This is a genomic window from Humibacter sp. (assembly GCF_035547335.1).
Lineage (GTDB): Bacteria > Actinomycetota > Actinomycetes > Actinomycetales > Microbacteriaceae > Humibacter.
The window spans coordinates 56,349-272,654 of the sequence record NZ_DASZVF010000009.1; the positions used below are offsets into that span (position 1 = coordinate 56,349).

General features: G+C 68.5%; 188 protein-coding genes, 3 tRNA genes and 3 pseudogenes. 107 read left to right on the forward strand and 87 right to left on the reverse strand.

The features are described 5' to 3' along the window. Positions 1-72 precede the first annotated feature (72 nt). The 5 genes from dnaB to rpsF all read right to left on the reverse strand — a co-directional run bounded on the left by dnaB (position 73) and on the right by rpsF (position 3,806). Positions 73-1,446 carry a replicative DNA helicase gene (gene dnaB, locus VHB92_RS02250; RefSeq protein ID WP_325450944.1) on the reverse strand — a complete coding sequence of 458 codons (1,374 nt, stop codon included), beginning with the start codon at positions 1,444-1,446 and terminating at the stop codon, positions 73-75. 704 nt (positions 1,447-2,150) lie between these two features. Further along, positions 2,151-2,603: a 50S ribosomal protein L9 gene (rplI, locus tag VHB92_RS02255; RefSeq protein ID WP_325450946.1), complete on the reverse strand. Its 453-nt coding sequence runs from the start codon at positions 2,601-2,603 to the stop codon at positions 2,151-2,153. Between the two features lie 9 nt (positions 2,604-2,612). After that, the gene (rpsR, locus tag VHB92_RS02260) at positions 2,613-2,876 is read right to left on the reverse strand and encodes a 30S ribosomal protein S18 (RefSeq protein ID WP_325450948.1); all 264 of its coding nucleotides are present in this window, start codon (positions 2,874-2,876) and stop codon (positions 2,613-2,615) included. Positions 2,877-2,947: 71 nt separating this feature from the next. Further along, positions 2,948-3,439 carry a single-stranded DNA-binding protein gene (locus tag VHB92_RS02265; RefSeq protein WP_325450950.1) on the reverse strand — a complete coding sequence of 164 codons (492 nt, stop codon included), beginning with the start codon at positions 3,437-3,439 and terminating at the stop codon, positions 2,948-2,950. A 4-nt stretch (positions 3,440-3,443) separates the two neighbouring features. Next, the gene (gene rpsF, locus VHB92_RS02270; protein WP_325450952.1) at positions 3,444-3,806 is read right to left on the reverse strand and encodes a 30S ribosomal protein S6; all 363 of its coding nucleotides are present in this window, start codon (positions 3,804-3,806) and stop codon (positions 3,444-3,446) included. Between the two features lie 249 nt (positions 3,807-4,055). Here rpsF and VHB92_RS02275 point away from each other — a divergent pair, with 249 nt between their 5' ends. Together VHB92_RS02275 and VHB92_RS02280 are read left to right on the forward strand one after the other, a co-directional pair. After that, positions 4,056-5,270, forward strand: a complete 1,215-nt coding sequence (locus VHB92_RS02275; protein ID WP_325450954.1) for a glycosyltransferase — start codon at positions 4,056-4,058, stop codon at positions 5,268-5,270. After that, on the forward strand, positions 5,267-6,004 hold the full coding sequence (locus VHB92_RS02280) for a PIG-L family deacetylase (RefSeq protein WP_325450956.1): 738 nt from the start codon (positions 5,267-5,269) through the stop codon (positions 6,002-6,004). The genes VHB92_RS02275 and VHB92_RS02280 overlap by 4 nt, the downstream gene beginning before the upstream one ends. A gap of 151 nt (positions 6,005-6,155) precedes the next feature. On the opposite strand, the gene VHB92_RS02285 is transcribed toward VHB92_RS02280, so the two are convergent. Continuing rightward, complete coding sequence (locus tag VHB92_RS02285; protein ID WP_325450958.1) at positions 6,156-7,580, reverse strand: CCA tRNA nucleotidyltransferase; 1,425 nt, start codon at positions 7,578-7,580, stop codon at positions 6,156-6,158. Between the two features lie 230 nt (positions 7,581-7,810). Between VHB92_RS02285 and VHB92_RS02290 the strand changes: the two genes are divergently transcribed. From VHB92_RS02290 to VHB92_RS02315, 6 genes are all read left to right on the forward strand, one after another. Then, positions 7,811-10,213: a DUF6049 family protein gene (locus VHB92_RS02290; protein ID WP_325450960.1), complete on the forward strand. Its 2,403-nt coding sequence runs from the start codon at positions 7,811-7,813 to the stop codon at positions 10,211-10,213. After that, on the forward strand, positions 10,206-11,816 hold the full coding sequence (gene murJ, locus VHB92_RS02295) for a murein biosynthesis integral membrane protein MurJ (protein WP_325450962.1): 1,611 nt from the start codon (positions 10,206-10,208) through the stop codon (positions 11,814-11,816). Before VHB92_RS02290 ends, murJ begins: the two co-directional genes overlap by 8 nt. 252 nt (positions 11,817-12,068) lie before the next feature. Further along, complete coding sequence (trxB, locus tag VHB92_RS02300; RefSeq protein ID WP_325450964.1) at positions 12,069-13,025, forward strand: thioredoxin-disulfide reductase; 957 nt, start codon at positions 12,069-12,071, stop codon at positions 13,023-13,025. 105 nt (positions 13,026-13,130) lie between these two features. Then, positions 13,131-13,457: a thioredoxin gene (trxA, locus tag VHB92_RS02305; protein ID WP_325450966.1), complete on the forward strand. Its 327-nt coding sequence runs from the start codon at positions 13,131-13,133 to the stop codon at positions 13,455-13,457. A 329-nt stretch (positions 13,458-13,786) separates the two neighbouring features. Then, positions 13,787-15,106: a PLP-dependent aminotransferase family protein gene (locus VHB92_RS02310; RefSeq protein ID WP_325450968.1), complete on the forward strand. Its 1,320-nt coding sequence runs from the start codon at positions 13,787-13,789 to the stop codon at positions 15,104-15,106. A 22-nt stretch (positions 15,107-15,128) separates the two neighbouring features. Continuing rightward, positions 15,129-16,100: a D-alanine--D-alanine ligase gene (locus VHB92_RS02315; protein ID WP_325450970.1), complete on the forward strand. Its 972-nt coding sequence runs from the start codon at positions 15,129-15,131 to the stop codon at positions 16,098-16,100. Positions 16,101-17,224: 1,124 nt separating this feature from the next. On the opposite strand, the gene VHB92_RS02320 is transcribed toward VHB92_RS02315, so the two are convergent. From VHB92_RS02320 to rpmH, 9 genes are all read right to left on the reverse strand, one after another. Continuing rightward, complete coding sequence (locus tag VHB92_RS02320) at positions 17,225-17,842, reverse strand: pyridoxal 5'-phosphate synthase (RefSeq protein WP_325450972.1); 618 nt, start codon at positions 17,840-17,842, stop codon at positions 17,225-17,227. Between the two features lie 147 nt (positions 17,843-17,989). Further along, entirely contained in the window at positions 17,990-18,943 is a 954-nt protein-coding gene (locus VHB92_RS02325) for a ParB/RepB/Spo0J family partition protein (RefSeq protein WP_325450974.1), read from the reverse strand. Between the two features lie 82 nt (positions 18,944-19,025). Continuing rightward, the gene (locus VHB92_RS02330) at positions 19,026-19,895 is read right to left on the reverse strand and encodes a ParA family protein (protein ID WP_325450976.1); all 870 of its coding nucleotides are present in this window, start codon (positions 19,893-19,895) and stop codon (positions 19,026-19,028) included. A gap of 139 nt (positions 19,896-20,034) precedes the next feature. Next, positions 20,035-20,667 (reverse strand): 16S rRNA (guanine(527)-N(7))-methyltransferase RsmG, encoded by a 633-nt coding sequence (gene rsmG, locus VHB92_RS02335; protein ID WP_325450979.1) that lies wholly within the window; start codon positions 20,665-20,667, stop codon positions 20,035-20,037. A 13-nt stretch (positions 20,668-20,680) separates the two neighbouring features. Further along, the gene (locus VHB92_RS02340) at positions 20,681-21,250 is read right to left on the reverse strand and encodes a protein jag (RefSeq protein ID WP_325450981.1); all 570 of its coding nucleotides are present in this window, start codon (positions 21,248-21,250) and stop codon (positions 20,681-20,683) included. 5 nt (positions 21,251-21,255) lie between these two features. After that, positions 21,256-22,239 (reverse strand): membrane protein insertase YidC, encoded by a 984-nt coding sequence (gene yidC / locus VHB92_RS02345; protein ID WP_325450984.1) that lies wholly within the window; start codon positions 22,237-22,239, stop codon positions 21,256-21,258. 11 nt (positions 22,240-22,250) lie between these two features. Beyond that, positions 22,251-22,550: a membrane protein insertion efficiency factor YidD gene (yidD, locus tag VHB92_RS02350; RefSeq protein WP_325450986.1), complete on the reverse strand. Its 300-nt coding sequence runs from the start codon at positions 22,548-22,550 to the stop codon at positions 22,251-22,253. After that, positions 22,550-22,897: a ribonuclease P protein component gene (gene rnpA / locus VHB92_RS02355; protein ID WP_325450988.1), complete on the reverse strand. Its 348-nt coding sequence runs from the start codon at positions 22,895-22,897 to the stop codon at positions 22,550-22,552. The genes yidD and rnpA overlap by 1 nt, the downstream gene beginning before the upstream one ends. Positions 22,898-22,912: 15 nt before the next feature. After that, on the reverse strand, positions 22,913-23,050 hold the full coding sequence (rpmH, locus tag VHB92_RS02360; protein WP_026940492.1) for a 50S ribosomal protein L34: 138 nt from the start codon (positions 23,048-23,050) through the stop codon (positions 22,913-22,915). 469 nt (positions 23,051-23,519) lie between these two features. Here rpmH and dnaA point away from each other — a divergent pair, with 469 nt between their 5' ends. From dnaA to VHB92_RS02410, 10 genes are all read left to right on the forward strand, one after another. Next, on the forward strand, positions 23,520-24,944 hold the full coding sequence (gene dnaA, locus VHB92_RS02365) for a chromosomal replication initiator protein DnaA (RefSeq protein ID WP_325450995.1): 1,425 nt from the start codon (positions 23,520-23,522) through the stop codon (positions 24,942-24,944). A gap of 407 nt (positions 24,945-25,351) precedes the next feature. Next, positions 25,352-26,497, forward strand: a complete 1,146-nt coding sequence (dnaN, locus tag VHB92_RS02370) for a DNA polymerase III subunit beta (protein ID WP_325450997.1) — start codon at positions 25,352-25,354, stop codon at positions 26,495-26,497. Between the two features lie 48 nt (positions 26,498-26,545). Next, a complete protein-coding gene (gene gnd, locus VHB92_RS02375) occupies positions 26,546-27,433 on the forward strand; it encodes a phosphogluconate dehydrogenase (NAD(+)-dependent, decarboxylating) (protein ID WP_325450999.1) in 888 nt (295 codons plus the stop codon). A 28-nt stretch (positions 27,434-27,461) separates the two neighbouring features. Continuing rightward, positions 27,462-28,796 (forward strand): DNA replication/repair protein RecF, encoded by a 1,335-nt coding sequence (gene recF / locus VHB92_RS02380; RefSeq protein WP_325451001.1) that lies wholly within the window; start codon positions 27,462-27,464, stop codon positions 28,794-28,796. Further along, the gene (locus tag VHB92_RS02385) at positions 28,793-29,278 is read left to right on the forward strand and encodes a DUF721 domain-containing protein (RefSeq protein WP_325451002.1); all 486 of its coding nucleotides are present in this window, start codon (positions 28,793-28,795) and stop codon (positions 29,276-29,278) included. The genes recF and VHB92_RS02385 overlap by 4 nt, the downstream gene beginning before the upstream one ends. Positions 29,279-29,403: 125 nt before the next feature. Beyond that, on the forward strand, positions 29,404-31,395 hold the full coding sequence (gene gyrB / locus VHB92_RS02390; RefSeq protein WP_325451003.1) for a DNA topoisomerase (ATP-hydrolyzing) subunit B: 1,992 nt from the start codon (positions 29,404-29,406) through the stop codon (positions 31,393-31,395). A 205-nt stretch (positions 31,396-31,600) separates the two neighbouring features. Continuing rightward, a complete protein-coding gene (gene gyrA / locus VHB92_RS02395) occupies positions 31,601-34,162 on the forward strand; it encodes a DNA gyrase subunit A (protein WP_325451295.1) in 2,562 nt (853 codons plus the stop codon). Then, positions 34,155-34,568: a DUF3566 domain-containing protein gene (locus tag VHB92_RS02400; RefSeq protein ID WP_325451005.1), complete on the forward strand. Its 414-nt coding sequence runs from the start codon at positions 34,155-34,157 to the stop codon at positions 34,566-34,568. Before gyrA ends, VHB92_RS02400 begins: the two co-directional genes overlap by 8 nt. Before the next feature lie 149 nt (positions 34,569-34,717). Continuing rightward, positions 34,718-34,791: transfer RNA gene (locus tag VHB92_RS02405), tRNA-Ile, on the forward strand. Positions 34,792-34,933: 142 nt separating this feature from the next. After that, positions 34,934-35,006, forward strand: a tRNA-Ala gene (locus VHB92_RS02410). 131 nt (positions 35,007-35,137) lie between these two features. On the opposite strand, the gene VHB92_RS02415 is transcribed toward VHB92_RS02410, so the two are convergent. After that, positions 35,138-35,386: a hypothetical protein gene (locus tag VHB92_RS02415; protein WP_325451007.1), complete on the reverse strand. Its 249-nt coding sequence runs from the start codon at positions 35,384-35,386 to the stop codon at positions 35,138-35,140. Between the two features lie 55 nt (positions 35,387-35,441). On the opposite strand from VHB92_RS02415, the gene VHB92_RS02420 reads away from it, so the two are divergent. Next, on the forward strand, positions 35,442-35,861 hold the full coding sequence (locus tag VHB92_RS02420; RefSeq protein ID WP_325451009.1) for an NUDIX hydrolase: 420 nt from the start codon (positions 35,442-35,444) through the stop codon (positions 35,859-35,861). 122 nt (positions 35,862-35,983) lie between these two features. Here VHB92_RS02420 and VHB92_RS02425 read toward each other — a convergent pair whose 3' ends face one another. Further along, positions 35,984-36,502, reverse strand: coding sequence for a hypothetical protein (locus tag VHB92_RS02425; protein WP_325451011.1), 519 nt, complete (start codon positions 36,500-36,502; stop codon positions 35,984-35,986). A gap of 98 nt (positions 36,503-36,600) precedes the next feature. Between VHB92_RS02425 and VHB92_RS02430 the strand changes: the two genes are divergently transcribed. Both VHB92_RS02430 and VHB92_RS02435 read left to right on the forward strand, forming a co-directional pair. Then, the gene (locus tag VHB92_RS02430; protein ID WP_325451013.1) at positions 36,601-37,140 is read left to right on the forward strand and encodes a peptidylprolyl isomerase; all 540 of its coding nucleotides are present in this window, start codon (positions 36,601-36,603) and stop codon (positions 37,138-37,140) included. 207 nt (positions 37,141-37,347) lie between these two features. Next, positions 37,348-38,049 (forward strand): rhomboid family intramembrane serine protease, encoded by a 702-nt coding sequence (locus VHB92_RS02435; RefSeq protein ID WP_325451015.1) that lies wholly within the window; start codon positions 37,348-37,350, stop codon positions 38,047-38,049. 376 nt (positions 38,050-38,425) lie between these two features. Here VHB92_RS02435 and VHB92_RS02440 read toward each other — a convergent pair whose 3' ends face one another. Continuing rightward, a complete protein-coding gene (locus VHB92_RS02440; protein WP_325451017.1) occupies positions 38,426-38,674 on the reverse strand; it encodes a cell division protein CrgA in 249 nt (82 codons plus the stop codon). A 162-nt stretch (positions 38,675-38,836) separates the two neighbouring features. On the opposite strand from VHB92_RS02440, the gene VHB92_RS02445 reads away from it, so the two are divergent. Genes VHB92_RS02445 through VHB92_RS02455 form a run of 3 tightly spaced genes read left to right on the forward strand, consistent with a single transcriptional unit; the run spans position 38,837 to position 40,535 of the window. Beyond that, positions 38,837-39,739: a class E sortase gene (locus VHB92_RS02445; RefSeq protein WP_325451018.1), complete on the forward strand. Its 903-nt coding sequence runs from the start codon at positions 38,837-38,839 to the stop codon at positions 39,737-39,739. Next, the gene (locus VHB92_RS02450) at positions 39,739-39,900 is read left to right on the forward strand and encodes a hypothetical protein (protein ID WP_325451020.1); all 162 of its coding nucleotides are present in this window, start codon (positions 39,739-39,741) and stop codon (positions 39,898-39,900) included. Before VHB92_RS02445 ends, VHB92_RS02450 begins: the two co-directional genes overlap by 1 nt. After that, on the forward strand, positions 39,897-40,535 hold the full coding sequence (locus VHB92_RS02455; RefSeq protein ID WP_325451022.1) for an anthranilate synthase component II: 639 nt from the start codon (positions 39,897-39,899) through the stop codon (positions 40,533-40,535). The genes VHB92_RS02450 and VHB92_RS02455 overlap by 4 nt, the downstream gene beginning before the upstream one ends. Positions 40,536-40,806: 271 nt before the next feature. On the opposite strand, the gene pknB is transcribed toward VHB92_RS02455, so the two are convergent. The 7 genes from pknB to VHB92_RS02490 form a co-directional block, all read right to left on the reverse strand. Next, on the reverse strand, positions 40,807-42,534 hold the full coding sequence (pknB, locus tag VHB92_RS02460; protein ID WP_325451024.1) for a Stk1 family PASTA domain-containing Ser/Thr kinase: 1,728 nt from the start codon (positions 42,532-42,534) through the stop codon (positions 40,807-40,809). A gap of 71 nt (positions 42,535-42,605) precedes the next feature. Beyond that, the gene (locus tag VHB92_RS02465; protein WP_325451027.1) at positions 42,606-44,315 is read right to left on the reverse strand and encodes a serine/threonine protein kinase; all 1,710 of its coding nucleotides are present in this window, start codon (positions 44,313-44,315) and stop codon (positions 42,606-42,608) included. Beyond that, positions 44,312-45,763, reverse strand: coding sequence for a penicillin-binding protein 2 (locus VHB92_RS02470; RefSeq protein WP_325451029.1), 1,452 nt, complete (start codon positions 45,761-45,763; stop codon positions 44,312-44,314). Before VHB92_RS02470 ends, VHB92_RS02465 begins: the two co-directional genes overlap by 4 nt. Before the next feature lie 3 nt (positions 45,764-45,766). Continuing rightward, positions 45,767-47,164, reverse strand: a complete 1,398-nt coding sequence (locus tag VHB92_RS02475; RefSeq protein WP_325451031.1) for an FtsW/RodA/SpoVE family cell cycle protein — start codon at positions 47,162-47,164, stop codon at positions 45,767-45,769. Continuing rightward, complete coding sequence (locus tag VHB92_RS02480) at positions 47,148-48,392, reverse strand: PP2C family serine/threonine-protein phosphatase (protein WP_325451033.1); 1,245 nt, start codon at positions 48,390-48,392, stop codon at positions 47,148-47,150. Before VHB92_RS02480 ends, VHB92_RS02475 begins: the two co-directional genes overlap by 17 nt. Before the next feature lie 3 nt (positions 48,393-48,395). Continuing rightward, complete coding sequence (locus VHB92_RS02485; protein WP_325451035.1) at positions 48,396-49,088, reverse strand: FHA domain-containing protein FhaB/FipA; 693 nt, start codon at positions 49,086-49,088, stop codon at positions 48,396-48,398. Then, positions 49,085-49,825: a DUF3662 and FHA domain-containing protein gene (locus VHB92_RS02490; RefSeq protein ID WP_325451037.1), complete on the reverse strand. Its 741-nt coding sequence runs from the start codon at positions 49,823-49,825 to the stop codon at positions 49,085-49,087. The genes VHB92_RS02485 and VHB92_RS02490 overlap by 4 nt, the downstream gene beginning before the upstream one ends. A 190-nt stretch (positions 49,826-50,015) precedes the next feature. Here VHB92_RS02490 and VHB92_RS02495 point away from each other — a divergent pair. After that, positions 50,016-50,102 (forward strand) — tRNA-Leu (locus tag VHB92_RS02495). 317 nt (positions 50,103-50,419) lie between these two features. Here the strand turns inward: VHB92_RS02495 and VHB92_RS02500 are convergent. Beyond that, positions 50,420-50,743, reverse strand: coding sequence for a DUF898 family protein (locus VHB92_RS02500; RefSeq protein WP_325451297.1), 324 nt, complete (start codon positions 50,741-50,743; stop codon positions 50,420-50,422). Between VHB92_RS02500 and VHB92_RS02505 the strand changes: the two genes are divergently transcribed. Continuing rightward, positions 50,712-50,855 (forward strand): hypothetical protein, encoded by a 144-nt coding sequence (locus VHB92_RS02505; protein ID WP_325451039.1) that lies wholly within the window; start codon positions 50,712-50,714, stop codon positions 50,853-50,855. The two genes, VHB92_RS02500 and VHB92_RS02505, sit on opposite strands and share 32 nt — an antisense overlap. Positions 50,856-50,988: 133 nt before the next feature. Here VHB92_RS02505 and VHB92_RS02510 read toward each other — a convergent pair whose 3' ends face one another. Beyond that, positions 50,989-52,029, reverse strand: a complete 1,041-nt coding sequence (locus VHB92_RS02510; protein WP_325451299.1) for an alcohol dehydrogenase catalytic domain-containing protein — start codon at positions 52,027-52,029, stop codon at positions 50,989-50,991. Between the two features lie 72 nt (positions 52,030-52,101). On the opposite strand from VHB92_RS02510, the gene VHB92_RS02515 reads away from it, so the two are divergent. Next, positions 52,102-52,581 carry a DUF1772 domain-containing protein gene (locus tag VHB92_RS02515; protein ID WP_325451041.1) on the forward strand — a complete coding sequence of 160 codons (480 nt, stop codon included), beginning with the start codon at positions 52,102-52,104 and terminating at the stop codon, positions 52,579-52,581. A gap of 58 nt (positions 52,582-52,639) precedes the next feature. Beyond that, positions 52,640-53,665 carry a zinc-dependent alcohol dehydrogenase gene (locus VHB92_RS02520; protein WP_325451043.1) on the forward strand — a complete coding sequence of 342 codons (1,026 nt, stop codon included), beginning with the start codon at positions 52,640-52,642 and terminating at the stop codon, positions 53,663-53,665. Positions 53,666-53,920: 255 nt separating this feature from the next. Here the strand turns inward: VHB92_RS02520 and VHB92_RS02525 are convergent, their stop codons facing one another. Then, a complete protein-coding gene (locus VHB92_RS02525; protein WP_325451045.1) occupies positions 53,921-55,306 on the reverse strand; it encodes a glycine--tRNA ligase in 1,386 nt (461 codons plus the stop codon). Between the two features lie 187 nt (positions 55,307-55,493). Between VHB92_RS02525 and VHB92_RS02530 the strand changes: the two genes are divergently transcribed. Continuing rightward, entirely contained in the window at positions 55,494-56,462 is a 969-nt protein-coding gene (locus tag VHB92_RS02530; protein ID WP_325451047.1) for a TIGR01777 family oxidoreductase, read from the forward strand. Then, positions 56,459-57,025, forward strand: coding sequence for a YdeI/OmpD-associated family protein (locus VHB92_RS02535; RefSeq protein WP_325451049.1), 567 nt, complete (start codon positions 56,459-56,461; stop codon positions 57,023-57,025). The genes VHB92_RS02530 and VHB92_RS02535 overlap by 4 nt, the downstream gene beginning before the upstream one ends. A gap of 44 nt (positions 57,026-57,069) precedes the next feature. On the opposite strand, the gene VHB92_RS02540 is transcribed toward VHB92_RS02535, so the two are convergent. Next, positions 57,070-57,897, reverse strand: a complete 828-nt coding sequence (locus VHB92_RS02540) for an HNH endonuclease family protein (RefSeq protein WP_325451051.1) — start codon at positions 57,895-57,897, stop codon at positions 57,070-57,072. 330 nt (positions 57,898-58,227) lie between these two features. Here VHB92_RS02540 and glpK point away from each other — a divergent pair, with 330 nt between their 5' ends. From glpK to VHB92_RS02555, 3 genes are all read left to right on the forward strand, one after another. Then, complete coding sequence (glpK, locus tag VHB92_RS02545; protein WP_325451053.1) at positions 58,228-59,736, forward strand: glycerol kinase GlpK; 1,509 nt, start codon at positions 58,228-58,230, stop codon at positions 59,734-59,736. 163 nt (positions 59,737-59,899) lie between these two features. Then, positions 59,900-60,580 carry an endonuclease/exonuclease/phosphatase family protein gene (locus VHB92_RS02550; protein ID WP_325451301.1) on the forward strand — a complete coding sequence of 227 codons (681 nt, stop codon included), beginning with the start codon at positions 59,900-59,902 and terminating at the stop codon, positions 60,578-60,580. A 128-nt stretch (positions 60,581-60,708) separates the two neighbouring features. Beyond that, positions 60,709-61,968, forward strand: a complete 1,260-nt coding sequence (locus VHB92_RS02555; RefSeq protein WP_325451303.1) for an aminotransferase class I/II-fold pyridoxal phosphate-dependent enzyme — start codon at positions 60,709-60,711, stop codon at positions 61,966-61,968. A 53-nt stretch (positions 61,969-62,021) separates the two neighbouring features. Here VHB92_RS02555 and VHB92_RS02560 read toward each other — a convergent pair whose 3' ends face one another. After that, on the reverse strand, positions 62,022-63,512 hold the full coding sequence (locus VHB92_RS02560; protein ID WP_325451055.1) for an MDR family MFS transporter: 1,491 nt from the start codon (positions 63,510-63,512) through the stop codon (positions 62,022-62,024). Positions 63,513-63,582: 70 nt separating this feature from the next. Here VHB92_RS02560 and VHB92_RS02565 point away from each other — a divergent pair, with 70 nt between their 5' ends. The 3 genes from VHB92_RS02565 to VHB92_RS02575 all read left to right on the forward strand — a co-directional run bounded on the left by VHB92_RS02565 (position 63,583) and on the right by VHB92_RS02575 (position 66,680). After that, positions 63,583-64,197, forward strand: coding sequence for a TetR/AcrR family transcriptional regulator (locus tag VHB92_RS02565; RefSeq protein ID WP_325451057.1), 615 nt, complete (start codon positions 63,583-63,585; stop codon positions 64,195-64,197). A 75-nt stretch (positions 64,198-64,272) separates the two neighbouring features. Further along, complete coding sequence (locus VHB92_RS02570) at positions 64,273-65,670, forward strand: MFS transporter (protein WP_325451059.1); 1,398 nt, start codon at positions 64,273-64,275, stop codon at positions 65,668-65,670. 221 nt (positions 65,671-65,891) lie between these two features. Beyond that, positions 65,892-66,680, forward strand: a complete 789-nt coding sequence (locus VHB92_RS02575) for an ABC transporter ATP-binding protein (protein WP_325451061.1) — start codon at positions 65,892-65,894, stop codon at positions 66,678-66,680. A gap of 28 nt (positions 66,681-66,708) precedes the next feature. Here the strand turns inward: VHB92_RS02575 and crcB are convergent, their stop codons facing one another. From crcB to VHB92_RS02595, 4 genes are read right to left on the reverse strand one after another with little or no spacing between them, the layout of a single operon-like run. Beyond that, complete coding sequence (crcB, locus tag VHB92_RS02580) at positions 66,709-67,086, reverse strand: fluoride efflux transporter CrcB (RefSeq protein ID WP_325451063.1); 378 nt, start codon at positions 67,084-67,086, stop codon at positions 66,709-66,711. Beyond that, positions 67,083-67,595: a CrcB family protein gene (locus tag VHB92_RS02585; protein WP_325451064.1), complete on the reverse strand. Its 513-nt coding sequence runs from the start codon at positions 67,593-67,595 to the stop codon at positions 67,083-67,085. Before VHB92_RS02585 ends, crcB begins: the two co-directional genes overlap by 4 nt. 10 nt (positions 67,596-67,605) lie before the next feature. After that, positions 67,606-68,151 carry a universal stress protein gene (locus VHB92_RS02590; protein WP_325451065.1) on the reverse strand — a complete coding sequence of 182 codons (546 nt, stop codon included), beginning with the start codon at positions 68,149-68,151 and terminating at the stop codon, positions 67,606-67,608. A 7-nt stretch (positions 68,152-68,158) separates the two neighbouring features. After that, positions 68,159-69,136 carry a YafY family protein gene (locus VHB92_RS02595; protein WP_325451067.1) on the reverse strand — a complete coding sequence of 326 codons (978 nt, stop codon included), beginning with the start codon at positions 69,134-69,136 and terminating at the stop codon, positions 68,159-68,161. Between the two features lie 103 nt (positions 69,137-69,239). Between VHB92_RS02595 and VHB92_RS02600 the strand changes: the two genes are divergently transcribed. Continuing rightward, positions 69,240-69,623: a VOC family protein gene (locus VHB92_RS02600; RefSeq protein WP_325451070.1), complete on the forward strand. Its 384-nt coding sequence runs from the start codon at positions 69,240-69,242 to the stop codon at positions 69,621-69,623. Between the two features lie 120 nt (positions 69,624-69,743). Here VHB92_RS02600 and VHB92_RS02605 read toward each other — a convergent pair whose 3' ends face one another. Next, positions 69,744-70,241 carry a hypothetical protein gene (locus VHB92_RS02605; protein ID WP_325451073.1) on the reverse strand — a complete coding sequence of 166 codons (498 nt, stop codon included), beginning with the start codon at positions 70,239-70,241 and terminating at the stop codon, positions 69,744-69,746. A 181-nt stretch (positions 70,242-70,422) separates the two neighbouring features. On the opposite strand from VHB92_RS02605, the gene VHB92_RS02610 reads away from it, so the two are divergent. The 3 genes from VHB92_RS02610 to VHB92_RS02620 are packed head-to-tail and all read left to right on the forward strand — an operon-like array spanning position 70,423 to position 73,172. Beyond that, positions 70,423-71,529: a type III polyketide synthase gene (locus tag VHB92_RS02610; protein ID WP_325451074.1), complete on the forward strand. Its 1,107-nt coding sequence runs from the start codon at positions 70,423-70,425 to the stop codon at positions 71,527-71,529. Beyond that, on the forward strand, positions 71,526-72,107 hold the full coding sequence (locus VHB92_RS02615; RefSeq protein WP_325451075.1) for an isoprenylcysteine carboxyl methyltransferase family protein: 582 nt from the start codon (positions 71,526-71,528) through the stop codon (positions 72,105-72,107). The genes VHB92_RS02610 and VHB92_RS02615 overlap by 4 nt, the downstream gene beginning before the upstream one ends. Next, positions 72,108-73,172, forward strand: coding sequence for an NAD(P)/FAD-dependent oxidoreductase (locus VHB92_RS02620; RefSeq protein ID WP_325451077.1), 1,065 nt, complete (start codon positions 72,108-72,110; stop codon positions 73,170-73,172). It abuts the gene before it with no gap. 96 nt (positions 73,173-73,268) lie between these two features. Here VHB92_RS02620 and VHB92_RS02625 read toward each other — a convergent pair whose 3' ends face one another. After that, the gene (locus VHB92_RS02625; protein ID WP_325451079.1) at positions 73,269-73,964 is read right to left on the reverse strand and encodes an HAD hydrolase-like protein; all 696 of its coding nucleotides are present in this window, start codon (positions 73,962-73,964) and stop codon (positions 73,269-73,271) included. 361 nt (positions 73,965-74,325) lie between these two features. On the opposite strand from VHB92_RS02625, the gene VHB92_RS02630 reads away from it, so the two are divergent. Continuing rightward, positions 74,326-74,676, forward strand: a complete 351-nt coding sequence (locus VHB92_RS02630) for an Lsr2 family protein (RefSeq protein WP_325451081.1) — start codon at positions 74,326-74,328, stop codon at positions 74,674-74,676. A gap of 117 nt (positions 74,677-74,793) precedes the next feature. Here VHB92_RS02630 and nucS read toward each other — a convergent pair whose 3' ends face one another. Both nucS and VHB92_RS02640 read right to left on the reverse strand, forming a co-directional pair. Next, positions 74,794-75,489, reverse strand: coding sequence for an endonuclease NucS (gene nucS, locus VHB92_RS02635; RefSeq protein ID WP_325451083.1), 696 nt, complete (start codon positions 75,487-75,489; stop codon positions 74,794-74,796). A 120-nt stretch (positions 75,490-75,609) separates the two neighbouring features. Beyond that, complete coding sequence (locus tag VHB92_RS02640) at positions 75,610-76,917, reverse strand: MFS transporter (RefSeq protein WP_325451085.1); 1,308 nt, start codon at positions 76,915-76,917, stop codon at positions 75,610-75,612. A gap of 476 nt (positions 76,918-77,393) precedes the next feature. On the opposite strand from VHB92_RS02640, the gene VHB92_RS02645 reads away from it, so the two are divergent. From VHB92_RS02645 to VHB92_RS02660, 4 genes are all read left to right on the forward strand, one after another. Continuing rightward, positions 77,394-78,506 carry a LacI family DNA-binding transcriptional regulator gene (locus VHB92_RS02645; RefSeq protein WP_325451087.1) on the forward strand — a complete coding sequence of 371 codons (1,113 nt, stop codon included), beginning with the start codon at positions 77,394-77,396 and terminating at the stop codon, positions 78,504-78,506. A gap of 186 nt (positions 78,507-78,692) precedes the next feature. After that, a complete protein-coding gene (locus tag VHB92_RS02650; protein WP_325451089.1) occupies positions 78,693-79,634 on the forward strand; it encodes an ABC transporter ATP-binding protein in 942 nt (313 codons plus the stop codon). Next, the gene (locus VHB92_RS02655) at positions 79,631-81,247 is read left to right on the forward strand and encodes a hypothetical protein (protein ID WP_325451091.1); all 1,617 of its coding nucleotides are present in this window, start codon (positions 79,631-79,633) and stop codon (positions 81,245-81,247) included. The genes VHB92_RS02650 and VHB92_RS02655 overlap by 4 nt, the downstream gene beginning before the upstream one ends. Before the next feature lie 181 nt (positions 81,248-81,428). Beyond that, positions 81,429-81,890, forward strand: coding sequence for a GbsR/MarR family transcriptional regulator (locus tag VHB92_RS02660; RefSeq protein ID WP_325451093.1), 462 nt, complete (start codon positions 81,429-81,431; stop codon positions 81,888-81,890). A gap of 19 nt (positions 81,891-81,909) precedes the next feature. Here the strand turns inward: VHB92_RS02660 and VHB92_RS02665 are convergent, their stop codons facing one another. From VHB92_RS02665 to VHB92_RS02680, 4 genes are all read right to left on the reverse strand, one after another. Further along, entirely contained in the window at positions 81,910-82,908 is a 999-nt protein-coding gene (locus VHB92_RS02665; protein ID WP_325451095.1) for an ABC transporter permease, read from the reverse strand. Then, complete coding sequence (locus VHB92_RS02670) at positions 82,905-83,840, reverse strand: ABC transporter permease (RefSeq protein ID WP_325451097.1); 936 nt, start codon at positions 83,838-83,840, stop codon at positions 82,905-82,907. Before VHB92_RS02670 ends, VHB92_RS02665 begins: the two co-directional genes overlap by 4 nt. Then, entirely contained in the window at positions 83,837-85,609 is a 1,773-nt protein-coding gene (locus VHB92_RS02675) for an ABC transporter ATP-binding protein (RefSeq protein ID WP_325451099.1), read from the reverse strand. The genes VHB92_RS02670 and VHB92_RS02675 overlap by 4 nt, the downstream gene beginning before the upstream one ends. Positions 85,610-85,799: 190 nt before the next feature. After that, positions 85,800-87,455, reverse strand: coding sequence for an ABC transporter substrate-binding protein (locus VHB92_RS02680; RefSeq protein WP_325451101.1), 1,656 nt, complete (start codon positions 87,453-87,455; stop codon positions 85,800-85,802). A gap of 342 nt (positions 87,456-87,797) precedes the next feature. On the opposite strand from VHB92_RS02680, the gene VHB92_RS02685 reads away from it, so the two are divergent. The 7 genes from VHB92_RS02685 (at position 87,798) to VHB92_RS02715 (ending at position 96,413) form a co-directional block, all read left to right on the forward strand. Beyond that, positions 87,798-89,804, forward strand: coding sequence for a M13 family metallopeptidase (locus VHB92_RS02685; protein ID WP_325451103.1), 2,007 nt, complete (start codon positions 87,798-87,800; stop codon positions 89,802-89,804). 108 nt (positions 89,805-89,912) lie between these two features. Continuing rightward, a complete protein-coding gene (locus tag VHB92_RS02690) occupies positions 89,913-90,821 on the forward strand; it encodes a serine hydrolase (RefSeq protein ID WP_325451105.1) in 909 nt (302 codons plus the stop codon). 221 nt (positions 90,822-91,042) lie between these two features. Then, the gene (locus tag VHB92_RS02695; RefSeq protein ID WP_325451107.1) at positions 91,043-92,263 is read left to right on the forward strand and encodes a branched-chain amino acid ABC transporter substrate-binding protein; all 1,221 of its coding nucleotides are present in this window, start codon (positions 91,043-91,045) and stop codon (positions 92,261-92,263) included. Between the two features lie 128 nt (positions 92,264-92,391). Then, complete coding sequence (locus VHB92_RS02700) at positions 92,392-93,420, forward strand: branched-chain amino acid ABC transporter permease (RefSeq protein WP_325451109.1); 1,029 nt, start codon at positions 92,392-92,394, stop codon at positions 93,418-93,420. Beyond that, positions 93,417-94,673: a branched-chain amino acid ABC transporter permease gene (locus tag VHB92_RS02705; RefSeq protein ID WP_325451111.1), complete on the forward strand. Its 1,257-nt coding sequence runs from the start codon at positions 93,417-93,419 to the stop codon at positions 94,671-94,673. Before VHB92_RS02700 ends, VHB92_RS02705 begins: the two co-directional genes overlap by 4 nt. 5 nt (positions 94,674-94,678) lie before the next feature. Beyond that, the gene (locus VHB92_RS02710) at positions 94,679-95,713 is read left to right on the forward strand and encodes an ABC transporter ATP-binding protein (protein ID WP_325451113.1); all 1,035 of its coding nucleotides are present in this window, start codon (positions 94,679-94,681) and stop codon (positions 95,711-95,713) included. Next, complete coding sequence (locus VHB92_RS02715) at positions 95,706-96,413, forward strand: ABC transporter ATP-binding protein (RefSeq protein ID WP_414653055.1); 708 nt, start codon at positions 95,706-95,708, stop codon at positions 96,411-96,413. The genes VHB92_RS02710 and VHB92_RS02715 overlap by 8 nt, the downstream gene beginning before the upstream one ends. Positions 96,414-96,532: 119 nt before the next feature. Here the strand turns inward: VHB92_RS02715 and VHB92_RS02720 are convergent, their stop codons facing one another. From VHB92_RS02720 to VHB92_RS02735, 4 genes are all read right to left on the reverse strand, one after another. Continuing rightward, entirely contained in the window at positions 96,533-97,603 is a 1,071-nt protein-coding gene (locus tag VHB92_RS02720; RefSeq protein ID WP_325451117.1) for an NAD-dependent epimerase/dehydratase family protein, read from the reverse strand. A 200-nt stretch (positions 97,604-97,803) separates the two neighbouring features. Then, complete coding sequence (locus tag VHB92_RS02725; RefSeq protein WP_325451119.1) at positions 97,804-98,511, reverse strand: DUF4232 domain-containing protein; 708 nt, start codon at positions 98,509-98,511, stop codon at positions 97,804-97,806. A gap of 112 nt (positions 98,512-98,623) precedes the next feature. Beyond that, positions 98,624-99,253 (reverse strand): GNAT family protein, encoded by a 630-nt coding sequence (locus VHB92_RS02730; RefSeq protein ID WP_325451121.1) that lies wholly within the window; start codon positions 99,251-99,253, stop codon positions 98,624-98,626. Between the two features lie 90 nt (positions 99,254-99,343). Then, on the reverse strand, positions 99,344-100,630 hold the full coding sequence (locus VHB92_RS02735; protein WP_325451123.1) for a glutamyl-tRNA reductase: 1,287 nt from the start codon (positions 100,628-100,630) through the stop codon (positions 99,344-99,346). A 99-nt stretch (positions 100,631-100,729) separates the two neighbouring features. On the opposite strand from VHB92_RS02735, the gene hemE reads away from it, so the two are divergent. The 5 genes from hemE to VHB92_RS02760 are packed head-to-tail and all read left to right on the forward strand — an operon-like array spanning position 100,730 to position 104,725. Next, a complete protein-coding gene (gene hemE, locus VHB92_RS02740; RefSeq protein WP_414653050.1) occupies positions 100,730-101,914 on the forward strand; it encodes a uroporphyrinogen decarboxylase in 1,185 nt (394 codons plus the stop codon). Continuing rightward, on the forward strand, positions 101,911-103,575 hold the full coding sequence (locus VHB92_RS02745) for a protoporphyrinogen/coproporphyrinogen oxidase (RefSeq protein ID WP_325451125.1): 1,665 nt from the start codon (positions 101,911-101,913) through the stop codon (positions 103,573-103,575). The genes hemE and VHB92_RS02745 overlap by 4 nt, the downstream gene beginning before the upstream one ends. 34 nt (positions 103,576-103,609) lie before the next feature. Continuing rightward, the gene (locus VHB92_RS02750) at positions 103,610-104,002 is read left to right on the forward strand and encodes a YtxH domain-containing protein (protein WP_325451127.1); all 393 of its coding nucleotides are present in this window, start codon (positions 103,610-103,612) and stop codon (positions 104,000-104,002) included. Further along, a complete protein-coding gene (locus VHB92_RS02755; RefSeq protein WP_325451130.1) occupies positions 104,002-104,463 on the forward strand; it encodes a phage holin family protein in 462 nt (153 codons plus the stop codon). Before VHB92_RS02750 ends, VHB92_RS02755 begins: the two co-directional genes overlap by 1 nt. Further along, positions 104,453-104,725 carry a DUF3618 domain-containing protein gene (locus VHB92_RS02760; RefSeq protein WP_325451132.1) on the forward strand — a complete coding sequence of 91 codons (273 nt, stop codon included), beginning with the start codon at positions 104,453-104,455 and terminating at the stop codon, positions 104,723-104,725. The genes VHB92_RS02755 and VHB92_RS02760 overlap by 11 nt, the downstream gene beginning before the upstream one ends. A gap of 88 nt (positions 104,726-104,813) precedes the next feature. Here the strand turns inward: VHB92_RS02760 and hpaD are convergent, their stop codons facing one another. From hpaD to VHB92_RS02780, 4 genes and pseudogenes are all read right to left on the reverse strand, one after another. Further along, entirely contained in the window at positions 104,814-105,980 is a 1,167-nt protein-coding gene (gene hpaD / locus VHB92_RS02765) for a 3,4-dihydroxyphenylacetate 2,3-dioxygenase (protein WP_325451134.1), read from the reverse strand. A gap of 48 nt (positions 105,981-106,028) precedes the next feature. Continuing rightward, the gene (gene hpaE / locus VHB92_RS02770; RefSeq protein ID WP_325451136.1) at positions 106,029-107,588 is read right to left on the reverse strand and encodes a 5-carboxymethyl-2-hydroxymuconate semialdehyde dehydrogenase; all 1,560 of its coding nucleotides are present in this window, start codon (positions 107,586-107,588) and stop codon (positions 106,029-106,031) included. After that, on the reverse strand, positions 107,585-108,283 hold the full coding sequence (locus VHB92_RS02775; RefSeq protein ID WP_325451138.1) for a GntR family transcriptional regulator: 699 nt from the start codon (positions 108,281-108,283) through the stop codon (positions 107,585-107,587). Before VHB92_RS02775 ends, hpaE begins: the two co-directional genes overlap by 4 nt. Positions 108,284-108,396: 113 nt before the next feature. Continuing rightward, positions 108,397-109,110 (reverse strand): annotated as a pseudogene (locus VHB92_RS02780) (fumarylacetoacetate hydrolase family protein); the annotation flags it as partial. 286 nt (positions 109,111-109,396) lie between these two features. On the opposite strand from VHB92_RS02780, the gene VHB92_RS02785 reads away from it, so the two are divergent. Beyond that, the gene (locus VHB92_RS02785) at positions 109,397-110,797 is read left to right on the forward strand and encodes an MFS transporter (protein ID WP_325451140.1); all 1,401 of its coding nucleotides are present in this window, start codon (positions 109,397-109,399) and stop codon (positions 110,795-110,797) included. 74 nt (positions 110,798-110,871) lie between these two features. Then, on the forward strand, positions 110,872-112,803 hold the full coding sequence (locus VHB92_RS02790) for an FAD-dependent monooxygenase (RefSeq protein ID WP_325451142.1): 1,932 nt from the start codon (positions 110,872-110,874) through the stop codon (positions 112,801-112,803). 42 nt (positions 112,804-112,845) lie between these two features. On the opposite strand, the gene VHB92_RS02795 is transcribed toward VHB92_RS02790, so the two are convergent. After that, complete coding sequence (locus VHB92_RS02795) at positions 112,846-113,118, reverse strand: hypothetical protein (protein ID WP_325451144.1); 273 nt, start codon at positions 113,116-113,118, stop codon at positions 112,846-112,848. Positions 113,119-113,321: 203 nt separating this feature from the next. Here VHB92_RS02795 and hemQ point away from each other — a divergent pair, with 203 nt between their 5' ends. Genes hemQ through idi form a run of 5 tightly spaced genes read left to right on the forward strand, consistent with a single transcriptional unit; the run spans position 113,322 to position 117,502 of the window. Next, positions 113,322-114,068, forward strand: coding sequence for a hydrogen peroxide-dependent heme synthase (hemQ, locus tag VHB92_RS02800; RefSeq protein ID WP_325451147.1), 747 nt, complete (start codon positions 113,322-113,324; stop codon positions 114,066-114,068). After that, entirely contained in the window at positions 114,065-115,144 is a 1,080-nt protein-coding gene (locus VHB92_RS02805; protein WP_325451149.1) for a ferrochelatase, read from the forward strand. Before hemQ ends, VHB92_RS02805 begins: the two co-directional genes overlap by 4 nt. Continuing rightward, the gene (gene hemC / locus VHB92_RS02810) at positions 115,141-116,118 is read left to right on the forward strand and encodes a hydroxymethylbilane synthase (protein WP_325451152.1); all 978 of its coding nucleotides are present in this window, start codon (positions 115,141-115,143) and stop codon (positions 116,116-116,118) included. The genes VHB92_RS02805 and hemC overlap by 4 nt, the downstream gene beginning before the upstream one ends. Further along, a complete protein-coding gene (locus VHB92_RS02815; protein ID WP_325451154.1) occupies positions 116,118-116,915 on the forward strand; it encodes a uroporphyrinogen-III synthase in 798 nt (265 codons plus the stop codon). The genes hemC and VHB92_RS02815 overlap by 1 nt, the downstream gene beginning before the upstream one ends. A 59-nt stretch (positions 116,916-116,974) precedes the next feature. Further along, positions 116,975-117,502: an isopentenyl-diphosphate Delta-isomerase gene (idi, locus tag VHB92_RS02820; protein WP_325451156.1), complete on the forward strand. Its 528-nt coding sequence runs from the start codon at positions 116,975-116,977 to the stop codon at positions 117,500-117,502. A 260-nt stretch (positions 117,503-117,762) separates the two neighbouring features. Here the strand turns inward: idi and VHB92_RS02825 are convergent, their stop codons facing one another. After that, positions 117,763-118,950, reverse strand: a complete 1,188-nt coding sequence (locus VHB92_RS02825; protein ID WP_325451158.1) for a RimK family alpha-L-glutamate ligase — start codon at positions 118,948-118,950, stop codon at positions 117,763-117,765. Positions 118,951-118,976: 26 nt separating this feature from the next. Between VHB92_RS02825 and VHB92_RS02830 the strand changes: the two genes are divergently transcribed. Beyond that, complete coding sequence (locus VHB92_RS02830; RefSeq protein WP_325451160.1) at positions 118,977-119,453, forward strand: ATP-dependent zinc protease; 477 nt, start codon at positions 118,977-118,979, stop codon at positions 119,451-119,453. A 93-nt stretch (positions 119,454-119,546) separates the two neighbouring features. Here the strand turns inward: VHB92_RS02830 and VHB92_RS02835 are convergent, their stop codons facing one another. Continuing rightward, positions 119,547-120,962, reverse strand: a complete 1,416-nt coding sequence (locus VHB92_RS02835) for an MFS transporter (protein WP_325451162.1) — start codon at positions 120,960-120,962, stop codon at positions 119,547-119,549. Positions 120,963-121,364: 402 nt separating this feature from the next. On the opposite strand from VHB92_RS02835, the gene hemB reads away from it, so the two are divergent. Together hemB and hemL are read left to right on the forward strand one after the other, a co-directional pair. Then, the gene (hemB, locus tag VHB92_RS02840) at positions 121,365-122,291 is read left to right on the forward strand and encodes a porphobilinogen synthase (protein ID WP_325451164.1); all 927 of its coding nucleotides are present in this window, start codon (positions 121,365-121,367) and stop codon (positions 122,289-122,291) included. Continuing rightward, on the forward strand, positions 122,288-123,712 hold the full coding sequence (gene hemL, locus VHB92_RS02845) for a glutamate-1-semialdehyde 2,1-aminomutase (protein ID WP_325451307.1): 1,425 nt from the start codon (positions 122,288-122,290) through the stop codon (positions 123,710-123,712). The genes hemB and hemL overlap by 4 nt, the downstream gene beginning before the upstream one ends. Positions 123,713-123,985: 273 nt before the next feature. Here the strand turns inward: hemL and VHB92_RS02850 are convergent, their stop codons facing one another. The 7 genes from VHB92_RS02850 to VHB92_RS02880 all read right to left on the reverse strand — a co-directional run bounded on the left by VHB92_RS02850 (position 123,986) and on the right by VHB92_RS02880 (position 132,723). Next, on the reverse strand, positions 123,986-125,086 hold the full coding sequence (locus tag VHB92_RS02850) for a sugar-binding protein (RefSeq protein WP_325451166.1): 1,101 nt from the start codon (positions 125,084-125,086) through the stop codon (positions 123,986-123,988). Between the two features lie 158 nt (positions 125,087-125,244). Next, the gene (gene mmsB, locus VHB92_RS02855) at positions 125,245-126,570 is read right to left on the reverse strand and encodes a multiple monosaccharide ABC transporter permease (RefSeq protein ID WP_325451168.1); all 1,326 of its coding nucleotides are present in this window, start codon (positions 126,568-126,570) and stop codon (positions 125,245-125,247) included. After that, positions 126,567-128,090 (reverse strand): multiple monosaccharide ABC transporter ATP-binding protein, encoded by a 1,524-nt coding sequence (mmsA, locus tag VHB92_RS02860; protein ID WP_325451309.1) that lies wholly within the window; start codon positions 128,088-128,090, stop codon positions 126,567-126,569. Before mmsA ends, mmsB begins: the two co-directional genes overlap by 4 nt. A 295-nt stretch (positions 128,091-128,385) precedes the next feature. Then, positions 128,386-129,633, reverse strand: a complete 1,248-nt coding sequence (locus tag VHB92_RS02865; protein WP_325451170.1) for a sugar ABC transporter permease — start codon at positions 129,631-129,633, stop codon at positions 128,386-128,388. Continuing rightward, a complete protein-coding gene (locus tag VHB92_RS02870) occupies positions 129,630-130,397 on the reverse strand; it encodes an ATP-binding cassette domain-containing protein (RefSeq protein WP_325451311.1) in 768 nt (255 codons plus the stop codon). The genes VHB92_RS02865 and VHB92_RS02870 overlap by 4 nt, the downstream gene beginning before the upstream one ends. A gap of 68 nt (positions 130,398-130,465) precedes the next feature. Continuing rightward, positions 130,466-131,563: a substrate-binding domain-containing protein gene (locus VHB92_RS02875; RefSeq protein ID WP_325451172.1), complete on the reverse strand. Its 1,098-nt coding sequence runs from the start codon at positions 131,561-131,563 to the stop codon at positions 130,466-130,468. Then, positions 131,560-132,723 (reverse strand): ROK family transcriptional regulator, encoded by a 1,164-nt coding sequence (locus tag VHB92_RS02880; protein WP_325451174.1) that lies wholly within the window; start codon positions 132,721-132,723, stop codon positions 131,560-131,562. The genes VHB92_RS02875 and VHB92_RS02880 overlap by 4 nt, the downstream gene beginning before the upstream one ends. A gap of 259 nt (positions 132,724-132,982) precedes the next feature. Between VHB92_RS02880 and VHB92_RS02885 the strand changes: the two genes are divergently transcribed. Continuing rightward, positions 132,983-133,546 (forward strand): hypothetical protein, encoded by a 564-nt coding sequence (locus VHB92_RS02885; RefSeq protein ID WP_325451176.1) that lies wholly within the window; start codon positions 132,983-132,985, stop codon positions 133,544-133,546. A gap of 2 nt (positions 133,547-133,548) precedes the next feature. Further along, complete coding sequence (locus tag VHB92_RS02890; protein ID WP_325451178.1) at positions 133,549-134,946, forward strand: FAD-dependent oxidoreductase; 1,398 nt, start codon at positions 133,549-133,551, stop codon at positions 134,944-134,946. 22 nt (positions 134,947-134,968) lie between these two features. Here VHB92_RS02890 and VHB92_RS02895 read toward each other — a convergent pair whose 3' ends face one another. From VHB92_RS02895 to VHB92_RS02925, 7 genes are all read right to left on the reverse strand, one after another. Further along, positions 134,969-136,678: a CocE/NonD family hydrolase gene (locus tag VHB92_RS02895; protein WP_325451180.1), complete on the reverse strand. Its 1,710-nt coding sequence runs from the start codon at positions 136,676-136,678 to the stop codon at positions 134,969-134,971. 15 nt (positions 136,679-136,693) lie between these two features. Beyond that, the gene (locus tag VHB92_RS02900; RefSeq protein ID WP_325451182.1) at positions 136,694-137,089 is read right to left on the reverse strand and encodes a DUF1304 domain-containing protein; all 396 of its coding nucleotides are present in this window, start codon (positions 137,087-137,089) and stop codon (positions 136,694-136,696) included. Positions 137,090-137,403: 314 nt separating this feature from the next. Further along, positions 137,404-138,408 (reverse strand): MDR family oxidoreductase, encoded by a 1,005-nt coding sequence (locus VHB92_RS02905; RefSeq protein WP_325451184.1) that lies wholly within the window; start codon positions 138,406-138,408, stop codon positions 137,404-137,406. Between the two features lie 143 nt (positions 138,409-138,551). After that, positions 138,552-139,145, reverse strand: a complete 594-nt coding sequence (locus VHB92_RS02910; RefSeq protein WP_325451186.1) for a hypothetical protein — start codon at positions 139,143-139,145, stop codon at positions 138,552-138,554. Positions 139,146-139,440: 295 nt separating this feature from the next. Further along, complete coding sequence (locus VHB92_RS02915) at positions 139,441-140,727, reverse strand: sugar ABC transporter permease (RefSeq protein ID WP_325451188.1); 1,287 nt, start codon at positions 140,725-140,727, stop codon at positions 139,441-139,443. After that, a complete protein-coding gene (locus tag VHB92_RS02920) occupies positions 140,724-141,476 on the reverse strand; it encodes an ATP-binding cassette domain-containing protein (protein ID WP_325451190.1) in 753 nt (250 codons plus the stop codon). Before VHB92_RS02920 ends, VHB92_RS02915 begins: the two co-directional genes overlap by 4 nt. A gap of 171 nt (positions 141,477-141,647) precedes the next feature. Further along, positions 141,648-142,709 carry a sugar ABC transporter substrate-binding protein gene (locus tag VHB92_RS02925; RefSeq protein ID WP_325451192.1) on the reverse strand — a complete coding sequence of 354 codons (1,062 nt, stop codon included), beginning with the start codon at positions 142,707-142,709 and terminating at the stop codon, positions 141,648-141,650. Between the two features lie 235 nt (positions 142,710-142,944). On the opposite strand from VHB92_RS02925, the gene VHB92_RS02930 reads away from it, so the two are divergent. Next, complete coding sequence (locus VHB92_RS02930; protein WP_325451194.1) at positions 142,945-144,606, forward strand: LssY C-terminal domain-containing protein; 1,662 nt, start codon at positions 142,945-142,947, stop codon at positions 144,604-144,606. On the opposite strand, the gene VHB92_RS02935 is transcribed toward VHB92_RS02930, so the two are convergent. Continuing rightward, the gene (locus VHB92_RS02935) at positions 144,593-145,516 is read right to left on the reverse strand and encodes an aldose 1-epimerase family protein (RefSeq protein WP_325451196.1); all 924 of its coding nucleotides are present in this window, start codon (positions 145,514-145,516) and stop codon (positions 144,593-144,595) included. The two genes, VHB92_RS02930 and VHB92_RS02935, sit on opposite strands and share 14 nt — an antisense overlap. A gap of 543 nt (positions 145,517-146,059) precedes the next feature. Here VHB92_RS02935 and VHB92_RS02940 point away from each other — a divergent pair. From VHB92_RS02940 to VHB92_RS02955, 4 genes are all read left to right on the forward strand, one after another. Continuing rightward, the gene (locus tag VHB92_RS02940; protein ID WP_325451198.1) at positions 146,060-146,761 is read left to right on the forward strand and encodes a YoaK family protein; all 702 of its coding nucleotides are present in this window, start codon (positions 146,060-146,062) and stop codon (positions 146,759-146,761) included. Positions 146,762-147,294: 533 nt separating this feature from the next. Next, positions 147,295-149,049 carry a glycosyltransferase family 39 protein gene (locus VHB92_RS02945; RefSeq protein ID WP_325451200.1) on the forward strand — a complete coding sequence of 585 codons (1,755 nt, stop codon included), beginning with the start codon at positions 147,295-147,297 and terminating at the stop codon, positions 149,047-149,049. Next, a complete protein-coding gene (locus VHB92_RS02950) occupies positions 149,046-149,804 on the forward strand; it encodes a polyprenol monophosphomannose synthase (RefSeq protein ID WP_325451202.1) in 759 nt (252 codons plus the stop codon). Before VHB92_RS02945 ends, VHB92_RS02950 begins: the two co-directional genes overlap by 4 nt. A gap of 127 nt (positions 149,805-149,931) precedes the next feature. After that, complete coding sequence (locus tag VHB92_RS02955; RefSeq protein WP_325451204.1) at positions 149,932-150,453, forward strand: YbhB/YbcL family Raf kinase inhibitor-like protein; 522 nt, start codon at positions 149,932-149,934, stop codon at positions 150,451-150,453. Between the two features lie 161 nt (positions 150,454-150,614). On the opposite strand, the gene VHB92_RS02960 is transcribed toward VHB92_RS02955, so the two are convergent. Beyond that, positions 150,615-151,250 (reverse strand): LysE family translocator, encoded by a 636-nt coding sequence (locus VHB92_RS02960; protein ID WP_325451206.1) that lies wholly within the window; start codon positions 151,248-151,250, stop codon positions 150,615-150,617. Between the two features lie 134 nt (positions 151,251-151,384). On the opposite strand from VHB92_RS02960, the gene VHB92_RS02965 reads away from it, so the two are divergent. After that, positions 151,385-152,923, forward strand: coding sequence for an MmgE/PrpD family protein (locus VHB92_RS02965; RefSeq protein WP_325451208.1), 1,539 nt, complete (start codon positions 151,385-151,387; stop codon positions 152,921-152,923). Positions 152,924-153,007: 84 nt separating this feature from the next. After that, entirely contained in the window at positions 153,008-154,135 is a 1,128-nt protein-coding gene (locus VHB92_RS02970; protein WP_325451210.1) for a bifunctional 2-methylcitrate synthase/citrate synthase, read from the forward strand. 142 nt (positions 154,136-154,277) lie between these two features. Here the strand turns inward: VHB92_RS02970 and map are convergent, their stop codons facing one another. Further along, positions 154,278-155,054, reverse strand: coding sequence for a type I methionyl aminopeptidase (gene map / locus VHB92_RS02975; protein WP_325451212.1), 777 nt, complete (start codon positions 155,052-155,054; stop codon positions 154,278-154,280). A gap of 57 nt (positions 155,055-155,111) precedes the next feature. Between map and VHB92_RS02980 the strand changes: the two are divergent. Together VHB92_RS02980 and VHB92_RS02985 are read left to right on the forward strand one after the other, a co-directional pair. Then, positions 155,112-155,348 (forward strand): annotated as a pseudogene (locus tag VHB92_RS02980) (helix-turn-helix domain-containing protein); the annotation flags it as partial. Positions 155,349-155,486: 138 nt separating this feature from the next. Then, positions 155,487-156,035, forward strand: coding sequence for an acyl-CoA thioesterase (locus VHB92_RS02985; RefSeq protein ID WP_325451214.1), 549 nt, complete (start codon positions 155,487-155,489; stop codon positions 156,033-156,035). Between the two features lie 23 nt (positions 156,036-156,058). Here the strand turns inward: VHB92_RS02985 and VHB92_RS02990 are convergent, their stop codons facing one another. Beyond that, positions 156,059-156,916, reverse strand: coding sequence for a helix-turn-helix transcriptional regulator (locus VHB92_RS02990; RefSeq protein ID WP_325451216.1), 858 nt, complete (start codon positions 156,914-156,916; stop codon positions 156,059-156,061). Between the two features lie 101 nt (positions 156,917-157,017). Here VHB92_RS02990 and VHB92_RS02995 point away from each other — a divergent pair, with 101 nt between their 5' ends. The 3 genes from VHB92_RS02995 to VHB92_RS03005 all read left to right on the forward strand — a co-directional run bounded on the left by VHB92_RS02995 (position 157,018) and on the right by VHB92_RS03005 (position 159,434). Further along, the gene (locus tag VHB92_RS02995) at positions 157,018-157,713 is read left to right on the forward strand and encodes an SDR family NAD(P)-dependent oxidoreductase (protein ID WP_325451218.1); all 696 of its coding nucleotides are present in this window, start codon (positions 157,018-157,020) and stop codon (positions 157,711-157,713) included. 189 nt (positions 157,714-157,902) lie between these two features. Next, positions 157,903-158,994 (forward strand): DNA-3-methyladenine glycosylase 2 family protein, encoded by a 1,092-nt coding sequence (locus VHB92_RS03000; RefSeq protein ID WP_325451220.1) that lies wholly within the window; start codon positions 157,903-157,905, stop codon positions 158,992-158,994. Positions 158,995-159,074: 80 nt separating this feature from the next. Further along, on the forward strand, positions 159,075-159,434 hold the full coding sequence (locus VHB92_RS03005; RefSeq protein WP_325451222.1) for a hypothetical protein: 360 nt from the start codon (positions 159,075-159,077) through the stop codon (positions 159,432-159,434). An 87-nt stretch (positions 159,435-159,521) separates the two neighbouring features. Here the strand turns inward: VHB92_RS03005 and VHB92_RS03010 are convergent, their stop codons facing one another. Next, complete coding sequence (locus VHB92_RS03010) at positions 159,522-160,379, reverse strand: siderophore-interacting protein (protein WP_325451224.1); 858 nt, start codon at positions 160,377-160,379, stop codon at positions 159,522-159,524. Positions 160,380-160,608: 229 nt separating this feature from the next. On the opposite strand from VHB92_RS03010, the gene VHB92_RS03015 reads away from it, so the two are divergent. The 4 genes from VHB92_RS03015 (at position 160,609) to VHB92_RS03030 (ending at position 168,117) form a co-directional block, all read left to right on the forward strand. Next, positions 160,609-163,590 carry a hypothetical protein gene (locus tag VHB92_RS03015; RefSeq protein WP_325451226.1) on the forward strand — a complete coding sequence of 994 codons (2,982 nt, stop codon included), beginning with the start codon at positions 160,609-160,611 and terminating at the stop codon, positions 163,588-163,590. Positions 163,591-163,697: 107 nt separating this feature from the next. Further along, complete coding sequence (locus VHB92_RS03020) at positions 163,698-166,466, forward strand: ABC transporter permease (protein ID WP_325451228.1); 2,769 nt, start codon at positions 163,698-163,700, stop codon at positions 166,464-166,466. Between the two features lie 5 nt (positions 166,467-166,471). After that, positions 166,472-167,395, forward strand: coding sequence for an ABC transporter ATP-binding protein (locus VHB92_RS03025; protein ID WP_325451313.1), 924 nt, complete (start codon positions 166,472-166,474; stop codon positions 167,393-167,395). Next, entirely contained in the window at positions 167,392-168,117 is a 726-nt protein-coding gene (locus tag VHB92_RS03030) for an ABC transporter ATP-binding protein (protein WP_325451230.1), read from the forward strand. Before VHB92_RS03025 ends, VHB92_RS03030 begins: the two co-directional genes overlap by 4 nt. A 16-nt stretch (positions 168,118-168,133) precedes the next feature. On the opposite strand, the gene VHB92_RS03035 is transcribed toward VHB92_RS03030, so the two are convergent. Then, entirely contained in the window at positions 168,134-169,048 is a 915-nt protein-coding gene (locus tag VHB92_RS03035; RefSeq protein WP_325451232.1) for an SDR family oxidoreductase, read from the reverse strand. Between the two features lie 178 nt (positions 169,049-169,226). Between VHB92_RS03035 and VHB92_RS03040 the strand changes: the two genes are divergently transcribed. From VHB92_RS03040 to VHB92_RS03055, 4 genes are all read left to right on the forward strand, one after another. Then, positions 169,227-169,808 carry a TetR family transcriptional regulator gene (locus VHB92_RS03040; RefSeq protein ID WP_325451234.1) on the forward strand — a complete coding sequence of 194 codons (582 nt, stop codon included), beginning with the start codon at positions 169,227-169,229 and terminating at the stop codon, positions 169,806-169,808. 234 nt (positions 169,809-170,042) lie between these two features. Next, on the forward strand, positions 170,043-173,963 hold the full coding sequence (locus tag VHB92_RS03045; RefSeq protein ID WP_325451236.1) for a bifunctional proline dehydrogenase/L-glutamate gamma-semialdehyde dehydrogenase: 3,921 nt from the start codon (positions 170,043-170,045) through the stop codon (positions 173,961-173,963). Between the two features lie 493 nt (positions 173,964-174,456). Next, positions 174,457-175,227: a C40 family peptidase gene (locus tag VHB92_RS03050; protein WP_325451238.1), complete on the forward strand. Its 771-nt coding sequence runs from the start codon at positions 174,457-174,459 to the stop codon at positions 175,225-175,227. 702 nt (positions 175,228-175,929) lie between these two features. Then, positions 175,930-176,784 (forward strand): C40 family peptidase, encoded by an 855-nt coding sequence (locus tag VHB92_RS03055; RefSeq protein WP_325451239.1) that lies wholly within the window; start codon positions 175,930-175,932, stop codon positions 176,782-176,784. 75 nt (positions 176,785-176,859) lie between these two features. Here VHB92_RS03055 and VHB92_RS03060 read toward each other — a convergent pair whose 3' ends face one another. From VHB92_RS03060 to VHB92_RS03070, 3 genes are all read right to left on the reverse strand, one after another. After that, entirely contained in the window at positions 176,860-178,320 is a 1,461-nt protein-coding gene (locus VHB92_RS03060) for a HAMP domain-containing sensor histidine kinase (protein ID WP_325451240.1), read from the reverse strand. After that, positions 178,317-179,099 carry a response regulator transcription factor gene (locus tag VHB92_RS03065; RefSeq protein ID WP_325451242.1) on the reverse strand — a complete coding sequence of 261 codons (783 nt, stop codon included), beginning with the start codon at positions 179,097-179,099 and terminating at the stop codon, positions 178,317-178,319. The genes VHB92_RS03060 and VHB92_RS03065 overlap by 4 nt, the downstream gene beginning before the upstream one ends. Before the next feature lie 203 nt (positions 179,100-179,302). Beyond that, positions 179,303-179,740 carry an Lrp/AsnC family transcriptional regulator gene (locus VHB92_RS03070; protein ID WP_325451244.1) on the reverse strand — a complete coding sequence of 146 codons (438 nt, stop codon included), beginning with the start codon at positions 179,738-179,740 and terminating at the stop codon, positions 179,303-179,305. Between the two features lie 103 nt (positions 179,741-179,843). On the opposite strand from VHB92_RS03070, the gene ddaH reads away from it, so the two are divergent. Together ddaH and rocD are read left to right on the forward strand one after the other, a co-directional pair. Next, positions 179,844-180,755 carry a dimethylargininase gene (gene ddaH, locus VHB92_RS03075; RefSeq protein WP_333783391.1) on the forward strand — a complete coding sequence of 304 codons (912 nt, stop codon included), beginning with the start codon at positions 179,844-179,846 and terminating at the stop codon, positions 180,753-180,755. Between the two features lie 89 nt (positions 180,756-180,844). Further along, positions 180,845-182,026: an ornithine--oxo-acid transaminase gene (gene rocD, locus VHB92_RS03080; protein WP_325451317.1), complete on the forward strand. Its 1,182-nt coding sequence runs from the start codon at positions 180,845-180,847 to the stop codon at positions 182,024-182,026. 77 nt (positions 182,027-182,103) lie between these two features. On the opposite strand, the gene VHB92_RS03085 is transcribed toward rocD, so the two are convergent. Beyond that, positions 182,104-183,183: a DNA glycosylase AlkZ-like family protein gene (locus tag VHB92_RS03085; RefSeq protein ID WP_325451246.1), complete on the reverse strand. Its 1,080-nt coding sequence runs from the start codon at positions 183,181-183,183 to the stop codon at positions 182,104-182,106. Positions 183,184-183,457: 274 nt separating this feature from the next. On the opposite strand from VHB92_RS03085, the gene VHB92_RS03090 reads away from it, so the two are divergent. Next, positions 183,458-185,734, forward strand: a complete 2,277-nt coding sequence (locus VHB92_RS03090) for a glycoside hydrolase family 3 C-terminal domain-containing protein (RefSeq protein ID WP_325451248.1) — start codon at positions 183,458-183,460, stop codon at positions 185,732-185,734. 423 nt (positions 185,735-186,157) lie between these two features. On the opposite strand, the gene VHB92_RS03095 is transcribed toward VHB92_RS03090, so the two are convergent. Next, a complete protein-coding gene (locus VHB92_RS03095) occupies positions 186,158-187,165 on the reverse strand; it encodes a hypothetical protein (protein WP_325451250.1) in 1,008 nt (335 codons plus the stop codon). Positions 187,166-187,594: 429 nt separating this feature from the next. Here VHB92_RS03095 and VHB92_RS03100 point away from each other — a divergent pair, with 429 nt between their 5' ends. Then, positions 187,595-189,070, forward strand: coding sequence for a peptide MFS transporter (locus VHB92_RS03100; protein WP_325451252.1), 1,476 nt, complete (start codon positions 187,595-187,597; stop codon positions 189,068-189,070). 6 nt (positions 189,071-189,076) lie between these two features. On the opposite strand, the gene VHB92_RS03105 is transcribed toward VHB92_RS03100, so the two are convergent. Continuing rightward, positions 189,077-190,213, reverse strand: coding sequence for a hypothetical protein (locus VHB92_RS03105; RefSeq protein WP_325451254.1), 1,137 nt, complete (start codon positions 190,211-190,213; stop codon positions 189,077-189,079). Between the two features lie 242 nt (positions 190,214-190,455). Here VHB92_RS03105 and VHB92_RS03110 point away from each other — a divergent pair, with 242 nt between their 5' ends. Further along, positions 190,456-191,757, forward strand: a complete 1,302-nt coding sequence (locus tag VHB92_RS03110; RefSeq protein ID WP_325451255.1) for a UDP-glucose/GDP-mannose dehydrogenase family protein — start codon at positions 190,456-190,458, stop codon at positions 191,755-191,757. A gap of 107 nt (positions 191,758-191,864) precedes the next feature. Beyond that, positions 191,865-192,827, forward strand: a complete 963-nt coding sequence (locus VHB92_RS03115; protein WP_325451256.1) for an acetylxylan esterase — start codon at positions 191,865-191,867, stop codon at positions 192,825-192,827. Positions 192,828-192,845: 18 nt separating this feature from the next. On the opposite strand, the gene VHB92_RS03120 is transcribed toward VHB92_RS03115, so the two are convergent. The 4 genes and pseudogenes from VHB92_RS03120 to VHB92_RS03135 all read right to left on the reverse strand — a co-directional run bounded on the left by VHB92_RS03120 (position 192,846) and on the right by VHB92_RS03135 (position 197,113). Next, positions 192,846-193,610, reverse strand: coding sequence for a zf-HC2 domain-containing protein (locus VHB92_RS03120; protein WP_325451258.1), 765 nt, complete (start codon positions 193,608-193,610; stop codon positions 192,846-192,848). Continuing rightward, positions 193,607-194,113 (reverse strand): sigma-70 family RNA polymerase sigma factor, encoded by a 507-nt coding sequence (locus VHB92_RS03125; protein WP_325451260.1) that lies wholly within the window; start codon positions 194,111-194,113, stop codon positions 193,607-193,609. The genes VHB92_RS03120 and VHB92_RS03125 overlap by 4 nt, the downstream gene beginning before the upstream one ends. Positions 194,114-194,924: 811 nt before the next feature. Further along, positions 194,925-196,160: pseudogene (locus VHB92_RS03130) on the reverse strand (alpha-hydroxy acid oxidase); the annotation flags it as partial. A 101-nt stretch (positions 196,161-196,261) separates the two neighbouring features. Further along, positions 196,262-197,113 (reverse strand): FadR/GntR family transcriptional regulator, encoded by an 852-nt coding sequence (locus VHB92_RS03135; RefSeq protein ID WP_325451262.1) that lies wholly within the window; start codon positions 197,111-197,113, stop codon positions 196,262-196,264. Positions 197,114-197,355: 242 nt separating this feature from the next. On the opposite strand from VHB92_RS03135, the gene VHB92_RS03140 reads away from it, so the two are divergent. Then, positions 197,356-198,318, forward strand: coding sequence for an aldo/keto reductase (locus VHB92_RS03140; protein ID WP_325451264.1), 963 nt, complete (start codon positions 197,356-197,358; stop codon positions 198,316-198,318). Between the two features lie 59 nt (positions 198,319-198,377). Here the strand turns inward: VHB92_RS03140 and VHB92_RS03145 are convergent, their stop codons facing one another. Both VHB92_RS03145 and VHB92_RS03150 read right to left on the reverse strand, forming a co-directional pair. Then, a complete protein-coding gene (locus tag VHB92_RS03145) occupies positions 198,378-198,812 on the reverse strand; it encodes a DUF1622 domain-containing protein (RefSeq protein WP_325451266.1) in 435 nt (144 codons plus the stop codon). A 331-nt stretch (positions 198,813-199,143) separates the two neighbouring features. Then, complete coding sequence (locus tag VHB92_RS03150) at positions 199,144-200,073, reverse strand: 2-hydroxyacid dehydrogenase (protein WP_414653052.1); 930 nt, start codon at positions 200,071-200,073, stop codon at positions 199,144-199,146. A gap of 320 nt (positions 200,074-200,393) precedes the next feature. On the opposite strand from VHB92_RS03150, the gene VHB92_RS03155 reads away from it, so the two are divergent. The 7 genes from VHB92_RS03155 (at position 200,394) to VHB92_RS03185 (ending at position 208,956) form a co-directional block, all read left to right on the forward strand. After that, complete coding sequence (locus VHB92_RS03155) at positions 200,394-201,311, forward strand: hypothetical protein (RefSeq protein WP_325451268.1); 918 nt, start codon at positions 200,394-200,396, stop codon at positions 201,309-201,311. Between the two features lie 63 nt (positions 201,312-201,374). Next, the gene (locus tag VHB92_RS03160; RefSeq protein WP_325451270.1) at positions 201,375-202,370 is read left to right on the forward strand and encodes an ABC transporter permease; all 996 of its coding nucleotides are present in this window, start codon (positions 201,375-201,377) and stop codon (positions 202,368-202,370) included. Next, positions 202,370-203,305: a carbohydrate ABC transporter permease gene (locus VHB92_RS03165; protein WP_325451271.1), complete on the forward strand. Its 936-nt coding sequence runs from the start codon at positions 202,370-202,372 to the stop codon at positions 203,303-203,305. The genes VHB92_RS03160 and VHB92_RS03165 overlap by 1 nt, the downstream gene beginning before the upstream one ends. Next, positions 203,302-203,979 carry a rhamnogalacturonan acetylesterase gene (locus VHB92_RS03170; RefSeq protein WP_325451273.1) on the forward strand — a complete coding sequence of 226 codons (678 nt, stop codon included), beginning with the start codon at positions 203,302-203,304 and terminating at the stop codon, positions 203,977-203,979. Before VHB92_RS03165 ends, VHB92_RS03170 begins: the two co-directional genes overlap by 4 nt. A 64-nt stretch (positions 203,980-204,043) precedes the next feature. Continuing rightward, complete coding sequence (locus VHB92_RS03175) at positions 204,044-204,628, forward strand: DUF1961 family protein (RefSeq protein WP_325451275.1); 585 nt, start codon at positions 204,044-204,046, stop codon at positions 204,626-204,628. Beyond that, complete coding sequence (locus VHB92_RS03180) at positions 204,621-207,332, forward strand: Tat pathway signal sequence domain protein (protein WP_325451277.1); 2,712 nt, start codon at positions 204,621-204,623, stop codon at positions 207,330-207,332. Before VHB92_RS03175 ends, VHB92_RS03180 begins: the two co-directional genes overlap by 8 nt. A 46-nt stretch (positions 207,333-207,378) precedes the next feature. After that, complete coding sequence (locus VHB92_RS03185; RefSeq protein WP_325451279.1) at positions 207,379-208,956, forward strand: right-handed parallel beta-helix repeat-containing protein; 1,578 nt, start codon at positions 207,379-207,381, stop codon at positions 208,954-208,956. Positions 208,957-209,550: 594 nt separating this feature from the next. Here VHB92_RS03185 and VHB92_RS03190 read toward each other — a convergent pair. After that, positions 209,551-210,558 (reverse strand): LacI family DNA-binding transcriptional regulator, encoded by a 1,008-nt coding sequence (locus VHB92_RS03190; protein WP_325451281.1) that lies wholly within the window; start codon positions 210,556-210,558, stop codon positions 209,551-209,553. A 223-nt stretch (positions 210,559-210,781) separates the two neighbouring features. On the opposite strand from VHB92_RS03190, the gene VHB92_RS03195 reads away from it, so the two are divergent. The 4 genes from VHB92_RS03195 to VHB92_RS03210 all read left to right on the forward strand — a co-directional run bounded on the left by VHB92_RS03195 (position 210,782) and on the right by VHB92_RS03210 (position 216,019). Next, positions 210,782-211,723, forward strand: a complete 942-nt coding sequence (locus VHB92_RS03195; protein ID WP_325451283.1) for a sugar ABC transporter permease — start codon at positions 210,782-210,784, stop codon at positions 211,721-211,723. Next, positions 211,716-212,642 carry a carbohydrate ABC transporter permease gene (locus tag VHB92_RS03200; RefSeq protein WP_414653054.1) on the forward strand — a complete coding sequence of 309 codons (927 nt, stop codon included), beginning with the start codon at positions 211,716-211,718 and terminating at the stop codon, positions 212,640-212,642. The genes VHB92_RS03195 and VHB92_RS03200 overlap by 8 nt, the downstream gene beginning before the upstream one ends. Before the next feature lie 94 nt (positions 212,643-212,736). Next, entirely contained in the window at positions 212,737-214,080 is a 1,344-nt protein-coding gene (locus VHB92_RS03205) for a sugar ABC transporter substrate-binding protein (RefSeq protein ID WP_325451285.1), read from the forward strand. An 85-nt stretch (positions 214,081-214,165) separates the two neighbouring features. Then, a complete protein-coding gene (locus tag VHB92_RS03210; protein ID WP_325451287.1) occupies positions 214,166-216,019 on the forward strand; it encodes a glycoside hydrolase family 2 protein in 1,854 nt (617 codons plus the stop codon). Between the two features lie 58 nt (positions 216,020-216,077). On the opposite strand, the gene VHB92_RS03215 is transcribed toward VHB92_RS03210, so the two are convergent. Next, positions 216,078-216,306 (reverse strand): FGGY-family carbohydrate kinase (locus VHB92_RS03215; protein WP_325451289.1); only part of this gene is annotated, 229 nt, incomplete at its 5' end.

Genomic DNA, 216,306 nt, shown 5'->3' on the forward strand with positions numbered 1-216,306 from the left:
CCGACATTTCACCGACACTTGTCGTGGAATCCGACATTTCAACTTGGAACCATGCGCCGCCACATCACCGACCTACATCGCCGCCATGTCGGCGAACCGCGAGAAGTGCCCCTGGAACGCCACGGTCACGGTGCGGGTCGGTCCGTTGCGGTGCTTCGCCACGATGAGGTCCGCCTCACCGGCCCGCGGGTTGTCCTTCTCGTACGCGCTCTCGCGGTGCAGCAGGATCACGACGTCGGCGTCCTGCTCGATCGAGCCGGACTCACGGAGGTCGGCGAGGGCCGGCAGCTTGTCGGCTCGCTGCTCGGGACCACGGTTCAGCTGGGAGAGCGCAACAACCGGAACCTGCAGCTCCTTGGCGAGAAGCTTGAGAGCCCGCGAGAACTCGCTCACCTCCTGCTGGCGGCTCTCGACGCGCTTGCCGCTCGTCATCAGCTGCAGGTAGTCGATGACGACCATCTTCAGACCCACTCGCTGCTTCAGCCGCCTGCACTTCGCGCGGATCTCCACGAGCGTCATGTTGGGGCTGTCGTCGATGTACAGCGGGGCGTCGTTGATGCGGCCGCGGGTGGCGGCGATGGTCGTCCAGTCCCGCTGGTCGACCGTACCCTTGCGCATGTTCTGCAGCGGAACCGACGCCTCTGCCGACAGCAGACGCATGGCGATCTCGCTGCGGCCCATCTCCAGGGAGAAGAAGATGGTGGGCAGGTCGTGCTTGATGGCTGCCGCTCGCGCGAAGTCCAGAGCGAGCGTGGACTTTCCGAGCGCCGGGCGCGCCGCAACGATGACCATCTGACCGGGATGCAGGCCGTTGGTGAGATCGTCGAGGTCGGCGAAACCCGTGGGCACGCCGGTCATGGTGCCGTCTTTGTGCTTGGCGGCCTCGATCTCGTCGATGGCGGCGGTGACGGCATCCGTCAGCGGGATGTAGTCCTCGCTGTCGGTGGAACCGGTCACCGAGTAGATCTCGGCCTGCGCCTCGTTGACGAGGTCGAGCACCTCGCCCTCGCCGGAGTATCCCATCTGGGTGATGCGGGTTCCGGCCTCCACCAGACGCCGCAGGAGCGCCCGCTCGGCGACGATCTCGCCGTAGTACCCGGCGTTCGCGGCCGTCGGCACGAGGCTGGTGAGCGTGTGCAGGTATTCGGGTCCACCCGCGCGGCTGAGATCGCCGGTCTTGCTGAGCTCGTCGGTGACCGCGATCACGTCGGTCGGCTCACCTCGCGAGTAGAGCGAGAGGATGGCCTCGAAGATGACCTCGTGCTTGGGAATATAGAAGTCGCCGCCGCGCACGGTCTCGACGACATCGGCGACGGCATCCTTGCTGAGAAGCATGCCTCCCAGCGCGCTCTGCTCGGCGAGCAGATCGTGAGGAGGAACCCGCTCCGCCGATCGACCTTCGGGTGCGGTGCGGCTGTCCGCCAGACCCAAGTGTGCGATCGACACGCAGACCTCCTCTTCCCCTCGGGTCGGACCCACCGACCGCATGTGCTCTTTTTCACGCCGTCGCGCGGACCCCGTGGCGCGCGGCAGTTGTCGTCGTCCACGACGAGCGTGAGCCGTCGTGCGGATGCGCTTACACGGTCTCAGGAACCCCCGACAGAGACCGCGATTCGGGTGATCTTCCGGCTTCGCGGTGCGACGCTCACCAACCCTAGGGAGCCCTCATGCCGGTCACAACTTGCCCTGTGGATAACTGTGTGGAGAGTCTGGGCGAAACGCCGCGAGCCGTGTGCAGAAGGTGTGGGAAGATCTGGGGATAACCCACGAAGTTTTGGAGCGAAACTGCCACTGATCAGGGAAGAAGTTATCCCGGGCCTGGGTGTGAAAAGTAGTTGGATGCCTGTGACTTGCGTCCTCGACGACACTCCCGGCATGTGGACAAACGTTGCGGAAAACTCCGCTGAGCGCTAGCGCAGAACGGGTCCGGCGGGCGAGTCCCGCAAGCGGGGGCCACCCGGGGTGAGGCGTCGAAGCTGTATGTGCACGTGGGCATGCGCCGCAGTGCTTCATACGTCGAGTGGCACCTCTCCTGTCGCCCGCAAGAGAGCCGCACGAGCGTGCCCAGAGTGGACGCGGACGTTACAGCGCGCACGAAAAGAGCGGGTCGCACCAAGATGGTGCGACCCGCTCTTCGCGTTCGGACGACGTTACTTCGCCGCGACCACCTGCAGGGTGATCGTGGCGTTGATGTCGTCGCGCAGCTTCACAGTGGCCTCGTGCTCGCCGACCGACTTGATCGGGGCAGAGAGCTCGATCTTGCGCTTGTCGACGGAGCCGATGCCCGCGGCCTCCACAGCCGCCGCGATGTCGGCCGGCTTCACCGAACCGAACAGCCGACCCTCGGCGCCGGCCTTGACGGTCAGCCTGACCTTCGTGGCCTGCAGCTTCGCGCGCAGGTCCTGCGCCTCTTCGATGGTCGCGTGCTCGCGGGCGGCACGTGCCGACCGGATCTGCTCGACCTGCTTCTCGCCGCCACGGCTCCACGCGATGGCGAAGCCCTGAGGAATGAGGTAGTTGCGGGCGTATCCGCCCTTGACCTCGACGATGTCACCGGCCGAACCGAGGCCGGAGACCTCGTGCGTCAGAATCAGTTTCGACATGGGTGACTCCTAACGGCCAGAGCCTGCGTAGGGCAGGAGTGCCATCTCGCGGGCGTTCTTCACGGCCTTCGCGATGAGGCGCTGCTCCTGCACGGAGACACCGGTGATACGGCGGGCGCGGATCTTGCCGCGCTCCGAGATGAACTTGCGCAAGGTGGCGACATCCTTGTAGTCGATGACGCCAACGTGGACGGTCTTCGCCGGGGCGGCGTTCTTTCCGTCCTTGCCCTTGCGGATCGGCTTGCGGCGGTCGCCGCTCGACTTTCCAGCCATGGTCTTTCCTTCGGATGATGCGGATGCCTGCCTTCAGGCATCCGCGACGGTGTTGGTGAGAGCGCGGACGCCTAGAAGGGCGTCTCGTCGCTGTAGCTGCCCGGCGCGTTCCACACGTCGGCGCTCGAGTCGGATGCCGGCGTCGACGGCGCCCACTGGTCGTCGCTCGGTGCGCCGCCGATGCGGCCTCCCGACGACGACTGCGCACGCGTGACGGAGGCGGTGGCGTAGCGCAGCGACGGCCCGATCTCATCGATCTCGAGCTCGATCGAAGTGCGGCGTTCGCCTTCCTTCGTCTCGTACGAGCGCTGCTTGAGCCGACCGGTTGCGATGACCCGCGAGCCCTTGGTCAGTGATCCCGCCACGTGCTCGGCGAAATCACGCCACACGCTCGCGCGCAGGAACAGAGCCTCGCCATCCTTCCACTCGTTGGCCGCGCGATCGAACGTGCGGGGAGTGGATGCGATGGTGAAGTTGGCAACGGCCAACCCGTTCTGCGTGTAGCGCAGCTCCGGGTCGGCGGTGAGGTTGCCCACCACGGTGATGATGGTCTCGCCTGCCATCGGACTAAGCGCTCGCCTTGTCGGCCTTGCGGGCCGCCTTCTCGTCGGCGCGCTTGGCAGCGGCGGCGACCTGAGCGATGGCTTCCTCGGCACGCAGCACCTTGGTGCGCATGACGGCCTCGGAGAGGTTCAGCTGGCGGTCGAGCTCCTGAGTGGACTCCGAGTTCGCGGTGAAGTCGACGACGGCGTAGATGCCCTCGGCCTTCTTGTTGATCTCGTACGCCAGGCGGCGCTTGCCCCAGATGTCGACCTTGTCGATCGTTCCACCATCCGTGCGGATGACGTTGAGGAATTTGTCAAGGCTGGGAGCAACGGTGCGCTCATCGATCTCCGGATCGAGGATGACCATCAACTCGTACTGATGCATGACTAACCCACCTCCTCTGGACTAAAACGGCTGCAGTATCTCTGCAGCAGGAGGGTATGTGCATCGCGGTCTGCTCGCGCGTGCGGGTGCCCGGCGGGCAGACAACTGCTCAAGGATACCGGATGCCGCGGTGGGCCGCGAATCGCGGCGTCGAGCGACCCTCGCCTGGTCCGACCGCTGGCAGGGCGAGAGGTGCGCGCCAGAGGTCAACCCGCCGATTCGCCAGGTCGCGAAACCTAGGCTGGTCGCATGTCCTGTCGACCTTTGAGCATCGCGGTGGTGGCGCTGCACACCTCACCGTTCTCCGCACCCGGTTCGGGCGACGTGGGCGGCATGAACGTGCTGGTGCGCGCCACGGCCGAGCGCATGGCATCCGAAGGACACCACGTCGAGGTGATCACCAGGCGGTTCACGCCCGACCTGCCCGCCGTCAGCACGCGCCCCTCGGGTGTGGTGCTGCGTCTCGTCGACGCCGGGCCTGCGACGCTGCGTCCCAAGGCCGAGCAGGAGGCGTTCGTCGCTGCGTTCCGCGCTGGACTGGATGCCGTCTGCGACGTCGACATCGTGCACTCGCACCACTGGCTGGCAGGGATGGCCGGCCTTCCGTTCGCGCGGGCGCGTCGCGTTCCGCACGTGCAGAGCTTCCACAGCATCGCGGCGCATCCCTCGACAGCGCTGAGCGAGGGGGAGCGGCCGGAGTCCGCCGGCCGGCTCGCGGGCGAGGAGTACCTCGCCCGCTGCTCGGACGCCATCGTCGCCGTGAGCCACGCCGAGGAACGCACCATCCTCGACCGCCTGGGTGCCGAGCAGAGCCGGGTGCGCGTCGTGCTCCCCGGCGTCGACTGCGGCCTGTTCCGCCCGGCATCCCGCTGCACGGATCCGCGTCCCTACGTGGTGACCGCCGCCAGACTGGAGCCGCTGAAGGGCATCGACCTCGCCATCCGCACGGTCGCGGCAGTGCCGGCCGATGTGCGGCCGTACCTCGTCATCGCCGGCGGCCCCACCGACGGATACGCGTGGCACGTCGCCGAGTTGCACGCTCTTGCCGAGCAGCTGGACATCGCCGATCGGGTGCACTTCACCGGGCCGCTCTCGCGCGAACGTCTGGCCGACGTGTTCGCGCACGCCTCTGCGGTGCTCGTGCCGTCGCACTCGGAGACGTACGGACTCGTCGCGCTGGAGGCGGAGGCGAGCGGCGTGCCCGTGCTCGCGTCCGCGTCTGGAGGGCTGGTGGAAGCCGTGAGCGGGCGGGCGGCGATGCTCCTTCCCTCGCGGGATCCGGCTGCGTGGGCCGCTCGCCTCACCACGCTGCTCTGCGACGACGACCTGTGGGGCTCGCTGTCGGCCGCGGGCCGACGCTTCGCGCGGCAGCGTTCCTGGGACCGCACCGCCCAGGAGACGGTGCAGGTGTACCGCGACGTGATCGACCAGGCGGCGTCCGAATCCTGGCGGCCCTGCGCGTGAACCCCTTCGACGGTGCGCGCTCCGTGCTCTTCGTGCACGCGCATCCCGACGACGAGACGCTCTCCTCAGGAGGGCTGATCCTCTGGCTCGCCGATCGTGGCGTCCGCGTCGAGCTGCTGACCGCGACACGGGGCGAGCGCGGGGAGGTCGTCCCTGCGCTGCGGGCGGACGTGGGCGACGACGCCGCGGCGCTCACGCGCATCCGTGAGGGGGAGTGGCGTCGTGCGGTGGGCTCGCTCGGCATCCCGGATGCCTTCTTCCTCGGCGAGCCGCCCGCCAGGCATGCGGGTGCGGCGTCGCGCCGGTACAGCGACTCCGGGATGCGCTGGGTCACCCCGACCCTCGCGGGTGCGGTCGACGACGCGCCCGCCGAGGCACTCACGCGAGCGCCGGAATCCGAGGTCAAGGCCGACGTGCTCGCGCTCGTCGAACACCTTCGGCCCGACCTGGTGGTGAGCTACGACGATCTGGGCGGGTACGGGCATCCGGATCACCGGAGCATCCGCAGCGCTGCCCTGAGCGCGAGCCGCTCGGCCGGAGTCCCGTTCGCCGAGCTCGTGCCGGCGGATGCCGATCGAGCCTTCGTCGTCGACGCGTCCGACCGGCTGCCCGCGATCACGGATGCGCTCCGCGCGCATGCCACGCAGCTCACCGTCGACGGCTCGCACGTCGTGCACTCCGGCGGCCAGCGCGAGCCGATCCGCACCGTCTTCGGCGTGCGCCTCGTGGACTGAGTGCCGATCCTCAAACCTGCGTGCCGGAAATCGGAGATCCGCTCACCCCACCGGCGTGTCGGCCGCAACGGACAGCGTGTCGTCCGCCAGCTCCGATTTTCGCGCAGGCACCGGCCGGACGCACCGCCGCCTTCTCCCACTTCGCGGCCCGCTACTGCTCCGTCCACCACTGCCGAAGGCGCCGCTCGGCCTCTTCCGCGCCGAGCGGGCCCTCGTCGAGACGCAGCTCCAGCAGGAACTTCATCGCCCGGCCGACGTCGGGGCCGGGCTTCAGGTCGAGGATGCGCATGACATCCTTCCCGTCCAGATCGGGGCGAACGGCCTCGAGCTCCTCCTGCTCCTTGAGCTCCTTGATGCGCTGCTCGAGATCGTCGTACGCGAAGCCCAGCAGGTCGGCCTTGCGGCGGTTGCGAGTGGTGACATCCGCACGCGTGAGCTCGTGCAGTCGCTCGAGCTGGTCGCCGGCATCCCGCACGTAGCGACGCACTGCCGAGTCGGTCCACGCGCCGTCGGCGTATCCGAAGAAGCGCAGGTGCAGCTCGATCAGGCGACCGACGGCATCCACCGTCTCGTTGTCGAAGCGCAGTGCGCGCAGCCGCTTGCGGGCGAGTTTGGCGCCGACGACATCGTGGTGGTGGAAGCTCACCGCGCCGGCGGGCTCGAGCCGTCGGGTCGCCGGCTTGCCGATGTCGTGCAACAGGGCCGCCAGGCGCAGCACGAGGTCGGGTGCGTCGCCCGGATGCCGCTCCTTCTCGTATCCGATCGCCTGGTCGACCACCGTCAGCGTGTGGCGGTAGACGTCCTTGTGGTGATGATGCTCGTCGATCTCCAGACGGAGCGCCGGGAGCTCGGGCAGGATGCGTTCGGCCAGCCCCGTCTCCACCAGAAGCTCCAGGCCCGGCCGAGGATCGTCGCTCGTGAGGAGCTTCACCAGCTCGTCGCGCACGCGTTCGGCGCTGACGATCTCGATGCGATCCGCCATCTCGCGCATCGCCGCCACGGTGTCGTCACTGACCGTGAAACCGAGCTGCGATGCGAACCGCGCCGCTCGCAGCATGCGCAGCGGGTCATCCCCGAATGAGACCTCCGGCGTGATCGGGGTACGCAGAACCTTCGCGAGAAGGTCCTCGACGCCGTTCGACGGATCCACGAGCACGATCTCCGGGAGGCGAAGCGCCAACGCATTGACGGTGAAGTCGCGTCGCACGAGGTCGCCCTCGAGCGCGTCGCCGAACACCACATCGGGCTTGCGGCTGGCCCCGTCGTAGCTGTCGGTGCGATACGTCGTGATCTCCACCGTCTCGTCACCGAACCGGGCGCCGACGGTGCCGAACTGGCGGCCGATGTCCCACCACGCATCCGCCAGAGGCTTCACGATCTCGATGGTGCGTTCCGGTCGCGCGTCCGTCGTGAGATCCAGGTCGTGCACGTCCCGGCCGAGCAGGGCGTCGCGCACCGGTCCTCCGACGAGCGCCAGCTCGTGCCCGGCATCGGCGAAGGCCCGAGCGAGGCGCGAAACGACGGGCGACTCGGCGGTTTCGCGCAGGCGCGCGAGGGACTCGGCGACGCTCTGCATAGTGCTCGACAGTCTACCGGTGGCCATCGCGGCCGCTCAGCGGGCCGGCCAGGGCGCGCAGCACGATCGCCGGGGCGTCGCGAGATCGCAGCTCCGCCGCCGCGACCACATAACGGATGCTTGTGAGCCTGCGCCGAGGCCGCTCCGAACCTGCCGCACCGCCCCCGGGATCGCGCCCTGGTGCCCCGTACAATTGCCGACATGCTCCCCGTCGACCCCTGCGCCGCCGCATGCAGTTGAGACGCAGGCTACGGGGACTCGGTCGTGGCGCGCTTCTCGCGGCGGCTGCTGCTGTCGTCGCCACGAGCGGCCTCGCCGCCTCCCCGCTGCCGGCCCGGGCGCAGACCGCCGCGAGCGGCGATACCCCGACCGTGTCGTTGTACGCCGGGAACGCCGGAACCGAATCCGCCGGGGAGTCGGTGACGGTCACGATCAGCATCGGCAACGCGTCGTCGAAGTTCATCTCACCCGGCACGGCGACCATCGCGATCACCCAGAAGCCGCTGGACAGCCGGCAGTCCCTGGATGCCTGGCTCAAGCCGGGCGGAGACGACCCGGCGACGCGCGTCATCGCGACCGTGCCGACACAGGGGGTCACAGCAGGCACGAACGAGCGGGTCGCCACCGTCACCATCCCGGAGCAGACCGTCGCCATCACGGGCGACACCGCCGTCTACGGACTCACGGCGACCGTGACGGATGCGAGCGGCACGGTCGGCAAGGGCTACTCCAGCCTCACGTACGAGGGAACAGGCGATCAGCACCAGGTGGGGCTGGCCGTCGCCATGCCGATCACGGTGCCGCCGACATCCAACGGCCTCATCGCCGCCGACGACCTCGCAACGTACACCGCACCCGACGGCCTCCTCACGAGACAGCTGGACCTCGCCAGGGACCACCCGTCGATCGCGATCGCCATCGATCCGATGATCATCGCGTCGATCCGCGTGCTGGGCACCTCTGCACCGCAGAGCGCGCAGAACTGGCTCACCGAGCTCGACCTGCTCAGCAACGACTCGTTCCCCCTGCAGTACGGCGACGCGGATGTCGCCACCCAGCTCCAGTCCGGGCTGACGTCGCTCCTGACCCCGACGTCGTTCGGCTACGCCGTCAACCCGAGGAACTTCCCGGCCCAGCTCGCGGTGGGCGAGACGCCGGAGCCGACTCCGACGGCCACCACCAACCCCTTCGTCACGCCGACGCCCACGCCGACACCCCAGCCCAACGTGCCCACCACGGCGCAGCTGCTCTCCTGGCCGTATACGTTCAGCGGCATCGCGTGGCCTGCGGATGACAGCCTGCGCTCGAGCGACCTCGAGTCGCTGGTGAGCAACGGCTATCCCTCGACGATCGTGTCCGGATCGAACACCAATCAGTCCTCGCTCGCGGTCACCCCGAACGCGCCGCTGCCGGTCAAGGGCGGCACGGCCCTGGTCACCGACACGGGAGTCAGCGACGCAATGCGAGCTGTCATCTCGGCGACCGGAACGGATGAGGAGAACGCGGCACTGGCATCCGTCTCCGCCCAGCTTGCGGAGATCAGCACGCAGGGGCCGGCGGGCACGATCATCCTGGCAGGGCTCGACCGCGACTGGCCGGCCAATGCGAACGAGGCGAGCAAGGCCCTCAACTCGGTGTTCGCATTGCCATGGGTCACCGCGTCGTCCATCCGGGACGCGCTTACGGCGCCCATCTCCGACGGTCTCAAGGTCGACGACGCGACGCAGGATGCCGCGCGAACGAACGCCGTGCACGAGCTCACCAACGACGCAGGCCGCATGGATGCCTTCGCCACGGTGCTCGCCGACCCCACGGTGCTGACCGGCCGCACCCGCAATCAGCTGCTCTCCCTGCTCGCCGTCGCGTGGCGCCAGTCGGACAACAACTGGCCGGCCGCCGTCGCCGGGTTCCACAATCAGGCGACCAGCACCGTGAATTCGGTGCAGATCGACCCGACGGGCAAGATCACGGTAGCAAGCGCCCAGAGCCTGATCCCCGTGACCGTCACCAACGGATTCGACCTGCCCGTCAACATCGTGCTCCGCGCAACCCCGTCCAACGGGCGGCTCGAGGTCGACTCCGACACCGCCAAGACCATTCCCGCCAAGGCGAGCGCCAAGGTGCTGGTTCCCGTCAAGGCCAAGCTCGGCAACGGCAGCGTGCGGCTCGGGCTCCAGCTCTACTCTCCGACCGGGCTGGGCATCGGCGCGCCGCAGACCGCGTCCATCGAGGTCCATGCCGACTGGGAGGGCCTGGGGGCGCTGATCCTCGGCATCGCGGTCGTGCTCTTCTTCGGATTCGGGCTGACGCGCAGCATCCTGCGCCGCATCCGCGCCCGCCGCGACGGCACGGACCCAGCAGCGGGCGAGGCAGGTGCACCGGGCGACGACGATGAGTCGCCGGATGACCAGTCCGCTCCAAGTCCATCTGGCGCGCGCGCCGAAGAAGCCGAACCGGCTGGACAAACCCAGCAGGCCGAGCAAACCGAGCAGTCCGGACAAACCGAGGAGCCCGAGCAAACGGAGCAGCCGGATCCGCCGGAGCAAACGGAGCCTGCGGAGAAGACGGAAGGCGCCGACAAGGCGGAGAGGACCGCGGATGCCGGCGGCCCGGAGGGGAGCACGCATGGCTAGCGTCGGCCGTGCGAGCGCCATGCTCGCTTCTGGCACCATGGTCTCCCGCGTGCTCGGGTTCGTGCGCTCGTGGGTGCTGATCCAGGCGATCGGCGTCATCGCGATCGGCGCGAACGCGTACAGCACCGCCACGCAGGTGCCGAATAGCATCTACGCGATCATCGCGCAGGGCATCCTCAGCGCCGTGCTCGTTCCGCAGATCGTTCGGGCATCCGTGCACGCCGACGGTGGCAAGGCCTATATCAACAAGCTCGTCACGCTGGGGATCCTGATCTTCGCCGCGGTCGCGCTCCTGGCGACGCTTCTCGCACCGTTCCTCGCGCAGCTCTTCGGTGCGCACGGCGCCTACGCCGGACTCGTCACCGCATTCGCCTACTGGTCGCTGCCGCAGATCTTCTTCCTCGGCCTCTACACGCTGCTCGGCGAGGTGTTGAACGCGCGCAAGTCGTTCGGCCCCTTCACGTGGGCGCCCGTGTTCAACAACGTGGTCAGCATCGCGACGCTGATCGTCTTCATCCTGATGTTCGGCGCCGAGGCGCACCATCCGCGAGCTCACGTCTCCAGCTGGACGCCGGGCATGATCGCGGTGCTCGGCGGCGGAGCGACGCTCGGGATCGCTGTGCAGGCTCTCGTGCTGTTCTTCTTCTGGCGTCGCGTGGGACTGAAGTTCCGCTTCGACTTCCAGTGGCGCGGTGTGGATCTCGGTTCAGCAGGCAAGGCGGCCGGCTGGACGTTCGCCATGCTGCTGCTCACCCAGCTCGCCGCGGTCATCGAGACGAACGTGGCCAACACCGTCGGCGACACGAGCCACTTCGCGTCGGTGGCCGCGATGACCCAGTCGTGGCTCATTTTCATGCTTCCGCACTCGATCATCGCGGTGTCGATCGTGACGGCGTTCTATACCCGGATGGCCGAGCACGCCCGGGAGGGCGACGCCGCGTCGTTCCGCACCGACTTCTCCACCGCAACTCGCTCGATTGCAGCCCTGATCAGCTTCTTTTCCATCGCACTCATCGTCGCGGCCTACCCGATCGCCCGCGTCTTCACCCAGGACTACACGCAGATGGGGAACGTGCTCATCGGGTACGCGGCCGGACTCGTGCCGTTCTGCATCCTGTTCGTCATCCAGCGAGCGTTCTATTCCCTCGGTGACACGCGCACCCCGTTCCTGTTCACGCTCGCCCAGGTCGTCGTCGTGATCGCCGGCGTGCTGCTCTGCCTGCTCGTCGCACCGGAGTTCCGCGCGATGTCCATCGCGTTCGCGGTCTCGTCCGCCGGTACCGTGCAGGCCGTGATCGCCGCGGTGCTCCTGCGCAGACGGATGCGCGGGGTCGACGGGCGACGCATCGTGCGCGGCCTCTGGCGATTCCTGGCATCCGCCCTCGTGGCGGGCGTAGCGGGTCTCATCGTGCTCGCGCTGCTCGGCGCGTACACCCGCGGATTCGCCGTCGCCGGCATCCTTCCTGCTGTGGTCGCGATCGCAGCGGTCGGCGTGGTCATGCTCGCGGTGTACGCAGGGGTGCTGCGGATGCTGCGCACCGAGGAGTTCGCGACGGCGTGGGCTCTGGTGCGCGACCGCCTTCCCCGCCGGTCGTTGCGCTGACCCGCCGCTCGGACCCGGCGCGCCTTCGCGCTGACCTGTCCTTCGACTCGGTGACAGCGCACAGCCGACCCACGCCGTCGCCACACAGCGGGATCTCAGGGGAAGCCGCCGTGGCCCAGCGTCGCGGAATAGCATCCGCCTACACTGTGTTGCACAGCACAGCGGGTGAGTGGTACGCGAGAGCGTCTACCCGCCAGACGCCCAGGCACCGTCGCACGACGACCAGAGGGCGTTCGTGAAACGAGGAGTAACGTGCGGCAGATCATCATCATCGGTTCCGGCCCTGCCGGTTACACGGCGGCCATCTACGCGGCGCGCGCCAACCTGGAGCCCCTCGTGATTGCCAGTTCCGTCGAGGCCGGCGGCGAACTGATGAACACGACCGAGGTGGAGAACTTCCCGGGCTTCCCCGACGGCATCCTGGGCCCCGACCTGATGGCCAAGTTGCAGGTGCAAGCCGAACGCTTCGGAGCCGAGGTGCTGTATGACGATGTCGTCTCGCTCGAGCTCGACGGCGAGGTCAAAAAGGTCCGCGTCGGCAGTGGCGAGACGTTCGAGACGAAGTCCGTCATCTTCGCCACGGGTTCCGCGTACCGCAAGCTGGGCCTGCCGGAGGAGGAGCACCTCTCCGGACACGGACTCTCCTGGTGCGCCACGTGCGACGGCTTCTTCTTCAGGGAGAAGACGATCGCCGTCGTCGGAGGCGGCGACTCGGCGGTGGAGGAGGCGACCTTCCTCACCCGGTTCGCGTCGAAGGTGTACCTGATCCACCGTCGCGACCAGCTGCGGGCATCCAAGATCATGCAGAACCGCGCGTTCGAGAACGACAAGATCGAGTTCGTCTGGAACAGCGAGGTCGTCTCGATCAACGGTGAAGGCGCCGTCAACGGCGTCACTCTTCGCGACACCGTCACGGGCGAGCAGCGCGACCTCGCGCTGGATGGGCTGTTCGTGGCGATCGGCAACGACCCGCGCACGCATCTCGTGCACGGGCAGCTCGACCTCACCGCCGCCGGAACCATCGCGGTGGAGGGGCGCAGCTCGAAGACCAACCTGCCGGGCGTGTTCGCCGCGGGTGACGTCGTCGACCCGACCTACCGCCAGGCCGTGACCGCTGCGGCCAGCGGAACCGTCGCCGCCCTGGATGCCGAGCACTACCTCGCGGCACTCGAGCAGACCGAACGTGAGGCGCTCACACTGGCCAACTGATCTTCGGCCGCGGGCCAGGCGATGGATGCGCCGCCGGCGCGCGAGCCGAACCGAAGGATCCCGGTCGCGACCGGCGACCGAAACCGACCTGAAAGAAGGAGAACAATGTCCACCGCAAAGTCCGTCACCGACGCCACGTTCCAGCAGGATGTGCTCGACTCCGAGAAGACGATCCTCGTCGACTTCTGGGCCGAGTGGTGCGGTCCGTGTCGCGCGGTCGCCCCGATCCTCGACCAGATCGCCGCTGAGCACGGCGACAAGATCGAGATCGTCAAGCTGAACGTGGACGAGAACCCGCAGACCGCCTTCAAGTACCAGATCACCTCGATCCCGGCGCTGAAGGTCTACAAGGGCGGCGAGGTCGTGAAGACCGTCATCGGCGCGAAGCCGAAGCCTGCCCTCGAAGCCGACCTGGCCGCCTTCATCTCGTAGAGGGTCGGCAGCTCGTATCAGCGCCCGCCCGGTATGCACCGGGCGGGCGCTTTTTCGTTCCCGCACCGCACCGATCCACCACGCGGCACGGTGACTCACCGGGCAACCTGCCTCACCCCGCGACCTGCTTAGCCAAACGACCCCTCCCGCGCGACCCAACCACTCCACCGGGCGATCCGCCGAGGTACCGCTCTCACGGACACCGCCCGCGGTTCGGGATTGGCCCAGGTGCCTCAGCCGAAGCATCCGCCGCTCGGACGCAGGGCGGCTCGCAAGCCCATAGCAACGCATCCCCTAGCATGGAATCCACGCTCAGAACGGAATGACACGTGATCGACAACGGCAGCCTGCGCAGCGCGGGCAACAATCTCGACCCTTGGTTCTCGCTGTATGCGCAGCGCACGGCCGGCCTGGCCGCGAGCGAGGTTCGAGCTTTGTTCGCCGTCGCATCGCGGCCCGAGGTGGTCTCGCTCGCCGGCGGCATGCCATACGTCTCCGCACTTCCTGAGGATCTGGTCGTCGGCGCCATGGACAGGGTCATGCGCGAGCAGGGCCCCGTTGCGCTGCAGTACGGTTCCGGGCAGGGCGTCCCCTTGCTGCGGGAGCAGATCACCGACGTGATGGCGCTCGAGGGCATCAGTGCCAGCGCCGACGATGTGATTGTCACGACGGGTTCGCAGCACGCGCTCGAGCTGTTCGCCAAGCTCTTCCTCGACCCCGGCGACCTCGTGCTTGCCGAGGGCCCCAGTTACGTGACCGCCCTCGTGATCTTCAAGTCGTATCAGGCTGACGTCGATCACGTTCCGATGGACGAATACGGCCTGATCCCGGATGCCCTGCGCGAGCACATCGCGAACGCTCGCGCTGTCGGGCGCCGCATCAAGTTCCTGTACACGATCCCGAGCTTCCACAACCCCGCGGGCGTCACCCTCACGTGGGAGCGCCGGCTGGAGATCCTGGAGATCTGCCGGGAGAACGGCATCCTCGTGCTCGAGGACAACCCGTACGGGCTGCTCTATTTCGGACAGAAGCCGCCGGCGGCGATGCGCTCGGTGGACGAAGAGGGCGTGGTCTACCTCGGCACGTTCTCGAAGACGCTGGCCCCGGGTCTCCGGGTCGGCTGGGCACTGGCTCCGCACGCGATCCGCGAGAAGCTGATCCTGGCCAACGAGGCGGCCGTGCTCAGCCCGAGCTCGTTCACCCAGCTCGTCGTCTCGCAGTACCTGGGCGAGGCGGACTGGCGTGGGCAGATCGACACCTTCCGCGGCGTCTACCGCGAACGCAAGGAGACGATGATCTCCGCGCTCGAGGAGCATCTGCCCGAGTTGAGCTGGACGAATCCGAACGGCGGGTTCTATGTCTGGCTCACCCTGCCTGAGTCCTTGGACTCCAAGGCCATGCTGCCGCGCGCCGTCACCGAGCTGGTGGCGTACACACCGGGCACCGCGTTCTATGCGAATGGGGACGGCGCCCAGAACATCCGCCTGTCGTTCTGCTATCCGACGCCGGAGTCGATCCGCGTCGGAGTGCGCAGACTGGCCAATGTGATCAACGGCGAACTCGACCTGCTCAACACGTTCGCCGGAACAGGCAGACTGCGAGCTCAGCGCGTGAGCGCAGAGACGTTCCCGCCCTCCGACCTCCGCTAGCTCCCACCGGGGAAGGGTCGCCATGACCGACTTCGAACGATTGAACGTGCTCGTCCTCGCCGGGGGACTGTCCCACGAGCGCGACGTGTCGCTGCGCTCCGGGCGGCGAGTCGCAGATGGCCTCTCCGCGCACGGTCACCGGGTGACCATGCACGAGCCCGACGCGATGCTGCTCGCGGCCATCCGAGAACTGGAACCGGATGTCGTGTGGCCTGCCTTGCATGGCGCCAGCGGCGAGAACGGCGCGCTCCGTGCGCTTCTGACGACGGCCGGAGTACCGTTCGTCGGCGCGGATGCTGAAGCGGCGCGGCTCGCGTGGCTGAAGCCCGTCGCCAAGACCGTGGTCTCGAGGGCAGGGGTGCAGACGCCATCGTCCGTGACCCTGCCCACCGAAACCTTCCGCGAGCTCGGCGCCGTCAGCGTTCTCGAAGCACTCGGGGACGTGCTGGCCGCACCGCTCGTGGTGAAGCCGGCGGAAGGCGGATCGGCGCAAGGCGTGACGTTCGTCGACGACATCGCCGATCTGCCGCGCGCGCTCGTGAACGCCTACACCTACAATGACGTCGCCCTGATCGAACGACGTGTGACGGGCATCGAGGTCGCGGTGACCGTTCTCGATACCGGAGCCGGACCGGTGGCTCTGCCCGCAGTGGAAATCGTGCCGCGCAACGGCGTGTACAGCTTCGAGGCCAGATACAACGCGGGGGAGACCAGCTTCTACACTCCCGCCCGACTGACGGATGCGGCGACAGAGAAGGTAGCGGCGGCCGCCATCACCGCGCACGAGGCACTGGGTCTGCGTCACCTCTCTCGCGTCGACCTGATCGTCGATCCCGACGGCGTGCCGTGGTTCCTCGAGGCGAACGTTCTGCCCGGCCTGACCGAGACGTCCCTGGTTCCGCTGGCCATCGAAGCCGCCGGTTTCGATCTCGGAGCCGTGTATGCCGGGCTTGCGGAACGTGCCATCCGCGACGCCGCAACGTTCGTGGAGTAACAGGTTTCTCCTTTCGAGCGCTCGTTCATCGGAGCGGGGACTCGTTCGTCCCTGCGGTGGGCTCGTTCATCCCTCACGAGGGCTGATGGAACCCCGAGGGGCTGGTTCAACCGCGAGGGGGCTCGTTCATCCCTGGGGTCTGCTTCATCGCTTATGGGGCTGGCTCAGCCCTGACTTGGGCTCGTCGTGCGTGACGTTGACCGGTTCATCCCTTTCCAGCGACTGATTCATCCCCTCGCGGACTGTGTCTATCTCCACTCCGCGGCCGAGGTTTCCCACCGGACGCGAGCGAAGCCGGAATTGGTCACCGACCGCTTAGGGCATGTTTCACGTGAAACCACGCGGGGCCAGGCATTCCGTGCGGGCGCATGCGCGAGCCAACTTTTCATACGCCAACTCGGCCGCAAGCGTCACGGGCGGTCTGACCCAGAACCGTGCCGAACCCGCGCCCGCCGGCCTGGCGCGTCGGCCTAGACGGTTGAGGCGGACTCGCGGCGCAGACCCTCAGGGCAATCCCGCCTCGACCACCTTCGTCAATGTTTCACGTGAAACACTGGCATCGGTCGAACCGCCCAGGTGTACGCGACAAGGACGCGCTTGGTGAGAACTCCATCCAATCGGACGCACTGATGTTTCACGTGAAACATCTGGTGAGACGCGGGCCTTCACCGTCAACTTCGACGTCGATCGGGGGACGCTCGATCGAACGACGTCGTGTCGCCGAGAGCTCTCGCCTCAACCCCGTACTCGGCGAGTCCACCGCCCCGAGCGAAGGGCGATCGCGTGCATCGGCTAGACCGGGGTCGCAAGTCCGTCTGTGAACGTGCGTCCTGCAAGTCCATCGCTTGGCGCGTTCAGTGAAGTCCTTCGGCCGGTGTGCGTTCAGTAAAGTCCTTCGGCCGGTGTGCGTTCAGGCGAGCGCATCCGGTGGCGTGCGTCGGGGAGCGAGGTCCCATCGATGAACGAGCCTCCTCGGAGACCGAGTCCCGTCGGCTGACGCGCGGTCGCGGTGAACCCATCGGCGAGCGTGCGGCATCGGCGAGGCCATCGGGTTTCGGACGGTGGTGGACTGTCCCTTCGGCCAACTCCCGGTGGGTGCTGGGCAGGGGTCGCGACTCCGAGTGTTAGGGCCAGATCCGTTCGTGCATCCAGGTGTCACCACGACGTTCATACCGAACCCGCAGATGGTCGCGACTCGGCGCGGCCTGCCAGAACTCGACCTGCGTCGGACTCACCTGCCATGTGGCCCAGTTCGGTGCGACGAGGCCGGGGTCTGCCTCGATGCGACCGCGCTGTTCATCGATCAGTTCCGCGTGCCGGCGGACATCCGCCATCGCGCTGCTCTGCCTTCCCACGAGCGCCACCGCCCGCGCGTCAGGGTGTCGCGCGAGGAAGTCTGCGGACGCCTCTTCCCGGGACCCTCTCGTTGCAATGCCTCGAATGCGCACCGCCCGCGCCAGCGGTGACCAGTAGAGCGTGAGTGCGCATCGCGGGTCGACATCCAACTGCGCGCTCTTCAGCGATTCTGCTCCCGTGGCGAAGGCCAGACCGAAGTCGTCAGTGACGTCCTTCAGCAGCAGGGTGCGCGAGTCCGGGGCACCATCCGCGGCGATCGTGGACAGCACGGTGGCCAGCGGTTCACTCACTCCGGCGTCGAGCGCGGCGGTCAACCACTCGATGAACAGCTCGCGCGGGTCCGACGGCGAGGACGACGGATCCCAGAAGGGAGGTCTCCCTGTCACGGTCGGAGTGGCTCGGAGTCGATCACGTAACGTCGTCATCACGACGATCCTGCCAGGTTCGTCGCTGACGACGCGAGCCGTCCACGATCCCCGTCGCACCAAGGAGTGTGCGACTGACAACCGGCTCAGAGAGCCGCCCGAAGAGCGTCAGCCGGCGTACGGACCCTCGCCGATCTCGTCGAGAATTCGATTGAGGTCTTGCACCGAGGCGAACTCGATGGTGATCTGACCCTTGCGAGCGCCGAGTGCGACCTTCACCCTGGTGTTCAGGCGGTCGCCGAGACGCTCGGCGATCTCGTCGAGGTGCGACTGGCGTTTACCGGCAGCCGGGCGCGGCTTCACCACCTTCGGCTTCGCGCTGACAAGCGCTTCGGCCTGGCGCACCGAAAGATCCTCGTTGACGATCTTGTCCGCGATGCGCTGCATGGCATCCTCGTCGCCCGCGCCGAGGATGGCCCTGGCGTGCCCAGCACTGAGAACGCCTGCCGCAACCCGCTGCTGAACGGGCGACGGCAGCTTCAGCAGCCTGATCGTGTTCGTGATCTGCGGCCGTGACCGACCGATCCGCGTCGCCAGCTCGTCTTGCGTGATCCCGAAGTCCGCGAGCAGCTGCTGGTACGCGGACGCCTCCTCCAGCGGGTTCAACTCCGAGCGGTGCAGGTTCTCCAGCAGCGCGTCACGGAGCATGTTCTCATCCGCGGTGTCCTTCACGACGGCCGGGATGGTGGGGAGGCCGACGGTCTTCGTCGCACGAAGGCGCCGCTCGCCCATGATGAGCTCGTACTTGCCCGGCAGACCCGAGATTGGGCGCACCACGACGGGCTGCAGAACGCCCACCTCACGGATGCTCGCGACGAGCTCGTCCATCGCTTCCTGGTCGAACTCAGTGCGGGGCTGCTGCGCATTGGGAACGATGTCGTCGGGGGAGAGGTTGGCAAGTCGCGCTCCCGGTACCGCAACCAGACCGTCGTTCGCAGACTCGCCACCCGCGGACGCGGCACGGTCGTGGAAGAACACGTCGACCGGTCGCTTCGTCTCGGAATCCGCCGTGGGGATCAGCGCGCCGATTCCGCGGCCCAAACCTGTGCGCTTCGCTGCCATCCTGCTGTACTTCCTCGTTCTGGCGGGGCGCCGCCCCGGTGGGTGGTGTGTGAGCTTCTGATGTCTGGTGGCGAACGCTGCGTCAGCGCGGCGCACCGCGCCTGGCGATCTCGGCCGCGGCCTCGAGATACGACAGCGCCCCTGGGGAACCGGTGTCGTAGCTGATCACGCTCTGCCCGTAGCTCGGAGCCTCTGAGATACGCACGGAACGCGGGATGACGGACTGCAGCACCTGCTTGGGGAAGTGCTCGCGCACTTCCTCCGCAACCTGGTGCGCGAGATTCGTGCGCGAATCGAACATGGTCAACAAGATCGTCGACACGTGGAGCTTGGGGTTCAGGTGCTTCTCGATCATCGAGATGTTCTTGAGCAACTGGCTCAGTCCCTCCAGCGCGTAGTACTCGCACTGGATCGGGATCAGAACCTCGGTCGCCGCTACGAACGCGTTGATCGTGAGGAGACCCAAGGACGGCGGGCAGTCGATGAACACGTAGTCGATACCCTCGGGGATCTCGTCAAGGAACGTGTTCAGAGCCCGCGCGAGCCGCTGCTCGCGAGCAACCATCGAGACCAGCTCAATCTCAGCACCCGCGAGATCGATCGTCGCCGGCACGCAGAACAGATCCGGCTGGTCGGGGGAGAGCTGCACGACATCCGCCATCTCGATGTCGTTCACTATGACGTCGTAGACGCTCGCCGTTCCCTCACGGTGCTCGACGCCGAGAGCGGTGGACGCGTTCCCTTGGGGATCGAGATCGATCACGAGCACGCGGGCTCCCGAACGCGCAAGCGCCGCGGCGAGGTTGACCACGGTGGTGGTCTTGCCGACGCCACCCTTCTGATTCGAGATCGTGAAGATCCTGGTTCGCGATGGCAGCGGAAGAGTCGTCGACTCGATGGCTTGTCGCCTGCGACTGAGGTCGGCGACTTCGCTCGCGAGGGGAGTCGACATATCCACTAACGCGCGTACCTTTCGTGGCTTCTTCTTCAGGATGTTTCACGTGACACACTGCGGTCTGCTGCGGTCGTGAGCGCTGTCGCGTCCTGCCTGTCAGCCTTCGCGAAACGAGTTCCGCAGCTCGATCGGGGAGCTACCTCACTGTAGCCCGGATCACCCTGGTGACTTCGTCGACGACCCCAGCACCGAGGACATCCACCCGGATGTCGTGGATGTGGAAACGTCGGATCTCCTTCGTGGCCGCGGCGATCTCGGCATCGGCATTGGCGCCCTTCATGAGCACCAGCTCGCCGCCGTCTCGAACGAGGGGAGCGGTCAGCGGGATCAGCTTGCGGAATGCGCTGACTGCACGGGCGGTCACCTGATCGAGAGGGGACGGAAGCCGCACCTCCTCTGCACGTGCGCGCATCACCTCGACGTTCGTCAGGCCCAGTGAATCGCTCTGCTCACGCAGCCACGCCACTCGCCGTTCCATCGGCTCGATCAAGACGAACCGCACATCCGGCCGCGCTATCGCCAGCACCAGACCCGGCAGCCCGGCCCCACTGCCGACATCACCGACCGTCGCGTCGGCTTTCAGCAACGGCGCCACCAGGGCGCAGTTCAGCACGTGCCGGGTCCAGAGCCGTGGCGGCTCGAGCGGTCCGATCAGGCCGCGCTCCTCGCCTTCGCGACCGAGCACTTCCGTGAACGCACGGGCCAGCTCTATTCGTGCGCCGAAGATCGATGAAGCAGACGCGGGCTCGGACTCGACGTCAGAGTGCATGTTTCACGTGAAACTACGCCCGCGTGATGACGGTGTGACGCTCGGACGCCTCGCCGACCGAATGCGACGCGAAGCCACGCTCGGCCACGACGTCGTGCACGATCTTGCGCTCGTACGACGACATCGGAGGCAGCGCCGCCTGCGCAGCGCCCTCTTCGATGCGGTCGATCGCCCGGTCCACCAGCGTGGTCAGTTCGCGCTTGCGGGCATCCCGGGAACCGCCGATGTCGAGGATCAGACGCGAGAACGAACCGGTGCTCGACTGTACGGCGAGACGGGCGAGCTCCTGGAGCGCACTCACGGTCTCGGCCTTGCTCAGCAAGCGGAGCGCCTCCGGGTCCTCGGCGGAAACGGAGACATACGGCCGACCGTTCTGCACGTCGATGTCGATGTCGCCATCGAGATCACAGATGTCCAGAAGTGCCTCGATGTAGTCGGCGGCCGCATCGCCCTGGGCATCCAGGCCCTCGGCATCCGTCGTTCCGTCGTCCACCGCAGACCGGTCCGTGCGACTCGAGTCATCCGCGGCGGCGGCGTCGATGGGCGATTCCTCACCGTCGTGAACGGTGGTCTCGTCTGTCATGCTCACTATTTCTTTCCGCCGGCCTTCTTGGCTCTGTTCTTGCTCATGGGCTGCTGACGCTGCGTGGTGATCGGCTTCGCCGGGATCTCGTCGACGACGAGAATCGGCGCGCCCTCCGGGGCCTTCAGTTTGCCCTTACGCGCGAGCCGCGCTTCGCGCGCCTTCTCGGCGTCGCTGCCTGGCGTCGGCATGTTCCTGATGACGAGCCACTGCTGGCCCATGGTCCAGAGGTTCGACGTGAGCCAGTAGAACATCACGCCGAGCGGGAACGCCACACCCGAGAACAGGAACACGAAGGGGAGCAGGTACAGAAGGATGCGCTGCTGACGGAACTGAGGGCTGGCCTTCGTCTCCGGCGACATGTTCTTCGAGACGATCTGCAGCTGCGTCGTGAACTGCGACGCAACCATCAGGATCACCATGACGGCCGCGATCAGCATCACCGACAGGCTGTACGGCTCGCCGGCGACCATCTTCGTCCACTGCGAACCGAACGACGCGTTCAGGGGAGCGCCGAGAAGCGTGGCGTCCTGGAACGACTTCAGCAGGTTGGCGCCGCTCAGCAGCCCGACGCTGTCGTGCCCGCCCTGGGCGTCGTTGAGCACGTGGAAGAGGCTGAAGAACACCGGCATCTGCAGCAACAGCGGCAGACACGAGCTCAGCGGGTTGGTGCCGGTGCGCTTGTACAGCTCCATGGTCTCGCGCGACATCGCCTCGCGAGAGAGCTGATCCCTCTTGCCCTTGTACTTGTCCTGGATCTTCTTCAGCTGCGGCGCCACTTCGAGCATCCGCCGCTGGTTGCGGATCTGACGCACGAAGATAGGGATCAGGGCCGCGCGGATCACGGCGGTCAGACCGACGATGGAGAGCACCCAGGTGAGGCCGGCGTTCGGATCGAGCCCGATCGTCGTCCACAGCATGTGCCAGCCGATCAGCAGCAGCTGTACGAGCCACTCGATCGGCCAGAGAATCGTATAGATGAAGTCCATCTCTTAGTCGGTCATCCTTTTGCGTGGCCGCGTACCACCACGAACCCGAACGGGGTGAGGGAATAGCGGGGGGTCTTCTTGCGGGGAACGTCGTCGACTCCGCCTGCCGCCCAGGGGTGGCAGCGGACGATCCTGGCGACACCGAGAGCCGTGCCGACCACGACGCCGTGCTCCTGGATAGCGCCAAGGGCGTAGGCGGAGCACGACGGATAATAGCGGCACACATCGCCGTACAGCGGTGAGATCACCGCCCGATAGGCGCGCAGAAGCAGCACAGCGACATTTCTCGGAAGAAGGAGAATGGTCGTCATCACAGCATGCATCGGGCGCCTACTTTGTCGACGGCTCGGCGGATCTCACTTTGCAGAGTAATCCAGGATGCCTGCGCAGACGCTGGCAGCGCCCTCACCACGATCTCGTGGCCGGGCGCCACCCGGGGAAGCTCCTCGCGGCAGACCGCCTTGAGTCGCCGTCGCACCGTGTTGCGGATGACCGCGCCACCCACTGCTTTGCTGACGATGAAGCCGAAGCGCACCGGCATCCCTTCGGACGCCTTGCGCACGTACGTGATCGTGTTCGGCGCGTGCACCCGCGCCCCCTTGCGAACGGTCAGACGATAGTCGGCCCCGCTCCGGATCCGGTTCGCCCTGGCGAGCACCTTGACCGGCGGCTATTACGCAGAGAGCTCGGTGCGGCCCTTGCGACGACGGTTCGCCAGGATGGCGCGGCCGGCACGCGTGCGCATCCGAAGACGGAAACCGTGCACCTTGGCGCGGCGGCGGTTGTTCGGCTGGAACGTTCTCTTGCTCATCAGACAGGTCTCTCGATCGATGTGTCGGTTCTCTTCGTGAGGCAGGCCTGCTGGGACACGTTCGCCCACGGCGCCCGGAGAAGGAAGATGTGCCGCGCGCGCGGCGTGCGGTCAACCCATTAACGGTAGGGGCTCGCCCTCCGCAGGTCAAACCGAGGCCAACTGAAACGTTGATTATCCGCAGCGAGACGACTATGCCTGGAGAGGCACGCCGAGAACGGTGAAGATCCGAGCCGGTGGGTGATTTGAGCGTCCGGGCCCGATTCGTTAGCGTGACATGCGAAGTTATCCCCAGGTTGTGAATCGACCTGTGCCCAAGGCGCGGCCGGACACGCAGAATGCCGTTACGACATTGGGGATAACGGTGTGGATAAGAGCGGCCGGACCTGCTGCTTCGGCCGAGTGGTTCACAACGGGGTGGATCGGACTGGCCGTTGCCGGTGGTCCGTGGGAGTGATCTAGGGGAACTATGGCTGACGGCGATCCGTCATTGACGACAGCATGGCGGTCCGTGCTGTCGACGCTCGAGACCGATGACCGGGTCACACCGCAGCTGTACGGGTTCCTCAGTCTCGTCGAGCCCAAGGGCATCATGGCGGGCACCTTCTACCTGGAGGTGCCGAACGAGTTCACGCGGGGCATGATCGAGCAGCGCTGCCGGGTGCCGCTGCTCAACTCGATCGGGCGCCTGGACGACACGCTCGCCGTGTCGAACTTCGCGATCGTCGTCAACCCGAACATCACGCACGACTCCCCGCAGCTGGAACCGGAGCGGCTGGAGTCGAGTTACATCGACACGCCCACCACCGTGACGCAGCCGTCGGCGCCCGTCACGGAGATCAGTGCGGCACCGCGCAGCACCGACACCCGGCTCAACCCGAAGTACAGCTTCGACAACTTCGTCATCGGGCAGTCGAACCGCTTCGCGCACGCTGCTGCCGTCGCAGTGGCCGAGGCTCCGGCGAAGGCGTACAACCCGCTCTTCATCTACGGCGACTCCGGCCTGGGCAAGACGCACCTCCTGCACGCCATCGGCCACTACGCCATGAGTCTGTACCCGGGCATCCGCGTGCGTTATGTGAGTTCGGAAGAGTTCACGAACGACTTCATCAACTCCATCGCCAACAACCGCGGCTCGTCGTTCCAGGCCAGGTACCGCAACATCGACATCCTGCTGATCGACGACATCCAGTTCCTGCAGCGCGCAGTGGAGACGCAGGAGGCGTTCTTCCACACGTTCAACACGCTGCACGACCACAACAAGCAGGTCGTCATCACGAGCGACCTGCCGCCCAAGCACCTGACGGGCTTCGAGGACCGCATGCTCACGCGGTTCGAGTGGGGCCTGATCACGGATGTCCAGGCGCCCGACCTCGAGACCAGGATCGCGATCCTGCGCAAGAAGGCGCAGAGCGAGCGCATCCTCGTACCCGACGACATCCTCGAGTTCATGGCGACGAAGGTGTCCAGCAACATCCGCGAGCTCGAGGGCACGCTGATCAGGGTCACGGCGTTCGCCAGCCTGAACAAGACCCCCGTCGACATGACCCTCGTGCAGACGGTGCTGAAGGACCTCATCACGCTGGATGACGACAATGTGGTCGCGCCGGCCGACATCATCACGGCGACGGCCGACTACTTCAAGCTCAGCGTCGACGACCTCTATGGATCGTCCCGATCGCAAGCGATCGCCACGGCCAGGCAGATCGCCATGTACCTCTGCCGTGAACTGACGAACCTGTCGCTGCCGAAGATCGGCCAGCTGTTCGGCAATCGCGACCACACGACGGTCATGTACGCGAACAAGAAGATCAGCGAGCTCATGAAGGAGCGGCGCTCGATCTACAACCAGGTGACGGAACTGACCGCGCGCATCAAGCAGACGCACCGCTGACGAGCGACGACCACGCCTACCCGTCGATCTCCGTGCTCATCCGCGCATATTCACACTGTGGATAACTCTGGGGATAGTTAACGAATAACAACCTCGACGATGTGGGTGATCACGTCTGGCTTGTGAAATCCTTGTCATTCCCGGGCCGCTCCGCTGCCTGGTGACCACCGCGTCGCCCACATGCCTTCGACAACTCACACGCTTGTAGTTCCCGCTCGACGAGCGGCACTCGCGAAGTTATCCACAGTTTCCACAGCGGTTAAGCCCATTAAAAGAACAATCTTGTTAAGCAGGCGATGCGACAACCTCAAGGGTCGAGAAGCGGCGCGAACTCTTTCCCGAGCGGCTCGCCATGTGGGCAGTAGCATGGACCGGTCACCCGCATCCGATGACAGGGGAGAACGACGTTGAGGTTTCAGGCCAACCGCGATGTGCTGAGCGAAGCCGTATCGTTCACCGTCAAACTTCTGCCCCAGCGCACCACGTTGCCCATACTGAGCGGCGTCCTCATCACCACGACCGACTCCGGCATCTCACTGTCGTCGTTCGACTACGAGGTCTCGGCTCAGACCGAGATCTCGGCGGATGTCGAAGAACCGGGAACCGTGCTGGTCTCGGGTCGCCTGCTCGCCGAGATCGCCTCGAAGCTCCCGAACGCGCCCGTCACCTTTGCCACCGAGGACAACCGCATCGTCGTGACCTGCGGCACAGCGAGCTTCACGCTGCTTTCCATGCCGGTCGAGGAATATCCGACGCTCCCGCAGATCTCCGGCGAGGCAGGCGTCGTGCCGGCGGATGGCTTCTCGGAGGCCGTCGCGCAGGTCGGCGTCGCGGCATCCAGAGACGACGTGACACCCGTCATCACGGGCGTGCAGCTGGAGATCGCGCAGAACAGGCTGAGCCTCGTGGCGACCGACAGGTATCGGGTCGCGGTGCGGGAGATCGACTGGGACGGCACGATCGGACAGTCCGAGCCGTCGACGGCGCTCGTTCCCGCGCGCACGCTGCAGGAGATCGGCAAGACCTTCGGTCACAACGGGACGATCACGGTGACGCTCGTGGCCAAGGACGATCGCGAGCTCATCGCGTTCACCGCGGAGAAGAAGACCGTGACCTCGCTGCTGATCAAGGGCAACTTCCCTCCGGTCAAGCGGCTGTTCCCGGAGAGCGTCGACAACTACGCCGTGATCAACACGGCCGACCTCATCGAGGCCACCCGGCGCGTGTCGCTCGTGCTGGAGCGCGAGGCGGCGCTCCGGTTCACGTTCAACGCCGACGGTCTCACGCTCGAAGCGATCGGGTCGGAGCAGGCGCAGGCATCCGAGAGCGTGGATGCTCTCCTGACCGGTGACGACACCGTCGTCTCGCTCAAACCCCAGTTCCTGCTCGACGGTCTCGGTGCCGTGCACTCGGAATTCGTGCGCATCTCGTTCACGAAGACCGACAATCCGAACAAGCCCGGTCCCGTGCTGATCACTAGCCAGACCAGCAAGGAGCAGGCGGGAAGCGACAGCTACCGCTACCTGCTGCAGCCGAACCTGCTGTTGCGCTGACCGGGTTCGCCCGGCCGCCGGTTCTGTTCACTCGAGGAAGGACTCATCATGCACATCGGTCTCATCGGTCTCGGCAAGATGGGCAACAACATGCGTGCCCGCCTCGAGAAGAAGGGCATCCAGGTCACGGGATACGACACGAACCCGGATGTCTCCGACGTCGCGTCGCTCGCCGACCTCGTCGCCGCGCTGCCGACTCCGCGGACGGTGTGGGCGATGGTCCCGGCCGGCGCCATCACCGATTCGGTCGTGAACGAGCTGGCCGGGCTGCTCGAAGCGGGTGACCTCGTCATCGACGGCGGCAACTCCAAGTTCACCGAGGACTTCAAGCACGCCGAACTGCTGTCGAAGACGGGTGTCGACTTCATGGATGCCGGCGTCTCCGGCGGTGTCTGGGGTCTCGAGAACGGGTACGGCCTCATGGTGGGCGGAAGCGCGGCCCAGGTGGAGCGCGTGATGCCCGTCTTCGATGCACTGCGCCCTGAGGGACCTCGCGACGAGGGATTCGTGCACGTCGGCGAGGTCGGCGCGGGGCACTACGCGAAGATGGTGCACAACGGCATCGAGTACGCGTTGATGCAGGCGTACGCCGAGGGATACGAGCTGCTCGACACGCGCAAGGACATCATCCACGACGTCACCGGGACGTTCAAAGCGTGGCAGCGTGGCACGGTCGTGCGGTCGTGGCTGCTCGACCTGCTGGTGCGAGCGCTGGAGCAGGACCCCGAGTTCGAGCACATCGAGGGCTACGTCCAGGATTCCGGCGAGGGTCGCTGGACGGTGGAGGAGGGACTGAACAACGCCGTCCCGATGCCCACCATCAGTGCGTCGATCTTCGCGCGGTTCGTCTCCCGGCAGGAGGACTCGCCTGCCATGAAGGCCGTCGCCGCACTGCGGAACCAGTTCGGCGGCCACGCCGTGAAGGCCGTCGACTGATCGCACGCGCACCCGAAGGCGGCCGGCGATGAAGGTGACGCATCTCTCGCTGACCGACTTCCGCAATTACGGGACCGCCGAGGTGCAGCTCGCGGCGGGACCCAACCTGTTCGTCGGCAGCAACGGACAGGGAAAGACGAACCTGGTCGAGTCCCTCGTCTTCCTGTCCACTGGCGGTTCGCACCGCACGCCCATCGACACGGCGCTGATCAGGCAGGATGCCGCGGCGGCCGCCGTGCGGGTGCGTCTCGAGCACGATGGCCGCGCGGTGCTGCTGGAGTTGCAGCTGAATCGCGGATCCGCGAACAAGGCGATGGTGAATCGCGGGCCTGCCCGTCCGCGCGATCTGGTGCGGTACCTCGCGACGGTTCTGTTCGCGCCGGAGGATCTCGCTCTCGTGCGCGGTGAGCCGGCGGTGCGCAGGCGGATGCTCGACACCGTGCTCGTCCAGCGCACGCCGCGGCTGGCCGGCGTGCTCGCCGACTACGAGCGAGTGCTCCGCCAGCGGAACACGCTGCTGAAGTCGGCACGAGCATCCGGACTGCGCGGCTCGGCGCTGTCGACGTTGGATGTCTGGGACGACCGGCTCGTCTTGCTCGGCTCCGAGATCATCGACGAGAGGTCGGCGCTGATCGACGACCTTCGTCAGCCCGTCAGGGATGCCTACCGCTCCGTCGCGGGCGACGATCACGATCCGCGTCTGGTTCCGTTGCTGTCCGTGGACGGGGCGGCACCGGATGAAGACGACGATCCCGGCTCGCGGTCGACCGCCTCGTCGACCGCCTCCGAGTCCAGCTCGGCGCAGGGCTCCACCCAGGCGCGGTTCGCCGCTGCGGTGACGGCGCTGCGGTCCCGTGAGCTCGATCGAGGCGTGACGCTGGTGGGTCCGCACCGCGACGACGTGCTGTTCCAGCTGAACGGGCTCCCCGCGAAGGGATACGCCAGCCACGGGGAGTCGTGGTCGTTCGCGCTGTCGCTGCGGCTGGCATCCGCTCAGCTTCTGCGCGAGCATTCGACGACGGGCGATCCCGTGCTCATCCTCGACGATGTGTTCGCGGAGCTCGATCAGGCCAGAAGGGCACGCCTCGCCGCCTCGGTTCACGAGTTCGAGCAGGTTCTCGTCACGTCGGCCGTGCTCGATGACGTGCCGGACGCGCTCCGGGCGCACACCGTGCACATCAAGGCGGGCAGGGTGATCGACGCGGAGAACGACGGCGCCGATCTCGGCGCCGATCTCTCTGCCGATGTGCCTGCCGGTGCCGGTGCAGGTCACGCCGCCGATGCCGGTCGCGCTGTCGGAGCCGACACCGACGCCGATCGCGGTGCACAAGCCGACGTCGACGCGGAGGAAGCGTCGTCATGAGCGAGGCGGCCGAGTTCTACCGTCACCTCAAGCAGCTGTTCGGCGCCGATCCGGCGTGGGGTCAGAGGAAGAGCAACCGATCTGCTCGCCCTGCCGAACGCGAAGGAAGTCAGCCGTTCGAGCCGGGACGCGAACCGCGTGGGCTCGGCGGCGTCATCGACTCGCTCACCGAGGAGTTGGGCTGGAGCTCGCCACTGGCGAAGTCCGAGGTGATCGCGGCGTGGTCGGATGTGGTCGGAGCGGAGACGGCGAAGCACTCTGAGCCGATCGGCATCGAAGGCGGCGTGCTCACCGTGCGGTGCGACTCGACGAGCTGGGCGACGCAGTTGCGTCTGATGCGCGGAGAGCTGCTCGCGCACCTGGAACGCAGCTACCCGGACGCGGGTGTGGAAAGCATCCGGTTTCAGGGGCCAGACGTTCCCACCTGGAAACGCGGTCCCAGGTCCGTTCCAGGGCGCGGTCCACGCGACACCTACGGCTGAGCGGGCAAATCTGGTCAACCTCGTACTTTCATCGCGTCAGAAGGCCGTTTCTCGCCCTATCGCAAGGGCGGCCTTGATAGAATGAGAAGTCACGAAATGCGTGCGGTCAGGAGCTCACAACCGTAATGACGACAGAACCGAAGACGGCTGGAACCGACAACGATTACGGCGCAAGCCAGATTCAGGTTCTCGAAGGCCTCGAGGCCGTCCGCAAGCGCCCTGGCATGTACATCGGGTCCACCGGTCCGCGTGGTCTTCACCATCTCGTCACGGAGATCGTGGACAACGCGGTCGATGAATACCTTGCCGGCCACGGCGACCGCATCGAGGTCACGCTGACGAAGGATGGCGGTGTTCGCGTCGTCGACAACGCGCGCGGCATCCCGGTGGAGATCCATCAGCCGGAGGGCATCTCCACCGTGGAGCTCGTGCTCACAGTGCTGCACGCCGGCGGAAAGTTCGGCGGTGGCGCGTACGCCGTCTCCGGTGGTCTGCACGGGGTGGGATCCTCGGTCGTCAATGCGCTGTCGAGCCGGCTCGAGGTCGAGGTCAAGCAGCACGGTCACGCGTGGAAGCAGACGTATCACGACGGAGTGCCCGACGGCCCGCTCACCAGGGGTGAGGCGACCGACGAGACCGGAACCACGATCACGTTCTGGCCGAACGGCGACATCTTCGAGTCGATCGAGTTCGACTACGAGACGTTGCGCACGAGGTTCCAGCAGTACGCCTTCCTCAACAAGGGCCTGACCATCTCGCTGTGGGACAAGCGCGAGCGCGAGGCGCTCGACGACGAGGGCGAGGTCGTTCCGGAGCGCAACGACACCTTCCTCTACCAGCGCGGTCTGGAGGATTACGTCGAGTACCTCAATTCGGCGAAGCGTGCCGAGGTGGTCAACGACCAGATCATCTCGTTCGAGTCCGAAGACACCGAGCGCAAGATCGCGCTCGAGGTCGCCATGCAGTGGACGACCGCGTACACCGAGAGCGTGCACACGTACGCCAACACGATCAACACGCACGAGGGTGGAACCCACGAAGAGGGTTTCCGGGCGGCGCTGACGACGTTGGTCAACAAGTACGCGCGAGAGAAGGGCATCCTCAAGGAGCGCGACGACAACCTCTCCGGCGAGGACGTGCGCGAGGGCCTGACCGCGGTCATCTCGGTCAAGCTCGCCGAACCGCAGTTCGAGGGACAGACCAAGACGAAGCTCGGCAACACCGAGGCGAAGGCCTTCGTGCAGAAGGTGGTCGGAGACCAGCTCGGGGATTGGTTCGACCGGAATCCGTTGCAGGCCAGGGAGATCATCCGCAAGGCGATCCAGGCGGCCACTGCCCGGTTCGCGGCCCGCAAGGCCCGCGACACCGCTCGTCGCAAGGGACTGCTCGAAGGTGGAGGGATGCCGGGCAAGCTGGCCGACTGCTCCAGCCGCAACCCGGCCGAGAGCGAGATCTTCCTCGTCGAGGGCGACTCAGCCGGCGGGTCGGCGAAGCAGGGACGCAATCCGGCGACCCAGGCCATCCTGCCGTTGCGCGGAAAGATCCTGAACGTCGAGAAGGCGCGACTGGATCGCGCCCTCGCCAACGCGGAGATCCAGGCCATGATCACGGCGTTCGGAACCGGCATCGGCGAGGACTTCGACGGATCGAAGGCCAGGTACCACAAGATCGTGCTGATGGCCGACGCGGATGTCGACGGCCAGCACATCACGACGCTGCTGCTGACGCTGCTGTTCCGCTACATGCGTCCTCTGATCGAGATGGGCTACGTCTACCTCGCGCAGCCGCCGCTCTACCGGCTGAAGTGGTCGAACGCGCCCCACGAGTTCGTCTACACCGACCGTGAGCGTGATGCGCTCCTGGCCGACGGGCTCGCGGCGGGCAAGCGGATCCCGAAGGACAACGGCATCCAGCGCTACAAGGGGCTCGGCGAGATGAGCTACCAGGAGCTGTGGGAGACCACCATGGACCCCGAGACCCGCACGCTGTTGCAGGTCACGATGGAGGATGCCGCGGCCGCCGACGAGATCTTCGCCACGCTCATGGGCGAGGACGTGGAATCCCGCCGGCATTTCATCCAGAAGAACGCGAAGGACGTGCGCTTCCTCGACATCTGATCGCCGAAGCGGCGGCGCCGTGACCTGAGCGGTGACGGCGGACGTGACGCGGATGCGTCGAGCGGCGACTACCGCTCGACAACGAGAAGCACGAAGAGAAGAAGAGAAGTAGATGGCAGACGAGACCGACGGCACCGACGACCTCGGACCCGGCGACATCGACGCCGGCGAGGTCGCCACGTATTCGGCCGGCGACGACGGCATCATGCACGGCAAGATCGAGCCCGTCGACCTCCAGCTGGAGATGCAGCGCAGCTACCTCGACTACGCGATGAGCGTGATCGTCGGCAGGGCGTTGCCGGAGGTGCGCGACGGCCTGAAGCCCGTGCACCGGCGCGTGATCTACGCGATGTACGACGGCGGGTACCGTCCGGACCGCGCGTTCTCCAAGTGCTCGCGCGTGGTCGGCGACGTGATGGGTCAGTTCCACCCGCACGGCGATTCCGCGATCTACGACACGCTCGTGCGTCTCGTCCAGCCGTGGAGCCTGCGCTACCCGCTCGCGCTCGGCCAGGGCAACTTCGGGTCGCCTGGCAACGATGGCGCAGCAGCTCCGCGGTACACCGAGACGAAGATGGCCCCGCTCGCGCTCGAGATGGTGCGGGACATCGACGAGGACACCGTCGACTTCCAGGACAACTACGACGGGCGCACCCGCGAACCGTCCATCCTGCCCAGCCGCTTTCCCAACCTGCTGGTCAACGGCTCGGTCGGCATCGCGGTCGGCATGGCCACGAACATCCCTCCGCACAACATGCGAGAGGTGGCCCAAGGAGCGCTGTGGGCGCTCGAGCACCCGGATGCCTCGCGCGAGGAGCTGCTCGACGCGCTGATCGAGCGCATCAAGGGCCCGGACTTCCCGACGGGCGCGCAGATTCTCGGGGTCAAGGGCATCCATGACGCGTACCGGACCGGTCGCGGATCGATCACCATGCGCTCCGTGGTGAACGTCGAGGAGATCCACGGGCGCACGTGCCTCGTCGTCACCGAACTGCCGTACCAGGTGAACCCCGACAACCTCGCGATCAAGATCGCCGAGTTCGTCAAGGACGGGCGCATCGCGGGTATCGCCGACATCCGCGACGAGTCGAGTGGTCGTACCGGTCAGCGGCTCGTGATCGTGCTCAAGCGGGATGCCGTTCCGAAGGTCGTGCTGAACAACCTGTACAAGCACACGCAGCTGCAGGAGAACTTCGGCGCGAACATGCTCGCCATCGTCGACGGCGTGCCGCGCACCCTGCCTCTGGACGGATTCATCACCGCTTGGGTCGACCACCAGATCGACGTGATCGTTCGGCGAACGCAGTTCCGGCTGCGCAAGGCGGAAGAGGATGCCCACATCCAGCGCGGTCTGGTGAAGGCGCTCGATGCGCTGGACGAGGTCATCGCGCTGATCCGCCGTTCGCCCAGCGCCGACGAGGCGCGTGCCGGCCTGATCGAGCTGCTCGACGTCGACCAGGTGCAGGCCGACGCGATCCTGTCGATGCAGCTGCGTCGCCTCGCTGCACTCGAGCGACAGAAGATCATCGATGCTCTGGCCAGGCTCGAGGCGGAGATCGCCGATTACAAGGCGATCCTGGCCGACGAGGCGCGGCAACGGTCGATCGTGGCCGAGGAGCTCAGCGAGATCGCCGACAAGTACGGGGACGAGCGGCGCACGAACATCCTCTACGGCTTCGACGGCGACATGAGCGTCGAGGACCTGATCCCCGAAGAGGAGATGGTGGTCACCGTCACGCGCGGCGGGTACATCAAGCGCACCCGCAGCGACAACTACCGGTCGCAGCACCGCGGCGGCAAGGGCGTCAAGGGAGCGCAGCTGCGCGGAGAGGATGTCGTCGACCACTTCTTCGTGACCACCACGCACCACTGGCTGCTGTTCTTCACGACCAAGGGCCGGGTGTACCGGGCGAAGGCGTACGAGGTGCCCGAGGCCGGCCGCGACGCCAAGGGCCAGCACGTCGCGAATCTGCTGGCGATGCAGCCGGACGAGGACATCGCCGAGATTCTCGACATCCGCGATTACTCCGCTGCCAAGTACCTGGTGCTGGCGACGCGAGACGGACTGCTCAAGAAGACCGAGCTGAAGGAATACGACACCAACCGCACGGGCGGGATCATCGCGATCAAGCTGCGCGAGGAAGACGAACTGATCTCCGCGCTGCTCGTCGAAGAGGACTCCGACATCCTGCTCGTCTCGCGCAAGGGCATGTCGTTGCGGTTCACGGCCACCGACGAGGCGCTGCGGCCGATGGGACGGTCGACCTCCGGCGTCATCGGCATGCACTTCCGTGATGACGACGCTCTGCTGGATGCTGCCGTGATCGCGACCCCGGGTGCTGAGAAGACGGACACGGCCGCTTCCCCCGACGAGGGTTACGTGTTCGTCGTGACCGAGGGCGGCTACGCGAAGCGCACCGCAGTCGATCAGTATCGGCGCCAGGGACGCGGCGGCCTGGGCATCAAGGTGGCGAAGCTGAGCGACGACCGAGGCGACCTCGCAGGTGCCCTGATCGTCGAGGAGGATGACGAGGTCCTCGTGGTTCTTGCCAGCGGCAAGGTGGTACGCTCTGCCGTGGCCGAGGTGCCGGCCAAGGGCCGTGACACTATGGGTGTCGTGTTCGCACGCTTCGCGGATGATGACAAGATCATTTCCATCGCACGCAACAGCGAGCGGAATCTGGACGCTCACGACGCCGAACCGGAAGAACAAGCGACCGGTGAGGAGGCCGAGCAGCCCGGAAAGGACAACACCGTAGATGAGTAGTGTGGCGGAACGATTGGCGCAGAAATCCTCTTCGCGCAAGGGACGACCGGCCAAGCAGGTCAGGCTCCGCCTCGTCTATATCGACTTCTGGTCGGCGGTGAAGCTGTCCTTTCTGATCGGTCTGTGCCTCGCGATCATCTCCATCGTCGGCGCGTTCCTGATCTGGATCGTGCTGGACCAGACGGGGATCTTCGACAACCTGAACAGCCTGTTCAAGGACATCTCGGGCACGAGCGGCAGCGATCTCAAGTCGATCCTGAGCCTGGGCACAGTGATGGGCTTCTCGATCGTCGTCGCCATCCTCAACCTGGTCGTCACGACGGCGCTCGGCGCCGTCTGCGCGCTGCTCTACAACCTGAGCGTGAAGATCACGGGCGGCCTCATGATCGGATTCACCAACAACTGACCGGTCGAGAGCGCGGCGCGAGCTGCGCTGTCGATCCGACGCGGACATCCGAACATCGACGATACCGGCGCCGCTGCCGACGGCCGCCGATTCGCAAGATCGAAGGCGCTCGGGTAGTCTGTCATTCGGCCATTTCGGTGGTCGATCCAGGGGATATAGCTCAGGCGGTTAGAGCGCTTCGCTGATAACGAAGAGGTCCGAGGTTCAAGTCCTCGTATCCCCACGGTTCGATTCCTGCAAGCGCAGGAACATCAACCGCTGCACAACATGACGTTCTCGCCATCCGGACCATAGCGACTCGGCAGCGTGTACGGCGAGTGGCGTAGCGTCGCAAGCCGGGCAGGGGCCCGCTTGCAAATAGGCACGGGGCCTTAGCTCAATTGGTAGAGCGCCTGCTTTGCAAGCAGGAGGTCAGGGGTTCGATTCCCCTAGGCTCCACTTCACCCGCCGGGAACCGCGTGGCACGATGCCGTCGGAACGCGCACGGATGACCGTTGCCGCCGACCGCTTCGGCTTCCGCCGTCGCTCTTAGTGACCCGGACCGACCGCTTCCGCTTCCGCCGTCGCTCTCAGTGACCCGGACCGATCGATCCCTGCGTCAGCAGAGACGCGATGAGAGCAAGCGGTCGCGCGAGACCGTCGCCGAACAGGGCGAACCACAGCGTGATGACCGCGACGGCGCACAGCGCGATGAGCACGGCGAATCCCGCACTGACTCCGACGAAGCGGAGGAGGGATGCCGTCGGTCGGGACTCAGGGGCCGCAATGCCCTCTTCTTCGAGCCTCTGCTCGAGCAGGTCAACAGCGCTGTCGGTCACGCGGGCGAGTCTACGGGTTGGGGACCGTGGCGGTGGGTGGACATAGGGTGTCTGCATGGACATCCGCGTCGCCGCGTACGCCGTCATCGCCGACGGTGGCCGGGTTCTGCTTGCGCACTGGAACAAGCACGGACGCAGCGGCTGGACGTTGCCGGGCGGCGGGCTGGAGGCGGGCGAGGACCCCGCGGACGCCGCGGTGCGGGAGGTGCGGGAGGAGACGGGCTACGACGCCGAGCTCGACGCGCTGATCGGCGTGCATTCGCACGTGATCCCGGTGGAGCAGCGCAGCCATGGCCTCGGTCCACTCCAGGCGCTGCGCATCATCTACCGCGCGCACACGGTCGGCGGCTCGCTCACGAACGAAGCGGACGGCTCGACGGATGAGGCCCGCTGGTTCGACCTGAGCGAGGTGCCTCTGCTCCGCAAGGTGTCGCTCGTCGACGTCGGCTTGAGATTCGCCGGCCTCATCGCGTGACGCGGCCGGCCCCGCGGCCCCGGCTCTCAGGCTTGCGGCTCCCAGGCTTGCGGCTCCCAGGCTTGCGGCTCTCGGGCTTGCGGCGCCCGGGCTTGCGGCTTCTGGTCTTCTGCGTTCGCGCGCTATTCGGCGACGGGCGGTTCCGTCGAGTCGTCCTCTGCCACCCACAGCTCGTCGTCGGCTCTGAACGTCTGCCACACCGCGTACGCGATGCCGATCACGGCGGCCCCTGCCAGTGCAAGCGCGAGGTACGTGCCGAAACCGGGGCCGGACTTCTGCGGCTTGGCCTTCTTCGTCAGCTCGCCCTTGGCGGCCTGCAGGCGCTTGATGGCGGCCTGAACGCGAGCGTCGTGCGCGACATCCGCAACACTGAGCGCCGTGCCCAGCACGTTGCCGACAGCGGGAACCACACTGTGGCTGATCACATCCCCTGCAACGCGGGTGACCGGGCGCACGTACTGGTCGTAGCTCTCGCGGAGCCGGGGCGCCACCTCTTCGCGCGTGTAGATCGCAGCCTGCTGGCCGGCCTTCTGGGCGACGGTGTTCGCCCGCCCCAGCACATCCTGCTGGGCTCCCCACAGGTCGAGCGCTTCGGCACGAAGCCGGTTGAGTTCCTTCTGGCGCTTTCGTGACAGACTCACGGTTCCTCCACCCGGTCGTTCTTGCAGTTCCTCCATCTTGCCACCGAAAGCCAGAAGGGCCAGGGGGTGGACAGAACCGCTATGCAAGAATTGAGCCCATGTCCAAGCACACCGCGGTGGCCACTGTGCACACCAACTACGGCGACATCGCCGTCAACCTGTACGGCAACCACGCACCCAAGACGGTGCGCAATTTCGTGGGCCTCGCCACCGGTGAGCAGGAATGGACAGACCCCACCACGGGAGAGTCGCGCTCGGACAGCCTCTACAACGGTGTCATCTTCCACCGCATCATCCCCGGCTTCATGATCCAGGGCGGTGACCCGCTCGGCACGGGCACCGGCGGTCCCGGATACCGCTTCGACGACGAGATCAGCCCCGACCTCGACTTCACACAGCCGTACATGCTCGCCATGGCGAACGCCGGCATCCAGGGCGGACGTGGCACGAACGGCTCCCAGTTCTTCATCACGGTCGGACCGACCACCTGGCTGCAGGGCAAGCACACCATCTTCGGCGAGGTGGCCGATGACGAGTCGCGTCGCGTCGTGGACAAGCTCGCCGGCGTGCCGACGGATGCCCGCGACCGCCCGCTCGACGACGTCGTGATCGAGTCGATCACCGTCGAGCAGGCGTAGGACCGCCGCTCAGCGCCCGCGCTGCAGCCTGCGATCTCGAACACCGGCCTCAACGTGTCGCAACCGACCTCACCTGGGGAGCCTTCTGCGCTCGTCTGCTACCGGCATCCGGACCGGCAGACCTATGTGCGGTGCCAACGGTGCGGCCGCGCCATCTGCGGAGAGTGCCAGACTCCGGCGCCCGTCGGGTTCATCTGCCCTGAGTGCATGAAGCAGCAGCGTGCGAGCGCGCCGCGCACGAGGTCGGCGTTCCTCACCCGCATCACGGGTCCGCGCCAGCCCGTCGTGACCTACGCGATCATCGCGCTGTGCGTCGTCGTCTTCATCGCGCAATGGGTGACCGGTCTCGGCTCGGGTCCGGTCACCCGCGGGCTCTGGTACGCAGGAGCGTACGGCTATCCGGGGCAGTACGAGCCGTGGCGGATGCTGACCATGGCGTTCGTGCACGGCAATCTCCTGCACATCGCGCTCAACATGTACACGCTGTGGATCTTCGGCATCGTGCTCGAGCCCATGCTCGGTCGGGCGCGGTATGCCGCGCTCTTCGTGCTGAGCGCGATCGCCGGCTCGGTGGGCGTCTACCTTCTCGACTCGCCGTTGCAGCCGGTAGTCGGCGCATCCGGTGCCATCTTCGGAATGATGGCGGCGCTGCTCATAATCCAGCGGCACCTCGGCGGACCGGTGACGCAGCTGCTCGTGCTGGTCGGCATCAACCTGGTGATCAGTTTCCTGCCCGGCTTCGGCATCGCATGGCAGGCGCACGTTGGTGGTCTTGCGGGCGGCGCGCTGGTGGGGCTCATCTACACGCGCACCCGCTCGAGGTCGCGGCAGCCGCTGCAGATCGTGCTTCTCGTCGCGCTCGCCGTCGTGCTGGTACTGGCTGGCAGCTGGCGCGTCTTCGCAGGCTGACGCCCGAAGTTATCCACAGGGTTTCTCACAAGGGGATAATTACAGGCGTGTAATTGCCGGATCTCGCGGTGCTCGTTGATTCGGTCGACGGCTACGTGCGACAGCGCTCCGGAGGCCGGTTGAGCTCAGGATGAGCGGCGCTTCGTGCCCATATCGCGGCCGACTCGCACGTCATCCTGATTTCGGTCGGGGTTGAGGGGCGCCGCACCCTCGCCGCTCTCCTGCACAAGTACGTGTGGTGCCCGTGCGGGTGCTTCACGTGCTGGCGACGTCGATGTCGCACCGGCCTGGGGCTTCCGGGAAGTGGTGATCGAGGACCGAGGTGGCGATAGCGCGCCTCAAGCGGGCGGAATCGCAACAAGAGGAGAGTGCCGGGTCAGCGCCAGCGGGTGGTCATGAGAAACCCGACGAACGCGATAGCGAAGCCGATGAGGATGTTCCACGCTCCGAGCTGCGGGATCGGGTACTGGCTTCCGCTCACGTAGAAGACGACGATCCAGACCAGACCCACGATCATGAATCCGAGCATGACCGGCAGGAACCAGACCGGGTTGGGAGCCTCGTCGTTCGACCGGACGTCTTCGACCGATCGAGAGGAGCGCTTGGTGCGGGTCTTGGAAGCCATAGTCCGAACATTCTAGAGGCGATTGAGGGGAGAGTGGTGCGTGCTCGCTCGCACCACCGACCCGATTGAGCCTCTGAGCGCGTGCACGAGGGTGAGCCGCGCTCGGTTTTGACAGGCAGTCCCTAGGCGGTCTTCGAGCGTCGCCGATTAGACTCGCGATTCGTGACCGATGAAGAGGAATCCGCCAGGGAGGACTGGCGTCTCGCCGAGACGCTGCCCGCCCAGGAGGACTCCGAGGGCGCGTCGCCGCAGACGCGACGGGGGCAGCGTCGGCATGCCAGCGGCAGACATCCGTCGTCGGGTTCGAAACCTCGCCGCAAGGTATCTGTCGTCGGTGTGATCGGCGAGCTCCTGGTCACCGCCGGCGTGCTCGTGCTGCTCTTCCTGGGCTGGCAGACCTGGTGGCAGTCCGCCGTGCTCAATGCCCAGCAGAACAGCGCTGCGGCTGAGCAGAGCAAGAAGTTCCTCGAGCACGCCAAGGATGCCCCCAAGCCGACGCCAACGCCCGTCGCGACACCGGATGGCACGAAGACCGTCGACTACGGCCCGCCGCCCGTCATGAAGGCCCCGGGACCCGCTCAGCCGTTCGCGGTCATCTATGTGCCTCGGTTCGGCGCGGACTGGAAGCGCACCATCCGGGAGACCGTCGACGTGGAGTCCGTGCTGAACAGCTACAACGCCGGCGTCGGTCACTATCCGAACACGGCCATGCCAGGCGACGTCGGCAACTTCGCCATCGCGGCCCACGACACCGGGTACGGGAACACGTTCCTCGACGTCTCGAAGCTGCAGGTGGGCGATGCCATCTACATCCAGACGAAGGACGGCTACTACACGTACCGGTTCCGCAACATGGAGTACGTGACGCCGAGCGCCGTGCAGGTGCTCTACTCCGTTCCCCAGGTGAAGGATGCGCAGCCCGGCGACCGTTACATCACCATGACGACGTGCAATCCCCCGTATCACGCGCAGGAGCGCATCGCGGCGTTCGGGGTGCTCGAGTCGTGGCAACCGCTGTCGGCCGGACCACCGAAAGAGATCGCAGCCGAAGTCGGAGGCAGCTGATGTACGGCGCGTTGTGGCGGTTGCTGCCCGGACCTGTGTGGCTGAGGATTCTGCTTCTCGTGGTGCTGGCGGCCGTGGTGCTGTACTGCCTCGTCACGTGGGTGTTCCCGTGGGTCGATAGTCTGCTGCAGAGCAACGAGGAAGGAACCGTGGCCGTATGACCCGCGTGCTCGTGATCGACAACTACGACAGCTTCGTGTACACGCTGAACGGATACCTGCGCGAGCTCGGCGCCGAGACCGACGTCGTGCGCAACGACGCCATCGACGCCGCGGACGTGGCGGACGTGCTGGCGAGTTACGACGGCGTGCTGCTGTCGCCGGGTCCCGGCACCCCCGCGGATGCCGGGGTGTCGATCGCCATGGTCGGGGCTGCACAGGCATCCGGGACGCCGCTGCTCGGCGTGTGCCTCGGACACCAGGCGATCGCTGAGGCGTTCGGCGCGACCGTGACGAATGCCGAAGAGCTCATGCATGGAAAGACCTCGGTCGTCGACCACGACGGATCGCCGTTCTACGACGGCGTCCGTCAGGGGTTCGTCGCGACGCGGTACCACTCGCTCGCGGTCGTCGACGGCACGGTTCCGGACGAGCTCGTGGTGACGGCGCGCACCCCTGGCGGGGTGATCATGGGTCTTCGCCACCGTGAGGCGCAGATCTTCGGGGTGCAGTTCCACCCCGAGTCGGTGCTGACTCAGGACGGATACCGGATGCTCGGCAACTGGCTGGCCGTGGCAGGACTGGAGTCCGCGAAGGAGCGTGCCCGCACGCTCGACCCGCTGCTCGCCGTCGGCTGAACGCCCACGGGTTGGGTTGTCGAAACCGGCCGTCGTTTGGTTGGGCCGCCGGTTGAGCTTGTCGAAACCCGGCCGCCGCGGTGCCCTCGGGAGGCCGCACAGGTTTCGACAGGCTCAACCCCCGGTGTCTCTCCGCATCGTGTGCAGGCAGTCGGTGTGAGACGGGTCGGTGTCTGCGGGGCGTAAGACGCTCGGTGAGGCGGCGGCGTGTACGTCGCCGGTTCCCAGCCACGCTACTGGCCAACCGCGGTGGGCCGCAGGCCCACAAAAGCTACCCAGTGCAGTACGTGAACTTGATGGTCGATCCCTGCGGGACGGGGCCGGGCGCCTGATCCTGATGGTTGACGGGCGCGCCGGTCTGTGTCTTGCACGACGGGTCGGGTTCGGGATCGGGGATGAGACCGAGCTTGGGATCCTGCAGCGTGGTCCTGGCCTGCTGAACCGTCTGACCGGTGAGGTCGGGCAGGGTCACCTGACCGTTCGACACGACGAAGTTGATGGTGTCGCCTTCGTGAGCCTGCGATCCGCCCGCGGGCGTCGTGGCGATGACGACGTTGGCCGGCACGGTCGGCGAATCCTGCTGGGTGATCTGGCCCATCTTGAAGCCGAGCCCCTGCAGCTCCTTCTGAGCGTCGTCTATGGACTTGCCCGCGACATCCGTTGGCACCTGAACGGCCTTGGCGCCGCTGGAGACGAACACGGCGATGCTGTCGCCCTTGCTGGCGATGACTCCGGCGCCCGGGTCGGTGCGGATGACCTTTCCCTTGGGCACGGAGGTGCTGGACTCCTCGGTGAACGTCGGCGACAGCTTGATGTCGTGCAGCTTCTTCGTGGCCTGATCCACCGTCATGCCGGCCACGGCCGGGACCTTCGCCGCATTGCTGGCGAGATGCTGTGTCGGCGACTGGTTGAACACCCACAGCAGCAGGGCGGCGATGATGACGGCGATGCTCAGCACGCCCGCCCAGATCCACAGCACGGGCGGCCGGCTCTGTGTGCGCACGACCTGGTCGTCGTCGGCGAGCTGGCGCAGGGCGGCCTCGGTGGGGGTCGGGCTGGTGGCCGATTCCCCGAAGAGGGTGGCATCGAAGGCGTCGCCGCGCTTCTTGTGCACGGGAACCTTGCCGGATGCGGCGAGCTCCAGGTCGTCCCGGAACTCCGCCGCGGTCTGGTAGCGCTGGTAGCGGTCTTTCGCGAGCGCCCTCATCACGACCATGTCGAACGCGGGTGACACGCTCGGATTGACCGCGCTCGGCTTGACCGGCTGCTCGCTGACGTGCTGATAGGCGACGGCGACCGCGGTGTCGCCGCGGAATGGCGGACGACCCGCCAGCATTTCGAAGAGCACGACGCCCGTCGAGTACAGGTCGGTGCGGGCATCCACCGTCTCGCCCTTGGCCTGCTCGGGAGAGAAGTAGCTGGCGGTGCCGAGGATGGCCGTGGTCTGGGCGACGGTCGCGGAGGAGTCGCTGATGGCCCTGGCGATGCCGAAGTCCATCACCTTCACCTGGCCGGCGCGGGTCACCATGACGTTGCCCGGCTTGATGTCGCGGTGCACGACACCGGCCCGGTGCGAGTACTCGAGCGCCGTCAGGAGCCCGGATGCGATGCGCGCCGTCTCCGCCGGGTCGAGCGGACCCTTGCGCAGGATGTCGCGCAGGAGCACACCGTCGACGTACTCCATGACGATGAACGGCGCCTGCACCTCGTTGCCCATGGCATCGCGCACCGTCTCCTCGCCCGCGTCGAAGACGCGCACGATGGTGGGGTGCGCCATGCGCGCGGCCGCCTGGGCCTCCTGGCGGAAACGCGTGCGGAAAGCGGGATCGGTGGCGAGCGACGGCTTCAGCAGTTTGATGGCCACGGTGCGGCCGAGACGGATGTCGACACCCTTGTGCACATCGGCCATCCCGCCACGTCCGATGAGCTCACCGACACGGTATCGCCCCGCGAGCATGCGGGGTTCATCTGTTGCGGGGTACTCGACGTCAGGCAGCACTGCGAACAGTGTAATGGGGCCAAGTTGAGTGTTCGGTACACCCCGGCGACGGCGGCCGGATCAGATGCGGCTCACTGGTTGCCGCCGCCGCCACCGCCGTTGGCCTGCTGGGCTGTGACCGCCAGCGGCGGGGACTGACCGGACTCCACGGACTGGCCGCAGAAGATCGTGTACGTCACGTTGTGCTGGTTGGTGTCGCCGAACGTGTACTGCGCCTGGGTGCCGCTCGTCGGACCCGTGGGTTTGCCGTCCACGTAGAGCTGGCGGCCGGTGAGGTTCTGACCGGCCGGGCACTGCGCCGACCCGAAGTTGAACGTGGCCGGCTGGCCGACGATCGCCTTGTTGCCCACGAGGGTCACCGTGTCGGTGGGGTTCGAGGGAGGCGTGACATCGCCGTAGATGGTGAGCGTGATCGTGCTCGTGAACGGAACCGTGCCGGTCGGGTTGATGTCGTAGACCGTGTTCACCTTGTCGGGCGACGGCGCCGCCGTGCCCACGTTGCGGGTGATCTTCTGGAACCCGAGTGCGTTCAGCGCCCCGACCGCCTGGTCGTACGTCTTGCCCTTGTAGTCGGCGGCGTTGATCGTCGCCGACGTCGGTTGCGACTGGGTGCGCGTCGGCTTCGGCGTCGACGTGGTGTGCGTGGGCGTCGACGCTGTCGTGTGCGGCGACGTCGGTGACGGGTTGCCGTGGCTCTGAGTGAGCAGCGCGATGAGCGTGGCGATCAGGATGATGGCCAGCAGCGCAATGAGCGCGATCAGCGGCCACGTCCACGGGCTGCGCTTCTTCTTCGTGGGTTCCGCGGGCGGTTCCTCCGCCTCGGTGGCCGAGAGGATGGTGGTGGCCTGCGTCTCCCCGCCGGCCGCGGCAGCCGCTCCGCCCGGCAGGAGCAGGGTGTTGAAGCGCGTGGTGTCGGTCTCGTCGCCGAGGACGGCGGGAACGGCGGCGGCAGCGGCCTGGATGTCGCCCCTTCGCAGCGCCGTCGCCGCGCGTGCCAGATGCGCGGCGGATGCCGGCCGCTCGGCCGGGTTCTTCGCGATGCACGAGTAGACGAGGTTGCGCACCGGCTCGCTCACCGTCACAGGCAGTGGCGGCGGCTGCTCGTTGATCTGCGCCATCGCGATCGCGACCTGCGACTCGCCGGTGAACGGCCTGCGCCCGGCAAGGCACTCGTACGCGACGATGCCGAGCGAGTAGATGTCGGTGGTCGGCGAGGCCGGATGCCCGGAAGCCTGTTCCGGAGACAGGTACTGCACCGTGCCCATCACCTGGCCGGTCGCGGTCAGCGGCACCTGGTCGGCGATGCGGGCGATGCCGAAGTCGGTGATCTTGACGCGGCCATCCGGTGTGATGAGCAGGTTGCCTGGCTTGATGTCGCGGTGCACGAGACCGGCGGCGTGCGCCGCGTGCAGCGCGGCCGCCGTCTGGGCCACGATGTCGAGCACCTTGTCGGTGGACAGCGTGTGCTCGCGCTCGAGGATGGTGGACAACGCCTCGCCGGGCACGAGCTCCATCACCAGGTAGGCGCTGCCGTCTTCTTCGCCGTAGTCGAAGACGTTGGCGATGCCCTCGTGGTTGACGAGGGCGGCGTGCCTGGCCTCGGAACGGAAGCGCTCGAGGAACGTCGGATCGCCGAGGTATTCATCCTTGAGGATCTTGATGGCGACTTGGCGGCCGATGACGAGGTCGGTGGCCTGCCACACCTCGCCCATACCGCCGATGGCGATCCGCGACTGGAGTTCATATCGTCCGCCGAACGTGAGCCCTGCCGTGGGTCTCATTTGCCAAGCACCGCCTCAAGTACCTTCTTCGCGATCGGAGCGGCGACGGAGTTTCCGTTGCCGCTCTGACCTAGTCCGCCACCATTGTCGACCACGACCGCAACGGCGAACTGAGGATCGTTCGCGGGAGCGAATCCGGTGAACCACAGCGTGTACGGGTCTTTGTCGCCGTTCTGCGCGGTCCCGGTCTTTCCGCCGACCTTGACCCCGTCTATTCTTGCATTGCTCGCGACGCCCTCTGAGACGTCCTTGACCATGGTCTGAGCGATCTTGTCCGCCGTGTCTTCACTGGTCGATCGACCGAATTCCGTGGGCTTGAAGGACTCCCTCGCCTGCAGGTCCGGCGTCAGCACGGACTCCACGAGGTTCGGCCTCATGACCACGCCGCCCGTGCTGATGGCCGCCGAGTTCATCGCCATCTGCAGCGCCGTCGCCTTGTCGTCCTTCTGCCCGAACCCGCTCATCGCGGTGTCGGCCAGGCTGCTGTACCCGGGATACTGGCTGGCCGAGGTGCGCATGGGCACCAGGAAGCTCTGGTTGAACCCGTACTTCTCGGCCTGCGCCTTGATCGCGCTCGAGCCGAGCTTCATCGCCAGCTCGGCGTACGGGATGTTGCACGACAGGATGAGCGCGGTCTCGAGCGAGACCGTGTCGCCGGGGCCGCACGAGGTGAACGAGTCGTTGAAGATCTTGGTGTTCGTGCCGGGCAGCGTGAGGCTCGACGGGTTGGGCATCTGCGAGTCGAGCGTGTAGTCGCCGCTCTCCAGCGCCGCGGAGAGCACGACCGGCTTGAACGTCGAGCCGGGAGGGTTGAGCTCGTTGATGGACTTGTTGATGAGGGGGTCGCCCGGCGCGTCGAGCAACTGCTGGTAGGTGGCATCCACCTGCTTCACGTCGTGCACGGCGAGCGTGTTCGGATCGAAGTCGGGCTTGGAGACCATCGCGAGGACGCGTCCCGTCTTGGGCTGGAGCAGCACGACGGCGCCCTTCTGGCTGCCCAGCGCGTCGTATGCCGCCCTCTGCGCCACCGGATCGATCGTGAGCTCGACGGAGTTGCCCTGCGGATGCTTGCCCGTCACCAGGTTCTGCAGCTGGTCGAAGAAGTCGTCGTTCGACGTTCCGCTCAGTTCGCTGTTCATGGCGCCCTCGATGCCGGTGGGCGCGCCGCTGATCGGGAAGAACCCGGTGACCGACGAGTAGAGCGGCCCCTGCGGGTACTGACGCTGGTAGTTGTAGGCGTCGTTGCTCGGCACGGACTGCGCGACGGGCTGGCCGGCGACGAGGATGGATCCGCGCTGCACCTGGTAACTGTCGTAGAGGGTTCGCGAGTTGCGGGCATCCGCGTTCAGGGTGTCGGCGACGCCGACCTGGATCACCGATGTGGATACGAACAACGCCAGGAACATGCACAGCACCACGATGCTGACGCGCTTGATCTCCTTGTTCACGGGCTACACCACCAGCCTGGGTTGGTTGCGCACGGTGTCGGAGAGGCGCAGCAGGAGCGCCGCGATGATCCAGTTGGCCACGAGCGAGGAGCCGCCGGCGGCGAGGAACGGCGTCGTGAGACCGGTGAGCGGGATGACCCGCGTGATGCCGCCGATCACGATGAACACCTGAAGCGCGACGGTGAACGCGAGGCCGACGCTGAGGAGCTTGCCGAAGTCGTCCTGGCTGGCGAAGCCGACGCGGAATCCGCGCGAGACGAACAGCAGATAGAGGCAGAGGATAGCGAAGAGGCCGATCAGGCCCAGCTCCTCGCCGAGGCTGGCGATGATGTAGTCGCTCTCCGCCAGCGGCGTGACCGTCGGATGCCCTTGTCCAAGGCCGGTGCCCAGGAGCCCGCCGTGCGACAGCCCGAACAGGCCCTGCACGAGCTGGTAGCTGCCGCCCGACGCATTGTACACGTGGTCGTTGAACGGATTGAGCCAGTTCTGGAATCGTCCCTGCACGTAGTCGAGCACCCGGCTGGCGATGAGCGCCCCTCCGATGAAGAGCACGAGTCCGATGACCACCCAGCCGACTCTGGCGGTCGCCACGTAGATCATGACGAGGAAGAGCCCGAAGTAGAGCAGACCGGTGCCGAGGTCATGCTGGAACACGATGACGGCCATCGAGATCGCCCAGAGCACGAGGATCGGGCCGAGGTCGCGCAGTCGCGGGAACCGGATGCCCAACACCTTCTTGCCGACCATCGACAGCGAGTCCCTCGCCTGCACCAGGTATCCGGCGAAGAAGATCGCGAGCGCTATCTTGGCGAGCTCGCCCGGCTGGAAGCTGAAGGAGCCGATGCCGATCCACACCCGCGCGCCGTTCACCTGGCGTCCGATGAGCGGAAGCATCGGCAGGAGCAGCAGCACGAGTGCTCCGAACCCGAACACGTACGTGTAGCGCTGCAGAACCCGGTGGTTGCGGATGAGCACGATCACGGCGATGGCGCACACCACGGCGATCGCGGTCCACACGATCTGCCGGACGGCGGCCGATTCCCAGCCCGAATCGTGCCTGGCGATGTCGATGCGGTAGATCTCCGCGATGCCGATGCCGTTGAGCGCCGTGGCGATAGGAAGGATGAAGGGGTCGGCATCCGGTGCCAGATAGCGCATGACCACGTGCATGGCCACGACGAGCGCCGAGAGGCCGGCGCCGAGGTACACGAGCGTGAAGTCGAGGTGTCCGAGGGCGCCGAGCTCCACGAGCACGACCGCGATGGCGTTGATCGCGCACGCGAAGATCAGCAGGCCGAGCTCGAGGTTGCGCAGCTTCTTGGGCAGGCGGATGCGCCGCACGGGCGCGGTGGTGGCGCCCGAGCGTGCGGAGGGTGCCGTCGCGCTAGCCGGAGCTGTCATCGGAGAGCTGCCTCACGATCCGGGTCGCGTCGGAGAGCGACGACGCGTTGATGGTGTCTTCGACCTGCTGCCGCTCGTACGCGCTCAGGCTGTCGACGGAGATGTTCGTCTGCGTGTGCACGTGCGAGAGCGAGATGGGTCCCAGGCTCTGCTGCACGCCCTGGAAGACGGCGACCTTGCCGTGCGATTCCCCGACGTAGTAGCGCGACTGCGTCCATTCGTAGCCGAGGATCGCGGCCAGCACGAGCGCGACCACGAGCAGGATGGCGCTGAGCAGCCAGGTGAGCCTGCGCCGCCTGGCTCGTCGCTGGTCCTCTTCGATGAGCTCGTCGAGGTAGTCGTCGGTCTGCGGTTCGAAGTGGGTCGGTCCGGTGGCCGGTCGAGCCGGATGCAGCCGCAGCGCGGGCAAGCGCAGCGCGCGGGTGTGCGTGCTTACCTCCTGCTCGAAGAGCACGGGAGCCGACGCCGAGCCGACGGTGATGGGTTCCCGCACGCCGTCCATGTCGCGGTCGATGTCCACGACGACGACGGTGACGTTGTCGGGCGCACCCGCATCCAGACTCGCCCGCACGAGTCGGTCGGCTGCAGCCTTGGGAGAGTCGACGTTCGCGAGGATGCCCTCGATCAGCTCGGGCTTGACCACGCCGCTGAGCCCGTCGGAGCAGATCAGCCAGCGGTCGCCGGGGAGCGTGTCAAGCGTCCAGGTGTCGATCTCCGGCGACGAGTCCACATCGCCGAGCACGCGCATCAGCACCGACCGTCTCGGATGCGTCAGCGCCTCCTCCTCCGTGATGCGTCCCGTGTCGACGAGTCGCTGCACGAACGTGTGGTCGATGGTGATCTGCTTCAGCCGGCCGTCGCGCAGCAGGTAGATGCGCGAGTCGCCGATGTGCGCGAGCGCCACCTTGCCGTCGACGCGGAGCAGGGCGCTGACGGTGGTGCCCATGCCGGTGAGTTCCGGATGCTCGAACACCGTCTCGGCGAGCAGGCCGTTCGCCGCCAGCAGCGCCGACTGCAGAGCGACCTGGGCATCCTCTGCCGTCGGGTAGTCGTGGTCGATCTCTTTGATGCGGTTGGTGGCGATCGCCGACGCGACGTCGCCTCCGGCGTGGCCGCCCATTCCGTCTGCCACGAGAAAAAGAGAGGCTCCGGCGTATCCGGAGTCCTGGTTGTTCGAACGCACCTTGCCGACATGCGACGCCGCAGCGGCCCTGATCGAGGTCACCATGGACTACCGTCGCAGCTCGAACGTCGTCGTGCCGATCTTGATGGGTGCGTCGAGGGGAACCTGGGTGGGCACGGTCACGCGCTGACCGTCGAGGAACGTGCCGTTCGTGGAGTCGAGGTCTTGCACCATCCACTCGTTGTTCCACAGCATGAGCCGGGCGTGGTGCGTCGACGTGTAGTCGTCGCGGATGACGAGGCCGGACTCGCCGGAGCGGCCGATGGTGATGGGCTCGTTGCCGAGCGGGATCTCCGTGCCGCGGCGCGGGCCCGACGTGATGACGAGCTTGTTCGCGGTGAGCACCGTGGCCATCGGGCGGTTGGGAAAGCCGCCCCGGTTCGGGAACGCACCGGTGTGCTGATCGAACCCTGAGGTGCGCGCGCCTCCGGGCTGCTGCTCGACGGGATCCGTCGTGGGCCGGGCCAGGCCGGCGAGAGGGTGGTCCGGCGTCGGCACGGCGCCCCCGAAAGCCGCACCGCCCGCGGCGACTCCCGTGCCGGGGGTGCGAGGCGACGGCGACCCGGACGGGGCCGACGGCACGTGTGCGAACGGGCCGGACTGGGCATCCGATTGCAGCTTGCGCACACGCTGACCGAACAGGTCGCTGCGCAGCGCGTACACGATGGCGAACACGAACAGCCACAGCAGCAGGAGGAACCCGACGCGCAGCACCAAGAGGGTGAGGGTGCTGACGGTCATCGCTGCCAGAACCCGTCGATGTCGTGTCTGCGGCTGACGTCGTCGGGCTCCGTGGTTCGCTGCCTGGCGGCGGATGCCTGCGGCAGCACCCGGAACACGATGCGCGTGCGCCCGATGGTGATGACCGAGTCGGGGTCGAGCACGGCCTTCTTCACCGGCTGGCCGTCGAGCTGGGATCCGTTGGTCGAACCGAGGTCGCGCACCTGGGCGTGCGCGCCGTCCCACGCGATCTCGATGTGCTTGCGGGACGTGCCGGTGTCATCCACCGTGATGTCGGCCTCGCGACCACGGCCGACGACGGTGCGCCCCTTCGCGAGCGGATACCGCTTGCCTGCGATGTCGAGCACGGGCACCCAGGCGACGTCGCCCTTCATGTTCTGTGACTCGACGTGGAGGATGCCGGTCGACAGCGACTCGTCGGGCCGCATGCTGATCTGGATGCCGCCGGCGAACTGGTAGTGCTGCGTGCGCGCGTGCTGCTGCACGAAGTCGGTGAGCTCGTCGGTGAGCGCGGGGCCCATGGCCCGCATGCGCTTGTAGTCGCTGGGGGAGAGCAGCAGCGTGAAGTCGTTCGGCGCAAGGATGCGGTCCCGCGTCACGACGGCGGCCTTCGTGTCGAGCTCCCTGCGCAGAGCGCTCGTCAGCTCGACCGGTTGCAGGCCGGACCGGAAGGTCTTCGCGAACGCACCGTTGACGGCGCGTTCGAGGCCCTTCTCGAAATTGTCCAGAATGCCCACAGGTCTCCCGATCTGCCCGACGACTATGTGCATGTTAGCCGCACACCGTGTGAAGGGCCCCGGTCGCAGCCTGCGTGTGGTGGGTCGCGGCGGGGCCGCGCTTGGCGCCCGGATGACGTCGGCGCCAAATGGCATCGTCCGCCGCTGCATGCTAGCCTCTCTGGGTCGGCACGCGAGTGTCGACGTATCGGCGCGAGTGGCGGAATAGGCAGACGCGCACGGTTCAGGTCCGTGTGCCCGAAAGGGCGTGGGGGTTCAACTCCCCCCTCGCGCACCAAACGGAAAGGCCCCGGGAAACCGGGGCCTTTCCGTTTGGTACGTGCGGAGGACGAGAAGCCGCGCAGGGGTGGGCCCCCAGCGCCAGAGGCTCCGCGCGCCGCGCAGCGGCGTGTGGAGGGGCGCTAGGGACAACGACCCCCTCGAGCGCGCAGAGGGAACCTGGAGCCCGGGCTCTTTGTCATTCGTACGTGCGGGGACGCGAAGCCCCACAGGGATGGGCGGGCCCCCAGCGCTGGAGGCTCCGCGCGCCGCGCGGCGGCGGGGGAGGGGCGCTAGCGACGACGAGCGTCCCGCGCGCCCGACAGGGTCTCTCCGCTACGCCCTGGCAGCGGGCGATGCCACGACGAACGCCCCAGGCACCAGAGGCTGCAAGGGTGCGACCGGCGCGGCGAACTCCGTGTTCACGGTGATCCAGCGCTGAAGGCGCGGTCCCACCCAGAACAGGTAGATGCCGAGCGTGATGATCGACAGCAGGAACCATTTGATCCAGTGGCCGAAGAGTCCGATGGCCGATCCGGTGAACACGAGCTGCTGGCCGTCGATGTACGTGTGCTTCGCGCGCCAGCGCTGCTTGAGCACGAGCGCGAACGGGTAGCAGATGCCGAGCGTGATCACGGTGATGAAGAAGCCGAGGATGATGGTTCCGACGTACGTGCCCGCCCCGCCGTCGAACGTGAACCGGGTGTCTTTGGCAATGGGGGAGGATCCTTCTTCGGTCGAAGTGGTGGTGGTGCTGGCTGCTCGCGCGTGATCCTTGAATGGGATGGCGCCTGCACGACCCTAGGCGAGGCCGTCGTCACGGACCGCTCCCCAATGAAGGGGCCGCTCCGCTGGGCGCACCGAATCGCATCGACCCACGTGGATGGGCGACGGCCCGCCGGATACTATGGCCGCGCGATGACGATTCCGGCGCTCGCCGGCTGCGGCGCATCCATCGCCTCGAGCGCGTCGATCGCGCCCTCGAGGTCGGTGACGGATCCGATGAGGGCCGCCGGGTCGAGGCGGCCGTCGGCGATCAGCTGGAGCATCGCGGGGTAGTCCGCCGCGCTCATGCCGTGCGAGCCGATCACCGAAAGTTCCCACGCGACCACGCGGTCCCACGGAAGCGGTGCCAGCGCGGCATCGCCGAGCATGAGGCCCACCTGCACGTGGATGCCGCGTCGACGCAGGCTGCGCACGGCAGCCCCGGCCGTCGCGGGTGAGCCCAGCGCGTCGATCGACACTTGCGCGCCGCCGCCGGTCGCCTCCCGTACGGCATCCTCTGGCGCGGAGTCCGGAGTCGACCGGATGACGTTGGTCGCGCCGAGTTCACGGGCTCGGGCGAGCGCTGCATCCGAGACGTCCACCGCGGTGACGTGCGCACCGAGCGCCGCCGCGATCATGACGGCGGAGAGGCCGACGCCGCCGCATCCGAACACGACGACCTTGTCACCCGAGGCGACCCTCCCGTGCACGGTGACGGCGCGGAAGGCTGTCGCGAAGCGGCAGCCGAGGGCGGCAGCGGCATCCGTGCGCACACCGTCGGGCAGAGCGACGAGATTGGTGTCCGCGGCCGTCACGACGACGTACTCCGCGAACGAGCCGTTGCGGGTGAAGCCGGGCTGCGACTGGTCAGGACACACCTGGGCATCGCCTCGCAGGCACCACTCGCAGTGGCCGCAGCCGTTCACGAACGGCGCGGTGACGCGGTCTCCGGGTGCGAAGCGCGTGACGTCCGCGCCGGCCTCCGCGATCACACCGGCGAACTCGTGGCCCGGGATGATGGGCAGCGGCACCGGATCGTGCCCGCGCCACGCGTGCCAGTCGGAGCGGCACACGCCCGTCGCCTCGACGCGCACGAGCGCGCCGTCGGACGGACATGCGGGGACAGCGACTCGACGGATGCCAGGCCGTTCGCCGATCTCGTCGTACACGACCGCCCGCATCGTCTCCGCCATCCGCCCATTCTCGTCGGGTGGCTCGCTCGTCGACGTCGTTCTGACCGCTACCGTCGAGCCATGCAGGACATCATCAGCACGGCCGCCCTGGTCGCGGCGACCGTCTCGACCGGGCTGCTGGCGGGAGTGTTCCAGCTCTACGCCTTCGCCGTGATGCCGGGGTTGCGCCGCGTGGACGATCGCACGTTCGTGACGGCATTCGCCGCGCTCGACCGCGCGATCGTGAATCCGTGGTTCCTCCTGGCGATCTTCTTCGGCGCGCCCGTGCTGTGCGCGGTCGCCACTGTGGGCTCGTGGAGCGATGCTCCGGCTGTCTGGGCGATCGTGGCGCTCGTCGGCACGGCGGCGTGCGTCGTCATCACGATGGCGGTGCACCTGCCGGTCAACAATGCGCTCAAGGCGGCGTCGACGGACGCAGCCTTGGATGCCGCATCCATACGCCGGAGGTTCGGGGAGGCGCGCTGGGCGGCATGGAACCTCGTGCGTGCCGTGCTCAGCACGGTCAGCGCGATCAGCCTCGGCGTCGGGCTGGCCCAGTAGGCGCAACCGTGCGCTCTAGGCTCGTCACACAGCCGCGACGACGGGGACGGAGGCAGCCGTGCGGGCGTTCGTGATCACGGGACCGGGACGAGCGGAGGTCGCCGACGTGCCGGAGCCGGTGGCGGCGCCGGGTGAGGTCGTCGTCGACGTGCTCCGCGCCGGCGTGTGCGGCACCGACGTCGAGTTCTACACGGGCCACATGGCGTACCTGCACGACGGGAACGCGAGCTACCCGGTGCGGATCGGCCACGAGTGGATGGGAGTGGTCACCGGCATCGGCGACGGAGTGGATGCGTCGTGGCTGGGCAGGCGGGTCACGGGCGACACCATGCTGGGGTGTGGCCGCTGCCGGCTCTGCATGAGCGGACGGCAGCACGTGTGCGCCGAGCGGGAGGAGGTGGGAATCCGCCGAGGGCGGCCGGGCGCTCTGGCCGAGCGGATGGCCGTGCCCGCGACTTCCCTGCACGCGCTTCCCGACACCGTGGACGATCAGCTCGGCGCCCTCGTGGAGCCGGCGGGCAACGCCCTGCGCGCGGCGCAGGCGGCTCTCATGCTCGACTCCGGCCGGGAGGCCGAGCGTGTGCTGGTGGTGGGACCCGGCACGATCGGCCTTCTCGCCGCGATGTTCGTGCGCGCGGCGGGACGCGACGTGCGGCTCGTCGGAGTGTCGGAGTCCTCCGTCGGGTTCGCCCGGTCGCTCGGCTTCAGCGCATCCATCGGCTGGGAGTCGTTCGAGCAGCAACCATTCGACGCTATCATCGACGCGGCGACGGACGCCTCGACAGCGGCTCGCGTCGTCGACCTCGTGCAGCCGGGCGGCCGCGTCGTGTTCATCGGCATCGCGTCGCAGCCGAGCACCCTCGACACGCGCGCGCTCCTGCTGAAGGATGTGACGGCCACGGGGATCCTGAGCGCCTCACCCGGTCTGGACGCCACCATCGCGGCGTTCGCGTCGGGCACGGTGGACGCGCGTCCGCTGGTCGCCGCGACGGTGGGCCTCGATCAGGTTGAGGCCGTGCTCGCGGGACGGCATCCCGTCGGCGCCTCCGCCGGACCGAAGGTGCACGTCGACCCCAGGACGTGAGCCGTCCCGCCGCTGGAGTGTGAGTGCCGCCCCACCGCTGGTTGAGCTTGTCGAAACCGGCTTTGCGGTTCCGGGGTTTCGACAGGCTCAACCCGCGGTTCCGGGGTTTCGACAGGCTCAACCCGCGGGAGTGTGAGTGTCGTCCGACCGTCGGTTGAGCTTGTCGAAACCCGCTTTGCGGGGACCGGGTTTTGACAGGCTCAACCCGCGGTTCCGGGGTTTCGACGGGCTCAACCCGCGGGGCGGGAGCGCGGGTCAGCGCTCGCGGAGGCGCTCCGTGAGGTAGGCATCCAGTCCCTCGATCGGGATGCGCTCCTGCCCCATGCTGTCGCGGTCGCGTACAGTCACCGCGTCGTCGTCGAGCGAGTCGAAGTCGACCGTCACGCAGTACGGCGTGCCGATCTCGTCCTGTCGGCGGTAGCGGCGGCCAATGGCCCCCGAGTCATCGAACTCGACGTTGCGGTGCTTGCGCAGGTCGGACGCGAGTTTGCGTGCCACGGGAGAGAGCCTCTCATTGCGCGACAACGGGAGTACGGCGACCTTCACGGGTGCCAGTCGCGGGTCGAGCTTGAGCACCGTGCGTACGTCGGTGCCGCCCTTCGCGTTCGGTGCTTCCTCCTGGTGGTAGGCATCCACGAGGAACGCCATGAGCGATCGCGTGAGGCCGAACGCCGGCTCGATGACGTAGGGGATGTAGCGCTCGTTGCGGCCCTGGTCGAAGAACGAGAGGTCTTTGCCCGAGTGCTCGGTGTGCGTGGTGAGGTCGAAGTCGGTGCGGTTCGCCACACCCATCAGCTCACCCCAGTCGCCGCCGGTGAAGCCGAAGCGGTACTCGATGTCGATCGTGCGCTTCGAATAGTGCGACAGCTTGTCCTTGGGATGCTCGTAGCGTCGCAGGTTCATCGGGTCGACACCGAGATCGATGTACCAGTCCCAGGCGGCGTCGATCCAGTACTCGAACCATTTCTCGTCGTCTCCCGGCTCCACGAAGAATTCGAGCTCCATCTGCTCGAACTCCCTGGTGCGGAAGATGAAGTTGCCCGGCGTGATCTCGTTGCGGAAGCTCTTGCCGATCTGCCCGATGCCGAACGGCGGCTTCATGCGGGATGCTTGCACGACGTTGGCGAAGTTGACGAAGATGCCCTGCGCGGTTTCGGGACGCAAGTACTGCAGTCCCGACTCGTCCTTGATGGGCCCGAGGTAGGTCTCGAGCATCATGTTGAAGTCGCGCGGAGGCGTCCACTGGCCCCGAGTGCCGCAGTTGGGGCAGACGATGTCGCCCATCCCGTTCTCCGGCGCCCTGCCCTTCTTCGCCTCGTACGCCTCGATCAGGTGGTCTTCCCGGAAGCGCTTGTGGCAGTGCAGGCACTCCACGAGCGGATCGTTGAAGACGCCCACGTGACCGGATGCCACCCACACCTGCTTGGGCAGGATGACGCTCGAGTCGAGACCGACCACGTCGTCGCGTCCGGTGACCATGGTCTGCCACCACTGGCGCTTGATGTTCTCCTTCAGCTCGACGCCCAGGGGCCCGTAGTCCCACGCCGACCTCGATCCGCCGTAGATCTCGCCCGACTGGAAGACGAACCCGCGGTGGCGGGCGAGGGCGATGACGGCATCGAGCGCGTTCTGATCGGGCATGGGTGCTTCCCCTTTCGAGGATCTGGGATGGGAGCACGTGAAGACTCATTTTAGAGGTGACGGAGAGGGCGCCCGGCCGCTGTGCCTCGGTGGCACGATCCACGCCCTGTCGAGGGGACGACAACCGACCGCATCCGCGACACACTGAGGTGTATCGGAAGGCCGGATACGCGGCGAAGGGCGGCACATGAGCGAACAGACGGGCTGCGCGTCTCCCGGTCGCCGAACGCGGCGCATCGTGATCGCCGGCGCCTCCGGCATGATCGGGTCCGCGCTCACGGAACGGCTGCGCGCGTCCGGCGACGAGGTCGTGCGACTGGTGCGCAGGCCCGCGGGAGTCGGCTCGGGGCGTACGCAGCAGGAGGTGCAGTGGGAGCCGGCAGCGGGCATCCTCGACCCCGCCGTCGTGAGCGGTGCGGATGCCGTCGTGAGCTTCTCCGGGGCCCCGACCAGCAGGCTGCCGTGGACGCCCGCATATAAGAAGGTCATCATCGAGTCCCGGTTGGATGCCACGCGCACGATCGTGGACGCCATCCGAGCGGCCGAGCGCGCGCCGTCCGTCTTCGTCAGCGCATCCGCAGTCGGCTACTACGGCGACCGCGTCAACGAAGACCTCACGGAGAGGTCGCCGCGAGGCAGCGGGTTCCTCTCCGCCGTGGTCAAGGCGTGGGAGGAGGAGGCGGCCGCGGCATCCGACCTGACGCGCGTCGCATTCGTGCGCACCGGCCTCGTCGTTGGGCCCACCGGAGCCATGCCTCCGCTGCGGGCGATCGCGCTCGCGGGCCTCGCCGGTCCCATCGGAGGTGGCCGGCAGTGGTGGCCGTGGATCAGCCTTCACGACGAGGCCGCGGCCATCGACCACATCATCGGCACCGAGCCGGCGGCAGGTGGCCTGAGCGGAGCGGTGAACCTCGCCGGCCCGGCACCGGCGACCGAAGCGGAGTTCATGCGGACTCTCGCCCGCCGCCTTCACCGCCCGTACGGGATGCCGGTCCCCGGCTTCGCGCTACGCCTGGCGCTTCAGGATGCCGCTCAGGAGCTCATCCTGAGCAGTCAGCGCATGCTGCCGACCGCGCTCCTGGGCGACGGCTTCCGGTTTCGCGACGAGACAGTGGATGCCGCGATCGCGGCGTACCTCGGGCAGGAGCCTGCGTGAGCCCGAGGGATGCCGAGCACGTGCATCTGGAGACGCCCGAGCAATGGCGCCGGTGGCTCGAGGAGCATCACGATTCATCACCTGGCGTCTGGCTCGTGTCGTGGCGGCCGGCGACAGGGCGGCCCGCGATGAGCTACGACGAGGCGATCACCGAAGCCGTCGCGTTCGGCTGGGTGGACGGCCAGTCGAAGTCGATCGACGACGAGCGCTCAGCACTGTGGTTCGTGCGGCGGCGCCCGGCCTCACCCTGGTCGCGCAGCAACAAGGAGCGCGTGGAGCGGCTGGAGCGCGAGGGACGCATGACGGATGCCGGCAGGCGATTCGTCGACGAGGCCAAGACCAACGGCATGTGGACGATCCTCGACGCCGCTGACGCTCTCGTCGTGCCCGACGACCTGGCCACCGCCCTGGAGGCCGCTGGCGTTCGCGCCGGTTGGGAGGCGCTCACGCCGGGGGTGCGGCGCGCGGCCCTGACGAAGCTTGCGCTCGCGAAGCGCGCAGAGACACGCGCACGCTACGTGTCCGACGTCGTCGCCGATCTCCGAAGCCCCCACACCGACTGAGCACCGGCGACCCGCCGGTCGGCGCGTGCCGGTGCGGGCGAGGCTCAGCCCAGCCCGACGGAAGGCGCAAGCGTCGACTTCAGCGCAGGCTCGTCGGGGCACGTCGTGAGGATGCGCGCCAGAGCGTCATGCTCGGCCGGCGCCACCCACAGGTGGTACGCCGCCTTCACCGACACCTGCTTCGCGGCGTAGGAGCACCAGAATCCGCGGTTGGGCGGGAGCCAGGTGGCGGCATCCCCGTCGCCCTTGCTCTCGTTGGTGGGGCCGTCGACGGCGAGCAGCTCGATCGGATCGTTCGCGAGCGCTTCGCGCTGCTCCTGGCTGAGCTGCTGCGCTCCGGTCTGCCAGGCGTTCGAGAGCGGAACGACGTGATCGATCTGCACCAGCAGCGAAGTGCGGACACCGCGGGTGAAGTCGATCGTCTTGCCCGTGTACGGGTCGTTCAGCACTCCGGTCTCGACAGTGCACGACCCCTGCTTGGTGACGGCCGTGAGGTCGCGCGCCAGCACGTCGTCACGGGTGTCGCAGTGGTTGCGGTCGACGTCCTTCCACGCGGTACCGAAGTCGCCCACCCTGTCGTATCCGGTGTGCGGGGCCTTGCCCTTGACCGGAAGCGCAGCGAGCAGCGCGAGCGCCGTGCCCGCTCCGGCGGTCGCAGAAGGCGAGGACGACGAGGCCGAGGACGAGGGCGTCGCCGTCGTGGTGCTGGTCGAATCCCCTCCGGCGAGGGCGGAGGCGTTCGTGGCGCACGCACTGAGCAGGATTCCGGTCACCGCCAGCACGGGAACGACGAGGGAGCGCAGCAGGCGTCCGTGCGCACGGGGATGCTGAATCGCTCGTCGTCGGCGCAGCGGGCTGGATTGCGATGGCATGGCGTCTTCCACTCGGGCGCCGGGACCGGCGCTCTCCGACAGTAGCGGCGAGAAGGGGCGTGAGAGCATCCCCAGCCCGGGTGGCGGGAGACGGTCCGAAGCACGGCGCCGGCGGGGCTTGACGCGCATCCGCCGGACGCCGGCGTTCTCGGGGGCCACGGCACCGACGACGAAACGTGACACACGCTACGCCATTGAGGATTCCTCGTAAAGCCGACAATGGGCCACCCAGGTGCCGGTCGCGGTGGAGACGAGGAGCGCTCGGGGAGGAGTCGGCGGTTCGCGGCGCGGGGAGTCGCGCACGTTTCCCGAGTCGTTAGCCTTTGCGGCATGCCGACGCACATCCTCGCCATCGATCAGGGAACGACGAGCACCAGAGCGATCGTGTTCGACCATGCGGGCAGCGTGGTCGCCGTCGGACAGCTCGAGCACCGGCAGATCTTCCCACGGGCCGGCTGGGTGGAGCACGATCCCATGGAGATCTGGCGCAACACCCGCGAGGTGGTCGGTGTCGCACTCGGCAAGGCCAATCTCACCAGACACGATCTCGCCGCCGTCGGCATCACGAACCAGCGAGAGACGGCGGTCGTGTGGGACAGGCACACGGGCAAGCCGGTGTACAACGCGATCGTCTGGCAGGACACCCGCACGCAGACCATCGTGGACCGGCTCGCCGCAGAGGGCGGCACCGACCGGTTCGCCCGCGACGTCGGACTGCCGCTCGCCACGTACTTCGCCGGCACGAAGATCGCGTGGATCCTGGAGAACGTGGATGGCGCGCGCGAGCGCGCCGAGCGCGGCGATCTGCTCTTCGGCACGACCGACACCTGGGTGCTGTGGAACCTCACCGGCGGACGGCACGGCGGCGTGCACGCCACGGACGTCACCAATGCGTCGCGCACCCTCTTCATGGATCTGACGACGCTCGACTGGCGGGACGACATCCTCGACGTGTTCGGGGTGCCGCGCTCGATGCTCCCCGAGATCAGGTCGTCGAGCGAGGTGTACGGCGAGGCCGAGACACACAGCCTGCTGCGCGAGACGCCGATCGCCGGCATCCTCGGCGACCAGCAGGCCGCGACGTTCGGCCAGGCCGCCTTCGGCCCTGGCGAGTCGAAGAACACGTACGGCACGGGCAACTTCGTGATCGTGAACACGGGTGAGGAGATCGTGCACAGCCGCAACGGCCTCATCACCACGCTCGCGTACCGGCTCGGCGACGAGGCTCCGCGCTACGCGCTGGAGGGGTCCATCGCCGTCACGGGGTCTCTCGTGCAGTGGCTGCGCGACAACCTCGGCATCATCAGCGACGCCAAGCAGGTGGAGAAGCTGGCCGCTTCCGTCGACGACAACGGCGGCGCGTACATCGTGCCGGCGTTCTCCGGGCTGTTTGCGCCGTACTGGCGACCGGATGCCCGCGGCGCGATCGTGGGCCTCACCCGGTTCGTGAACAGGGCCCACCTGGCCAGGGCCGCGCTGGAGTCCACGGCCTACCAGACACGCGACGTGCTCGAGGCGGTCGAGCACGACACCGGCAGGCCCCTTGCCGAGCTCAGGGTCGACGGCGGCATGACGGCGAACGAGCTGCTCATGCAGTTCCAGGCGGATGTCCTGGGCATCCCGGTCGTGCGCCCGACGGTCGCCGAGACCACGGCTCTCGGCGCCGCGTACGCTGCCGGGCTCGCCGTCGGCTTCTGGCAGGACCTCGACGAGCTTCGGGCCAACTGGCAGGAGGGCGCGAGATGGGAGCCGACGAGCGACCGCGACGGCGTCGAGCGCAGGTATCGCACGTGGCAGAAGGCCGTGACGAAGACGTTCGACTGGGTCGAAGACGAGTGAACCGGCATCCGGAGCGCTCAGCGTGCTCTCTCGCGGCACGGGTCGCCGCCCACGTGCCGACTGCCGACCACTCGTCGGCCTCTGCGTCCGTGTTCACCCGGCGCTCACGCAGCGCGGGTATCATCGCGTCACCGACCGCAGCAACGGAGAAGTGATCGCCCTGATACGAATACTCAGCTACAACCTCCGGAAGAATCGCGCGACGGGCGAGTTGCTCGACCTGGCGGCATCCACGACGGCAGACGTGATGTGCTTGCAGGAAGTGGACACCGGCGCGCTCCCCAACGAGGTGGCAACGCTCACGCTCGCCGACTCCACGAAGCGCAACCGGCTCGGCCTCGCCGTGTACTACCGCAAGGATCGCTTCCGGCTCCACGACACCGACACGTTCGAGCTGAAGAAGTCCCTGCACGACCGCGTGCTCGCCCCCGCCCACGAGCGGCTGGTCGGCACCCTGCTCGAGGATGTGCAGACGGGCAACCAGGTCGTCGTCGCGTCGTTCCACGCCGCGCCGCTCACGGCGCTGAACTCGCTTCGGCGCACCCAGATCAAGGCGGCGCACGCGGAGCTCCTGCGGCTCGGCCACGGCGCCCCGACGCTCATGGTCGGCGACTACAACTACCCGTTCTTCACCCAGTCCCTGGGTGAGCGGGTGAAGGCATCCGGCTACGACATGGCCCTCAGCGACCGCAAGACGTACACCAGGTACAAGTTCTTCAAGGGCCACTTCGACTTCGTCACCTCGGCAGGGCTCGACGTGCGCACCGTGGAGACGCTGCCGCGCGGAGACAGCGACCACATGCCCATCGTCGTCTCGGCAGAGTACGCCGAGGCACCCGCCTAGGCACCCTCGACGGCGGAGCGCTCCGGGTCGTCGGCAGAACGCTCGGCGTGAGCGCTGTGGGCCTGGTCGGCGTGCCGTGTAGGGCATGCGGCGATGGCTACGATTCAAGGGTGACCGCGCTCGCCGAAATGTCCTCAGCCGAACTGCGCGACCTGCACTCGCAGCTCGCCGCCGACTACGACGCGCTCGTCGCCCGCGGGCTCTCGCTCGACCTCACGCGCGGCAAGCCGTCGCCCGAGCAGCTCGACCTGTCGAACGCGCTGCTCTCGCTGCCCGGGGACGGGGATTTCCGCGACGAGTCCGGCACAGACACCCGCAACTACGGCAACCCCCAGGGGCTGCCTGAGCTGCGCGCGATGTTCTCCGACGTTCTGCGCGTGCCCGTGCCCCAGCTCCTCGCGCTGGGAAGCTCGAGCCTCACGGTGATGCACGACGTGGTCGCACACGCCATGCTGCACGGCCTTCCCGAGAGCGAGCGGCCGTGGTCGCGCGAGGAGACGGTGACCTTCCTGTGCCCGGTCCCGGGATACGACCGCCACTTCGCCATCACCGAGCACCTGGGCATCCGCATGGTTCCCGTGGCGATGACGGATGCAGGGCCCGACATCGCCGAGGTGGAGCGGCTGCTCGCCGAGGACCCGACGATCCGCGGCATCTGGTGCGTGCCCGTGCACTCGAACCCGACGGGGGCCGTCTACACGGAAGAGGTCGCTCGCGCGCTCGTGTCGTTGCCGGCCGCGAAGGACTTCCGGATCTTCTGGGACAACGCCTACGCCGTGCACCACCTCACCGACGACGTGCCGGAGCCGATCGACATCCTGTCGCTGGCGGCCGAGGCGGGCAACCCGGACCGCGTGTTCGTGTTCGCCTCCACCTCGAAGGTCACGTTCGCCGGCGCCGGTGTCTCCTTCTTCGGCTCGTCACCGGCGAACATCTCGTGGTACCTCAGCCACGCCGCCGTGCAGTCGATCGGACCCGACAAGGTCAACCAGCTGCGTCACGTGCGCTTCCTGCGGGATGCGGAGGGCGTCGCGGCGCACATGCTCAGGCATCGCGAGCTCGTCGCACCGAAGTTCGAGGCCGTCGCCGAGACGTTCGAGCGCCGGCTCGCGCCCTACGAAGCCGGAACCTGGACGTCTCCGAAGGGCGGCTACTTCGTGAGCCTCGACGTGCATCCCGGATGCGCAGCGCGATCCGTCGCGCTGGCCGCGCAGGCCGGTATCGCCGTCACACCGGCCGGGTCGACGTACCCGTATAAGAAGGACCCGCGCGACAGGAACATCCGCATCGCTCCCACCATGCCTCCGCTGCCGGAGCTGGAGGAGGCGCTCGAAGGGCTGTGCACGGCGATCCTGCTAGCCGAGGTGGAGAAGCTGCTCAGCGCCTGAGCCGGGTGCGACGTCGGCGGCTCGACGCACGGTGTTCGTAGGCCGGGCCCGGCTCAGACGGCCGATCGCGCCGGGGTGGGCGCCGCGGAGGCGTCGGCGGACGGAGCCTCCGGTCCTGGCGTGTGTGCATCCGGTGCGGGGGCGGGCCGACCGGGCAGCGCGAGCGAGAGCACCACGGCGAGGGCCGTGAACCCGATCGACCACCAGAACCCCTGATCGTAGGCGGTGGCAACGCCCGACGTGCCTTGTGTCGCATGAGCAGTCAGGCCGGACTGCAGGATCACGGCAAGCACCGCCGTGCCGAACGAGCCGCCGAGCTGCTGCGCCGTGCGCGTGATGATGCTGGAGTGCGGGATGTCCGCCGACGCCAGACCCTGGAACGACGCGACCATGAGCGGCATCACGATGGCGCCCAGCCCGAATCCGCGCACGAACAGCAGGGCCATCAGCAGCCACTCGTTCGTCGTCGCCGTGCTGAACGCGAACGGGATCGTGGCTGCGCCGACGATGGCGAACCCGACGACGGCGACCCAGCGCGCACCAAGGCGATCGGTGAGGCGGCCGGCCAGCGAACGGCTCGCCAGTGTGCCGAGACCCTGCGGCACGAGGAAGAGACCGGCGGCCAGCACGTCGAATCCGCGCAACTGCTGCAGATAGAGAGGGAGCAGCAGCATGATGCCGTACGCGGCGAGACCGGAGAGGAACAGCAGCGCGGAGCCGGACCAGACCGAGCGGTGGCGCAGTAGCCGGAGGTCGACCAGCGCTCGGTCGCCCCGCCGAAGCGCGTAGACGACGAACGCGGCGAGCAGGATGCCGCCGATGGCGAGCGGCAGCCAGGCATCCGTCGCCCCGAATCCGTCGCCGCCCGCCGAATTGGAGAGGCCGAGCAGCAGCGCGACCAGCGCGGGAAGCAGCAGCACCATCCCGGCGACGTCGAGGCGCGGACGGGGCGTCGAGCGCGCATCCCGGGGAAGCATGCGCCAGGCCAGGAACAGCCCCACGACGCAGAACGGCACGTTGACCCAGAAGATCCAGCGCCAGTCGAGCCAGTTCAGGATGATGCCTCCGACGGCGGGACCGAGGATCGGCCCGAGCATCGCGGGCAGACCGACCGCGGCGGCGACGCGTCCGAGGTTCCTGCCTCCCGCCGCCTGCATCACGATGGTCTGCAGCAGCGGAAGCATGAGGCCGCCGCCGATGCCCTGCACGACCCGGAACGCGATGAGGCTCTCGGCGTTCCACGCCAGGCTGCAGAGCACGGACCCGAGCAGGAAGAGCGTGAGTGCGAACATCCATGCGCGCTTGCCGCCGACGAGCCGCTGCACCCATGCGCTCAGCGGCACGGTGGCCGCAAGGGCGAGAACGTAGCCGGTCGTGACCCACTGGATGGTCGAGACCGGTACGTGCAGCTGAGTCGACAGCGAGTGCAGCGCGACGCTCATGATCGTCGTGTCGAAGACGACGGCGAGCACTCCGACGACCAGTGCGGTCGTCGTGCGCTTGACGGATGCATTCACGGCGGGCGTGGCAGGGGCGTTGCTCATCAGGTCTCCTCGTTTAGATACACGACTGTATCTAAATCACGAGGGTACGCGCTGGGGATAAGATACACAAGTGGATCTTGAGACGGATGCCTCGAACACGCGCCGCCGAGGCGCCGAGCTCGAGGACGCCCTGCTCGACGCGGCGTGGAGCGAGCTGACCGAGAAGGGTCACGCAGGGCTGACGTTCGACGCCGTCGCCGAGAGGGCTCGCACCAGCAGGCCCGTTCTCTACCGTCGCTGGCCCGACAAGGAGACGCTCGTTCTCGCGGCCATCCGCCACCACTACGACACCGAACCCATCGACCCGCCCGACACGGGAACGCTCGCCGGCGACCTGCGCGAGTTGCTCCGCATCGCCAGCGAGAGGCGGGTGGAGATGGCGGTGATGCTCAGCGCTCAGCTCGCCGGTCTGTTCAGTGAGGCTGGCATGTCGCTCGCGGAGGTACGCGGGCGCCTCATCGGCCAGGGGACCGTGTGGAACAGCGTGATCCTCGCCCGCGCCGCCGCGCGCGGCGAGATCGACCTGGATGTCGTGCCCGAGCGCGTGCAGAACCTGCCGTTCGATCTGATGCGGCATGAACTCCTCATGACCAACGCGAAGGTGAGCGACGAGTTCATCGACAGCACGGTGGACGGCATCTTCATGCCGCTCGTGCAGCACTACATGGGCAGGTCGTCGGGGTAGGCGGACCTGCCGGCGCGTCCCAGCGCAGGCTTGCCGCGTGCGACCGAGACGGTGAACCTCCGGCAGACTTGCGTGGTGCCCCGATCCGCAACCCTGAACCGGCCGCTCGCGCTTCTCGCCGCCGTCGGTCTCTCGATGGAGAACCTCGACGGCACCATCATCCAGACCGCGGCACCGGCCATGGCGCACGACTTCGGCGTGCGAGCCGTCGACCTCAACGTGGCGATGACGGCATACCTGCTCACGGTCGCGGTCTGCGTGCCGGTGAGCGGATGGCTGGCCGACCGGTTCGGGGAGCGTCGCGTGTTCGCCACGGCGCTCGCCATCTTCACGGTCGCGTCCGCGCTGTGCGCCCTCGCCCCGAACCTTCCGCTGCTCACGGCCGCCAGGGTGCTGCAGGGCGTCGGCGGCGCCATGATGGTGCCGGTCGGCCGGCTGGCCGTGCTGCGCGGACTGGACCGCCGCGACCTCCTGGATGCCATGGCCTACCTCACCTGGCCCGCACTTGTCGCCCCCGTGGTGGCGCCGGCGCTGGGCGGCATCCTCACCGACACCGTGGGGTGGCCGTGGATCTTCCTCATCAACATCCCGTTCGGGATCGTCGCCTTCGTTGCGGCGCTGAGGATCGTGCCGAACGTTCCCTCGCCGCAGTCACGGCCGCTCGACTGGGGCGGCTTCGGGCTCGCCGGAGTGTCGCTCGCGGCTCTGGTGCTCGGCATGGAGGAGGTGGGCTCCGACTCCACGAACTGGTTCTGGGCCACCACTTACCTCGTCGTGGCCGCCGCGGCGGGCGGGGCCGCGCTCGCCTGGATGCGCAAGGCGCGGCATCCGCTGCTCGACTTCTCGGCGCTGCGCATCGATACATTCCGTGTCGGGAATGTAGGAGGAGGCGTGTACCGGCTGATCATCAGCGCGGCGCCGTTCCTCTTCACGCTGCTGTTCCAAGTGGGTTTCGGATGGAGCGCGGCCCAGGCCGGTCTACTCGTGGGAGCGGTGTTCGTCGGCAACATCGCGATCAAGCCGCTGACGACACCGCTCATCCGGCGGTTCGGGTTCAAGCACGTGATCGTCGGCAGCAACCTGATCGGCGCCGCGTTCTACGTGCTGTGCGTTTTCATCGACCCGACCACGCCGCTGTGGCTCATCGCGGTTCTGCTGTTCTTCACCGGCGTCTTCCGCTCCATCGGCTTCAGCGGGTACAACAGCCTGCAGTTCTCCGACGTGCCGGGTGAACTGATGACCGCGGCCAACACGCTCGCGTCGACCATGCAGCAGGTGGCGGTGGGCATCGGCATCGCCGTCGCCGCCCTCATTGTGCGACTGACCACGGCCGCCGCCACCGTGATCTCGCCGCAGGATGCCTGGCTCGGCTATCGCTGGGCGCTCGCCGTGGTGGCGCTGCTGCTCGTGTTCCCCATGGTCGAGGCCGCCCTATTGCCGCGCCACTCGGGCGAGCACGCCGCGCGCCGCTGACGCCGCCGCGGGTCGGCCTGCCGAGGGTGGTCTTGGGCGAGAGACACCTGGCGGTGTGAGACATCCCTCGTGGTGTGAGACATCCCTCCGCGCGGTATGTCTCAGACGGATGAGTACGTTTCAGGATGCTTAGGGGCGAGCGGGCCGGACGGGGCGAGCGGGACGCGCGGGACGAGAGGCACGGAGACGAAGGGACGGCGCGGTCAGGGCAGAATGGACGCGTGCCCCAACGGATCCTGACGGTGTCGGATGTCGCGTTCGTGCGTCAGGGGCGTGCCATCCTGTCCGACATATCGCTGTCCGTCGATCGCGGCCAGCACTGGGCGCTGATCGGGGCGAACGGCGCAGGCAAGTCCACGCTGCTGAGCCTGATCGGCGCGGTGCAGCATCCGACGTCGGGCAGTGTCGACGTTCTCGGGCGCCGGCTCGGTCGCGTCGACCTGCGGGAGCTCCGGTCGCTCATCGGGCACGTGAACCCCAGACACGAGGTGCGATCGCCGCTGACCGTGCGCGAGGTGGTGGCCACCGGCATCACCGGAACCCAGGAGCTCATGCTGCGGTGGGAGCCGACGGCGGCGGAGCGCATCCGCATCGACGAGCTGATCGAGCTCATGGGGATGACGGCGAGACGGGATGCGCGCTGGCCGAATCTGTCCCAGGGCGAGCGGGGCCGCGCGCTCATCGCCCGCGCGCTGATGCCCGACCCGCACCTGCTCCTGCTCGACGAGCCGACGACGGGCCTCGACATCGCAGCCAGGGAGCACCTGCTCGACCGCGTCGACGAGCTGCGTGCCAGGCATCCGGATCTCGCGAGCGTGCTGGTGACCCACCACCTCGAGGAACTGCCGGCGTCCACGACCCACGCCATGCTGCTCCGCGACGGACGCGTGCTGGCACAGGGCGAGGCGGATGCCGTGCTCACCGGATCCCTCGTGAGCGAGGCCCTCGACTACCCGCTGACGATCACGCGCACCGACGGCCGCTGGAGCGTGCGCAGCTCCCGGCTCTGACCGTTACAGAGACGCGAGCGCGAGGCCGCTACAGAGACGCGAGCGCGAGGCCGGCCGCCGCGGCAACGAGGGTGAGCACGAGCATCCCGAGGCTGTTCACGACGGATGCCACGCCTTTGCGCTCGATCACGAGGCGCGCCGTCTCGAAGCTCGCCGTCGAGAACGTGGTGTAGCCGCCCAGGAATCCCGTGCCCAGCACGATGCGCCAGTCATCCGGCGCGGCGTGGAACACGGTGATCCCGGTCAGCACGCCGAGCAGCAGAGAGCCGCTGACGTTGATGACGAGCGTGCCGGCGGGCACGACCCAGCGGAGCCTCGTGCGCAGTACCCCGTCGAGCACGAAGCGCGCCACCGCGCCGAGACCGCCGCTCAGCGCGACGAGCACGGCCACGAGCGCCGGGCTCATTGTCCTGTCTCCTGCGCATCGGAACCGGATGCTCGTGGCCGCGAGATCCGCGATCCGAGCGCGATCCCGGCCAGAGACGCCCCCAGGCCGACGATCAGCGTCACGAGGCAGTACGCGGCCGAGTACCACGCGTTGTGCACGCTGCCGAGCCCGATCGTCTCGACCGCGAGCGAGCTGTAGGTCGTGAACCCACCCATGAATCCAGTGCCGACGAGCAGCCGTATCGTGCGGCCGCGGCGCGACTCCGCGCCGCGGCGCGCGATGGCGCTCAGCAGCAGGCCGAGCAGGAACGCGCCGAGCACGTTCACCAGCAGCGTGGCGAGCGGGATGCCCCGGTAGAGCAGTCCCATCGCTCCGGCAAGAGGAAGCGGCGGGATGGCCAGCGACAGCAGATACCTGGCGAGTGTTCCCAGAGCACCGCCGACGAAGACGACGAGCATGGCCAGCGGATCGAGGTGCAGCGGCCGGTCCGGCCTCGGCCCCCTGCTGTCGCCGGGCTCGGTGGTCACCTCGGCGATGTCACGAAGCGTCGGACGCGGGCGCCCGCTTGGCCGGGTCGTGGCCCTCGATGGTGTGTGCGACGGGAATCACGATGACCGGACGCGCCTGGTTGTGCGCGAGGCTCACGCCGATCGATCCGGCGAGGAACTCCTCGAGACTCGCACGGAAACCGGGCTTGCGGGTGCCGACCGCGATGGCGCGAGCGTCCCGTTCGTCCGCCAGTCTGGCGAGCTCGATCGCAGGGTCTCCGGCTCGCGCGACGAACTCGGGTCGCACATCCGGCACCAGGCTCAGAATGTGCGAGGCCAGGTCGGGGTCGAACGTCTCCTCCTGCGTGTCGGCGACATCCGGATCCAGCGGCATCGACAGCACGGATCCGTCGGGAAGCGTGCTGATCGAGTAGCGCAGCGGCTCGACCGTGGCGAACACGATGGGGCAGCCGAGCTCGACGCCGAGGGCGGCCGCTTCGGTCACGACGGCGTCGGGCACATCCGCGACGACTCCGATGATGAGCGGTCGGGAGGATGCCCCGCCGGCGGCGTGCGAACCTGCTGCGTCGGTCATGGTGGCACTATACCGACGCGACGCCGGCCCGCGCGGCCGCCGCGGTGCGTCGTGCCGCCTTCTCGATCTCGGCGATCAGTTCCCGATCGCCGCTCAGCGTGCATCCGATGTCGGCGGGCACCCAGGCCAGCGTGGAGAGCAGGTGCGCGACGGATTCGCCGGCCAGCGGCCAGACGCAGCGGCCCTCCTCGGCGGCCAAGAGCCCGGATCCCCAGCCCCCGAGTCGAGCGCGCATCTCCTCGAGGCCGGCCTCCAGCACGACGTCGAGCCGCAGGGGTGCCCGCAAGGAGCGGATGCTCGTGCGAACGTACTCAGCGGCGTCGCCGCCGGGAACCGGTCGCGCCTCGAAACGCACGTGGGTGCCGAAAACGTCGGCGATGCGGTCCAGCCGGAACGTGCGCCAGTCTTCGCGATCCCTGTCCCATGCCACGAGGAACCAGTGCCGGCCGAGCGACACGACGGCGTGCGGCTCGACGCTGCGGGCGCTGGTCGCGCCGTCTCCCGACCGGTACGTGAAGCGGATGCGCTCGGCGTCGCGACACGCCAGCGCCAGCTGACCGATGAGGTCGGCGGCGACCGGAACGCCTCCCGACGGCGACGTGTGGACCGCGGCGGCCAAGGCATCCGTTCTGGCGCGCAACGCCGGCGGCAGGAGCTGCTCGAACTTGGCCAGGGCGCTGAGCGTGGTGTGCTCGCCGTCGACGAGGCCCTGCGCGACGGCCGAGCGGAGCCCCACAGCCACCGTGACGGCTTCGTCTTCGCTGAGCAGCAGCGGCGGCAGTTGAGAGCCGGCCTCGAGACGGTACCCGCCCGCCACGCCACGGGTCGCGTCCACTCGGTAGCCGAGACCGCGCAGCCGTTCCACATCGCGCCGAAGCGTGCGCTGCGTGACGCCGAGCCGGTCGGCGAGCTCTCCGCCCGGCCACTGCCGGTGCGTCTGCAGCAGGGACAGCAGTTCGAGCACGCGGGATGCGGTGGTCGCCATTCCCCGATTCTCGTCGGATTCAGGACAGAAAGCGTCCTTAATGCCGCCTAGCGTGGGATCCGTCAGCAACACCGACTCGAACACCGTGAGAAAGGAAAGCGCCATGGACTGGAAGATCGAGCTCATCTTCGTACCCGTCTCCGACGTCGATCGTGCCAAGCACTTCTACGGAGACCAGCTGGGCTGGCCCGTCGACCACGACCACACCGTCAGTGACGAGGTGCGGTTCGTGCAGATCACCCCGCAGGGTTCCGCATGCTCCATCGCGTTCGGCAAGGGTCTCATCGACATGCCGGTCGGCAGCCAGCGCAGCGTGCAGATCGTGATCGACGACGCGGATGCCGCGCGGGCGCACCTGATCGAGAACGGCATCGACGCGAGCGAGGTGGACGACCAGCCGTGGGGACGCTTCGTGACGTTCCGCGATCCCGACGGAAACCGGTGGACTCTGCAGCAGATCGCCCACCCGGACAGCAACGTCGGCTGACCTCACCGCCGGTTGAGCCTGTCGAAACGGACCGGGCCCCTCACCGTCGGTTGAGCCTGTCGAAACCGTCCTAGACGGTTACCGGGGCGGTAATTCGCCGGAACTCTGGACCGCTGCGACTCAGCGACGTACCTCGATCAGCAGCACCCAGGCATCCACGAGCGACGCGACGACCACCATCACCACGCCGACCACGAGCCACCACGGCGCCGACTCCACGCCGAACAGCAGCAGCACGCCTCCGACGAGGAACGGCACATGCTGCGCCGCGGCCAGCGCGAGGATGGCGATGCGCGGTCCGGTCGTCAGACCGGCCTCGTGAGCCGTCCACTGCGCGCGGATCGCGGAGACCTGGATGGCCGAGGCGATGATGCCGAGCACGAGCGTCGCGATGCCGAGACCGAGCAGCGTCTGCGCCGACGGCAGCATGAGGAGTGAGACGCCGATGGCGAGCACCAGAGACGCCACGGTCGCCCGTGCACCGTGCACGGCGGACTTCGACGCGATGATCTGCTTCACGTTGACCGAGATCGCCACAATCAGCAGGCCGGCCAGTGCGGCGGTGGCTCCCGCGGCTGCCACGCCGAAGTCCGTCCATCCTTCAGGCAGCGGAGTCATGCGCCCAGGCTAGCGTCGCACCGGCTGTGGACGGCGAGCCCTTCGGAACCCCGGCACGCGGCCGAACGCATCCACCCGGATGCCGGGAGCCCGGAGCGGGCGCAGCCGAGGCATCCAGTGCAGAACCGTGCGTCTGCCGCAAGCCCCTGACCTCGGGAAAGCCCGGTGATAGCTTGCGAGTGTGTCCCGAATCGTGGCGGCAGCCCCTGCCGTTCCCGCTCACCGCTACTCGCAGGCGGAGATCACGACGGCGCTCGAACCGCTGCTCACGCACGATCCCTCCCGCGCTGCCTTGCTGCGGCGCATCCACGCCTCTGCGGGCGTGGAGACACGCCATCTCGTGATGGAGCTCGACCGGTATGCGAGCCTGCAGTCGTTCCACGAGTCGAACGGCTTGTTCATCACGGCGGGCACCGACCTCGCCGAGCGGGCCACCCGCGATGCGCTGGGTGCAGCGGGCATCCGCGCCGACGAGGTGGACTTCGTGCTCTTCACGTCGGTCACCGGGGTGGCCGCCCCCTCGATCGACGCGCAGCTCGCGGCACGGGTCGGCATGCGCTCCGACGTCAAGCGGCTGCCGTCGTTCGGGCTCGGATGCGTCGCGGGCGCTGCTGGCCTCGCCAGGGTGCACGACTATCTGGTGGGTCATCCGCGCGACGTCGCCGTGCTCGTCTCGGTGGAGCTCTGCTCGCTCACCGTGCAGCGCGGCGACGACTCGATGGCCAACATCGTGGCGAGCGGCCTGTTCGGCGACGGCGCAGCCGCCGTCGTGGTGGTCGGCGACGACTTCGCTCGCGAACGCGGCCTGACGGGCCCGGAGGTCGTGGACACGCGCAGCAGCCTGTATCCGCAGACCGAGGACGTCATCGGCTGGGACATCGGCGGCACGGGCTTCCGCATCGTGCTCAGCGCCGGAGTGCCGGATGTGATCGGTCGGCATTTCGCCGGCGACGTGCACTCGCTGCTCGATGCGAACGGGCTCGCGGTGGCCGATGTGTCAACGTGGCTGGCGCATCCGGGCGGACCGAAGGTGCTGGAGGCGTTCGCTCAGGCGCTCGGGCTGGCGGATGCCGCGTTCGAGCCGAGCTGGCGCGCGCTCGCCGCAGCAGGCAACCAGTCATCGGCGGCCGTGCTGGGCATCCTCTCCGAGGCCCTGCGCACACCGGTGCCGGGCGAGACGGGCCTGCTCTTCGCACTGGGCCCCGGCGTCACCGCCGAACTCGTGCTTCTGCACTGGGCCGACCAGGACGGCGCTGCGGTCGGCGACGGCATCCGAACCGCCGCATGATCGCCGCCGTCGTGCTGCTCGTCGCGATCGGGATCGAGCGCGGTGCGGAACTCATGGTCTCCGCGCGGAACGCCCGCTGGTCGCTGAGCCGCGACGGTCGGGAGTACGCGCGCGGGCAGGTGCTTCCGATGATCGTGCTGCACGTCGGGCTGATCGGCGGATGCATCGTCGAGTGGTGGCTCGCCGGCAGCTTCGTGCCGTGGCTCGGCTGGCCCATGCTCGCGCTCGTCATCCTCGCGAACGCGCTGCGCTGGTGGTGCATCGGTGTGCTGGGACGACAGTGGTGCATCCGCGTCATCGTCGTGCCCGGACTCTCCGCTGTGCGCCGCGGTCCGTACGGCCGGTTCCCGCACCCGAACTACCTGGCGGTGGCCGTCGAAGGTGCTGCGCTGCCGCTCGTGTTCACCGGGTGGATCACCGCGCTCTCCTTCACCGTTCTCAACGCCGTGCTGCTGCTGGGCTTCCGCATCCCGGCCGAGAATCGAGCGCTGGGGGAGCTCTCACCGGATGTCGCGGGCGGCCGCTCCGATAGCGACCGGGCATCCGACCGGCGGGACGTCGACGCGAAGGGCTCGTGAGTGGCGCCCGACGTTCCGCTCGCGATCGTCGGCGGAGGTCCCGTCGGGCTGGTGTGCGCGCTGTTCGCCTCCGAGGCCGGTCTCGATCCCGTCGTGATCGAGCCGAGAACCGCCCCGATCGACAAGGCCTGCGGCGAGGGACTCATGCCGGGAGCGTGGCGACTGGTGCGGGAGCTCGGGCTCGAGCCTGCTGGAGCCGACCTGCGCGGCGTGGTGTACGTGCAGGGGGATGCGCGCGCCGAGCACCGCTTCCGGCGAGCGACCGGGCGCGGCGTCGCCAGAGTCGAGCTGCACGCGGCGGTCGCGGCTCGCGTGGCCGAGCGAGGCATCCAGGTCATCCCCGGTCGAGTGGATGCGGTCGAACGGCACGACGACCACGTCACGCTCTCGGGTCCCGGCCTCGACCCGCTGACCGCGGGCCACGTGATCGGGGCGGACGGCCTGCACTCCCGCGTGCGTGAGCTCGTGGGCCTGGGCGCACGGGGGCAGCAGGCATCCGCGCGGCGGTTCGGGCTGCGTCGGCACTACACGCTGGCGCCGTGGACCGACAACATCGAGGTGCGTTGGACGCCGAACGCCGAGTTCTACGTCACCCCGCTGGGTCCCGAGCTGATCGGGGTCGCGCTGCTCGGCCGACGCGGGACCGACTTCGCGACGGTGCTCGCTGACGAGCCGGAGCTCGCGGCGCTGCTCCGAGCGGATGCCGCGGGAGACTCGCCGGCGCAGGTGGGCGGAGTGCGCGGCGCCGGCCCACTGCTGCAGCGCACCACGGCGCGCACGGCAGGACGGGTGCTGCTGGTGGGCGACGCATCCGGGTACGTCGACGCGCTCACCGGCGAAGGCCTTCGCCTCGGCTTCGCGCAGGCGAAGGCGGCGATCGCGGCCATCGTCGCCGGAGACGTGCGGCGTTACGAGCGGGAGTGGCTGTCCATCACTCGCGACTTCCGCGCCCTGACGAGCGCGCTGGTGCTCGCCGCCCGTTCTCCGCTCCGCCGTGCCATCGTTCCGGCAGCGGTGCGACTGCCTGGTGTGTACGGCGGCATCGTAGAGCGGCTGGCGCGCTGACCCGAGGCTTCGCCGCGCTCGTGCCCCGTGCCTCGCTTACTGCCTCGTGCCTGGGCCACTGTCCTGAATTCGGTCGGGTCAGGGCGCGTCGACGGGTCAGCCGAGCAGCAGGGTCCGGAGCTGGTCGACGGAGTGCACGACGGCCATGGCGCCTGCCGCCTCGACGGGAGAGCCGTAGCCCCACTCGACGATGACCGACGGGATCTCGTTGATCTCCGCGCCGAGCACATCGTGGCCGCGGTCGCCCACCATCACGAGGTGCGACGTATCGAAGCCCTTGGCCTCGAGCTGTTCGCGTACGGAGCGGATGACATCCGCCTTCGTGCTGCTGCTGCCGAAGTCGGGGGAACCGCCGACGACGTCGAAGTACTGCAGAAGCCCGAAGTGCTCGAGGATGCGACGGGCGCGGGCCGTCGGCTTGCTGGTCGCGAGAGCGACGGGGATGCCCGCATCGCGCAGAGAGTGCAGCAGGCCCAGCATGCCGGGGAAGACGGCGTTGCCGTGCAGGTCGGTGAAGTCGGCGCGCGACCGGTAAGCGGTGATGGCGGCGTCGGTCTCGCGGTCGTCGAGACCGAGTGCACGCATCGTCTCGTGCAGCGGGGGACCGACGTGCACGGTGAGAGAGTCGGGGTCGGAGACAGGGTGGCCGATCTCCTCCAGTGCGCCGGCAAGCGATTGCGTGATGCCCGGGGCGGAGTCGGTCAGGGTGCCGTCGAGGTCGAACAGCACGCCCGACCACGTGCGAGTGGTCTGGGGGGTGTGTTCGCTCATGATGGATGTCGGGATACTCATGGCCCGGCAATGGTACGACGTTTTGCCGAGCACCGCCTCCACCCTCTCGGGAACGGCTCAGCGGCGGGTTCCGTCTCGAGGCGCCGAAACGGGCGACCGCCGCCGCATTCGTCCCGCGCGCCCAGATGATCGGCGCCAGCGCGCGACTGCGAATAGTGCCTTGCCGGTTCCATTGCAGGCGGACTCGTCCGTTCGATTGCCGTCGTGCTTTCCGCCGTGGCCGCGAAGCGGATTTTCCCGCAGGATGATTCCTTTCCATTGTTCGGCTCCCGGCATTCACGGCCGTTAATGGCGCGAATTGTATTGACGAATCTTCGCGTCGGCCTTTCGGGGAGTGAATGGCTTTGCGTATGGTTATGCCATGGCGAAGAAAACCACAGTTGTTCTGGTCGACGATATCGACGGCGTGGAAATCGACGAGGGAAAGGGCGAGACGGTCTTTTTCGCACTCGACGGTGTCTCTTACGAGATCGATCTCAGTGATTCCAATGCGCGCAGACTGCGCGATGCCCTCAAGCCTTTCCTGGATGCCGGCCGCCGCACCGCGCGCGGCGTTCGTTCGCCGTTGACGTCCGGTCGCGCATCACGTGGTTCTTCGTCGAAGGAAGATCTCGGCCAGGTTCGGGAATGGCTGCGAGCACACGGTCACCAGGTCTCCGACCGCGGACGCATTCCGGCATCCCTTCTCGAGGAATACCGCTCCAACGCATAGTCCGGCTCTAGCGCTGCCTTTCCCGGTTCGCCATTTTCGCGAGCGAACCTGGAAAGGCGGACGGGCGTCTAGAACAGGGCGCGTCTAGAAGAGTGTCCCGTCTAGAACAGGCCGCGTCTAGAACAGCCGGCTGAGCGAATCGTCGATACCGCGCATCTCGTCGTAATCCAGCACGACACAACGGATGCCGCGGTCTTCGGCGAGCGTGCGCGCCTGCGGTTTGATCTCCTGCGCTGCGAACACGCCGGAGACCGGCGCCAGCAGCGGATCCCGGTTCATGAGTTCGAGATAGCGCGTGAGCTGCTCGACGCCATCGATGTCGCCCCGGCGCTTGAGCTCGACGGCCACCGACCGGCCCTCAGCGTCGCGCGCGAGGATGTCGACAGGTCCGATCGCCGTCATGTACTCGCGGCGCACGAGCGTGTGACCGTCGCCGAGCCGGTGGATCTGCTCCGCGAGCAGCTTCTGCAGGTGGGCCTCGACGCCGTCCTTCTGCAAACCGGGGTCGATGCCGAGGTCGTGCGCTGAGTCATGCAGCACCTCGTGCACGCTCACGATGAGCCGGTCCGAGGTCTTCGAGTGGGTGACCGTCCAGATCTCGGTGGCGCCGGCATCCGCCTGCTCCGCGTCGGGAGCCGAGACGCTGAGCGTGCACGGCGGGCTCATCCAGTTCAGCGGCTTGTACGAGCCGCCGTCGGAGTGCACGAGCACGCTGCCGTCGGCCTTGATCATGAGCAGCCGCGTGGCGAGCGGGAGATGAGCGCTGAGGCGCCCCGCATAGTCGACAGAGCACCGAGCAACAACCAACCGCACCCGTCGAGGTTAACCGATCGCGGCGACGATCCGAGCTGTGGCAGAGCCCGAGACCTCGACGGGCGTCGGTCGCTTGGTTGCCCGGTTCGAGGGTCGCCGGCCGTTTCGAGGTCGCCGGCGTCAGGCGGCGTGGTGTTCGCGCGGGCGACTCGCGGGAGCGGGCTCGCGGTGGCGCAGCGCGGGCGCGCAGACGAACGCTGCGACGAGCAGCACGAGTACGACGTAGAGGGCGTTGAGAATGCCGAACTGCTGCCCGAGGAATCCGATGATGGGCGGGCCGGCGAGGAACGCCAGGTAGCCGATCATGGCCACGGCGGACACGCGGGCCGTGGCGTTCTGCTCGTCGTCGGCCGCAGCTGACATGCCGAGCGGGAACCCGAGGGATGCGCCGAGCCCCCACAGCACGACACCGGTGACATAGGCCCACGGCACGGGCACGAGGATGAACAGCAGCAGCCCGGCCACGCCGAGGGCCGCGGTGAGCCGGATGGACCAGACGCGTCCGATGCGGTCGACCGCCGGGCCGCCTCCGATGCGTCCGATCGTCATCGCTGCGACGAACACGTCGAGCACGAGCGCGCCGCCCGCGTTGGTCAGCCCGTGACCGTCGACGGAGGCCAGCGCGATCCAGTCGTTCGCCGAGCCCTCGGTGAACGCCATGCCGAGCATGACCACGCCGATGAGCACGAGGCGCCAGTCCGCCCACACCGTGATCTGCGACCTCACCGTCTCGCCGAACGTGCGGCGTCGAGGGGCTGCGGCAACGGCCGGGTCGTCGAAGGCGTCGAGGGATGCGCGCGCCGCCGCATCCTTGTCGAGCACATCCTGCGTGTTCGGCACATACCGCACGGCGATGACTCCTGCGGCGATCGTGACGACCGCCATCGCAGAGAGGTGCCAGAAGATGGAGATGCCGAGCGCGGCGCATGCGGCGCCGATCCCCGCGCCGGCGACCGTTCCGATGCTGAAGCAAGCGTGCATGAACGGCATGATCGTGCGCCCGATGCGCTTCTCGACGGCGGCGGCGGAGACGTTCATCATCACGTCCACGGCGCCGTTGCCCAGGCCGAGCAGCGCGAGGCCGACGACGACGACGGGGAACGAGACGAGCACCGTCGCACCCAGGCCCACGATGGCGAGACCGAGCGCCGCTGCGAAGACCACGATCGTGATGCCGGCCCTGGTTCCGAAGTGCGCCTGCAGTGGAGGGGCGACGACCAGTCCGACGATCGCGCCGATCGACACACCCAACAGGATGATGCCCACCACGTCGGTGGACAGATGCAGGGAGTCGCGAACGCCGGGAACACGAGAGACCCAGCTGGAGAGGAACAGCCCGCTCACGATGAAGATGACGAAGAGCGCGTTGCGCCAGGCCCGCATCTCGGGAGCGATGCGGGTGCGGGGTGTTGCCTCGGTGCGTGCCATGTGTGTCGATCCAAAAGGCGCTGGTCGGTGCGGGTGGGGATGTCGTCCGCTCGCCGCGCCCGGACGGCCACCGGAACCCGGGCGGCCGTCCGAGACGACGTTGCGGACGGTGCACCGCTCGGCGCCCCCACCGCGGCGGTGCACGACGCTGATCGCCCGCACTCACCGGAGGATGAGCCTGGTCGCCGAACCGCGTCGTCCGGGCGGAGCCCGGAATCGAATCGATTCGACAGCGTCTTTCGCCTAAGCTAGCGAATCGGATGTGCACCGTCAAGGAGGCGGCATCCATCGGTCGGCCCCAGGCCGGCGGTGGACGACGCGGCTCGGCGGTCGAGGACACGGCGCCGTCCTGCCGCTCGGGTCCACACGTGTGTAACCGGTGCGGTGGGTAGGGTGCGAGGACATCGCCACCGTGCGAGAGGCCGACGAAACGCCGTTCCGCCGCACACGGTGGAGGACCGGCAGAAGGGAGTCGGATGCCCGATCACGATTCCACGCGCCCGACGCTGGCCGACGTCGCAGCGAAGGCCGGCGTCTCGGCGTCGACCGCCTCGCTCGCGTTCAGTGGCTCGGGCCCGGTGGCCGAGGCGACGCGCGAGCGCGTGCTCGCGGCCGCGCGTGAGCTGCACTACGCGGGGCCCGATCCGAGAGCGCGCTCGCTGCGCCGCGGCAGGTCCGGCATCATCGGGGTGGTCATCGAGGAGAGGGTGCGCGAGGCGTTCCGCGACCCCATCCAGATCGCGCAGTTCGACGGCATCGCCGAGGAGATCGGGCACATCGACGCCGCGCTGCTCATCCTGGCCGCCGCAGCGCCCGCGCATCCGCTCGCCGGTGTGAAGGCGATGCCCGCCCAGCCGGCACACCCGGTCACGGTCGAGGATGCTCCCATCGACGCCGCCGTGCTCATGGGATGCACACCCCGGCTCGCCGACAGCATCTCGGCGCTGCGCAACCGCGGCCTGCCCGTCGTGGCCATCGAGGGATTCCCCGCCGAAGGCATCCTCGTGATCGAGCAGGACAATCGCGACGCCACGGAGCGCGGCGCGCGGCACCTGCTGAGCCTCGGGCACGAGCGGGTCGCCATCATCACGCTGCCACTGGATGCCGCGCACCACCGCGGCATCGTCACCGAGGAGCTGCTGGCCATCAGCTCGTCCGCCACGGCGCTGCAGCGGCTCGAGGGCGCACGGCTCGTCTTTCCCGACGCCGTGGCCATAGCCGCAGCGGGCAGTTACGTGGACGAGGGCAGGCGAGCCGCGCGCGAGCTGCTGTCGGTGCCTGCCGAGCAGCGGCCGACGGCGATCATCGCGCAGAGCGATCTGCTGGCGGTCGGCGTCATCCGGGCGGCGGAGGAGCTGGGAATCGCCGTTCCCGGCCAGCTGAGCGTCATCGGGTTCGACGGCGTGCGGGTGGACGGACTCTGGCCGTATGAGCTGACGACGCTGGAGCAACCGGCGTACGAGAAGGGCCGAGCTGCAGGTCGCGCCATCGTGCGGATGCTCGAGGGCGGCGAGACCGAGACCGTCTCGTTCACCTCGGTGCTGCGGGTCGGCAACACGACGGCGCCACCGCCGACCCCCGTCGGCTGAGCCCCGCAGCGTCCGCCTTGATGCAGGCAGATCTCTCGAGAACAGGCAGCTCCTGCCTGTTCTCGAGAGGTAAGGGCGTTCCTGCCTGTTCTCGCGAGCGCGGGAGGGAGTGAGCCCGGCACGCCGACCGTAAAGATTCCGTTAGGAAGTTTCACAAATTTGTGAAATTAGCGTACCGTCGCGCTCATGACCTCAGTGATAGAGACCCGCGGGCTGCAGAAGCGCTTCGGCCGGGTCAGCGCTCTCGACGGACTCGACCTCAGGGTCGACCAGGGCGAGGTGCACGGATTCCTCGGACCGAACGGTGCGGGCAAGACGACCACCATCCGTGTTCTCCTCGGGCTGATCCACGCCTCGGGCGGGTCGGTCCAGGTGTTCGGGCAAGACCCCTGGGGCAAGGCGAGCGCGCTGCACGAGCGCATCGCCTATGTGCCAGGCGACGTGGCCTTGTGGCCGAACCTTTCCGGCGGGGAGATCATCGATCTCATCGCGCGATTGCGCGGCACGAACACGAAGTCGGCCGACTACATCGCGCGCCGCGACCGGCTGGCGGAGTCGTTCCAGTTGGACCCGCGCAAGAAGTCCCGCACCTACTCGAAGGGCAACAGGCAGAAGGTCGCCCTCGTCGCGGCCTTCGCCACGCCGGCAGAGCTCTACATCCTCGACGAGCCGACGAGCGGGCTCGACCCCGTGATGGAGGCGGTGTTCTCCGAGCAGGTGTCGCGGATCGCGAAGGATGACGGCGCGAGCATCCTGCTCTCCAGCCACATCCTCTCCGAGGTGGAGGCGCTCTGCGACGGCGTGACCATCATCCGAGCAGGCAAGGCGGTCGAGTCGGGCACCCTCGCCGACATGCGTCACCTGACGCGCACCGAGATCTCATTCGCGGCCGACGGCATCGACCCGGCCGCTGTCGAGATCATCCCTGCCGCTCACGACGTGACGGTGTCGTCGGGGCGCATCCACTTCACGGCAGACAGTGCCGCCGTCGCCTCGGTTCTGCCGCGGCTCGGCGAGCTCGACGTGCAGTCGCTCACGATCACGCCACCCTCGCTCGAGGAGCTGTTCCTCAGGCACTACGGCGACGAGATCGACGCGGCGGGCAGCTCGCTGGAGGCCGTGCGATGAACGCGCTGGGAACGCTCGTGCGATTCCGTCTGAGACGGGACCGCGTCGTCGGAACGGCCTGGGTGGTCGTCGTCGCGCTCAGCATCATGTTCGTCGTGTCGGCACTGGCATCCACGTACGGCACGCATCAGATGCGCCTCGGTGTCATCGAGGTGCTCACCTCGAACCCCACCCTTCTCGCCGTGCGCGGTGCACCGGACGGCGCCTCGGCCGGTTCGTTCTTCATGACCGAGATCGGCGCGTTCATGATGCTGCTCGTCGCCTTCATGAACACGTTCACGGCAGTGCGTCACACTCGCGCCGATGAGGAGCAGGGGCGAAGCGACCTCATCGTCGCCACGCGAGCCGGCCGTGCGTCGAGCACGTGGGCGACGATCGTGCACGCAGGCATCCTCAACGTCGCGATGGGACTGCTCTCGGCGATCGTCGCCACGGCGTCAGGTTACGACCTGCCCGGATCGCTCGTGCTCGGCTGGGCACTGGCCAGCACCGGCATCGCGTTCTTCGGCATCGGCCTGCTTTCCGCGCAGATCTTCTCCACCTCTCGTGCGGCGAACGGCTGGGGTATCGCCGCGATCGCGGTGCTCTGGGTGCTGAACGCGGCTGCGGATGCCAACGGCACGGCATCCGCAGACCACCTGCACGTCACGCCGTCTGCCGCCGTATGGTTCACGCCCGTCGGCTGGGGGTTGCGCATCCGGCCGTACACCCAGAACGAGTGGTGGATCGGACTGCTCAGCCTCGCGCTCGCCGCAGTTCTCGTCGCCGTCTCGTTCTGGTTGCAGTCGATCAGGGACACGTCGTCTGGACTCGTCGCGTCACGACGGGGCCGGGCAGGGGCATCGGCGGTGCTCCGTGGGCCGATCGGGCTGGCCTGGCGGTTGCAGCGCGGCTCGATCATCGGCTGGGGCATCGCCGCAGTGGTCGGCGGCCTGCTCATCGCGGGACTCGGCAAGACGCTGAACGACGCGGTGGCGGCCAATCCCGAGATCGCCACGTCGCTGAAGAAGGTGGGCAGCGGATCCGGGTCTGTGCTCGAGGTGTTCCTCGGCGTGATGGCCGCACTGATCGGCCTGCTCGTGGCGGGCGCAGCGGTGCAGACGGTCATCCGGCTGCGTCAGGAGGAGGCCGCCACGAACGCGGAGACCGTGCTGGCCACACCCGTCGGCCGGTTGCGCTGGTACCTGTCGTTCGTCATCGTCGCCGTCGTGGCGTCCGCGATCATCCTCGTGCTTGCCGGCGCCGTCATGGGTGGAGCGCTGTCGGGCATCGACGCGAAGCTGGCAGGGGCGGCGATCGCCCTGGCACTCGCACAGCTTCCGGCCGTCGGCGTGTACATGGCGGTGACGGCGTTCGTGTTCGGAGTGTTCCCTCGCGCCACCACGGCCGTCGGCTGGACCGCGTTCGGCGTCGGCGTCGTGCTCGGCGAGTTCGGCGCGCTCCTCGGGCTGCCCGACTGGGTGCGGCAGATCGCCCCGACCGACCACACGCCCACCGTTCCGCTCGGCAGCGCAGACTGGGGCGGCACGTGGATCATGGCTGCCATCACGATCGTGCTCGTGGCCGTCGGAGCCTGGGCGTTCACGCGCCGCGGTCTCGTGTTCACGAACTGAACGCTTCGGCCGCATGACGTCGTCAAGGATGCCCGCACCGCACGTGGAACCGCGTGCGGGCATCCGTCATCCGCGGTCACCTGCGCGGTCGGTGCGCAGCGCACGAACCGGCACAATCGAAGGGCCCGCGCAATCGGCCCGCGCCATCGAAGCGGACCGCTCAACCGAAGGGGGAGGTGCCATGGCACGAGACGAGGCGAAGCTGAGCGAGTACGCCGAGCATGCTGCTGCCCTCCTCACCGCCGCCGGCTTTCCGCGCATGGCGAGCAGAGTGCTGTTCACCCTCACGGTCTCCGAGACCGGACTCACGGCTGCGGAACTCGCCGACCGCCTCTCCGCCAGTGCCGCGGCCATCTCCGGTGCGGTGCGGTACCTGCAGAGCTTCGGCATGGTGCGTCGGGTCTCGCAGCCGGGCAGCAGGCGCGACGTGTACGAGCTGCCCGACAACCCCTGGTATTCCGCGGGCGTATCTGAGGATCGCTTCTACGGCGCGATGTACAACCTCGCCCAGGGCATCCCCGAAGCCGCAGGCGGCAAGGACACGGTCGTCGGAGCGCGCATCGCCGAGATGTCGGACTTCTTGCAGTACTTCAGGAAGCGGCTGCCCGAGTTGCTCGACGAGTGGATCCGGTCGCGGTCATGACCGGCCTCTGTGAAACGCGTCAGACGCCGGCCTTCACTCTGGGGTCGATGAACCCGTAGATCAGGTCGACCACGAAGTTCGCCACCACGATCAGGAACGCGGCGAACAGGGTGAAGCCGACGACGAGCTGAAGGTCGAGCTGGTGCACGGCGTCGATGAGCAGCGCTCCGAGCCCCTGCATGGAGAACACCTTCTCCGCGATCACGGCTCCGCCGAGCAGCGCGCCGAGGTCGAGGCCGAAGATGGTGACGACCGGGATGAGCGCGTTGCGCAACCCGTGCCTGATCACCACCCGGGGTTCACGCAGTCCCTTGGCGCGCGCGGTGCGGATGTAGTCCTCGCCCATCGCCTCGATCATCTGGCCGCGGGTGAGCCTGGCGTAGATCGCGGCCGAGATGAACGCGAGCGTGAACCACGGCAGCAGCAGGTGCAGGAACCACTGCAGCGGATCCTGCGTGAACGGGATGTAGCCGCCCGTCGGCAGCCACTGCAACGTGAAGCCGAACAGCAGGATGGCCAGCAGCCCCACGAGGTAGCTCGGGGCCGAGACGCCCGCGATGGCCAGCGTCATCACACTGCGGTCGATGACCGTCCCACGCTTGAGCGCGGAGATCACGCCGCCGACCACGCCGATGATGAGCCACAGGATGGCGGCGCCCACCGCGATGGATGCCGTGACCGGGAACCGCGACAGGATCAGGTCTGTAACGCTCGCGTTCTGCTGGAACGAGTATCCGAAGCACGGGGCGGCGCAGACGACTGCGGCCTCGCCGGAGCCGAACGTGCGACCGACGACGATGCCGGCCAAGAAGTCCCAGAGCTGCTGCCACCAGGGCAGGTTGGTGCCCATGAACTCCTTCGCGCGCTCGAGGTTGTCGGGCGTGCAGGGCTTGCCGCAGCTCAGCTGAGCGGGATTCGCGGGCAGCAGGTAGAACACGGCGTACGTGATGGCCGCGATGACGAACAGCACGATGAGCATGCCCGCGATGCGCAGCAGGATGAAGCGGAACATCGTCATCGGCGACCTGCTCTCGGGTCGAGGGCGTCGCGCAGGCCGTCGCCGACCACGTTGAACGCGAGCGTGATCAGGAACAGCGCGGCGCCGGGGAACACCAGGTACATCGGATCGGTCTGCACCCACCCGACAGCGTCGCCGATGGTGCGGCCGAGCGAGGGAGTTGGCGGTGGCACGCCGACACCGAGGAACGACAGGGCAGCCTCGAATCCGATCATGCTCGGAACCAGGATGGTCGTGTACACGATGATCGTCGCCGTCACGTTGGGCAGCACCTGCATCAGCGCCACCCGCCAGGGCCCGGCTCCCATCGCCGTGGAGGCCACCACGAACGTGCGCTCGCGCAGCGAGATCACCTGTCCGCGGATGACGCGCGAGATGGGCGGCCATCCGAAGAACCCGATCACGAGGATCATGAACAGCGGCCGCGGGAACGAGCTCGGCACGATCGCGGTGAGCGCGATGATGAACACGAGCACGGGGAAGCCGAACATCACGTCGACCACGCGGCTGAGGATGCGGTCGTACCAGCCTCCGAAGAACCCGGTCGTGAGCCCGACCAGCACACCGATCAGCACGGACACGACCGTCGCGCTCACTCCGACGAGCAGCGACGTGCGCGCGCCGTAGACGACGATCGAGAACAGGTCGCGGCCGGTGAGCGGCTCGACCCCGAACCAGTGCGACAGGCTCACGCCGCCCGCGGCGCCCTTCGGGGCTCCGGAGTCGTCGAGCAGCGACAGGTGATAGGTGTACGGGTTCTGCCCGTTGATCCCGGTGATCAGCGGCGCGAAGATGCCGACGAGCACGAAGACGACGATCGTGACGACGCCTGCTGTGGCCCACGGGTCGCGGCGGATGCTCTGCACGACGTGCCGGATGCCGGTCTTGCGTGAGGCGACGGCCTCGCCTTCCACGGTGTTCGCCGTGGTCATCGCTCCACCTCCAGCCACGCCTCGCGGCGTCGTCGCTGCTCGACGGGATCCGCGACCGGCGCTGCGGCCAGCAGCCGCAACGTGTACGGCCGAGTGGGTGCGGTCAGCACCTGCTGGGTCGGTCCGCTCTCCTCCAGCCGGCCGGCCCGCATGACGGCGACCCGATCGGCGAGCTCCTGCACGACCGCCAGGTCGTGGCTGATGAACAGGCACGCGAACCCCAAGCGATCGCGCAGCTCGGCGAGCAGTTCGAGGATGCGCGCCTGCACCGAGACGTCCAGGGCGCTCGTGGGCTCGTCCGCGATGAGCAGCGACGGTCCGAGTGCGACGGCACGGGCGATGGCGACGCGCTGGCGCTGCCCGCCGGAGAGCTCGTGCGGGTAGCGCGAGCCGTAGCCCTGGGGCAGCCGCACCGCCTCGAGCAGGTTCGCGACGCGCGTGCGGCGCTCTGCGGGATCCTGCTTCGTGTGCAGCCGCAGAGGCTCAGCGATCGCCTGTCCCACCGTGTACCGCGGATTGAGCGACGAGGCCGGGTCCTGGAACACGAACCCGACGTCGCGCCGCACGTCTCGCAGCTTCCGGTGCGACGTCGTCGCCAGTTCGGTGCCCGACACCGAGACCGACCCCGAGCTCAGGGTCACGAGACCGGCGAGCGCGCGGCCGAGCGTCGACTTGCCCGATCCCGATTCGCCCACGAGCCCGAGCGTCATGCCGGCCGGGATGCTGAGGCTCACGTCGTCGACGGCGCGCAGCGGCGGTCGCCCCCAGGCTCCGGCGTACGTCACGACGGCGTTGCGCACGTCGACGACGGGGGCAGGAGCTGTCGACTCGTCGGCTGCGGCCGGCGGTGCGACGGCCGTCACCGAGCCCGCCGACGAGAGCCGGCCTACCCCGGCATCACCGACGACCGCACCCCCGATCTCCTCGGCCGTGCCGGCCGTCTCGACGCGCAGCGGCGCCAGCCGGGGAACGGCGTTCAGCAGTTCGCGCGTGTACTCCGCCTGCGGATGCTCGAACACGGTGCGCACGTCCGCCCGCTCGACCACCTCTCCCGCTCGCATCACGACCACATCGTCCGCGAGGTCGGCCACCACGCCCATGTCGTGCGTGATGAGCAGCACGGCGGTGCCTGCCGTGTCGCGCAGCGAGCGGATGAGCTCGAGGATGCCCGCCTGCACCGTCACATCCAGTGCTGTCGTCGGCTCGTCGGCGATGAGGGCGACCGGCTCGCACGAGATGGCCATCGCGATCATCGCGCGCTGCAGCTGCCCGCCGGAGAGCTGATGAGGATAGGAGCGGGCTATGCGGTGCGGATCGACGATGCCGACCGAGAGCAGCAGCTCCGTGATCCTCGCGCGGAGCTCGCTGCGTGCCAGGCGTCCGTTGTGCACGCGGATGGCCTCCGCGATCTGCCACCCGATGCGGTACATCGGGTTGAACGCGCTCATCGGCTCCTGGAAGATCGTGCCGATGCCGCCGCCCCTGACGCGCCGCAGCGTGCCGGCATCCGCTCCGATCAGCTCCTCGCCCTGCAGACGGATGCTGCCGGTCGCCGTCGCGTTCGGCGGCAGCAGCCCCAGTGCCGACATCGCCGTGACCGACTTGCCGGAGCCGGATTCGCCGACGAGCGCGAGCACCCGGCCGGCCTGGAGTGCGAAGTTCACGCCGTCGACGACCGTGCGCGCGGCGTCGGCGCCGTCGTCGTGGTCGGTGAACGAGACGGAGAGCCCGTCCACCGCAAAGACGTCTCCGTCGTGCAGAAGAGTCACTGGATCACTGTGTCACTGATGAGGGGTCACTGCTGAGGGGTGACCGCCGAGGGTCGTGATGGGTGCCCGGCGCGGTGGAGCTGATTCGCGAGAGGAGCGTTCCGATGAAGCCCGCACGCCGGCCCATCACCGCCGCGCTCCGCAACGGTGATGGGCCTTGCGTCACGTGCTCAGCGTGACCTGCGCGCCGTCACTTGCTCAGCGTGACCTTGAGGTAGTTCGGGTACGCGGGGAACGACGCGACGAAGAAGTTCTGCACGTTGCCGCCGCGCAGGAACGACTGCTTCGAGTACGTCAGCGGCACCACGGGGGCGTCCTGCATGATGCGCTTGTCGGCCTGGGCCCACAGCGACTCCGCCTTCTTCGCGTTCACCTCTCCGGTTGCCTGGGCGATGAGAGAGTCGACCTCGGGGTTCGAGTAGCGCGACAGGTTGTATCCGCCGCCGCCGATCTGGCTCGACGCGAACAGCGGCTGGATGTTGCCGTTCGCGCTGGGGAAGTCGGGCTGCCATCCGCCCAGGATCAGGTCGTAGTCGGGGTTGGCATCCGTCGTCGCCTCGGTGTACATCGTGAGGTCGTCCATCGGCTTGATGGTGACCGTGATGCCGGCGCGCTGCAGACCCTGCTGCAGGGCCTGCGCCTGCGCCTGGCTCGACGTGTCGTTGGCAGCCCAGAGCGTGAGGTTCAGACCGCTCGTGTGGCCGGCCTCCTTGAGCAGCTCTTTCGCCTTCGCGACGTTGCCGTCTGCGCCGGACGGGTAGAGGTCGTAGTTCACGCGACCCGGGATGCCCGGCGTGATGAGCGTGGTCGCGCGCAGCGCAGCCTGGCTGCCGCCCTGGGCGATGATGTACGCCTTCGGGTCGACGGCGTACTCGATCGCCTGGCGCACCTTGAGGTCGGTCAGCGCGCCTCGCTGGGTGTTCATCGCGAGGTAGTTGATCGGTCCGGCCTGCGAGGTGACGAGGCGCTTCTTGGCGTCCGGGTTCTTGTTCACGAGCGACAGCTGGGCGGCCCCCAGGTAGTCGGCCATGAAGGAGGTCTTCGCGCTGCCCACGTCGGAGATCAGGCTCTGCGCGCTGGTCGCCACGTCCTGGCTCTCCTTGAACACGATCTCGTCGGGTCCGCCGGAGCGCACGCGATCCGTCTTCGCGCTCCAGTACTTGTTGCGCACGAGCGTGAGCTGGGTGCCGTTCTTGTTCGACTGCACCTGGTAGGGCCCGGATGCGACGGGCTTCTCGCCGTACGTCTTCGGGTCGTCCTTCGTCTTGGGAACGGGAGCGAACGCCGGCATCGACGCGATCCACGGCCAGTCGCCGTACGACGAGTTGAGGTGGAAGACGATGGTCTTCGAGTCCGGGGTCTGGATCGAGGCCAGGTCGCCTCCGGTGTACGGACCCTTGTAGTCCGAGCCGCCCACGAGCAGCGACTTGTGGTAGCTCAGGCCGCCGGAGAGCTCGGGCGCGAACGAGCGCTCGACGCCGTACTTGATGTCCTGGGACGTGATGGGCGAGCCATCCGAGAACTTGAGACCGCTCTTCAGCGTGTAGGTCCAGGTCTTGCCGCCGTCCGAGGCGACGCCCGTGTTGGTGGCGAGGTCGGGAACCACCTTGGCCGGCTTGCCGGGCTCGATGTCCCACGTGGTGAGACGGCGCTCGACGAGACCGAGCGTGGTGATCGCCAGGTTCTGGCTCTTCGCCGGGTCGAGGTTGATCTGGGTCGCCTGCGTGAGGATCGTGAGCGTTCCGCCCGAATCCGAACCGCTGCTCTTGGAGCCGGATGCCGTGCATCCGGTGAGCAAGAGCGCTGCGGCGGCCGCTACGGCGACCGCGCCCTTCAGGTGTCTCATACTTGCGATGGCCTCTTTCGTTTCGTGGTGGTGCCAGGGCGTCGTTCGCCGGCGCCCGCGGGCGTGAGCGTTCACGGCGGGATCGCCTGCCGGGGGGCGAGCTGTTTCCACTCTTGTTCCCTGCCCGGCGGCTGTCGAATCATGTGAACGCACGTCTCGGTGCGGAACTTCCCGGATCGCGCGCATTTGCGCGTCTTCCGGTCGACGCCGGTCACCATTCTCGGTCATCCGCACGAGGGGCGGCTGGGACGGCAGCGTCGTGCGGCGGGCCGACCGGCGGTCCTCGCCGGTTCTCGGGTCGCCCATAGAAGCCGCAGAGCCTCGCGCCCTAGGCTGGGGCGCATGACTGACGCTGCGCGGAAACCGGCCGAGAATGCGGCGGCCGGCGAGGCATCCGAACTCGCCTCGGGAATCCTGGTCGACGAGCTGGATGCAGGCACCAGACCTCAGGACGACCTGTTCCGGCACGTGAACGGCAAGTGGATCGCTCGCACGCAGATCCCCGACGACAAGGCCAGGTGGGGATCGTTCATGATCCTGGCCGAGAAGTCGGAGCAGGCCGTGCGGGACATCATCGCGGCTGCCCAGGACGCCGAGGAGGGCACCGAGGCGCGCAAGTTCGGCGACCTGTTCGCCAGCTTCATGAACACCGAGCTGATCGAGAAGCTCGGGGTCGAGCCCGTGATCTCCCGCTTGGCGCTGGCCGGCAACGTGGATTCCGTCGACACGCTGCTCGAGACCATCGGGCGGCTGGAGAAGAGCGGCCTGAGCGGCTTCTACCAGCTCTTCGTCGACAACGACCCAGGCAATCCGGAGCGCTACCTGGTGTTCGTCGAGCAAGGCGGAATCTCGCTGCCCGACGAGAGCTACTACCGAGAGGAGCGTTTCGCCTCGATCCGCTCCGCGTACCTGGCGCACGTCCAGCGCATGTTCGAGCTGGCTGGGTCGCAGGATGCGCCCCACCGCGCCCAGAACGTGTTCGACCTCGAGACCGCGATCGCGAAGCAGCACTGGGACAACGTCGCCAGCCGCGACAGCGAGAAGACGTACAACCTGTACACGTGGGCGGATGCCGCGTCGCTTGCCGACGGCGTCGACCTCGGCGTCTGGCTGAAGGCGCTCGGAGCGCCGGATGGCGCGTTCGACGAGGTCGTGCTGCGGCAGCCGAGCTTCACCGCCGGACTCGCGCCGTTGCTCACCGAGGAACGGCTCTCGCAGTGGCGAGACTGGCTGAGCTGGAAGGTGCTGCACGACGCGGCCCCCTACCTGAGCGGCGACTTCGTCAACGAGAACTTCGACTTCTACGGGCGCACCCTCACCGGCACCCCCCAGATCCGGGAGCGGTGGAAGCGCGGCGTCTCGCTCGTCGAGGGCGCCATGGGCGAAGCCGTCGGCCGCGTCTACGTGGAGGAGCACTTCCCGCCGGAGTCCAAGCGGCGCATGGACATCCTCGTCGGCAACCTCACCACGGCATACGAGCACTCCATCCGCACCCTGGAATGGATGGGGGAGCAGACGCGCAACCGGGCGCTCGACAAGCTCGCGAAGTTCACGCCGAAGATCGGGTACCCGGTCAAGTGGCGCGACTACTCGAACCTGCTCATCGATCCCACCGACCTGATCGGCAACGTGCGGCGTTCGGCGGAGTTCGAGTTCCATCGGGAACTCGGCAAGATCGGCAAGCCGATCGATCGCGACGAGTGGTTCATGACGCCGCAGACGATCAACGCGTACTACAACCCGGGCTTCAACGAGATCGTGTTCCCTGCCGCCATCCTGCAGTTCCCGTTCTTCGACCCGGACAGGGATGACGCGGCCAACTACGGCGCGATCGGCGCGGTGATCGGCCACGAGATCGGCCACGGCTTCGACGACCAGGGCTCGAAGTTCGACGGCGACGGCAAGCTCGAGGACTGGTGGACGAACGCCGACCGCAAGGCGTTCGAGAAGCGCACCCACGCGCTGATCGCGCAGTACGACGCGCTGGTGCCCGCGCAGGTGCCGGATCACCACGTCAACGGCGCGCTGACGATCGGCGAGAACATCGGCGATCTCGGCGGTCTCGGCATCGCGTGGAAGGCGTATCTGCTCTCGCTCGACGGCAAGGAGCCGCCCGTCATCGACGGGTTCACGGGCGCCGAGCGATTCTTCCTCTCCTGGGCCCAGGCCTGGCAGCAGAAGGCGCGCGACGAGGAGGTCATCCGGCTGCTCGCGATCGATCCGCACGCTCCGAACGAGTTCAGGTGCAACCAGATCGTGCGCAACATCGACGCGTTCTACGACGCGTTCGACGTGCAGAAGACGGATGCCGCGTGGCTCGATCCCGAGCAGCGCGTCCGCATCTGGTGATCGGATCGCAAGCCGCTCTTCGAGCATGGTTTGATGGAGTCACGCCCGAATGCCGCGCCGGGGGACGCGGCGTCATCCCAGCATGAAGCTTCGAGGATCAACCCGACCGTGAGCGCCCCCGTGCAAGGCTCAGAACGCCGAGCTCGACACGCGGGCGGACGTCGCGGCAAACACCGCGGACGCGAGCCGGGAGACAGCTTCAGCCGCGGTTTCGCCGCCCTCGGCGAGCTCGCGCTCGCCGGCGTGCAGGTGTCGGCGCGCGCCATCGACCTCGCGACGGGCGCCGTGCTGTTCTCCGTCGACGACCACGTCGTCATGCCGACCGCGTCGATCGGCAAGGTGCTCCTGCTCGTCGAGGTGGCCGCGCGGCTCGAGTCCCGCGACACGAGCGCGTTGAGCCTCGTCGATCGTCTGCAGAGCGACGCCGTCGGCGAGGCGGGCATCTGGCAGCACCTCGTCGTGCCATCGCTTCCGCTCGCCGACCTTGCCGCTCTCGTCGGCGCGACGAGCGACAACCTGGCCACCAACGTGCTGCTGCGCCGGGTGGGCCTCGACGCGGTACGGATGCGCACCGAGCAGCTCGGTCTGCACCAGACGGCCATGCTCGACCTGGTGCGCGACCACCGCGGACCGGATGACGCTCCACAGCTCTCCGTCGGCAGCGCCAAGGAGCTCACCTGGCTGTTCGCGGCGCTCGCGAGAGGCGAGGCCGTGGACGCGAGCACGAGCAAGCGCGTCGTGGGCTGGCTCTCGCTCAACCACGACCTGTCGATGGTCGCGGGCGCGTTCGGTCTCGACCCGCTTGCGCATCGCGGACCCGACCACGGGCTGCTGCTGATGAACAAGACCGGGTCGGACACCGGGGTGCGCAGCGAGGTCGGTGTGCTGAGGGGACCGAGAGCGGGCGTCGCGTACGTGGTCTCGACCGCTTTCGACGACTCCGATCTGTCTGCGCGGCTCGGTGTGCTCGACGGCATGAGGGCCGTCGGACGCGACCTGCTCGAGTACGTGCACTGAGGATTCCTCGGCCGGCCCGAACGCGGCCGGATGCCGTCGAGATTGGCGGAATCTCGCCGAAGTCTGGCAGGCAGCGCATGTGGCGCATTTGTAAAGATTTGGCACAATGCGTGCCGATTGCGTTGCGGCACGTCTCATCACTCGTCTACGGTTCAGGACATTGCAACCGTGCAACGCGGGGTCCGACACGCCCCCTGCACAGGACCTGAAAGGCAACCTCCATGGCAACCAAGAGGATCATAGGAGCGCTGGCCGCGGCAGCAGCGATCGCGCTCCTGACCGCCGGCTGTGTGAATCAGTCGTCGACGGGAGGCTCGACGTCCAGCTCGAGCAAGATCGACCTGCCCGTTCAAACGTCGATCGACGTGCCGAAAGACGCGGTTCTGCCGGCCGGCGACGGCAAGGCCAAGTGCGACAGCGGCCTCACCCTCGCCTACATCGGCGCGGAGACCGGCCCCAACGCACAGCTCGGCATCAACATCTACAACGGCGTTCAGCTGGCCGTCGACCAGCACAACAAGGCCAACCCCGGCTGCCAGGTGCAGTTCAAGAAGTTCGACACCGAGGGCGACCCCGGCAAGGCCCCAGGCGTGGTCACGCAGGCCGTGAACGAGTCCGACATCATCGGTGTCGTCGGACTGCCGTTCTCCGGCGAGTCCAAGGCGACGGGCGGCATCTTCGAGCAGGCCGGACTCGTGCACATCACTGCATCGGCGACGAACCCCGGCCTGACTCAGAACGGATGGACGACCTTCTTCCGCGCCCTGGGCAATGACAACGTTCAGGGCCCCGCCGCCGCGAAGTTCGCGACCGGCAAGCTCGAGGCCAAGAAGGTCTACGTGGTTCAGGATGACTCCGACTACGGCATCGGCCTTTCCACCGCCGTGCAGAAGGCGCTGGGTTCGAAGCTCGCAGGCACCGACAAGGTGACGACCGGCCAGAAGGACTTCTCCGCTACGGTCAGCAAGATCATCAACGCGAAGCCGGATGCCGTGTACTACTCGGGCTACTACGCCGAGGGTGCTCCGTTCGACCAGCAGCTCGTGAACAAGGGCTACAAGGGCCTGTTCATCGGCCCCGACGGTGTGAAGGACGACCAGTTCATCAAGCTGGCCGGCAGCGCGTCCAACAACGCGTACTTCACCTGCCCCTGCCTCCCGGGTGAACTGATCAAGACGTTCTCCGACCAGTACCAGTCCGCCTTCAACGCCGCTCCCGGAACGTACTCGATCGAGGGTTACGACTCGGCGACGATCCTGCTCGCGGGCATCGACAAGGGCAACACCGACCGGGCCAAGCTCAAGGACTGGGTCAAGAGCTACGACGCGGACGGCCTGAGCAAGCACTACAAGTGGGATTCCACAGGTGAGCTCGCGCAGTCGACGGTGTACGGCTACAAGGTCGACAACGGCAAGATCGTGTCGGTCGGAAAGATCGGCTAGTCCAAGCGAGATATCGGGCCGCGCCGTGGGGCATCGCTCTACCTGCCCCGCGGCGCGGTCATGCTTGACCCGAACCAGCCGAAACCCGACGATGTGGTCGGGCCTCGGCATTGCACCGGAAGAACCACATGCTCGATACGCTCCTGAATCTGTCGGCGGCCCTGCCGGCATCCGTCCACGCCGACAACAGCTGGATCAACTTCGACGTCAACTCACTCGTACAGAACTTCTGGCCCGCCACGTTCGACGGACTCACGTTCGGCGCCATCTACGCGCTCGTCGCGTTGGGCTACACGCTCGTCTACGGCGTTCTGAACCTCATCAACTTCGCGCACTCCGAGGTCTTCATCATGGGGTGCTACGGCGTGGTGGCCACGCTGTCCACCCTGGGCTTCGGTCCCAACCCGCCGAACCTGTCCATCTGGGCCATCATCGGCAACCTGCTCTTGGCCATGATCGTCGGCATGGTGTTCTCGGTCGTCACCGCGTTCATCGTGGAACGCGTGGCCTACCGGCCGCTGCGGCGGCGCGGGGCATCCAGGCTCGCGTTCCTCATCACGGCCATCGGCGCATCCTTCGCCATCCAGTACCTGATCTTCCTGGTGCGCGGATCGAACGCGGAGCCAGCGGTGACGATGTTCATCCCGACGCCGATCTTCCAGGTGTTCGGCGCGATCATCGACAGCCAGCAGCTCACGATCATCATCGCCGCCATCGTCATGATGGTGGCGACAGATCAGTACATCCGGCGCTCCCGGGTCGGACGTGGCATCCGCGCCGTGGCGCAGGACCCCGACACGGCGACGCTCATGGGCGTGAACAAGGACCGCATCATCGTCACGACGTTCGTGATCGGCGGCATCCTGGCCGGTGCCGCAGCACTGTTCTACGTCATGAAGGTACCGAGCGGTGTCATCTACAACGGCGGATTCGTGCTGGGCATCAAGGCCTTCGCGGCCGCCGTGCTCGGTGGCATTGGCAACGTCCGCGGTGCCCTGCTCGGTGGTCTGCTGATCGGCATCATCGGCAACTACGGACAGCTGCTGCTCGGCGATTCGCAGTGGACCGACGTGGTCGCGTTCATCGTGCTCGTGCTGGTGCTGCTCGTGAGACCGTCCGGCCTGCTCGGGCAGTCCCTCGGAAGGAGCCGCGCATGAGCGCCATCGGAGGCGGCACCCCGATGCCGTCGGCACGCACGACCCAGAAGATCGACGCTGATGAGTCGTTCGGAGGCCGCAAGCGGTTCCTCGGCGGCTGGCGCAGGCGGTGGAACCGCATGGCGCGCTGGCAGCAGTGGCTCTTCCTCATCATCGTGGCGGCGGCGGTCTACTACCTGCCCGTCGCCAACCCGTGGCTGATCACGACCGAGCCGGGCAACGACTTCCCCATCTCGTGCTTCCAGATGGCCGTCTACGCGCTCGTGGCGGTCGGCCTGAACGTGGTGATCGGATTCGCCGGCCTGCTCGACCTCGGATACATCGCGTTCTTCGCGATCGGGTCGTACACCGCGGCGTTCTTCACGTCGCCGGACTCGTCCCTCATCCACATCCCGTACCTGTGGACGCTGCCGCTCGCCATCGGCATCGCCATGGTGTTCGGCGTGGCGCTCGGCCTTCCCACGCTGCGACTGCGCGGCGACTACCTGGCCATCGTGACGCTCGGGTTCGGCGAGATCATCCGCATTCTGGCCACGATCATCCCGGCGGCTCGCGGGCAGGTCGGGTTCCAGGAGGTCGGGCATCCGCCGGGGACGAACGCCGAAGGGCATCCGATCTTCTCGGCCTCCAACGGCACGCCGTGGTACTGGCTCGCCGTGACCGTGATCATCGTGATCCTGATCCTGGTGGGCAACCTCGAGCGCAGCCGCGTCGGCCGCTCCTGGATCGCTATCCGCGAAGACGAGGATGCCGCCGAGATCATGGGCGTTCCCACGTTCAAGTTCAAGCTGTGGGCGTTCGCGATCGGCGCGGGCATCGGCGGCCTCTCCGGAGCGCTGTTCGCCGGCCAGGTCAGCTTCGTGAACAACCAGAAGTTCGACGTCGCGACCTCGATCCTGTTCGTCGCCGCCGTCGTGCTCGGCGGGTCGGGCAACAAGGTGGGCGCCATCCTGGGTGGCGCGATCGTCGCCTACATCCCGCTCCGCTTCACGGCCATCGCCGACTGGAAGTACCTGATCTTCGGCGTGCTGCTGATCATCATGATGATCTTCCGTCCGCAGGGCCTGGTGGCCGCGAAGTCGCACCTTCTGACGTATTCGCGTCTGATCGGCGACAAGGTCAAGGAGCTGCAGGCGGTGCGCGGGGGATCCAGCCACGCGGCGGAGTCCGCGTCGGTCTGGCGCGCGCGACCGGCCGACGCGCCCGTCACGGGCGTCGTGCCGACAGATGCAAGGGACGGTGGTGACGAATGAGCGACATGAGCGACGACCCCCGCGACGAGCGCCCCGAGCGCATCCCCGTCGAGAACGACCCGAATCTGGGCGCCATCCCCGAGCCGGTCCCCAATGCGGGACCCGAGGACGCCGACCTGACGGACATCGGCCCCGACCCGTCGCCCGAGGCAGACGCCGACGTGCCCGATGCGGCAGAGCTCGCCGCGACCCTGGCCGAGGCCGGTGTCGACGAGGAGCTCGCCGAGGCGGCGGCATCCGAGCGCGACATCGCCGTGGCCGTCGGCGAGAAGATCGTGGAGGTGAAGGCCGTCACCGTCAAGTTCGGGGGCCTGACGGCGCTCGACGACGTGACGTTCCACATCAACAGGGGCGAGATCCTCGGACTGATCGGCCCGAACGGCGCGGGCAAGACCACGGCGTTCAACGCAATGACCGGTGTCTACAAGCCGACGAGCGGCGACGTGCTCATGGAGGGCACGTCGATCAAGGGCAAGAAGCAGCACAAGATCACGAGGGCCGGCCTCGCCCGCACGTTCCAGAACATCCGCCTCTTCGGCGAGATGACGGCGCTCGAGAACGTCGTGGTGGGGCTGGATGCCCGGCACCGCACGAGCGTTCCCGGCGCCCTCGTGCGCAGCCCGAGGCACTACCGCGAAGAGAAGTCGTCGATCGAGCGCGGCCTCGCCCTGCTCGAGTTCGTCGGAATCGCGGATGCCGCCGACACGCTGTCCCGGCACCTGCCGTACGGCAGCCAGCGCCGACTGGAGATCGCTCGCGCGCTCGCCACCGACCCGAAGGTGCTCTGCCTGGACGAGCCGGCGGCCGGCTTCAATCCTGCGGAGAAGGAACAGCTCATGGACCTGATCCGCACGATCAGGGCCGACGGCTACACCGTGCTGCTCATCGAGCACGACATGAAGCTGGTCATGGGTGTGTGCGACCGCATCGTCGTGCTGGAGTTCGGAAAGAAGATCGCGGACGGATCGCCCGCCGAGGTGCGCAACGACCCTCGCGTGATCTCCGCCTACCTGGGAGAGCCCGATGACGACGCTGCTTGAACTCGACGAGGTCGTGGTCGGCTACGGCCGCATCGAGGCGCTGCACGGACTGTCGTTCACGGTCGAGGAGGGCGAGATCGTCTCGCTCATCGGCGCGAACGGCGCGGGCAAGACCACGACCATGAAGTCGATCTCCGGGCTGCTGAACCTCACCAGGGGCTCGATCAAGTTCGACGGCCAGGACATCACGAAGACGAAGGCGCACATCCGCGTCGGCATGGGGATCTCGCAGGCGCCAGAGGGCCGCGGCATCTTCCCCGGGATGACGGTGCTCGAGAACCTCGACATGGGCACGTACGGGCGCAAGGACCGAACGGGCGTCAAAGAGGATCTGGAGCGCGTCTTCACACTCTTCCCTCGGCTGGAGGAACGCAAGACGCAGGTCGGCGGCACCATGTCGGGCGGCGAGCAGCAGATGCTCGCCATCGGCCGCGCGCTGATGGGCAGGCCGCGCCTGCTCCTGCTCGACGAGCCGTCGATGGGACTCGCGCCGCAGTTCATCAAGCAGATCTTCCGCATCATCACCGAGATCAACGAGCAGGGGACGACCATCCTGCTGGTCGAGCAGAACGCCAACCAGGCTCTCGCCCGCGCGCATCGCGCCTTCGTGCTGGAGACCGGCACGATCACGCACAGCGGGACGGGCAGGGAGCTGCTCACGAACCCGGCCATCAAGGAGGCGTACCTCGGCGTCGCCTGACGCCGCGGCCCACCGTGGGCTGAGCTCGTCGAAACCATGCGGTGTCCGACGGCGGGTTGAGCCTGTCGAAACCGGCCCGGCTGCCGACCGCGGGTTGAGCCTGTCGAAACCCGACGCGCTCACCCCGCGGCGACGCCGGCCGTCTCGAGCAGCTCGTCTTCTGCGTCGTAGTCGAACCAGGCATCCGCCCCGTAGCGGTGCACCAGGTGCGGAAAGAGCGTGCGCCACGACACCTGGCGTCTTCTGGCGCCCTGCACGACGTCGACGATCCACTCGATGTCTTCTCGCACGGCGTCGCGATACGGCTTGGGCGGCTCGAAGCCGAGCTCGTCCCGAGCGCGACGCGTGCTCAGCACCACGGGATGCGGCGTCGACCACGGCGTGCTCCCGACTCCGCGGGCGGGAGCCCCGTCGACCGGCACGAGCTCGATGCTGCGGCCCATCGCGTCGAACACGGCCGAAGCGATGTCGCTCACGGTCACATCGTCGTCGGCGACATTGAGCACGCGCTTCGCCGGCGACTGAGCACACAGTCTCGTGAGCTCGGCGATGGCGGCCGTCGAGGTCGGGCTGAACCTGCTCGCCCCGCCGTAGGCCAGCACGGCGTGCGTGCGGCGGTCGCGCACGCGTTTCACGAAGTACCACTCGCGCAGCGCCTCGCTGAACGGACCGTGCACGGCGCCCGGCCGCAGGATGCTCACCGGCAGCTCGTCGGCATCCAGAAGCTCGCGCTCCAGACGCGCCTTCAGTACGCCGTACGTGGGCGCGCCATCCGCGATGGTCGGCTGGGATTCGTCGATGGGGTCGGGGAAGACGGGGAAGGAATCCGCGCCCATCGCGGTGTCGAGGTTGCGGCCCTGGGCATCCTGATACACGCCTCCGGTGGAGATGACGACGACGGATCCCACCAGACCGGCCAGCTGCGCCAGCTGCTGGGCGTGCTTCGGTTCGAAGGCGACGGTGTCGAGCACCAGGTCGTGGCCTTCGGCCAGCGCCAGGAGCGCCTCGGTGTCGTCCCTGTCGAGACGCACCCTCGTGACATCCAGGTCGTGCAGGGCCGGGTCGCCTTCGTGGGCACCGCGGTGCGCGGCCATCACGGACCAGCCGTGCGCTGCCAGATGTCGCGCAGCAGCGGTTCCGATCTGTCCGGTCCCGCCGATGATGAAGGCCGCCCTGCCCCTGCCCGCCATGCGTCTACGCTATGCCGCGATCGGCGCCCTGTCGCCGTCGATCGGGGAATGCGTGGATGTCCCCGGCGCGTTCTGCGCGAACGCGTCCGTTCCCGCACCGGCAGCGCCGAGTCGTCCGTCACTGCCCAATCGGATCACTACGGCAATGCGGTCACCGCCGCTATCGGATCACTGCACTAACGGATCACTGCACTAACGGATCACTGGGGCGCCACCGGCGAGATGACTGTGAGCAGGTGCACCGCGTCGTTCTGGCACGCCGTGAGGTTGGCTGCCTGCACGAACACGGACTTCGTGGAGTGCGGCGGATACACGCGCAGGCCGTCTGCGACCAGGGGCTGGCACTGGCCCGAGTCGTAGTTGCCGGCCTGAGCGATGCGCAGCTTGGCGGCGACCGTGGATCCGGGTTGCAGCGTGTTCTGCACGATCGGCTGGGACTGATCCCAGTCGGCGGCCGCGCCCAGCTGGGTGCCGTTGCCCTTGCCCACGAAGGACACACCGGGGAACCCGTGCAGCTCGCAGGGCTTCGATGACGTGTTCTTGAACAGGATCGGCACGTAGGTGCTCCCCGCCGCACCGCTGAACGATCCGAGCGTGACCGACAACGCGTTCACGGAGCACGTCGCCGTGCCGCCGGACTGCGTGGGCGTCGGCGTGCTCGTCCTGGTCGGCGTGGGGCTGGGCGTGGTCGGTGTCGTGATCGGCGTCGCCGTGGGACTCACCTTGGTGCCGCGCGCGAAGACGAGCGAGGCGACCACCACGATGAGCACGACGACAACGGCCGCCAGCACGATGATGGCGATCGTGCGGCCCCTCATGCCACGGCGTTCCGGCCCCTCCGGACCACCGGCCGCACCTGCTCCTCCGCTCTCGCCGAACGGCTCGGGGAAACCCTGCTGATCGCTCATCCACCCATCGTGCACCGGAACGGGCTCTCAGCGGCGCAAGCGGACGCGAGTCAGCGCATACCTCGCCGTGTGTCGCGGGCCCGGGTGTCGCCGGTCCGCGTCGCGTCGGAGGCTACTTCGCGGCGGTCTGAGCCGCCTCGAACTCGTCGGCGAGCAGGCCGAAGATCGCCACGTCGTGCCACTCGCCGTCGACGTGATCGCGCTCGCGCAGGAGTGCCTCTCTCCGCATCCCGAGGATCTCGCACAGGCGCGCGGATGCCTCGTTCGCGGCGTCCAGCTCCGCGTACACCCGGTGGGCGCGGAGCTCGTGGAACGCCACGGCGAGCAGGGCCGTCGCGGCCTCCGTGGCGAAGCCACGGCCATGCACGGCGGGGTGGAAGACCCAGCCGATCTCGACCTGGGCGTCGCGCGTGCTCTTCACCGACAGGCTGATGTCGCCGATCACCCGGTGGTCGGTCGAGCCGTCGGTCGCGCACAGCTCGACGGCGAAGATGAGGCCGTCGCCGTCGCGCGCGAGACGCTCAAGGGCGATCCTCTTCTCGAGGTTCTCCGCCGGCTCGTCGTGGTCGTGCGCCTCCCAGCGCAGGTAACGCACCACGTCTTTGCGCTTCTGGTAGTTCTCGCTGCGATGCGCGAGATCGGCCTTCGTCAGCGGCCGCAGCCGCAGCCGCTCCGTCGCGATCTCGCGGGTTTCGAAGGGCAGCGCCAGCAAGCCGAAACCGGTCGTCGTCTCAGAAGTCATGTTGCTCCGTCCCTCGTGCACTGGGCCACCTCGGTGTGGCGCACTGCCGGCCGCGCAGTCGCGACGCCCGCCACGCGCCTCTGCGGTCGATCAGGATGCCCGGCCCTCGTCAGCAACGATACGCAGGCTTCGCGCCGCTTCCGAATCGAGCCCGAAGACGGCGTTCACGCCGGCGACGAACGCGTCGGCCTCGCCCTCCCTCGACAGCTCTCGGGCGCGCGAAGACGGCGTGTGCAGAAGCACTCCGACGAGATGACGCAGTGCGGCCTCGGTCTGCTCGCTGGAATCTCCGCGGCGCCTCGCCCGCTCGAGCTCCGCCTCGAGCACGCCGAACACGTGGGTGCGCAGCGCCACGAGCGCAGGCTCCGCCGCGCGCTCGTCGCCCTTCGCCGCGAACTCGGCCGCGGCATCCCCCACGATCGACCGAGCGCGCTCGGTCGCGGTGAAGTCCTCCAGCGGTGCGTGCAGGCCTATCGTCTCCAGATCGAGCAGCTCGGTTCCGGTCACCCACGCGACGTCGCGGTCGACGTTCCTGGGCAGTCCGAGGTCGATCACGAGGCGGTGCACGACGGCATCCGGAAGCAGGCTCGCCTGCTCCACCAGTCGCCTGTCGAGCAGCACGGTGGGAGCGACACTGCACGTGACCACGAGATCCGAGCTCGCGACCGCCTCGACGAGACCGTCGCGAGCGACCGCCTCGATATCGTGCTTCAAGGCGAATGCCTGGGCGCGACCCGTGCGCGACCACACCCGCACGTTCTCGGCGCCTCTGTCGCGAAGCGCCTTCAGGCTCGCAGCCGCGTAGTTGCCCGTCCCGACGAGCAGGATGCTCGCCGTCGACCAGTCCGCGATGCGGCTGGCCGCGAGCTCGAGCGCGAGCCGCACGATGGAGCGGCCAGCGGAGCCGACCTTGGTGCCGTTCTTGACCTCCCGGGAGACCCTGGATGCCGTCTGGAACAGCCGCTCGAGGTCGCTCGTCGCGCTGCGATGAGCCCTGGCGGACTCGAGTGCCCTGCGCACCTGGCCAGCGATCTCGCCTTCCCCGACCACGAGCGACTCCAGACCGCTCGCCACCGAGAACAGGTGGTCGGCGACGGCGTGGTCGTGCACGACGGCCGTCGAGGCCCGCAGTTCGTGGGGGGCGACGCCCGTGGCGTCGCTCACGATGGCGAGAGCGAGGTCGGCGGCATCCGCGCGGGCGGCATCCGTCACGTCGAGGTAGGCCTCGAAACGGTTGCAGGTGGCCAGCACGACGGACCCCGCGAAGGCATCCGTGCGCGCTCGCAGTGCCGCGTCGACGTCACCCGCGCGCCGTTCGAGCCGCTCGAGCAGTTCGAAGTCGGCCGTGCGGTGGCTCGCGGTGAAGCAGAGAAGCACGCGTTCGATGGTACGCCGCTGTGTCTGTGCGTCTGCGCCGCGCCGTTGCGGTGACCCGGCGCGGGCGGGCGTTCAGCCCCGGGTGGGACAATCGAGCGCGTGACATCACCCGAACCGGCAGCGCCGCTCGCCCCCGCCCAGCACCGAACGGAGCGCGGGCAGGGCCTCGCATCCGAGCATCCGCTTGTCGCGGGCCTCACCTCGAGGTCGCCACTGATCACGGCGTATTCCGGCACGCGCCCCGCCGCACTGCCGGTCTGGTTCATGCGCCAGGCCGGTCGATCGCTGCCCGAGTACCGCGACCTGCGCATCGGAACGAGCATGCTGGATGCCTGCCTCGACCCCGCGCTCGCGAGCGAGATCACGCTGCAGCCCGTGCGCAGGCACCGCGTGGATGCCGCGATCTTCTTCAGCGACATCGTCGTTCCGTTGAAGCTCGCCGGAGTCGACATCGACATCGTGCCGGGCAAGGGCCCCGTGCTCGGCGCCCCCGTTCGCACGGCAGCGGAGGTCGCCGCGCTGCCGACGTTGGATCCGGATGCGCTCGCGCCGGTCGCCGAGGGCGTGCGGCAGACGGTGGCCGGCCTCGCCGAGCTGGGGCATGTGCCTCTGATCGGTTTCGCCGGCGCTCCCTTCACGCTCGCGGCGTACCTCGTCGAGGGCGGTCCGTCGAAGGACCACATCAGGGCGCGCACGCTCATGCACGCCGACCCGGATGCCTGGCACGCCCTGATGCACTGGGCCGCCGACATCACCGGGACGTTCCTGCGGGCACAGGTGCTCGCGGGTGCGAGCGCCGCCCAGCTGTTCGACTCGTGGGCCGGCGCGCTCTCTCTTGAGGACTACACGCGGCACGTCGCCCCGGCATCCACGAGGGCGCTCTCCTACGTGCGCGACCTCGCCTACCCGGTTCCCGAAGAGACCGACACGGTGTCCGCGACGCCTGCGCTGCGGAACGTGCCGATCGTGCACTTCGGCGTGGGGACGAGCGAGCTCCTGAAGGCCATGTACGACGTCGGCACCGACGTGGTGGGCGTCGACTACCGGGTGCCGCTCGACGAGGCGAGCAGACGGCTGGGGAACATCGTTCCGCTCCAGGGCAACATCGATCCCGCATACCTCGGCGCCCCGTGGCCGGTCATCGAGGCGCACGTGCGCGACGTGATCGAGCGAGGTCGCAGCGCGCCGTCGCACGTCGTGAACCTGGGCCACGGTGTCCCGCCGGACACCGATCCCACGGTGCTGACCCGCATCGTGGAATTCGTGCACGGAGTGCGCGAATGAGCCTGAGCGAGGCGGAGCGCAAGGCGTTCCGGCGCGCCATCGCCGACGAACCGACGCGTGTGGTCGTGATCGGAGGCGGTGCCGCGGGCCTCGTCGCTGCGCGCGAGCTCGCCAGGCCGGGGTTCGACGTCACGGTGATCGAGGCACGCGAGCACTTGGGCGGGAGCGTCGCCCGGCACGAGGTGGCGGGCATCCAGCTGGATGCCGGTGCGGAGAGCTTCGCCACGCGCGGCGGACACGTCGCCGCGCTGCTCGACGAGCTGGGTCTCGGCGACGACGTCGTGACACCGCTCGCGGCCGGTGCCTGGCTGCAGCTGCCCGGGCGGGCGGTGCCGACTCCCAAGGCGGGACTGCTCGGCATCCCGAGCTCACCGCTGGCCACCGACGTCATCGCCGCGATCGGCTGGGGCGGGGCGTTCCGCGCATACCTGGACCGTCTGATGCCCGTGCTGAAGATCGGGGACGAGCGCAACCTCGGACGCCTCGTGCGTCGCCGCATGGGCGCCGCCGTGCTGGACAACCTCGTGGCGCCCGTGACCACCGGCGTGTACTCCGCGTCACCGTACGACCTCGACGTCGCCGTGGCGGCGCCGGGGCTCAGCAGGGCGATCACGCGCACCGGCTCGCTCTCCGGCGGCGTTGCCGATCTGCGAGCCTCGGCGAAGCCCGGGTCCGCCGTCGGTGGACTGATCGGCGGCATGGCCAGGCTGATCGACGTGCTGGCATCGGATGCGACGACGCGCGGCGCTGGCATCCGCACCGGAGCGCGCGTCGTCGCTCTGGTCGATGCCGAGCGCGCTTCGGCCGAGCCCGATGCCACCCGCGCGCTGGCGACCTCCGTCGACGAGGTGTTCGACGATGGGCAGCACGCGCGCGCGAACGGCGATGGTGGCGCGGGCGCCCGAGACGCGGCCGGAGCCCGGGGCACAGCTGGAGTGCGGGGCGAGCGCGCCGACGGGCATCCGAAGGCCGAGCGTCCGGGACGCTGGCGAGTGATGCTCGACGACGGCGAGGCGATCGAGGCGGATGCCGTGCTGCTGGCCGCGCCGGCCGAGACGGCGTTGCCATTGCTGGCGCAGGCATCCGAGAGTCTCTCGACGGTGCAGGAGCTCGGCTGGCCCGAGTCGTCCGACGTCGACATCGTGACCATCGTCGTCGACGACGAGCGCCTCGACGCGGCGCCTCGCGGCACCGGGATGCTGGTGGCCGAAACCGTGCCTCAGACCGAGGTGGCGGCGAAGGCGTTGACACACGTGACCGCGAAGTGGGAGTGGGTGGCGCGGCAGCTTCCCGCTGGCAGACACGTGCTCCGGCTCTCGTACGGCAGGGCCGGTGCGCCCAGTCCACTGGCCGGAGCGAGCGACGCGGAGATCCGCTTGCGCGTCATCGCCGACGCGTCAACCCTCTTGAATATTCCGATAGCGGAATCTAGTGTCGTCGGATTGGATGTGGTGCGCTGGACCAACGTCCCGCCCGTTGCCGCACAAGGGCAGCGGGAGCGCATCGAACGCGTGCGCGACGGGGTCCAGAAGGTGGAAGGACTCGAAGTGACCGGCTCCTGGCTGGCAGGAACCGGGCTCGCTTCCGTCGTGCCGGATGCCGGCAAGGCGGCAGAACGCATCCGCGCACTACGCTGGAACACGCTGACCGACAAGGAATGACACTGCGGTCGAACGCTGCAGGGGCGGGGGCACGATGAAAGGCAAGGTTCTCTTCGTCGTCGGACTCGGGGCTGGGTATGTACTCGGCACCCGTGCAGGACGACAGAGGTACGAGCAGATCAAGTCCGCCTGGCTGAAGGTGTGGGACTCGCCTGCCGTGCAGAAGCAGGTGCACACCGTGCAGGACTTCACCGCCGATCGCATCGGCGACCTCGGCGGCATGGTCACCGAAAACATCAAGCGAGCCGTGACCAAGTCGAAGGGCTCCGCGAGCCCGTCCGCGGCGAACGAAGCTGACAAAGCGGACGCGGGGAGCTCCACCTCGGCATCCGGTCGTTCGCGGTCGAGTGGCTCGGGCGCGTCCGCCGGCGGAGCGAAGTCGAACGGCTCGCGCCGTTCCGCGGGATCGGGCGGGCAGGCGTCCTGATGTCCGACAGCACTCGGACCTCGAGTACGCGTGCGTCGGGCGGCGCTGCGCCCCTCACACCGAGCGTGCGCGACAAGCGCTCCTTGCTCCAGCTTCTGCGCGACCTGCCTGGGCTCGTCGTGGCGCTGCTCAAGGCCGAGCTCTCGCAGCTCAAGGCCGAGCTGGTGCGCAAGGCGATCAACCTCGGCCTCGGCATCGGCATGTTCGTGGTGGCCGGTGCGCTGCTGTTCTTCATGCTCGGCACGCTCGTGGCGGCGGCCGTGCTCGGTATCGCCGTCGTGCTTCCCGGATGGCTGGCGGCGCTGATCGTGGCGGCCGGACTGCTCGTGCTGGCCGGCATCATCGGGTTCGTGGGTCTCACGGTGTTGAAGCGCGGCATGCCGCCGGCGCCGACCGAGACAATCGCGAGCGTGAAGCAGGACGTCAACGCGGTGAAGGGGTTGGGCGACTATGACCACTGAGTCGAGCGGCAACGTCTCTCCGGGTGCACGCCGAGACGCCGAGAGGGGCAAGGAGGAGTCGAACCCCGCGGCCGACGTTGCTGCGGCCCGAGCGGAGCTCGCCGCCACTCTGGATGCGCTGCAGGACAAGCTGAACCTGCCCAAGCGCATCCGCACAGCAGCGCGCGAAAACCCCGCAGGCCTCGCCGCTGTGGCTGGCGTCGCCGCAGCCGCGCTCACCGGAGTCGTATGGCTGGTGGTGCGGTCCTTCCGCGCAAGGTAGCCCCCGCTCGCTCTCCTTTCCCCTCCCGTACGACTCGGGCGGGGTTCAAGGCTTTGGGGTCACCCCCAAAGCGCCCCCAACCCGGCCCCTACAACTGATGCCCGAGCTTGTACTCCCCTTGCTTCCACTGGGGCATCGACTCCTCCCCGTCGCTTTCGCGGGTGTACGAGAAGCCGTCCGCGCCGATCGTGACGCTCAGCTCCGACGCTTCGGTGCGCGCGACGACGGGTTGGGGGATGCCGTCGAGGTCGAGCACGAGCGAGGCATCCGTGTACCACGACGGCACCACCGGGTTGCCCCACCAGTCGCGTCGCTGGTTGTCGTGCACGTCCCACGTGACGACGGGGTTGTCGGGGTCGCCCGTGTAGTAGTCCTGCGTGTAGATCTCCACGCGATGGCCGTCAGGGTCGCGCAGGTAGAGGTAGAACGCGTTCGAGACGCCGTGCCTGCCGGGGCCGCGTTCGATGGCATCCGACCGGCGCAGAGCACCGAGCTTGTCGCAGATGGCGAGGATGTTGTGCTTCTCGTGCGTCGAGAACGCCATGTGATGCATCCGGGGGCCGTCGCCGCCCGTCATGGCCGTGTCGTGCACGGTGGGTTTGCGGCGCATCCATGCGGCGTAGACGACGCCCTGCTCGTCTTGGATGTCTTCGGTCACGCGGAAGCCGAGATCCTGCATGAACTTCGTGGCACGGGGCACGTCGGGTGTGACCTGGTTGAAGTGGTCGAGGCGCACGAGCGCCCCCGGCGTGTAGAGGTCGTAGCGCCACGCGAGGCGCTCGACGTGCTGCACGTCGTGGAAGAACTCGTACGGGAAGCCGAGCGGATCCACGACTCGCACCGAGTCGCCCACTCCCTTCGTGAAGCCGTCTGCACGCCGTTCGACGCGGCATCCGAGTTCGGTGTAGAACGCCACGGCCTTGTCGAGGTCGTCTGGGGTGCGCACCCGGTACGAGAACGCCGCGACGGCAGGCACGTCGCCCTGGCGCAGCACCAGGTTGTGGTGGATGAACTCCTCGAGTGAGCGCAGATAGACGCAGCTCTCGTCCTCCTCCGTCACGGTGAGCCCGAGCACGTCGACGTAGAAGTCGCGAGAGCGTTGCAGGTCGGAGACGACGAGTTCCATGTAGGCGCAGCGCAGGATGTCCGGTGCCGGAACCGACGGGGTGGGCACCGGATCGTCGCACTCGATCGGTGCCTCTTGCGAGACGTAGAAGCCCGAGGAGGTCAGCGTCATGTCTTTGCGGTCGGTCATGTCAGCGTCCTTGCTTGACGGGCGGTGGGGTGCGGCGGGGGGTGGGGCTCATCGCGGGTCCGGGTCGTCGAGGGACGACGCGATGTGGTGCTCCGGCGCCTTGCCGAACGTGGGGTTCGGCGTGGGGCCGAGCGTGATGTGCACCGCCTGCTGGTCGGTGTAGAAGTCGATGGAGCGGTATCCGCCTTCGTGACCGAGACCGGATGCCTTCACGCCGCCGAACGGCGTGCGCAGGTCGCGCACGTTGTTCGAGTTGAGCCACACCATGCCGGCTTCGATCGACTGCGAGAAGTTGTGGGCTCGCTTCAGGTCGTTGGTCCACACGTACGCCGCCAGGCCGTACCTGACGCCGTTGGCCAGCGCCAGCGCCTCCTCTTCGGTGTCGAACGGGGTGATGGCGACGACGGGGCCGAAGATCTCCTCCTGGAAGATGCGGGCATCCGGCTTCACATCGGCGAAGACGGTGGGCGCCACGAAGTTGCCGTCCGGGAAGCCCGCCGGGCGCCCGCCGCCCGCGACGAGCCGCCCTTCGGACTTCCCGAGCTCGACATAGCTCATCACCTTGGCGAAGTGCTCGGGGTGCACGAGCGCGCCCACCTCAGTGGCCGGGTCGTGCGGGTACCCGACGACCACCCGTTTCGCCTGCTCCGCATAGCGCTCCACGAACTCGTCGTAGACGGCGCGCTCGACGAGGATGCGCGAGCCCGCCGTGCAGCGCTCGCCGTTGAGCGAGAACACGCCGAAGATCGTGGCGTCGATGGCGGCGCCGAGGTCGGCATCCGCGAACACCACGGCCGGGCTCTTGCCGCCCAGCTCCATGGAGAGTCCCTTGAGGAACGGTGCCGCGTTGGCGAAGATCAGCTGGCCGGTGCTGCTCTCGCCGGTGAACGAGATGAGGGGCACGTGCGGATGTCTGACGAGCGCGTCGCCGGCATCCTCACCGAGTCCGTTCACCAGGTTGAACACGCCGCGCGGCAGCCCCGCCTCCTCGAAGATGCCGGCCCACAACGATGCCGACAGCGGCGTGAACTCGGCGGGCTTCAGCACGACGGTGTTGCCGGTCGCGAGCGCGGGGCCGAGCTTCCAGGACTCGAGCATGAACGGCGTGTTCCACGGCGTGATGAGCCCGGCGACGCCGATGGGCTTGCGATTCACGTAGTTCATCTGGCGCCCAGGCACCTTGAACGCGTCGTCCGCCTGCGCCACGATCAGGTCGGCGAAGAACCGGAAGTTCTCGGCCGCGCGCCGCGCCTGCCCGAGCGCCTGCGTGATCGGCAGGCCCGTGTCGAACGTCTCGAGCTCGGCGAGCCGGGCGTCCCTCGACTCCACGATGTCCGCGATGCGGTGCAGCACCCTCGAGCGCTCGCGGGGGAGCATCCGCGGCCAAGGTCCCTCCGTGAAGGCTCGGCGCGCTGCGGAGACCGCGCGGTCGATGTCGGCCTTCTTGCCCGAAGCCGCCCGCACGTACGTCTCGTTCGTGACCGGGTCGAGCACCTCGAAGGTGTCGCCGTCGGCGGAGTCCACGAACTCGCCGTCGATGTAGTGCCGGATGCGGCCGGGCAGGTCGCTCGGTATGCGACGTTCTTCTGGTTCCCTGGTGTCGGTCATGGGCTCTCCGATCGGTGGGCGTCGGGGTGGCGCGCCGCGAGGAAGGCATCCAGCGTGCGCCAGCGATGGTTGCGTGCGGTGAGCTCGATGTCGAGGGCCTCGCCGCCGTCCCTGATGAGCTGCACGATCTGCTCGTGCTCCTCGACCGAGTGGCGTGCGCGCTGCGGCACGAAGGAGAACGTGGAGTCGCGAACACCGCGGAGGCGGCCCCATCCCCGGTGCACGAGCTCGAGGATGTGCGGGTTGGGACACGGCTCGAACAGCACGGAATGGAACTGCTCGTTGAGGCGCGTGAACTCGTGCGGATCGAGGTCGTCGAGCATCCGCCGCATGCGCTCGTTGATCTCCAGCGCGCGATCCAGGTCGGCATCGGTGACGAGGGGAGCGGAGAGTGCCGTCGCCGCGCCCTCGACGAGCCCGAGCGTCTGCATCGCGTACGTGTACTCGGTCTCGTCGGCCAGGGCCACCCTCGCTCCCACGTTGTGCTCGAACGTCACGAAGCCTTCGGCCTCGAGCCGGCGGATGGCCTCGCGCACCGGGACCACGCTCATTCCGAGGTCGTCGGCGATGGTCCCGAGCACCAGTCGGTAGCCCGGCGTGTAGCGGTGATCGACGATGCGCTCGCGCAGGTACGAATAGGCCAGCTGCGACTTGCTGCCTGTGGCCAGCACAGGGTCCTGAACTGCATCGGTCATCGCTCAGCCTCTCCTTCGGCCGGCGGCCGGCCTGGTGCCGTGCCGGGCGCAAGGCCGCGGTCGGCGGATGCCGGCGCCACGGCGGGCACGGCGCTGTCCGCCCCGTGCGGGTCGATTCCCGCGGCCTCGAGCGAACCCCAGGCCTCGGCGCGCTGCGTGTCATCGACGGCGGGAAGGGATCCCACCGCCGGGTCGAACGCCCGCGTGCCCTCGACGACGGTGGTCGTCAGCCGCCCGGAGGAGGGATGCCCGGGAGCGGTCGGCGCATCCACCTCCACCTCGACCACGTCGCCCGGCTGCACCACCGAGGATCCGGCCGGCGTGCCGGTGAGGATGACGTCGCCCGCCTCGAGCGTGAAGTGCTGCGACAGGTCGGCCACGAACTGCGCGAGCGGGAACAGAAGCCCCTCGCTGGTGTCGTGCTGCACGATCGAACCGTTCACCCAGGTTCGCAGCCGCAGGTCGGCAGGATCGACGGCGCGGGCGTCGATGAGGGCGGGCCCGATCGGCGTGTATCCGTCGCCGCCCTTGGAGCGGGCGTTGGACCCCTTGTCGTTCGTGCGCAGGTCGTACACGCCGAAGTCGTTCGCGGCGGTGACCCAGGCGACGTGGTCCCAGGCGTCGGGGAGAGACACGAACCGCGCGTCACGGCCGATGACGAGCGCGATCTCGCCCTCGAAGGCGAGCAGCTCCGTGCCGAGCGGACGCACGATCTCGCCGCCTGTCGCCTGGACGGAGCTCGACGGCTTGAAGAAGTAGGAGGGAGCCGATGGCCGGCGGCCACGCTGCCGAGCCCGCGACGCGTAGCTCAGATGCACGGCCACGATCTTGCCCGGGCGTGAGGGAAGCGCGGCGAAACGGGGATCGACGTCGCGGGCCGGACGAACGGGGGATGCCGTCGCATCCGCCCCTGCGCTGTCACTGGTCACGGTGGCACTCCTGCCTGCGTCGTCGCGTTCGCTGCGTCGGTCGCCTCGCATTCCTGGTCGAGCCGCGCGAGGTGTGCGTCGCTGTGCTGGCTGAGGCTGCCGACGCCGTTGCATCGTATCTCAAATCGTATATGATCGGTCGCATTGCGACAACCGATCGCGGCATGACGAAGGAGTCAGCGAAGTGGATGCATCGACGCAGCGCGGAACGGCCGGCAGGGCCGGGTTCACCGACACCGGCACCATCGCACAGCCGTCAGACCGCCGTCGCGTGGTGCTCGCGACCGTGGTGGGCACCACCGTGGAGTGGTACGACTTCTTCATCTACGCCTCGGCGGCGGGCCTCGTGTTCGGGCAGCTGTTCTTCCAGCCGGCGGGTCCGCAGTTCTCGCAGATCCTCTCGTTCGCCACGGTCGGTGTGAGCTTCCTGTTCCGGCCGCTCGGCGCGTTCCTGGCCGGCCATTTCGGCGACAAGTACGGCCGTCGCCGGGTGCTCGTGGTGACGCTCATCCTGATGGGAGCTGCGACTACTCTCGTCGGACTACTGCCCACCTACGCCGTGATCGGTGCAACTGCGCCGACACTGCTCATCCTGCTGCGCGTGCTGCAGGGCATCTCCGCCGGCGGCGAATGGGGCGGCGCCGTGCTCATGGCCGTCGAGCACGCACCGAAGACCAAGCGGGGACTTTTCGGGTCGTCGCCGCAGATCGGTGTTCCGCTCGGCCTGCTGCTGGCATCGGGAATCATGGCGCTCATGGCGCTCATCGCGCCAGGCGACGCGTTCCTGGCGTGGGGCTGGCGGGTGCCGTTCCTGCTCAGCGTCGTACTGATCGGCATCGGCTACTGGGCCAGGCGCCGCCTGGAGGAGAGCCCGGTGTTCGTGGAGATCGCCGAGCGCAAGGAACGCACCAGGATGCCGATCGTGCAGCTGTTCCGCAAACACGTGCTGCTGGTCATCGTGGCCGCGCTGGTGTTCGCAGGCAACAACGCCGTCGGATACATGACGACGGGCGGCTACATCCAGGGATACGCCACCGACCCGGCAGGACCGATCGGTCTCGAACGCGGACCCGTGCTGTGGGCCGTTGCCGGCTCCGCCGTCACCTGGCTGATCTCGACGTGGGTCGCCGGTCTGTTCTCCGACCGGATCGGCCGCCGCACCACCTACATCGTCGGCTGGATCATGCAGCTGATCGGCGTGTTCCTGCTGTTCCCGCTCGTGAACTCGGGGAACATCTGGCTGCTCTTCCTCGGCCTCGTCATCCTGACGCTCGGCCTCGGATTCACGTACGGACCGCAGGCGGCGCTGTACACGGAGCTGTTCCCCGCCTCGATCCGGTTCTCCGGGGTGTCCATCTCGTACGCGATCGGCGCCATCCTCGGTGGGGCGTTCGCGCCCACGATCGCTCAGGCGCTCGTGCAGGCGACACACAGCACGGCATCCGTCACGTGGTACCTGGCGGGGATGACCGCCATCGGCCTCGTGGCCACGCTCCTGCTGCGCGATCGAACGGGCATCCCGCTCGGGTTCGAGCACGAGCCGGAACAGGAGGCGAGCCCGATCTACGGCTTGAAGAACGCATGATCGGTGTCGCCGGCGGGCGGCGGATCGTTCAAGCTGGAGATCGAAGGCCGGGTTCCACGAAGGGGTGACCAGGAGTGCAGTTCCATCATCAGGGTTACGTCTCAGGAGACCCTCGGGTGCTGCCGGCGGCCGGCGAGGGCATCGACCGGCCCGCTGACCTCCCCGACGAGGTCGACGTGCTCGTCGTCGGCTCCGGTCCAGCAGGCATGCTGCTCGCGGCGCAGCTCTCGCAGTATCCCGACATCCGCACGCGGGTCGTCGAACAGCGAGCGGGGAGGCTCGTGCTCGGGCAGGCCGACGGCATCCAGCCGCGGAGCGTCGAGACGTTCCAGGCCTTCGGGTTCGCCGAGCGCATCGTCGCAGAGGCGTACAACATCGCGTACATGAACTTCTGGGGACCCGATCCGGAGAACCCGCAGAACATCGTCCGCACCTCGCGCACCGAGGACTACGCCAAGCACATCGGGGAGTTCCCGCACCTCATCGTGAACCAGGCACGCGTGCTCGACTACTTCGCCGAGGCTGCGGCCAACGGCCCCGGCCGGATCGTGCCCGACTACGGGGTGGAGTTCACGGGGCTCACGGTGCACGAAGAGGGCGAGCATCCCGTCGAGGTGCGCCTCCGCTACGTCGCCGGACCCCGCAAGGGTGAGGAACGCACGGTGCAGGCGAAGTACGTGGCCGGAGGCGACGGCGCCAAGAGCCGGGTGCGCGACGCCATCGGGCGCAAGCACCTCGGCGAGTTCGCGAGGCACGCGTGGGGCGTGATGGATGTCACGGTTAACACCGACTTTCCCGACTGGCGCATCAAGTGCGCGATCAACGCCGAGGCGGGGAACATCCTGCACATCCCACGAGAGGGCGGCTATCTCTGCCGCATGTACATCGACCTCGGACCGGTGGCCGACGACGACAATCACAGGGTGCGCGAGACCCCGATCGACGCGATCATCGCGAAGGCCAACGAGATTCTGCATCCGTACACCATCGAGGTGAAGCAGGTGGCCTGGAGCAGCGTGTACGAGGTCGGTCACCGGGTGACGGACAAGTTCGACGACGTTCCCGAGGGATCGGACCGCACCCCTCGCGTCTTCCTCATGGGCGACGCCTGCCACACGCACAGCGCGAAGGCCGGCCAGGGCATGAACGTGTCGATGCAGGACGGCTTCAACCTCGGATGGAAGCTCGGCAGCGTGCTCACCGGGCGCAGCCCCGAGTCGTTGCTGGCGACCTACTCGGCCGAACGGCAGCCCGTGGCGCAAGAGCTCATCGACTTCGACCGGGAATGGTCGCAGCTGATGGCACGCAAGCCGGAGGAGTTCGAGAGCCCGCAGGAACTGGCCGACTTCTACGTGCGCACCTCGGACTTCCCGTCCGGGTTCCTCACCCAGTACACCCCGTCGATGATCACCGGCGAGGCCGTGCACCAGGAGCTGGCAGCGGGATTCCCGATCGGCAGACGCTTCAAGTCGGCGGAGGTCGTGCGGGTCTGCGACGGCAATGTCGTGCACCTCGGGCATCACGCCAGAGCCGACGGGAGGTGGCGCATCTATGCCTTCGCCGACGCTGCGGCCGCCGGCGAGGCATCCGCGCTCGACAGCTGGGCGCAGTGGATGCAGGATGCGCCGAACTCGCCCATCGCGCGCTTCACGCCGCAGGACGCAGATGTCGACGCGGTCTTCGACGTGAAGGTCGTCTACCAGCAGACGTACGACGAGGTGGAGTTCGCCAAGGTGCCCCCGCTCTTCCGTCCGCAGACCGGACCGCTCGGGCTGACCGACTGGGAGAAGGTCTACGCGGCGGGACCGGGCGAGGACATCTTCGAGGCGCGGGAACTCTCCCGAAGCGGAGTCGTCGTGGTCGTCCGCCCCGACCAGTACGTCGCGCACGTGCTGCCGCCGGAGCAGACCGACGCGCTCGCCGACTTCTTCGCCGGGGTCATGATCCCGGTTCCGTCGCCGGCGAACGCGCGATCGGGCGCGCCGAAGACCGCCGCCACGTCGTGAGACTGAGGCGGCTACCGCGAACGCAGCGCTACAGGCGCGGTGCTACGCGACCCGACGAGCCCGGTTCTTCCAGGAGAGGATCAGCGCTTCGAGCTGGCCGTTCGGGAGGTCGCGCGGGTGATGCGCGAGCTCGTCAGCGAACTGCTGTTGCTCGGTGTACGACAGGTTCTGGGCCCACGGGAAGGCGGAGATCACTTTCGCGCGGGCATCCATGATCGGCTTCGCCTTGGCGCGGCTCGGGCGCTTGCGGCGAGAGGTCGTGCTCGTGGAGGACTGCTCCGCGACACGGCTGGAGTTCTTCAACGATTCAGACATTTGTATCTATCAACACCACGAAGCAGGGTTTTATTCGGTTCATGCCGGTAATTCCTCAGGTTTGTTCAGCTTGCGTCCAAATATGTCAGTAGCCAAGGGCTTGACGAGCGACGCACTGCTCGTCGCGTCGAATCGACCCGCCGTGCGTCAAGGCCTCCTGGCTGCTTTTGCTGCTCAGAGGGCAACGGGGGAGACTGGATGCCATGACACACCCGGCGGCCGCCGACGCGGCATCCGCTTCCCCTGCCCAGCACCCCGAATCCGACGAGACAGCACAGCCAGACGGCTTCACGCTCTGGGCCGTGCTGCGACGTGACCCGAGCCGACCGTTCGACCTCGAGGAGCCGAACGTGGAATGGGCCACGTCGGAGCTCGAGTCGGCCGTGGCCGAGGTGGAGAGCGGCGGCGTCACCATCCGCGGCTTCTACGACGTCTCGGGGCTGAAGGCCGACGCCGACCTTATGGTGTGGCTGCATGGCCCCGTGCCCGAGCAGGTGCAGGCCGCGCTCCGCCGTCTGCGTCGCACGAAGCTGCTCGGCGATCTGCTGCCCACGTGGAACGCCATGGGCGTGCACCGCGGGGCCGAGTTCAACAAGGCCCACGTGCCGGCGTTTCTCAAGGGCATAGAGCCCAGGCAGTGGCTCGTCGTCTATCCGTTCGTACGCAGCTACGAGTGGTACCTTCTCCCCGACGCTGAGCGCAGCCGCATGCTCGCCGACCACGGCCGGAAGGGTGCGGCGTTCCGCTCGGTGCTCGCCAACACCGTCGCCGCCTTCGCTCTCGGCGACTACGAGTGGCTGCTGCCGATGGAGTCAGACAATCTCGTCGATCTCGTCGACATGATGCGCGATCTCCGCGCCACGGATGCCCGCAGGCACGTGCGCGAGGAGGTCCCGTTCTACACGGGTCGGCGCATTCCTGTGACAGACATCCCTGAGGTCTTGCAATGACGACATACGACGCGATCCTGCTCTCGAGCTTCGGCGGTCCAGAGGGTCAGGATGACGTCATCCCGTTCCTGCGCAACGTCACGCGTGGGCGCGGCATCCCGGACGAACGGCTCGAGGAGGTGGCTCACCACTACCGGTACCACGGCGGAGTGAGCCCGATCAACGAGCAGAACCGGCAGCTCAAGGCCGCGCTCGAGGCCGAGCTGGCGCGGCGCGGCATCGAGCTGCCCATCCACTGGGGCAACCGCAACTGGCATCCCTACTTCACGGATGCCGTGCGCGAGGCGCACGAGGCCGGTCACGATCGCCTGCTCGCACTCGTGACCAGCGCGTACACGTCGTACTCCGGCGTCGGCCAGTACCGGGAGGACTTCGAGCGTGCACTCGCGGAGAACGACCTGACCGACGTCGTGTCGATCGACCGCATCCGCGAATACTTCGACCACCCGGGGTTCGTCACTCCGTTCATCGAGGGCGTGAGCGCGGCCGTCGCCGAGCTCTCGGCCGACTCGGCCGACGGCGCCGGAGACGCCGTGGCCCCTGACGACATGCACATCCTGTTCGTGACGCACTCCATCCCGAGCGCGGCCGCCGAGGCATCCGGCCCGCAGTTCGGCAAGGGCGGGGCCTACGTCGCGCAGCACTGCGCCGTCGCGCATGCCGTCTCGGATGCCGCGGCAGCCGGCATCCCGTGGTCGCTCGTGTATCAGTCCCGCTCCGGCGACCCGCGCACACCGTGGCTCGAGCCCGACATCAACGACGCCATCGTCGACCTCGCCGCGGACGGCCACACCAAGGCGGTCGTCATCGTGCCGTTCGGTTTCGTCAGCGATCACATGGAAGTCATGTGGGACCTCGACAACGAGGCGCTGACGACCTCGGTCGAGAACGGACTGCGTGCGGTGCGCGTTCCGACGCCGGGCACGCATCCGGCATTCGTCTCCGGTCTCGTCGACCTGATCGAGGAGCGGCTGAACGACGTTCCCGCCGAGGAGCGGCCGCATGTCACCGGCCTCGGTCCCTGGCCGGACCACGGCCCCGTCGGAGCGCGTCGAGAGAAGGTCGAAGCCCGATGACAACGGTGCGAATCGGCACTCGCGGCAGTGCCCTTGCCCTGGCGCAGACCCGTCAGGTCGCCGATTCGCTCGCCAGGGCGTCGGGGCTCGACGTGGAGCTCGTCACGATCACGACGCATGGCGACACGACGAGCGAGTCGCTGTCCCAGCTCGGCGGCACGGGCGTCTTCACCGGAGCGCTCCGCGAGGCGCTGCTGAACGACGAGATTGACGTGGCCGTCCACTCGCTCAAGGATCTGCCGACGGCCGAGCATCCCGACCTCGTGCTCGCCGCCGTTCCCAAACGGGCCGACGCCCGCGACGTGCTGTGCGCGAGAGACGGGCTGACGCTCGACGACCTGGCGGCCGGCGCGCGGATCGGAACGGGTTCGCCTCGGCGCATCGCCCAGGTCAGGTCGCGCCGGCCCGACCTGACGGTCGTGGACATCCGCGGCAACATCGACACGCGTCTCGGCCGGGTGTTCGACGACGTCGACGACGACCGCAGGCTCGACGCCATAGTGCTCGCGGCCGCCGGTCTCGGCCGGCTCGGCCGGGCGGATGCCGCCACCCAGCACCTGGAGCTTTCGGACTGGCCGACGGCTCCGGGGCAGGGCGCACTGGCGCTGGAGACGCGTCGCGCGAAGGATGCGTCGCAGCAGGGTCGCGCGCTCGCGAAGGCGCTCAACGCGGTGAACCACGCGACGACGCGCGCTGTCGTGGCCGCCGAGCGAGGAGTGCTTGCGGGGCTCGAAGCGGGATGCGCCGCCCCGCTCGGCACGACGGCACTCGTCGAAGACGGCCTGCTGTTCCTCACCGCCACCGTCTACCAGCCAGACGGCACCAGGCGCCTGACCTCGTCCCACGCCGTGAGCCTGGAGGGCAACGGGCAGGCCGCCCTGCTTGAGGCAGCACAGGATGCCGCCCGCCGCGTCGTCGACGAGCTCTTCGAGTCCGGGGCAGCGGACCTCGCCCCGCTCGGAGGTGCCGCCTGATGACCACGGGACCGATCCCCACGCAGGGTGCGAAACCTCTGGCCGGCTGGCGCGTGCTCGTGCCGCGCGGTGGTCCGTGGGGCGACTCGGTCGCGGCGGACATCCGGGCCCACGGCGGCTCGCCCGTCGTGGCGCCGATGATCAACTTCGCACCGACCTCCGACGAGGCGTCGCTCGAGAGCGCGCTGGTGTCGCTCGCCGCCGGAGAGTTCGACTGGGTCACCATCACGAGTGCCACGACAGTCGATGTGCTGTCGGCCCACCAGGCACGCATCGCGCACAACACGCGCATCGCGGCGGTCGGCGAGACCACCGCCGCCGCGTTGCTGGCCGCCGGATACCGCGCCGACTTCGTTCCTGCCGACGACAGCTCGGCCTCCAGCATGCTGCGCGAGTGGCCGGCGATGACGCGAGGCGTCGTGCCGCTGCGCGTGCTCACGCTGCGCAGCGAGATCGCGAAGACGACGCTCACCGACGGGCTGACGGCGCTGGGACACTCCGTGCAGTCCGTCGTGGCCTATCGCACCGTCGGCATCCCCGTGGCGGAGCAGGTGGTGGCCGACGTCGCATCCGGTCGTATCAACGCCATCCTCGTCACCTCCGGCAGCGTCGCCGAGCAGGTGCAGCAGCAGCTCGGGCCCGTTCCGACATCAACGCTCGTGGCGGCCATCGGGCCGCGAACGGCTCGGGATGCCCGCGGGTACGGCCTGCGCGTCGACGTGATCGCACCCGAGCGCACCGCCGACTCGCTCGTCGACGTGGTCGCTCAGGCCGCGGCGCGCCTGGCGGCTTCGTGACCGACGCCGGCGAGGCAGGCCTCGTCGCCGGCATCCGCGATGCTGGCAGACTCGACACTGTGACCGTCGACTCGAGCCGCGTGGTGCTTCTGGATGACAGCGGTGCGTCCGTCGGCACCGCCGAGAAGGTCACGGTGCACGGACCCGAGACGCCGCTGCATCTGGGCTTCTCGTGTCATGTGCTGCTCGACGACGGCAGAGTGCTGCTGACGCGTCGGGCGCTGTCCAAGCTGACGTTCCCCGGCGTGTGGACGAACGCGTTCTGCGGGCATCCGGCTCCGGGGGAGGATGTCGCGGATGCCGTGCACCGCCACGCCCGCGACGAGCTGGGCATCCGGCTCGCCGAGCTGCGCCTCGTGCTCCCTGACTTCCGCTACCGCGCTCTCGACTCGAACGGCGTCGTCGAGTACGAGGTGTGCCCGGTGTACGTCGCGCGAGCGGTGGGGGAGCCGGTGCTCAACCCGGCCGAGGTCGCCGAGGTCGCGGTCGCGGCGCCTGCCGAGCTGGGCGCTGCGCTCCGGAGCGCACCGTGGGCGTTCAGCGCCTGGCTCGTCGAGCAGGCGAAGCTGATGCCGCTGTACCGCTGAGCGCGACGGCTCCTTCGCCGCTCGCCGCAGCTTCCACCGCGCAACGTCCTGCCCCGTCCGCCGCGCAATGCCCTACTCCGTTTGCCGCGCAATTCAGGATCAGCCGAGGCTCGACCGCATATCGCGGCCGAGTGGCCCCTTTTCCTGAATACGCACCGGGTCGAGGCCCCGCGGAAGTCGGATGCGGCCGGGCGCGGTCCGCGGTCGCGCGGTCAGAAGGTCAGTCGCTCAGGCGATCAGACGGTCAGACGGCTAGAAGATCAGACGGCCAGGGCATCCTTGGGCAGCTTGCGCACCTTGGTGCGGCGTCGCCGCCGCGCGGGGATCATCGAGCGCATCTCCTCGAGCTTGCCGAAGCACAGCAGGCGGTCGCCAGCCTCGAGCTCGGTGTTGCCGCGCGGATTCGGCACGACGGCGGCGCCCCTGTGCAGCGTGAGCACCGTGATGTCGCGTTCGTCGAGCCCTGAGTCCCGCAGGCGCTTGCCGACGAGGTCGGCGCCGACACCCACGATGAGTTCGGCCACGCCGTATCCGGTGGACACCGTGAGCCGCTGGCGCACGTCGATCTCCGGGAACGCGACCTGGTTGTCGATGTAGTCGACGATGGCCCCGGCGACATCGAGCCCGGTCGCGGCCTCGATGCCCTGGAGACCCGGGGACGAGTTGACCTCCATGACGAGAGGTCCGTCGTTGCCCTCGAGCATGTCGACCCCTGCGACGCGAAGCCCCATGATCTGGGCAGAGCGCACGGCGGCCTGCTCGTACTCCGGCGGCAGGTCGATGCGCTCGACGGAGCCGCCGCGGTGCACGTTCGAACGGAACTCGTCGCCGCTCGCCACGCGCCGCATGGCGGCCACGACGCGATCCCCCACGACGAGGGCGCGGACATCCCTGCCCTTGCTCTCGGCGATGAACGACTGCACCAGCACGTTCTGCTTGGTGGAGTGCAGCGTCTCGATGATCGCCTCGGCGATCTTCGCCTCCGGCGCCAGGATGACGCCGATGCCCTGCGTGCCCTCCAGGAGCTTGATCACGACCGGGGCGCCGCCGACGGATTCGATGGCGGTGCGCACATCCGCCCTGCTGTGCACGAAGGCCGTCGCTGGCATGCCGATGTTGTGTCGCGACAGGATCTGGTTGGCACGGAGCTTGTCGCGCGAGTTCGTGATGCCGTTCGCCGTGTTCGGGGTGTACACATCCATCTGCTCGAACTGGCGGACGACGGCCGTGCCGAAGTACGTGATCGAGTTGCCGATGCGGGGCAGGATGGCGTCGTAGTCCGACAGGAGCTTGCCGCGATACTGCAGATCGGGCTCGTCCCCCGACAGATCGATCGAGAAGCGCAGCGTGTCGAGAACCTTGATGCGGTGGCCTCGGTCGGCGGCGGCCGTCCGCAGGCGTTGGGTCGAGTACGACAGAGGCGCCCGCGACAGAATGGCCAACTTCAACGTGGGCTCCTGGAAAGATGGGGGGAATGGGCGAGACCATCCATTCAAGCACCGTCGTGGGGTGGCGCGAGTGGGTTGCCCTGCCCGCGATCGATGTGCCATGGATGAAGGCGAAGCTCGACACGGGAGCGCGCAGCTCGGCGCTGCACGCCTTCGACATCGAGGAGCTCGACGGCGGCGACCGGGTGAGGTTCCGGGTGCGGCCGTGGCAGGAATCCGACGAGGATGCCGTGCTCGTCGAATGTCCCGTTCACGACCAGCGGGTCGTCCGAAGCTCGACGGGCCACGCCCAGCGCCGATACGTGGTGCTCCTCGAGCTCGAGCTGTTCGGCCGCACGGTGCTGGCCGAGACCACGCTGACCAATCGCGACCAGATGGGGTTCAGGATGCTCGTGGGCAGGCAGGCCCTTCGCCAGGGCGGCTTCGTGGTCGACGCCGGCCGCTCGTTCGTCGGAGGCAAGGCGCCGCGTCCCATCCGCAAGCGCAACCGCGGGCGGGTGTAGGGCCGGTCGTCCGGCAGCCGCGCCGCTAGTCCGGCCATCGCGGAATCCCATCTCCCGGCGCGATCGAGGATCGAGGGCGGCAGGCGCGGGACCTTAGGGCCCCGTCCGCTCCTCGTACGCCCGCGGATGCCAGAAGAACAGCAGCACGGCGTGCACGATCGCGAGCGCCGTCGCGATGGCGACCACGGCGATCCACTCCTGCGGAGCATCCGGTGACGATCCGTTGACGAACACGATGCCGAGCACCGTCGTGGCGAGAATGGCGCCGACGTACCGCGAGGTCTGCAGGATGCCGGCGGCCACCCCGACGTCCTTCGGCGCCGCAGAGGCGTAGAGCGCCTGGCTCATCGCGATGCTCACGACGCAGTACGGTGCGCCCATGGCCGCGGTGAGCAGGAGGATCGCGATCGGGCTGGTCGTGACGCCGGCGATCGACAGCAGCCCGGCGCCGACGATGAGGCCGAGCCCGCCGACGATGAGCGTGAAGCGCAGGCCTCGCGTCTCGATCCATCTGGCGCCCAGTGGCGTGAGCCCGATAGTGACGGCGGCGAGCGGGAACATGAGCAGCCCCGTGATGCCGGCGTTGTATCCGCCGTGCTCCTGCAGCAGCTGGGGCAGGCCGAAGAACGCCGTGTAGTACACGAGATTGAACACGGCGAAGCAGAGGTACACCATCATCAGCGACCGGTTGGCGGCGAGCAGCCGCAGGTCGATGAAGGGAACGGACGCCGTCAGCTCCCGCCACACGAAGCCCGCCCCGGCCAGCACTGCTGCGGCCAGCAGCCACCACGACGGCGAAGACTGCAGGCCGAGCAGAAACACGAGCAGCGCGACGAGCATGCCGATGAAGAGCGCGATGCCAGGGATGTCCGAGTTGGCGATCAGCAGGCGGAATCGCTCGGTGCGACGCGGCTCGTCAGCAGGCGCGAGCATCCTCGTACCGATCAGTGCCAGCGCGGCGAGGGGCACGTTGACAGCGAAGATCGCCTGCCAGCCGAGTGTGCTCACCAGCAGCCCGCCGAGCACAGGACCGACGGCGGCTCCCGCGGTGTTCGCGATCTGGATGCGTCCGAGCAGCCGCGGCGACGACACCCCGGATCGCGCGCTCAGCGGCCGGATCATCGCCACAGCGGACGGGAAGGCGGTCGCCGTCCCGATCGCGAGGCCGATGCGGCCGACGCACACCAGCGCGAAGGAGGGCGCGAACGGCGTCAGCGCGCTGACCACCATCACCACGCACATGCCGAACACGAAGAGCCGTCGAGGACCGAACCTGTCGCCCAGTCGGCCCATCAAGGGCTGGCCTGCGGCCGACGCGAGATAGAACGCCGTGATCACCCAGGTCGCCTCGGCGATGCCCAGCATGAACGTCTTCTGCAGGTCGACGAGCGCCACCGCGATCATCGAGGAGTTCAGCGGATTGAGCGCGGTCCCCAGGCTGAGGCTGGCGACGGCGAGGCGCGTTCGCGAGCTGTTCGGTCGAGGTTCCGGCGTGGATGCATCGCTCACGATTCCGCCGTACCCACGCTTCGATCGTACCGACGCGTCCCTTCCGCCGAGCCTCGCCCTGTCAGACCCCCACACGGCCGGCTTGAGCCTGTCGAAACCCTCTACCGCCGGCCGCCCCTGTAGGACCCGTATCGCCGGTTGAGCCTGTCGAAACCCCCCTACCGCCGGCCGCCCCTGTAAGACCCGTATCGCCGGTTGAGCCTGTCGAAACCGGGCACCACGACGAGAACGAGGCGAATCCGTACAACCGCCGTCTCGCCGCGCCGTCGCCCCCGCCGTCGCGAGCACCTCCCTCTCCGTCACCGCCTCGGCGAGCACACAGGGCACGCCGCCTAATCTGGAGCGGTGAACGACGCCCTGCATCCGACTGTTCGCCCCCGACGTCTCCGCTCCACACCTGCCATGCGCCGGCTCACCGCGGAGACGCGCCTGCACCCGGCGGAGCTGATCCTGCCGGTGTTCGTGCGTGAGGGCATCAGTGAGCCGCAGCCCATCGCATCCATGCCGGGGGTCGTGCAGCACACGCTGGACAGCCTGAAGGCGGCGGTCTCGGAGGCGGCCGAGGCGGGCATCGGCGGCATCATGCTGTTCGGTGTGCCCGAGGTGCGGGATGCCGTCGGCACTGGCGCCTCCGATCCCGATGGAATCCTCAACGTGGCCACGAGAGCCGCCGTCGCCGAGGCAGGCAATGCGCTCGTGGTGCAGACCGACCTCTGCCTCGACGAGTTCACCGACCACGGCCACTGCGGGGTGCTGGATGCCTCTGGTCGCGTCGACAACGACGCGACGCTGGAGCGCTACCGCGACATGGCGCTCGCGCAGGCGGAGGCGGGATCACAGCTGCTCGGGCTCAGCGGGATGATGGACGGCCAGGTCGCAGCGGTGCGGGATGTTCTGGACGCGAGCGGTTTCACCGACACCGCCGTGCTTGCATACGCCGCGAAGTATGCGTCGGGCTTTTACGGACCGTTCCGCGAAGCCGTCGACTCTCAGCTTCAGGGCGACCGCCGTTCCTACCAGCAGGACCCGGCGAATCGGCGTGAGGGTCTGCGGGAGGCGCGGCTCGACCTCGACGAGGGCGCCGACATCCTCATGGTGAAGCCGGCCATGTCGTACCTCGACGTGCTCAGCGACGTCGCCGAGATCAGTGATATTCCGGTGTGGGCATATCAGGTCAGCGGCGAGTACTCGATGATCGAGGCGGCAGCCGGCCACGGCTGGATCGACAGGGACCGCGCGGCGCTCGAGACCCTGACGAGCATTCGCAGGGCGGGTGCGGACGCTGTTCTGACGTATTGGGCGGTCGAGGCGGCCGGGTGGCTGAAATGAGCGGTGCGACGGTCGGCGACACGGCGGTGACGACGAACGACGAGGCGTTCGCGAGGGCGAAGCGGTCCATCCCCGGCGGCGTCAACTCCCCGGTGCGGGCCTTCCGGTCGGTCGGCGGTACCCCGCGGTCGCTGGTGGCGGCACACGGACCCTACGTCACCGACGTGGAGGGTCGTGAATACGTCGACCTGGTCGCGTCGTGGGGGCCGGCGATCCTGGGGCACGCGCATCCCGAGGTCGTGGCGGCCGTGCAGGATGCCGCCGCGCGCGGGCTGAGCTTCGGCGCATCCACCCTCGCCGAGACCGAGTTGGCCGAACTCGTCATCGACCGCCTCACCGTGACGCCCGGTTCGCACCACCTGACCGGCCGGTCTCTCGTCACGACCAGGCTCGTCGACGAGCTTCGCCTGGTCTCCACCGGCACCGAGGCGACCATGACGGCCATCCGTCTCGCGCGAGGCGCCACGGGCCGCGACCTCATCGTCAAGTTCTCCGGCCTTTATCATGGCCACTCCGACGGTCTCCTGGCGGATGCCGGCAGCGGACTCGCCACTCTCGCCTTGCCCGCTTCTGCGGGAGTGCCGGCCGACATCGCCGCGCAGACGGTCGTGATCCCGTACAACGATCGGGCAGCTGTGCGAGCGGTCTTCGAGGAGCACGGCGACCGCATCGCGGCGATCATCACCGAAGCGGTGCCCGCGAACATGGGCGTCGTGCCTCCGGCGCCCGGATTCAACGCGTTCCTGGCCGACACGGCGCACCAGCATGGAGCGCTGCTGATCCTTGACGAGGTGCTGACGGGATTCCGCGTCGGCCCCGCAGGGTGGTGGGGCGAGACGGCATTTGCCGTGCGCGAGGAGGATGACGGCTCGCGAGCGCTCGTGTCGCCGACCTACGTGCCCGACTTGGTGACGTTCGGCAAGGTGATCGGCGGCGGCATGCCCTTGGCCGCTCTCGGCGGCCGCCGCGACCTGCTCGAGCTCCTGGCCCCGATCGGCCCGGTGTATCAGGCTGGCACGCTGTCCGGAAACCCGGTCGCCGTCGCAGCCGGGCTCGCCACGCTCCGACTGGCGGATGCGGATGTCTACGCACACCTCGACCGCGTCGCCGAGGTGATCTCGAAGGGCGTCGACGACGCGCTGACGTCGGCCGGCGTGCCGCACGTCATCTCGCGCGCCGGCAACCTGTTCAGCGTCCAGTTCCGTGACACGCCTGCCACCGACTACGTGGCGGTGCAGGCGCAGGATGCGTTCCGCTACGCCCCGTTCTTCCATGCCATGCTGGACGCGGGAGTGTCGCTGCCGCCCAGTGTCTACGAGGCCTGGTTCGTCACGGCAGCCCACGACGACGCCACGGTCGAGCGAGTGCTGGATGCCTTGCCCGCGGCCGCGCGCGCCGCGGCATCCGCCCGCCCCGCATAGCCGCGCCGCGCCTCCAGTAGCGCTGGCGGCATCCGGCCGGTGCGCGTTGGACGCTGCCGAGACGACGCATGCTGCGCTGGACTACGCATGCCGTGCCGAGACTACGGATGCTGCGCCGAGACTATGCCCGTTGTACCTAGTCTCGCCGCGGAAACTGTAGTCTCGCCGGGGAACTGTAGTCTCGCCGGGGGACACCGTCGCCGCCGCAGCGGAACAAGCACGCACAAGGGGCCGCCCGCGCGAACGCGAACGGCCCCAGGTGACGCTGGTGAGCTACTGGTTGTCGGTGGCCAGCTTCTCCAGAGTCGGGTTGTTGGCGTACGCCTTGACCGCGTTCTCCTTGGTGACGAGCACCGGGGTGAGCGGCTTGTACGGAACGGTGATGGTGCCGTTGTACGCGTTCGTCTTGTCGTTGTAGTCGACGCCGGTCGGCTTCTTCTTGCCGTTAGCGAGGTCGGTGATCAGGTCGACGGCTGCCTTGGCCTCGTCATCCGTGTTCTTGTAGATGGTCGAGTACTGCAGGCCCTTCATGATCAGCGGGATCGATGCCGTCTCGGAGTCCTGACCCGTCACGATCGGCACGGGCAGACCGGCCTGCTGGGCGGCCGTGATGATGGAGCGGCCGAGCGTGTCGTTCGGAGAGAGGACGCCGTCGAGCTCGGTGCCGTTCGAGTAGGACTTCGTGATGATGTTCGTCATGCGCGTCTGGGAGTTCTTCGGGTCCCAGTTGTCCGTCTGCACCTGCTGGAAGGACGTCTGGCCGGACGGCACCTTCAGCTCGCCCTTGTCGATCAGCGGCTTGAGCACGCTCATCGCACCGTTGTAGAACACCGTGGCGTTCGCGTCGGTGTTGGCACCGGCGAAGATCTCGATGTTGTACGGGCCAGTGGGCTTCTTGGCCTTCATGCCGTCCAGCAGCGCCTGCGCCTGCAGCTGGCCGACCTTGTAGTTGTTGAACGCCGCGTAGAAGTCCACGTTCTTGGTGTTCATGATGTTGCGGTCCCACGCGATGACCGTGGCGCCGGACTTCTTGGCCTGAGCCACCTGGGTGCCGAGCTGGCTGCCGTCCTGGGCCGCGATGACGATGACCTTGTCGCCCTTCGTGACCATCGACTGGATCACGTTCTGCTGGTCCGCGACCGTCGCCGAGTACTGCACGTCGGACTTGAAGCCCGCACCCTGCAGCGCCTTCTCGAACGACGCCTTGGCCAGCACCCAGTTCTGCGAGGTCTTGGCGGGCAGGGCGACGCCGACGGTGTCACCCTTCTTGACGGCCGTGTCGGCCGAGGCGGAGCTCGCGCGCGACGAGCATCCCGTCAGGGCGACACCGGCAAGGGCCACGGCCGTGAGGCCGATGAGCAGTTTCTTGCGCATGTTTTTCCTTCTTGTTGTGTGGATTGCAGGGCGGCCCTACCGCGGACCACGCCTTCTGTGTGCTGTCCTGTGGTGCCTCGGACAGCGAGCCGTTGCCGGCCGCTCCGACCGGTCTCCGCGGAGCGCGACCGATCGGCGACGACGGCCGGACGACCGGTTCAGGACACCGGCACCTTGTCGACCTGTTCGCCCGCCGGCTTGTCGAGGCCCTGAGGCTGCGCCTCGATGTCGCCCTCGGTGACGGCTGAGTCCTTCTTGCGGCCGATGCCGATGCCGCGCAGCAGGAGGCCCGTGATGGACGGGCGGCCCTGGGTCTTGTTGTAGACGTCGAAGGCGACGGCGGCGATGAGCACGAGACCGCGGATGATCGACACCCACGACGAGTCCAGACCGAGCAGCGACAGGCCGTTGGCGAGGAACGCCATCACGAACGCACCGATGATCGATCCGGCCACGGTGCCGACACCGCCGAAGATCGCGGCGCCACCGACGAAGACCGCGGCGATCGCATCCAGCTCCCATCCGGTGCCGTCGAACGGACCGGATGCCTGAGCGTTGCCGATGAAGACCATGCCCGCGACGGCGGCGAGCACCGACATGTTCATCATGAGCAGGAAGTTCACCCGGCGGGACTTCACGCCGGAGAGCACGGCAGCGCTGGCGTTGCCGCCGATCGCGTAGATGTGGCGTCCGAAGACCGTGTTGCTCGTGATGAAGCTGTAGAGCAGGATGAGCAGCCCGGCGATGATGCCGACGATCGGGAAGCTCGTGCCTACTCGGCCGGTGGCGAACAGGTAGGTGGCGAAGACCGTCACACCGCACAGCACGACGAGCTTCACGACGCTCACCCAGAGAGGCTGCGGCGCGGCGCCCATGCGCACCCGCTTGCGGCGGCCGTGCACCTCGGTCCAGATGAGCGCGACCACGACGATCAGGCCGAGGATGAGCGTGGGGTTGCTGTAACCGAAGTCCGGTCCGAAGTCGGGCAGGAACCCGTTGCCGATCCAGTTGTAGGAGGCCGGCGTCGGCACGGCGGTCGAGTTGCCGACCACCTGGTTGGCGCCGCGGAAGATGAGCTGCCCGGCGAGCGTCACGATGAACGCGGGAACTCGCACGAACGCGACCCAGAATCCCTGCCATGCGCCGACGAGAGCGCCGACGACGAGGCCGAGAAGCATGGCCAGGCCGGCAGGCAGATGCCAGACGGCCATCGACTGCGCGACGACCACGCCGACGAACGCGGCGACCGAGCCGACCGACAGGTCGATGTGGCCCGCGATGATGAGCATCACCATCCCGATCGCGAGGATCAGGATGTAGGAGTACTGCTGCACCATGTTGATCACGTTCGTGGGGTCGAGCGTGTAGCCGCCCGTCCAGATCTCGAACACGACGATGATCACGACGAGCGCGATGATCATGCTGTACTGGCTGAGTCCGCGGCCCCCGGTCAGGGTGCGCAGACCTTGGGAGAACTTGCTCATGCTGCTTGTCCGGTCTTTCGGGTGGAGGTCATGCTGACCATGAGGGATTCGGGGTTGGCCTCTCGCGCGGGCATCACGTTCGTGATCTGGCCCTCGAAGATGGTGTAGATGCGGTCGGACATGCCGAGCAGCTCCGGAAGCTCCGAGGAGATCAGCACGATGCCTTTGCCCTGGGCGGCCAGCTGGTTGATGATGCTGTAGATCTCGTACTTGGCGCCCACGTCGATGCCCCGCGTCGGCTCGTCGAGGATGAGCAGGTCGGGATCGGTGAACATCCACTTGGCCAGCACGACCTTCTGCTGGTTGCCGCCGGAGAGCTTGCTCACGCCCTCGTCGACCGAGGTCGCCTTGGTGCGCAGCGCCTGGCGGTATTCCTCGGCGACCTTGTACTCGAGCAGGTCATCGACCACACCACCGTGGGAGATCTTGTCCAGCCGGGCCGAGACCGTTGCACGCTTGATGCTGTCGAGCAGGTTGAGGCCGAGCGTCTTGCGGTCCTCGCTCACGTATCCGAGACCGTGCTCGATGGCGTCGTGCACGTTCGCGAGCCTGATCTTCCGGCCGTCCTTGTAGATCTCGCCGCTCAGGTAGGTGCCGTAACTGCGGCCGAACACGCTCATCGCCAGCTCGGTGCGGCCGGCGCCCATCAGGCCGGCGAAGCCCACGATCTCGCCGCGGCGCACGAAGAAGCTCTCGTTCTTGCACACGAGGCGGTCGGGGTCGACCGGATGCTGCACGGTCCAGTTCCGCACCTCGAAGAAGGTCTCGCCGATGTTCGGGGTGCGCTCCGGGAAGCGGCTCTCCAGCGAGCGACCGACCATGCCGCGGATGATGCGGTCCTCGTCCACGTCGCCGGCCGAGACATCCAGAGTCTCGATCGTCTTGCCGTCGCGGATGATGGTGATCGAGTCGGCGACGCGCTCGATCTCGTTCAGCTTGTGGCTGATCATGATCGACGTCATGCCGGTCTTCTTGAAACCGAGGATGAGATCGAGCAGGTGCTGCGACTCCGTCTCGTTGAGCGCGGCCGTCGGCTCGTCGAGGATGAGCAGCTTGACCTCTTTGTGCAGCGCCTTGGCGATCTCGACGAGCTGCTGCTTGCCGACGCCGAGCGTCTTGATCAGGGTGTCGGGGTCTTCGCGAAGACCGACCAGGTCGAGCAGCTCACGCGCGCGCTTCTGCGACGCCACCCAGTCGATCGCGCCGAACCGCGTGATCTCGTTGCCGAGGAACAGGTTCTCGGTGATGGAGAGCTCGGGAACGAGCGCGAGCTCCTGGTGGATGATCGCGATGCCGGCGGACTCGCTCTGCTTGGTGGTCGAGAAGCGGACCTCGGAGCCTTCGAAGATGATCTGGCCCTCGTACGTGCCGTAGGGGTAGACGCCGGACAACACCTTCATCAGGGTCGACTTGCCCGCGCCGTTCTCCCCGCAGATCGCATGGATCTCGCCATGCGCCACGGTCATCGACACGTCCGAGAGTGCAACCACACCGGGGAAGCGCTTGGTGATGTCGCGCATTTCCAGAATCGGGGCGTTCGCCACGGATGTTCCTCTCGCTGTGCGGGGCGAGGAATCCGCCGGCGTCAATGCAGGAGGCCCTGGCGGGTGCGCTTCGACGCCCTCGTCCCGTGGTGCTGCGGCCCTGAGGGCCGCGCCTTGTCGCCTCGGGTGCGGCAACGAGACGCCACGCTAACACAATTGCATTCATCTGTTGAACACAAGCGCACATCTGAGCAGGCGTTGACGTTCAGACCCGAACACAACGCACACGCGAGACGACCGAAACGCCAGTGGAATAGCCGCAACTAGGGATTCAGCCGCGCCCTCTGCTGGCACGCGATCGTCTGGAAAGTGAATCCACGATGACAGCCAGGAGCAGCACCGCGCCCGTGATCATGTATCGAACCGAGGAGTCGAGGTTGAGCAGGGTGAGCCCGCTCGAGATCGCCGAGATCACCAGCACGCCGAGCACGGCCGACCACGCGCCGCCCCTGCCCCCGAACAGGCTCGTTCCGCCGATGATGGCCGCGGCGATCGCGTTGAGATTCGTGTCGGCTGAGCCGGTGAGCGTCGTCGCCGATCCGAGCCGTGCCGCGGAGAGCACGCCGCCCAGCGCGGCGAGGGCCGAGCAGATCACGAATGCCGTCACGAGCGTTCGCGTGACGGGCAGGCCTGCGCGGCGGGCGGCATCCACGTTCCCGCCGACGGCGAAGACCGAGCGGCCCCACCTCGTGCGACGCAGCAGGTAGGAGATGACGACGACGAGCAGCAGGAAGAGCACCGGCATGACGGCCGTGCCCCTGTCCAGCGACAGGTACCACACCACGATGCCGAGGGCGACGAGCAGCGCGACCGCCTTCACGATCGTCACCGACGGATGCTCGGCAGGCAGTTGTGCGCGCATCCTTCTGCGCCTGCGCGCGAGCCCCGTGCCGAGCACGGCGAGTGCGGCGATGCCGGCGACGACGTACGCGGCCCATGGCGGCAGGAACCACGTGTTCGCGAACTGCACGAGCGGGTCGGTGAACGGGATGTTGATGGATCCGCTCGGCCCGAGCAGCGCCAGCTGCACGCCGAGGAACGCGAGCAGTCCGGCGAGCGTGATCAAGAAGCTCGGCACGCCGAACCGGGTGAGCAGGAAGCCGTAGAACGCGCCGATCGCGGCGCCTGCGACGATCGCGGCCGCGACGCCGACGAGGATGGGCCACTGCAGTCGCATGGCGCAGACGCCGACGATCGCGCTCGCCAGACCGCTCACCGATCCGACGGATAGGTCGATCTGGGCCACGAGCAGTACGACGACGGTGCCCAGCGCGATGACTCCCAGCGGGGCGGCCTGCAGCGTGAGGTTGACGAGGTTGCCAGGGGCGAGGAAGCGCGGATTGAGCGCCTGGAACAGCACGGCGATGACCACCAGGCCGATCACCACGGGCAGCGAGCCCAGCTCGCCGTCGCGCAGCCTCGTCGCGAACCGCGATGCCAGGTCGCGCAGCGTGTAGGCGGCGCCGTCTTCGGGGATCGGCCGACCGCGACCTGGCACCGCGCGCTCTGCTGCGTTCATCGTCCGCCTCCGTCTCGGAAGCGCTCGCGCGGATCGTCTTCCGGCGTGCCCTCCTCGAGGTTCAGGACCCCGGTGATGGAGGCGATGATGTCTTCGTAGCTCAGCTCCGGTGCACGGAACCGCCCGTTCACGCGGCCGAGCCGCAGCACGATCACGCGGTCGGCGACGGCCTGCACGTCCGCCATGTTGTGGCTGATGAGCACGACGCAGTGCCCGCGGTCGCGCAGCAGCTCGATGAGGTTGAGCACCTCTGCGGTCTGCGCCACACCGAGCGCGGCCGTCGGTTCGTCGAGGATGACGACGCTCGGCTCCCCGATCAGCGACCGCGCGATCGCGACGGTCTGGCGCTGGCCGCCGGACAAGGTGGCGACCGGCATCCGCACCGAGGGGATGCGCGCGGACAGCTGCCGCAGCAGCTCCCACGAGCGCTGCTCCATGGTCTCCTCGTCGAGGGGGCCGCGACCCAGCTCCTGACCGAGGAACAGGTTGGCGACGACGTCGAGGTTGTCGCACAGCGCGAGATCCTGGAAGACCGTGGCGATGCCGAGCTCCCTGGATGCCGCAGGCGTCGGGATGGAGACAACGCGGCCCTCGAAGGCCACAGTGCCGGAGTCCGGCGGGTGCACGCCAGCCAGGATCTTCACGAGCGTCGACTTGCCGGCGCCGTTGTCGCCGACGAGCGCGACGACCTCGCCGCTGTAGAGGTCGAGGTCCACGTTGCGCAGGGCGTGGATGTGACCGAACGACTTCGTGATGCCGCGCATGCTCACGACGGGCTCGAGCGCCGCCGCGGTTCCCCCTGCTGCAGCTCCCTGCTCCGCGCTTCGTCCCGTCACGAGATGCCGTGCTCTCTGCAGTATGCCTGGTAGGCGGGCGTGCAGATCTGGACGACCGAGTGGAAGCCGCTGTCGATCACGACCTTCTTCACGTTCTGCACCGTGACGGTCTCGGGAACCAGCGTGACGGTGGGAACGGACTTCCCGGCCGTCTTCGTCGTGCTCGTGCCCTTCGGATGCCCGCCGTGCACGATCGTGAGCGCCGCGTCGGCCGCGATGGTCGCCTGCCGCCTGATCGGCTTGTACACGGTCATGTACTGCGTGCCGGCGAGGATGCGCTGCACGGCCGCCACCTCGGCATCCTGACCCGTCGTGGGCGGAACCGGTGTGACGCCTGCCGCCTGCAGAGCGGCGATGGCGCCCTGCGCGAGGCCGTCGTTGGCGGCATAGACGCCGGCGATGCGGCTGCCGAACTGCGTGATCTGCCCGGCCACCCAGCTCTGCGCCTCGGAGCCCGCCCAGTCCGGCGTGTCGTATTCGGCGAGCACGTCGTATCCCGAACGGTCGATGACGGAGTGGGCGCCGCGCTTGTAGGCACGGGCGTTGTCGTCCGTCGGCGATCCGTTGACCATGAGGATGCCCGACCCGTCCGGCACGTTCAGTTCGTGCAGCCGGTCGACGAGCGCTTGCGCCTGCAGAACGCCGACTCGTTCGTTGTCCGCCGACACGAAGAACGACAGGTCGGGGCTGTCGATGATGCGGTCATAGGCGATGACGGGGACGCCCTTCGCGACCGCCTCGTTCACGATGGATGCCGCTGCCTCGCCGTCCACGGCATCCAGCACGAGCACCGCGACGCCCTGCGCGAGCATGGACTCGGCCTGCTGCTGCTGCCTGGCGGCGTCGGCCGAGGCGTTCTGGTAGGCGACGGTGCAACCGGGGCACTTGTCGTGGATGCGCTGTTCGAACGCCGGCCGGTCGGCGGACTCGTACCGCGTGTTCGTGGAGTCCGGCAGAAGCAGGCCGATGGTCGCGTGCGCGGGGTCGACGGCGACGTGCGTCGTGTCGCCGGGCGCCACCGCGTTCGAGCACCCCATGAGGGCGAGCACGCAAGCGGCGACCGCGAGCAGCGAACTCGCGCGGATCGCCTTCATTCCCCGGCATCCTCCTGAGGCGCCGATTCCTCCGGCTGGATCGAGACGCGATCGACCGCCATGGCGACGGCGCCCATGGCGGCGGCGCCTGCCCCCAGCTGGCTCTGCACGATCTCCGGCGCGAAGGCGCCTCCCGCCAGCACCGAGCGCTCGACCTCGCGCCGCATCGGGCCGAGCAGCAGCTCGCCGGACTGCCCGAGGTCGCCGCCGACCACGATCCGCTCCGGATCCAGCAGGTTGCACAGGTTTCCGGTGGCGACGCCGATCGCCGTTCCGGCGTCGGCGATGGCGCGGATGGCATCCGCATCGCTCGACATGGCCCGCACGATCACGTCCTGCAGCTTGAGGCCGCGGTTGCTGCCCGCCTGCAGACGCTGGATGAGCGCACTCCCGCCCGCGATGGCCTGAACGCAGCCGCGGTTGCCGCACTCGCACACCGGGCCGTCCTCCTGGATGACCGTGTGACCGAGTTCGCCCGCCATCCCGGCGTGACCGGAGTATACCCGGCCGCCCAGCACGAGACCCGCGCCGATGCGGTCGCCGACGTCGATGAAGACCACGTCCTCCTTGCCGCGTGCCGCGCCGAGCCGCAGTTCTCCGAGTGCGGCCGCGTTCGCATCCGTGTCCACGAACACCGGTCGCTTCAGCCGCTGCTGCAGCACGTCGGCCACTTCGACGCCGTCCCAGCCGCGCAGGATGCCGCGACGAGCGATGCGCCCCGTGCGGCGGTCGACGGGTGCGGGGAGTGCGACGCCCACGGCGAGCAGGTCGAGCATGCCGGCCCCGGCGGTCTCGAGCATGTCGGCCAGCAGCAGCATGACGCGGTCGAGCTCGTTGTCGGCTCGGTGGTCCTTGGCGAGCGGCATGTGCGTCTCGGCCACGACCGTGTAGGCGACATCCGAGATGGAGATGCGCAGATGGCGCGTGGAGAAGTGCACGCCGGCCACGAGTCCGAGCGCGTGCGCGAGGGTGACGTGCTGGGCGCGACGGCCGCTGCGCGTGCCGGGCGCGGTATTGAGCACGCCCGCACCGCTCAGCTCTTTGACGATGTTGGAGACGGTGGCGGGCGACAGCCCGGTGAGGCCGGCGAGCTCGATCTGGCTCAGCCCTCCGTACTTCTTGACGGCGTCGACGATGCGGCCGCGATTGGCTTCACGCAATGAAGTCTGCGACCCCGGTGTTCGACGGGCGGCTACCACGGATTCACCCTACGCGATTCGGGCCTCAGCAGGCCCAAAGCGTTATCAGCGTGGACTATGCGTCTGCCGCGCTGCGCGGGGATCGGGGCGGTGCGCTGCGGGCGCCTCGCAGACCCGCGGTCGACCGGATGCCGGAACGCCGAGGCCTCAGTTCGGTAACGTCTCGCCTCCCGGCGCATGCATGCCGGACCGGGCGAAGGCGACCCGGCAGACTAGTGGCATGGCCGACTTCCACGTGTACCGCGATCGTCTCGAGATCCGCCTCACTCGTGCGGAGAAGATGCTCGCGCTGCGTCGCGACGACATCGTGGTGCCGCGTGACAGCATCCGCTCTGTAGCGATCACGGCCGACCCGTGGATCTGGATCCGCGGTGTGCGCGCGCCGGGCAACAGCATCCCGCTGACGCTCGCGGTGGGCACATGGAAGTTCCACGGCGGCAAGGACTTCCTGGTACTCAAGGGCAAGCAGCGCTCGGCCGTGGTGATCGACATCGAGCAGCCCGACCCGGATGCCGCGGACGAGCAGGGTGCAGCGGACGAGCAGGGTGCCGCGGCGACGGCATCCGTCGATGCTTCCTCGACGCCGGGCGAGGTGGCGCACGACCTCGCCGCGGGGGGCTCGGGCGCCGTTCCCGGTGCGCTCGCCGACCCGCCGTCGTCGACGGAGGTCGCCGAGGGCTTCTCGCGGGTCATCGTGTCGACGCAGCACGCGTCGCAGCTCGTCGAGGCGTTGCGCGACATCCACCCCGGATCGGACGGCCCGACCGACGAGGTGATCTCCTAACCATGGCGCAGCTGCGCGCGACCGGATCGGACAGCGCTCGATCCCGTCGCGCGCGCCGTCAGAAGCCGGACGCGGAGGTCACCCGCGTCGACGTCGACTGCTGCATCGTGGGTGGCGGCCCCGCCGGGATGATGCTGGGGATGCTGCTCGCGCGCGCCGGTGCTCAGGTCGCCGTTCTCGAGAAGCACGGCGACTTCCTCCGCGACTTCCGCGGCGACACCATCCACCCGTCGACGCTGCAGGTGCTCGACGAGCTGGGGCTTCGTGACGCCTTCCTCACGCTGCCGCACACCTCGGTCTCCACCCTCGACGCCGTCGTCGACGGCACGCGCATCACGCCGGTCGACTTCGACAGCCTGCACGGCCGCAACGACTTCCTCGTGCTCATGCCGCAGTGGGACTTTCTCGACTTCCTCGCCGAGCACGCCAGGGCGTATCAGGGGTTCCGGCTGTTCATGAACACGGATGCGACGCAGCTGCTCGTCGACGAAGCCCCGGGCGCCGACGGGTCGGGCGGCCGAGGCGCGGCGTCCGCCGGCGCAACCTCCCGCGCGGCGCGCGTGACCGGAGTGCTCGCGAACGGCCCGGACGGACCGGTCGAGGTGTACGCGGCGCTCACCGTGGCCGCCGACGGGCGGGACTCCGTGTTGCGGGCGGCATCCGGCCTGCCGTCCACCGACTTCGGCGCCCCGATCGATGTGGTGTGGTTCCGCCTGCCGTATCCGCCTGAGCGCCCGCCGGACACGCTCGGATACATCGACGAGCACCGGCTGGTGCTCACGATTCCTCGCGAGGGCTACTACCAGATGGGTCTCGTGATTCCCAAGGGCGGGTTCGACGACCTGCACCGGCAGGGGCTCGAGGCGGTTCGGGATGCGATCGTGCAGACGGCGCCGTTCCTGGAACCCGTCGTGGGCGAGCTCACGTCGTTCTCGCAGCTCAAGCTGCTGTCCGTGCAGATCAACCGGCTGGAGACGTGGTGGAAACCGGGACTGCTCTGCATCGGCGACGCCGCGCACGCGATGTCGCCCGCCTTCGGCGTCGGTGTGAACTTCGCCGTGCAGGATGCGGTCGCCACGGCGAACCGGCTCGCCCCGCTGCTGCGCGGGGCCGGCCCGGTGGCCGGTGCGCGGGCATCCGCTCTCGATGCGGCGTGCGCCTGGGTGCAGCGCAGGCGGATGACGCCGGTGCGCGCGATGCAGGCGGTGCAGCTCGCTGCGCACCACGTGATCAACGGTGCAGGAGTCTCGCTGCTGCCTTCGCCACTGCCCGAGCCGAGGCGGATCGTGCTGTCCGCCGTCATCCCGATCGTTCAGCGGCTGGCCGCGCGGATGATCGGCCGGGGCTTTCGGGCAGAGCACGTGTCGCCGAGGGTTCGCGGCGCGACCACGCGCCGCTGACCCGGGCGGATCGGCGGCGGGATCAGCGCCAAGGGATCACTGGGATCTCCAGAGCTGACGGCCGTTCGGCAGACCAATGGATGGTCGCCTTGCCCGCCCTGCTCGGCGTATAGCGAGCCGGGAAGTGCCCGAAGAACGGATTGCCTGGCTCGGGGAAGCGTCCGGCCACGAAGAGCCGGAGAGACTCGCCGGCCCGGAAGAGCGTGGCAGACGAGGTGAGCGGGATGAGCACCTCGACGACCTGGCCCGGGTCGACGGGCTCCAGCTTGCGGAAGGTGTGCTCCGGCTGGTGCGGCGTGCTGAGCTCCTCGTCGAGCTCGCGCATCGCGACGCGCAGCATCCCGGATGCGACGCGATCCCTGCCGTACCCGTACGAGCCTTCGAACGGCACATATCGGGATCCGGACCACTTCTCGACGCCCACGAAGAGGTGTGGATCGTCAGTGCCCGCGCTGGACACCCAGAGCCGAAGTGTCATGGGCCCGGTGATCTCCGTGTCCTCCGCGAAGTCGTGCCGGAAGAGCGCGGCATCGCGCCTCAGGTCGAACGTCACGCTTCCCGTCGGCGCGTAGTCTGCCGCGTCGGCCGCGTGCAGGGCTCCGTGGGTCGTGTGCAGGGCTCCGCCATCACCGAGCCGCAGGGCCGTCCACTGGGTGCGAGCCAGCGGCCACTCATCCTCGCTGCGCACCTCGACGACGTGGTCGGCCGTGTCGCGGATCTCCAGTCGCATCCTCGGCGGCCGGGGAGCATCCGCCGCCTTGAGGTAGCGGTCGAAGAACTCGAGCTGCACGCGGCGGGCGTCCTCTCCGTAGAACGTGGCCCACTTCGGTCCCCGGTGCACGTACGCGAAGCGGTCCTTCGACGCCACACGCTGAAACGCGCGCATGGACCCGACGCTGTGCAGGTTGTCGTCCGAGAAGCTCGCGCACACGAGCATCGGCACCGTGATGTCGGCGAGGTCGGGTGTCAGCGCTTCCCACCACTCGTCGCGGAGCGGATGCTCGCGCCTACCGGCCGCGAGATCCGTCGCCACGCGGGCGACGCGCTTGGTCATGAACAGCCAGATGCGCGCGAACCCGTTCTCCGGAATGCCGCCGGTAGTGAAGATATCGCGGTAAGCGTCGGTGAAGCCCTCCCACGGGCAGATGGCCTTGAGCGCCGGCGGATGCAGCGCCGCGGCCTTGTACTGCGAGATCGCGAGATACGAGACGCCCAGCATCCCGACGTTCCCGCTCGACCAGGGTTGCGACCCCGCCCACTCGATGAGCTGGAAGATGTCGTGCGCCTCCTGGTCGGAGAACAGGTCGCCGACGCCGTCCGAGTGGCCGCCGCCGCGCGTGTCCGCGTTGACCACCGCGTAGCCATGAGCGACCCACCATGCCGGGTCTGGCGCCTCCCAGCTGGTCTGATCCGAGAAGCGCACCGGCTGCGGCTGGTTCATGATCCGGTACTGCGGGCTGAACGACCAGCCCCTTCGCTTCTTGCTCGGGAGCGCGTCTTTGCCGTACGGATGGGCGCACAGGATGACGGGGAAGGGTCCGTCGCCCCTCGGCCGGTACACGTTGACGCGCAGCACCACGCCATCCGCCATGGTGACGGCGACGTCGTGGTGCTTGACGACATCCGCCGGCGTCTCATACACCTCGACGGGCGGCCGGACGAGCGCGCGCACGCGTCGTCGCGCATAGGCGAAGGCCCCTGGCCTCCTCCACGGCTTGTCATGAGTCGTCATGCTCGATGCTTCGGGTCAGGTCGTGATCGGGTCGCTCAGGAAGATCAGCACGATGCCCGCGAGCGGCAGGATGCCCTGGATGAGCGCGGCTCGGATGTACCGCGCACCTGTGGTCACCAGCACCACGGCAGCGAGCACCATGCACGTGAGGGTGAAGAACACGAGGGTCAGACCGATGACGTGCTGCCCGACCCCGTAGAGGATGATGCCCACCAGGGCGCCGATCGCGAGGAAGAGGTTGTAGAAGCCCTGGTTGTACGCCATCGGCTTCACGGTGTCCGCCGAGGCCTGATCCGGCACCGCGAACCGCTTCCAGACGGCCGGACGCGTCCAGAACACGCTCTCCATCGCGAAGATGAGCACGTGCAGAACGGCGGCGAGAGCGACGACCAGTGTCGCGATCACGATCATGCGGCCAGCCTAGGGCGTGCGGGCTCCGCGACCGGGTCCCGACGCCGCCGCTCGCGCAACCGCACCGCCGTCAGCCCGCAGCTGCGCACTGCCGTCCTAAAACAGCAACTGTGGGCAGCCGTGCTCCGCCGAAAACAGCAACTGAGGCGCAATCGTGGCCCCACCGTGCCGCACCGAAAACGGCAACTGAGGCCCAGAACAGCAGAAATCCTGCTGTTCTCGCCGCGAGAGCGCGATCACTGCTGTTTTCGGTACGGCGTGGGGCGCGGGAGAGTGCGGGTGCCGAAAGGTGGGGCGGGGCGACGCGGGGCGGCTCAGTGCCGCACGTCGACGACGGTGCGGCCGCGGATCTGGCCGGCGAGGATGCGGCCTGCGGCGCCCTGCGCATCCTCGAGCCCGATCGTGGAGGTCATGGTGTCGAGCAGGTGCACGTCGAGGTCACGGGCCAGGCGAGACCAGGCATCCTGCCGCAGCGATCGCGGCGCCTCCACCGAGTTGATGCCCGCCAGCGTCACGCCGCGCAGGATGAACGGCATCACGGTCGCCGGAAGCTCAGCGCCGCCCGCCACTCCGCAGGACGCCACCACCCCGCCGTACGTCGTCTGCGCCAGCACGTTGGCGAGCGTCACCCCGCCGACGGCGTCGATGGCTCCGGCCCAGCGTCCCTTCTGCAGCGGGCGACCCGGTTCTGCGAAGTCAGCCCGGTTGAGAATCGCGGATGCGCCGAGTTCCCGCAGGTAGTCGGCCTCGCTGTCACCGCGGCCCGTTGATGCCGTGACCTGATAGCCCAGCTTCGCGAGCACGGCGATCGCGACCGAGCCGACCCCGCCCGCCGCACCGGTGACGAGCACCGGGCCGGAGTAGGGGGTCACGCCACCTCGCTCCAGCGCGAGCACGGCGAGCATGGCAGTGAAGCCCGCCGTGCCGATGGCGGCCGCCTGGTGCACGGTGAAGGCATCCGGCACCACGACGAGCGCCTCGCCGCGCACCGCTGCACGTTCGGCGAAGCCTCCGTTGCGGGTCTCTCCGATGCCGTCGCCGTTCAGCACGACGTGGTCGCCCGGCATGAAGCGCGGATCGGCCGAACTCCGCACTCGCCCGACCAGGTCGATTCCCGGGATGATCGGCGAGGTGCGCAGCACGCCGGGGCGTCCCGCCAGTGCGAGGCCGTCTTTATAGTTGAGCGCCGAGTACTGCACGTCGACCTCGACGTCGGCGGGTTCGAGCGCATCGTCGTCGAGCGTTCGCACCCGCGCCTCGTGCGCGGTGACCGCGCCGTTTTCGGTCTGCTGGGTGACCTGGAGCGCGCGGAACGACATGGGGTCAGCCTAGGTCGGGCGGGGAACCGCGGTCGAGGTCCTCCGGCGCAATCGCGGTCCCGGTCGTGGGCGCCGACGAAGCAGCGACCGCCGGACCCCACACATCGGGAGTCCGGCGGTCGAGTCCGTTCGGCGCGTCGGCGCTAGGCCATCGGCGGGCGTCCGTCGTCCGGCCGGGCGGTGGGCGCCTCGGTCGGAGGAGCGGCGGGCATGGCCGTCGTGGGAGGTGCTGCTGGGGACGTGCCGGCCTGCGGCGCACCGTAGGAGCCGCCGCCCATGCCGGCTCCGCCGGTGTACGCGCCGCCGGAGGCGAAGTACGCGTTCGCGGCCGGCACATACATCAGGATGATCGCGACGATGAGCACGACCACCTGCACGACGGACCAGAACGACGTGGAGTTGAACCCTCCCGAGAACCACGGCACGACCGAGCCGATCACGGAGAGGATGCCCAGCACCGTGAGCACGATGCGGGCCCAGTTGCGACCGTCGCGCATCCGGTTGACGATGATCAGCTCGATGATCGCGATCACGAACACGAAGATCGCGAAGATCAGCACGACGGCTCCGACGGCGGCACCTGCGAGTCCGCCGAGGGCGGTGCCGGCGGTCAGCGCGAGGATGCCGACGAAGAGTCCGAAGATGGATCCGATCAGCGAGATGATCGCGCCGATCAGCCAGATGACGTATGCCGCGGTGACGGCGCCCGGCCGTTTCGCGGGTGCTGCTGTGCTCATGTGACTTCCCCCTTGTCGACGTCGGCCGATCCCCACCGGCCGGTCGCTTACCGGGCGTCGGTCGCCGGCAGCAGACTTTTCACAGCATACTCGCAGCAGTTCCCCGGCGGCCATACCGGGATGCGACGGGGCCGCTTCCGCGCGCGTTCGGCTCCAGCTTCGCCGCGCCGCGCTGCACCGGGCTTCGCAGCGCCGCGCCGCCCATCGGCGCAGTCGCTGCGATGGGCGGCGGATGACGTGTGCGAACGGCGGGCGCAGGCCTGTCGGCTCGCGAGAGCCTGCACCCACCGCGCGTTCAGCTGCGGAACAGGCTCCCGCCGGCGCGGACGCGGGACACGGCATCCACCGTCGCGGCCAGGATGAGCACGCCACCGGTCACGGCGTAGTTGACGCCGGCCGGCAGGTTGAGCAGCCCGAGACCGTTCGTGATCACCGCGATCACGACGGCGCCGATCGCAGCGTGCATGAGGCGTCCGCGGCCGCCGAACAGGCTCACGCCACCGACGACTGCCGCTGCCACACCGCTCAGCACGATGGCCACACCGGCCGAGGGGTCGACGGAGCCGACCTTGGAGATGCTGAACAGCTGCGAGACGACGGCGAGGAACGAGCAGATCACGAACGCGACCCAGCGGATGGTGATGACCTTCACGCCCGACCTGCGCGCCGCCTCCGCGTTGCCGCCCACGGCGTACAGGTAGCGGCCGTACTTCGTGCGGTCGAGCACGAAGGTGCCGATCCACAAGATGGCGAGCGTGATGGGCACGACGATCGGCACGCCCTCCACCTTGACGAAGCCCGTCCCGCGGTTCTGGCTGAGCAGCCCGACGACGATGCCGCCGATCACGGCGACCACGATGACCTTGACCCAGACGAGCACCACGGCGCGGTTCGGAACGCCGGCCCTGCTGCGGCGCCTGCGATCCCAGAACGACACGGTCAGCGAGATCAGCACCATGATCGCGAGCATCACCCAGCCGCCCCAGATGGGGAGGTTGTTGTTCATGATCGCGAGGATGGCCGGATCCTGAACGTTGTAGAGGCCGCCGTTGCCGATGATGATCAGCTCGAGACCCTGGAATCCCAGGAAGAGTCCCAGCGTCACGACGAACGACGGTATGCCGACTCTCGCCACGAAGAATCCGATGAACCCGCCCGTGGCCAGGCCGATCAGGAACCCGATGCCGAGGGCGAGCCATGTGTTCCACTTGAGAACGTCGACCAGCACGATGAAGGCGCACATCGCGACACCGCCGGTGACACCGGCCGACAGGTCGATCTCGCCGAGCAGGATGACGAACACCAGCGCCATGCCGAGCATGACGAGCGTCGCGGACTGGGTGAGCAGGTTGGCGAAGTTGCGCTCGGTCAGGAAGTACGGGCTGAGGAACGTGAACAGGATGGCGAGCACGACGAGGCCGCCGATGGCCGGCAGCGCCCCCATCTCCCCGCCGCGCAGGCGCTGAAAGTACGCCCGCACCTGGTCGCCGAGTCCGCCCTCGACCCCGCTGCCGATGAGATCGCCCACCATGGGGTCGGGAAGCGCCTCCGTGGTCTCCGCTTCTCGTGCGTTGGTGCTCATGCCGGCTCTCCCGCGTACGTCTTGCTTCCTGTGATGTAACCGACGACGTCGTCGTATGTCGTATCTGCCGTGCGCACCGAGGCCACCATGCGCCCGAGGTAGAGCACGCTGATGTAGTCGGCGACCTTGAACACGTCGGCGAGGTTGTGGCTGATGATGATGACGGCCACGTTCTGCTCTGCGAGACGCTTCACGAGACCGAGGACCTGCTCGGTCTGCGCGACGCCGAGTGCCGCGGTGGGCTCGTCCAGCACGACGAGTCGCGACTTGTTGATGACGGACCTGGCGATCGCCACCGTCTGGCGCTGTCCGCCGGACAGCGACGACACCTTCTGGCGGACCGACTTGACGGTGCGCACCGAGAGCTGCTGCAGGGCGCGGCTCGTCGCCAGCTCCATGCTTCCCTCGTCGAACGTGCCCCACCGCGTCTCTTCGCGGCCGAGGAACATGTTCTGCACGATGTCGAGGTTGTCCGCCAGCGCGAGGTCCTGATACACGACCTCGATGCCCAGACGGGATGCCTCCCGCGGGTTGTGCAGGTTGACGAGCTCGCCGTCGAATCTCACCTCGCCCGCGTCGTACGGCTGCACGCCGGCGAGGCCCTTGATGAGCGTGGACTTTCCCGCTCCGTTGTCGCCGACGAGGGCTGTCACCTTGCCGGGGTAGGCCTTGAGGTCGACTCCGCGGAGCACGTCGACCGGGCCGAAGCTCTTCTTGACTCCCGTCAACGAGATGAGCGGCTCATCCATGTCGGGTTCCTTTCCTTTCGGATCTGACGTCACATGCGGTCAGGCACGATTCGATCGTGCGCTGCCGGCGTTCTCACGTGCGGGGGCGTGCACGCGGGAGAGCACGAGCGAAGGGGCTTCGCGGCGGACGAGCGGTCCGTGCGCGAAGCCCCTCGCTGTCGTGCGGTGGAGCTACTTCACGCCGTACTGCGCGCAGGCGGCCTGCACAGCACCGGTGCAGATGTCGCTCGCCTTGGCGTTGCCGTCGTCGATGACCTTCTGCACGTCCTTGGCCGTGATCAGCTGCGGTGTCTCGGCGATGAACGGCACGCCATCCACCTTCTGAGTGATGCCGCTCGGCTTCTTGCCCTTCAGCAGGGTGATGGCCAGATCGGATGCGGCCTTCGCCTCGTCCTGGTACGGCTTGTAGACCGTGGCGGTCTGCTTGCCGAGCAGCACGTTCTGCAGGCCGGCCGTCGACGCGTCCTGTCCGGAGACCGGGACCTTCAGGCCGTTCTTGTCCAGAACCGAGATGACGCCGGATGCGTTCGTGTCGTTGGCGACCCAGACCGCATCCACGTGGCCACCGAGCGAGGTGAGAGCCTGCTCGAAGTTGGTGGCCGACTTGTCGGCGTCCCAGATCCCCGGCGGCTCGGCGGCCGGCTTGATACCGGCTGCGGACATCGCCTTGACGGCGCCGTCGTGGAACATCTTGGCGTTGCCGTCGGTCGGGTCACCGCCCATGTAGACGACGACCGCCGTCGCCGGGTCCTTGCCCTCGGCCTTGAGGCCGTCGACGATGGACTGGCCCTCCAGTTCGCCGACCTTCGTGTTGTCGAACGACACGTAGTAGTCGGCGCCCTTGATGGGACGGTCGTAGGCGATGACCGGAATGCCCTGGTTCTTCGCCTTCTTGGCCACCGTCACGCCCGCGCCGTTGTAGTCGACGAGCAGCATGACACCGCAGCCCTTGTTGAGCTGCTGGTCGGCGATGGTCGCGTACTTGCTGGTGTCGCCCTGGGCGTTCTGGATGTCCGCCTGGAAGCCGGCATCCTTGATCGCCTTCTCCAGCGCGGGGCGGTCACCGTTCTCCCACCGCGGTGACGACACCGCGTCGGGAAGGATGACGCACGCTCGGGTCTTTCCGCCAGCATTGTTGGTGCTGTTGCCGCCGCTTCCGCTCGAACAGCCCGCCAGCAGAAGTGCTGACGCGCTCGCGAGAACGGCGACAGAAATCAGCGTCGATTTCTTCACGTCTCTCTCTCCTTTGATGAGACTCGGACTCCTCCGGGTTTCGCCGCGTTCAACTTCCGAATGCGGCTGAGGTGATCATGCCCTGTTTTGTTCGGAGTCGATACGTTCGAGACGCCACAATCCGATAACAGTTGAATAAACGCTCCCGTTCGGGTGTCAAGGCCGCGCGGTGCTTCCGCCTTCCGGCTGCCTGGTGATCGCTGTGGCTAGGCCGTGCACGGCCTAGCATGGGCCCATGCCGGTGGGGGGAACCGCGGACGGAACGACCTCCGCCACGGAGTCCGTGGCGGCGGGGCCGGGTGGCGCCGCGCCGCGGCCGGCGGCCACGCCGACGCAGCCGGAGCCCGGGGAGTCTCCCGAGGCATCCGACGACAGCGTCGCGCAGCCCGCTGGTACGGTCGCGCAGCCCGCCGCCTCCACCGCCCAGCAGGATGCCGCGGCCGCGCAGTCCGATGCCGTCGTGGAGACGGCCTCGCACCCCGTACCCGGTGCGGCAGGCACCACCCCGGAGGGCGAGCTGGAGCCGGAGAAGCGGCCGTCTCGCAAGATCCGCTGGCGGCTGGCCCGTGCCATCGACTACGGCTACTTTCTGCTCGCCACGCTCGCGGCGATCTGGCTGGCGTGGCTGCTGGCATCCGAGAGCTTCAGCTGGGGCTGGTGGCTCATCGTCTTCTTCGTGCTGTTCTGGGCGCTGCTGGCGTACCTCGTTCTGCCGAGACTGCACAGCATCCTCACCCGCATCTACGTTCCGAACTACTTCATCGGCCGCGCCCGCACGAGCGACGGTCTGCTCGGGGATCCGATCAACCTGGCCCTGCTCGGCACCCAGGCCCAGCTGGAGACGATCATGGCGGATGCCGGCTGGACCCGCGCGGACCCCGTCACCGTGCGCTCGAGCTGGCGCATCGTGACGTCGACGCTCCTGCGCCGCAGCTACGACGAGGCACCGGTCAGCCCGCTGCTGCTCTTCGGAAGGCAGCAGGACCTCGCATATCAGCAGGAGGTGCTGGGCAACCCGGCCAAGCGCCACCACGTGCGGTTCTGGAAGTGTCCTGAAGACTGGCGGCTGCCGGGCGGCGAGCGGGCCGACTGGCTCGGCGCCGCGACGTTCGATCGTCGCGTAGGGCTCTCGTTGTTCACGCTGCAGGTCACGCACAAGATCGACGCGAACACCGACATCGAGCGCGATCACGTCGTTCGGTCCATCGAGAAGGGGGATGCCGCCGTGCGGGTCGGCGCCATCCGGGATTTCTCGACCGGCTATCACGCGCGCAACGGCGGCGGCGACTCCATCATCACCGACGGAGACCTGCCGGTCGTCGATCTGCGCGGCGTGCGATCACGCCCTGAGTTCGAGAACGAAACGGATGTCGTCGAGGCGGCAGCGGACAAGCGCCCGATCTCGATCGCCCTCGGCTGCGCGCTTCTCGGCCTGCGCGCCCTGGCCGGTGCGTTCTTCGTGGTTGTCACGGCGACGCACTGGGCGAGCTACGTGCGATCGCTGTCGATCGACGTCGAGGGCGTGCCCGACGAGTTCGCCCGCAACGCCACGCTGATCATCGCCGTGTTCACGCTCTGCGTCACGATCCTCGGTCTGCTGGTGCAGTTCGCGTTGATCACGCTGATCTTCCGCGGAAGCAACTGGGCGCGCATCCTCTCCATGACGCTCAGCGCCATCGCGGTCGTCGCGGCAGCCATCGACTTCTTCAACGGCGGCACCCAGGTGAATCTGCGCGCGAACCTGCTCGGGCTGCCCCTCGACATCCTCGTGCTGCTCGCGCTTTCGTCCGAGCGCTCGAGCGCGTGGGCGCGACGCATCCGCTATCTCCGCATCGAGCGGAAGTGGGCGAAGCAGCTTGCCGCCCGCGCCAGGGCCGCGGCGCTCAGATCGCGCTGATCGTCCACCCGGCGGTCGTCGACTCGCCGGGCTGCAGCACGATGAGATCCGTGCCGGAGTTGAAGGCATCGGGCGGGCACGTCATGGGCTCGACGGCGAGACCGATCCTGCTGACGGCCGCGTCGGGCTGGTCGGCGGTGTGGATCTGCACCCACGGGCAGGCGGCATCCCACCTCATGGCGACGCCGCTGCCGTCGACGGAGACGATCTCCACGGATGCCACGCCGTCGTCGTCGCGCGACAGTCGCGTGAACGCGTGGTCGATGAACACGTCGCCGATGCGCCGGGGCGACCGGAAGTCGAATGCGCCGCCCTGCTCGGAGGCGACGTCGGCGAGTCCCAGCGGAGCCAGCCTGTCGGGCGTGACGGTGAGCACCTCGGCGGCGAGAAGCGTGAGCGTCCAGTCGTCGACGTGTCCCTGGCCGGCGACGAGGTAGGGATGCGGGCCGGTGCCGAACGGTGCGGCATCCGCTCCGGTGTTGCGCGCCGTCACCGCCCAGTACAGGCCGTCGTCGCCCAGACGGAACAGCACGGTCACGTCGAGCCGGTGCGGGTATCCCTGCTGGGCCTGGATGGTGGCGGCGAGCTCGACGAAGTCGTCGCCGCGGTCCCGCACGTCGTACTGCAGCCAGGACGCGAGTCCGTGCAGCGCGTTGTGCCGCTCCGGTTCGGTCAGCGCCACCTGCTGACGAACACCGTCGAACGTGTAGACGCCGTCGACGATCCGGTTCGGCCAGGGAGCGAGCGTCGCCCCGCGGAACGACGGCCGCACCTCGTCGGCGTCGAACGGCACGACGAGATCGCGTCCGGCGTGCGTCAGCGAGCGCAGGGAGGCGCCGACGCCCGCGATGGATGCCCGGTAGTCGCCGTGCTCGAGGTCGATGGGGGTTCCGGAGAGGGGGATGCTCACCCCACCATTCTGCCGTCCGCTCGCCTCGCCCTCGTCGCCCGCGCGTCGCCGGCCGGTCCGCGTCTTCCCGAGGGGTCCGCTTGTTGTCGAGCGGTCCGCCGGTTGTCGAGCGGTCCGCTCGTTGTCGAGCCTGCAGCTCGGCCCATCGCCGAGGGGTCCGCTTGTTGCCCGGGCGTGCAGCCTGTCTCATCGCCGAGGGGTCCGCTTGTTGTCGGGCGGTCCCGTTGTTGGCGCAAACTGGCGGACCGCCGGACAAGTTCCGGACCCGTCGCCGCGGATGTGCCGGCGTCACCGCGGCGCGACCCGGGGCATCCCCTCGCGGTGGGTCGTCATCGAGGGGTCCGCTTGTTGTCGAGCAGTCCGCTTCTTGGCGCAAACTAGCGGACCGCCGGATGAGTTCCGGACCGGTCGGCGGGAAGGGGCCGGCGTCATCGCGGCGCGACCCGGGGCATCCGCTGGTGGCGCGGGCTCGGCGTGCGGCGTGGGCGCACTGTGGTGGGATCGAGGGGTGCCGCACCACGCCGGCGACGACAGGAGGATGGCATGCCCAAGCAGTGGGGACTGCACGAACGTACGCATCTCGGGCTGATGCTCGCCCTCACGTTCTCGACGGGCGTGGTGGATGCGGTCGGCTACCTCGGCCTGGATCGCGTCTTCACCGGGAACATGACCGGCAACGTCGTCATCCTGGGGATGGCGCTGCTCGGCTCGGACAACCTGCCCATCATCGGCCCCGTGATCGCGCTGGTCTGCTTCATGGCCGGCGCCGCGACCGGAGGCCGGGTGCTTCGCCGGGTGGATGCCGGCTGGACCCGGCTGTCCACGATCGTGTTCACCGGGGTGGGTGTGCTGCTGCTGGCGGCCGCCATCGTGCTGTTCGTGACGGGACGGCATCCGCAGGAGGGGCTCCAGTGGACTGTCACCGGCATGCTGGGCCTCGCCATGGGAGCCCAGGCCGCAACGGCTCGCCACATCGCCGTGAAGGATGTGACGACCGTCGTCGTGACGTCGACGCTCGCCGGCCTCGCGGCCGACTCGGTGTTCGGCGGCGGCAAGGGACAGCCGTGGGCGCGCCGGGCCGGTGCCGTCGCCCTGATCGGATGCGGCGCCGTCGTCGGGGCGGCCGCCGTTCACCTCGAGCCCGCGCTCGGTCTGCTCGTCTCGGCGGTCATCGTGCTGGTGGTCGCCGTGTGGGGTCACGTGGCCACTGCGGGTCCCGTGCCGCGGTCCGTCGTGGAGGCGTAGAGCCGCAGGCCCTTGTGGGGGCGTAGTGCGGGCGGCGTCGTCGAGGTGTACAGCCTGTGGCCGTCGTCGATGCGCAGCGTCGCAGGCCGTCGCGGAGGCGTAGCGTCGCACGCGGTGGCCGAGGCGCAGCGCCGCAGACGGTGGTCGAGGCTTAGTGCCGCATGGGTCGTGGAGGCGTAGAACTGGAGGCCTAGCGCCGGAGACGGTCGTGGAGGCGTTGCACTGCAGGCGTAGCGCCGCAGACCCGTCCCGTGGGTCGCGCCTGCCGGTCCGCATCCGGCCGTCGCCGCCGAATCTGGTGCCCCGGAGGGTGCCGAAGCCCTGAAGTGACCCACAGGTCGCACAGGCCTGAGAAGAAGTTCACGCCCGGTTCACGTTCAGACGGGGGAATGTCCAGGCGCTGGAGGTGGTCTGGAACACATCCGATCGGATGACGCAGCCGCGAGATGATCCGGCGCACGACGAACCCGTGCCGGGCGATCGCGGCACCAGGCGATCCGGACACCAGACGATCCGGGCGAGAGGGGGATGACGTGACGAGCACGAACGCGAACGCACGACGCGCTGCCGCATCCCGCGGCACCGCGACGTGGCGCGGCACGTCAGGAGCACCGGCGCCTCGCCCCCCGCGCGCCTCGTGGATGCGGTACCGCACGGCGGTCTCTTCGGTCGCCGCAGGCATCCTCGCCTTCGTCATCTCGTGGATCGACTCCTGGGTGCCGTCGTTCTGGGGCGACGAGGCGGCCAGCATCATGTCGGCTCACCGGCCGTGGTCGTCGCTCCTCAGCGAGCTGGGGCGCGTGGATGCCGTGCACGGCACGTACTACGCGCTGCTGCACGTCTGGATCGACTTCTTCGGCGCATCCCAGTTCTCGACCCGGCTGCCGAGCGCGATGGCCGTCGGGCTGGCGGCCGCCGGGGTGGTGGTGCTCGTCGCGCGGTACGGCGGGCTGCGGCTGGGCATCCTCTCCGCGCTTGTCTTCGCGGTGCTGCCGCGCACCACGTACATGGGCACCGAGGTGAGGTCCTACGCCCTCGGCACGGCGTTCGCCGTCTGGCTCGCCGTGCTGTTCCTCGGCCTCGTCACCCGCCGAACCACGCGGGTGCTGCCGTGGGCGGCTTTCGCGGTCGGCTTCGCGGCATGCATCTACGTTTTCCTCTACCTCGCGCTGCTCGCGCTGCCGTTCGCGGCCGTGCTGATGTGGGAGGCGAGGGGCCGCGTCGCCGCAACGGCCAAGGCGCTGGTCAGGCCGTCGGCGGCCGGGACCCCGGACGTCGCAGCACTGCGCGGCACGATCGTGCGCTGGATGCTCGCCAGCCTCGGCGGCATCGTGCTCACCGCCCCTCTGCTGGTCTTCGCGCTCAAGGAACACGGTCAGATCAAGTTCCTCGGCAAGCACCCCGGAGTCGACTTCTTCAGCTTCACCGTGACGCAGTGGTTCGACTACAGCTGGGGCGTCGCGATCCTGGCGTGGAGCGCGCTGGTCGGCCTCGCCGTCCTCGGCCTGCTCGCGTGGCGGCGTCGCCGCGCCTCCGGGGTGCGCAGGATGCTCCGCACCGACCGCGCCCGACTCGTGCTGTTCGCGGTCGCCTGGCTCGCTCTGCCGCCGGTCGCTCTTCTCATCCTGAACGCTTTCGTGCCCGCGTACACGGTTCGCTACATGTCGTTCACGACACCCGGGTTCGCCATCCTGATCGCGCTCGCCATCGAGCTGGCCGCCCGATGGCTCGTCTCGCGTTCGCGCGCAGCCGGTGACGTACACCGATGGGGCACGGCCGCCATCGCCACCGTCGCCTCCATCGTCGGCGTCGCGCTGGTCGCCGCCGTCGCCGCTCCCACGTACGTCGCGCAACGCGGCCCATACGCCAAGAACGGCGGAAGCGACTGGGCCGAGGTGGCCTCCGTCGTGCAGCAGCACGCGCATCCGGGCGACGACATCGTCTTCGACGAGACGACGAGGCCGTCCCGCAGGCCACGGCTGGCCATGCACCTCTACCCCGAGCAGTTCGCAGACGTGGTCGACGTGACCCTGGCCATCCCCTACGAGAACCGCGACTCGCTCTGGGACAAGACCTATCCGATCCCGGAGGTGGCCGGCCGCATCGAGGCCGGGAACGGGCGCGTCTGGCTGGTCGAGTACCGCGGCCCCGACAAGGAGGACGTGGTGTCGTCGACCGGCATGCGGGAGCGCATGTCCGATCTGCGTGCCCTGGGCTTCACCCTCGCCAAGAGCTATCCCCTACACAGGGATGTCGTCTACCTTTTTACAAGAGGAGCAGCGTCGTGAACGTGGCCGTCATCATCCCCACCTACAACGAGGCGCAGAACATCGCGTGGATCGTGGGTCGGGTCAGGAGCTCGGTGCCAGAGGCATCCGTGCTGATCGTCGACGACTCCTCGCCGGACGGAACCGGACAGATCGCCGACCAGCTCGCGGCTGGTGACCCGGCAGTTCACGTGCTGCACCGTGCCAGCAAGGACGGCCTGGGCGCGGCGTATCGCGCCGGCATGCGCTGGGCGCTCGCGCGCGGACACGACGTGATCGTGGAGATGGATGCCGACGGCTCGCACCGTCCTGAGGAGCTGCCGCGCCTGCTCGACGGGCTCGGCACGGCGGACGTGGTCGTCGGGTCCCGCTGGGTGCCGGGCGGCGGGGTGCAGGGGTGGCCGCTCTGGCGCAAGGTGCTCTCGCGCGGCGGCAGCGCGTACGCCCGCTTCGCTCTCGGGGTTCCTGTGCGCGACATGACGGGCGGCTACCGCGCGTTCACGGCCGAAGCCCTCGACCGCATCGACCTGGATGCCGTTCTCAGCCAGGGCTACTGCTTCCAGATCGACATGCTGTGGCACGCGCAGGTGGCGGGCATGCGCATCCGGGAGGTGCCGATCACGTTCCCGGAGCGCGAGCGCGGCAGCTCGAAGATGTCGGGCGCCATCGTCGTGGAGGCCATGGCGCGGGTGACCGGGTGGGCCGTCGCATCCCTGCCGGCGCGCATGCGCAGGGCGGCGGTCAAGCGGGCGGAAGCCGTCGACTCCCGCTCCTGAGTGCGCGGCGCGCCCCTCTGAGCGTGCGGCGACCGGTGCCCGCACGCCGCCGGGACCGGTGGCGTAACTTTCGAACTGCGGCGCGCGCCCGTTGCGTGCCGCGTGACGACCAGTGCGAGGAGGAATCGTGGCTGAAGACCCCTACGAGCGGTTCGGGGCCGTTCCGCAGTTCACCGTGACGAGTGAGGATGTCGCAGACGGGCATCCGATGGGCGAGCGATTTCGCGCGGCGGGTGGCAACCTCTCGCCGCAGCTGTCGTGGAGTGGGTTCCCGCCGGAGACGAAGAGCTTCGCGGTCACGATTCACGACCCGGATGCGCCGACCGGCTCCGGATTCTGGCACTGGGCCGTCTATGACATCCCCGCGTCGGTGACCGCGCTCGAGCGCGGCGCGGGCAGCGGCCAGGCGTCGCTCCCGGCCGGCGCAAAGCAGCTGAAGCACGAGCTGCGGGATGTGGGTTACACCGGCGCCGAGCCGCCGGAGGGAACCGGTATGCACCACTACAACGTGGTCGTGCATGCCGTGGATGTCGACCACCTCGAGCTCGATCCGGAGTCGACGCCGGCGGTGCTCGGCTTCAACCTGCACTTCCACACGCTGGCCCGCGCCGTGATCGTGCCGACGGCGGCCTTCGACGACGACCTCTGACGTTCGCCCGACCGCTCGCCGCGGCGGCGGGGCGGACCCTGCGTCGCCGCCTGGCTGGCGAGTCCGTGACCGGCGAATCCCTGACCCGCGAGTTCGTGATCGGCGACTGGTGATCGGCGACTTGGTGACCGGCCGGTCCGTGCCCGGCAAACCCGTACTGGTCAGCTCTTGTTGCCGGTCAGCGCGAGCACGCCGCCCAGGCCGATGAGCATGACGCCGCCCGTGGCTGACAGTCGTTCAGCGCGCTTGGGCGACTTCGCGAACCATCCTCTGACGAGTCCGGCGAGCAACGCCCAGGTGCTGTCGGAGAGCAGTGCGATGGCGAAGAAGACGATGCCGAGCACCATCATCTGCAGCGGTATCGCTCCGGCATGGAAGTTCACGAACTGGGGCAGCACGGCCACGAAGAAGACCAGCAGCTTGGGGTTGCTGATGCCGACGAGAAAGCCTTCCGCGAGCATCCGTGTCGCCGACCGCCTCACCGAGGCGATAGAGTCGAACGAGCCGTCTTTGCGGTGGCGGATGGCCTGGATGCCCAGATAGACGATGTAGAGCGCGCCGGCGAGCTTGATCACCGTGAAGAGCACGACCGACTGCGCGACCACGAATCCGAGCCCGAGCGCGACAGCGGCCACGATCGGGATGATGGCCAGCGCGTTGCCGAGCACGCTGAGCATGCCGGCACGCCTCCCCAGCGCGATGGAACGCCCGACGGCGAACAGCACGCTCGGCCCCGGGATGACGATGATCGCGAATGCCGCGAGGGCGAACGCCGTCAGGGTGGCGATGGTCGGCATCCCCTCACGATAGTGAGAAATGGTCGGGATCGCCTCCCTCCTGGGCAGCTGAGGCCTGTCGTCGGCGGACCGAATCGGCGAGATCCCGGGTGCGCGGGGTGCCTCGCCCGCATGCGCCAGGTAGGTTCGATCGGGTGAACACCACGCACGTACGAACGCACCGAAGCGACGAGAACCTGCCCCGCGAGGAACAGTTCGCCTTCAGGATCGCGGAAGTGGCCGCCGACGAGGTGGAGGTCACGCCCGAGGTGACGGACATGATCGTGAACCGCGTCATCGACAACGCGGCGGTCGCGGCCGCGTCGCTGTTGCGGCATCCGGTCGCGGCGGCGCGAGCGCAGGCGCTGGCGCACCCCGTGTCGGTCGGCGGCAGCGGGTCGAGCGTGTTCGGAACGGATGCCGCGCGGCGGGTGAGCGTGGAATGGGCTGCCTGGGCGAACGGCGTCGCCGTGCGCGAGCTGGACTACCACGACACGTTCCTCGCAGCCGAGTACTCGCACCCGGGCGACAACATCCCGCCGGTCGTCGCGGTCGCTCAGCACCTCGCGGCCGAGCGCGGACTCACCGGGCGGGACGTGGTGCGCGGCATCGCCACCGGATACGAGATCCAGATCGATCTGGCCAAGGCGATCAGCCTGCACGCGCACAAGATCGACCACGTCGCGCATCTCGGGCCTTCGGCCGCAGCCGGAATCGGCACGCTGCTCGGGCTGGACACCGAGACGATCTTCCAGGCGATCGGCCAGGCGCTGCACACGACCACGGCGACCAGGCAGTCGCGCAAGGGCGAGATCTCGAGCTGGAAGGCCTTCGCCCCCGCCTTCGCGGGGAAGATGGCCGTCGAGTCCATCGACCGGGCGATGCGCGGCGAGACCAGCCCGACCCCCATCTACGAGGGCGAGGACGGCTTCATCGCCTGGCTGCTGGACGGGCCGGATGCCGTGTACGAGGTCACGCTGCCCGACCTCGGCGAGCCGAAGCGCGCCATCCTCGATTCCTTCACCAAGGAGCACTCGGCCGAATACCAGGCGCAGGCCTGGATCGACCTGGCCCGCAGGCTCCACGACGATTACCCGCTCATCTTCGACGATCCGGATCGCGTGGAGTCCATCGTGCTGCACACGTCGCACCACACGCACTTCGTGATCGGGTCGGGCGCGAACGATCCGCAGAAGTACGACCCTGCGGCATCGCGCGAGACGCTGGATCATTCGATCCCTTACATCTTCACGGTGGCGCTGCAGGACGGCTCATGGGATCACGTCGACTCCTACCACCCCGAGCGGGCCGCCCGGCCGGACACCGTCGCGCTGTGGCGCAAGGTCTCGACCCAGGAAGACGAAGAGTGGACGCGCCGGTATCACTCGCTCGACCCCGAGGAGCAGGCGTTCGGCGGACGCGTCGAGGTCACCTTCACCGACGGCTCGCGCATCGTCGAGGAGATCGCGGTGGCGGATGCGCATCCGCAGGGCGCGCGCCCGTTCGGTCGCGACGACTACGTGAACAAGTTCCGCAGGCTGGCCGCCGACGCGCTGGAGGCATCCGAGATCGATCGGTTCCTGGATGTCGCCCAGCGCCTCCCCGAGCTCACCGCCGAGGAGTTGCCCGGGCTGAGCTTCACGGCGAGACACGGCCTGCTCGCCTCGGTCGACAGTCCGCGCGGTCTCTTCTGAGCGACACCGGCGGTGGGCGGAGGCCTGGTTTCGACACGCTCCACCAGCGGTGAAAGACTGATCGGACCGGAGCGAAGGAGCACCATGAGCGAGCAGAACCCGGAGATCCACAAGGGCCTGGCCGGTGTCGTCGTCGACACGACCGCGATCTCCAGCGTCAATCCCGCGACCAATTCCCTGCTGTATCGCGGGTATCCGGTGCAGGAGCTCGCCGCCAAGTGCTCGTTCGAGGAGGTCGCCTATCTGCTCTGGCACGGCGAGCTCCCAGGCGACGACGACCTCGAGGCGTTCGAGGCGCAAGAGCGCGCGCAGCGGTCGCTGCCTCCGAACGTGCGGCGCGCGATCGACGACATCCCGACATCCGCCCACCCGATGGATGTCTTGCGCACCGCCGTCAGCGTGATCGGCGCCGACGACGAGCACGGCGAGTTCGGGGCGCTCGAGAACCCGTTCGAGGTGGTGTATCCCAAGGCGTTGCGGCTGATGGCTCAGCTGCCCGCGATCGTGGCGTACGACCAGCGGCGCAGGCACGGTCTCGAGCTCGTCGAGGCCCACGACGACCTCGACTTCGCGAGCAACTTTCTCTACATGACGTTCGGCGAGATCGCCGACCCGGCCGTGGTCGACGCGTTCCGGGTCTCGCTCATCCTCTATGCGGAGCACTCATTCAACGCCTCGACCTTCACGGCCAGGGCGATCGCGTCCACGCTGTCCGACGCGTACAGCGCCGTCACGGGTGCCATCGGAGCGCTCAAGGGACCGCTGCACGGCGGAGCGAACGAGGCCGTCATGGTGGCGTTCGAAGAGATCGGATCCGCCGACCGCGCCGAAGCGTGGCTCGACGATGCGCTCGCGCACAAGCGCAAGATCATGGGCTTCGGGCACCGGGTCTACAAGAACGGCGACTCCCGCGTGCCCACGATGGAGGCATCGCTGAAGCGACTAGTCGAGCATTACGACCGGAAGGACGTGCTCGACCTCTACACGGCTCTGGAGCAGGCGATGGATGCCCGCAAGGGCATCCGACCCAACCTCGACTACCCGAGTGGCCCCGTCTACAACCTGATGGGCTTCGATACGGCCACGTTCACGCCCATCTTCGCCGCTGCCAGAGTGACGGGATGGACCGCGCACGTCATCGAGCAGCTCACGTCGAATGCTCTGATCCGTCCGTTGTCGCAGTACGACGGGCCGGCGGAGCGCCACCTCTAGCGCGGAGCGCGCCGCCTCAAGCGCGGAGCAGCACCTCAAGCGCGGAGCGGCGCCTTCGCGGAGCGGCACCGGCACCTCTAGGCGATCGCGCGGGCCGGCCTCGCGGAACGCCCGTACTGGCACGCGGACGTGACGCGCTCGTTCAGCGTCCGCTGGGGAGCGTGAGGACCTCCGCCCCGTCGGCCGTGATCGCGATGGTGTGCTCGCTGTGCGCCGTGCGCGATCCGGTGGCGCTGCGCAGCGTCCAGCCGTCGGCATCCGTGACCAGCACGTCCGTGTCGAGCATGACCCACGGCTCCAGGGCGAGCAGCAGCCCTGGACGCAGGCGATACCCGCGCCCCGCGCGTCCCGCGTTGGGGATGTGCGGGTCCTGGTGCATGGTCGATCCGATGCCGTGCCCGCCGAACTCCAGGTTGATGGGATAGCCGGCATCGGCCAGCACGGTGCCGATCGCACTTGAGAGGTCGCCGATCCGAGCGCTCGGTCCAGCGGCGGCGATGCCGGCCGCCAGGGCCTGCTCTGTCGCCTCGATGAGCGCGACGCTCTCCTGCGGCCTCGCGTTCCCCACGACGAAGCTGATGGCCGAGTCCGCTGCGACGCCGCCCTTGAGCACGGCGAGGTCGAGCGAGACCAGGTCGCCGTCGGCAAGGGCGTAGTCGTGCGGGAGTCCGTGCAGCACGGCGTCGTTGACGCTCGTGCAGATGTAGTGCCCGAACGGTCCCCGCCCGAACGACGGCGCGTAGTCGACGTAGCACGATTCGGCGCCGGCATCGACGATCATCTGCCTGGTCCACTCGTCGATCTCCAGGAGGTTCGTGCCCACCCTGGCCCTGCTCTTCATGGTCTGCAGGATGTCCGCGACCAGTGCGCCGGTCTCTCGCGCCCGTTCCACCTCGGCGGGAGTCAGGATCTCGATCATGTCCGCGTTCCTCCGATAACTATCCCGGTCATAGTATCCCGGTATTACAATCGGCTCATGGTCCGGATGCCGCTCACTCCCCTCGACGCCGAGCGTGGCCGCTGCCTCGGAGCGGTGTTGCGCAGGGCTCGAGGAGCGCGCTCGATCCTGGACGTGGCCCTCGACGCGGGCGTCTCGCCGGAGACATTGCGCAAGATCGAGACCGGTCGCGTGGCGACGCCCGCCTTCTCGACCATCGCGGTCATCGCCGACTCGCTCGGCCTCTCGCTCGACGAGGTGTGGAGCGAGGTCGCATCGGTGGCCGCGGCGAGGGAGGCGGTCGCGGCGCCCGTTGTCGCAGCACCCACAGCGAGCGCGCGTGTGCGGCGCGACACGTTGTCGGGCGAGCACAGGCGTGTGGCGGGCATCCGTCGCCGCGCCTAGCGTTTCGGCATGCACATGCTGTTCCGCACGATCCTGCACGCCTGGATCTCCCGCTTCGGCAGGCGCCTGGACCACTACGACGTCGCCGTGACGCGATTCCGCGTACTGCCGACGGACCTCGACGTGCTCAGGCACATGAACAACGGCGTGTACCTGTCGATCTTCGACATCGGGCGGTTCGACATGCTGCGGCGCAACGGAGTGTGGCAGATCTTCGCGGAGCGCGGCTGGTATCCGGTAGTGGCATCCGAAACCATCACGTTCCGCAAGTCGCTGCAGCTCTGGCAGGCCTTCACGGTGGAGTCGCGCATCATCGGCTTCGACGAGAAGGCGGTGTACGTGCAGCAGCGGGCTGTCGTGAAGGGCGAGGTCTTCGCGGAGGCGTTCATCAAGGGGCGGTTCCTCAAGCGCGCAGGCGGCACCGTCGCCATCGACGAGCTGCTGGAGGCCATCGGCCCGATCCCATCGCAACTCAGCCTTCCCGAGTGGCTCGTTCGCTGGGGAGACGACGTGAGACTGCCTGCGACGCGCGCCGAGGCGCCGAGCATCTGGGAGTGAGGACGGCGGGCGAGTCGACCGGGTCAGTCGGCGGCGACGAAACTCTGGATGCCCGCGACGCGCAGCAGCTCGAGTCGCGCGGCATCCTCTGAGCCTGGTTCGGCGGTGTACAGGATCACGCGGAGATCGACCGCCGGCACGTGGAGCACGTCGCAGTCCAGCCTGATGGCGCCGACCATGGGGTGCTCGATGGTCTTGCGGCTCGTGGTCCGTGGCACGAGTTCGTAGCGCTGCCAGAGCGCGGCGAACCGGGCGCTGCCTCGCACGAGCTCGGCGATGAGCGCCGCCAGGTCGCGGTCGTTCGGATACCGCAGGGCCGCACGATGCAGATCGGAGGCGATCTCGCGCTCGAACGCCAGCGTCTCCTCCGCGTCCCGGTGCGTGGTGTGGTCCGAGGCCAGGAAGTGCCGCCACGCGACGTTGCGCTCTCGCCTAGGCCGGTCGCTCACGTCGCCGCGCAGTGCCGTCCAGAGCTCGTTGCAGAGCACTGGATCCCACGACGCGGTGAACACGCCGGCAGGGGTGTCGGCCAGACGGTCGAGCATCCGTTGGATGCCGGGGGTCACCGATCGCGGCACATCACCACGGCTCGGCGAGGCCACGCCCGACAGCAGGAACAGCGCGTCCCGCTCCTCGTCGCGCAGGCGAAGCGCTCTCGCGAGCGACTCCGCCACCTGAGGCGAAGGGTTCTCGGCCCGGCCCTGCTCCAGGCGAACGAGGTAGTCGACGGACAGGCCGGCCAGGGCGGCGAGTTCCTCCCGGCGAAGGCCGGGCACGCGGCGTTCGCCGCCTGAGGGCAGCCCGACCGCGCTCGGCGACACGCGGTCCCGCCAGGCACGCAAGGCGGTGGCCAGTTCGTGCGATCGTGCGGGCGCGGTCATCCCCTCATTCTGCTCGTGCACGCGGGGCCCTGACTGGTATCGCCATTCCTACCGCCCGAGCGGACCTGGTGCCTCCGTCGCCGGCCGACGAGTCTCGGGACATGACCATCGCATTGATCACCGGATCCAACAAGGGACTCGGCAAAGAGACCGCTCGCCGCCTCATCGCAGAAGGACACCTGGTGTACGTGAGCGCCCGTGACGCCGATGCCGGCCGCGCGGCATCCGACGAGCTCGGCGCCCGGTTCGTGCAGCTGGACGTCACCGACGACGCGTCCGTGAGCGCGGCCGCTGACACGATTCGTCGGGAGGCCGGCGGGCTGGACGTGCTCGTCAACAACGCCGGAATCTCGGGAGGATTCGTGCCCGCCGAGTCTCTGCGCGGCGAGCACGTCGACCGGGTGCTCCAGACCAACGTGGTGGGACTGGTGCGGGTGACGCAGGCGTTCCTTCCGCTGCTGAGCGTGTCGGAGAACCCGGTCATCGTCAACGTCGCGAGCGGCCTCGGCTCCTTCGGGCTCATCACCGACCCGGACAACCCGCACTATTCGTACCCGAGCATCTCGTACTCGCTGTCGAAGGCCGCTGTCACCATGTACACGGTGCAGTTGTCCAAGGCGTTCCCGAACGTCAAGATCAACGCCGTCGACCCCGGCTACACGGCCACGGATCTCAATGGTTTCCGTGGCGACCAGACGGTCGAACAGGGCGCGGAGCCGATCGTGCGTATGGCGCTCATCGGAGCCGACGGCCCGACGCGCACGTTCCAGGGCACGGCGGGCGAGCTGCCCTGGTGACGGCAGAGCCGGCTCCGAGAGATCACGTGCACACGGCGATCGAGCCCGAGGGCGGCACAGTGTTTGTTCGGAGAGGCTTTGTCGATCGGAGGCCGGCGGGTCTGGGATGTCGGTCTGGATGTCGTTCCGGACGGTGGCCTGGGATGTCGCCACAGGCGGATGTCAGTGGCCCGGCCGTAGCCTTGGTGCATGACCACGATCGTCGACTCGACGTCCCTGCCGGGTCCGATGATCGAGGGAGACGACGTCGGCACCTCTGGCTCGGCGGCGCTCGAGTCCGCGTCGCTCGAACCGGCGGCGCTCGAACCGGCGGCGCTTGAGTCCGCGACGTTCGAGTCGGCGTCGCTCGCATCGGCGGGCGCGGCGCCGCTGCGCAGCGAGTACCGCCCGGCCGAACCGGTCGACCTGCGCAGCACGCTCGGGATACTCGGCCGCGGCCCGTACGACCAGACCACGATCTGGGACGGCTCCGGCGTGTGGCGCACCTTCCGCACGCCTGCCGGACCTGCGACGCTGCGTCTGACCCAGGTGAGCGACGGGGTGGATGCAACGGCCTGGGGGCCCGGCGCCGCGTGGGCGCTCGACGGGGTGCCCGAGCTGCTGGGCGCGGGCGACGATTGGAGCGGGCTGGACGTTGGCAGGCATCCGTTCCTCGTCGAGGTGCGCCGGAGGCATCCTGGTCTGCGACTGCCACGCACGCGCCGGGTGCTCGAGGCCATCGTGCCCGCGATCATCGAGCAGAAGGTGACCAGCCTGGAGGCGTATCGCGAGTGGGCGCGCGTCGTGCGCTGGTTCGGGGAGATCGCCCCTGGCGTGGCGGAGGGCGCCGCGCCCCGGGCGCTGCGCGTGTGCCCGACCGCCCACACGCTGCGGCACATCCCGTCGTGGGAGTGGCATCGCATGGGTGTCGACCCCACGAGGTCGCGCACGGTGGTGCTCGCCGCGAGGGTCGCGGATGCGCTGGAGCGCACCGCCGGCGACAGCGGGAAGGATGCGGCGGCCAAGCTGCGCACGATCGCGGGCATCGGAGCGTGGACAGCGGCCGAGACGCTGCAGCGCTCGCACGGCGACCCCGATCAGATCAGCGTCGGCGACTACCACCTGGCATCCACTGTGGGTTTCGCCCTCACGGGTTCGGAGACCGACGACGACGGGATGCTCGAACTGCTGGAGCCGTGGGCCGGCCAGCGGCAGCGCGTGGTGCGGCTGATCCTGGCGTCCGGTCGACGACGGGAGCGCAGGGGGCCGAGGGCAACCATCACCGACCACAGGTGGCGGTGACGCTTCCGAGCTCGCACGGTGCGGGTGAAGCGGCGCGGCGTGCGACCGGCCGGCGCCCTCTCACCGTCTAGCCTTCGAGCATGAGTTCGAAGAGCAGACAGGGTCCGCATCGCGAGGAGACGCTGCAGGTCGGCCGTGGCATGTGGGGGTGGCTCGCGGGCATGATCACCGCGGTGATCGTCGGCTTCCCGCTCTCCGCCGCCATCGCGTACGCCACGCACCCTGCTACCAGGAAGCTGTTCGGCGACCGCCTGTCCGGCGCATCCGCTGCCGGCTTCTCGGCGTTCTGGTGGATCCTCGCGCTGCTTCTCGTGGCCCTGCCGTTCCTCGTCGGGTTCGGCGTTGCGAAGATGTCGGTGCGCTGGCTCGCGGTCTTCGGCGTGCTCGTCGTGATCCTCGTGGTCGCGCTCGTGGTGCTCGGCCAGCTCTTCGCGTTCTGAGCCGGATGCCGGCGGCGCTCGGGTCGACCGGCGCTCGGTCTCGGTGGGTGGCTCTTTCTGGGCCGGTCGGTCAGTCTGGTCGGCGGGTCAGTCTGGGTCGGTCGGGTCGACCGGCTCGTGGTGGTCGCGGTTGACGATGCCGCGCTTCCAGTAGCCCTGCACGTCGAGCTGATCCGGACGCAGACCGACCTCGTGCTTGAGGTAGCGCCGCACCGGAACGAGAGCGGATGCCTCGCCCGCGGCCCACACGTAGGCATCCGGACCGAGCTGCAGCGAGCGGGCGGCCTCTTCCAGCTGCCCAGGACCGTCTTCGCGATACAGCCACTCCACGGATGCCCTCGCGCGCTGCTCCTCCGTGAGGTACGGCTCGACCTCTTCGTCGGCCACGTCGAGGAGCGCCGTGATCCTGGTGGACTGTGGCAGCATCGCGAGCCACCTGGTGAACGCCGGCAGCGCCGTCTCGTCGGCGATGAGCACCACCTCCTGCACGTCGCGCGGTGCCAGCCGGGAACCGCGGGGACCGGCGACCGCGATCTCGTCTCCCGGGTGAGCCGACGCCGCCCAGGCGGATGCCGGTCCGCCGCCGGCCCGGTCCATCGGCGCGACTCGCACGGCATCCGGCGCGTGCAGCACGAAGTCGATGTCCAGCTCCGCTGCGCCGAACGGTGCAGGCCGGAACTCACGAGGCGTGTAGTCGCGCGAGATGATGACGCCGTCGGCCGGACGATGGATGCCGTCGCCGCGCAGCTCGGGCACCGTGAGCTCCCGGGTCTGCGGGTCGGGGAAGAAGACCTTGACGTGGTCGGTGGGTCCAGGCGCCGAGAAGCCTTCGAGGGCATCGCCGACGAGCGTGACGCGCACCATCGACGGCGTCAGGTCTTCGACGTGCGAGACGGTCAGTCGGCGGATCGCCATGTCGTGGCGCAGATGATCGCGTGTGGCCATGACTCGACGCTACGCCTCGGGCAGGCCGCCGGGACTCTGCGCCTCGGGCCCACGCGCCGGCCGGTCCGAAAATCGGAGGGCCGTGGCGACGCGCCGCAGTGGCACGCCCGCCGCGCCCGCGTCGTCGCGCATCTCCGATTTTCGCGCCGCCTGAGAAGAGTGCGGCATCCGCCGTGCTCAGGTGTGGATGACCGGAGAGCGCTGTCCCTGGCCGTAATAGTGTTGGCGAGTGCCCGCCGGCGAGCCTCGCACTGACGCGCACAGCTCCCGCGAGAGCGGCATCCGACATCGCCGCGACGGCTCCGGCGCGCTGTGGCGCGTTCGCTCGCGCGCGCAGACGGAGCTGCTGGCCGCCATGGCGGGCACGATCGCCATCGTCGCCGCCCTGGTGGGCGTGATCGTGGGTATCGCGGGGCAGGCGCCGACGGCATCCGTGCGCGCCACCATCGATGCCGGCCCCCAATCCGTCGTCTCGAGAAGCGTGTCGTGGCGATGGGATGCCGGCGACGAGCATCCCTCGTCCGGCGCCGTGCGAGCCGCGTTGCGCCGAGAGTTCGCAGGGCTTCCCGTCGTGATCCAGCGCGATGACACGCCCCGGTACTCCGCCCGGTGGACCGTGACTCCGAATGCCGGCGACATCCGTCCGGACGAGCTCACCGCCGTGCGCCGCGCGGAGTCGCGGCTCGTCGACGTCGTGCGGGCACTGCCGTCGTTGGGCGCCACTCCCGTCACGGCGTCGGGGGACGGGATCGAGACGCTTCGCGGCATGGAGCAGGCGAACGCGGCGCTGTCGGCCGTGCTGCCCGTTCCGGCATCCGTGCTCGCCGTGGCCGGCGTCATCGCGCTCGCGCTGCTGGCGCAGCTCCTCGTGGACGCGCGCGACAACGAGACGAGGCTGCTACGGGCGCGCGGTGCATCGGTTCGGTCCGTCGTGATCGCGGATGCGACGGAGACGATCGTCGCCGCGCTCGCCGGATGCCTGGCAGGAGGGGTCGCTGCCGCGCTCGCGCTCGCCCTCACCGTCGGGATGCCGTCGCTTCCCTGGCTCCTGCTGCCATGTGCTGGTGTGTTCGTCGGCTCGGTGCTGATCGCCGTGTCGTTCGCGGCCGTCGCTGCCGAGCGGGCATCCGGCGAGGCTCGACAGGTCTCGGGCCGCACGAGGCTGGGGATCTCGGCCGGTTCGACCCTGGTGCTGCTGGCCATAGCCGGCATCTCGATGTGGCGCTTCGTGCAGGGACAGGCGTCGTCGGGCCCGGTCGACCCGATCGCCGTGATCGCACCAGCGGCCGTGCTGTGCGCGCTCGCCACCTTCGCGGTCATCTTCTTCGGTCCGGCATCGACCGCGATCGAGGCCGGGGTCTCCCGGTCACCGGGCGTCGCGTCGCTCCCGCTTCGCCTGGTGTCCAGGCATGCCGCCGTGTTCGCGGCGCCGGTGGCCTTGCTCACGCTGGCCGTGGCGGTCTCCACGTTCGCCAGCGGGTACCAGGCGACGTGGTCGTCGTTCCTCGCGTCCTCCTCGCGGTTCGTCGTCGGCGGGGATGCCCGCGTGGACCTCGATGCACCCCAGTTCGTCTCCGGTCCGTCCGACGCCTCGCCCGTGATGCGGATCGCCGACGCGCCGGGCGTGAGCATTGCGGCGCCCGCGATCTCGACAGCGGCCGGTATCGGGCCACTCTCGCTTGACCTGATCGGGATGCGCGCGAAGACGCTGCCCGCACTGAATAGTGCGCCAGACGCGATGTTCGACGCGAAGGCGATCGCGGGCAGGCTGACGAGCTCCGCCGAATGCGGCGGGCCGTCGGGGCCATGTCGGATCCCCGATTCCGAACCCCATCGGTCCGACGCGGTCCGTGCCGCCGGGGCCGGGATCACGGTTCCGGCTGGCGCGAAGAACCTCGACCTCCGCGTCGTCGCGACCGCGTCGGCCGCCACGACGGCCCAGTTCACCGCATGGTTCGTGGCTCCGACCGGCGAAGCGATCCCGGTGTCGGCCGACGACGTTCCCGTTCGCGCGAAGGTGCTCGCACAGACCGATGGGCCGCAGGCTGGCGGGACCCAGGCGGGCGGGACACAGGCGGGGGCGACGCGGTCGGGTACCGAGCGGGTGCGCATCCCGGTACCGGCGGGAACGTGGACCGTTGAGGCCTTCGATGTCTCGGTCGACGTTCCGGAGGGCCAAGGTAGCCAGACATCCGGCCTCCCCGGAACGGGTTCGCTGGGAAGCATCAGCGTCGCCATCACGAGCGTGCGGGCGGACGGACGCGAGCTGTCGTCCGCGTCCACTGCGTGGCAGCTGCAGGGCGATGTGTACGACAACGGCACGGGCGTGATCGCTGGCGGGCATGCCGGCGATCTCGGATTCGACGGATCGGCGTCCTCCACGACGGCGTCATCCGTGCGCGTACGGCTGGCGCCGAAGGCCGGCTCGAACGTCGTGCCGGTGGCCATCAGTTCCGCGGCCGCGGCCCAGACGGGCCTCGTGGTCGGAAGCACAACGACGATGGATCTGCCGCAGGGCGCTCTCAGGCTCAGGGTCGCGGCGGTCACCCCGCAGGTTCCGGGCACGAAGCAGGCTGCGGCGGCGCTCGTCGACCTGCCGACATTGACCACGGCGATGCTGCACACTGTTCAGGATCTGCCGGCCGTGGACACGGTCTTCGTCGGAGCGCGAAGGTCTGCGGCGGTGCACGGCGGGCGGTTCGACGCTGCCGCTCTCGCCCGGGCTGTGGGATCCGGGTCGATCGTCGTTCCGGATGTCGCCCTGCCCACGCGGTTCATCCGCCCTGTCGTCCTCGCGCTCGAGCTCGGTGCGCTCGGATGCTGTGCGCTCGCCGCCGTCGCGCTTGCGGCGAGTCTCACCGCCCTGTGGCGCAGACGGCGCAGCGAGACCGTGATCCTGCGCGCGATCGGCTTCGCACCGTCGACCCAGGCGCGCTCGCGTGGGGCGGAGGCGGCCCTCGCCGTCGGCTACGCGGTCGTGTGCGGCGTGCTGTCCGGTGTCCTTGTGACGCTCGTCGCCGGCGATGCTCTCGCGCGGAAGTCGGTGCCGGGCGTACCGCCTGCGCTCCCCGTCGTAGGCACGTTCGACATCGCCTGGCTCGCCGGATGCCTGTGCGCGCTCCTCGTCGTTCTCGCGCTCGTCGTGCTGGAGTACGCCCGCGCCCTGCATCGCCACGCGATGAGCGCCGCGCCGGGAAGGACCACGACGTGACCGGCGGGCGCCACTCGGCCATGTCGACCGAGCGTAACGACGGCGTCGCCGCATCAGATGTGGCACCCGATGCGCCCGAGGGTCGGGGACGCTCAAAAACGAATGGTGTGGGGCTGAGGCTTCTTCTGCTTCCGCTGCGCGCGTTCCGCTCCGGGTTCGTCGCGATCGCCGTCGTCGTGCTCATAGCGACGGCCGGCATCGTGGCATGGCCTGCTGTGACGAGCGCGCTCGTGACAGCAGATGCCCGCGACCGGATGAAGCAGTCGCCCGTCGCGTCCCGCGACCTCACCGGGACGGTGCCGGTCCAGCTCATCCCCGGCCTCGAGGGAAGGCTCGCATCGACCGCTGGCCCCGTCATGAGCGGCCTGCCCGACGCTCTGCAGCGGGCCCGGCATGGGATGCAGCACGCTCTGCGCTCCATCACGGGCGCAGGCAGGTTCGTGGGCCGCTCGGACGGCGTGAACGCGCCGAATTCGCCGCAGGGCCTGCGTGTGAAGCACGTTCCGAGCGACCCGGAACTGAGCGCTCTCGGGTTGTCGGTGGAAGCGGATCCGCACCTGCATTCCGATGCCACGCTCGTCAGCGGCCGCTGGCAGCGCGGCGGCATACACGACGGCACCATCGAGGTGACGGTCGCGGCAGCGACCGCCAAGCAACTCTCCTGGAAGGTCGGCGCCGATCGCACTGTGGCTCTCGCACAGAGCTCTGCGGGGCCGCGGTCTCTCGGGCTGACCAAGGACTCCGACGGGCATCCCTTGCTCCGGCTCCGGCTGGTCGGCACCGTCGCGCCACGCGACGCGGGCGACGACTTCTGGCAGCTCGACCAGGTGCGCTCCAGGCTGGGAGTGAGCGTCTCACCCGACCCGAACTCGAAGATCACGTTCTACCACGGTCTGGTCTGGATCGATCAGGATGCGTGGCCGCAGCTCGCGCTGTCGCTCGGCAGCCCCTACGTCTACGCCTGGTACCCGGTGAAGCCGACGGCCATCGAGGTGGGCGCACTCCCCGGCATCGCGGCCGCCTCGACGGCGTTCCTGGCGACGCCCATCGACACGGGTGCCGGGGCGGGAGCGCAGCCCCTGCGGCTCACGAGCAGGTTGCCCGGCATCGCGCACTCCGTCACCAACCGCGAAGGCCCCGTTCCGACCCTGCTCGCCATCGTCGCCATCGGTCCGCTCGGCGCCGCCGTCGCCCTGCTGTTCGTGGGTGCCCGGTTGATGACGTCGGGTCGGGCGCGCGAGCTGCACCTGGTGCGCGCGCGTGGCGGATCCGAGCTTCGAGTGCGCGGAACGCTCGCGCTGCAGACCGCCGTCGCCGTCGTCCCCGCCGCTATCGTCGGCGGCGTCGTGGCCGCGTCGGCGACGTCAGCACTGTTCGGCACGTGGCAGGCATCCGCGTTGCTGCTGATCATGGTCTGCGCCGTCGTGCCGCCGCTGGCCGTTGCCATCACCGCATCGGCTCAGGGTGCTGGCCGCCACCGACCGGTCACCGCTCTCATCGCCGAGCTGTTCGTGCTGGCGCTCGCGTGCGCCGCGTGCATCCTGTTGCTGCAGAGGGGGGCCCGCGCGGCGACGGATCCCACCGTCGTCGATCCGCTGTTGGTGGCGACGCCGCTGCTTCTGGTGTTCGCCGTGTGCGTGCTCGTGTTGCGCGCATACCCGACGGTGCTGAGGCTGATCGGTCGGATGGCTCGATCCTCGCGCGGTGCAGTCTCGCCGGTCGGCTGGGCGTCGGCATCCCGCAGCGACCGCGGCAGGCTCTGGCCGCTCTTCGCCACGCTCACGGGTGTTGCGGTCGCGGTGTTCGCCGGCACCACGTTCACCACGCTCGTAACGAGCGCCGCGGACGACGCGGTCGCGCGCGTGGGCGCGGATGTCAGCATCAGCGGACCGCTCTCGGCCGTTCAGGTGCGCCGCCTGGAGAGCATCGACGGCGTGACCGCCGTTGCGCAGTTGCGGCTGGCGGGCCTGGGCAGAACGGCGGACGGCACCGACATCCCCGTCTATCTCGTGGATGCCGCGGACGTGTCGTCCGCGCAGTCGAGGGTGAGCGCGGACCGCCGGCTGTTCCCGGCAGATGCCGTCGCCGCGGCGTCTGCCGAGCGAGGCGGCGTCGTCACGGTGCTGGGCGCGGTACCTGGAGAGCGTGGTGTGCGGAGCCTCACGTTCGATGACGGCCGTAGCGAGGTGCCCGTGAGGGTCGTCAAGTCGGCGCCAGCATCCGATGCGCCCTTCCTCACCGACGCGGAGTGGGCGCTGCTCGACGAGAACCGGGTGCCGGCGTCGGTTCGCGCCGAGGCGACGACGGTGGGGGCCCTCATCGGCGTGCGCGACGGTGCGGATACGGCGAGGGTCGCGGCCGCCGCGCAGCGGGTGGCGGGCAAGGCCGCTCGCGTGGACTCCACGGCGGCCGAACGGGATCGGCAGGGGAAGGGCCCGCTGCTGGCCGGCCTCCAGGCACTGATGATCGCGGGAACCGTGCTCGCGCTGGTCATGGCGATCGGCGCGTTGCTGCTCACGCTGGCCATGGCGCGTGGGCAACGCGCCAGGCTGCTCGCCGTGTTGCGCACGCTCGGATTCGACCGCACCCAGTCTGCTGCGCTCGTGGCCTGGGAGGTCGTGCCGCTCGCCGTGACCGCGATCGTGGCCGGGGTCGCCGCGGGGCTGGGGCTGTCCTGGCTCGTGGTGACCGTCGTCGATCTGCGTGCCGTCACGGGAGCACTGGCACGTCCGCAGCTCGATCTGTCGCCCGGGGTGATCGGGCTCGTGGTAGCGCTCTTCGTCGTCGGCACGGCCATCGCCCTGCTTGTCGCCGTGATGTCCGCGCGGCGTGCCGACCCGGCTCGAACGCTGCGCGCGTCAGAGGAGGAACTGTGAACGACGTGACGACGGTGCAGGAGGATGCTGCGATCAGCTGCTCCGATCTCGTGCGCATCTACTCGGGTGAAGGCGTCGAGGTGCAGGCACTGCAGGGGCTGAACCTGGGGGTGGCGCGAGGCGAGCTCGTCGCCATCATCGGGGCGTCGGGCTCGGGGAAGTCGACGCTGCTCGGCATACTTTCCGGACTCGACAAGCCGACAGCCGGGCGCGCGAGCGTCGCGGGGCGCGATCTGTTGTCGCTCACGCGCAAGCAGCGACTGGAGTACCGCAGACGTGTGGTGGGTTTCATCTGGCAGCAGACCGAGCGCAACCTGCTGCCGTACCTCACCGCACGGGAGAACGTCATGATGGCCATGACGCTCGCCGGCACTCCGAACCGGCGGGCCCGCTCGTCGGAGTTGCTCGACGTGCTCGAGATCGGGCGTCTGGCGGATCGGCTCCCTTCTCAGCTCTCGGGAGGCGAGCAGCAGCGCGTGGCCATCGCCGTGAGTCTGGCGAACGAGCCCCAGGTTCTGCTCGCGGACGAGCCGACGGGCGAGCTCGACGACGCCACGAGCGCCGAGGTGCTCGAGGTGATGCGAGGCGTCAACCGCGAGCTCGGCGTGACGACGCTCATCGTTACCCACGACCCCGCCGTCTCCGAGCATGTGCGCCGCACGGTCCTGATCCGCGACGGCCGCACGTCGACGGAGGTATTCCGCAGCCACGGCGAAGGAGGCGAGCACTCCGTCGCCGAGGAGTTCACGGTGATCGACCGCTCCGGACGCCTGCAACTGCCCGCCGAATACGTCTCGCGACTGCAGCTGCGCGACCGCGTGCGCCTCGAGCTGGAGCAGACGCACGTGCGCGTCTCACCGGCGCAGCGGGTGCAGGAGCCCTCCGCGCAGAGACCGACCGAGCCGGGGGACGAGGAGGACAGGGCATGACGGATCCGACCGACACGCAGGCATCCGCGGCCCCGATCCTGCGCGGACGGCAGCTCACCAGGGTGTTCGGCGAGGGGGCGACCCGCGTGGAGGCGTGCTCGGGAGTCGACGTGGACGTGCGGCAGGGCGAGCTCGTCGTGATCAGGGGGCGGTCGGGGTCGGGCAAGACCACGCTGCTCAACCTGCTCGCAGCGGTGGACCGTCCGACGAGTGGATCCGTGTGGCTCGGCGAGCTGGAGCTCAGCGCGGCGACCGAGGACGAGCTCGTGCGCGTGCGTCGCGACCGCATCGGCTTCGTCTTCCAGGGCTTCGGGCTCATCCCAGTGCTGTCGGCGACCGAGAACGTCGAGCTGCCGCTGCGGCTGCTCGGTGTGCCGGCTGACGAGCGCGACGAGCGTGTTGCCCGAGCGCTCGAGGACGTCGGCCTCACCGGGCATGCCGCACAGCGACCCCCGGAGATGTCGGGCGGGCAGCAGCAGCGGGTCGGCATCGCTCGGGCGATCGTCTCCGAACCCGAGGTGCTGTTCGCCGACGAGCCGACCGGACAGCTGGACAGCATGACGGCCGCGGCCACCATGGACCTTCTCGTCACGCTCGTGCGTCAGCGGGGAACCGCCGCCGTCGTGACGACCCATGATCCGCTGCTGGTGGCGCGCGCCGACCGGGTGCTGGAGCTGCACGACGGCCGGGTCGTCGACGAGACGCACCCGGCCGCCGGCTGAAAGGTGTGCCCGAGGTTCAGCTCGCCGTCTTCAGCTGAACCGGACCCGCATAGTTCTCGACGATGTCCGCGAGCAGCCCGATGCCGGCCGGCTGCCAACCGAGCAGCTCACGCGTGAGCTCGCTCGAGGCCGCGACATCGGTGCCGAAGAAGCCGCCGAGCCAGCCGAAGTGCGCCGCAGCGTCCTCCCGGGAGATGGAGACGACCGGCACGTTGAGCGCGTCGCCGATGGCCTTGGCCATCTCTCTGGTGGGCACGCCCTCCTCGGCGACGGCGTGAGTGACCGTTCCCGCCGGGGCCTTCTCGAGCGCGAGGCCGACCAGGCGGGCGGCGTCGTCGCGGTGCACGGCCGCCCACCTGTGCTCGCCGTCGCCGATGTATGCCGAGACGCCGCGCTGCCGCGCGACCTGCACGAGCACGGCGGTGAATCCGTGGTCGCCTGCGCCGTGCACGGTCGGTGCGAACCGCAGGCTCACGGGGGCGATGCCGCGGTCGGCGAAGCTCAGGGCGAGCTCCTCGCTCCCGCCGCGCGGGGCGTCCGGGCCCTTGAACGGAGAGGCGTCGCGCTCGGTGGCGACGCCGCCCGCGCGTAGCCCGGCGATTCCTGATGCAAAGAGGAACTTGCGGTTCGTGCCCTGGAGAACGTCGCCGAACACCTCGAGTGCCGCGCGTTCCGTACGGCCCGACGCCGCGAAGTTGTCGAAGTCGTGCTTGAAGCCGAGGTGGATGACGGCATCCGCGTTCTCCGCGCCCGACCGGAGCACATCCAGGTCGTCGAGCCCGCCGCGGAGCGGCGTGACGCCTGCTGTCTCCAGTGCCGACGCCGAGGAGTCGGATCGGGTCAGCCCGGTGACCTCGTGTCCGGCTTGCAGCAGCTGTGGAACGACGGCGGACCCGATCCAGCCGGACGCTCCTGTCATGAAAATGCGCATGTGCGATGTCTCCTTTCTCGTCCGGCGGGTGCTGTCCGCGCCGGATCTGTGATGACGGCTAGTGATGTCAGCAACTGACATCACGACGATAACACTGATGTCAGCAACTGTCATCATTAGAATCGGAGCAGAACCGCCGACCGTACGGCCGCCGGTGTGGAGACGGGAGGTGAGCCGCATGGTCAGGTGGGAGCCGGATGCCCGCGGACGGCTTCAGCGCGCCGCGCTCGAGCTCTACGCCGAGCGTGGCTTCGAGGCCACGACCGCCCACGACATCGCTGAGCGCGCGGGCGTGACGGAGCGGACGTTCTTCCGTCACTTCGCGGACAAGCGGGAGGTGCTGTTCGACGGGTCCGCGCGGCTGCAGCAGGCGATGGTCGCTGCCGTCACCGCGTCGCCGGCTGCCTCGCCCTTCGGCGTCATCGTCGATGCGCTGACGGCGGCCGCAGAGTTCTTCGCCGACCTGCGTGACTGGGCGACGAAGCGCACGGCCGTCATCGCCGCCACTCCCAGCCTGCAAGAGCGCGAGCTGCTCAAGCTGCACCGGATGAGTGAGGCGATCGCGAACGCGCTGGTGGCACGGGGCACGGAGCCCGCACAGGCAGCGCTCGCCGCCGATCTGGGCGTCGCCGTCTTCCATCGCTCGTTCCAGTCGTGGATCTCGGGCGACCACGACTTCGGCTCGTGCGTCCGCACCACGCTGCACGACTTCGCGCGCGTGACGGCTGACGTGAGCGTGGAGCCAGAGCCCGCCCGCTGAGGACGGCGCCCCGGGACAGGACGCGCCGTCAGCCCGACAGAGGGTCCGCCGTGTGCCGGTACGGCTCGACAGACGCCTCGTGCACGGGACGGCTCGCATGGTCGCGCCGCAGGCGTCTGAGCTGCCTCGCACGATGCGACGTTGCGCCGACGTCGAGTCGTACGCACGATTCGTTGCGCCGCACGCCGACGCATCCGCTGCCACCGTGCGTCGCGGCGGAATAGTCTCAACTGCATGGCCAACGACGACGGCATCCGCACCCCCGGCGGAGTCACCGACCCGGCGGCGAGACGCGCTGACGCGCGACCCGACGGAACCGAAGACGACCTCGCCCAGAGGGCCATCGAGCTGGTGCAGGCCTGGCTGCAGGCATCCGAGGCCCGGGATGCGATCCCGGAGGCCGCCAAGCGCGACCCGGCGGCCGAACGGCTGGCCGGCCTGCTGCAGGACCCGGTGGGTCTCGACTTCGCGGTCGGCTTCGTCGACGGGGTGGCGCGCCCTCAGGACGTGTACGTGGCGGCCAAGAACCTGCACCTGCTCGGAAGCTCGATTCCCCGGTTCCTGCCGTGGTACCAGCGCTGGGCCATCGGCATCGGAGGGGCGATCGCGCCCGCCGTGCCGTGGATCGTCATCCCGATCGCCCGCCGCGTGCTGAGGTCGATGGTGGGGCACCTCATCGTGGATGCGACGCCCGCGCGGCTGGGCAAGGCGATCGACGCGCTCCGCAACGGGCCGGCAGCGGCGGGGGGACACATCCGCCTCAACCTCAACCTGCTCGGCGAGGCCGTGCTGGGGGAGAACGAGGCGGATGCGCGGCTCCAGGGCACGAGGGAGCTGCTGGAGCGCGACGACGTCGACTACGTCTCGATCAAAGTGTCGAGCGTGGCCAGCCAGCTGTCGATGTGGGCGTTCGACGAGTCGGTCGCACGCGTCGTGCAGCGACTCATGCCGCTCTATCTGTACGCGGCGGCATCCCCCACGCCGAAGTTCATCAACCTCGACATGGAGGAGTACCACGACCTCAACCTCACCATCGCCGTCTTCAAGAGGCTGCTCGGCGACCAGCGCCTGCTGAAGCTGGAGGCCGGCATCGTGCTGCAGGCGTACCTGCCCGATGCCCTCGACGCCTTGCAGGACCTCACCGAGTGGGCGCAGAACCGCAGGGCTGCGGGCGGTGCCCCGATCAAGGTGCGGGTCGTGAAGGGCGCCAACCTGCCGATGGAGCGAGTGGATGCCGCGCTCCACGGCTGGCCGCTCGCCACGTACGACGGCAAGGTGCACACCGACGCGAACTACAAGCGAGTGCTCGACTGGGCGCTCACCCCTGAGCACACGCATGCGGTGAAGATCGGCATCGCAGGGCACAACCTCTTCGATGTCGCGCACGCCTGGCTGCTCGCGCGCAGCCGCGGTGTCGACGACCGCGTGGACTTCGAGATGCTCCTCGGCATGGCGGCCCAGCAGGCGGACGCGGTCGCACACACCGTCGGCGGTCTGCTGTTGTACGCGCCCGTCGTGCATCCCAAGCACTTCGACGTGGCCATCTCCTACCTCATGCGACGGCTGCAGGAGAACGCGGCCGACGAGGACTTCCTCTCCGCGGCGTTCGAGCTGACCGACAAGCCCGAGCTGTTCGAGCGCGAGAAGGCGAGGTTCCTGGAATCCCTCGCCGAGTACGAGGCAGACGACGGGCCGCGAGGGCTCGCTCCGCTCCCGAACCGCAGACAGGACAGGGCGCGCGAGTGGGTAGAGACCGACCCGACCACGCTGTTCCACCCGCGCCCCGCGCCCGTCGATCCGGCCGCGCAGGCGGCGGAGGCAGGCCTCACGGCCACGGTGCTGGGGCTGCAGCGCGGCTCCCGCGGCAACGGGCTCTTCCCGACGACGGGGATCGTACTAGAGCCGTCCGACGCCGTAGCGGCTCCCGCACCGCAGACCGAGGCACACCCCGGGCAGGTCGATGCGGCCGCCGATGGCACGGCGACCGACGACGGGATGGCCGCGCCTGCCGCGGAGGCCCGTGCAGGTCTCGCGACGGCGCCCGCAAGCCCCGGCGGAGAAGGGCACCACGGCCGGTCCGACGCCTCAAGCGAGGCCCGACTCGACTTCCGGAACGAGTCGGACACCGATCCGTCGCTGCCGGCGAATCGGTCGTGGGGCAGGCGCATCCTGGCGTCGGTTCCCACGTCGAGCGCGGGGGAGCAGACCATCGCCTCGGCGCGGATCACGGACGAACGGATGCTCGACACCCTGCTCGCCACCGTGCAGGCGACCGGCGAGCAGTGGGGCTCCATTCCCGGCAGCGCCAGGGCCGCGGCCCTCGACCGGGTCGGCCTCGCACTCTCGGCGAACCGCGACCGGCTCATCGAGGTGATGGCATCCGAGACCGGGAAGACGATCGCCGAGGCCGACCCCGAGGTGAGCGAGGCGGTGGACTTCGCGCACTACTACGCAGCCCTCGCCAGGGAGCTCGACACCGTGCAGGGCGCGACGTTCGTGCCCTCCAGGCTCACCGTCGCCACCCCGCCGTGGAATTTCCCGGTGTCGATCGCCGCGGGAAGCGTGCTCGGTCCGCTCGCGGCCGGCAGCGGTGTCGTGCTCAAGCCTGCACCGCAGGCCAGACGATGCGCTGCGGTGCTCGCCGAGTGCATCTGGGAGGCCGGCATTCCGCGCGAGTTGATGACGCTCGCCGACGTCGAGGAGGGCGAGCTCGGCCGTGCGCTCGTCGCCGACGAGCGAGTGGACCGGGTCATCCTCACCGGCGCGTACGAGACCGCGAAGCTGTTCAAGAGCTGGCGGCCGGATCTTCCGCTTCTGGCCGAGACGAGCGGCAAGAACGCCATCGTCGTGACTCCGAGCGCCGACGTCGACCTCGCGGTGGCCGACGTGATCAAGAGCGCGTTCAGCAACGCCGGCCAGAAGTGCTCGGCGGCGAGCCTCGTCATCCTGGTCGGTTCGATGGGTACGTCGCGGCGATTCCTCGACCAGCTCGCGGATGCCGCGGAGAGCGTGTACGTCGGCTGGCCCGACCAGCCGGTCAGCTGGATGGGCCCGTTGATCGAGCCGGCGGCAGGCAAGCTCGAGTACGCCCTCCGTCAGCTGGAGCCGGGCGAGCAGTGGCTCGTGGAGCCGAGGAGGCTGGACGACTCCGGGCGCCTCTGGTCGCCGGGTATCCGCACCGGCGTGCAGCCTGGATCGCGCTTCCACCAGACGGAGTTCTTCGGCCCGGTGCTCGGCATCATGCACGCTCGCACGCTCGAGCAGGCGGTGGAGTGGCAGAACGGCGTCGAGTACGGACTCACGGCCGGGTTGCACTCGCTCGATCCCGACGAGATCCAGTACTGGCTTGCCGCCGTCGAGGCGGGCAATCTGTACGTGAACCGGGGCATTACGGGCGCCATCGTGCAGCGCCAGCCGTTCGGCGGATGGAAGAGGTCGTCCGTGGGCGCGGGCCACAAGGCGGGAGGGCGGAACTACCTGTTCGGGCTCGGCTCGTGGACCGCGGAGACAGGCTCGTCCAGCGCCAGCCTGCACCTGCGCGGACTCGACTCCCGGGTCTCGCGCGTCATCGAGTCCGCCCAGCCGGCGATGAGCTACGAGGAGTTCGACCTCGTGCGCCGGTCGGCTCTCAGCGACGCGATCGCCTGGGCGAACGAGTTCGGCGTCGTCAGGGATGCCGCAGCGCTGGGCGTGGAGCGCAACCTGTTCCGTTACCGGGCGGCGCGCGTCAGCATCCGTCTCGCCGAAGGCGTAGGCATCGCCGCCCTCCTGCGCGTCGCCGCCGCGGCGACGCTGGTACGCGGCAGGTTCGACGTGAGCAGCCCGATGCAGCTGCCGCGCCCGCTTCGCGAGGCGCTCCACCATCTCGGCGTGACGGAGGTCGTGGAGCCGGATGCGGCGTGGCTGCATCGCGTGGCCACCTCCGGCGCCGCCGTGGACCCGGAAGGACCGCCGTCCGAGCGGATCCGACTGATCGGCGGCGACCCGGCCGCACTGGCTCGTGCCCTGGGCGATCGGATCGACGTCGCGGTGTTCTCCGGGCCCGTCACGGCGTCGGGTCGGGTCGAACTGCTTCCGTTCCTCAAGGAGCAGTCGATCTCGATCACCAACCACCGTTTCGGAAGCCCGACGGCGCTCACGGACGACATCATCTGAGCCTGCAGGTGTCGTGCAACGTGTCGCGTCGGCGGTCCGAAGCTGAAATCGACCGCAAGAGCGGCTGACGATTCTCTGACAGCCGCTCAGTTCCCGAGCGCGCGCATCCGGTGATACCGGTCACATCAGACCTGGTCGAACGACCAGCTTCGCAGACGCGGACGTGGCGCCGAGTTCCGCGCCAGCATGCGGATCTCGGCCCATCGGGCAGGTGGAGCGAAGCGTCGGCCGTGGCCCCGGCGAAGCGGTGGTCGCACGGAAATCGGCTCTGATCTGCTCCTTGAGAACCTGAGTGCGCTCTGCAGAGGGCTCGGTGCACTTCATCTACGGTGGACGGCGGCCGGTGAGAACCGGCTTTTTCTTTTGCCCCCAACGAATCGCGGTGGCCGTACGTACGTGCGGGCCGCCCGCCTGGTCCTTACTTATGCGCCTCTTCTCTTCAACGTACGACAACCCGACAACGACACTCACCGGAGCACGTCTCCCTCGAGCCGTGCACCGCGCGGGCATCCGCCGCCCCTTCTCGGCGGCGAGCCGTTCGGTGCGCCGCCACAACCTCACACTCGCCGTCGCAGGCATCTCGTTCGGCCTCATCGCAAGCCTCACCACGGCGCTGCCCAGCTACGCGGCGCACGCCGACGGCGCGCACGTCGCGAGCCGCGCGGTCGCTGCCACGCACCACGTCGCAGCGGGGCACGAGAGCAAGGCCGAGCTGCAACGCGCGGCGCTGCAGACGGCCGTCTTGAACGCCGCATCCCACGGCGACGTCCAGCGCCTGGATGTCGCATCCGATGTCGCTCAGCCTGCCGTCGTCCAGGACTCCTTCGGGTCCGTGGACGTCGCCGCCAACCTGCAGCGCACCTACGGCGTCGATCAGGGCATGGCACGCGAACTGGTCGCGACAGGCAACCCGAACGCCCGCGCCGCGATCGTCTCGACCGCGATGTCATACCTCGGCACTCCGTACGTGCTCGGTGGCGCCTCGCACAGCGGCATCGACTGCTCGGGGCTCACGATGGTCGCCTACGCGGCGGCAGGCATCGGCCTCGCGCACTACGTGCCGACGCAGGATGCCGCCGGATCGCCGGTCTCCGCCGCCGACGCTCAGCCCGGCGACCTCGTGGTCTTCGACAGCGAGGAGCACGTCGGCATCTACATGGGCAACGGCGCCGTGCTGCACGCCCCCACGGAGGGGCGGGATGTCGAGCTCGACCCGCTCTCGGACTGGGCGAGCATCCCGTACCACTTCACGCGCCTCGTCTGACCGTCGCGTCGGCGCGAACCTCCGAGCTTTATCAGGAACGCGCGCGACGACACCCGTTAGGGTGGATCCCGGTCGGCTGAGCCGTCCGCATTCTGGGGGAAAACGGTAGTCACAACCTCCGTACCCCACGCCTGATGGCGATGCGGAACGGGAGCAGGCTGGGAGCGCATGGGTCGGAGAGCAGCGACGATCGCGGGTCGTCCGTCGAACAACGGCACGAGTCACACGCCCGGGATCGAAACCGAGGATCTCTCCGAATTCATCGCCAGGTTCAGCGCCGACTCGCCTGAATCCGTCGCCTCGCCGCTCGCCGAAACCTCTCTCGCCGAAGGCTCGCTCGCTTCAGCCCCGCTCGCCGGGCCATCGGGCACGTCATCGGAAGCCGGTGTACACGCGCTTCCTGCACCGCGGTCCCGGCGAGAAGCGCGGGAGCGGATGCGCGGCCTCGCCTCCGGACCGGTCGCGGTCGACGAGCCGCTCGTCGCTCGTGAGGCCGCGCCGGTCTTGCCCTCGCGTCGAGCGCTTCGACAGTCCAGGACCGCCTCCGGCTCCGCATCGTCGGAGCCGTCGCGTCCGACCTCCTCACAGCCGGATGAGGAGATCGCGGCTCGCTTCGGCTCGGCACCGTCGAAACCGTCGCGTCCCACAACTTCGCCAGTGGCTGAGGAGATCGCGGCGCGTCCCGTCGCGACGATGCCCGGCGTGACAGCACGCGATGCAGAGCCGAGCGTCCCTGCGGCGTTCGTCGCGGAGCCACGAGTCGCCCCGGCGTTCGTCGCCCCCGCGTTTGCCGCCCCGGCGACCATGAACCCTTCCCGCACCACCCCCGAGACTGCCGATCGCGAGCCCCGGCGCCCCACCGGTCCGGTGGCGGTACGCGCGGACGGGAAGTCGCGTGCGCGGTCATCCCGCAAGCCGGCGCTGATCGCAGGAAGCGCGGCGCTCGCGCTCATCCCCGGGCTGATGTTCGCGGCTCCCGCCAACGCTGCCGAGTCGCTCAGCCCCGCGCAGTTGAAGGCCACCATTGACAGCAATTCGAGGCTCATCGCGCAGAAGCTGCAGGTCTCCGCGGCCGTCGCGGGCGGACCGGTCCAGAAGGAGAACTACGTGGCGGGCGCCATCGCCGGCATCGTGGCGGCCGAGTCGGGACCGAACGGCGCAGAGGTCGCCGTAGCACTGGCGGAGGCTCTGCAGTACGGCGGAGCGAGGGAGAAGATCGTCGAGACGGCGCTCACCTACCTGGGCGACCCGTACGAGCTGGACGGCACCTCCCATTCCGGCATCGACTGCTCGGGACTCACCATGGTGGCCTACGCCACGGTCGGCGTCTCGCTCGTGCACTACGTGCCCAGTCAGGATGCCGTGGCCACGCCGATCACGCAGGCGCAGGCACAGCCGGGCGACCTGGTCTTCTTCAACGACGACGCGCATGTCGCGCTGTATCTCGGCGGAGGCATGATCATCGAGGCGCCGGACTACGGCATCCCGGTGCGCATCGTGTCCCTCTCCACGTGGAGCGGCATCGGATACCACTTCGGAAGCATCCTGCACGACTGACTCGCGCGGTCTGCACGGGAGCGGTGGCCGGACCGGGGCGAACGGGCACCCGGCTCCCTCGCCGGGACCGACGCGTCAGTGCGACGTGAACGGCAGCGTGATGTCGACCGTGAGTCCCTCGCCGGGCGTGGAGGTGAGCCGGATCTCGCCATGGGCGGCATCCACCAGTCCTGCGACGATCGCGAGACCCAGGCCGCTCCCGGTCGTGGTGTTGCGTGCAGCGTCGACACGGGTGAACCTGTCGAACGCGACGGGGACGAAATCCGACGGCATGCCGGGGCCGTCGTCCACGATCGACAGGCACACTGACGACTCGTCGTGCCCGAGCCGCGCCGTCACGGTTCCCGCGCCCTTCGCCGCCCCGATCGCGGTGATGGAGTTCGAGATGAGATTGTCGACGACGCGGCCGAACTCCTGGCCGGAGAGCGCGACCGCCCTGTGGGTCGGCACGTCCGACACCTCGAAGTCGATGGTGCACGGGATGCGACGCACGGCGGATGCCTGTCGCATGCGGTCGATCGCCGCCGCCAGCTCGTTCTCGAGCTCCGGCCAGCTCGCCGACCCGCGGTCACCGTGGGCGTCGATGCGCGACAGCTCCAGCAGGTTGGTGGCGAGCGTAGACAGCCGCAGCACGGTCTGTTGAGCCTGACGGATGTCGGACAGCAACGCGTCGGGGTCTCCGGCGTCGAGCTCCGCCAGCTCGAGCTCACCGCGCAGCACGGCCAGCGGCGTACGCAGCTCGTGGCTGGCATCCGACACGAGCTGCTTCTCGCGATCGGCGGATGCGCGCAGCCCTTCGATCAGGCCGTTCAGCGTGACGGCCAGGGCCGCGAGCTCATCGCGCACGGGAGGCACCTCGAGCAGCTCGGGCGCCGCCGCCCGCCGCTCCTGGTCGCCCGCGATGCGCCCGCCGCTCGCCACCGCCACCCGTTCCGTGCCGGACTGCTGGCGAGCGAGCTGGTCGGCCTGCCGTCGCATCACGTTCACCGGGCGAAGCGCGGCGCGCGCCAGGATGAACGATGCGAGCGCGAAGAAGCCCACCAGGGCGGCCGCGCCCACGATGAGGGCGGCGCTGAGTCTGCCGAGCACGAGCTCGTTGGCATCCCCGCTGCGCGCGGTGACGATGTGCCACACGCCGTCCGCCCGCACGACGGGGGCGCTGCGCACCGTGTAGTCGCGTTCGGGGGTGCTGACCTTCGAGATGGTCTCGTGGTTCGCGAGCTGGATGCGCCCGAACGGCCGCAACGACTTCGGCAGACTCGTCATCACCACCTTCCCCGCCGGGCTCACGATGGCCACGTACTGGCCCTCGCCGGGAACGGTGTCGATGTCGCGCGGGTTCTTCGACACCTGCTGCGTGAACGGCTCGGCGTCGTGCTCGAGCAGGGTGACGGTCGCGTTGTCGAGGATGACGCTCACGCCCGCCCTGATCCCGACGACCGCGACGGCAGCGATGAGCAGCGCGACCACGAAGCTGCCTGCCGTGATGCGGGCCGTGATCGACAGGCGCCCCGAGAGGGCGCGGATCCAGTTCACCGGCTCGGCTCGGACGGCGTCCCGCGTTCGATGGTGCCGTTGCCCGCTTCATCCCGGCCGGATGCGTCGCGTCCCCGCTCGGCCGGAGCGGATTGCTCGATGGGCTCGAGCCGGTAGCCGAGTCCTCGCACGGTCGCGATGCGGATGCCGGTCTGCGACGCATCCAGCTTGCGTCGCACGTACGACACGTACTGGTCGAGCACGTTCTGATCGATGTGCTCGTGACCGCCCCAGATGTCATCGAGGATGTCCGCCCGCGTCACCATCTCGCCGGCGTGCATGGCCAGCAGCCGCACGAGCGAGAACTCGCGCGGGCTGAACGCCACCTGCTTGCCGCCCACGGATGCCTTGTGCTCCAGCGAGTCGATGGTCAGGTTGCCGACCCGCAGCGTCGGTTTGGTCGAGGCATCCCTGCGCAGGAGGGCGCGAAGCCTGGCCGCGAGCTCGGCGAACGCGAACGGCTTCGTGAGGTAGTCGTCTGCGCCGGAATCCAGCCCGAAGACGCGGTCCTCGACGGCGTCGCGCGCGGTGAGCAGCAGGATCGGCATGGTGCGACCGGACTCGCGCACCCTGCGGCACAACTCGAATCCGCTCATGCCGGGCAGCATCACGTCCACGGCCAGTGCATCCACGGTCGCGTCGCGCAGCGTGATGAGCGCATCCACTCCGTTGTCGACGGAGAGCACGTCGTAACCCTCGGCGATCAGGCCGCGACGCAGCAGCCTGGCCATGTCGGGGTCGTCTTCCACCACAAGCAGGCGGGCCGTCGGTTCGTCCACCCGATCATCGTCACAGAATCCGCTGTGTGCGTCGAGAGCGATTGCTATGGAGGCATTCAGGAAACGTCGCGGCGAGCTCCGTTCTAGCGCGTGCTCGTCCGGCTCTTCCCGTGCCGTTGCACCGTCACTGTGCGCAGGCGACGCACCGTTGCACCGTCACCGCGCGCAGACCGGTCGGTTGGCCGCGCGTTCCAGGCGTCACGTCACTCGATCTCGCGATGCACGAGACGCGAGAGCACGATGGCGCTCCTGGTGTGGTCGACGCTGGGCGCCACGCGCACGCGTTCCAGAGCGGCCTCGAGACTCGGGATGTCGCGGGACCGGATGCGCAGGATCGCGTCGGCGCTTCCCGACACGGTGCAGGCCTCCGCCACCTCGGGCACCGCGAGGAGGATGCGCTGGAGCTCGCTCGGCGAGACCGTCCCGCGGCAGAACAGCTCGACATAGGCCTCGGTGCTCATGCCGTCGATCGTGGGGTCGACGTTGATGGTGAACCCCCTGATGACACCGTCGAGAACGAGCCGGTCGATGCGGCGCTTCACTGCAGAGGCGGAGAGCCCGACACGCGAGCCGATGTCGCCGTACGAGGCGCGCGAGTTCTCGCGCAGCAGGTCGATGATGTTCCGATCCAGGTTGTCCACGACGTCATTCTAGGTGGATACGTTGCGTCAACCGAGTGATTTGCGCGGGAATCATGCAGCCGGTGGGATACACCCGCAATATCTCGGTGCGAAACTGGAAAGCATGACGGCCATCGATTCCACTGACGCACGCTTTCGCCCCGGATCGCGTGAACGGGCATCCGACACCAGTGCCGAGAGCGACACCGCTCCGCGTCGGGTGTCGTCCCACCGTACCTACCTGATGTGCCGTCCCGAACACTTCACCGTGAGCTACCGCATCAATCCGTGGATGCATCCGCAGGAGCCGACGGACACCCGGAAGGCCGTCGAGCAGTGGACGACTCTCTACGAGACGTTCGTGCGGCTCGGTCACGATGTGCACCTCATCGACCCCATCCCCGGACTCCCCGACATGGTCTACACGGCGAACGGCGGGTTCATCATCGACGGCGTCGCATACGGCGCGCTCTTCACGTACCCGCAGCGCGCACCCGAGGGCCCGGCCTTCATGGAGTGGTTCGGCCAGAACGGGTTCCGCGTGGTCGAGCCGAAGCAGGTGAACGAGGGGGAGGGCGACATCCTGCTCGTGGGCACGCGCATCCTCGCCGGCACGGGCTTCCGCAGCAGCGTGGAGAGCCACCGCGAGCTGGCCGAGGTGTTCGGCCGCGAGGTCGTCACCCTCAAGCTCGTCGACCCGCGGTTCTACCACCTCGACACGGCGATCGCCGTGCTCGATCCGCTCGACGGCGACGAGAACGCGAACATCGGCTATGTACCGGCAGCGTTCGACGAGGCGAGCCGCCGCAAGCTCGAGGAGCTCTACCCGGACGCCGTCATCGTGAGCGAAGAGGATGCCGGCATCCTCGGACTCAATTCCATCTCGGACGGGTACAACGTCGTGATCGCCAAGCGCGCCGTCGGCTTCGAGAAGCAGCTTCGCGAGCGCGGCTACAACCCGATCGGTGTCGACCTGTCCGAGCTTCTGCGAGGAGGAGGTGGCGTGAAATGCTGCACTCTGGAACTGCGCCGCTGAGCGACCGAGGGTTGAGCCTGTCGAAACCCGACATCTCTGTTGAACCGACTGATGCGCGGCAGCCGACCGCCGGCGCCGCCCGCGACCTTCTGCGCCTCGAGGACGAGCACGCCGCTCACAATTACTCGCCGCTGCCCGTCGTGATCGCCACCGGCGACGGGGCGTGGGTGACGGATGTCGACGGCAAGCGATACCTGGACTGCCTCGCCGCGTACTCCGCCGTGAACTTCGGGCACTCCAATCCCCAACTGGTCGCGGCCGCGAAGGAGCAGCTCGACCGCGCGACCCTGACGAGCCGCGCCTTCCACCACGATCTGCTCGGACCGTTCGTGACCGAGCTTGCGGCGCTCGCGGGCAAAGACCTGGTGCTGCCCATGAACACGGGCGCCGAAGCGGTGGAGACCGGCATCAAGGTCGCGAGGGCCTGGGGGTACCGCGTCAAGGGCGTGCAGCCAGACGCGGCGAACATCGTCGTCTTCAACGGCAACTTCCACGGGCGCACGACCACGATCGTGGGCTTCAGCGACGACCCGGACGCGCGCGACGGCTTCGGACCATTCACGCCGGGCTTCCGGTCGGTGCCGTACGGCGACGCGCAGGCCGTGGCCGCGGCGATCGACGAGAACACGGTCGCCGTGCTCGTCGAGCCGATCCAGGGCGAGGCCGGCGTGATCGTGCCTCCGGACGACTTCCTTCCCGAGCTGCGGCGGCTGTGCACCGAGAACCGCGTGCTGCTCGTCGCCGACGAGGTGCAATCGGGCCTCGGTCGCGTGGGCGAGACGTTCGCATGCGGCCTGTGGGGCGTCGTGCCCGATGTCTACCTTCTGGGCAAGGCGCTCGGCGGAGGCATCGTGCCGGTCAGCGCCGTGGTGGCGGATCGCGACATCCTGTCCGTCATCCGTCCCGGCGAGCACGGGTCCACGTTCGGCGGCAACCCGCTGGCGTGCGCGGTCGCGCTCGAGGTGATCCGGATGCTCGCCACCGGCGAGCCGCAGCAACGCGCCCGCGAGCTGGGGGCGCGTCTGCACTCCCGCCTGCAGGCGCTCGTCGGTCGCGGTGTGACAGCGGTGCGCGGCGCCGGCCTGTGGGCGGGCGTCGACATCGATCCGGCGGTCGGCACGGGACGCGAGCTTGCGGAACGGATGCTGCGCCGCGGCATCCTCGTGAAAGACACGCACGGTGCCACCATCCGCTTCGCCCCGCCGATCGTCGTCGATGCTGCCGATCTCGACTGGGCCGTCGACGAGTTCGAAGCGGCGCTCGCGGAGTAGCACCACCGCCGGTTGAGCCTGTCGAAACCCGTGTTCGCGGCGCGGTTTCGACAAGCTCAACCGGCGGTGGCGGAGACTCAGAACTCGGCGACGCGCACGCCGAGCCACTCGCCGAGATCCGCGATCTCCCCGCGCACCATCTCGTCCTCTTCGGGCTCGAACGGGATGAGCTCGTGCACCGCGTTGACGCGCAGCACCTGGTTCTCACGGTCGACCTCGGCGTCGAGCATGCCCATGAAGACGTCGCCGATCAAGATGGGATGCGCGAAGTATCCATATCGGCGTTGCGGCTTCGGCTTGAACTGCTCGAGCACGTACTCGAAGTCGAAGATGTCGCGCAGTCGGGGCCGGTCGAACAGCATCCCGTCGTACGGGCTGAGAAGTGCGACCCGGCCGTCGGTGTCGTCGTCGAGGTGGGCGAGGGCGTCAGGATCCACCCGCCACTTGCTTCGCAGTCCCTCGATGGTGGCGGGCTGGCCTGCCTCGCCCACGGGCGTCCACGGCGACTTGGCTTTCGCGAGGCCGGCGGCCTGCAACCGCCGTTCGTCGAGCATCCGCTTCGCTTCCGCCGGTTCGTACTCGGGCAGGTCTTGCGGGAACACCCGCTCGGTGATGTCCCAGACGCGATGGCGCCCCTCACGGCGAACGACGGCGATCTCGCCCGTGCGCGCGAGGAACTCGAGCATGCGAGGTACCTGATTGGGGCCGTACCATCCGCCCTCGTCGTTGCCCGCCACCGCGGCGGTGTCCGGGATGTCGGATGCGAGCAACGGCCCTTCGCCGCGCAGCCGGGCGAGCACTTCGGCGCGGAACTTCTCGTTCGCGGCCAGCCACTCCTTCGTGCTGTGGCGGACCGGCCGTGTGCGCATCCAGGGCAGCATCAACGGCAGGAGGCTGGCGGGCCGGAACGTGCCGTCCAACTCGAAGAGGGCCTTGTCCAGCTCGACGGCCTTCTTGAGCTGTCCGGCTTCGTACGACCAGCCGATGCGCGACCACAGGATCGTGTGCTCGGCGGGGGCGATCACCGAGGTCGGATCGATCTTGATGGAGCAGAGCTGCTCGGCCACCTCGACGACGTCGGAGGGTCGCTCGGCGTCGAGCAACTGCGCGCGCACCACGATGCGCCGTGCCTCGTCGCGCGTGAGGTGGTGCGTCACGAGTTCGAGGGTAGCCGCGGCCCTGCGGCGCGGACCAGGGCTCAGCGGAGCCGGCAGGGCTGAGCGGGGCCGGCGGGGCTGAGCGGGGATGAGCGGGGCCGGCGGGGCCGAGCGGAGCCGGCGGGGCTCAGCCGTTCCGGCCGGGACGAAGAGGCTCATCCGCTTGGACCGTCGGGGGAAGCCGGTTCGCACCCGACCGGGCCGGGGCTGTCTGCGGCGCGGGGCGAGCCGGAAACTCTCGCGAGCATCCGTCGGCCCGGAGAGAATGGATGCCATGGCCAACGACGTCGACGAGATGCTCTCCCAGCTCACCCTCGAAGAGAAGGCGGCGCTCGTCACGGGCGACGGGTTCTGGCACACGAGGGCCATCGATCGGCTGGGGATCCCCGCGATCACGCTCAGCGACGGACCGCACGGCGTCCGCCGCCAGCCCCCCGAGCAGGAGAACGGGATCGGCGGCAGCTTCCCCGCCACGTGCTTTCCGCCGGCGGTGGGTCTCGGCTCCACCTGGGACGTCGAGCTGATCGAGCGGGTCGGGCAGGCGCTCGGCGACGAGTCGAACGCGCTCGACGTGCAGGTGCTGCTTGGCCCGGGCATCAACATCAAGCGCTCGCCGCTGTGCGGGCGCAACTTCGAGTACTTCTCGGAAGACCCGCTCGTCGCCGGTGAGCTCGGCGCTGCGCTGATCCGCGGCATCCAGTCGAAGGGTGTCGGCACGTCGCTCAAGCACTACGCGGCGAACAGCCAGGAGACGGACCGGTTTCGGGTGAGCGCCGACCTGGATGAGCGCACCGCCCGCGAGATCTACCTCGCCGGCTTCGAGCGCGCGGTGAAGGATGCCTCTCCCGCCACCGTCATGGCCGCCTACAACAAGGTGAACGGCGTGTACGCCACGGAGAACCACTGGTTGCTGACCGAGGTGCTGCGCGACGAGTGGGGATTCGACGGCGTTGTCGTCTCCGACTGGGGCGCGGTGAACGACAGGGATGCCGCCATCGCGGCGGGCCTCGACCTCGAGATGCCCGAATCGCAGGCCGGCCCGGCCGCGATCGTCGCCGCGGTGCGTGCAGGGTCTCTGGACGAGGCATCCCTCGACGCTGCGGTGCGGAACGTGCTGAGCCTGGTGTTCGACCATGCACATCTGGTCGCAGAACCCGGGCGCAAGCTCGCCGTGCCCGAGGAGCTGGCAGTGGCGCATCACGCCCTCGCCAGGGAGGCGGCGTCGAAGGCGGCCGTGTTGCTGAAGAACGAGGGCGACATCCTTCCGCTGTCGGATGACGCATCCATCGCCGTCATCGGAGAGTTCGCGCGCAACCCTCGGTACCAGGGTGCGGGAAGCTCGCAGATCGAGCCGACGCGGCTGGATGACGCGCTCACCGAGATCCGCCGCATCGCCGGCTCCGACGTGACGTTCGCGCCCGGCTTCTCGCTCACGGACGGGGTGGATGCGCGCGAGCTGCAGCGCGAGGCCGCGGCCGTGGCGGCAGCGGCGGATGTCGCCGTCGTCTTCCTGGGGCTGCCGTCCTCCGCCGAGTCGGAAGGGTACGACCGCACTGACATCGACCTTCCGACGAACCAGATCGCGCTGCTCGCCGAGGTGGGGCAGGCGAACGCCAACGTCGTCGTCGTGCTGTCGAACGGGTCGGCCGTCCGGGTCTCGAACTGGCAGGCCGGCGCTCGCGCGGTGATCGAGGGGTGGCTGCTCGGGCAGGCGGGCGGCGGGGCGATCGCGGACATCCTGTTCGGCAGGGTCAACCCGTCCGGACGCCTCACCGAGACGATCCCGGAGCAGCTCGAGGACAACTCCGCGTTCCTCGACTACCCGGGGAGCGACGGGCACCTGGAGTACGGCGACGGCGTCTTCGTCGGATACCGCTGGTACGACGCGCGTCGGCTGCCCGTGAGCTACCCGTTCGGGCACGGGCTGTCGTACACCGGCTTCGAGTACTCGGGACTGTCGATGAGCGTCGAGGGCACGGATGCCGACCTGGCCGTTCACGTCTCCGTCACCGTGACCAACACGGGGGCGGTAGCGGGCCGCGAGGTCGCCCAGCTGTACGTCGCCGCGCCGAGCAGCCAGGTGCGCAGGCCGGTGAACGAGCTGCGTGGGTTCGCGGCGGTGGAGCTGGATCCGGGTGAGAGCCGCGAGGTCTCGTTCACGCTCGGATACCGCGACTTCGCGTACTTCCACCCGACGCTCAAGCGGTGGTACGTCGAGAACGGGTCCGTCGACATCCTGGTCGGAGCGAGCTCGCGCGACATCCGAGAGCAGGGCAGCGTCGAGCTGCGTGTCGACGAGCACGTCGCTCCGCTCGACAGGCAGTCGTCGCTGGCCGAGTGGATGGCGCATCCCGGTGGACAGCAGGTGCTGTCCGGTCTGCTTCAGCAGGCGGCCGCGCAGAATCCCGCGGCGGCGGACATGTTCCAGAACGAGGAGCTCGTGGCCATGATGGGCTCGATGCCGCTGCGCCGGATCGGCCGCTTCCCTGGCGTGGGTCTCACGGACGAGATGGTCGACGCGATGGTCGCCCAGGCGAACGCCGCCGGATAGGGTCCAGCCGCCGCGGCGCGCGGCGCGGGCGCGCGCCGGCCGCCGCGGTCGCGCGCGGTCGAGCCTCGCGAGGTGAGCATGCTCTCATCGACAGTTGCACCCGCAATCGTGAGGGGTGCCGGCGTCGATAGCTGCGGTCGCCACCGACAGCTGCCGCCGCCATCGACACGGGGTGCAGACGACATTCCGTTTCATTGACAAATAGTGCTGATCACGTGGCGGTGACTCGCACTTTCTGTCGGTGAGACGGAATGTCATACCGCGGCAGCCGTAACCGCCGTGTGCCGAGGCACCTTACGAGCGCATGGCGCCGGTGAGCGCCACCGCGCGACATCCCGTTTCACTGACAGATAGTGCTGATCACGCCGGGCCCACTGGCATTTTATGTCAGTGAGAGCGGGTCTCGCTGCGTTACTGCTGCGATCATGGCTGTCGGTGCGTGCGAGGCCTGGCCGTACCCGTGGGTATTGGCACCGCCGTTGACCTCTTTGATTCCGCGGTCGACCTCGTAGATTGCACCGCCGCACGCCGCAGGGCACGACGCACCGCGAGCACGATGGTGCTCGGGTCGTCGAGGTCGTCCTGCGTCGCGCGGATGATCCGCCACCCCGCGTCGTCGAACAACACGCCGCGGCGCAGGTCGTCACGCCACCTTGCCTTGTCCTGGCGATGATCGTCACCCTCGTACTCGATGCCGAGCCTTGCGAACGGGTAGGCGAGATCGGGATGCAGGATCCGCCCGCCCAGCACGGCCACCGGATGCTGAATGGCCGGCTCGGGCAACCGGTGAGCGACGAATGTCAGCCGAAGCAGCGACTCCGGACGGGAATCCACTCCGGGCCTCAGTCGGGGCAACGCCCATCGGATGTTCGCAGCGCCGGGTTGCCTGCCGAATCGCGCCCGTGCTTCCTCGAGGTCCGTCAACGAGCAGAGCGGCGGATCCCGTCGGCCGTGGCGCATGCGCTTACCTGAAAGGAGGAAGTCTCCGGCGGCGACCAGGTCCTCAGGCGAAAGCAGTGCTGCCAGCTGGCACCAGGTCTGCGCCGGAGAGGTGACCGGGATCTCCTCCAGGAAGCGGCGATCGACATCCCGCAGGAGGTGACCGATGACGCCTCGTGCCCGAGGCTTGCTCCCGCGGATGTCGCCGACATGCACCTCGGTCGGTCGGCGCAACCGCAAGGGGAGTGGGATGTCCCACAGCAGGGCCGCCGTGACGCTGCAGAGCACTTGCCCGTCGTGCAGTCGCGGGGCGTAGATCCTCGCCCGATCGAATGCGTCATCCAGGCAGAGGCCGACGCTTCGGATTCCGTGGAAGTGGGCATCGAGATCCCTCCCCCTGAGCCGCCCGCGCGACAGCTGGTGGAACCCGTATTCGGAGACATGGAACGAAGTTCCTCGAACGTGCGGTGGCAACGGGGTGAGAGCTGGCACCCCTCGAGCCTGGAGCGAGCGGGATGCTGCATTCAAGGTATCCACAGATTTCGCTCTCGCCGAGCGGCGTGTGCCCCTGTGGACGCAGGGCGCACCCGGGAATCTGCGGCTCCGAATCCGGATGCCGGCCGATCTCGCGCACCCCAACTCCCGCGGATCCCGCTTTCACTGACAGAAAATGTCGATCGAGCGCGCCCCATCCGCATTTTGTGCGAGTCAAACACGTTCTCGAACCCTGCCGGGCGGTGGTCGGGCAGGCGGCGCGGGGGCGAGCGGCACGGGCAGGGTCGCCGACAGAGAGGCGGGGCGGGCGGGCAAGTGGCCCGGGTGCGCGGCGCGGGCGCGTGCCCGCGGTCGCGCGCGATGGCACGTCCCGGGCGGCGCTGCAAGCGGGGTACCGCGCCGCACACGGAGGCATAGCCTGAGGACATGAGTGCGGACGCGGGGGCGTCGACCGACACGACGCGAGAGAAGCACGAGAAGACCTTCTTCGGGCAGCCGAGGTCGCTGGCCAACATCTTCGGCGTGGAGATGTGGGAGCGGTTCTCGTTCTACGGCATGCAGGGCATCCTGCTGCTCTATCTCTACTTCTCGGTCGCCGACGGCGGACTCGCCATGCCGAAGCCCACGGCCGCCGGGATCGTCGGCGCCTACGGCGGTGCCGTCTACCTGTCGACGATCATCGGCGCCTGGGTCGCCGACCGGCTGCTCGGCTCGGAGCGCGTGCTGTTCTACAGCGCGATCGTCATCATGTGCGGGCACATCGCGCTCGCCCTGCTTCCCGGCTTCCTCGGCGTCGGAGTCGGACTTGTGCTGGTGGCGGTCGGCTCCGGTGGCCTCAAGGCCAACGCCACGGCCGTTGTCGGCACGCTGTACGACGAGCACGACACGAGGCGCGACGCCGGCTTCTCGATCTTCTACCTCGGCATCAACCTCGGCGCGTTCTTCGGGCCGCTCCTGACCGGGTTGCTGCAGTCCACGATCGGCTTCCACTACGGATTCGGGCTGGCGGCGCTGGGCATGGCGATCGGGCTCGTGCAGTACTCCTTCGGGCGCAAGCGGCTCCCGGATGAGGCGCGGCGCGTATCGAATCCGCTTCCGCGATCGAGGTACGCGCTGTGGTGCTGCATCGCGGCTGCCGGCGTGGTCGTGATCGTCGTGCTGACGCTCGTCGGCGTCATCCGCGCCACGAACCTGTCCATCGTCGTCATCATCGTGACGATCGCTGCTGCGATCGCGTACTTCGCGATCATCCTGTCGAGCAGGCTGACGGATGTCGAACGCAGCCGCGTCTTCGCGTTCATTCCGCTTTTCATTGCGAGCACGGCGTTCTGGGCCCTTTACCAGCAGCAGTTCACCGTGGTCACCTTCTACTCCGACAACCGCCTCAACCGGGATCTGTTCGGCTGGGACTTCCCGATCTCGTGGGTGCAGTCGATCAACCCGATCTTCATCATCATCCTCAGCGGCGTGTTCGCCGCGATCTGGACGAAGCTCGGCGACCGCCAGCCGTCGACGCCGATGAAGTTCGCGCTGGGCACGGCGATCATGGGCGTCGCGTTCCTGCTCTTCCTGCCGTTCGCGGGAGGCGGCAAGAACACCACGCCCCTGCTGGCGATGGTGGGCATCCTGTTCGTGTTCACAGTGGCGGAGCTGCTGCTCTCCCCGGTCGGGCTGTCGGTGTCGACGAAGCTCGCGCCATCCAGGTTCCGTGCCCAGATGGTGGCTCTGTTCTTCCTGTCCGTCGCGCTCGGCACGGCGCTGAGCGGACAGCTCGCGGAGCTCTACTCGCCCAAGACCGAGGCCTGGTACTTCGGCGTGCTCGGCCTCATCGCCATCGCGATCGGCGTGGTGCTCGGCCTCATGACCAAGCCGTTGCGGCGCCTCATGCGCGGCGTGCGCTGACCGGTCTCAGCGGGCGAACGGGCCCAGCTGCGTCAGGAACCAGATCGAGACCGCGGTCGCCACGGCTAGAGCCGCGCCGCCGATGATGATCCCGGAGAGCGCGAAACCGCGAGGTCGCCCGCCCAGGTAGCCGACGATGCCGAGGGCGATGGCTCCGAATGCCGGGATCCAGGCGGCGAGGCTGAGCCCCGGAACGACAGCGAACACGGCGGCGACGATGCCCACGATCATCGCGACGAGTCCGAAGCGCGCCCGCGGGTTGCCCTGCGGTGGCGCGGGCGCGGCAGCGCTCAACGACCAGCGGATGGTGGTCGCGTCGGCCGCATCTGGATGCGCCGCTTCCGGATGCCATGTCGTGTCGACCGGAAACGGGAGCGGAGCAGACGAGGCGGGCGCGGCGTACGCGGACGCCGTCGGCTGTACGTAGGTGGGCTCCGGGTGAGCGGCGCCGAAGAACTCTGTGGGCTGCGCCGAGCCGGGCTGTGCCGGGCCGGGCTGCGCCGAACGGGGCAGCGTGGAGCCGGGCTGCGGATGGCCAGGTTGGGCAGAGCCGCGCTGGGGATGGCCGGGTCCGCCTGCGGACTCGGGGTGGGCGTGCCCGTATCCGGTGGGCGGGGGAGACACGGGCGAAGACTCGGCGGGCTGACCGTAGGCGGGGTACGCAGGCGGTGCGTACTCGGCGGGAGCACTGCCGGCGAGGGTGGGTGTCGGTGGTGCGGGCGGGGTGAGCGCCTCGGCTGACCGGGTGTCGGCGCTGGGGTTCGGTGCGGCGATGCTCGCGACATCCTGCCGCGCGCCGAAGCTGTCGGACGACGCGGACGACGGGCCGACCTGCGCTTCGCCATAAGGACGTGTGGGATGCGAGGACTCGAGGTCGGACGAGAGCGGAGCTGAGGCGAGGGGATCCTGCGCCTGGGCCACGAGCGGCACCGGCATCAAGGGTGCTTCCATGGACCGTGCCGAGCGCCGGGCGGGCCGCATGATGGTCGAGTCCTCGATGGCGTCGACAGCCGGCGGCGGGACGGCCGGCTGGGGCCGATGGGCAGCGCGGGAGATACCCGTCCACTCCGCGCCCGACCAGTACAGCTCCTCCGCGTCGTTCCACGGATTCGGGTACCAGCCCGCGGGAATCTCTGCGCCCATGCGACGAATCCTAACGGCGCCAAGGCGGTCGGGCCTGGGCGGGGAAGCGAAATCGGCAGCGGCGGTGACCCCCGGCATCCGCTCAACCTCGAAGCGGTACGTTCGAGGCGAGCGACCGCTGCGAGGCGGAGGCGCGGAGTGTCTTGTGGCAGTCCGGCGGCATCCGTTGCGTACCGTCTGCGGCGGATCGGCTGGGCGTTCGGAGCGGCGAGCGTTCGACAACGACCTGAAGCGAGGAGTCCATGCGAATCTCGGTCACCGGTTGCGGCTACCTCGGTGCGGTGCACGCCTCGGCCATGGCTCAGCTCGGGCACGACGTGGTGGGCATCGATGTGGATGCGAACAAGATCGCGCGCCTCTCGGCGGGCGAGCCGCCGATCTTCGAGCCTGGACTCCCGGAGCTGCTGACCGAGTCGATCGCGTCGGGGCGGCTTCGTTTCACCACCGATCCGGCCGAGGCTGCCGACGCGACGGTGCACTTCATCGCCGTCGGCACCCCGCAGGCCCGGGACGGGCACGCGGCCGACCTGAGCTATGTGGATGCCGCCGTCGATGCGCTCCTGCCGATACTCGGTCCTGGCCACGTCGTCGTGGGCAAGAGCACGGTTCCGGTCGGCACCGCCGGACGGCTGGCAGATCGGATCCGCGCGACGGGCGCTCGGCTGGTGTGGAATCCCGAGTTCCTGCGTGAGGGCTTCGCGGTGCACGACACGGTGGAGCCGGACCGGCTGGTGTACGGCGTCGAGCACGGGGACGAGGCATCCGTGGTGGTGCTCGACGAGGTGTACGCGCACGCGCTCGACTCGGGCACGCCGCGTCTGGTCACCGACTTCGCGACCTCCGAGCTCGTGAAAGTGGCCGCGAACGCGTACCTGGCGACGAAGATCTCGTTCATCAACGCCATGGCGGAGATCGCCGAGGCGACGGGCGCCGACGTGACGCAGCTCGCGGATGCGATCGGATACGACGCCCGGATCGGGCGGCGGTTCCTGAACGCGGGCGTCGGCTTCGGCGGCGGATGCCTGCCGAAAGACATCCGCGCGTTCACCGCCCGGGCCGAGGAGCTCGGCCGCGGCGAGGCCCTGGCGTTCCTCAAGGAGGTGGATGCCATCAACCTCCGGCGCCGCGGCCGCGTTGTCGACCTCGCCACGGCTGAGCTCGGCGGATCCGTCGTCGGGCGCAAGGTCGCCGTGCTCGGCGTCACGTTCAAGCCGCACTCCGACGACGTGCGCGACTCTCCAGCGCTCGACGTGGCCGTGGCGCTCAAGGGACTCGGTGCGAACCTCGTCGCGGCGGACCCGCGGGGCGTGGCGAACGCGCGGTTGCGGCATCCGCAGCTCGAGTACGCGGACGACGCGACGGATGCCCTGCGCGACGCCGATCTCGTCATCCTGGTCACGGAATGGCCGGAGTACACCGGGCTGGACCCCGTCGCCACGCGCGAGCTCGTGGCCGGCGCGATCGTCATCGACGGACGCAACGCGCTCGATCGCGAAGCCTGGACGGCCGCGGGATGGCGGTATCGCGGCATGGGCCGTAGCTGACGCCCGACACCGGCGGTGGGGGTGCCGGAGCGGTTTCGGCCGGCTCGACCGGCGGCGGGCGACGGCTGTGGGCGGCGAGGCGGGTGCAGCACCAATATCCTGGTGCGATGTTCACCGACCTCCCCGAGCACGAGCTGCGCGCGTACACCAGCGACCAACGCGAACCGGAAGACTTCGACGCGTTCTGGACGGAGACCCTCGACGACGCCAGGTCGTTCCCGCTCGGCGTCGTGCTGACGCTCGTCGAGACGGGACTCGCGACGATCGATCTCTACGACGTGACGTTCAACGGATTCCACGGGCAGCCGATCAAGGCGTGGCTGCGTGTTCCGGCCGGCACGTCAGGGCCGCTGCCCACGATCGTGCAGTACCAGGGGTACGGCGGAGGGCGCGGGCACGCGCTGGAGAACCTGCTGTGGGCATCCGCCGGCTTCGCGCATCTGCTCATGGACACGCGCGGTCAGGGCTCGAGCTGGGGCCTCGGCGACACCGTCGACCCGGACGGCAGCGGTCCGGCGTATCCGGGTGTCATGACGCGCGGCATCGAGAGCCCGTACACGTACTACTACCGCCGCCTGTTCACCGACGGCGTGCGCGCGGTCGATGCGGCCCGTTCGCTCGACCTGGTGGACGCCGACCGCGTGGTCGTCGCGGGAGGCAGCCAGGGCGGCGGCATCACGCTCGCGGTCGCCGGCCTCGTGCCCGACGTGGCCGCGGCGTTCCCGCGGGTTCCGTTCCTGTGCGACTTTCCGCGGGCATCCGTCATCACCGACAACATGCCCTACAAGGAGATCGGCAACTACCTGGCGGTGCATCGCGATCGGGTCGGCGCCGTTCACTCGGTGCTCACGTACTTCGACGGCGTGAACTTCGCGAAGCGCGCGCAGGCTCCCGCCTGGTTCTCGACGGCGCTGATGGATGCCACGTGCCCGCCCTCGACCGTGTTCGGCGCGTTCAACGCGTACGCAGGCGCATCCAAGGAGATCGTCGTCTGGCCGTACAACGGTCACGAGGGCGGAGCGCTCGAGGACGACCAGCGCATGCTGGCCACACTGGGCGGGCTGTTCTAAGCGCGGTCTCGCGCCGGGCTAGCCCTTCGCCGTGGCGTGCACGGGTGCGGCGAGCAGCACGGCGCCCGTGTCAGTGGCCCTCAGCTCGATGCGGTCGATGTCATCCGCCTGGATCGACGTCGCACCGCTGGCGTGCACCACATCGCCTGGGCCCGCGTACCACGTGGCCACCCGGTCGGAGGTGCCGTCGCGGGCGATCGCCCACAGCGCGTACTCCCACCTGGACGTGCCGCCGGCATCCGGCGACCAGCTCGAGTCGGCCTTCCAGTCGCACACCATGCCGATCGACGTGCCCCACTTCTTCGCCGTGAGAGTGACGCTCGCCGTGAGCGGGCTCTTCGACGAGGATGCCGCAGCCGGCGGCTGCAGGCTGGTCGCGAAGGATGCCGCTGGCGGCTCGCTCACTATCGAGGGCACGACGAGGGCGACGGCTGCCGCGACCGCCGCAGCGGCCACGAGCGCGCCGGCCAGCGACCACCTGCGCATCCTGCGCCGCCGCTTCACACGGTGCAGCAGCGACGACACAAGGTCGGGCGCCTGGGGCGGCTCTGCCTCCAGCAGTCCCGTCGCCTCCTCGGCGGAGAGTGTTCCGAGCAGGCCGGGCATGCCGGCGAGCTCTCCGATCTGCGCCGAGCAGATCGGGCACGACGCCAGATGGTCCTCGTAGGCGCGACGATCGGCGGGCGTGAGCGCGCCCAGCACGTAGGCGGCATCCCACTCGTCGAATCGCTCGTGGTCGTTGCGCGCGTCGTTGGACGCCTCGCGCGCGAAGCGGTCGTTCATCGGGTCACCCCCTTCTCCTGAAGTGCGAGCCGAAGGGCGAGCAGCCCGTAGTGCATGCGCGACTTGACCGTGCCCTCCGGAATTCCCAGCTCGCGGGCGATCTCGGCCGTCGAGCGCCCGCCGTAGTACGCGTGCACGATTACCGCCCGGTGTTCCGCCGACAGCGTGGCCAGGGCGTCCGCGACCAGCCAGGCGTCGAGCCGGGCGTCCGTCTCGTCGGCGGAAGCGATGTCGGGAAGCTCGTCTGTGACGACCTCGTGCTTGTGCCTGGCGCTGCGCGCACCGTCGATGACGAGGTTGCGCGCCACGGTGAACAGCCATGCACGCGCGGATGTCTCGCTCTGATCGAGCACCTCGGGCTTGCGCCACGCGCGCAGCAGCGTCTCCTGCACGATGTCGTCGGCTTGCGCGGTGTCACCCGTGAGCGAGACGACATACCGCCACAGCGCCGCACCGTGCTCATCGTGGAGGGCACGCACCAGCGCAGCTTCGTCTGCTGTCATGCTTCCTCCTTCTCCTGCGCGGATGCCTCTGCTCGCCCGGGAGCGTCGCCTGTCCCCCGTCGCCTGTCCTTGTTCGCCACTTCGGCCGCCCGACTTCGATCACTCGGCCTCAGTCACTCGGCCTCGGCCGCTTGACCTCAGTGTGCGCCTGTCCGGGAGCGGACGCGCGTGTCTGGCAACAGCTCGCCGATGCGGTTTCGATCGGCATCCACTAGGTACACGAGACAGCACCGCGATCGGTTCACTCCCGGGTCCGGCAGGCGGATGCCGACCGCTCACCGGCCCCGTGTGCGTTGCGCCTGCGTACCTCCCGGCGCTCCCGCGTACGGCCTCACCCCTCAGCGCGAGACTCGCTCTCCGGCCGGCCTTCGGCCGACGCTGCGGACGATGCCGAGGCCGCCGTGCGCCTCGGCGCGGCGGTCTTCGCTGCGGTCGTGGTCGACGTCTTTCTGGCGGTCGTCTTCGGCCGGGAAGTGCTCGCGGCGCTCGTCGCTGCTGCGCTCCGCGCGCTCGCCGCGCCCGTGCCCCGCCGTGCGCCGGTCGTGGCCTTCGCCGGCTTCTCGTCGACCGTCGCCGCGGTGGCGCCTTCGGCGGTCGCCCCGGTGGCGCCTGCGGCGGCGCGGGTGCGCGTCGCGCGTGTCCTCGCGGGAGCCTCGACCGTCGCCCGACGGGTCGTCGACGAGCTCGCCGTCGCGCTCGCCGGCGAGGTGGACGATGTCGCAGCGCCGCCTGTCGTGCCGGTGGCAGCAGTGCTAGAGCGCGAAGTCGTGCCGCGGGAACGGGTGGGGGAGGCATCCGCTGCTTCCGTGGCGGTCCGCGGAACGGGCATCAGGCGGGTCAGCTGGGTGACGTGGGAGGGGTTCAGCTCTTCGAGGCTCGAGACGCCGAGCAGGCGCATGGTGCGGCGCAGCTGGGTGGCGAGGATGTCGATGGTCTTGTCGACGCCCTCGCGCCCGCCCGCCATGAGGCCGTAGAGATACGCCCTGCCGACGAGCGTGAACTTGGCCCCGAGCGCGATCGCCGCGACGATGTCCGCGCCGTTCATGATGCCGGTGTCCATCATGACGGTGGCGTCCTTGCCCACCTCGCGCACGACATCCGGAAGCAGCCAGAACGGCACGGGCGCCCGGTCGAGCTGCCGACCGCCGTGGTTCGAGAGCACGATGCCGTCGACGCCGAGGTCGATGAGACGCTTGGAGTCTTCGACGTTCTGCACGCCCTTGATGACGATCTTGCCCGGCCACAGCTCGCGGATGACCGCGAGGTCCTCGTAGCTGATCGTCGGGTCCATCGCGGCGTCGAGCAGGTCGCCCACCGTGCCTCCCGTCGACGACAGCGACGCGAACTCGAGCGGAGGCGTGGTGAGGAAGTCGATCCACCACCACGGCCGGGGGATGGCGTTCACGATCGTGCTCAGGGTGAGCTGCGGCGGGATCGAGAAGCCGTTGCGCTTGTCACGCAGCCTTGCGCCGGCGATGGGGGTGTCGACGGTGAACATGAGCGTGTCGAATCCGGCCGCCGCCGCCCGTCGGGTGAGGCCGTAGGAGATCTCCCGGTCGCGCATGACGTAGAGCTGGAACCAGTTGCGGCCGGCCGGGTTGGCGGCCTTGACGTCTTCGATCGACGTCGTGCCGAGCGTCGACAGCGTGAACGGGATGCCCGCCGCGCCTGCGGCCGCCGCCCCGGCAGTCTCGCCCTCGGTCTGCATCAGGCGGGTGAACCCGGTCGGGGCGATGCCGAACGGCAGGGCGGAGGGGCCGCCCAGGATCTCGCACGAGGTGTCGACATCGACGGCGGGCCGCAGGATGTCGGGGTGGAACTCCACGTCCTGAAACGCCTGGCGTGCACGCGCGAGGCTGATCTCCGACTCGGCGGAGCCATCCGTGTAGTCGAAGGCGGCCTTGGGGGTGCGGCGCTTCGCGATCGCTCGCAGGTCGTCGATCGTGTACGCGGCATCCAGCCGGCGCTTCTTCCCGTTGAGCTCAGGCTTCTTGAACTGCATGAGCGGTGCGAGGTCTCGCACCTTCGGGAATCGCCGCTGCACCATGTGTGCTCTCCTTCGTCTCTTCGGTCTCGTGTCTACGACTTCGTGTCTTCGATGTTCTGCTGTTGAGGTCTTCCGGCGGCTATCGTTCGCCACCGCGCCGGCTATGAGCCGGTCGCGTGCTCTTGCGCCTGGGTGATGCGCGACTCCGAGTAGTAGCCCGCGACGTGCGCGTGGACGCGGCGGGAGGCATCCGTGTCGTCTCCGGCGAGGATGGCCTCCACGATTCCGCGATGCTCCGAGCGCAGCCTCGCCGACGTAGCCCACCACGACGGCAGGTTCGGCACGGCCTGCAGCACGTATCCCTCGATCGAGTCGCGCAGCCCGGCCATCGTCGCGGTGAGCACCGTGTTTCCGGATGCCTCGGCCAGCGCCACATGGAACCGCGCGTCCAGCGCAAGGAACTCCGCCGGCTCCAGATCGGGGGTGTCCATCGCATCGAGCAGCGCGGATGCCCGGTGCAGGCTCGACATGTGTCCCGGGTCGACCCGGGCGCCCGCGTCCGTCTGCTCCGGCCCGCGCCGGTTCCTGGCGTGAGCGCGCGCGAGGTGCGCCGCGATCGCGGGCTCAACGACGAGTCGCGCCTCCACCACATCGGCCACGGGGAAGCCGTGCCCTGCGACATGGAGGCGCATGACGGCGCTCATGCCGCCGTCGGGCGAGGCGACGATGATCGCACCGGCATTGGGTCCGCTGCCGGTGGCGGTGCGCACCAGTCCCAGCACCTCGAGCACCCTGATCGCCTCGCGCACCGAGGAGCGCGATACGCCGAGATCGGCGGCGAGCTGCCGCTCGGGTGGCAGGTGATCGCCGGGGCGCAACTCACCGGCCAGCAGCCGCGCCTCGACGTGCTCGAGCGCGATGCGCCACGCGCGGGAGGCGGGCGCCGCAGGCTGCATCGGCGCAGGCGTTCCCGCCTGGGGCGTCGCCGCCGCTCCCGCCTGCTGGGTCGTCATGCGTGCTCCTGTGGTCGGACCACAGAAGGCTAGCACCCGTCGAGACCCATGCCACCGGTGCGGTGTGGATCCGCCGGGACCACGTGACTTCCGATGACGCAGCGGAATGCATCCTTCGTGCGCGCGTTGCACAGTAGAGACGTCACCGGAGACGCATCACCGCGGCCCGGTGGCGGACCGTCCGACACGGTCGTTCTCGTTCCCGCCGTCTGCCGGGTGCCGCCCGTCATGAAGGAGAATCCATGTCTGCACCGCGCGCACGTCTCGGCTCGTCCGAGCTCGAGGTCTTCCCGCTCTCGCTCGGGGGCAACGTCTTCGGCTGGACGTCGAACGACGACGAATCGTTCGCCGTTCTCGACGCCTATGCGGATGCCGGCGGCAACTTCATCGACACGGCCGACGGATACTCGCACTGGGTGCCTGGCAACCACGGCGGCGAGAGCGAGCGCACGATCGGACGCTGGCTGGCGCGCCGCTCGGACCGCGACTCGCTGGTGATCGCCACGAAGGTGAGCACGCATCCGGAGTTCAAGGGACTCGCCCCGAGCAACATCAAGGCTGCAGCGGATGCCTCGCTCGGCCGCCTGCAGGTCGACCACATCGACCTCTACTACGCCCACTTCGACGACGCCTCGATCCCGCTGGCCGACACCGTCGGCGCGCTTTCCGAACTCGTGGATGCCGGAAAGGTGCGCGCGATCGGCATCTCCAACTACACGCCGGAACGCATCGACGAGTGGTTCGAGGTCACCGAGCGCGACGGCCTGCACCGCGCGGTGGCGCTTCAGCCCCACTACAACCTGGTCGAGCGCGAGTTCGAGAACGGTCTGCAGGAGCGCGCCGAGCGCTACGGGCTCGGAGTGGTGCCCTACTTCTCGCTCGCGAGCGGATTCCTCACGGGCAAGTACCGGGACGGCGTCGAGGTCGACAGTGCTCGCGCGGGCGGTGCCGCGAAGTACCTCGACGAGCGCGGACGCCGCGTGCTCGCGGCGCTCGACGAGGTGTCGGAGGCGCACGGTGCATCCGTCGCCTCGATCGCGCTCGCCTGGCTGCGCGGACAGCCGACGGTCGTCGCGCCGCTGGCGAGCGCGCGCACGGTCGAGCAGCTGCCCGCTCTTCTGGAGTCGGTTACGCTCCGGCTCACGGCGGACGAGCTCGAGCGCCTGAACGAGGCTTCTGCAGACGACGAGGACGCCGCCGCGTAGGCGACAAAGCTCGTCGGGGCTCCTCGGACTCCGGTCGCGGCGGTCGAACGTCGCGTTCGTCAGGAGCGCGGTTCGAGGCCGCCGTCGTTGCCGCCGACCGAGCCGGTCTGCGTGGGCCGCGCGGCCTGGGCAGGCTCTGCGGTTCGGCCGGGCTGTGCGGCCGCCGGTCGCTTCTGCCACGGCCAGGCGCCCGTGATCTCCAACTCGAGCGACCAGCTGAGGAACGTACGGATGACGACAATGCCGGCCAGCACGCCCACGGATTCCAGCGTCGGCGTGACCGCGACCGTGCGGATGATGTCCGCCGCCACGAGCAGCTCGAGCCCGAGCAGGATGGAGCGGCCCAGCTGCTGACGGAACCGGCGATAGGCATCGCCCTCGCGCATCCGGAAGGCGGTGAGGACGGCGGCTGCGACGGCACCGATCACGATGACGGCGACACCGACGGCGTCGATCACCTTGCCGATCGTCTCGATGATGTCCCCGAACAGCATGCCCACCCCGTTCCGTTCGCGCCGCGACGAACGCGCGCTCTGCGTCGTCGCGATGCTTGCGGACTCTACCGCGCACCCGGTCGCTACCAGGCGAGGCGCACCAACGGCGAGAGGCAAGCCCGGCGCTCGAGCTCGGGCGGGCAGGTGCGGTCGGTGCGTCCGCGTTCAGCGCGCACGGGTTCAGTGCGCCGGGTTCTGCGCGCCCGGATTCAGTGCGCCGCGTTCTGCGCGCGGGTTTCAGGGCGCCGGTGTTCAGCGCGTCCGGGTTTAGCGCCTGCACACGGCCCTGCACCCCAGCGGGCCGGGCTCGACCCAGGTCGTTGGCCCTACGTCAGGTGCGCAGCACCACGTTGAGGGGCGGCTCGCCGGCGAGCATCCGCTCGATCTGACGGCGCAGCAGTCGGGCCATGCGCGGCAGCATCGCGCTCGTCGCACCACCGACGTGAGGGGAGATCAGCACGTTCGGCAGCGCGAACAGCGGATGCCCCTGCGGCAGCGGCTCCGGGTCCGTCACGTCGAGCGCGAATCGCAGCCTGCCCCGTCGCGCGTGGTCGAGCACGGCATCCGTGTCGGCGACGGCTCCGCGAGCGACGTTGACCACGAGCGCCCCGTCGGGAAGCGCGGACAGGAACGCGTCGTCGACGAGGTGCCGGGTGGCATCCGTCAGCGGGGTGCCGATCACGACGACGTCGGCGTCGGGCAGCAGCGAGGGCAGCTCGTCGATGCCATGCACGCGAAGGCCGTCCTCCTCACGGGCACGGGTGGCGACGCGGGTCACCTCGACCTCGAAGCCCGCGAGTCGCGCCTCGACCGCCTTGCCCACGCCGCCGTATCCGACGATGAGCACACGGCGATCGGCGAGGCTGGGGTACCGGGCAGGCGCCCACTCGCCTCGTTCCGCCGCGCGCACGAAATCCGGGATGCCGCGCTGCGACGCCAGCATGAGCGCGACGGCGAGCTCGGCGGTGGACGTCTCGTGCACGGTCGAGGCGTTGGCGAAGACGATCCCGGCGGGAAGCGCGGCGGCGACCGCGTCGTATCCGATCGACTGGCTCTGCACGAGCTGCGTGCTCACCCCGGCGAGCGCGCCGAGCACGGCGGTCCCACCCATGTACGGAGGAACAACGATGTCGAAGTCGTCGCGAGGCGCGGGACCCTGCAAGTCCCACTCGACGAACTCGACACCCTCAGGGGCCGGGCCGGGCAGTGACTCGTAGGCGTTCAGCAGGGCGGTTCCGGGGACACTGACGACGATGCTCACACGTCGACCCTATTCGGCTGGGCAACGGCGTGCTGCGCTCGGCCGCCATTGGACCGGCCACGGCGCGCGTTCGCCTGGCGGACGCTCGTGGCGGCGTGCTTGGTCTGGAGGTGGGACCTCCGCAGGTCTCGCGTCCATCGACGGGTCCGCTCGTTGCCGACGGGTCCACTCGTCCGCGTCGACAGGCGGACCCGTCGACAACAAGGGGACCGATCGCTGCGCGTTCACCTGGCCGACGCGCGTGAGGTCGCCTGGCGGCGGGCATCCCGCCTGCTGGACGGAGGCGGCGCGGGATCCCGTCTGACGTGCAGAAAGTGCGGATGCGCCGCTCGGCAGCAGCACTTTCTGCGAGTGAAACGGGTGCTGGCGGCTTCCTGTGGACGCGGCAGGACGGCAAGCTCGTGCAGAGCTTCACCACCCCGGCATGGAAGAAGGCCCTGGCGTTCGAGAAGAAGATCGTCGCGAACGGGTACATCAACCCCGACTACGCCACCATGGACTCCGTCGACTGGAACACGCCGTTCATGAACGGCCAGGGCGGCATCATCATCGACACCTACTCGCGGGTTCGGCAGATCAACGGGCTGTTCGAGAAGGCCGACCCGAACGACTACCAGAAGTACGTCGCGTGGACGGGCAACCTCGAGGGGCCGGACGGCAAGCTGCACGCGCTCCCTACCGCCTGCTACTCGGGATTCATCGCCATTCCCAAGGCGTCCGTGAAGACCGAGGCGAAGCTGCGCCAGGTGCTGTCGGTGCTGAACAAGCTCAACACCAAGCAGGCCCAGATCCTCATCAACAACGGCATCGAGGGCAAGAACTTCACGGTGGTCGACGGACACGCCCAGGCGATCAACCCGCCGACGGCGGAATCCACGCAGCTCACCAACGACGCGGCGTCATACGCGCAGCTCGGCATCGCGGTGAGCGGCAGCAAGTTCTACACGCCGAAGCAGCTGAACGACTACGACCAGCAGCAGTACGACGCCGAGACGAAGGTCATGAACGCCGACCTCAAGCACGCCGTCTTCAACCCCGCGGCCGCGTACGTGTCCAACACGTATGTGCTCAGCGGCGCGACGCTCGACAACATCATCTCGGATGCCCGCATCAAGTACGACGCGGGGCAGATCGACGACGCAGGACTGGCCGCTGCACTCCAGCAATGGAAGACGAGCGGCGGGTCTCAGGTGACCTCTGAGATCAACAAGCTCTACAAGGCCGACAAGAACAAGTAGTCGCTGCGGGGGCGGCCGATCGCACCGGCCGTCCCCGCACTCGAACCGTAAGCAGGTGCAGTGATGTCGACGCCGACTGTCACGCAGGACGCCCCGATCGCCGAGCTCGTCACCGAGACGGAGCTCGCCAGGATGGGCACCCGTCGCGGCCGCAAGAACAAGCTGTGGGCGCGCGTGGTGCGCTACCGCTGGCTCTATCTCTTGCTGTTGCCCGGGGTCGTGTACTTCGCGCTGTTCAAGTATGCGCCCATGTACGGCGCGATCATCGCCTTCAAGGACTACGTGCCGTTCCTGGGCATCGGCGGCAGCCAGTGGGTGGGGCTCGCGCAGTTCCAGCAGTTCTTCAACAATCCGGACTTCGTCCGCCTCTTGGCCAACACGCTGATCCTCGCGCTCCTGAGCCTCGTGATCGCCTTTCCGGTGACCACCTTCATGGCCCTGATGCTGAACGAGATGCGTCTCATGGTGCTCAAGCGCACGGTGCAGACGCTCATCTACATTCCGCACTTCCTGGCCTGGACGGTGGTGGCATCCCTCACCTATCTGCTGTTCTCGCAGGGAGCGGGCCCGCTGTTCGGTCTGTTGAACGGGCTGTTCGGCACGCACGTCGACTTCCTCACCGACCCGGCGTGGTTCCGGCCGATCATCGTGCTCCAGGACATCTGGAAGAACACCGGATGGGGGACCATCATCTTCCTCGCAGCCCTGGCCACCGTGGACCAGGAGCAGTACGAAGCGGCGATCATCGACGGCGCCGGCAGGTTCAAGCGCGTCTGGCACGTGACGCTGCCGTCCATCCGGCCGACCATCATCGTGATGCTCATCCTGCAGATGGGCCAGATCCTGAACACCGGGTTCGAGCAGATCTACCTGATGACGAACTCGCTCAACCGGCAGGTGGCCGACGTGTTCGACACCTACGTGTACTTCGTCGGCATCACGCAGGGCGCGTACAGCTACTCGACGGCCGTCGGCCTGTTCAAGGCCGTCGTCGGCGTCGTGCTCATCCTCGGCGCGAACTGGCTGGCGAAGCGCTTCAACCAGGAGGGGATCTTCTGATGACCGAGACGTCGCAGCTGCCTGCCGTGCGCGGAACGGCACGCAGGGAGGACCGCGCGCGCGGCGCACGCTTCAACACGCGAGCCGGACGTGCGTTCGATGTCGCGAACGTGGTGTTCCTCGTCCTCGTCGGCGTGCTGGCGCTCGCGCCCTTCCTGTTCGTGCTCGCCCGCTCGTTCGCCTCCGAGACGGAGCTCACCCAGCGTCCGTTCTTCTTCTGGCCCGACCACTTCGACCTGTCGGCGTATACGGCGATCTTCCAGACCCCGTCATTCACCAGGGCCGTGATCACTACCGTGCTCGTGACGGCGGTGGGCACCGTCATCCAGCTGCTGCTCACGGTCACCATGGCGTATCCCCTGGCGAAGCGCGACCTGCCCGGGCGGAACTTCGTGCTCACCGCGGTGGTCGTCACGCTGGTGTTCTCGGGCGGCATGATTCCCACGTTCCTGATCGTCAAGGAGCTCGGGCTGCTGAACACGTACTGGGCGTTGATCCTGCCGCTCGCGATCAACCCGTTCAGCCTGATCATCGTCAAGAACTTCTTCCAGAACCTCCCGGCCGAGCTGGAGGAGTCGGCGAAGGTGGACGGCGCGACCGAGCTGCAGGTGCTGTGGCGCATCGTGCTTCCGTTGTCGAAGCCCATCCTCGCGACCTTCGCCCTGTTCTACGCGGTCGGCATCTGGAACGATTTCATGTCGCCGCTGCTGTACCTCAACAACAGCTCGATGTGGACGCTGCAGATGTTCCTCCAGCAGGTGACGGCGGCCACCGATCTCACCACGGCCCAGCAGTCCGATCCGTCGTACATCCCGCCGTCGCAGGGCATCAAGTACGCGGTGATCGTGGTCGCGACGATCCCCGTGCTGATCTTCTACCCGTTCCTGCAGAAGCACTTCGCGAAGGGCATGCTGATCGGGGCGGTGAAGGGATGACGATCCGTCTCGCCGGCGACTCCACCGTCGCATCCCCGAAGCCCGACGAGCATCCGCTCAGCGGATGGGGCGGATACCTGCACGAATACGTGCCCGATCCGGTCGTCAACTACGCCGTCGGCGGCGCCACGACCGAGTCCTTCATCGACGAAGGACGATGGGCGAACCTCCTCGCCGACCTGGAGCCGGGAGACACCGTCGTGCTCCAGTTCGGGCACAACGACCAGAAGGCGCGGCCCCTGTCGGAGGCGATGGCCGGCTATCGCGCACGCCTGGCCGCGTTCACCGATGAGGTGCGCCGGCACGGCGCCACCCCGGTGCTCGCCACCTCGCCCGAGCGCCGCCTCTTCGCGGACGACAGCCTGCGGCACTCGCACGGCGGGTACCCCCAGATCGTTCGCGACCTCGGCCGCGACGAGGACGTGCCGGTGATCGACCTGACGGCATTCACCCGCTGGTTCTACACCTGGCTCGGCCGGGATGACGCGCGCTGCCTGTTCGTCCACTTCGGCCCTGGAGAGTCGGAGCACTGGCCCGACGGGGTGCACGACGACACGCACTTCAACACGCACGGTGCGCGCGCGCTCGCCGCCTTCGTCGCCCACGCACTGGATGCCGTACGTCGCGTCGGCGAGCACGTCGAGCCGGCCGGTCGGTGGGGTGTGCAGCCGTGAGCCTGTTGTATTCCAATGCGCTGCGGCATCCTGCCGACCTCGACGGATGGAACCGGAGGGGCCAATGCGCGCGGTCGCGGGGCCGCAGGGCCTCGAGCTGGAGAGCACGGCGGACGAGCTCGAGCTCGGCGACCATGCGCATTTCACCGTGTGGTGCCCGGTCGAGCTGCCCGATGGCATCTGCGTCTCCTGGTCGTTCCGCCCCCTGACCGACGAGGGCCTCGCCATGGTGTTCTTCGCCGCGACGGGTGCCGGCGCCGATCTCTTCTCGCCGCGGCTCGCCCCGCGCACGGGTTACTACCCCCAGTACCACTCCGGCGACATCCGCACGCTGCACGCCTCGTACTACCGCAGGAAGTGGCCGAGCGAACGTCGCTTCACGACGAGCAATCTGCGCAAGTCGCCCGGGTTCCAGCTCGTCGCACAGGGGGCAGACCCGCTTCCCGCCGTCGGCGACGTGGACGGCTTCTACCGCGTCCACATCGTCAAGGACGGCCCTTCGGTGCGATTCGGCATCGATGACCTGACCGTGTTCGCCTGGCACGACGAGAGCGATGACGTTCTCGCGGGCGGGCGGATCGGGTTCCGCCACATGGCACCGCTGCGTGCCGCCTATCGAGACCTCGAGGTGACCTCACTGCATGACTGACACGATGAACGACACGGCTTCCGCCATGGACCGGGAGCAGGGCGATCCCGCCGACTTCGACGGAGTCCGGGTGCGATGGCTGGGCGACACGCATCCAGAGCGACTGGAGAACGCCGCGGCATTCGGCGCGCCGATCCCGCGCGGCGCCGTGACGTCGGTCGGCGACCTCGAACTCGTCGACCGGGAGGGCGAGCGCGTCGCCGCTCAGCTCTGGCCGCTGGCAACGTGGCCGGACTCCTCGCTGAAGTGGGTGGGAGTCGCCACATCGGAGGTGCGCGACGGCTATCTGGTGCGACGCGCGGATGCCGCCGCTGCCTCCGGCGGCCCGGCATCCGCCCTCAGCGTGACGCGTGGTGACGACGGAGTGCGCGTCGACACCGGCGCCGTCTCGATGCTCCTGCCGGCGTCCGGGCCCGCGGTCGTCGCCGACGTGCGCATGTCGGGCAGGCAGGTCGCGCGCGATGCGCGTCTGGTGAGCGTGCTGCAGACGACGCCGCCCGACGGCGAGCAGAGCCGCGAGCGCGTCGGATTCGTGAGCGAGGTCACATCGGTCGAGGTGGAGCAGGACGGGCCGATGCGCGCTGTCGTGCGCGTCGAAGGCGTCCACCGTGAGACCGGCGGAGAGCGGAGCTGGCTGCCGTTCACGATGCGGCTGTACTTCACCGCGGGTCGCCCGGGCGTGCGGCTCGTGCACTCCTTCATCTGGGATGGCGACGCCGACCACGACTTCCTGGCGGGGCTGGGGCTTCGGGTAGCGGTGCCGCTCCGGGCCGCGTTGCACGACAGGCACGTGCGCATCGCCGGCGCGGACGGCGGCGTCTTCGCCGAGGCGGTTCGCGGCATCACGGGCCTGCGACGGGATCCGGGTGAGCAGGTTCGGGCGGCGCAGGTCGCCGGCATCCCGACGGCGCCGCTCTCCGAGTGGTCGCCTCAGGTCTCGGACCGGCTCGAGCTGGTTCCGGCCTGGAACGACGTCACTCTTTGCCAGCCGACCCCTGACGGCTTCACCCTGCGCAAGCGCACGGCCGCGGGACACGCGTGGGTCGGGGTGACGGCCGGCACGCGGTCCGACGGCTACGCGTACCTCGGCGACGTCACGGGCGGCATCGGACTGGGTGTCCGCGACTTCTGGCAGTCGTACCCCGTGCAACTCGACGTGCGAGACGCGGCATCCGATGTCGGATCGCTCACCGCGTGGCTCTACTCTCCCGAGGCCGAGCCGATGGACATGCGGTTCTACCACGACGGGCTCGGGCAGGACGACTACGCGAGCCAGCTCGAGGGACTCGAGATCACATACGAGGACTACGAGCCCGGGTTCGGTGACGCCAGGGGCATCGCGCGGACGCACGAGCTCTGGCTGCGGCCGTACGAGGCGACGCCGGCCACAGCCGTGTTCGCCGAGCACGCCCGCCTCGTGGCTGACCCGCCGCAGCTCGCGGCCGAGCCGTCGAGCATCCGCGCCGCGGGCGTCTTCGGCGACTGGTCGCTGCCCGACCGAGGCACCCCGGAGAAGGCCCGGCTCGAGGACCAGCTGGATGCGCTGTTCGCCTTCTATCGCGACCAGGTCGACCAGCGCAGCTGGTACGGCTTCTGGAACTTCGGCGACATCATGCACACGTACGACAGAGACCGTCACACGTGGCGCTACGACGTCGGCGGATACGCGTGGGACAACTCCGAGCTCTCGCCGGACCTCTGGCTCTGGTACACGTTCCTGCGCACGGGACGCAAAGACGTGTTCCGCATGGCGGAGGCGATGACGAGGCACACCGGCGAGGTGGACACCTACCACCTTGGCCGGTTCAAGGGGCTCGGATCGCGCCACAACGTGCAGCACTGGGGATGCAGTGCCAAGCAGTTGCGCATCAGCAACCCCGCCTACCGACGCTTCTACTACTACCTCACGACGGACGAGCGAACGGGTGACCTGCTGCACGAGCTGCGGGACAGCGATCGCACGTTCCTGGCGCTCGATCCGACCCGCAAGGTGCGAACGGATGCCGCCACCTACCGGCCGGACCGGCACGCTTTGGCGATCGGGCTCGGAACCGACTGGGGTGCGCTGGCGGCCACCTGGCTGACCGAATGGGAGCGGTTCGGAGACGAGTGGTCGCGCGATCGACTCGTCGGCACCATGACCGACATCGGTGAGCTGCCGTACGGCTTCCTCACCGGCGAAGCGCTGTACGACCTCGGAGCGGGGCGTTTCGACACGGCCCGATCGCGCATCGCGGTATCGCACCTCAGCGCCGTCTTCGGTCTCGTCGAGATGTGCAGCGAGCTCATCGACCTCGTCGACCTACCGGCGTTCCGGGATGCCTGGCTGCAGTACTGCAGGCTGTTCCTCGCCACCGACGAGGAGCAGGTGGCGGCCGTCGGCGAAGTGCTCACCGGCACCAACCTCACCCAGGCGCACAGCCGTCTGCTCGCCTACGTCGCCAGCCGCACGGGCGACGCCGAGCTCGCGAGACCGGTCTGGCGAGCCTTCGACGCGAGCGGCGAATTCCTGGCCCGCGGCGACTTCCATGACGCGGACGCCGTGCTGCGCGTGCGCACCGTGCTCCCTCCGCAGACGCTGTCGCCTGTCGACGAGGCGGAGGGCGTCTCGACCAACGCGGCGGCGCAGTTCGGGCTCGCCGCCATCCAGAATCTCGCGCTCGTCGGCGACGCCATCGGCGAGCGCGGGCCGGTGCATCCGTGAGCGGAGCAGCCGTGCAACGTGACCACACATCGAAGGAGAACCGCATATGAGAACCGCACAGCGCATCGCCGTCACCGGAGCCTGCATCGCCGGACTTCTGCTCACACCGCTGGCCGCCAACGCCGCCACGGCCGCCCCTGCCGATCCAGCCCAGAAGTCGGCGGACGACTCGGCCCTCTCGGTGCTGTCGGTCCTGAGGCACACGACCTCGCCGACATCGCACGCCTACTTCATCTCCCCGACAGGAGACGACAGCAACCCGGGCACGAAGGATGCCCCGTTCAAGACCCTGATGAAGGCGCAGGCGGTCGCGTCGCCGGGTGACGTGGTGTACATCCGAGGCGGGGTGTACGACGACTTCACCGTTCCGGAGACGGACAACCCGTTCGAGGACGTCTACCACTACGTGAATCCGATCTATAAGAGCGGCATCACGTACGAGGCGTATCCGGGCGACCCCCGGCCGGTCTTCGACTTCAGCAACGTCCCGACGGATCAGCGGGTCGCGGCCTTCTACATCCAGACGAACGTGACCGACGTCAACTTCGTGGGATTCGACGTGACGGGGGTGAAGGTCGGCGCGCAGAAGCAGTCCGAGGCGTTCCGCATCGCGGGAGGCGCCAACTTCGTCGACATGGCGGCGTACGGCAACGAGGCCAATGGCTTCTACTTCACGATCGACGGCACCGGCGTCGTGCTGAACAGCGACTCGCACGACAACATCGGGCCGACGGCGACGGCGGCGGGCAACACAGACGGGTTCGGTGCGCACGCCAAGAACGTGTGGTTCATCGGCGACCGGTCGTGGCACAACAGCGACGACGGATTCGACAGCATCACCTCGCCCGGCCGCGTCGCGTACATCGACGACTGGTCGTTCCGTCAACACGGCAACCAGAACGGCATCGGAGACCAGAACGGGTTCAAGGTCGGCGGATTCGCGTACGCGACGACCGGGCTCCCCGACACGATTCCCGTGCACACTGTGATCGACTCGCTGGCGGCCGACAACGGTGCCAACAACTTCTACGCCAACCACCAGCCGGGGCAGTCCGCGTACTGGATCAACAACACCGGCTACAAGCCCGGATACGGCGCGGACTTCAACATGCTGGAGCGCGTGAGCCCGACGAGCGCCGACAACATCGCCGGATTCCGCGAGGTGCTGCACGGCAACCTCGCCTTCGCCGGTCCGCTGACGCTCAACGACAACACGCCGGCCGCGAACGAGACGAACAACTCATGGACCCTGAACGGCGGCCTCGCCCTCACTCCCGCCGACTTCGAGAGCCTAGACATGCAGCAGCTCACGGCACCCAGAAAACCGGACGGGAGCCTTCCTGATGTGACGTTCCTGAAGCCGGTCGCAGGCTCAGCCGCCCAGAAGGCCGGGCTCGGATACCTCGCCGACAAGGGTGACGTGTATGCGACCCTGCAGAAGCTCGTCGGCGCGTACCGGCAGTCGGGCGACATCGACGATCAGGGCGTCGCGAAAAGTCTGCTGGCCAAGCTGAACGCCCATCAGCTCGGCGCCTTCGGCAACGAGCTCGCGGCACAGTCGCAGAAGCACGTCAGTGCATATGCGGCCGAGACGCTGATCCTGGTGGCGAACGCGCTCGCGTAGAGTCCGTGGTTGCGGCGGTCATCCTCGTGGGTCGATCGCTGGCGGAAGATGCGAACCGGATCACGTCGGGTTCGCATCTTCTGTACTCCACGGCGCCCGGAGTGACGGGTTGGACCGGCGGCGCAGCTGGCGCGATGCCAGCGGCACGATGCCAGCGCCATGCGGATACACCCGCATCCGGGGCCGCCCCATCCGGTGCCACACACTCGCTGCCACCGGGCGTCCGGTGCCGCTCGCGTCCGGTGCCACCGGGCGTCCCGGTGCCACCTGTGTCCCGATGCCCTCGCATCCGAGCCCCGATTGCCGTTTCGCGTGCAGAAAATGCTGACGCCGAAGTCCGCAACCGCATTCTCTGCGAGTGAAACGGGCGTGGCGTGTTGGACCGGCGCGGTGGCATGAGGCGTCCGTGGCGTGCGCCGCGCGCGGACGTAGCCGCGCATCCGAACGGCGGTGGCCCGAGCCGCCGTTTGAATGGCAGAAAGCGCGGATGCGCCGCCCGGCAGCAGCACTTTCTGCGAGTGAAATGAGTAGTGGCGTACAAGTGGTGGCGTACAGAGGGCGCTGTGCAGCCGAGGGGACTGCGGGCCGGAAGGCTCAGCGGAGCGCCGGGGCAGACGACTCGCGCACGAGCAGCCGGAAGCCCGCCTGCTCCCGACGGCCGGGACCGTCGTATCCCGCGATCCGCTCGGTGAGCATCTCGACGGCCCGGCGCGCGATCGCGGACTTGTCGGGCGCGATGGTGCTCAATGACGGCATCGCGAACCGACCGTCCTGGATGTCGTCGAAACCCACGAACGCGATCTGATTCGGGATGTCCATGCCGCGCTCCCACGCCGCGCGCATGGCGCCGAGCGCGAGCAGGTCGTTGAAGCAGAAGACCCCGTCGGGCGGATCCGGCCGTTCGAGCATCTCCCGCATCGCCGACGCGCCGCTCTCCCGGGTATATTCCACGCGCGACATATAGCGGAACGGGTCGAGTCCTGCCTCGGTCATGGCCCGCACGAAGCCGGCCTCGCGCTGGGCGGTCGTCCCTGCTTCCCGGCTCTGACGTCCGATGGCGGCGAGCCTGGTGCGGCCCGACTCGACGAGGTGTCTCGTGGCGACGTAGGCCGCCTCGACGCCGTCCACTGCGATCTGGTCGACGCTCGGCCCGTAGTCCTCCTCGCCGAGGAGCACGATCGGCTGGGCCGCCGCGGCCGCCTCGATATCCGCCGCAGTGAGGCTGAGCGCGTTCAGGAGCACTCCGTCGAAGCTCGCCGAGACGGAGCCGCCCTGGAGCACGGCGCGCTCGCGCGAAGCGTCTCCGTTCGTCTGATCGACGACGAGCGTGAGCGACCTCTGATCGAGCTCGGGGATCAACGATCGCGCGAGATCGGAGAAGTAGGGGATGTCGAGCTCGGGCACCACGAAAGCGATGACGCCCGTGCGTCGGGTTCGAAGCCCCCGCGCGTGCGGGTTGGGCCGATAGCCGAGCTCGTCGATTACGGCCTGCACCCGCTTGCGCGTCTCGGCTCCGACTCGATTGGGCAGGTTGACGACGTCCGACACGGTGCGCTGAGACACCCCGGCCACTTTGGCGACGTCGCGGGCTGTCACCGCCATCGAGCCTCCCGTTGGTGCACGCGAAACCACCGGGCATCATGCGTCCGATTTCGCAAAGATTACTGCTTTGGACGGCGCAGGAGTGTTCTTGGCAAACGTTTGCCAAAATCTTGTGCTACGTAGCACAAGCGCTCTACGTTAGCTCCCGTTCGCCCCCGGAGCAGCCGTCGAAGGAGATGCGCACCATGAGAATCACCACAGGAGTACCCGATTGGGGGCGCGGATGAGCGCCCTCAGCGAACTACGTGCACTGAAACCGACCAAGGCGGGCAAGCGCGCGCGCGACAAGTCGGACACCCGCGACAACAAGGCGGCCGCGGTGTTCCTCGCGCCGTGGATCGTCGGGTTCGTCGCGATCACGCTCGGCCCGATCGTCGCCTCGTTCTGCCTGTCGTTCACGAACTACAACCTGCTGCAGAATCCGCAGTTCACCGGGCTGACGAACATCGGCCGCATGCTGCAGGACTCCGATCTCGGCAGCTCCCTGGTGGTCACGCTCACGTACGTCGTGATCTCCGTGCCACTGCAACTCGCCGTCGCCCTCGCCATCGCGGTGCTGCTGGATCGCGGGATGCGCGGGCTGTCGTTCTACCGGTCGGTGCTGTATCTGCCGTCATTGCTCGGCGGCAGCGTCGCCATCGCCGTGCTGTGGCGACTGGTGTTCGGCGGCAGCGGCCTGCTCAACGCCTTCCTGGCGATGTTCGGCATCCACGGCCCGTCCTGGATCGGCTCGCCGAACACCGCGCTGGGCACCCTGATCGTGCTGCACGTGTGGACGTTCGGCGCGCCGATGGTGATCTTCCTGGCCGGACTCCGGCAGATCCCGCCGGAGTTCTACGAGGCCGCGTCGACGGATGGCGCGAGCAAGTGGCGGCAGTTCCGGTCGATCACCCTGCCGCTGCTCAGCCCGATCGTGTTCTTCAACCTCGTGCTCGGGATCATCGGCGCCTTCCAGTCGTTCACGCAGGCGTACGTCATCTCGAACGGTTCGGGCGGCCCGACGAACTCCACCCTCTTCATCACGCTCTACCTGTATCAGAAGGCGTTCGGCAGCCTTCAGATGGGTTACGCGTCCGCCATCGCCTGGCTCCTGCTGTTGATCGTCGCCGCCGCGACAGCGATCAACTTCTGGGCCTCCAAGTACTGGGTCTTCTACGATGACTGATCAGTCGACGAGCATCCGAACGGCGCCCCCGAGGCCCAGCGGCCGGGACTACTCCCTGCCGAGAGACACGGCCAGGGCCGCCATGCTGCGACGCCAGCGAATCTCGAGCATCGGCAAGCACACGCTGCTCATCGTGCTGAGCCTGATCATGCTCTACCCCGTGCTCTGGATGGTCGCCAGCTCGCTGCGCCCAGACGGGTACATCTTCAACAACCCGAGCCTGGTGCTCGACACGTTCGCCTACAAGAACTACACCAACGGCTGGGGCGCGCTCCAGCAGCCGTTCGGCACTTACCTGCTGAACTCGGCGATCGTGGTCGTCGGCGCCATCCTGGGCAACCTGATCAGTTGCTCGCTGGCCGCCTACGCGTTCGCGCGGCTGAGGTTCCGATTCAAGCGTCTCGCGTTCGGCGCCATGCTCGTCACGATGATGCTGCCGATCCAGGTGCTGATCATCCCGCAGTACGTCATCTACGCGCAGATGGGCTGGATCAACACGTTCCTGCCCCTGATCGTGCCGAAGTTCCTGGCGACGGACGGCTTCTTCATCTTTCTCATGGTGCAGTTCATCCGCGGCATCCCGAGAGAGCTCGACGAGGCGGCACGGATCGACGGCGCCGGCCACGCGCGGATCTTCCTGCAGATGATGCTCCCGCTCATGAAGCCGGCTCTCGCGACCGCCGCGATCTTCACGTTCATCTGGACCTGGAACGACTTCTTCAGCCAGCTCATCTTCGTGACCGAACCGGACAAGTACACGTCGTCGGTCGCGCTGCGGCAGTTCATCGATCCGACGGGCCAATCCGACTTCGGCGGTCTCTTCGCCATGAGCGTCGTGACGCTGGTGCCGGTCTTCCTCGCGTTCCTGTTCGGCCAGCGGTTCCTCCTGCGAGGCATCGCGACCAGCGGCGGCAAGTAGGCCGGCGCTCGTCGATCGTCGTCCGGTGCTCCCGGACGATCCTTCTCCACCCGCAATCCAGTCATCGTCTACGCCCACCATTCGAAGGAGAATCATGAAACGTCACCCGGGATCCCGCGTACGCTCGCGCATCCTGACCGCCGTCGCGGCAGCGGCCGCGTCGGTGCTCGTGCTGAGCGGCTGTGCAGTCGGCAACGGCGGCAGCAGCTCGGACGGCGGACCGCAACTCAGCAAGAAGCCCGTCACCATCTCACTCAACTGGTGGGGTGCCGGCGCGAGGGTCACGGCCACCCAGGATGCCGTGAAGCTATTCGAGAAGGCGCATCCGAACATCACGGTGAAGCTCCAGTCCACTGACTGGGGCAGCTACTGGGACAAGCTCGCCACGACGGTCGCCGGCGGCAACGCACCGGATGTCATGCAGTTCGACCAGCTGTATGTCGCCTCGTACGCGCAGCGCGGGGCCATCGCCGATCTGAGCACGTACAGCAAGTACCTCGACACGTCGTCGCTGTCGAAGAACGTGCTCGCCACGGGCGAGTACGACGGCAAGCTCTACGCCGTTCCGATCGGGCTGAACTCGATGGGCGTCGCCGTCAACCGCACCATCCTCGACAAGTACGGGGTCGAGCTGCCCGACGGCAAGTCATGGACGTGGAACGACCTGAATCGCGTCGCGACCGAGATCACCGAGAAGTCCGACGGCAAGGTGAAAGGCCTCGACCCGTTCGGCGGTGACACGCCCTCGCTCACCCTCTGGGCCCGGCAGCACGGCAACCAGCTGTTCGATCAGAAGGGCAACGTCGTGCTCAAGCCGTCGATGCTCGCCGGATACTGGCAGTACGCGCTCGACCAGATCAAGAGCGGCGTGACGCCCAGCGCGTCGCAACTCGCTGAGGGCGCGACGGGGAACCTCGATCAGTCCGACCTCGCGACGGGCAAGGTCGCCATGACGTTCCTGCCGTCCAACCTCACCGCGTTCCAGGTGGCGGCGCCGACGCAGAAGCTCGACATGCTGCCCTTCCCGAGTGCGGCCGACGCGAAGAAGGGCTGGCAGTACCTGAAGTCGTCGATGTACTGGACGATCTCGAGCCGGTCGAAGCATCCGGCCGAGGCGGCCGAGCTGGTCGACTTCCTCACCACCGATCCGCAGGTGGGCAAGCTGTTCGGCGCCGAGCGTGGAATGCCGGCCAACCCGAAGTTCCAGAAACTGATCGCGCCCGACCTGTCCGGCTCGGACAAGATCGTCATGAACTACATCAAGCAGGTCACGAGCGAATCCGGCACCCCGGCTCCGGTCACGCCCGTGGGAGGGCAGGATGCCGACACCCTGCTGAACCAGCTCTGGCAGAACGTGCAGTTCGGCAAGACCACGCCGCACGATGCTGCTGTGCAGTACATCACCCAGCTGAAGAAGGAGATCGCGGCAGCCAAGTAGCTTGCCCGAGGCGCGGCGGGACGACCATCGAGAGATGCCCGCCGCGCCGCGCTCTGTCCGATCACCACGACATACCGGAAGCATCATGACGCACCCACTCCAGTTCCCGACCGCCCTTTCCGCCGAGACGGGCGGGAGCAGCCAGCAACCGAGACCCGAGTACCCCAGGCCGCAGCTCGTGCGCGATGGATGGATCAACCTCAACGGGCGATGGGAGTTCGAGATCGACTCCGGGGACAGCGGGCTGGAGCGCGGGCTGCTGCACCGCGAACTGGCGGACAGCATCCTCGTGCCGTTCGCTCCGGAATCCGCGGCATCCGGAATCGGGAACACGGACTTCATGGAGGCCGTCTGGTATCGAACCCGGTTCACCGTGCCACAGGAATGGCAAGGCAAGCAGGGCATCCTGCACTTCGGGGCCGTCGATCACGATGCGACGGTGTGGATCGACGGCGTCGAGGTCGCGCGTCATCGTGGCGGATTCACTCCGTTCGAGGCCCGGCTCGGCGACCTCACGGCCGGCGACGAGCTGACGGTGGCGGTGCGAGCGCGCGACTCGCGGCACGAGCCGAAGGCCGGCGGCAAGCAGGCCACCTGGTACGACAACACCGACTGCTACTACACCCGCACCACCGGAATCTGGCAGACCGTGTGGGTCGAGGCCGTCGATCCGCTCCACCTTCGGCGCCTTCGCATCGTGCCCGACGTGGAGGCGCGTTCGTTGCTGTGCGAGCTCGTTTCGAGCCGCAACCTGCCTGGAGCGACGGCCACGGTTCGCCTGCTGGCCGAAGGGCGGCAGGTCGCGACCGCTTCCGTCGGGATCGGCATCGGGATGTCGGGCGCCGCTCGCCTCCAGCTCGACGAAGCGGATGCGCGCACCTGGAGCCCCGCCGACCCGTTTCTCTACACGCTGGAGATCGAGCTTGCAGACGGCACCGGTGTCGTGAGGGACCGGGTGCAGAGTTACGCGGGGCTCCGCAGCGTCGCGATCGACGGCGACGCCGTGCTGCTCAACGGGGAGCACGTCTTCCAACGCCTCGTGCTCGACCAGGGGTACTGGCCGGAGTCGCTCATGACCGCGCCAGACGACGCGGCACTCGAACGCGACATCCGGCTCGGGATGGAGGCGGGCTTCAACGGCGCCCGCTTGCATCAGAAGGTGTTCGAGGAGCGCTACCTGTACCACGCGGATCGGCTCGGCTACCTGGTGTGGGGCGAGTTCGGCGACTGGGGCGTGTCCGGCGCGGGTGCCGTCGGCCACAACCAGGGACAGACGGCGTCGTTCGTGACGCAGTGGCTGGAGGCGCTCGAACGCGACGTGAATCATCCCGCGATCATCGGATGGTGTCCGCTCAACGAGACGCACCAGACGCTGCACGACCGCATCACCGTGCTGGACGACGTGACGCGCGGCATGTTCCTCGCGACCAAGCTCGCGGATCCGACGCGCCCGGTGATCGACGCGTCGGGCTACTCGCACCGGGTGCGCGAGGCCGACGTGTGGGATGCGCATTCGTACGAGCAGGATCCGGCCGCGTTCGCCCGCCAGCAGAGCGGCCTTGCAGCGGGGGCGCCGTACGCGAACACGGAGGACGGACGCACGATCTCGGTTCCCTATTCCGGGCAGCCGTTCTTCGTCTCGGAGTTCGGCGGCATCTGGTGGAACGCGGAGCTGGCCAGGAACGACGACGGCAGCTACTCCTGGGGCTACGGACAGCGCGTTCGCGACCTCGAGGAGTTCCACGCCCGGTTCGCGGGGCTCGTGGCCGTGCTCCGCGACGACGCGGGAATGTTCGGATACTGCTACACCCAGCTCACCGACACGTTCCAGGAGCAGAACGGACTGTACGACTTCGACCGTCGTCCCAAGTTCGACATGAGCCGGGTGCGTGCGGTGCAGACGGCGCCTGCAGCGTACGAGTCGCGCCGGCGCGAGTGAAGCAGCGACGGCGGGTTCGGCGCAGCGCGGCTCGGGCAGCTCAGCGCGGTTCGGCGGCTCAGCGCGGCTCGAAGCGGGAGGTGCGCTGAGTCGCGGCGACGAGCGCCCGGAGGTCGGCCAGCGATCCCGTGATGGCCCCGGCGGCGCGCGCCTGCACGAGCACGTTGCCGAGTGCCGTCGCCTCGACCGGGCCCGCGATCACGGGCACGCCTGCCCGGTCTGCCGTTGCCTGACAGAGCAGCGCGTTCAGTGCACCGCCGCCGACGACGTTGATGGCGGCAAGCGGC

What these genes read in the sequence shown, in the direction of transcription:
- rsmG (WP_325450979.1), bottom strand. Translation starts at nt 20,667, where the DNA reads ATGCACTCTGACGTCGAGTCCGAGCCCGCGTCTGCTTCATCGATCTTC.
- VHB92_RS03165 (WP_325451271.1), top strand. Translation starts at nt 202,370, where the DNA reads ATGACCGAGACGTCGCAGCTGCCTGCCGTGCGCGGAACGGCACGCAGG.
- VHB92_RS03175 (WP_325451275.1), top strand. Translation starts at nt 204,044, where the DNA reads ATGCGCGCGGTCGCGGGGCCGCAGGGCCTCGAGCTGGAGAGCACGGCG.
- VHB92_RS02915 (WP_325451188.1), bottom strand. Translation starts at nt 140,727, where the DNA reads ATGAGCACCAACGCACGAGAAGCGGAGACCACGGAGGCGCTTCCCGAC.
- VHB92_RS02465 (WP_325451027.1), bottom strand. Translation starts at nt 44,315, where the DNA reads ATGAGACCCACGGCAGGGCTCACGTTCGGCGGACGATATGAACTCCAG.
- VHB92_RS02725 (WP_325451119.1), bottom strand. Translation starts at nt 98,511, where the DNA reads ATGAGCGATCAGCAGGGTTTCCCCGAGCCGTTCGGCGAGAGCGGAGGA.
- VHB92_RS02450 (WP_325451020.1), top strand. Translation starts at nt 39,739, where the DNA reads ATGTACGGCGCGTTGTGGCGGTTGCTGCCCGGACCTGTGTGGCTGAGG.
- VHB92_RS02420 (WP_325451009.1), top strand. Translation starts at nt 35,442, where the DNA reads ATGGACATCCGCGTCGCCGCGTACGCCGTCATCGCCGACGGTGGCCGG.
- VHB92_RS02930 (WP_325451194.1), top strand. Translation starts at nt 142,945, where the DNA reads ATGCCGGTGGGGGGAACCGCGGACGGAACGACCTCCGCCACGGAGTCC.
- VHB92_RS02900 (WP_325451182.1), bottom strand. Translation starts at nt 137,089, where the DNA reads ATGATCGTGATCGCGACACTGGTCGTCGCTCTCGCCGCCGTTCTGCAC.
- VHB92_RS02695 (WP_325451107.1), top strand. Translation starts at nt 91,043, where the DNA reads ATGGCAACCAAGAGGATCATAGGAGCGCTGGCCGCGGCAGCAGCGATC.
- VHB92_RS02625 (WP_325451079.1), bottom strand. Translation starts at nt 73,964, where the DNA reads ATGAGTATCCCGACATCCATCATGAGCGAACACACCCCCCAGACCACT.
- VHB92_RS02940 (WP_325451198.1), top strand. Translation starts at nt 146,060, where the DNA reads ATGCCCAAGCAGTGGGGACTGCACGAACGTACGCATCTCGGGCTGATG.
- recF (WP_325451001.1), top strand. Translation starts at nt 27,462, where the DNA reads ATGAAGGTGACGCATCTCTCGCTGACCGACTTCCGCAATTACGGGACC.
- VHB92_RS02720 (WP_325451117.1), bottom strand. Translation starts at nt 97,603, where the DNA reads ATGGCGGGCAGGGGCAGGGCGGCCTTCATCATCGGCGGGACCGGACAG.
- VHB92_RS02885 (WP_325451176.1), top strand. Translation starts at nt 132,983, where the DNA reads ATGGCCGACTTCCACGTGTACCGCGATCGTCTCGAGATCCGCCTCACT.
- gyrB (WP_325451003.1), top strand. Translation starts at nt 29,404, where the DNA reads ATGACGACAGAACCGAAGACGGCTGGAACCGACAACGATTACGGCGCA.
- VHB92_RS02510 (WP_325451299.1), bottom strand. Translation starts at nt 52,029, where the DNA reads ATGCGGGCGGTCGTGTACGACGAGATCGGCGAACGGCCTGGCATCCGT.
- hpaE (WP_325451136.1), bottom strand. Translation starts at nt 107,588, where the DNA reads ATGACCGACACCAGGGAACCAGAAGAACGTCGCATACCGAGCGACCTG.
- VHB92_RS02760 (WP_325451132.1), top strand. Translation starts at nt 104,453, where the DNA reads ATGACCACTGAGTCGAGCGGCAACGTCTCTCCGGGTGCACGCCGAGAC.
- VHB92_RS03105 (WP_325451254.1), bottom strand. Translation starts at nt 190,213, where the DNA reads ATGGGCGCAGAGATTCCCGCGGGCTGGTACCCGAATCCGTGGAACGAC.
- VHB92_RS03155 (WP_325451268.1), top strand. Translation starts at nt 200,394, where the DNA reads ATGCGCCGCTCGGCAGCAGCACTTTCTGCGAGTGAAACGGGTGCTGGC.
- VHB92_RS02890 (WP_325451178.1), top strand. Translation starts at nt 133,549, where the DNA reads ATGGCGCAGCTGCGCGCGACCGGATCGGACAGCGCTCGATCCCGTCGC.
- VHB92_RS02970 (WP_325451210.1), top strand. Translation starts at nt 153,008, where the DNA reads ATGAGCGAGCAGAACCCGGAGATCCACAAGGGCCTGGCCGGTGTCGTC.
- VHB92_RS02645 (WP_325451087.1), top strand. Translation starts at nt 77,394, where the DNA reads ATGCCCGATCACGATTCCACGCGCCCGACGCTGGCCGACGTCGCAGCG.
- VHB92_RS02730 (WP_325451121.1), bottom strand. Translation starts at nt 99,253, where the DNA reads ATGACTTCTGAGACGACGACCGGTTTCGGCTTGCTGGCGCTGCCCTTC.
- VHB92_RS03140 (WP_325451264.1), top strand. Translation starts at nt 197,356, where the DNA reads ATGTCTGCACCGCGCGCACGTCTCGGCTCGTCCGAGCTCGAGGTCTTC.
- VHB92_RS02650 (WP_325451089.1), top strand. Translation starts at nt 78,693, where the DNA reads ATGACCTCAGTGATAGAGACCCGCGGGCTGCAGAAGCGCTTCGGCCGG.
- VHB92_RS03120 (WP_325451258.1), bottom strand. Translation starts at nt 193,610, where the DNA reads ATGAACGACCGCTTCGCGCGCGAGGCGTCCAACGACGCGCGCAACGAC.
- VHB92_RS03040 (WP_325451234.1), top strand. Translation starts at nt 169,227, where the DNA reads ATGGTCAGGTGGGAGCCGGATGCCCGCGGACGGCTTCAGCGCGCCGCG.
- rpsR (WP_325450948.1), bottom strand. Translation starts at nt 2,876, where the DNA reads ATGGCTGGAAAGTCGAGCGGCGACCGCCGCAAGCCGATCCGCAAGGGC.
- crcB (WP_325451063.1), bottom strand. Translation starts at nt 67,086, where the DNA reads ATGAGCCCGGCGCTCGTGGCCGTGCTCGTCGCGCTGAGCGGCGGTCTC.
- hemB (WP_325451164.1), top strand. Translation starts at nt 121,365, where the DNA reads ATGCGCCGGCTCACCGCGGAGACGCGCCTGCACCCGGCGGAGCTGATC.
- VHB92_RS03045 (WP_325451236.1), top strand. Translation starts at nt 170,043, where the DNA reads ATGGCCAACGACGACGGCATCCGCACCCCCGGCGGAGTCACCGACCCG.
- VHB92_RS02795 (WP_325451144.1), bottom strand. Translation starts at nt 113,118, where the DNA reads ATGTCTGAATCGTTGAAGAACTCCAGCCGTGTCGCGGAGCAGTCCTCC.
- hemC (WP_325451152.1), top strand. Translation starts at nt 115,141, where the DNA reads ATGACAACGGTGCGAATCGGCACTCGCGGCAGTGCCCTTGCCCTGGCG.
- VHB92_RS02315 (WP_325450970.1), top strand. Translation starts at nt 15,129, where the DNA reads ATGACCGACTTCGAACGATTGAACGTGCTCGTCCTCGCCGGGGGACTG.
- VHB92_RS02670 (WP_325451097.1), bottom strand. Translation starts at nt 83,840, where the DNA reads ATGACCACGGCGAACACCGTGGAAGGCGAGGCCGTCGCCTCACGCAAG.
- VHB92_RS02595 (WP_325451067.1), bottom strand. Translation starts at nt 69,136, where the DNA reads ATGGCGACCACCGCATCCCGCGTGCTCGAACTGCTGTCCCTGCTGCAG.
- VHB92_RS03145 (WP_325451266.1), bottom strand. Translation starts at nt 198,812, where the DNA reads ATGCTGTTCGGGGACATCATCGAGACGATCGGCAAGGTGATCGACGCC.
- rpsF (WP_325450952.1), bottom strand. Translation starts at nt 3,806, where the DNA reads ATGCATCAGTACGAGTTGATGGTCATCCTCGATCCGGAGATCGATGAG.
- VHB92_RS02685 (WP_325451103.1), top strand. Translation starts at nt 87,798, where the DNA reads ATGACTGACGCTGCGCGGAAACCGGCCGAGAATGCGGCGGCCGGCGAG.
- VHB92_RS02755 (WP_325451130.1), top strand. Translation starts at nt 104,002, where the DNA reads ATGTCCGACAGCACTCGGACCTCGAGTACGCGTGCGTCGGGCGGCGCT.
- VHB92_RS02475 (WP_325451031.1), bottom strand. Translation starts at nt 47,164, where the DNA reads ATGACAGCTCCGGCTAGCGCGACGGCACCCTCCGCACGCTCGGGCGCC.
- mmsB (WP_325451168.1), bottom strand. Translation starts at nt 126,570, where the DNA reads ATGAGCAAGTTCTCCCAAGGTCTGCGCACCCTGACCGGGGGCCGCGGA.
- VHB92_RS02325 (WP_325450974.1), bottom strand. Translation starts at nt 18,943, where the DNA reads ATGGCAGCGAAGCGCACAGGTTTGGGCCGCGGAATCGGCGCGCTGATC.
- VHB92_RS02555 (WP_325451303.1), top strand. Translation starts at nt 60,709, where the DNA reads ATGTCCTCAGCCGAACTGCGCGACCTGCACTCGCAGCTCGCCGCCGAC.
- hemL (WP_325451307.1), top strand. Translation starts at nt 122,288, where the DNA reads ATGAGCGGTGCGACGGTCGGCGACACGGCGGTGACGACGAACGACGAG.
- VHB92_RS02910 (WP_325451186.1), bottom strand. Translation starts at nt 139,145, where the DNA reads ATGAGCACAGCAGCACCCGCGAAACGGCCGGGCGCCGTCACCGCGGCA.
- VHB92_RS02985 (WP_325451214.1), top strand. Translation starts at nt 155,487, where the DNA reads ATGCACATGCTGTTCCGCACGATCCTGCACGCCTGGATCTCCCGCTTC.
- VHB92_RS03190 (WP_325451281.1), bottom strand. Translation starts at nt 210,558, where the DNA reads ATGGCGGTGACAGCCCGCGACGTCGCCAAAGTGGCCGGGGTGTCTCAG.
- VHB92_RS02265 (WP_325450950.1), bottom strand. Translation starts at nt 3,439, where the DNA reads ATGGCAGGCGAGACCATCATCACCGTGGTGGGCAACCTCACCGCCGAC.
- VHB92_RS02485 (WP_325451035.1), bottom strand. Translation starts at nt 49,088, where the DNA reads ATGACCGTCAGCACCCTCACCCTCTTGGTGCTGCGCGTCGGGTTCCTC.
- VHB92_RS02530 (WP_325451047.1), top strand. Translation starts at nt 55,494, where the DNA reads ATGAGCGAACAGACGGGCTGCGCGTCTCCCGGTCGCCGAACGCGGCGC.
- VHB92_RS02455 (WP_325451022.1), top strand. Translation starts at nt 39,897, where the DNA reads ATGACCCGCGTGCTCGTGATCGACAACTACGACAGCTTCGTGTACACG.
- VHB92_RS02745 (WP_325451125.1), top strand. Translation starts at nt 101,911, where the DNA reads ATGAGCCTGAGCGAGGCGGAGCGCAAGGCGTTCCGGCGCGCCATCGCC.
- VHB92_RS03180 (WP_325451277.1), top strand. Translation starts at nt 204,621, where the DNA reads ATGACTGACACGATGAACGACACGGCTTCCGCCATGGACCGGGAGCAG.
- VHB92_RS03110 (WP_325451255.1), top strand. Translation starts at nt 190,456, where the DNA reads ATGCGAATCTCGGTCACCGGTTGCGGCTACCTCGGTGCGGTGCACGCC.
- hpaD (WP_325451134.1), bottom strand. Translation starts at nt 105,980, where the DNA reads ATGACCGACCGCAAAGACATGACGCTGACCTCCTCGGGCTTCTACGTC.
- VHB92_RS02830 (WP_325451160.1), top strand. Translation starts at nt 118,977, where the DNA reads ATGGGCGAGACCATCCATTCAAGCACCGTCGTGGGGTGGCGCGAGTGG.
- VHB92_RS02875 (WP_325451172.1), bottom strand. Translation starts at nt 131,563, where the DNA reads ATGAAGGCGATCCGCGCGAGTTCGCTGCTCGCGGTCGCCGCTTGCGTG.
- yidD (WP_325450986.1), bottom strand. Translation starts at nt 22,550, where the DNA reads ATGACGACCATTCTCCTTCTTCCGAGAAATGTCGCTGTGCTGCTTCTG.
- VHB92_RS02525 (WP_325451045.1), bottom strand. Translation starts at nt 55,306, where the DNA reads ATGCCCGATCAGAACGCGCTCGATGCCGTCATCGCCCTCGCCCGCCAC.
- VHB92_RS02895 (WP_325451180.1), bottom strand. Translation starts at nt 136,678, where the DNA reads ATGACGACTCATGACAAGCCGTGGAGGAGGCCAGGGGCCTTCGCCTAT.
- VHB92_RS02665 (WP_325451095.1), bottom strand. Translation starts at nt 82,908, where the DNA reads ATGACGATGTTCCGCTTCATCCTGCTGCGCATCGCGGGCATGCTCATC.
- VHB92_RS03030 (WP_325451230.1), top strand. Translation starts at nt 167,392, where the DNA reads ATGACGGATCCGACCGACACGCAGGCATCCGCGGCCCCGATCCTGCGC.
- VHB92_RS02515 (WP_325451041.1), top strand. Translation starts at nt 52,102, where the DNA reads ATGCAGGACATCATCAGCACGGCCGCCCTGGTCGCGGCGACCGTCTCG.
- VHB92_RS02960 (WP_325451206.1), bottom strand. Translation starts at nt 151,250, where the DNA reads ATGCCGACCATCGCCACCCTGACGGCGTTCGCCCTCGCGGCATTCGCG.
- map (WP_325451212.1), bottom strand. Translation starts at nt 155,054, where the DNA reads ATGATCGAGATCCTGACTCCCGCCGAGGTGGAACGGGCGCGAGAGACC.
- VHB92_RS02705 (WP_325451111.1), top strand. Translation starts at nt 93,417, where the DNA reads ATGAGCGCCATCGGAGGCGGCACCCCGATGCCGTCGGCACGCACGACC.
- VHB92_RS03000 (WP_325451220.1), top strand. Translation starts at nt 157,903, where the DNA reads ATGACCACGATCGTCGACTCGACGTCCCTGCCGGGTCCGATGATCGAG.
- ddaH (WP_333783391.1), top strand. Translation starts at nt 179,844, where the DNA reads ATGACGGCCATCGATTCCACTGACGCACGCTTTCGCCCCGGATCGCGT.
- VHB92_RS02805 (WP_325451149.1), top strand. Translation starts at nt 114,065, where the DNA reads ATGACGACATACGACGCGATCCTGCTCTCGAGCTTCGGCGGTCCAGAG.
- VHB92_RS02560 (WP_325451055.1), bottom strand. Translation starts at nt 63,512, where the DNA reads ATGAGCAACGCCCCTGCCACGCCCGCCGTGAATGCATCCGTCAAGCGC.
- VHB92_RS02870 (WP_325451311.1), bottom strand. Translation starts at nt 130,397, where the DNA reads ATGCGCGGCATCACGAAGTCGTTCGGTCACATCCACGCCCTGCGCAAC.
- VHB92_RS02995 (WP_325451218.1), top strand. Translation starts at nt 157,018, where the DNA reads ATGACCATCGCATTGATCACCGGATCCAACAAGGGACTCGGCAAAGAG.
- VHB92_RS02655 (WP_325451091.1), top strand. Translation starts at nt 79,631, where the DNA reads ATGAACGCGCTGGGAACGCTCGTGCGATTCCGTCTGAGACGGGACCGC.
- VHB92_RS02815 (WP_325451154.1), top strand. Translation starts at nt 116,118, where the DNA reads ATGACCACGGGACCGATCCCCACGCAGGGTGCGAAACCTCTGGCCGGC.
- VHB92_RS02330 (WP_325450976.1), bottom strand. Translation starts at nt 19,895, where the DNA reads ATGTCGACTCCCCTCGCGAGCGAAGTCGCCGACCTCAGTCGCAGGCGA.
- trxA (WP_325450966.1), top strand. Translation starts at nt 13,131, where the DNA reads ATGTCCACCGCAAAGTCCGTCACCGACGCCACGTTCCAGCAGGATGTG.
- VHB92_RS03170 (WP_325451273.1), top strand. Translation starts at nt 203,302, where the DNA reads ATGACGATCCGTCTCGCCGGCGACTCCACCGTCGCATCCCCGAAGCCC.
- VHB92_RS03210 (WP_325451287.1), top strand. Translation starts at nt 214,166, where the DNA reads ATGACGCACCCACTCCAGTTCCCGACCGCCCTTTCCGCCGAGACGGGC.
- VHB92_RS03125 (WP_325451260.1), bottom strand. Translation starts at nt 194,113, where the DNA reads ATGACAGCAGACGAAGCTGCGCTGGTGCGTGCCCTCCACGATGAGCAC.
- VHB92_RS02615 (WP_325451075.1), top strand. Translation starts at nt 71,526, where the DNA reads ATGATCGCCGCCGTCGTGCTGCTCGTCGCGATCGGGATCGAGCGCGGT.
- VHB92_RS02920 (WP_325451190.1), bottom strand. Translation starts at nt 141,476, where the DNA reads ATGGATGAGCCGCTCATCTCGTTGACGGGAGTCAAGAAGAGCTTCGGC.
- VHB92_RS02600 (WP_325451070.1), top strand. Translation starts at nt 69,240, where the DNA reads ATGGACTGGAAGATCGAGCTCATCTTCGTACCCGTCTCCGACGTCGAT.
- VHB92_RS02430 (WP_325451013.1), top strand. Translation starts at nt 36,601, where the DNA reads ATGTCCAAGCACACCGCGGTGGCCACTGTGCACACCAACTACGGCGAC.
- VHB92_RS03005 (WP_325451222.1), top strand. Translation starts at nt 159,075, where the DNA reads ATGAGTTCGAAGAGCAGACAGGGTCCGCATCGCGAGGAGACGCTGCAG.
- VHB92_RS03035 (WP_325451232.1), bottom strand. Translation starts at nt 169,048, where the DNA reads ATGCGCATTTTCATGACAGGAGCGTCCGGCTGGATCGGGTCCGCCGTC.
- VHB92_RS02340 (WP_325450981.1), bottom strand. Translation starts at nt 21,250, where the DNA reads ATGACAGACGAGACCACCGTTCACGACGGTGAGGAATCGCCCATCGAC.
- VHB92_RS03135 (WP_325451262.1), bottom strand. Translation starts at nt 197,113, where the DNA reads ATGACGACCCAGCAGGCGGGAGCGGCGGCGACGCCCCAGGCGGGAACG.
- VHB92_RS02640 (WP_325451085.1), bottom strand. Translation starts at nt 76,917, where the DNA reads ATGGCACGCACCGAGGCAACACCCCGCACCCGCATCGCTCCCGAGATG.
- VHB92_RS02990 (WP_325451216.1), bottom strand. Translation starts at nt 156,916, where the DNA reads ATGACCGCGCCCGCACGATCGCACGAACTGGCCACCGCCTTGCGTGCC.
- VHB92_RS03195 (WP_325451283.1), top strand. Translation starts at nt 210,782, where the DNA reads ATGAGCGCCCTCAGCGAACTACGTGCACTGAAACCGACCAAGGCGGGC.
- murJ (WP_325450962.1), top strand. Translation starts at nt 10,206, where the DNA reads ATGGCTAGCGTCGGCCGTGCGAGCGCCATGCTCGCTTCTGGCACCATG.
- VHB92_RS02700 (WP_325451109.1), top strand. Translation starts at nt 92,392, where the DNA reads ATGCTCGATACGCTCCTGAATCTGTCGGCGGCCCTGCCGGCATCCGTC.
- VHB92_RS02660 (WP_325451093.1), top strand. Translation starts at nt 81,429, where the DNA reads ATGGCACGAGACGAGGCGAAGCTGAGCGAGTACGCCGAGCATGCTGCT.
- VHB92_RS03205 (WP_325451285.1), top strand. Translation starts at nt 212,737, where the DNA reads ATGAAACGTCACCCGGGATCCCGCGTACGCTCGCGCATCCTGACCGCC.
- VHB92_RS02540 (WP_325451051.1), bottom strand. Translation starts at nt 57,897, where the DNA reads ATGCCATCGCAATCCAGCCCGCTGCGCCGACGACGAGCGATTCAGCAT.
- VHB92_RS03010 (WP_325451224.1), bottom strand. Translation starts at nt 160,379, where the DNA reads ATGGCCACACGCGATCATCTGCGCCACGACATGGCGATCCGCCGACTG.
- VHB92_RS03185 (WP_325451279.1), top strand. Translation starts at nt 207,379, where the DNA reads ATGAGAACCGCACAGCGCATCGCCGTCACCGGAGCCTGCATCGCCGGA.
- gyrA (WP_325451295.1), top strand. Translation starts at nt 31,601, where the DNA reads ATGCACGGCAAGATCGAGCCCGTCGACCTCCAGCTGGAGATGCAGCGC.
- VHB92_RS02865 (WP_325451170.1), bottom strand. Translation starts at nt 129,633, where the DNA reads ATGAACGCAGCAGAGCGCGCGGTGCCAGGTCGCGGTCGGCCGATCCCC.
- VHB92_RS02480 (WP_325451033.1), bottom strand. Translation starts at nt 48,392, where the DNA reads ATGGTGACCTCGATCAGGGCCGCTGCGGCGTCGCATGTCGGCAAGGTG.
- VHB92_RS03100 (WP_325451252.1), top strand. Translation starts at nt 187,595, where the DNA reads ATGAGTGCGGACGCGGGGGCGTCGACCGACACGACGCGAGAGAAGCAC.
- VHB92_RS02850 (WP_325451166.1), bottom strand. Translation starts at nt 125,086, where the DNA reads ATGCGCAAGAAACTGCTCATCGGCCTCACGGCCGTGGCCCTTGCCGGT.
- gnd (WP_325450999.1), top strand. Translation starts at nt 26,546, where the DNA reads ATGCACATCGGTCTCATCGGTCTCGGCAAGATGGGCAACAACATGCGT.
- VHB92_RS02385 (WP_325451002.1), top strand. Translation starts at nt 28,793, where the DNA reads ATGAGCGAGGCGGCCGAGTTCTACCGTCACCTCAAGCAGCTGTTCGGC.
- rpmH (WP_026940492.1), bottom strand. Translation starts at nt 23,050, where the DNA reads ATGAGCAAGAGAACGTTCCAGCCGAACAACCGCCGCCGCGCCAAGGTG.
- VHB92_RS02275 (WP_325450954.1), top strand. Translation starts at nt 4,056, where the DNA reads ATGTCCTGTCGACCTTTGAGCATCGCGGTGGTGGCGCTGCACACCTCA.
- VHB92_RS02905 (WP_325451184.1), bottom strand. Translation starts at nt 138,408, where the DNA reads ATGTCGTTCCGCGCGCTCCAGGTCACCCAGCAGACCGAAAACGGCGCG.
- VHB92_RS02680 (WP_325451101.1), bottom strand. Translation starts at nt 87,455, where the DNA reads ATGAGACACCTGAAGGGCGCGGTCGCCGTAGCGGCCGCCGCAGCGCTC.
- dnaA (WP_325450995.1), top strand. Translation starts at nt 23,520, where the DNA reads ATGGCTGACGGCGATCCGTCATTGACGACAGCATGGCGGTCCGTGCTG.
- VHB92_RS03090 (WP_325451248.1), top strand. Translation starts at nt 183,458, where the DNA reads ATGGCCAACGACGTCGACGAGATGCTCTCCCAGCTCACCCTCGAAGAG.
- VHB92_RS02710 (WP_325451113.1), top strand. Translation starts at nt 94,679, where the DNA reads ATGAGCGACGACCCCCGCGACGAGCGCCCCGAGCGCATCCCCGTCGAG.
- VHB92_RS02440 (WP_325451017.1), bottom strand. Translation starts at nt 38,674, where the DNA reads ATGGCTTCCAAGACCCGCACCAAGCGCTCCTCTCGATCGGTCGAAGAC.
- VHB92_RS02435 (WP_325451015.1), top strand. Translation starts at nt 37,348, where the DNA reads ATGAAGCAGCAGCGTGCGAGCGCGCCGCGCACGAGGTCGGCGTTCCTC.
- VHB92_RS02285 (WP_325450958.1), bottom strand. Translation starts at nt 7,580, where the DNA reads ATGCAGAGCGTCGCCGAGTCCCTCGCGCGCCTGCGCGAAACCGCCGAG.
- rplI (WP_325450946.1), bottom strand. Translation starts at nt 2,603, where the DNA reads ATGTCGAAACTGATTCTGACGCACGAGGTCTCCGGCCTCGGTTCGGCC.
- VHB92_RS03115 (WP_325451256.1), top strand. Translation starts at nt 191,865, where the DNA reads ATGTTCACCGACCTCCCCGAGCACGAGCTGCGCGCGTACACCAGCGAC.
- VHB92_RS02400 (WP_325451005.1), top strand. Translation starts at nt 34,155, where the DNA reads ATGAGTAGTGTGGCGGAACGATTGGCGCAGAAATCCTCTTCGCGCAAG.
- VHB92_RS03200 (WP_414653054.1), top strand. Translation starts at nt 211,716, where the DNA reads ATGACTGATCAGTCGACGAGCATCCGAACGGCGCCCCCGAGGCCCAGC.
- VHB92_RS02590 (WP_325451065.1), bottom strand. Translation starts at nt 68,151, where the DNA reads ATGACCGACGCAGCAGGTTCGCACGCCGCCGGCGGGGCATCCTCCCGA.
- hemQ (WP_325451147.1), top strand. Translation starts at nt 113,322, where the DNA reads ATGACACACCCGGCGGCCGCCGACGCGGCATCCGCTTCCCCTGCCCAG.
- yidC (WP_325450984.1), bottom strand. Translation starts at nt 22,239, where the DNA reads ATGGACTTCATCTATACGATTCTCTGGCCGATCGAGTGGCTCGTACAG.
- VHB92_RS02605 (WP_325451073.1), bottom strand. Translation starts at nt 70,241, where the DNA reads ATGACTCCGCTGCCTGAAGGATGGACGGACTTCGGCGTGGCAGCCGCG.
- VHB92_RS03160 (WP_325451270.1), top strand. Translation starts at nt 201,375, where the DNA reads ATGTCGACGCCGACTGTCACGCAGGACGCCCCGATCGCCGAGCTCGTC.
- VHB92_RS02750 (WP_325451127.1), top strand. Translation starts at nt 103,610, where the DNA reads ATGAAAGGCAAGGTTCTCTTCGTCGTCGGACTCGGGGCTGGGTATGTA.
- mmsA (WP_325451309.1), bottom strand. Translation starts at nt 128,090, where the DNA reads ATGCGCGACATCACCAAGCGCTTCCCCGGTGTGGTTGCACTCTCGGAC.
- VHB92_RS02290 (WP_325450960.1), top strand. Translation starts at nt 7,811, where the DNA reads ATGCAGTTGAGACGCAGGCTACGGGGACTCGGTCGTGGCGCGCTTCTC.
- glpK (WP_325451053.1), top strand. Translation starts at nt 58,228, where the DNA reads ATGCCGACGCACATCCTCGCCATCGATCAGGGAACGACGAGCACCAGA.
- VHB92_RS02630 (WP_325451081.1), top strand. Translation starts at nt 74,326, where the DNA reads ATGGCGAAGAAAACCACAGTTGTTCTGGTCGACGATATCGACGGCGTG.
- VHB92_RS02775 (WP_325451138.1), bottom strand. Translation starts at nt 108,283, where the DNA reads ATGACCGATGCAGTTCAGGACCCTGTGCTGGCCACAGGCAGCAAGTCG.